The organism is Herpetosiphon geysericola, assembly GCF_001306135.1.
Classification (GTDB): domain Bacteria; phylum Chloroflexota; class Chloroflexia; order Chloroflexales; family Herpetosiphonaceae; genus Herpetosiphon; species Herpetosiphon geysericola.
This window is the reverse complement of sequence record NZ_LGKP01000008.1, coordinates 57,672-273,300: the sequence shown is the minus strand read 5'-3', so window position 1 is coordinate 273,300 and position 215,629 is coordinate 57,672. Positions and strand designations below refer to the sequence as shown.

General features: G+C 50.8%; 190 protein-coding genes, 1 tRNA gene and 1 riboswitch (1 of these 192 running past the window's edge). Of the genes, 86 read left to right on the top strand and 105 right to left on the bottom strand.

Annotation, left to right across the window (positions count from 1 at the left end; genetic code table 11):
- Positions 1-383: 383 nt before the first annotated feature.
- The 3 genes from SE18_RS04795 to SE18_RS04785 are packed head-to-tail and all read left to right on the top strand — an operon-like array spanning position 384 to position 2,809.
- Positions 384-1,130 (top strand): SMI1/KNR4 family protein, encoded by a 747-nt coding sequence (locus SE18_RS04795; protein WP_054533280.1) that lies wholly within the window; start codon positions 384-386, stop codon positions 1,128-1,130.
- A 3-nt stretch (positions 1,131-1,133) separates the two neighbouring features.
- Positions 1,134-2,414: an FG-GAP repeat domain-containing protein gene (locus SE18_RS04790; protein WP_054533279.1), complete on the top strand. Its 1,281-nt coding sequence runs from the start codon at positions 1,134-1,136 to the stop codon at positions 2,412-2,414.
- A 14-nt stretch (positions 2,415-2,428) separates the two neighbouring features.
- Complete coding sequence (locus SE18_RS04785; RefSeq protein ID WP_054533278.1) at positions 2,429-2,809, top strand: hypothetical protein; 381 nt, start codon at positions 2,429-2,431, stop codon at positions 2,807-2,809.
- 152 nt (positions 2,810-2,961) lie between these two features.
- Here SE18_RS04785 and SE18_RS04780 read toward each other — a convergent pair whose 3' ends face one another.
- The 13 genes from SE18_RS04780 to SE18_RS04720 all read right to left on the bottom strand — a co-directional run bounded on the left by SE18_RS04780 (position 2,962) and on the right by SE18_RS04720 (position 20,252).
- A complete protein-coding gene (locus SE18_RS04780; protein WP_054533277.1) occupies positions 2,962-3,261 on the bottom strand; it encodes a DUF2218 domain-containing protein in 300 nt (99 codons plus the stop codon).
- Between the two features lie 482 nt (positions 3,262-3,743).
- The gene (locus tag SE18_RS04775) at positions 3,744-4,556 is read right to left on the bottom strand and encodes an ABC transporter ATP-binding protein (RefSeq protein WP_054533276.1); all 813 of its coding nucleotides are present in this window, start codon (positions 4,554-4,556) and stop codon (positions 3,744-3,746) included.
- A complete protein-coding gene (locus tag SE18_RS04770; protein ID WP_083469724.1) occupies positions 4,553-5,656 on the bottom strand; it encodes a FecCD family ABC transporter permease in 1,104 nt (367 codons plus the stop codon). The genes SE18_RS04775 and SE18_RS04770 overlap by 4 nt, the downstream gene beginning before the upstream one ends.
- A gap of 9 nt (positions 5,657-5,665) precedes the next feature.
- Positions 5,666-6,676, bottom strand: coding sequence for a FecCD family ABC transporter permease (locus tag SE18_RS04765; RefSeq protein WP_054533275.1), 1,011 nt, complete (start codon positions 6,674-6,676; stop codon positions 5,666-5,668).
- A 740-nt stretch (positions 6,677-7,416) separates the two neighbouring features.
- Entirely contained in the window at positions 7,417-8,493 is a 1,077-nt protein-coding gene (locus SE18_RS04760; RefSeq protein WP_054533274.1) for an ABC transporter substrate-binding protein, read from the bottom strand.
- Between the two features lie 28 nt (positions 8,494-8,521).
- The gene (locus SE18_RS04755; RefSeq protein ID WP_054533273.1) at positions 8,522-12,760 is read right to left on the bottom strand and encodes a non-ribosomal peptide synthetase; all 4,239 of its coding nucleotides are present in this window, start codon (positions 12,758-12,760) and stop codon (positions 8,522-8,524) included.
- The gene (locus SE18_RS04750; RefSeq protein ID WP_054533272.1) at positions 12,753-13,610 is read right to left on the bottom strand and encodes an isochorismatase family protein; all 858 of its coding nucleotides are present in this window, start codon (positions 13,608-13,610) and stop codon (positions 12,753-12,755) included. The genes SE18_RS04755 and SE18_RS04750 overlap by 8 nt, the downstream gene beginning before the upstream one ends.
- A gap of 14 nt (positions 13,611-13,624) precedes the next feature.
- Positions 13,625-15,253: a (2,3-dihydroxybenzoyl)adenylate synthase gene (locus tag SE18_RS04745; RefSeq protein ID WP_054533271.1), complete on the bottom strand. Its 1,629-nt coding sequence runs from the start codon at positions 15,251-15,253 to the stop codon at positions 13,625-13,627.
- On the bottom strand, positions 15,253-16,440 hold the full coding sequence (gene dhbC, locus SE18_RS04740; RefSeq protein ID WP_054533270.1) for an isochorismate synthase DhbC: 1,188 nt from the start codon (positions 16,438-16,440) through the stop codon (positions 15,253-15,255). The genes SE18_RS04745 and dhbC overlap by 1 nt, the downstream gene beginning before the upstream one ends.
- A gap of 37 nt (positions 16,441-16,477) precedes the next feature.
- On the bottom strand, positions 16,478-17,362 hold the full coding sequence (gene aroF / locus SE18_RS04735) for a 3-deoxy-7-phosphoheptulonate synthase (protein ID WP_083469728.1): 885 nt from the start codon (positions 17,360-17,362) through the stop codon (positions 16,478-16,480).
- Positions 17,355-18,149: a 2,3-dihydro-2,3-dihydroxybenzoate dehydrogenase gene (locus SE18_RS04730; RefSeq protein ID WP_201783472.1), complete on the bottom strand. Its 795-nt coding sequence runs from the start codon at positions 18,147-18,149 to the stop codon at positions 17,355-17,357. Before SE18_RS04730 ends, aroF begins: the two co-directional genes overlap by 8 nt.
- Positions 18,150-18,772: 623 nt before the next feature.
- Positions 18,773-19,759 carry an aldo/keto reductase gene (locus SE18_RS04725; RefSeq protein WP_054533268.1) on the bottom strand — a complete coding sequence of 329 codons (987 nt, stop codon included), beginning with the start codon at positions 19,757-19,759 and terminating at the stop codon, positions 18,773-18,775.
- Positions 19,760-19,793: 34 nt separating this feature from the next.
- On the bottom strand, positions 19,794-20,252 hold the full coding sequence (locus SE18_RS04720) for a hypothetical protein (RefSeq protein WP_054533267.1): 459 nt from the start codon (positions 20,250-20,252) through the stop codon (positions 19,794-19,796).
- A 301-nt stretch (positions 20,253-20,553) separates the two neighbouring features.
- On the opposite strand from SE18_RS04720, the gene SE18_RS04715 reads away from it, so the two are divergent.
- The gene (locus SE18_RS04715; RefSeq protein ID WP_054533266.1) at positions 20,554-23,646 is read left to right on the top strand and encodes a type ISP restriction/modification enzyme; all 3,093 of its coding nucleotides are present in this window, start codon (positions 20,554-20,556) and stop codon (positions 23,644-23,646) included.
- Positions 23,647-23,873: 227 nt separating this feature from the next.
- A complete protein-coding gene (locus tag SE18_RS04710) occupies positions 23,874-25,319 on the top strand; it encodes an NOL1/NOP2/sun family putative RNA methylase (RefSeq protein WP_054533265.1) in 1,446 nt (481 codons plus the stop codon).
- Positions 25,320-25,631: 312 nt separating this feature from the next.
- On the opposite strand, the gene SE18_RS04705 is transcribed toward SE18_RS04710, so the two are convergent.
- On the bottom strand, positions 25,632-26,072 hold the full coding sequence (locus SE18_RS04705; RefSeq protein ID WP_054533264.1) for a hypothetical protein: 441 nt from the start codon (positions 26,070-26,072) through the stop codon (positions 25,632-25,634).
- A gap of 210 nt (positions 26,073-26,282) precedes the next feature.
- Entirely contained in the window at positions 26,283-26,819 is a 537-nt protein-coding gene (locus tag SE18_RS04700; RefSeq protein WP_054533263.1) for a DinB family protein, read from the bottom strand.
- A 208-nt stretch (positions 26,820-27,027) separates the two neighbouring features.
- Here SE18_RS04700 and SE18_RS04695 point away from each other — a divergent pair, with 208 nt between their 5' ends.
- The 4 genes from SE18_RS04695 (at position 27,028) to SE18_RS04680 (ending at position 30,233) form a co-directional block, all read left to right on the top strand.
- Positions 27,028-27,672 (top strand): TetR/AcrR family transcriptional regulator, encoded by a 645-nt coding sequence (locus tag SE18_RS04695; protein ID WP_054533262.1) that lies wholly within the window; start codon positions 27,028-27,030, stop codon positions 27,670-27,672.
- Positions 27,673-27,701: 29 nt separating this feature from the next.
- On the top strand, positions 27,702-29,066 hold the full coding sequence (locus tag SE18_RS04690) for a cytochrome P450 (protein ID WP_054533261.1): 1,365 nt from the start codon (positions 27,702-27,704) through the stop codon (positions 29,064-29,066).
- 185 nt (positions 29,067-29,251) lie between these two features.
- On the top strand, positions 29,252-29,776 hold the full coding sequence (locus SE18_RS04685; protein ID WP_054533260.1) for a GNAT family N-acetyltransferase: 525 nt from the start codon (positions 29,252-29,254) through the stop codon (positions 29,774-29,776).
- Positions 29,777-29,921: 145 nt separating this feature from the next.
- The gene (locus tag SE18_RS04680; protein WP_054533259.1) at positions 29,922-30,233 is read left to right on the top strand and encodes a winged helix-turn-helix domain-containing protein; all 312 of its coding nucleotides are present in this window, start codon (positions 29,922-29,924) and stop codon (positions 30,231-30,233) included.
- 53 nt (positions 30,234-30,286) lie between these two features.
- Here SE18_RS04680 and SE18_RS04675 read toward each other — a convergent pair whose 3' ends face one another.
- On the bottom strand, positions 30,287-32,299 hold the full coding sequence (locus SE18_RS04675) for a choice-of-anchor A family protein (protein WP_054533258.1): 2,013 nt from the start codon (positions 32,297-32,299) through the stop codon (positions 30,287-30,289).
- Between the two features lie 305 nt (positions 32,300-32,604).
- Positions 32,605-34,995: an ATP-binding protein gene (locus SE18_RS04670; protein ID WP_054533257.1), complete on the bottom strand. Its 2,391-nt coding sequence runs from the start codon at positions 34,993-34,995 to the stop codon at positions 32,605-32,607.
- A gap of 198 nt (positions 34,996-35,193) precedes the next feature.
- On the opposite strand from SE18_RS04670, the gene SE18_RS04665 reads away from it, so the two are divergent.
- Positions 35,194-35,610 (top strand): SpoIIAA family protein, encoded by a 417-nt coding sequence (locus SE18_RS04665; RefSeq protein ID WP_054533256.1) that lies wholly within the window; start codon positions 35,194-35,196, stop codon positions 35,608-35,610.
- Here SE18_RS04665 and SE18_RS04660 read toward each other — a convergent pair.
- From SE18_RS04660 to SE18_RS04645, 4 genes are read right to left on the bottom strand one after another with little or no spacing between them, the layout of a single operon-like run.
- A complete protein-coding gene (locus SE18_RS04660) occupies positions 35,607-37,184 on the bottom strand; it encodes a polysaccharide deacetylase family protein (protein ID WP_054533255.1) in 1,578 nt (525 codons plus the stop codon). The two genes, SE18_RS04665 and SE18_RS04660, sit on opposite strands and share 4 nt — an antisense overlap.
- Positions 37,157-38,389 carry an alpha/beta hydrolase gene (locus SE18_RS04655; protein WP_054533254.1) on the bottom strand — a complete coding sequence of 411 codons (1,233 nt, stop codon included), beginning with the start codon at positions 38,387-38,389 and terminating at the stop codon, positions 37,157-37,159. Before SE18_RS04655 ends, SE18_RS04660 begins: the two co-directional genes overlap by 28 nt.
- A gap of 3 nt (positions 38,390-38,392) precedes the next feature.
- Positions 38,393-39,346 carry a glycosyltransferase family 2 protein gene (locus SE18_RS04650; protein ID WP_054533253.1) on the bottom strand — a complete coding sequence of 318 codons (954 nt, stop codon included), beginning with the start codon at positions 39,344-39,346 and terminating at the stop codon, positions 38,393-38,395.
- A gap of 4 nt (positions 39,347-39,350) precedes the next feature.
- Positions 39,351-40,151 carry an HAD-IIA family hydrolase gene (locus tag SE18_RS04645; RefSeq protein ID WP_054533252.1) on the bottom strand — a complete coding sequence of 267 codons (801 nt, stop codon included), beginning with the start codon at positions 40,149-40,151 and terminating at the stop codon, positions 39,351-39,353.
- Between the two features lie 93 nt (positions 40,152-40,244).
- Here SE18_RS04645 and SE18_RS04640 point away from each other — a divergent pair, with 93 nt between their 5' ends.
- The 4 genes from SE18_RS04640 to SE18_RS04625 all read left to right on the top strand — a co-directional run bounded on the left by SE18_RS04640 (position 40,245) and on the right by SE18_RS04625 (position 42,597).
- Positions 40,245-40,862, top strand: coding sequence for an RNA polymerase sigma factor (locus tag SE18_RS04640; protein WP_054533251.1), 618 nt, complete (start codon positions 40,245-40,247; stop codon positions 40,860-40,862).
- Complete coding sequence (locus tag SE18_RS04635) at positions 40,859-41,536, top strand: hypothetical protein (RefSeq protein ID WP_054533250.1); 678 nt, start codon at positions 40,859-40,861, stop codon at positions 41,534-41,536. Before SE18_RS04640 ends, SE18_RS04635 begins: the two co-directional genes overlap by 4 nt.
- A 2-nt stretch (positions 41,537-41,538) precedes the next feature.
- Positions 41,539-42,027 (top strand): hypothetical protein, encoded by a 489-nt coding sequence (locus SE18_RS04630; protein ID WP_054533249.1) that lies wholly within the window; start codon positions 41,539-41,541, stop codon positions 42,025-42,027.
- Positions 42,028-42,105: 78 nt separating this feature from the next.
- Complete coding sequence (locus SE18_RS04625) at positions 42,106-42,597, top strand: hypothetical protein (RefSeq protein WP_054533248.1); 492 nt, start codon at positions 42,106-42,108, stop codon at positions 42,595-42,597.
- A gap of 38 nt (positions 42,598-42,635) precedes the next feature.
- Here the strand turns inward: SE18_RS04625 and rnc are convergent, their stop codons facing one another.
- From rnc to SE18_RS04560, 13 genes are all read right to left on the bottom strand, one after another.
- The gene (gene rnc / locus SE18_RS04620) at positions 42,636-43,346 is read right to left on the bottom strand and encodes a ribonuclease III (protein ID WP_054533247.1); all 711 of its coding nucleotides are present in this window, start codon (positions 43,344-43,346) and stop codon (positions 42,636-42,638) included.
- 63 nt (positions 43,347-43,409) lie between these two features.
- Complete coding sequence (gene fabF, locus SE18_RS04615) at positions 43,410-44,651, bottom strand: beta-ketoacyl-ACP synthase II (RefSeq protein WP_054533246.1); 1,242 nt, start codon at positions 44,649-44,651, stop codon at positions 43,410-43,412.
- Positions 44,652-44,775: 124 nt separating this feature from the next.
- The gene (ribH, locus tag SE18_RS04610; RefSeq protein WP_054533245.1) at positions 44,776-45,237 is read right to left on the bottom strand and encodes a 6,7-dimethyl-8-ribityllumazine synthase; all 462 of its coding nucleotides are present in this window, start codon (positions 45,235-45,237) and stop codon (positions 44,776-44,778) included.
- Between the two features lie 20 nt (positions 45,238-45,257).
- Entirely contained in the window at positions 45,258-46,124 is an 867-nt protein-coding gene (locus SE18_RS04605) for a restriction endonuclease (protein ID WP_054533244.1), read from the bottom strand.
- An 8-nt stretch (positions 46,125-46,132) separates the two neighbouring features.
- Positions 46,133-46,585: a transcriptional regulator NrdR gene (nrdR, locus tag SE18_RS04600; protein WP_054533243.1), complete on the bottom strand. Its 453-nt coding sequence runs from the start codon at positions 46,583-46,585 to the stop codon at positions 46,133-46,135.
- A gap of 66 nt (positions 46,586-46,651) precedes the next feature.
- Positions 46,652-47,032, bottom strand: a complete 381-nt coding sequence (locus tag SE18_RS04595) for a nuclear transport factor 2 family protein (protein WP_054533242.1) — start codon at positions 47,030-47,032, stop codon at positions 46,652-46,654.
- Between the two features lie 12 nt (positions 47,033-47,044).
- Positions 47,045-48,229 (bottom strand): glycosyltransferase family 4 protein, encoded by a 1,185-nt coding sequence (locus SE18_RS04590; protein ID WP_054533241.1) that lies wholly within the window; start codon positions 48,227-48,229, stop codon positions 47,045-47,047.
- Positions 48,226-48,633 (bottom strand): hypothetical protein, encoded by a 408-nt coding sequence (locus SE18_RS04585; protein WP_054533240.1) that lies wholly within the window; start codon positions 48,631-48,633, stop codon positions 48,226-48,228. The genes SE18_RS04590 and SE18_RS04585 overlap by 4 nt, the downstream gene beginning before the upstream one ends.
- Positions 48,634-48,698: 65 nt before the next feature.
- Positions 48,699-49,280, bottom strand: coding sequence for a YdeI/OmpD-associated family protein (locus SE18_RS04580; RefSeq protein ID WP_054533239.1), 582 nt, complete (start codon positions 49,278-49,280; stop codon positions 48,699-48,701).
- A 75-nt stretch (positions 49,281-49,355) separates the two neighbouring features.
- Positions 49,356-50,390: an ABC transporter substrate-binding protein gene (locus SE18_RS04575; RefSeq protein ID WP_054533238.1), complete on the bottom strand. Its 1,035-nt coding sequence runs from the start codon at positions 50,388-50,390 to the stop codon at positions 49,356-49,358.
- 20 nt (positions 50,391-50,410) lie between these two features.
- The gene (locus tag SE18_RS04570; RefSeq protein ID WP_054533237.1) at positions 50,411-51,235 is read right to left on the bottom strand and encodes an ABC transporter permease; all 825 of its coding nucleotides are present in this window, start codon (positions 51,233-51,235) and stop codon (positions 50,411-50,413) included.
- Positions 51,236-51,385: 150 nt separating this feature from the next.
- Positions 51,386-51,520, bottom strand: a riboswitch (FMN riboswitch).
- 360 nt (positions 51,521-51,880) lie between these two features.
- Positions 51,881-52,246, bottom strand: a complete 366-nt coding sequence (locus SE18_RS04565; RefSeq protein ID WP_054533236.1) for a hypothetical protein — start codon at positions 52,244-52,246, stop codon at positions 51,881-51,883.
- Positions 52,247-52,379: 133 nt separating this feature from the next.
- Positions 52,380-53,012: a hypothetical protein gene (locus tag SE18_RS04560; protein ID WP_054533235.1), complete on the bottom strand. Its 633-nt coding sequence runs from the start codon at positions 53,010-53,012 to the stop codon at positions 52,380-52,382.
- A 502-nt stretch (positions 53,013-53,514) separates the two neighbouring features.
- Here SE18_RS04560 and SE18_RS04550 point away from each other — a divergent pair.
- The 8 genes from SE18_RS04550 (at position 53,515) to SE18_RS04515 (ending at position 61,265) form a co-directional block, all read left to right on the top strand.
- Positions 53,515-54,186, top strand: coding sequence for a hypothetical protein (locus tag SE18_RS04550; RefSeq protein WP_054533233.1), 672 nt, complete (start codon positions 53,515-53,517; stop codon positions 54,184-54,186).
- A 92-nt stretch (positions 54,187-54,278) separates the two neighbouring features.
- Entirely contained in the window at positions 54,279-55,403 is a 1,125-nt protein-coding gene (locus SE18_RS04545; RefSeq protein ID WP_054533232.1) for a tyrosine-type recombinase/integrase, read from the top strand.
- Positions 55,404-55,483: 80 nt separating this feature from the next.
- Positions 55,484-56,173, top strand: a complete 690-nt coding sequence (locus SE18_RS04540) for a Maf family protein (RefSeq protein WP_054533231.1) — start codon at positions 55,484-55,486, stop codon at positions 56,171-56,173.
- The gene (locus tag SE18_RS04535) at positions 56,149-56,916 is read left to right on the top strand and encodes a response regulator (protein WP_054533230.1); all 768 of its coding nucleotides are present in this window, start codon (positions 56,149-56,151) and stop codon (positions 56,914-56,916) included. The genes SE18_RS04540 and SE18_RS04535 overlap by 25 nt, the downstream gene beginning before the upstream one ends.
- Complete coding sequence (locus SE18_RS04530; RefSeq protein WP_083469720.1) at positions 56,913-57,806, top strand: diacylglycerol/lipid kinase family protein; 894 nt, start codon at positions 56,913-56,915, stop codon at positions 57,804-57,806. Before SE18_RS04535 ends, SE18_RS04530 begins: the two co-directional genes overlap by 4 nt.
- Positions 57,807-57,826: 20 nt before the next feature.
- Complete coding sequence (locus tag SE18_RS04525; RefSeq protein ID WP_054533228.1) at positions 57,827-58,957, top strand: DPP IV N-terminal domain-containing protein; 1,131 nt, start codon at positions 57,827-57,829, stop codon at positions 58,955-58,957.
- Positions 58,958-58,986: 29 nt separating this feature from the next.
- Positions 58,987-60,204 carry an acyl-CoA dehydrogenase family protein gene (locus tag SE18_RS04520; protein WP_054533227.1) on the top strand — a complete coding sequence of 406 codons (1,218 nt, stop codon included), beginning with the start codon at positions 58,987-58,989 and terminating at the stop codon, positions 60,202-60,204.
- A gap of 26 nt (positions 60,205-60,230) precedes the next feature.
- Positions 60,231-61,265, top strand: coding sequence for a phosphotransferase family protein (locus SE18_RS04515; protein ID WP_054533226.1), 1,035 nt, complete (start codon positions 60,231-60,233; stop codon positions 61,263-61,265).
- An 85-nt stretch (positions 61,266-61,350) separates the two neighbouring features.
- Here the strand turns inward: SE18_RS04515 and SE18_RS04510 are convergent, their stop codons facing one another.
- On the bottom strand, positions 61,351-62,580 hold the full coding sequence (locus tag SE18_RS04510; RefSeq protein WP_054533225.1) for an AAA family ATPase: 1,230 nt from the start codon (positions 62,578-62,580) through the stop codon (positions 61,351-61,353).
- Positions 62,581-62,695: 115 nt separating this feature from the next.
- Between SE18_RS04510 and SE18_RS04505 the strand changes: the two genes are divergently transcribed.
- On the top strand, positions 62,696-63,334 hold the full coding sequence (locus SE18_RS04505; RefSeq protein ID WP_054533224.1) for a P-loop NTPase family protein: 639 nt from the start codon (positions 62,696-62,698) through the stop codon (positions 63,332-63,334).
- A gap of 172 nt (positions 63,335-63,506) precedes the next feature.
- Positions 63,507-64,211, top strand: a complete 705-nt coding sequence (locus SE18_RS04500) for a hypothetical protein (protein ID WP_054533223.1) — start codon at positions 63,507-63,509, stop codon at positions 64,209-64,211.
- A gap of 67 nt (positions 64,212-64,278) precedes the next feature.
- Here the strand turns inward: SE18_RS04500 and SE18_RS04495 are convergent, their stop codons facing one another.
- Positions 64,279-66,309 carry a hypothetical protein gene (locus SE18_RS04495; RefSeq protein ID WP_054533222.1) on the bottom strand — a complete coding sequence of 677 codons (2,031 nt, stop codon included), beginning with the start codon at positions 66,307-66,309 and terminating at the stop codon, positions 64,279-64,281.
- Positions 66,310-66,475: 166 nt separating this feature from the next.
- On the opposite strand from SE18_RS04495, the gene SE18_RS04490 reads away from it, so the two are divergent.
- The 3 genes from SE18_RS04490 to SE18_RS04480 all read left to right on the top strand — a co-directional run bounded on the left by SE18_RS04490 (position 66,476) and on the right by SE18_RS04480 (position 70,603).
- The gene (locus SE18_RS04490) at positions 66,476-69,082 is read left to right on the top strand and encodes a CHAT domain-containing protein (protein WP_054533221.1); all 2,607 of its coding nucleotides are present in this window, start codon (positions 66,476-66,478) and stop codon (positions 69,080-69,082) included.
- 88 nt (positions 69,083-69,170) lie between these two features.
- Positions 69,171-69,950, top strand: coding sequence for an RNA polymerase sigma factor (locus tag SE18_RS04485; RefSeq protein WP_054533220.1), 780 nt, complete (start codon positions 69,171-69,173; stop codon positions 69,948-69,950).
- Positions 69,951-69,970: 20 nt separating this feature from the next.
- Positions 69,971-70,603, top strand: a complete 633-nt coding sequence (locus SE18_RS04480) for a hypothetical protein (protein ID WP_160319471.1) — start codon at positions 69,971-69,973, stop codon at positions 70,601-70,603.
- An 83-nt stretch (positions 70,604-70,686) separates the two neighbouring features.
- Here the strand turns inward: SE18_RS04480 and SE18_RS04475 are convergent, their stop codons facing one another.
- Together SE18_RS04475 and SE18_RS04470 are read right to left on the bottom strand one after the other, a co-directional pair.
- Complete coding sequence (locus SE18_RS04475) at positions 70,687-71,331, bottom strand: HD domain-containing protein (protein WP_054533218.1); 645 nt, start codon at positions 71,329-71,331, stop codon at positions 70,687-70,689.
- 8 nt (positions 71,332-71,339) lie between these two features.
- Positions 71,340-72,467 carry a glycosyltransferase family 4 protein gene (locus SE18_RS04470; RefSeq protein WP_054533217.1) on the bottom strand — a complete coding sequence of 376 codons (1,128 nt, stop codon included), beginning with the start codon at positions 72,465-72,467 and terminating at the stop codon, positions 71,340-71,342.
- A 625-nt stretch (positions 72,468-73,092) separates the two neighbouring features.
- On the opposite strand from SE18_RS04470, the gene SE18_RS04465 reads away from it, so the two are divergent.
- Positions 73,093-74,418 (top strand): cytochrome ubiquinol oxidase subunit I, encoded by a 1,326-nt coding sequence (locus SE18_RS04465; protein WP_054533216.1) that lies wholly within the window; start codon positions 73,093-73,095, stop codon positions 74,416-74,418.
- A complete protein-coding gene (locus tag SE18_RS04460) occupies positions 74,408-75,418 on the top strand; it encodes a cytochrome d ubiquinol oxidase subunit II (RefSeq protein ID WP_054533215.1) in 1,011 nt (336 codons plus the stop codon). The genes SE18_RS04465 and SE18_RS04460 overlap by 11 nt, the downstream gene beginning before the upstream one ends.
- A gap of 182 nt (positions 75,419-75,600) precedes the next feature.
- On the opposite strand, the gene SE18_RS04455 is transcribed toward SE18_RS04460, so the two are convergent.
- The 6 genes from SE18_RS04455 to SE18_RS04430 all read right to left on the bottom strand — a co-directional run bounded on the left by SE18_RS04455 (position 75,601) and on the right by SE18_RS04430 (position 82,208).
- Positions 75,601-76,227: a lysophospholipid acyltransferase family protein gene (locus tag SE18_RS04455; RefSeq protein WP_054533214.1), complete on the bottom strand. Its 627-nt coding sequence runs from the start codon at positions 76,225-76,227 to the stop codon at positions 75,601-75,603.
- A gap of 50 nt (positions 76,228-76,277) precedes the next feature.
- Positions 76,278-77,582 carry a histidine--tRNA ligase gene (gene hisS / locus SE18_RS04450; protein ID WP_054533213.1) on the bottom strand — a complete coding sequence of 435 codons (1,305 nt, stop codon included), beginning with the start codon at positions 77,580-77,582 and terminating at the stop codon, positions 76,278-76,280.
- A gap of 41 nt (positions 77,583-77,623) precedes the next feature.
- The gene (locus SE18_RS04445) at positions 77,624-79,234 is read right to left on the bottom strand and encodes a peptide ABC transporter substrate-binding protein (protein WP_054533212.1); all 1,611 of its coding nucleotides are present in this window, start codon (positions 79,232-79,234) and stop codon (positions 77,624-77,626) included.
- Between the two features lie 109 nt (positions 79,235-79,343).
- Positions 79,344-79,634 (bottom strand): 4a-hydroxytetrahydrobiopterin dehydratase, encoded by a 291-nt coding sequence (locus SE18_RS04440; protein ID WP_054533211.1) that lies wholly within the window; start codon positions 79,632-79,634, stop codon positions 79,344-79,346.
- Positions 79,635-79,660: 26 nt separating this feature from the next.
- Positions 79,661-80,917 carry a glycosyltransferase gene (locus tag SE18_RS04435; protein ID WP_054533287.1) on the bottom strand — a complete coding sequence of 419 codons (1,257 nt, stop codon included), beginning with the start codon at positions 80,915-80,917 and terminating at the stop codon, positions 79,661-79,663.
- A 379-nt stretch (positions 80,918-81,296) separates the two neighbouring features.
- Positions 81,297-82,208 carry a M15 family metallopeptidase gene (locus tag SE18_RS04430; RefSeq protein ID WP_054533210.1) on the bottom strand — a complete coding sequence of 304 codons (912 nt, stop codon included), beginning with the start codon at positions 82,206-82,208 and terminating at the stop codon, positions 81,297-81,299.
- Positions 82,209-82,640: 432 nt separating this feature from the next.
- Between SE18_RS04430 and SE18_RS04425 the strand changes: the two genes are divergently transcribed.
- A complete protein-coding gene (locus tag SE18_RS04425) occupies positions 82,641-83,660 on the top strand; it encodes a TolB family protein (RefSeq protein ID WP_054533209.1) in 1,020 nt (339 codons plus the stop codon).
- Positions 83,661-83,728: 68 nt separating this feature from the next.
- On the opposite strand, the gene dnaN is transcribed toward SE18_RS04425, so the two are convergent.
- The 3 genes from dnaN to SE18_RS04410 form a co-directional block, all read right to left on the bottom strand.
- Positions 83,729-84,874 (bottom strand): DNA polymerase III subunit beta, encoded by a 1,146-nt coding sequence (gene dnaN, locus SE18_RS04420; RefSeq protein ID WP_054533208.1) that lies wholly within the window; start codon positions 84,872-84,874, stop codon positions 83,729-83,731.
- 88 nt (positions 84,875-84,962) lie between these two features.
- Positions 84,963-85,598, bottom strand: a complete 636-nt coding sequence (locus tag SE18_RS04415) for a PNPOx family protein (protein ID WP_054533207.1) — start codon at positions 85,596-85,598, stop codon at positions 84,963-84,965.
- 14 nt (positions 85,599-85,612) lie between these two features.
- Positions 85,613-86,788 (bottom strand): alpha/beta hydrolase, encoded by a 1,176-nt coding sequence (locus SE18_RS04410; protein ID WP_054533206.1) that lies wholly within the window; start codon positions 86,786-86,788, stop codon positions 85,613-85,615.
- A 230-nt stretch (positions 86,789-87,018) separates the two neighbouring features.
- Between SE18_RS04410 and SE18_RS04405 the strand changes: the two genes are divergently transcribed.
- From SE18_RS04405 to SE18_RS04385, 6 genes are all read left to right on the top strand, one after another.
- Positions 87,019-87,825 carry a DUF899 domain-containing protein gene (locus SE18_RS04405; RefSeq protein ID WP_054533205.1) on the top strand — a complete coding sequence of 269 codons (807 nt, stop codon included), beginning with the start codon at positions 87,019-87,021 and terminating at the stop codon, positions 87,823-87,825.
- Between the two features lie 44 nt (positions 87,826-87,869).
- Entirely contained in the window at positions 87,870-88,022 is a 153-nt protein-coding gene (locus tag SE18_RS27390) for a hypothetical protein (protein WP_160319470.1), read from the top strand.
- A gap of 152 nt (positions 88,023-88,174) precedes the next feature.
- Entirely contained in the window at positions 88,175-90,805 is a 2,631-nt protein-coding gene (locus SE18_RS04400; protein ID WP_054533204.1) for a LuxR C-terminal-related transcriptional regulator, read from the top strand.
- A gap of 115 nt (positions 90,806-90,920) precedes the next feature.
- Entirely contained in the window at positions 90,921-91,193 is a 273-nt protein-coding gene (locus tag SE18_RS04395) for a hypothetical protein (protein WP_201783471.1), read from the top strand.
- A gap of 17 nt (positions 91,194-91,210) precedes the next feature.
- Positions 91,211-92,206 (top strand): NAD(P)-dependent alcohol dehydrogenase, encoded by a 996-nt coding sequence (locus SE18_RS04390; RefSeq protein ID WP_054533203.1) that lies wholly within the window; start codon positions 91,211-91,213, stop codon positions 92,204-92,206.
- Entirely contained in the window at positions 92,203-93,165 is a 963-nt protein-coding gene (locus SE18_RS04385; protein WP_054533202.1) for an NAD(P)-dependent alcohol dehydrogenase, read from the top strand. Before SE18_RS04390 ends, SE18_RS04385 begins: the two co-directional genes overlap by 4 nt.
- Here the strand turns inward: SE18_RS04385 and SE18_RS04380 are convergent.
- Positions 93,162-94,847, bottom strand: coding sequence for an adenylate/guanylate cyclase domain-containing protein (locus SE18_RS04380; protein WP_054533201.1), 1,686 nt, complete (start codon positions 94,845-94,847; stop codon positions 93,162-93,164). The genes SE18_RS04385 and SE18_RS04380 overlap by 4 nt on opposite strands.
- Before the next feature lie 237 nt (positions 94,848-95,084).
- On the opposite strand from SE18_RS04380, the gene SE18_RS04375 reads away from it, so the two are divergent.
- Positions 95,085-95,552 (top strand): NUDIX hydrolase, encoded by a 468-nt coding sequence (locus SE18_RS04375; protein ID WP_054533200.1) that lies wholly within the window; start codon positions 95,085-95,087, stop codon positions 95,550-95,552.
- Here SE18_RS04375 and SE18_RS04370 read toward each other — a convergent pair.
- On the bottom strand, positions 95,549-95,995 hold the full coding sequence (locus tag SE18_RS04370) for a hypothetical protein (protein ID WP_054533199.1): 447 nt from the start codon (positions 95,993-95,995) through the stop codon (positions 95,549-95,551). The genes SE18_RS04375 and SE18_RS04370 overlap by 4 nt on opposite strands.
- Positions 95,996-96,282: 287 nt before the next feature.
- Here SE18_RS04370 and SE18_RS04365 point away from each other — a divergent pair, with 287 nt between their 5' ends.
- The 4 genes from SE18_RS04365 (at position 96,283) to SE18_RS04350 (ending at position 100,230) form a co-directional block, all read left to right on the top strand.
- Positions 96,283-97,608 carry an FAD-dependent oxidoreductase gene (locus tag SE18_RS04365; RefSeq protein WP_054533198.1) on the top strand — a complete coding sequence of 442 codons (1,326 nt, stop codon included), beginning with the start codon at positions 96,283-96,285 and terminating at the stop codon, positions 97,606-97,608.
- Between the two features lie 185 nt (positions 97,609-97,793).
- Positions 97,794-99,506 carry a formate--tetrahydrofolate ligase gene (locus tag SE18_RS04360; protein ID WP_054533197.1) on the top strand — a complete coding sequence of 571 codons (1,713 nt, stop codon included), beginning with the start codon at positions 97,794-97,796 and terminating at the stop codon, positions 99,504-99,506.
- Between the two features lie 125 nt (positions 99,507-99,631).
- The gene (locus tag SE18_RS04355) at positions 99,632-100,012 is read left to right on the top strand and encodes a hypothetical protein (RefSeq protein ID WP_054533196.1); all 381 of its coding nucleotides are present in this window, start codon (positions 99,632-99,634) and stop codon (positions 100,010-100,012) included.
- Complete coding sequence (locus tag SE18_RS04350; RefSeq protein ID WP_054533195.1) at positions 100,009-100,230, top strand: helix-turn-helix transcriptional regulator; 222 nt, start codon at positions 100,009-100,011, stop codon at positions 100,228-100,230. Before SE18_RS04355 ends, SE18_RS04350 begins: the two co-directional genes overlap by 4 nt.
- 44 nt (positions 100,231-100,274) lie before the next feature.
- On the opposite strand, the gene SE18_RS04345 is transcribed toward SE18_RS04350, so the two are convergent.
- Positions 100,275-100,883, bottom strand: a complete 609-nt coding sequence (locus SE18_RS04345; RefSeq protein WP_054533194.1) for a TetR/AcrR family transcriptional regulator — start codon at positions 100,881-100,883, stop codon at positions 100,275-100,277.
- 386 nt (positions 100,884-101,269) lie between these two features.
- Here SE18_RS04345 and SE18_RS04340 point away from each other — a divergent pair, with 386 nt between their 5' ends.
- Entirely contained in the window at positions 101,270-102,019 is a 750-nt protein-coding gene (locus SE18_RS04340; protein WP_054533193.1) for an SDR family NAD(P)-dependent oxidoreductase, read from the top strand.
- A gap of 45 nt (positions 102,020-102,064) precedes the next feature.
- Here SE18_RS04340 and SE18_RS04335 read toward each other — a convergent pair whose 3' ends face one another.
- The 6 genes from SE18_RS04335 to SE18_RS04310 all read right to left on the bottom strand — a co-directional run bounded on the left by SE18_RS04335 (position 102,065) and on the right by SE18_RS04310 (position 107,659).
- Positions 102,065-103,744, bottom strand: a complete 1,680-nt coding sequence (locus SE18_RS04335) for a CotH kinase family protein (protein WP_054533192.1) — start codon at positions 103,742-103,744, stop codon at positions 102,065-102,067.
- Positions 103,745-103,796: 52 nt separating this feature from the next.
- Positions 103,797-104,435: a DUF4956 domain-containing protein gene (locus SE18_RS04330; protein WP_054533191.1), complete on the bottom strand. Its 639-nt coding sequence runs from the start codon at positions 104,433-104,435 to the stop codon at positions 103,797-103,799.
- A complete protein-coding gene (locus tag SE18_RS04325; protein ID WP_054533190.1) occupies positions 104,432-105,274 on the bottom strand; it encodes a polyphosphate polymerase domain-containing protein in 843 nt (280 codons plus the stop codon). The genes SE18_RS04330 and SE18_RS04325 overlap by 4 nt, the downstream gene beginning before the upstream one ends.
- Positions 105,275-105,481: 207 nt before the next feature.
- The gene (locus tag SE18_RS04320) at positions 105,482-105,787 is read right to left on the bottom strand and encodes a hypothetical protein (protein WP_054533189.1); all 306 of its coding nucleotides are present in this window, start codon (positions 105,785-105,787) and stop codon (positions 105,482-105,484) included.
- Positions 105,788-105,864: 77 nt separating this feature from the next.
- The gene (locus tag SE18_RS04315) at positions 105,865-106,305 is read right to left on the bottom strand and encodes a PaaI family thioesterase (protein WP_083469713.1); all 441 of its coding nucleotides are present in this window, start codon (positions 106,303-106,305) and stop codon (positions 105,865-105,867) included.
- A 91-nt stretch (positions 106,306-106,396) separates the two neighbouring features.
- Positions 106,397-107,659: an MFS transporter gene (locus tag SE18_RS04310; protein WP_054533188.1), complete on the bottom strand. Its 1,263-nt coding sequence runs from the start codon at positions 107,657-107,659 to the stop codon at positions 106,397-106,399.
- Positions 107,660-107,755: 96 nt separating this feature from the next.
- On the opposite strand from SE18_RS04310, the gene SE18_RS27385 reads away from it, so the two are divergent.
- Entirely contained in the window at positions 107,756-107,899 is a 144-nt protein-coding gene (locus SE18_RS27385) for a hypothetical protein (protein WP_160319469.1), read from the top strand.
- A gap of 360 nt (positions 107,900-108,259) precedes the next feature.
- On the opposite strand, the gene ureG is transcribed toward SE18_RS27385, so the two are convergent.
- From ureG to SE18_RS04275, 7 genes are read right to left on the bottom strand one after another with little or no spacing between them, the layout of a single operon-like run.
- The gene (gene ureG, locus SE18_RS04305; protein ID WP_407928467.1) at positions 108,260-108,898 is read right to left on the bottom strand and encodes an urease accessory protein UreG; all 639 of its coding nucleotides are present in this window, start codon (positions 108,896-108,898) and stop codon (positions 108,260-108,262) included.
- 25 nt (positions 108,899-108,923) lie between these two features.
- Positions 108,924-110,633 carry an urease subunit alpha gene (gene ureC, locus SE18_RS04300; protein ID WP_054533186.1) on the bottom strand — a complete coding sequence of 570 codons (1,710 nt, stop codon included), beginning with the start codon at positions 110,631-110,633 and terminating at the stop codon, positions 108,924-108,926.
- A complete protein-coding gene (gene ureB, locus SE18_RS04295) occupies positions 110,630-111,022 on the bottom strand; it encodes an urease subunit beta (RefSeq protein WP_054533185.1) in 393 nt (130 codons plus the stop codon). The genes ureC and ureB overlap by 4 nt, the downstream gene beginning before the upstream one ends.
- A gap of 13 nt (positions 111,023-111,035) precedes the next feature.
- Complete coding sequence (locus SE18_RS04290) at positions 111,036-111,338, bottom strand: urease subunit gamma (RefSeq protein WP_054533184.1); 303 nt, start codon at positions 111,336-111,338, stop codon at positions 111,036-111,038.
- Positions 111,339-111,353: 15 nt separating this feature from the next.
- On the bottom strand, positions 111,354-112,217 hold the full coding sequence (locus SE18_RS04285) for an urease accessory protein UreD (RefSeq protein ID WP_054533183.1): 864 nt from the start codon (positions 112,215-112,217) through the stop codon (positions 111,354-111,356).
- Complete coding sequence (locus SE18_RS04280) at positions 112,217-112,963, bottom strand: urease accessory protein UreF (RefSeq protein WP_054533182.1); 747 nt, start codon at positions 112,961-112,963, stop codon at positions 112,217-112,219. The genes SE18_RS04285 and SE18_RS04280 overlap by 1 nt, the downstream gene beginning before the upstream one ends.
- Positions 112,964-112,989: 26 nt before the next feature.
- Positions 112,990-113,733 carry an SIR2 family NAD-dependent protein deacylase gene (locus SE18_RS04275; RefSeq protein ID WP_054533181.1) on the bottom strand — a complete coding sequence of 248 codons (744 nt, stop codon included), beginning with the start codon at positions 113,731-113,733 and terminating at the stop codon, positions 112,990-112,992.
- Positions 113,734-113,843: 110 nt separating this feature from the next.
- Here SE18_RS04275 and SE18_RS04270 point away from each other — a divergent pair, with 110 nt between their 5' ends.
- The 5 genes from SE18_RS04270 (at position 113,844) to SE18_RS04250 (ending at position 118,203) form a co-directional block, all read left to right on the top strand.
- On the top strand, positions 113,844-114,584 hold the full coding sequence (locus SE18_RS04270) for a GNAT family N-acetyltransferase (protein ID WP_054533180.1): 741 nt from the start codon (positions 113,844-113,846) through the stop codon (positions 114,582-114,584).
- Positions 114,585-114,655: 71 nt separating this feature from the next.
- A complete protein-coding gene (locus tag SE18_RS04265; RefSeq protein WP_160319468.1) occupies positions 114,656-115,516 on the top strand; it encodes an SDR family oxidoreductase in 861 nt (286 codons plus the stop codon).
- Positions 115,517-115,519: 3 nt separating this feature from the next.
- Positions 115,520-116,200, top strand: coding sequence for a HEAT repeat domain-containing protein (locus SE18_RS04260; protein WP_054533178.1), 681 nt, complete (start codon positions 115,520-115,522; stop codon positions 116,198-116,200).
- Positions 116,197-116,580, top strand: a complete 384-nt coding sequence (locus SE18_RS04255) for an HIT family protein (RefSeq protein ID WP_054533177.1) — start codon at positions 116,197-116,199, stop codon at positions 116,578-116,580. The genes SE18_RS04260 and SE18_RS04255 overlap by 4 nt, the downstream gene beginning before the upstream one ends.
- Positions 116,581-116,604: 24 nt before the next feature.
- On the top strand, positions 116,605-118,203 hold the full coding sequence (locus SE18_RS04250; RefSeq protein WP_054533176.1) for a hypothetical protein: 1,599 nt from the start codon (positions 116,605-116,607) through the stop codon (positions 118,201-118,203).
- Positions 118,204-118,249: 46 nt separating this feature from the next.
- Here SE18_RS04250 and SE18_RS04245 read toward each other — a convergent pair whose 3' ends face one another.
- The 4 genes from SE18_RS04245 to SE18_RS04230 all read right to left on the bottom strand — a co-directional run bounded on the left by SE18_RS04245 (position 118,250) and on the right by SE18_RS04230 (position 121,264).
- Positions 118,250-118,474 (bottom strand): helix-turn-helix transcriptional regulator, encoded by a 225-nt coding sequence (locus SE18_RS04245; RefSeq protein WP_054533175.1) that lies wholly within the window; start codon positions 118,472-118,474, stop codon positions 118,250-118,252.
- Entirely contained in the window at positions 118,471-118,896 is a 426-nt protein-coding gene (locus tag SE18_RS04240; protein WP_054533174.1) for a hypothetical protein, read from the bottom strand. Before SE18_RS04240 ends, SE18_RS04245 begins: the two co-directional genes overlap by 4 nt.
- 248 nt (positions 118,897-119,144) lie before the next feature.
- A tRNA-Ile gene (locus SE18_RS04235) sits at positions 119,145-119,220 on the bottom strand.
- Between the two features lie 157 nt (positions 119,221-119,377).
- Positions 119,378-121,264 (bottom strand): alpha/beta hydrolase family protein, encoded by a 1,887-nt coding sequence (locus SE18_RS04230; protein ID WP_054533173.1) that lies wholly within the window; start codon positions 121,262-121,264, stop codon positions 119,378-119,380.
- A gap of 138 nt (positions 121,265-121,402) precedes the next feature.
- Between SE18_RS04230 and SE18_RS04225 the strand changes: the two genes are divergently transcribed.
- Complete coding sequence (locus SE18_RS04225) at positions 121,403-123,985, top strand: LuxR C-terminal-related transcriptional regulator (protein WP_054533172.1); 2,583 nt, start codon at positions 121,403-121,405, stop codon at positions 123,983-123,985.
- Positions 123,986-124,035: 50 nt separating this feature from the next.
- Here the strand turns inward: SE18_RS04225 and SE18_RS04220 are convergent, their stop codons facing one another.
- The 12 genes from SE18_RS04220 to SE18_RS04165 form a co-directional block, all read right to left on the bottom strand.
- Complete coding sequence (locus SE18_RS04220) at positions 124,036-125,364, bottom strand: ABC transporter permease (RefSeq protein ID WP_054533171.1); 1,329 nt, start codon at positions 125,362-125,364, stop codon at positions 124,036-124,038.
- An 11-nt stretch (positions 125,365-125,375) separates the two neighbouring features.
- Complete coding sequence (locus SE18_RS04215) at positions 125,376-126,053, bottom strand: ABC transporter ATP-binding protein (protein WP_054533170.1); 678 nt, start codon at positions 126,051-126,053, stop codon at positions 125,376-125,378.
- Entirely contained in the window at positions 126,053-127,981 is a 1,929-nt protein-coding gene (locus tag SE18_RS04210) for an efflux RND transporter periplasmic adaptor subunit (protein ID WP_054533169.1), read from the bottom strand. Before SE18_RS04210 ends, SE18_RS04215 begins: the two co-directional genes overlap by 1 nt.
- Before the next feature lie 352 nt (positions 127,982-128,333).
- Positions 128,334-129,200, bottom strand: coding sequence for an STM4011 family radical SAM protein (locus SE18_RS04205; protein WP_054533168.1), 867 nt, complete (start codon positions 129,198-129,200; stop codon positions 128,334-128,336).
- Entirely contained in the window at positions 129,197-130,516 is a 1,320-nt protein-coding gene (locus tag SE18_RS04200) for an STM4012 family radical SAM protein (protein WP_054533167.1), read from the bottom strand. Before SE18_RS04200 ends, SE18_RS04205 begins: the two co-directional genes overlap by 4 nt.
- Entirely contained in the window at positions 130,503-131,306 is an 804-nt protein-coding gene (locus SE18_RS04195; protein ID WP_054533166.1) for an STM4013/SEN3800 family hydrolase, read from the bottom strand. Before SE18_RS04195 ends, SE18_RS04200 begins: the two co-directional genes overlap by 14 nt.
- Positions 131,307-131,352: 46 nt before the next feature.
- Positions 131,353-132,510, bottom strand: coding sequence for an STM4014 family protein (locus SE18_RS04190; protein WP_054533165.1), 1,158 nt, complete (start codon positions 132,508-132,510; stop codon positions 131,353-131,355).
- Complete coding sequence (locus SE18_RS04185) at positions 132,507-133,439, bottom strand: STM4015 family protein (protein ID WP_054533164.1); 933 nt, start codon at positions 133,437-133,439, stop codon at positions 132,507-132,509. The genes SE18_RS04190 and SE18_RS04185 overlap by 4 nt, the downstream gene beginning before the upstream one ends.
- Before the next feature lie 11 nt (positions 133,440-133,450).
- A complete protein-coding gene (locus tag SE18_RS04180; RefSeq protein ID WP_054533163.1) occupies positions 133,451-134,392 on the bottom strand; it encodes an STM4015 family protein in 942 nt (313 codons plus the stop codon).
- A 93-nt stretch (positions 134,393-134,485) separates the two neighbouring features.
- Positions 134,486-135,427 (bottom strand): STM4015 family protein, encoded by a 942-nt coding sequence (locus tag SE18_RS04175; protein WP_054533162.1) that lies wholly within the window; start codon positions 135,425-135,427, stop codon positions 134,486-134,488.
- 80 nt (positions 135,428-135,507) lie between these two features.
- Positions 135,508-136,365, bottom strand: coding sequence for an STM4015 family protein (locus tag SE18_RS04170; RefSeq protein WP_236706798.1), 858 nt, complete (start codon positions 136,363-136,365; stop codon positions 135,508-135,510).
- A gap of 161 nt (positions 136,366-136,526) precedes the next feature.
- Positions 136,527-138,164: an aspartate:alanine exchanger family transporter gene (locus tag SE18_RS04165; RefSeq protein ID WP_054533160.1), complete on the bottom strand. Its 1,638-nt coding sequence runs from the start codon at positions 138,162-138,164 to the stop codon at positions 136,527-136,529.
- A gap of 577 nt (positions 138,165-138,741) precedes the next feature.
- Between SE18_RS04165 and SE18_RS04160 the strand changes: the two genes are divergently transcribed.
- Entirely contained in the window at positions 138,742-139,482 is a 741-nt protein-coding gene (locus tag SE18_RS04160; protein WP_054533159.1) for an SDR family oxidoreductase, read from the top strand.
- A gap of 66 nt (positions 139,483-139,548) precedes the next feature.
- Here the strand turns inward: SE18_RS04160 and SE18_RS04155 are convergent, their stop codons facing one another.
- Positions 139,549-140,472, bottom strand: coding sequence for an SDR family NAD(P)-dependent oxidoreductase (locus SE18_RS04155; RefSeq protein WP_054533158.1), 924 nt, complete (start codon positions 140,470-140,472; stop codon positions 139,549-139,551).
- 156 nt (positions 140,473-140,628) lie between these two features.
- Between SE18_RS04155 and SE18_RS04150 the strand changes: the two genes are divergently transcribed.
- From SE18_RS04150 to SE18_RS04140, 3 genes are all read left to right on the top strand, one after another.
- The gene (locus tag SE18_RS04150; RefSeq protein WP_083469711.1) at positions 140,629-141,012 is read left to right on the top strand and encodes a MerR family transcriptional regulator; all 384 of its coding nucleotides are present in this window, start codon (positions 140,629-140,631) and stop codon (positions 141,010-141,012) included.
- Positions 141,013-141,119: 107 nt separating this feature from the next.
- The gene (locus SE18_RS04145) at positions 141,120-141,515 is read left to right on the top strand and encodes a hypothetical protein (RefSeq protein WP_054533157.1); all 396 of its coding nucleotides are present in this window, start codon (positions 141,120-141,122) and stop codon (positions 141,513-141,515) included.
- A gap of 70 nt (positions 141,516-141,585) precedes the next feature.
- On the top strand, positions 141,586-142,335 hold the full coding sequence (locus tag SE18_RS04140) for a DsbA family protein (protein ID WP_054533156.1): 750 nt from the start codon (positions 141,586-141,588) through the stop codon (positions 142,333-142,335).
- A gap of 46 nt (positions 142,336-142,381) precedes the next feature.
- On the opposite strand, the gene SE18_RS04135 is transcribed toward SE18_RS04140, so the two are convergent.
- Both SE18_RS04135 and SE18_RS04130 read right to left on the bottom strand, forming a co-directional pair.
- Positions 142,382-143,161, bottom strand: coding sequence for a UbiA prenyltransferase family protein (locus SE18_RS04135; RefSeq protein WP_054533155.1), 780 nt, complete (start codon positions 143,159-143,161; stop codon positions 142,382-142,384).
- Positions 143,162-143,526: 365 nt separating this feature from the next.
- Positions 143,527-144,714 carry an MFS transporter gene (locus SE18_RS04130; protein WP_054533154.1) on the bottom strand — a complete coding sequence of 396 codons (1,188 nt, stop codon included), beginning with the start codon at positions 144,712-144,714 and terminating at the stop codon, positions 143,527-143,529.
- Between the two features lie 97 nt (positions 144,715-144,811).
- Here SE18_RS04130 and SE18_RS04125 point away from each other — a divergent pair, with 97 nt between their 5' ends.
- Positions 144,812-145,900: a LacI family DNA-binding transcriptional regulator gene (locus SE18_RS04125; RefSeq protein ID WP_054533153.1), complete on the top strand. Its 1,089-nt coding sequence runs from the start codon at positions 144,812-144,814 to the stop codon at positions 145,898-145,900.
- A 60-nt stretch (positions 145,901-145,960) separates the two neighbouring features.
- Here SE18_RS04125 and SE18_RS04120 read toward each other — a convergent pair whose 3' ends face one another.
- On the bottom strand, positions 145,961-146,836 hold the full coding sequence (locus SE18_RS04120) for a slipin family protein (RefSeq protein WP_054533152.1): 876 nt from the start codon (positions 146,834-146,836) through the stop codon (positions 145,961-145,963).
- An 18-nt stretch (positions 146,837-146,854) separates the two neighbouring features.
- Entirely contained in the window at positions 146,855-148,165 is a 1,311-nt protein-coding gene (locus SE18_RS04115; protein ID WP_054533151.1) for an NfeD family protein, read from the bottom strand.
- Between the two features lie 266 nt (positions 148,166-148,431).
- On the opposite strand from SE18_RS04115, the gene SE18_RS04110 reads away from it, so the two are divergent.
- Both SE18_RS04110 and SE18_RS04105 read left to right on the top strand, forming a co-directional pair.
- Complete coding sequence (locus tag SE18_RS04110) at positions 148,432-149,916, top strand: serine hydrolase (RefSeq protein ID WP_054533150.1); 1,485 nt, start codon at positions 148,432-148,434, stop codon at positions 149,914-149,916.
- Positions 149,917-149,941: 25 nt separating this feature from the next.
- Positions 149,942-150,175, top strand: a complete 234-nt coding sequence (locus SE18_RS04105; RefSeq protein ID WP_054533149.1) for a hypothetical protein — start codon at positions 149,942-149,944, stop codon at positions 150,173-150,175.
- Here the strand turns inward: SE18_RS04105 and SE18_RS04100 are convergent.
- The 5 genes from SE18_RS04100 to SE18_RS04080 all read right to left on the bottom strand — a co-directional run bounded on the left by SE18_RS04100 (position 150,162) and on the right by SE18_RS04080 (position 158,159).
- Positions 150,162-151,199, bottom strand: a complete 1,038-nt coding sequence (locus SE18_RS04100) for an HD domain-containing phosphohydrolase (protein WP_083469710.1) — start codon at positions 151,197-151,199, stop codon at positions 150,162-150,164. The genes SE18_RS04105 and SE18_RS04100 overlap by 14 nt on opposite strands.
- Positions 151,200-151,201: 2 nt before the next feature.
- Positions 151,202-155,335, bottom strand: a complete 4,134-nt coding sequence (locus SE18_RS04095) for a PAS domain S-box protein (protein WP_054533148.1) — start codon at positions 155,333-155,335, stop codon at positions 151,202-151,204.
- Positions 155,336-155,619: 284 nt separating this feature from the next.
- On the bottom strand, positions 155,620-156,075 hold the full coding sequence (locus SE18_RS04090; protein WP_054533147.1) for a hypothetical protein: 456 nt from the start codon (positions 156,073-156,075) through the stop codon (positions 155,620-155,622).
- 97 nt (positions 156,076-156,172) lie between these two features.
- Complete coding sequence (locus tag SE18_RS04085) at positions 156,173-156,766, bottom strand: lysophospholipid acyltransferase family protein (RefSeq protein WP_160319467.1); 594 nt, start codon at positions 156,764-156,766, stop codon at positions 156,173-156,175.
- Positions 156,767-156,827: 61 nt separating this feature from the next.
- On the bottom strand, positions 156,828-158,159 hold the full coding sequence (locus SE18_RS04080; protein WP_054533145.1) for a J domain-containing protein: 1,332 nt from the start codon (positions 158,157-158,159) through the stop codon (positions 156,828-156,830).
- Between the two features lie 168 nt (positions 158,160-158,327).
- Between SE18_RS04080 and SE18_RS04075 the strand changes: the two genes are divergently transcribed.
- The 3 genes from SE18_RS04075 to SE18_RS04065 are packed head-to-tail and all read left to right on the top strand — an operon-like array spanning position 158,328 to position 163,072.
- Positions 158,328-159,029 (top strand): ABC transporter ATP-binding protein, encoded by a 702-nt coding sequence (locus SE18_RS04075; RefSeq protein ID WP_054533144.1) that lies wholly within the window; start codon positions 158,328-158,330, stop codon positions 159,027-159,029.
- Positions 159,026-161,575, top strand: a complete 2,550-nt coding sequence (locus SE18_RS04070) for an FtsX-like permease family protein (protein ID WP_054533143.1) — start codon at positions 159,026-159,028, stop codon at positions 161,573-161,575. The genes SE18_RS04075 and SE18_RS04070 overlap by 4 nt, the downstream gene beginning before the upstream one ends.
- Before the next feature lie 33 nt (positions 161,576-161,608).
- Complete coding sequence (locus tag SE18_RS04065) at positions 161,609-163,072, top strand: potassium/proton antiporter (RefSeq protein WP_054533142.1); 1,464 nt, start codon at positions 161,609-161,611, stop codon at positions 163,070-163,072.
- A 46-nt stretch (positions 163,073-163,118) separates the two neighbouring features.
- On the opposite strand, the gene SE18_RS04060 is transcribed toward SE18_RS04065, so the two are convergent.
- The 4 genes from SE18_RS04060 to SE18_RS04045 form a co-directional block, all read right to left on the bottom strand.
- Complete coding sequence (locus SE18_RS04060; protein ID WP_054533141.1) at positions 163,119-163,625, bottom strand: YbjN domain-containing protein; 507 nt, start codon at positions 163,623-163,625, stop codon at positions 163,119-163,121.
- Between the two features lie 489 nt (positions 163,626-164,114).
- Positions 164,115-165,194, bottom strand: a complete 1,080-nt coding sequence (gene dusB / locus SE18_RS04055; protein ID WP_054533140.1) for a tRNA dihydrouridine synthase DusB — start codon at positions 165,192-165,194, stop codon at positions 164,115-164,117.
- A 91-nt stretch (positions 165,195-165,285) separates the two neighbouring features.
- The gene (locus tag SE18_RS04050) at positions 165,286-165,864 is read right to left on the bottom strand and encodes a sugar O-acetyltransferase (protein WP_054533139.1); all 579 of its coding nucleotides are present in this window, start codon (positions 165,862-165,864) and stop codon (positions 165,286-165,288) included.
- Between the two features lie 81 nt (positions 165,865-165,945).
- Positions 165,946-167,118, bottom strand: a complete 1,173-nt coding sequence (locus tag SE18_RS04045) for an FAD-dependent monooxygenase (protein WP_054533138.1) — start codon at positions 167,116-167,118, stop codon at positions 165,946-165,948.
- 185 nt (positions 167,119-167,303) lie between these two features.
- Between SE18_RS04045 and SE18_RS04040 the strand changes: the two genes are divergently transcribed.
- Positions 167,304-168,647, top strand: coding sequence for a DUF3344 domain-containing protein (locus SE18_RS04040; RefSeq protein WP_054533137.1), 1,344 nt, complete (start codon positions 167,304-167,306; stop codon positions 168,645-168,647).
- A gap of 67 nt (positions 168,648-168,714) precedes the next feature.
- Here SE18_RS04040 and SE18_RS04035 read toward each other — a convergent pair whose 3' ends face one another.
- Together SE18_RS04035 and SE18_RS04030 are read right to left on the bottom strand one after the other, a co-directional pair.
- The gene (locus SE18_RS04035; RefSeq protein WP_054533136.1) at positions 168,715-172,530 is read right to left on the bottom strand and encodes an adenylate/guanylate cyclase domain-containing protein; all 3,816 of its coding nucleotides are present in this window, start codon (positions 172,528-172,530) and stop codon (positions 168,715-168,717) included.
- A gap of 96 nt (positions 172,531-172,626) precedes the next feature.
- Positions 172,627-173,280, bottom strand: coding sequence for an SOS response-associated peptidase (locus tag SE18_RS04030; protein ID WP_054533135.1), 654 nt, complete (start codon positions 173,278-173,280; stop codon positions 172,627-172,629).
- A gap of 195 nt (positions 173,281-173,475) precedes the next feature.
- On the opposite strand from SE18_RS04030, the gene SE18_RS04025 reads away from it, so the two are divergent.
- A complete protein-coding gene (locus tag SE18_RS04025; RefSeq protein ID WP_054533134.1) occupies positions 173,476-174,201 on the top strand; it encodes a glycosyltransferase family 2 protein in 726 nt (241 codons plus the stop codon).
- Positions 174,202-174,269: 68 nt separating this feature from the next.
- Here SE18_RS04025 and SE18_RS04020 read toward each other — a convergent pair whose 3' ends face one another.
- Positions 174,270-175,529 carry a cysteine desulfurase-like protein gene (locus SE18_RS04020; RefSeq protein WP_054533133.1) on the bottom strand — a complete coding sequence of 420 codons (1,260 nt, stop codon included), beginning with the start codon at positions 175,527-175,529 and terminating at the stop codon, positions 174,270-174,272.
- Between the two features lie 229 nt (positions 175,530-175,758).
- Here SE18_RS04020 and SE18_RS04015 point away from each other — a divergent pair, with 229 nt between their 5' ends.
- From SE18_RS04015 to smpB, 11 genes are all read left to right on the top strand, one after another.
- A complete protein-coding gene (locus SE18_RS04015; RefSeq protein ID WP_054533132.1) occupies positions 175,759-177,132 on the top strand; it encodes a hypothetical protein in 1,374 nt (457 codons plus the stop codon).
- 135 nt (positions 177,133-177,267) lie between these two features.
- On the top strand, positions 177,268-178,353 hold the full coding sequence (locus SE18_RS04010) for an isocitrate/isopropylmalate dehydrogenase family protein (protein ID WP_054533131.1): 1,086 nt from the start codon (positions 177,268-177,270) through the stop codon (positions 178,351-178,353).
- 174 nt (positions 178,354-178,527) lie between these two features.
- The gene (locus SE18_RS04005) at positions 178,528-183,852 is read left to right on the top strand and encodes a diguanylate cyclase (RefSeq protein WP_054533130.1); all 5,325 of its coding nucleotides are present in this window, start codon (positions 178,528-178,530) and stop codon (positions 183,850-183,852) included.
- Positions 183,853-183,898: 46 nt separating this feature from the next.
- Positions 183,899-185,290 carry an FtsW/RodA/SpoVE family cell cycle protein gene (locus tag SE18_RS04000; protein WP_054533129.1) on the top strand — a complete coding sequence of 464 codons (1,392 nt, stop codon included), beginning with the start codon at positions 183,899-183,901 and terminating at the stop codon, positions 185,288-185,290.
- 11 nt (positions 185,291-185,301) lie between these two features.
- On the top strand, positions 185,302-185,634 hold the full coding sequence (locus tag SE18_RS03995) for a hypothetical protein (RefSeq protein ID WP_054533128.1): 333 nt from the start codon (positions 185,302-185,304) through the stop codon (positions 185,632-185,634).
- Positions 185,621-186,895 carry an MFS transporter gene (locus tag SE18_RS03990; protein ID WP_054533127.1) on the top strand — a complete coding sequence of 425 codons (1,275 nt, stop codon included), beginning with the start codon at positions 185,621-185,623 and terminating at the stop codon, positions 186,893-186,895. Before SE18_RS03995 ends, SE18_RS03990 begins: the two co-directional genes overlap by 14 nt.
- Positions 186,896-186,905: 10 nt before the next feature.
- Positions 186,906-187,484 (top strand): GNAT family N-acetyltransferase, encoded by a 579-nt coding sequence (locus tag SE18_RS03985; RefSeq protein ID WP_054533126.1) that lies wholly within the window; start codon positions 186,906-186,908, stop codon positions 187,482-187,484.
- A 99-nt stretch (positions 187,485-187,583) separates the two neighbouring features.
- Complete coding sequence (locus tag SE18_RS03980; protein WP_054533125.1) at positions 187,584-189,317, top strand: sensor histidine kinase; 1,734 nt, start codon at positions 187,584-187,586, stop codon at positions 189,315-189,317.
- 114 nt (positions 189,318-189,431) lie between these two features.
- Positions 189,432-190,235 (top strand): orotidine-5'-phosphate decarboxylase, encoded by an 804-nt coding sequence (pyrF, locus tag SE18_RS03975; RefSeq protein WP_054533124.1) that lies wholly within the window; start codon positions 189,432-189,434, stop codon positions 190,233-190,235.
- Between the two features lie 86 nt (positions 190,236-190,321).
- Positions 190,322-190,480: a DUF5679 domain-containing protein gene (locus SE18_RS27695; protein WP_041304264.1), complete on the top strand. Its 159-nt coding sequence runs from the start codon at positions 190,322-190,324 to the stop codon at positions 190,478-190,480.
- A gap of 71 nt (positions 190,481-190,551) precedes the next feature.
- On the top strand, positions 190,552-191,028 hold the full coding sequence (smpB, locus tag SE18_RS03965) for an SsrA-binding protein SmpB (protein WP_083469706.1): 477 nt from the start codon (positions 190,552-190,554) through the stop codon (positions 191,026-191,028).
- A 176-nt stretch (positions 191,029-191,204) separates the two neighbouring features.
- Here the strand turns inward: smpB and SE18_RS03960 are convergent, their stop codons facing one another.
- Genes SE18_RS03960 through SE18_RS03950 form a run of 3 tightly spaced genes read right to left on the bottom strand, consistent with a single transcriptional unit; the run spans position 191,205 to position 193,791 of the window.
- Complete coding sequence (locus SE18_RS03960) at positions 191,205-192,560, bottom strand: alpha-amylase family glycosyl hydrolase (RefSeq protein WP_054533123.1); 1,356 nt, start codon at positions 192,558-192,560, stop codon at positions 191,205-191,207.
- Positions 192,561-192,604: 44 nt separating this feature from the next.
- Positions 192,605-193,171, bottom strand: coding sequence for a TetR/AcrR family transcriptional regulator (locus SE18_RS03955; RefSeq protein ID WP_054533122.1), 567 nt, complete (start codon positions 193,169-193,171; stop codon positions 192,605-192,607).
- A gap of 56 nt (positions 193,172-193,227) precedes the next feature.
- A complete protein-coding gene (locus SE18_RS03950; protein ID WP_054533121.1) occupies positions 193,228-193,791 on the bottom strand; it encodes a hypothetical protein in 564 nt (187 codons plus the stop codon).
- A 172-nt stretch (positions 193,792-193,963) separates the two neighbouring features.
- Here SE18_RS03950 and mgrA point away from each other — a divergent pair, with 172 nt between their 5' ends.
- On the top strand, positions 193,964-194,956 hold the full coding sequence (gene mgrA / locus SE18_RS03945; RefSeq protein WP_054533282.1) for an L-glyceraldehyde 3-phosphate reductase: 993 nt from the start codon (positions 193,964-193,966) through the stop codon (positions 194,954-194,956).
- A gap of 99 nt (positions 194,957-195,055) precedes the next feature.
- Here the strand turns inward: mgrA and SE18_RS03940 are convergent, their stop codons facing one another.
- The gene (locus tag SE18_RS03940; RefSeq protein WP_054533120.1) at positions 195,056-196,687 is read right to left on the bottom strand and encodes a glycosyl hydrolase family 8; all 1,632 of its coding nucleotides are present in this window, start codon (positions 196,685-196,687) and stop codon (positions 195,056-195,058) included.
- 235 nt (positions 196,688-196,922) lie between these two features.
- Between SE18_RS03940 and SE18_RS03935 the strand changes: the two genes are divergently transcribed.
- From SE18_RS03935 to SE18_RS03925, 3 genes are all read left to right on the top strand, one after another.
- Entirely contained in the window at positions 196,923-197,468 is a 546-nt protein-coding gene (locus tag SE18_RS03935; protein ID WP_054533119.1) for a GNAT family N-acetyltransferase, read from the top strand.
- Positions 197,469-197,717: 249 nt separating this feature from the next.
- Complete coding sequence (locus tag SE18_RS03930; protein WP_054533118.1) at positions 197,718-198,251, top strand: GNAT family N-acetyltransferase; 534 nt, start codon at positions 197,718-197,720, stop codon at positions 198,249-198,251.
- A gap of 832 nt (positions 198,252-199,083) precedes the next feature.
- A complete protein-coding gene (locus SE18_RS03925; protein ID WP_054533117.1) occupies positions 199,084-199,704 on the top strand; it encodes a hypothetical protein in 621 nt (206 codons plus the stop codon).
- Here SE18_RS03925 and SE18_RS03920 read toward each other — a convergent pair.
- Entirely contained in the window at positions 199,696-200,139 is a 444-nt protein-coding gene (locus SE18_RS03920; RefSeq protein ID WP_054533116.1) for an NUDIX hydrolase, read from the bottom strand. The genes SE18_RS03925 and SE18_RS03920 overlap by 9 nt on opposite strands.
- Positions 200,140-200,496: 357 nt before the next feature.
- Between SE18_RS03920 and SE18_RS03915 the strand changes: the two genes are divergently transcribed.
- From SE18_RS03915 to SE18_RS03905, 3 genes are read left to right on the top strand one after another with little or no spacing between them, the layout of a single operon-like run.
- Positions 200,497-202,128: an amidohydrolase gene (locus tag SE18_RS03915; RefSeq protein WP_054533115.1), complete on the top strand. Its 1,632-nt coding sequence runs from the start codon at positions 200,497-200,499 to the stop codon at positions 202,126-202,128.
- On the top strand, positions 202,116-202,775 hold the full coding sequence (locus tag SE18_RS03910) for a hypothetical protein (RefSeq protein ID WP_152976547.1): 660 nt from the start codon (positions 202,116-202,118) through the stop codon (positions 202,773-202,775). Before SE18_RS03915 ends, SE18_RS03910 begins: the two co-directional genes overlap by 13 nt.
- Before the next feature lie 9 nt (positions 202,776-202,784).
- Positions 202,785-203,987, top strand: coding sequence for an ABC transporter permease (locus tag SE18_RS03905; protein WP_054533113.1), 1,203 nt, complete (start codon positions 202,785-202,787; stop codon positions 203,985-203,987).
- On the opposite strand, the gene SE18_RS03900 is transcribed toward SE18_RS03905, so the two are convergent.
- Positions 203,984-204,937 (bottom strand): STAS domain-containing protein, encoded by a 954-nt coding sequence (locus SE18_RS03900; protein WP_054533112.1) that lies wholly within the window; start codon positions 204,935-204,937, stop codon positions 203,984-203,986. The two genes, SE18_RS03905 and SE18_RS03900, sit on opposite strands and share 4 nt — an antisense overlap.
- A 234-nt stretch (positions 204,938-205,171) precedes the next feature.
- Entirely contained in the window at positions 205,172-206,275 is a 1,104-nt protein-coding gene (gene ribD, locus SE18_RS03895) for a bifunctional diaminohydroxyphosphoribosylaminopyrimidine deaminase/5-amino-6-(5-phosphoribosylamino)uracil reductase RibD (protein ID WP_201783470.1), read from the bottom strand.
- A 121-nt stretch (positions 206,276-206,396) separates the two neighbouring features.
- Between ribD and SE18_RS03890 the strand changes: the two genes are divergently transcribed.
- Together SE18_RS03890 and SE18_RS03885 are read left to right on the top strand one after the other, a co-directional pair.
- Positions 206,397-207,821: a GH1 family beta-glucosidase gene (locus tag SE18_RS03890; protein ID WP_054533110.1), complete on the top strand. Its 1,425-nt coding sequence runs from the start codon at positions 206,397-206,399 to the stop codon at positions 207,819-207,821.
- A 334-nt stretch (positions 207,822-208,155) separates the two neighbouring features.
- On the top strand, positions 208,156-209,727 hold the full coding sequence (locus SE18_RS03885) for an STAS domain-containing protein (RefSeq protein WP_054533109.1): 1,572 nt from the start codon (positions 208,156-208,158) through the stop codon (positions 209,725-209,727).
- 210 nt (positions 209,728-209,937) lie between these two features.
- On the opposite strand, the gene SE18_RS03880 is transcribed toward SE18_RS03885, so the two are convergent.
- Positions 209,938-211,050 carry a winged helix DNA-binding domain-containing protein gene (locus SE18_RS03880; RefSeq protein ID WP_054533108.1) on the bottom strand — a complete coding sequence of 371 codons (1,113 nt, stop codon included), beginning with the start codon at positions 211,048-211,050 and terminating at the stop codon, positions 209,938-209,940.
- A gap of 133 nt (positions 211,051-211,183) precedes the next feature.
- Between SE18_RS03880 and SE18_RS03875 the strand changes: the two genes are divergently transcribed.
- Positions 211,184-212,383: a TolB-like translocation protein gene (locus tag SE18_RS03875; protein ID WP_054533107.1), complete on the top strand. Its 1,200-nt coding sequence runs from the start codon at positions 211,184-211,186 to the stop codon at positions 212,381-212,383.
- Positions 212,384-212,441: 58 nt separating this feature from the next.
- Here SE18_RS03875 and SE18_RS03870 read toward each other — a convergent pair whose 3' ends face one another.
- The gene (locus SE18_RS03870) at positions 212,442-212,978 is read right to left on the bottom strand and encodes a Rab family GTPase (RefSeq protein ID WP_054533106.1); all 537 of its coding nucleotides are present in this window, start codon (positions 212,976-212,978) and stop codon (positions 212,442-212,444) included.
- A gap of 125 nt (positions 212,979-213,103) precedes the next feature.
- Between SE18_RS03870 and SE18_RS27380 the strand changes: the two genes are divergently transcribed.
- The 4 genes from SE18_RS27380 to lysS all read left to right on the top strand — a co-directional run.
- Positions 213,104-213,268, top strand: a complete 165-nt coding sequence (locus SE18_RS27380) for a hypothetical protein (protein ID WP_160319466.1) — start codon at positions 213,104-213,106, stop codon at positions 213,266-213,268.
- A 74-nt stretch (positions 213,269-213,342) separates the two neighbouring features.
- On the top strand, positions 213,343-213,870 hold the full coding sequence (locus SE18_RS03865) for a DUF402 domain-containing protein (RefSeq protein ID WP_054533105.1): 528 nt from the start codon (positions 213,343-213,345) through the stop codon (positions 213,868-213,870).
- A gap of 153 nt (positions 213,871-214,023) precedes the next feature.
- Positions 214,024-214,491 (top strand): transcription elongation factor GreA, encoded by a 468-nt coding sequence (greA, locus tag SE18_RS03860; protein ID WP_054533104.1) that lies wholly within the window; start codon positions 214,024-214,026, stop codon positions 214,489-214,491.
- Between the two features lie 191 nt (positions 214,492-214,682).
- Positions 214,683-215,629: the 5' portion of a lysine--tRNA ligase gene (lysS, locus tag SE18_RS03855; RefSeq protein ID WP_054533103.1), read on the top strand. The gene runs 532 nt beyond the window's last position; 947 of the gene's 1,479 nt are visible here — the first part of the coding sequence; it begins with the start codon at positions 214,683-214,685; its stop codon lies beyond the right edge, outside the window.

Genomic DNA, 215,629 nt, shown 5'->3' with positions numbered 1-215,629 from the left:
GCTGCGGACGCAGCACCCATCAGTTGGAAAGGTGCAATTTTGGCGATAAAAAATCCGCTGATGCCAGATGGCCATCGGAGCGGAGCAGTTCGTCAAATGTGTGATGTTGAGCAAACATCGTGCTGTCATTCGTTTCAGTTCGTTTCGACAACTCGCGTAGTATAGCAGCATTCTTGAAGCGTGTCAAATGCCACATTCCTGATCCACGAAGCGCACGAAGGCGCACGAAGGCTCAGAACCGCGAAGGACGCGAAGGACGCGAAAAGAGAGGGGCTTTTAGCTATGAAATTCAGGTTTTGACTTCTGACTTCTGACTTCATTCTTTTGGTTTTTGCCTTTATAATTGATGATCTCGCTCCATCGAGAGATTGGGAGAATCTCATATGCACACAACCTATATGCATGAACTGGCGCGTTTTGTGGCGCAAACAAAGGTGGTTGCGACTGTTGCAGGGGTTGATGAAGCAACGCTCAGCGCGCTGGAACAACGCCGTGGCTATCAGTTGCCAGCCTGTTATCGCGCCTTTTTGCACACTTTTGGCAATACCAACACCCACAGTTGGTTTGATGGCGATTATGCGGCCATCGATCATTTTGATGAAACGTTTGAAGTCATTCAAGATTTGATTGCTGAAGGCTCAATCCCCTGGTTAGACGACCCGTTGATGCTGCCATTTACCCAACATGATGGCTACGTTATCTATTATCTTCGGCGTGATGATGGTGATGATCCAGCGGTTTTTTGCGTTATTTCAGGCGATGAAACTACTCCGGCAGAATGCAGTCAACTTGCCCCAACCTTCTCGATTTGGCTGCGTGATAATGCTTTTGCTTCGATCGAACGCCGATCATGGTCTGATGCCTACATACACTATATTCGCCAGCCTGATGGTACAGTTGAGGAACGCAGCAAGCTTGCAATTCAGCGTATGCAGGAATATAGCAAGCTCTATGAGCATTTTAGCGCTCAATCGTATCAAACAGACATCCAAAATCAACACTTAACAGCTCCTTGGGATTTTGCAAGTGCTTGGGTGGCTATGTTTCGCCAAAGCGATCTCTATCAACGGATGCAAACATTGCATATGCCGATCCCTTTCAGTTGGGTGCGGTTAACAGGAGAGAATTGATCAATGAAAAGGTTTTCAAGCAACAAGCTGGGGGCAATTATTGGAATTGTGGGGATGCTCGTGGGCTGTACATCCAACCAAACAGCTCTTTCGAATGCCAACAATAGTAGCCCGACCACCCAACCAACAGAGCGTATATACCCAACCGCTTGGCCGACCTCAACTCCTTATATTCAAGCAAGCTACGCAACCCCAATGCCAACAACCTTGCCGAGCGACTGGCCGCTGCCACCAACAGCGCCAGTTTCGGTAACCGAATATGTCGATCTGCTGACCGATTTTGTCAATGCGCAACCAAGCAATCGCGAGCAATTGGACGCGCTATTAAATGCATGGGCAGAACAACATCAATCAACCAACGCAGCTAAAATCATTGGCCAACAATATCGCACTGTTGATTTGAATAATGATGCCCAGGCCGAAATTCTAATTACGCTGCCTGCTGGCTATCCACCAGTGCTCATCCTTTTAACTCTTGATGCGAATGGAGTTTATCAACCGAACTGGACATTATTAACTGATCAAGCCAATGGCTATCGGATTTGGCTGGTGCGTGATCTGACGAATGATGGCAAACCAGAAATTGTTGTGCACAATGCTGGATGTGGGGCACATACATGCTCCGAATCGATTAATATTGTGCAGTGGCAAGCAGCGAAGTTTCATTCAATTTTAGATCTGAGCGCAACCAATCCAACCATGAATTGGGCCGATCTCAACGCTGATGGCACGTTCGAATTAATCATTAACCGTGGCAAAGTTGGCTCAGATGGCGCGGGCATTCAGCGCAAGCAAACCGAAATTTATGCTTGGGATGGCGAGCGCTATACGCTTAGCTCAATCACGCCCGACCCAATTGATTCGCAACATCCCTATTGGCTGTTGCTTGATGGATTTGCAGCCTTGGAAAATGATGATTATGCATTAGCTCAAATATTATTCATTGCTGCGGCCAATGCTCAAGCACCCTATCCAGCAATTGGCATCGAGGGCAACGAGCTTGAGTTGACTAGCGCAATCGCCCGCTTTCAAACGTTATACACAGCCTTATTAGCAGGCGATGAAGCAACTGCCCAAGCCTTTTATGCCCAAACCCAACAGAGTGATGCTGATGATAAACAATGGGCAGCAGCATTTATGTCAATCCATCAACAAACTGCCGATCTACAAGCAGCCTGCACGGCGGCCCAAAATAGCGTTGCAGCAGATCAATATTTGACTGGGTTTAGCTATCAGCACCGCGCTTTGCCAATTCAATCGTTACTGTGTGGGCGCTTACCTTAATAAGGGAATATCATATGTCGCAGTCATTTCTAACCGCAGCACTTAGCAATGAGCACTACATCCTTCAAGTTGCGGTTGATTTTGTGCCAGCATTGGTCAAAACCCAACTCCAAGCTGTGCATAAAACGTTGTTAGCCATCCTTACACATCCCTATGCATCTGACCCTGAACTAGAATGTATTGGACTTGGCTCAATTATGGTAAATCAGAAGAATTTAGCCTTTGAATTATGTTTTATCAATAGCAATTATGCTGAATATCAACACCATAAACGCATAAATTTCCTGTTCTATCTTTTGGCATCGGTTGATCAACAATTTCCAATTGATCACAATCAGTTACCTCATAATTTGAGCCAATGGATTGAGTACTATCCAAAAGAGTATACCGATTAACTGATAAAAAAGCCCCTCAGCATGCAGTGCTAAGGGGCTACTGGATTTAGTTGATCCACAAAGAGTACAAAAGGAAGAAGGCTATCGGGTTTTTGATTTTTGACTTTTGCCCTTTGATTTCATCCCTCATCCCTCATCCCTCATCCTTTGCGTTAGCCTTCGACTTGAGTTGCGTCCGCTTGCCATTCGATTTTGAGTTTTTCGCGGAAGGCGAATTGTTCAAAGTGTTCGTCCATGATGTGTTGGATGGCGGCGATCGCTTCGGGGGTTTCAGCGTTAATTACAAAAGTTAGTTGCTCAGCTTCGGCGTGCATAGCACACGTGCCCATCGCAAAATAGGCCATGCCTTGCTGATCGTCGTATTCGACCTTGATTTTGTGGGCGTAGTGTTTGCATAATTTTTTGATGTAGCTCGAACCAAGTGCGGTCGGAATGGTTGTATGTGATTGCATAATATGCTCCTTATAAAGATTGGTTGATTGATCCACAAAGGACACGAAGATCCACGAAGGGAAGTAAGCCTATGGTTGCCTTCATTGCAAATGATTTTATTTAGCTGTGATGAATGTTCATTAATGGTTCGCCACCCTTCCGTCCCTCCGCTGGAGGGAGATGCAGGGGGTGTGCATCCCCCTGCACCCCCTAATGTTTGTGTGTTGGATTATTTTTAAGGTTCTTCACTTTAACCTTTGTGCTCTTCGTGGTTTCGCAGCTTTGTATAATTCATGGTTTTTGTTTCTCCACCCTTCCGTCCCTCCGCTGGAGGGAGACGCAGGGGGTTTTCATCCCCCTGCACCCCCTAATATTTGTGTATTGGATTATTTTTAAGTTTCCTTCACCCTAACCTTCGTGTTCTTCGCGGTTCCTCGTTGCTTGCTCTGCGTCTCCGCGTTAAACCTAGCCCCTGAATCCTGACCCCTATGTTCTCCCTCTCTCATTCTTCTAATTTCTCGATGCTGCGTTGGACACCAACAATAATTGGTGTTCCACTCACAGGATCGGGAATTAATCGGCAGTGCACACCATAGAGTTGATGAATTAATTCGGGCGTAACGATGGCTTTAGGTGCTCCAGCAGCGATAATTGTGCCAGTTCGCATGGCAATCAGATGATCGGCATAGCGACAAGCACTCGCCAAATCGTGCACCACCATCACCACAGTTTTGCCCTCGGCTGCTAATTGGCGAATCAGCTCGAAGACTTCGATCTGATGGCCAAGATCAAGCGCCGCAGTTGGCTCATCGAGCAGCAGCAAGGGTGTAGCTTGAGCCAGCGCCATAGCAATCCAAGCTCGTTGGCGTTGACCACCAGAGAGCGTGGTTAGCGGACGATCGGCCATGCTGCTCAGATCGGCAGTAGCAATCGCCTCGACAACCGCCTGTTGATCATCTTTTGACCATTGGCGTAATAAGCCAGTATGCGGGTGGCGGCCAAAACGCACCAAATCGGCCACAGTCATGCCGTCGGGCGCAACCCCATCTTGGGGCAGCAAGGCTAATGATTGAGCCATCTCACGCGGCGAAAGGCGGGCAATATCACGGCCATCGAGCAAAATTTGGCCTTGCTTAGCCGGATGCAATTTGGCCAAACCTGCTAATAAGGTTGATTTGCCACAGCCATTTGGGCCAATAATTGCCGTAACTTGACCATGGGGAATTTCAGCATTCAGTTGGTCGATAATCGTTGTGCGTTGGTAGCCCAAGACCAAATTTTGGGTTTGCAAAGCCGCTGGGGGAGAAACACTCATAATTGTTTGCCTCTCGGGGTTCGCAACAGGAACCATAATAAGTAGGGGCCGCCAACCAAGGCGGTCACAATGCCGACCGGAATTTCAGTTGGGCTGAACAAGGTGCGCCCAAGCAAATCGGCCAGCATGGTAAAACATGCGCCAGCCAAGGCCGCCGGAACAATCGGCACGGTGCGCGGGCCAGCCAAACGCCGACCCAATTCGGGCGCTGCCAAGCCGATCATTCCAACCGGGCCAGCAACTGCCACCGCCAAGCCAGTTAAACTACCAGCCAACAAAATCGTAAACAGGCGCAGGCGATTGACCCGCACGCCCAAACTTTGGGCCACCGCGTCGGGCAAGCGCACCAAATTCAGGCGTTTGCCCACAATCACGGCCAGCGGCAACATCACCACCACGCCCCAAGCCAGCAAGGTTACCACTACGCCCGAACGATTATTCAAACTGCCGACCGTCCAAGGAAACGCCGTGTTAGCAGCGTCGATGGGTGCTCGCGCCAGCATCAAATTAGTAGCAGCGCCACAAATTGAGCCTAAACCAAGCCCAGTGATGAGGAAGCGATAGCCACGTGTGCCAGCCCCACCACTCAAAGCAAACGTCAATGAAAGCATCGTTATTGCGCCAGTTAATGCCATTGCCGAAGGCGCTAGGGTTGTGCTGACCGCCACGACTGAAGCGACTGCAAAGGCCGTCGCCGCATTATCGATCCCAATCGTATCGGGGTTGGCCAGCCGATTACGGCTCAAGGTTTGCAATAAGCAGCCAGCCATGCCCAAGGCAGCGCCAGCCATCCCACCGCCCAAAACCCGCGTCAGGCGTAAATCGCGCACAATAAAAATAGTTTTGGTTTCGCCTTGATTGAATAGTGCAGCCAAAGCATCAAATGGTGCAATTTTGACCGTGCCACTGCCAAGGCTCAGGCCAACCAAAACAATTGTGGCAAGCAGCAACAGCAAACTCGCCAGCCAAGCCCGTCGATCCAACAAGAGGCTGAAACGGCCAAAGCTCAGCACCCACAAGCCTGCTGGCCGCCCATTAAACGCTGTTGGTGCTGAAATATCGTGAGCAGCACTCGTTGAGGTCATTGAAAGTCGATCCATGACGTTCTCCTAGAGTGCTGGCAAGCGTTGGCTACGCACAATCAAAACCAAAATTGGCGCACCAATCAGGGCTGAAATCACGCCCAGCGGGGTTTCAGTAGGTCGGGCGACAATCCGCGAAAGCACATCAGCAAGCAAAACGAAACTTGGGCCAAGCAACACAGCCACAATCAAGGCGCGGCGAATATCCGGCCCGACAATCGCCCGCGCGGCAATCGGCACAACCAGCCCAACAAAGCCAATTGGGCCAGCCATCGCCGTGGCCGAGCCAACTAATAAGGCAACACTAATCATCACGCCTGTACGGACTAACTTCGGGCGTTGGCCAAGCCCGCTGGCAACTTTTTCGCCCAAAGCGAGCGCCGCCAATGGCCTCGCCAACAGCAAGGCAACCGCCAAACCCAATAATAATACAGGAATCGCAGGCTGGATGCTGCTCAAGTTGCGACCAGCAATCGCACCAATCGTCCAAAAGCGCACTTCATCAGCAGTCCGTTGATCGGTCAAAAGAATCACCGATGAAACTGCTGCCAACATACTGCTCAAGGCAGCACCTGCGAGCACCAAACGAATTGGATCATCGCCAAGGCCGCTCATGCGGGCTACGCCTAAGGCCACGCTACAGCCAAACAACGCCCCAACAATCGCAATCCAAACTTGCAAATTATCGAGGCTTGCGCCAAGCGCGATTGAAATGACGACCGCGGTTGCTGAGCCAGCGCTTACGCCCAACAAGCCAGGTTCGGCCAAGGGATTACGCGCCGCCGATTGAAGGAGTGCGCCAGCAGAGCCAAGAGCAACCCCAACCAAACAGCCAATAATGGTGCGTGGAACACGTAAATCGAGCACGGTCATACGCGCTTGCTCATCGCCTGTGCCTTGCAGTACCGCCAACACTTGAGCAAAGCCAATTGCGTTATCTGAGCCAATGCCCAGGCTCAATAAAACAACAATTGCCAACAAGCCTAGGGCTGCCAGCACTCCAATGAGCATGCGTCGCGAGAGAAAAGTCGTAGCCATGTATCAGTTTCCCAAGAATGTTTTAATTTGGGGTCGGTTGCTGGGGCTGGGATTGGGAAAGCAGAAACTATGTTTAGCCACAGATTGACACAGATGCCACTGATTATTCTGCTACCACAATCGAACCAATCCCCGATCCCCACCAACCAATCCCCAGTTAGGGATTTTCCACCCTTCCGTCCCGCCAGCGGGAGACGCAGGGGGTTTTCATCCCCCTGCACCCCCTAATATTTACATTGAGGATTGTTTTTGTTTATCACACTCCCCAATATTTGTACCTTTTACGGTTTCTCTCTCCTCTTCTTCGTGGCCTTCGCGTGCTTCGCGGTTTCGGCTCTCTAGTCTTTTATTGTCCACCCTTCCGTCCCGCCAGCGGGAGACGCAGGGGGTTTTCATCCCCCTGCACCCCCTAATATTTACATCGAGGATTGTTTTTATTCAGCACAATCCCCAATATTTGTACCTTCTACGGTTTCTCTCTCCTCTTCTCGTGGCCTTCGCATGCTTCGCGGTTTCGGCTCTCTAGTCTTTTATTGTCCACCCTTCCGTCCCGCCAGCGGGAGACGCAGGGGGTTTTCATCCCCCCTGCACCCCCTAATATTTACATTGAGGATTGTTTTTATTCAGCACAATCCCCAATATTTGCACCTTTTACGGTTTCTCTCTTCTGATCATCAACCTTCGTGTTCTCCGCTGTTCCTGTTCTCCTGAACCCTAACCCCTAGCCTCTGATCCCGCGCTTATTGGGCAGCAGGAACGTTGGCTACAATGTCGCTCAAAATGGCATCGGCGGCCAATGGGCCGAACGCGCTACTCCAGAGTTGGGCATTGACAGCGATAACTTGCTTGGCTTTTTCGGCTTTCAATTGGCTGAATGCTGCTTGGTTGCGAGCGCCAGCCAAAGCGGTGTCGCCTTCGGCGTTGAAGGTGGCCACAAACAACCAGTCGGTATCAACGGTTGCCAATTGCTCCAAGCTCAACACATCGGTGTGCGGTGCATCGGTGCCTAAGTCGATTGAAACTTGGGGCAAGGTCAAGCCCAATTCTTCAATCAAAACAACAGCTGGCAACAAGCGACCCATCACCAATGGGCCTTGGGGCATCCAGCGGATAACTGCGCCAGTTGTGCCTGCTTTGATTGCCAATTTGGTTTTGGCATCAGCAACTTTAACATCGAACTCTTTCAACCATGCTTCGAGTTCGCTGGTTTTGCCCAAGGCTGCTGCATATTCGCCAGCTGCATCTTTCCAAGCACCAATGCCGTTGGTTGGCACGATGGTTGGAGCGATGGCGCTCAATTTTTTAAAGGTTTCTTCGTCGATCCGGTTGTGGGTCAAAATCAAATCGGGATTTGCAGCAATTACTGCCTCGAAATTGATTTCGCCAGGGTTGCCGACGATCGCAATCCCTGGCACTTTAGCGGCAATATAAGGTGCAACGCCGTCGGTCAAGCGTGAGCTAATGCCACCAACTGGGATAATACCCAAGGCCACAGCGGTGTCCAACGCGCCTTCATCAAGCGTAACCAACCGAGCAGGAGTTGCTGGCACTTCGACCGTGCCATAGCGAGTTTCAATGCTGCGGGTAGCGCTAGCACTGGTTTCTGTAGTTGCTTCGACGGTTGGCGCTTCAGTTGCGGCTGGTACTTCAGTTTCCGCTGGCACTTCGCTTCCTGGAGGAGGAATGGTTGCTGCTGAAGCCTCGGTTGCCGCAGGGGCGGTGGTGGCGGTTGGAGCCGTGGTCGAGCCACAAGCAGCCAACGTCACAAGCGCGAGTAAGGCCAATAACGAACGAAAACGAACTGAAAGGGATGTCATTGGTGTAATTCCTTTGTATGCTAAAAATTTAGCGTATACCAATACTAGTCTGGCGTAAATCGGGCGCGGGCAACAAACCCGTCCGAATACACCGCTCAAGATAGCCAAAGAAGCGCTCGCGATCGATCACAGGCACGGCGATGCCATGCGCTGCCAGCGTTTGCAGCAAGCGTTTGTTTTCAATCGTACCAATTGCGCTGGGCAGTTCCCCGCCATCAGCCTGGCGCTCAAAGAAGGTCAGCGTTGCCTGACTCATCGCATCGTCGGCGTTACGCAACGCTTGATACCATTGCTCAACCCTGCACAATTGCACGGCATAGCCATACTCGCCAACCCAGCCCAAAAGTTGGGCAAAGCTGATTGGTTCGCTAGGCGCAAGGTTATACACTCGCACCCCGCGATGATTACGGCTCAATTGCACGACTGTCTGTGCAGCAAAATCAACTGGATTCCAGATTTCCTCGACAGGCAGGCTGGGCAACAAGCCACGTGGCACACCTGCTTGGACAATCCGCCAGAATAAATCATCTTGATTGACGAAATTGCTTTGATTTGGGCCAACCACCCGCCCCAAACGATAGACGGCGACGGGCAAACCACGAGTAGCCGCTTGTTCGAGCAAGCGTTCGGCAACCCATTTGCTTTGACTGTAACCATCGCGTAGGCCAGCATGCGCCGCCACAAAATCTTCGGGCACGCGGTGCATCACGCTTTGCGGTGGCGAAACCGCCAAGGTTGAAACGTAATGCACCGGTGTGCACCGCACCGCTGCCAAGCGCACAATTTCGCTGGTCGCGTTGACATTAACCGCCCGCAAACTGCTATATTCGCGCACCACGCTGACCACCGCTGCATTGTGATAAATCAAATCACAACGATCAATCAAGCTTTGCCATTGTTGATCGTCAAGCCCAAATTGAGTCTGAGCCAAATCGCCCTGCCAAGCCTCAACCCGCTCGCTAAGCTGATCGGTTGTTAATTCGTAGTGATTCAAGCTAGCTTGCAAGCGATCAAACGCTGCCGCGCTCGAATCCGCCCGCACCAAGCAAATCACGTTGGTGGTGGTTGTGCTGAGCAATTCAGCCAACAGATGCGCCCCGACAAAGCCAGTTGCCCCAGTCAATAGCACGGTTTGGATTGGCCGTGGCTGGGCATTCAGTTGTTTGGGCACAATCTGCTCAGGCAAGTTGGCATCGCTCAAAAATTGTGGCGCGGCCTCAGCAGCCTGCTCACATTCAGGGTCGAGCGCTTGCGCCAAGCCAGCAATCGTGGGATAGCGGAAGATCAAGGCGGCGGTTACTTCGCGACCCAAGGCCATACCCAAACGATTGGCAACCTGAATGGTTTGCAGTGATTGACCGCCCAAGCCAAAGAAATCGGCTTCGTCGTTCAACTCGCTTTGGCCCAAAACTTCGGCCCAAACTTGGCGAATCAAGCTAGCAGTATCATTCGCAGTAGCGGACACGACGGGCACTGGCGCTAAACCCGCCACAGCCTTGCGGTCAATTTTGCCTGCGCTACTGCGTGGCAAGCGTTCAACAATCGTGATTGCCGTTGGAACGACCGCTGCTGGTAGATACTTGCTGGCGTGATTGCGCAATTCAGTAACGCTCAAGACCGAATCGCTGACCACAACCGCCGCAAACAAGCGCTTGCTGACATTGCCAAGCTGCTGGCCAATGACTGCTACTTCGCGCACCGCCTCATGGCGCAAAAAGACCGATTCAACTTCGGCGGGCGTTACACGCTGGCCGCTAATTTTGAATTCGTCGTCGCTGCGCCCTACAAACTGCAACTGACCATCAAGCAAGCGCACCCGATCGCCAGTACGATAGGCGCGCGGATCATTAGGCAATTGGCTGAGTTGGCCAAAATTCAGCGCATCCAAATCGGGGCGTTGATAGTAGCCCGTTGCCAAGCCATTGCCCAGCAAATACAAATCGCCAACATCGCCTGCAAAAATCGGCTGCTGGTCGCTGCTCAAAATGGCTGCTTGCACCCCAGCCAATGGTCGGCCAATCGTAATCGGTTGATTGGGATCGCTCAATTCGGCCACGGTTGCTACTACGGTCGCCTCGGTGGGGCCATAGGTATTGAATAAACGCACATTCGGCGCAACCACGTTCAACCAGCCACGAACCCGCTCTGGCAGCGCTGCCTCGCCGCCGATAATTACCACCCGCAGGCATTCGGGCAACTGCACCGAACCTTGGGCCACACTATCAGCTAATTCATGCCAAAAAGCGGTCGGCAAATCGAGCACGCTAATCGCATGCTGTTGGCAAGCCGCCACAAAACGCTGCAACGATTCAAGCATGGCATCGTTGCGCAGCACCAAGGTTGCACCTTGGCACAACGTCACGAAAATTTCCTCGACGCTTGCATCAAAGGCCAATGGAGCGAATTGCAGTACCCGATCATCTTGATTAATCGCGTAACACTCAGCCGCTGCCTGCACAAAACCAGCCAAAGCCTGATGGCTAATCACGACACCTTTTGGCTCGCCAGTCGAGCCAGAGGTATACATGATGTAGGCAGGTTGGGCCAAATCGACCCGTGCCTCGAACCATGCATTGGCCTTGCTCAGCTGCTCGACCAACAGCAAATTGGGCAGATCAAAGGCTTGTTGCGCCAACACCAAGGCTGGTTGGGCTTGGGCGACGACACTTGCCAAGCGGCTTTGCGGCCATTGCGGGTCAAGTGGCAGATAGGCAGCGCCACAGCAGAGCGTCGCTAAGATCGCCACAATTGCCTCGCGGCTACGCGGTAAAGCCACGCCAACCACGCTGCCAGCAGTTACCCCGCGTTGCACCAATTGGCCAGCCCAAGCATGAACGTGGCTCGCCAACTCGGCATAGCTCAGTTGCTCAGTGTCAGTAACCAAAGCCAAGGCGTGCGGCTGTTGTTTGGCATTGCTCAAAATCTGCTCAATCACGCTAGTCAATGGCAAGCGCAGTTCGCCGCCATCAAGCACAAGCGGCGCTGACAAAACCTGTTGCTCAGCTACAGGTATGCTTGGATTGGCCAGCCAGCCATTTAATAGTTGTTGAATTGCCGCAAAATGATATTCAAGCGCTGCTTGGCTATAGCAAGCAGGATTGGCCTCAAGCGTCAGATACAGTTGATTGCCACGCAAAATCACGTTGAAGGCCAAATCTTCGACAGGGCCAGCGGTAAGCGCGGTGCTCTGAGCTTGGCAATTGCCAAAATTCAGCGGATGATCGAAGGGCATAATATTGACGACTGGCCCGAACAAGCGCCGCCCAGCGCCAACAAAACCCAAATCGCGGCGCAATTGTTCGTAACGATAGCGGCCATGCTTGCGGAAGGCATTGCGTTCTGCAGCAACCACGGCGGTCAATTGGCCTAAATCATGATCGGCAGCAATATTGAGGCACAGCGGCACAATATTCATCGCCATACATGGCACGCGCAACGCTACCGAACCCAAGCGGCTCATCAACGGCATGCCCAAAACCACGCTTGCACTGTTGTTCCAGCGGGCGAGATAGGCTGCCACCACCGCCATCAAGGCATCGGGCCATGTGCTGCGAGTTGGTTTGGCAATCGCGGTTAATCGTTCGATCAAGTCGCTGGCCAAGGCGGTGCTCAAGCGAATGCTACGCGGTTGCGATAAGCCAGTTTGCTGGGTCAAGCTAACGATCTGTGGGTTCGAGGCAAAACGATTGACCCAAAACTCGCGATCAAGCGTGGCTTGAATCGAGGCTTGATAGGCCTGATCTTCAGCAATCACTGGGGCTAATGCGCCAAAGCTTGGGCTGAGCGTGGCCTTGGTTTGCAGCGCCGAGTAGATTTCGGCAACGCGCTTGGTGAGCAAGGCAAAACTATAGCCATCTAAGGCAATGTGATGCGCCCGCAAATACCATAAAACCTGATCATCGGCAAGCTGCAAAATCGCCGTGTTAAACAACGGGCCTGCCGCCAGATCGACCACATTGCCCAAATCGTGCTGCATCAAAGCCATGGCTCGTGCTTCAGCATCGGGCAAATCGCGCAAATCATGCACGGTCAGGTTGATTGGCTGTGGCTCGATCACTGCATATGGTTGCCCAGCTTCAACGTCAAAGCGCAAATGCAGGGTTTCGGTTTCAGCAAAGGCCTGCTCAATCGCAGCGCTCAAATTGGTCAGATCAACTGCACCGCGCAGGGTCACATATTCGGCTGTGTTATACAGCGGACTACTCGGATCAAGCTGTTGACCCAGCCAAATGCCATGTTGTGCCGCCGATAGCGCCAGCTTAGCCATGAGTTTGCTCCAAATTTTGGGCGGCAAAACGGCGTTGCCACCATTCGGCTAAAGTTGGGGTTTCGGCCAATTCAGCAAAACCAACTTCGCAGCCTGCTGCTCGCCAGCGCTCGGCCAAGGTCATCAAGCGCACTGAATCCAAGCCCCAATCGAGCAAGTTATCATCAGGGCCGATGCTTGCAATATCATCAAGCAAATCGTGCAACTCACTGCGTAATTGGTTGTAGCCCAATTCGCGTACCAATTGCTCGGTCGTGGTGACCACAGCGCAACGCCCAGCGGCGTATTGCAAGGCCATACGATGCTCATCAAGGGTAAAATCTGCGACTGCATCGGCCACAAAAAATGGCTGAATATCTTGCATAAAGGCATCGCAGGCGGTCAACAAACAGCCAAGATGAGCATAAACCCCACACACAATTAATTGATCGCGGCCAGCTTCACGCAACAATTCACGCAATGGCGTGCGTTGAAATGCGCTATACCGCCATTTGGTGATCACCTGATCGCCATCACGGGGTGCAAGCGGCGCGACAATCTCTGGTGGCGTGCCAGTGCTCAAGCCTTTGCCCCAAAATGTGCTCAACAAGCCGCGATCTTCGGGCGCTTGGTCGCCTGGTTGGGCCGAATAAAACACCGGAATGCCCAGGGCATGAGCGTGATCGCGCAAGCAGGCAATTGAATGCAACACGCTGCTAATTGGTTCTTCGCCAGCAGGAAAAGCATCGACAAAATAATTTTGCAAATCGTGAATTAACAAGGCGACGCGCTGTGGCTCGGCGGCCCAATTTGCGCGGTTAGTTGGTAATTCAGTTGGAATTGCATAGGCTGCAATTGATGGTAATGCCATGGCTCTGTATCCTTCTAGGCTGGCACACTACCAGCGCTTAATTGCTCACGTAACAGCCGTTTGTTGATCTTGCCAACCCCAGTTTTGGGCAAACTCGCCACGATTTCGACCAGATCTGGCAATTTGTATTCGGCAAGCCCACGGCTGCGCAAAAATTGCACCACCTCGCGGCGGTTGATATTCACGCCGTTGCTGACGATCACAGCACACGTGCGCTCGCCCAAAAATCGGTCGGGCAAGCCAACGAGTGCCACATCGTGAATCGCTGGGTGATTGAGCAAATGTTGCTCGATTTCTTCGGCAGCGACTTTTTCGCCACCACGATTGATTTGATCTTTGGCACGGCCCTCGACTGAAACATAGCCAGCAGCATTCAGCCGAGCCAAATCGCCAGTCCGATAAAAACCGTCGCTGGTAAAAGCCCGTTGATTATGTTCAGCTGCTTGATAGTAGCCGCGAATCGTGTAGGGGCCACGGGTAATCAGGTGGCCAAGCTCACCAAGCGGCACATCATTATCTTCATCATCAACAATTCGCACTTCATCCAACGGCGAAATTGGCCGCCCTTGGGTGTGGCAAATCAACTCAGCCGGATCATTAAGTCGCGTGTAATTGACCAAGCCCTCGGCCATACCATAGACTTGTTGCAATTGGCAACCAAGCTCAGGCTGCACACGGCGGGCGGTATCAGCACCAAATGGCGCACCACCAACCAAAATCTGCTTGAGGCTGGCTAATTCGGCCTTGCGCTTCGCCGCAGCATCGAGCCACAGCAATGCCAGCGGCGGCACCATGCCAGTAATTGTCACGCCTTCGCGGGCAATCAAGGGAAAAGCAACATCAGGGCTTGGTTGTGGCGCAAGCACCACCGTGCCGCCCGCCGCCAACGTTCCCAAAGTACCAGGCGAACTCATTGGAAAGTTATGAGCCATCGGTAGCACGCACAAATAGACGCTGCTGGCATCCAACTCGCAGATTTCAGCGCTGGCCCGCACCGAATACAAATAATCGTCGTGGGTGCGAGCAATCAATTTGGGCACGCCAGTGCTGCCGCCAGAAAGCTGAAACAACGCCACCTCGGCGGGATCAAGCACGGGAAATTGGCTTGGCGCTGCATCAACATCAGCCAAAGCAGTAAATTGCCCAGATTCGCCAACCACCAAAACATGTTCCAACGTTGGCGCAACCGCTTTGACCTCAGCTGCCAAATTGCGATAATCGAAACTACCAACTTTATCGGCAATCACATAGGCCACTGCTTCGCTGTGCTGGCAAAAATAGCCAATTTCGGCCAAGCGATGGGCGGGCAGTGCCATTAATGGAATTGCGCCAACTCGAAAGAGCGCAAAACAAACCACAAACCATTCGGCGCAGTTGGGCAATTGCACAACGACGCGCTGTTTTGGTTGGATGCCAAGCTGTTGCAAGCCCGCCGCCAAGCGATCAACCCGTTGATCAAGCTCGCGATAGCTCCAACGGCGTTCGCCACACACCACCGCAGTTGCCTCGCCAGAGCGTTGCGCCCACTCGCGTAGCGCCTCGCCAAAGGTCTGGCCAACCCAATAGCCAGCCTTGCGATAGCGTTCGGCAAATTCGGCAGGCCAAGCGGTCGTGCCAGCAAGGCCAAGCGTTTGCTCAGCCATTAGGCCACCTCGCCTTCGCTATCAAGGCCCATCGCCAACAACATCGTGCGGAATTTCGCCCCAGTTTCGGCCAACTCGGCTTCAGGCGTTGAGCCAAGCACCACGCCAGCGCCAGCAAATAAACGCAACGATTGATCAACAACTTCGGCACAGCGAATCGTTACAATCCATTCGCCATCACCTTGGGCGTTGCACCAACCAACCATGCCCGTGAAAAAGCCGCGATCAAACGGTTCGATTTCGCGGATGGCAGCGCGGGCGGCCTCGGTAGGCGTGCCACACACTGCTGGAGTTGGGTGCAACGCCAATGCCAGACCTAAAGACGAAGGTGCATCAGGCTTTAATTCGCCAACCAAGGTTGTTGAGAGATGCCACATCGTCGCCGTAGAAATAACGGTTGGTGCTGGCACTTCGAGGTTGCTGCAAAATAGCTCTAACGCCGCTGCCACAGCATCAACCACAACCTTATGTTCGTGTAAATCCTTGGCCGATACCAACAAGCCTGCCGCCCGCCGCGCATCTTCCTCAGGGTCGCTGCTACGCGGAATCGAGCCAGCCAAGGGATTGGCGATCACTTGATTGCCATTGCGCGCCAGCAACAACTCAGGGCTAGCCCCAACCAAAGCGCGGCGGGTTGGCAACGGCACCGCAAAGGTATAGCCAGTTTTGTTGTTGCGCGCCAAGCTTGCCAAAATCAAATTCACATCAAGCGGTGCATCGGCGGTCAATTGTAATGAGCGTGAGAGCACAACTTTTTGCAAATCGCCAGCCTGCATTTTGGCCAAGGCTTGGGCAACACCACGTTTGTAGTGCTCAGGCGCTGGCATTGGTTCGATTGTGCAATGCGGCAAGCGTTGGTTGTGCCAATAGGGCTGCGCTTCGGCATGCAACGGGCCAGCCCAAGCCACCCGCGAAGGCAACGCCAAGTAGGCAGCAGCATCGGGAGCAAAAGGCAACGCGCCAACCACAACCGGATTAACTTCGCCGCTACGTTCAGCTCGTTGCAACGCCTCGTGCACTCGTTGCTCAAGCTCAGGCAAAGCGGTTTGGCTAATCAAATCGACATAGCTTAATTGCGCCAACAAGGTATGGTTGGGCGAGGCAAAGAAAAAGGCCGATTCTGCTTGATAAGTGTCTAGCAATTGCCACGCCGATTCGCGTAGCCGTTCTTGTTCAAAACTGCTCATGATCGTCATCCTTAATTGCGTGCTACATAGCCTCGGCTTAGTTCAGACCCACTTCGCGCGCCACTGGCTGACCAGCTTGAAGCTTGATTTTTTGCATCAAATCAGCAAAGTGTTCGTGGTTCAACGATTGCGGGCCATCGGAGCTAGCGTGATCAGGATCATGGTGGACTTCGATCATCAAGCCATCGCCACCAACTGCCAAGCCAGCCAAGGCCAAGGGTGCAACCAAGTACCATTTGCCAGTGCCATGGCTTGGGTCAACGATCACAGGCAGGTGGCTGCGATGTTTGGCCATCGCCACGGCGTTCAAATCAAGCGTGTTGCGGGTAGCATTTTCAAACGTCCGTATGCCACGCTCGCACAAAATCACGTTGGGATTGCCCGTTGCTAGCACATATTCGGCAGCCAGCAACCATTCTTCAATCGTGCCAGCAGGGCCACGTTTGACCATAACTGGGCGGCCTGTGCGGCCTGCGGCTTCGAGCAAAGCAAAATTTTGCATATTGCGGGCGCCAATTTGAATCACATCGGTGTATTCAGCCACCAATTCCACATCGGCGGTGTTGAGCGCTTCGGTGATAATTGGCAAGCCTGTTTCGGCGCGCGCCTTGGCCAATATTTTCAAGCCCGCTTCGCCCAAGCCACGGAAGGCATATGGTGAGGTGCGAGGTTTGAATGCGCCGCCACGCAGCAGATGCGCGCCAGCTTCAGCCACAGCATAGGCCGTGTTTAACAATTGGCTCTCCGATTCGACCGAGCATGGGCCAGCCATCACGACTGGCTGACCGCCGCCAATCTTGACCGAGCCAAGATCGACAATTGTGGTTTGAGTGGCATCGCTGCGAGCAGCAAGGCGATACGGCGCGGGCTTGGTCGATGCGTTTGCAGTGCTCATGAGCAAAAGATCCTTGTATCTAAGCATCAAGCGTTGCGCCGCCATCAATGCGCAAATCGTGCATCGTGATGTGGCGGGCACGCTCGGAGAGTAAAAAAACAACAGCGTTGGCAATATCGGCAGGCTCGGCAATCCGCCCAAGCGGAATCCCCAAGCGAAATGTTTCTAATGAGCCAGCAATCACTCGTTGCGGGCCAGTTTCGTCGTGCCACAACATGCGTTGCATGGCGGTGTCGGTCGAGCCAGGTGAAACGACATTACAGCGAATGTTATGTTGGGCTACTTCAAGGCCCAAGCACATAGTGAAGGCGGTCGCGGCAGCTTTCGAGGCAGCATAGGCCGCCATCTGCATCCGTGGCACGCCAGCGGCGTTCGAGCCAACCGTCACGATGCTGCCAGCGCGGCGCGGAACCATACGTTGGGCAACCGCCCGCGTCAGGTTGAACACCCCAGTTGCATTCACATCAAGGCTGGTTCTCCAATCGTCGTCGCTTAATTCAACCACCGGAGCCATGCGCAAAATACCAGCAACATTCACCAGCAAGCCAATCGGCCCCGTCTGCTCTTCGATAGCATCGACCAAAGCTGCAACTGCTTGGGCATCGCGTACATCGATCACGCGCGGCGTAAGCTGACCTGCGCCAAGCTCCAAGCGTTGTTTCAATGCTTGCAAGCCAGCCGCTTGCACATCTAAAGCAACCACATGCGCGCCTTGGCGACATAACTCCTCGGCAACTGCCGCCCCAATGCCTTGCGCAGCGCCAGTTACTAGTGCCACTTGGTTTTTCAGTTCGGGGTATTCTGAAAAATGCACACACGCTCCCTAACCGATCAGGCTTTGCCCGCAGTTTGAATGGCAATAACTGACGATGACAGTCGCACATTTTAACCCATTGATTGGGCAAAAACCGCAATTAATCTATCACCAGCATTTGAATTATGTCATTAACACAATTTAGTCGGATATAACTGTTTTTATTCAAGGCGCAGTATACGCAACAGGCCGCTATTTGTCAAACGTAGATTAATAGAATTTGGGGGTCGGTTGTTGGGGGCTGGGGATGAAGAGCATAGAGCATAGAACATAGAGCATAACGTTAGGGGTCAGGGGTTAGGGATCAGCCCTTGGCGAAAGGGGTCAGTGATCAGCGGTCAGAGGCCAGTGATCAGGCTCGGGGCTTTTGGCGCTTGGCGTGGAATAGCACGAACAGAATCCCAAACATCTGTGCCAATCTGTGGCGAAAAAACGTGCTTCGAGCACTTTGTGTCCTTCGCGGTTTCAGGCGCTTGGCGTTGGAATAGCACGAACAGAATCCCAAACATCTGTGCCAATCTGTGGCGAAACCGTGCAATTCGGGGCAAAAAAATAGGCTTCGTGGATCACCTAGACCCACGAAGCATCTCGATCCCCAACCTCCAACCCCCAACCCCCATCATCTACCAACGCGCATGCACCAACGGGCGAATTAGGCGTTCGTAAATTGTTTGGGCCTCGGCCATCGTCGCTGCATCAAGCGGCGCAAGCGCGGCGGCATCAGCATTGGCGCGCATTTGCTCTGGCATTTTGGCCCCAGGAATAGCCGTTGTCACCGCATCGAACATCAGAATCCAGCGTAAGGCAAATTGGGCCATGCTGGCATCGATTGGCACTAAAGCGCGTAATTCCTCGACCGCTTGCAAGCCTGTCGCATAATCAACGCCCGCAAAGGTTTCGCCTTGATCGAAGGCTTCGCCATGGCGATTGTAATTGCGATGATCGCTAGCCTCAAAATTGGTAGCTGCGGTAATTTTGCCCGATAATAAGCCACTCGCCAATGGCACCCGCGCCAAAATGCCAACTCGCTTGGCTTGCGCCGCAGCAAAAAATTGCTCAATCGGTTTGTGGCGAAACAGATTGAAAATAATCTGCACGCTTTGCACATTGGGAAATTCAATTGCCGCCAGCGCTTCGTCAACCCGCTCGACGCTTACGCCGTAGTAGCGCACTTTGCCAGCCCGCACCAAATTATCGAGCACTTCAAAAACTTCGGGCATGGCATAGACTTCGCTTGGCGGGCAGTGGAGTTGCAACAAATCCAGCGCTTCTGTATTGAGATTCTGCAAACTGCGTTCAACAAAGGCGGTTAGGTTTGCGCGATTGTAGCCAGCTGCCGTATGTGGGTTCAAACGGCGCCCAGCCTTAGTTGCCACAATAATCTCGCCTGGGCGTTCGCGCAGCACTTGGGCAATCAAGCGCTCAGAGTGGCCATCGCCATACACATCGGCGGTGTCGATAAAATTCACCCCAGCATCAATCGCCGCATGAATCGTTGCCAGCGAGGTGGCATCGTCGGTTTTGCCCCACGCATCGCCGCCAATCGCCCACGCCCCAAAGCCGATCGATGAAATCTTCCAGCCAGTTCGGCCAAGTTCTCGATAATCCATAAAAACTCCTCAGATTGCTTGGTGTAGCCTGTAATTATTGCTCAATGCGTTGGAGCAGCTGGGTTTGCATTTGGCCTTGCTGGTTGAGCATAACCAAGCTTAGCTGCTCGGCACTCAAGGCATAGGTCACAGTTTGTTGGCTGCCATCAGCGCTGGTTAAGCGCAATTCGGTAGTGCTCAACACCTCGTAGCCCAACGGCTCGCTCGCTAAACCAGTCACCATCCCATCGGCCTGAAACTCCACTACTTGGCTCGTCATTTGCCAACGCCCTTGCACCGTCGGCGCATCATTGACAACCAAATGCCAGATGCCCCAAATGAGCAAGCCAAGCACGACCAACGTCAAAACACTATAAATTGTGCGAATCGAACGCACTCGCGGCGCTAAAATTGTCATACTGACCTCGAAGTTAATCCGCTGCCATTTTAGCAGCAAGTTGCGCTTAATGATCCAGCAATTGATCCACGAAGCGACGCGAAGCACGCGAAGCACGTTTTTTCGCCACAGATTGCCCAGATTGTTTTGATTATTTTCCGCTAGCCTATAGCTTCATCCCTTCGTGCTTTTCGTGGTTAAAATAGCTTTTTGCCTTTTGATTTTCATCCCTTATCCCTCATCCTTCGTTTCTCTGCGCCGCTGCGTTAAATATATATTCTTTGATTTTTGCCTTCTGACTTTTGACTTTTGACTTCTGACTATGCTCTATGTTCTATGCTCTCTGTTCTTTTTGCCTTCTCCATGCTTCTCGCGTACAATAGTGCTACTTTTCCCGCTGTGTGTGAGGGTAGAACCAATGCTGTCGATTAAGCCGAATCATAAGGCGGTGCGCGAATATTATGCCAGTTTGCGCAGTTTGGCCGAGGCCCGTGCCCAACACGAGGGCGCAGTTGCCCCAGCCTTTGCGGCCTTGCTCCGCGCTTGCGCTAGCCAGATGGGCTGGACATTGGTCGAACAGTATTCAATCCGCTTGAAAAAAAGCTCGATTCGCACCGACGGCGCCTTGCTCGATAGTTTTACCCTCATTCGCGGCGTGTGGGAAGCCAAAGATAGTAGCGACGATTTGGCCACCGAGGTGCGCAAAAAGTTCGCCGCTGGCTATCCCGCCGATAATATTCTGTTTCAGGCTCCCCAACGGATTATCCTCTGGCAAGATCAACGCCAAGTGCTCGATGTGGATATTAGCCAGCCCGATGCCTTGATCGATGCGCTGCTGCTGTTTTTCAATTATCAACCACCCCAATATTTGCAATGGGATCACGCAGTGGTCGAGTTTCGCGAGCGCGTGCCCGAATTGGCCCAAGGCGTGTTGCGCTTGATCGAACGCGAAATCAACGAGAAGAATCAGCGTTTCATCGCTGCCCTCGATCGCTTTATGGCCTTGGTGCGCGAGGCGATCAATCCCAATATTTCGATCTCGGCGGTCGAGGAGATGTTGATTCAGCACTTGCTGACTGAACGTATTTTTCGCAAGGTGTTTAATAATCCCGATTTTGTCAATCGCAATGTGATTGCCCGCGAAATTGAAACGGTGATTCAGGCATTAACTTCGCGTTCGTTCAATCGTAACGATTTTCTGCGTGAACTCGACCGTTTTTATGGCGCAATCGAAACGACCGCTGCCACGATTGAGAATTTTAGCCATAAGCAAGATTTCTTGAACACGGTTTACGAGAATTTCTTCCAAGGTTTTTCGATTAAGGTTGCAGATACCCACGGCATTGTCTACACGCCGCAGCCGATTGTCGATTTTATGGTGCGCTCGGTCGAGGAATTGTTGCGCCGCGAGTTCAATACCTCGCTCGGCAACCCCGGCGTGCATGTGCTCGACCCGTTTGTGGGCACTGGTAACTTTTTGCTGCGCGTGATGCACGAAATTCCGCTGACGAAGTTGCGCCAAAAATATGCCGACGAATTGCACTGCAACGAGGTGATGTTGCTGCCCTACTACATCGCTTCGATGAATATTGAGCATTTGTATTATGAATTGACCAAGAGTTATGCAGAATTCAATGGCATTTGTTTGGTCGATACCTTTGAATTAGCCCAAGTTGGCGCAGGTCAGCAACTAGGCATGTTTGTGGCCGAAAATACCGAACGTGTGCTTAAACAGCAGCAACAAGATATTTTTGTAATCATCGGCAATCCGCCATACAACGCCCGCCAAGTTAATGAGAATGATAATAATAAAAATCGCAAGTATGAAATTATCGACCAACGTGTGGCAATGACCTATAGCCGCGATTCACAAGCAACCAACAAAAATGCCTTATCCGATCCCTATGTTAAAGCCTTCCGTTGGGCGGCTGATCGAATTACCCGTAATGGCGATGAGGGCATTGTAGCCTTTGTCACCAATGGCAGTTTTATTGATGATTTATCGTTTGATGGCATGCGCAAGCATCTCGCTCAAGATTTTGATGCAATTTATGTGCTAGATCTTGGCGGTAATGTGCGCAAAAATTCCAAACTTTCAGGCACAACCCACAATGTGTTTGGCATTCAGGTTGGGGTCAGCATCATGTTTTTGATTAAAAAACGTGGTATCCGTAAAAACAGCAATGCCACAATCTGGTATGCCCGAACTGGCGAAATGTGGAAAAAACAAGAGAAATTTGATTTGCTCAATCAAGCTGAAACTATCTCGAAGATTGAATGGCAAGAAATAAAACCAAATCGAGGACATACATGGCTTACAACAGATCTTCAAGATGACTTTGATACGTTTCTTCCAATGGGAAACAAAGATTCAAAACAAGGAAATAATAATTCTGCAATCTTTACAATGTACAGTAGAGGATTGGAAACAGCTCGTGACAGTTGGACATACAATTTTCATCGCTCTGAATTAGAAAAAAATATTCGAAAAACTATTGATTCTTACAATAGTGAGCGAATACGCTGGCTAACCAGAAGTAATAGAAATATTGAACTTGATACATTTTTAATAAATGACGAGAAGTTAATTAAGTGGAGTAGTAGCCTTAAAAGCTATTTACAACAAAATAAGCCAATTATTTTTGATCAAAATCATATTAGGGATGCTATTTATCGGCCATTTTCAAAACAATATACCTACTTTGATGACAATCTCAACCATCGTAGAGGTCGTTTTCAGTATATTATTCCTAATACTAGCACGATAGAAAACCGTGTCATTTGCGTTGTAAATGAAGCGCAAATGCCATTTTCAGCCCAAATGACAAATGTAATTCCTTGTTTGCACTATGGCGGACGGCAAACCCAATGTTTCCCATATTATGTCTACGACGAAGATAGCAGCAACCAGCGCGAAAACATCAGCGATTGGGCGCTTGAGCACTTTCGAACGCAGCTTAGCGAGCAAAGCATCAGCAAATGGGACATCTTTTATTATGTTTATGGGCTGCTGCATGCGCCGCAATATCGCGAACGCTACGCTGCCAATTTGCGCCGCGAACTGCCGCGAATTCCAATCGTAGGCTTGGCCGATTTTCAGGCCTTTGCCAAGGCAGGCCGCGAGCTAGCCGAGCTACACATCAACTACGAAAGCCAGCCAGAATACCCATTGCAATGGCTCGAAAACCGCGACGAGCCGCTGAATTGGCGGGTTGAAAGCATGAAACTCAGCAAAGATCGCACGAGTTTGCGCTACAATAATTTTCTGAGCTTGGCTGGCATTCCGGCCCAAGCCTTCGAATACAAGTTGGGCAATCGCTCGGCCCTCGATTGGGTGATTGATCAATATCGGGTCAGTACCGATGCGCGCTCTGGCATTAGCAACGATCCCAATCGCCACGACGATCCCGAGTATATTGTGCGCCTGATTGGCAAAATCATCACCGTCAGCCTAGAAACCGTGAAGATTGTGGCCGAGCTGAGCAGCAAGAGCATAGAGCAAGGAACATAGAGCTTTTTTAACCACGAAGGACACGAAGGGCACGAATGTTGATTTTATGGTACGAAAGGATTGCTTGGCAATGTAGGCAATTGCTCACCCCATCTTCCTTATCTTCCTTCCTTAGCGTGCTTCGCGTGCTTCGCGGTTTCCGTGCTTCGCGTTCTTGGCAGTTTTGGCCTTCGTGCTCTTTGTGCTCTTCGTGGATCGCTACATTGATCCCGCATAAAGGAATATCTATGACCCGTCAAATACCGCGCCAGCTTGAAGCCTATCGCGATTTATTGAATGAAACCGAACTCAACCAACTGCTTGAGAGCATAAATCAGCCCTTGCCCAGCGGTTTGCGGGTCAACCCGCTCAAGGCCGCTGCGGCTAGCCCCAAAGCCTGGCAACAAGCCTATGGCTGGCAGCTTGAGCAAGTGCCGTTCTGCCCAACTGGCTGGCAGCTTGGCAACGAAGCCAGCAACTTAAGCCGCACGGTCGAGCATCAAATGGGCCATTACTACATTCAAGATGCAGCCTCAATGTTGCCCGTCGAACTCTTTGAATTTAATCCCGAGGCCGCGCCAAGCGTGCTCGACATGACTGCTGCACCTGGTGGCAAAACCACCCATCTCATCTCGCAGCTTGGCGATCGCGGCCTGGTCGTGGCCAACGATAGCAATTTACAACGCATTTCCGGCCTCAAGGGCAATCTGCAACGCTGGGGCAGCACCTCGGCGGTTATCACCAACCAACCAGGCGAGCGCATGGGCCGTTGGCTACCAGAGCAATTTGATTATGTCTTGTTGGATGCGCCATGTAGTGGCGAAGCCTTGCGCACCAGCGAACGCCACACCAGCCGCTTAGTTTCGAGCCACGAACGCAACACCCTGCAACAACGCCAAATTAAATTGCTCGAAAGTGCGCTCCAAGCAACCCGCCCCAACGGCCAAGTGGTCTACTCAACCTGTAGCCTTGCGCCCGAGGAAGATGAGGCTGTGCTTGATGCGCTGCTCAAGCGCTACCCTGAGCAAATCGAAATTCGGCCAATTCCGCAGCGGGTGCCAATTCACGCCCCAGGCTTATTGGCGGCAGGCAATCAAGCCTACGCTGAAGAGGTTAGCAAAGCCTTGCGTTTATGGCCGCATCTCTACAATACGGCGGGCTTTTTCGCTGCGCTGATTGTCAAGCGCGATCAGATTGCCACGCCAAGCCTAGAGCGCCCGCAACAAACGCTTGCCAAAGCTGGCTACAAAGCTGTGACCAATGACGAGCAACAGCAAATTATTAGCAGCTTGCAGGATGTATATGGCTTCGATTTGCCTGCGCTCCTAGCCAGCAAAGGCCTCAGTTTATGGCGCAATGGCAAGAGCATTCAGGCGATTCCTGAGCGCTGGCTGAGCAATTTCGAGCATTTCCCGTTTGTGAGTGCAGGCATCCATGTTGGCAAACTATCGCGCCAAGGTTTTCAGCCAGCCCACGATTTGGCCTCGCGCTATGCAGCCCAATTCAGCCGACAGCGGCTCACCATCAGCGAGCACCAGATTGACGAATGGTTGGCGCGCCGCGATTTGCCAATTAAACAGCGGGCCTATACCGATGGCAGCATCGTGGTGGTCGAAGATCAGCAGCAACGCTACCTTGGTTTAGGCCAAATCAACGCCAATACTTTAGAGAATTTGCTGCCGCATTGGCAGTAGTGAGGGGCTGGGGATCAGGATTCAAGGGCCAGCAATCCTGAAACCGCAAAGGACGCGAAGATCACAAAACGTGGCGAAGCGAAGCAATAATCACAATCCATAACATGCATAGTAGGGGTGCAGGCGCTGAAAACCTCTGCGTCTCCCGCCTTGAGGCGGGACGGAAGGGTGGTGATCACAAGTGATGATTACCAAACCAACCCTTGGAATGCGCGGGGCTAGCAGTGAAAAAACGTCAATACCCCTTAAAAAACAAAAACCCCCGCGCCCGCTTAATGCAGGCGCAGGGTTGAAGTTAACAAACGGAACTACTTACTTTTTGCTAACAACTAACTCAGGCCGCCCCATTTCCTTCAAAAGTCGGGGATACATCTCATACATTGGGGTAACTGCTGGCAGGAGCTTGATAATTTTGGGAATTGGGCCTTTGGCAACAATTTGGCGGCGGGTCAAGGCAGCCATCAAATTGATTGTGCCATGCCAAAATTGGTGGGCAATATCGGCCTTCATCGACATGACAACATCGGGCTTTAAGCCAGCAACTTCACCCCAAACCACATCGAAAAATGCACCCTCTTGGGTTGGCTGACGATCAGCCAAAATGCTCACAATCCCTGCGGGATCGTCGTAGCGATACTGAATTGAGAGGCCAGATTGCTTGATTTTGGGCGCAATTTCAGGATCGCACTTGGCTTCATCATACAACGCACCAAGATACTTGATCAGTTCTTCTGAATCTTTGAATACCGACATGGGTGATGCTCCTCACGTATACAGGCTGTTCGGAGACGTGACGAGGGGAAAGTGCTTCGTCGCGCTTTTTGGCGATTATAAAGGCCATGCTGCACTTGCGTCAAGCCCAATTGGCTCCTGCACTTGATCGATTAACCAGCATCTAATCCAAAGCCGCCGATTAAGCATAATCGACGGCTAGCTTCATTGGATCGCAATTTTGCAGCGTATTTAGCTGGTTTCGATGCCATGCGCACGCTCGAAGGCGATCCGTAGGCCACCAATTTGGCTACGATGTTCTGCTTCGTGCTGGCATAAATGGTGCAGCACCCATTCTGGGGTCACGATATAACGCTCAAGTTCACGAGCGCGCCGAAAATCGGCCAAACTCATCTCGTTAAAGGTTTCTAACAACAATTCACGAATTTTTGCGAGGCGGGCGGTGTGGTGGGCAATAGGTTCGCCAAAGACTGGGGTCAAGAGGCCTTGCTTCGTGCGATGCGGGTGAGGCAAGAGGCTAGCGGCTGGCTCGGGATAGGCATCCAGCCCAAGCACTTCGTCGTACAGCCAATCTGCTTCAATCAAGGCAATATGGTAGAGCACACTGCCAATTGTGCTATCGCCATGGGGTGGCTGCCAATCGATCATGGCTTCGCTCAATTGGGCAATTTCTTCGTTGGTTCGGCGGCGCGCATCTTCCAGCGCCCAAATCCAGACACCGATTTCTGCAACAGGGTGAGCATGGTCAACAATTTTTTGTTCGCGCAAAGGCGTTCTCCTTAAGTAAGAATCTCCTGAAGTATGCTCAATAATCACCAACTTAGCCTCGTTCTTAAGCACGATCAATCAGCCCAACCGCTTGGAGCAACACAGCGATTGCTTGACAGAACCGGAGTAATGCTCCATCATGACTTATCGGTCATAAATTATGACTATCAAGTCAATAAATATGAATCCTAAGTTCAAGGACATGCAGATGGAGCAAAAAAACGCAACCCTACTGCCAATGCGTTCGTTGCGCGAGCGCCAACGGGAAGAACGAGCAGCCTTAATTCTGGAGGTTGCCCAACAACTTTTTAGCGAAAAAGGCTATCTCGAGGCCTCGATCGATGAGATTGCCGCCCGCGCTGGGATTGCCAAAGGCACAGTGTATTTACACTTTGCCAGCAAAGAAGAGCTGGTCGTGGCGCTCTTTGAACAACAATTCAATCAATTTTTGCGCCAAATTGAACAAATATTTGCCGAAGCTGTGCCAGTGCGGGTGCGGCTCGAACATTTGCTGCTCGATGTTTACAGCCGTATTCAAGCCCAAGGCAACCAAGTACTGCTCGATCTCAATCCGCGGCTTGGCTTAACCACCAACGTCATCAATAAACGCCCAGATCTGGCGGCCTATAGCGCCAAAGCCATGGAATTGATCACAGCCTTGCTGGCCGAAGGTCAAGCCAACGCTGAATTCGACCAAGCAATCCCAACCGCAGTGCTAGTCGCGACGCTTGTCAGCATGCTTGCGCCAAGTAGCTACGAACGCCTGCTTGCCAGTGGCCAAATTAGCCCCGCCGAGTTAGCAGGCTATCTTAGTCGCTCGTTTTTCCCCAATCTTGCTGGTGCGCAAGCCTAAATCATTGCTGCAATCGAAGGAGTTTTTACATGCCAACCGCCGTTCGTTCAATGCCCCATCGGCGCAGCCGTTTGGCGCTTGATATAGCACTTGAGGTCAAACGCCAAGGAACGCTCCAATTTTTTGAATCAACTTGGCGCCGCTATGGCGATCTTGCCCACCTGCAACTTGGCACGCAAGATATGTTTCTGATTGTGCATCCTGAGCATGTTAAGCGGGTGCTGGTTGAGCAACGCGACACCTATTCGAAAAAAGCGAGCTATGAAGGTGTGCGCAAACTCTTATTGGGCGATGGCTTGGTGGCAAGCACTGGCAGCTTGTGGCGGCGGCAACGCAAACTGATGGCACCATTTTTCACGCCCCGCTCGATCGAAACCTATTTGCCAATTATGCTTGATGATGGGGTTTGGTTTCGCGAGCGCTGGACAGCAGCCGCCAAACAGGGTCAGCCGCTTGATATTCTGACCGAAATGTCGGTGCTGACGGCCTCGATTATCCTCAAAAGTATGTTTAGCCTCGAAGCCGACGAAACGATTGCTTGGGTCAAACATGCGGTCGAAACCATGATTGGCTTTGCTTCAAGTCGCCAAATGAACCCATTGCATGCACCACTCTGGATGCCAACACCCAAAAATCGCGCCTACTTGGCAGCACGCAAACGGGTTAATGACTATATTCAAGGCATCATCGCCGAGCGCCAACGCCAAGCGCCAGAGCAATGGCCCAACGATTTGCTCACCCGTATGATGCAAGCGCGCGATGAAGAAACTGGCGAGCCAATGTCAACAATTTTGTTGCGCGATGAAGCAATTACGGTGTTTTTTGCAGGCCACGAAACTACCGCCCGCACCTTGTCGTTCCTGTGGTATGCCTTGGCCAATAATCCCGAGGTTGCCGAGCGTATGCAGGCCGAAATTGATCGCGTGCTTGGCGATAATCCACCAACGCTGGAGATGCTCAAGCAATTGCCCTACACTTTGCAAGTGATCAAAGAAACTTTGCGGCTCTATCCGGCTGCGCCGATGTATGCCCGCGATGCAGTTGCAACCGATGAATTTGCTGGCATCAAGGTGCCGATTGGCGCACGCATGACCGTCATGCCCTATCTTACCCATCGCCACCCCGATTTTTGGGATGATCCGCTGCGCTTTGACCCTGATCGTTGGCTGCCAGAGCGCGAAGCTCAGCGCCATCCCTTTGCCTATCATCCATTCGCCGCAGGCCAACGCATTTGCATCGGCAATAATTTCTCGTTGTTTGAATCGCATGTGATTGTGGCGATGCTGGCTCGCCATTTTGCGTTGCGCAACGTCCCAGGCCATAGCCCGCAAATTTGGATGGACGGCACGCTCGGCTCACGCAATGGCTTGCCAATGTTCATCACCCAACGCTAGGGGGATTGGGGATTGGTTGTTGGGGATCGGGGAACGGTTCATTTGGAGATGCAGGGGATCTTTATCCCCTGCATCTCGCTGCTTAAACTGCCAACCCAAAAGCTCAGTCCACGCTACGCTACTTGCGACCTGCCAAGCACCGCAGTACGATAGACAAGAACCAGATTGTTGCGCAAGGAAGGATCATGGCCAGTATTCACTTTAGCCGCTTAACTGAACCAACGACCGCCATCGCCGAAGCCTTTACCCGTTGGGAAAATGATCAGCAGATTAAGTATTTAGCCAGGTTCAACCGCAATCAAGCAGATTTAGATGCCTCTAACGAAATAACGATTGAGCAATTAACCCAGCGGATTCAACATACAGCAATCTATTTAATCTATCTTGATGAGCGCTTAATTGGCGAAATGAGTTATCAAATTGATCCGCCACTGCTGTTGCAGCCCGAAGCAAACAGTGCATGGATTGGGATCACGATTGGCGAGCATCAAGCGCGCGGCCAAGGCATTGGCAACCAAGCCCTCGCCTATTTAGAGCAACAAATTGCCGCCCAAGGTCTTAGCCGAATTGAACTAGGAGTATTTGAATTTAACCAGCCAGCCTTTGCGCTCTATACAAAACGTGGCTACCACGAAATTGGCCGCATCAACGCTTTCACCTACTGGCAAGGGCGAATGTGGGCAGATATTCGTATGGAAAAACGATTTTAGCCTAGCTGAGTGCAACGAGCCAGCATCAAATCTGCCGTAGCTTCACTTGACATAGCCTGAGGGCGGTGCTATCCTAGCCCAAAATTCTGTGTAGCAGAATTATATCCTTGTAAAACTAATAATTACAGCAAACAGTGAGGATTCGATGGATAAACACATCAAAACCATCGCCCAACTTAATCGGCTTGTACATGAACCAGTTCGCTTACAAGTGATGAGCTATCTTGCTACCGTTGATGAAGCAGATTTTCTGTATCTGATGAATGAACTTGAGCTAACCCAAGGCAACCTTGGCTCGCACATGAGCAAGCTTGAGGCTGAAGGCTATATCTCAGTTACCAAAGAATTTGTGGCCCGCCGCCCACGCACCAGCTATCGCCTCACCTCCGATGGCAAGGTCGCGATCAAGCAATATTGGCGCCTGATGCGTTCGATTGTCAGCGATGTCAATGAATAAACAAAAAAGGCCTTGGGCAATTGCCCAAGGCCTTTTGCTTGCCTTTGCGTTTCTTAGCGAACAGTTCTGCTTTGGGCAATCGCTGGCAAACAGCCGTTGAATGGATAATGGTGTGATTCACCATAGCCAATCAATGAGTTGCCAATCAAGGTACCATTGATTTGGCCATTATCGAAGCTGACATCAGCAAATGGAGCCAAAATCGTACCCTTGATTCCAATCCCTGCCAACTTGAAGCTGGTAGCTTGGTAGAAGTTGTACACAATCTTGGTTTGATCAACATTGGTCAAGAAGGTTTCAAAATTTTGCATTTGATTGTTCGTGCCAGTGATATTGACCAAAACTGATGAACTAGCTGGAACATTGATCTTCAAGCCATTGGTGGTATTCAATTTCGCACCATCAACCGTGAAGATGTTCAGGCTGGTGTTGCTACCATTCAGCTTGATTTCGCCCCACGATTCATAGACTGTCGTGCCATTTGCACTCAACCCACCCCATGCTTGCGAGCGTTCGCGCAAGAAGGTTTGCTCGTTGGCAAAGTTGATTGGTTGGCCTTGGCGAATCGTACCGTTCAAGACACTAACGCCATTCAATGATTTGCTCGTGCCATAAACCACGTTGCCGTTGTAAACCGAGCCATTGGTGTAGGTCAATGAACCACCAGCAATCAAATCGTCGCGCGTCCCATTCGAGTTGCTCAAGCGCACGCCAACCCCAAAGTTTTGGAAGTTGATGTTGCCACCAGCTGCAACCCGACCTTCAATATCGGTGTTGCTTTGGGTAATGTTGCCAAAGGTAAAGACATTGAAATCGCCAGCAGTGCCTAACCCTTGTGGGATACATTGGTTACCAGGTACAGGCGTACTGGTTGGTACTGGAGTACTAGTTGCAGTTGGCAATGGTGTACTTGTCGCTGTTGGTACTGGCGTGTTGGTTGCAGTTGGCAACGGCGTGTTGGTCGCAGTTGGCAATGGTGTGTTGGTTGCAGTTGGCAACGGCGTGTTGGTTGCGGTTGGCAACGGCGTGTTGGTTGCGGTTGGCAACGGCGTGTTGGTTGCGGTTGGCAACGGCGTGTTGGTTGCGGTTGGCAACGGCGTGTTGGTCGCAGTTGGCAATGGTGTACTTGTCGCTGTTGGTACTGGCGTGTTGGTTGCAGTTGGCAACGGCGTGTTGGTTGCGGTTGGCAACGGCGTGTTGGTTGGCGTGCTGCGGCGAATGCTGAAATTGACAGCAATTGGCTCACAGCGAATTGCCAACGATTCGCCAAACAAACCAACGTAGGTTGCGCTCAAGCGATAATCGCCTTCAGGCTTGGTGCTCGAATCCCAGCCATTTGGCTGAGCACCATTATTGCCCATGAAATAGTATGGCGAGTTTACATCGGTGTAATTGGTGGTTTGTGCACCAGTCAAAGCAAACTCAACTTTTTGGGGCAAAGCACCAGTAACTTCAGCCTGGATATTCAAAACGCCGCTGACCAATTGGTTGTTGCTTACCCCGCTCAAGCGGCTAATTTGGCCTTGCGCACAAACTTCTTGCACTGGAGGCGCACAATAGTTGGTATTAGGGAAGCGAGTTGAAAGCAAACGATCGCCATAGCGTTGGCCAACCAGTGATTCCAATACTGGCCCACGGAAAATATCAAGTTGGGCTTTGCAATCAGGAATCGCAACATTCATGGTAATGGTTTGGCGTGGCCCAACAGTATACATGGTGTAATCAAACACCTGTTGATTGCCAATCCGATCATCAAACATGCGATATGCGGCAATCCCAACCTGATAGGCACAATTGTACGAGTTATTGTACACAGCCCCAGCAGTGTTGGAGGTAAACCAGCCAGTCAATGAACGAGTGTTCGTTGCATCACAAAGAGCCGGAGTTGGAGTGGTTAACACTGCGGCGACTGCTACTGGTGAAGAGACCGATTCCACCACTCGCACCGTAGCTTGCACTGCCTGCGGTGTTTTGACAGTTTGGCGTGGAGTTGCAGCCCAAACGCTAAAAGGAACGCCTAAGACCGCCACCAGCAACACGGCCAACCAAACGACACGTTGCTTCATAAAGCACCCTCAATAATAGAGCTAAAGTACTACACAAATAAAGACCTTTCTATCATAATCTAGCCGTCCTATAAAGCAAGGTAGAGATTTGTTTTTATTATGTGTGAATATCGCAACATCTTTTCCCATCTGGTACTAGGACTTTCAGTCTATGCGCTTTTCAGTCATTTAGCTATAAATTCATTAAAATTCTAGAATATATATTCCGTACTAATCTAAATAGTTATTAAAGTAGTGATTATTGTACGTTAGCTAAAGCAAAGCCCGCCAATTGGCGGGCTGCAACGTTAAGCTTGCTGAAGATCTTATAGCGCTAAGGCTGTTTTGGTCGCTTGTAAGCTAGCGGCGAAACTCAAGGCCACGTTTGGCTCAAGCTGATCGAGGCCAGTTTGGGCCAGCCATTGTTGTTCGGCAACACTTTGATACAAGCCACGTTCTTGGCGAATTTGTTGGGCGCTTGCCATTAGTTGCACTGCCAATTCTGGATGTGTTCCTGCAACCAGCGCAGCGCAGTGTTGAACAATCATCAAATCATAACGCCGTAGCTCGGTTGTCGCAGCAATTGCCAGCATAGATTGGGCGTACTGCTGCATTCCAGCCTGATCATTGGTTGCAATTGCCAAACGTGTTGCTAAAATAGCATAATATAAGCGAAATTCCTGAATCAATGCCTCAACTGGTTCAAGTTTTGCTAAATAGTCGCTAGCTTGAGCATAATTGCTCGTTGCGATTGCAATTTCTGCTTGTTTAATCCAGCTTCGTTGCATTGCTTCTTGATTACCAACTGCGCGCCAAGCTTGCTCAGCCTCGCCAAAATGCAACTCGGCTTGGGCATGATCAGCTTGTTCAGCTGCCGCTATTCCCCGTGCATAGCGAATATAGGCCAAATTATCGTGATCGTTAATGGCATACGCATTAACAAACGCTTGATCAAACCATTGCGTCGCCTCAGCATAGCGCCCATAATCAACCGCCACTAAACCTAAATTGATTTGGCTGAGAAACATATCCCATGTTTGATTCAGCTGTTGTTTAAGCGCAAGGGCTTGCTCAAAATAGGCTTGAGCTGTAGCTAATTGATTGCGTTCTTGGGCTAAAGTGCCAAGATTATGTAACATTAAGATTTCGCGTTGTTGATTTCCAACCGTGCGTGCCAAGGCCAATGCTGCTTCAAACGCGATTTGTGAATCGTGCAAGCGCCCAAGCGTGCCATATAAAACTGCCAAATTACCAATTGCGCTAATCTCATCGTGCGGTAATTTCAGTTCCTGCCATAAACGTCTGGCTTCAATTAAATAATTCTCAGCTTCATCAAATCGGTTCAAACTAATTAACAAACCACCTAAACCGGTGGCAATGCGTGCAATTGCACTTAAATCACTGCGATTTGGGTGCTGATAGGTTTGTTCGAGCCAGGCGACCGCTTCACGATACGCGCTTGTCCGATACCAATAAAAATAAAGGTTGCCAGCAATGCGCTGGGCAATCAGACCATCGCTGCTTTCCAGCGACCAATTGATTGCTTGGCGAATATTATGAATCTCGCCCCGAGCTTGTTCGATCCATTTCGCGCCATCAGCGCCGCGAATGTGCTGTTGCACCGACTCACTTAGCGCTTGATAATGCAGCGCATGCCGTTCTTGCAAATAATAAAAACGGCCTGTTTTTTGCAATTGTTCTAAAGCATATTCCCGCACTGCGTCAATCATAATAAAGCGCGGTTGTTGGCCAGGCAGTTGTTCAGTTTGCAACAAATGGCGATCGATCAGCGCATTCAGGCTAGTTTCAAACGGCAAACCCTCAACCAACCCAACCTGCTTAATCGTGTCGCTGGTTGCCCCGCCAGCAAACACACCCAGCTGAATAAAAATATCTTTGGCATCAGCGGGCAACATGCTGACGCTCCATGCCAGCACAGGCTTAATAATCGCTTGGCGCGCTGATTGCTTGGGGTTCAAGGCAGCCATCGAAAGATGGTTGCGCACGAAAAAAAGCAAATCTTGCGGGGTAAGCGAGGCACTATGGGCGGCAATTAACTCAATCGCCAAGGGCAACCCTTGCACCAACCGACAAATATCGACCAAAGCTGCGGCGTTGTCGGCGCTCAAACGAAAACGCGGTTGGCGCGTCCGCATGCGTTCAACAAACAAGTTAACCGCACTATATTGCTCTAAATCTTCAAGGCTATAGTCTTCGCCAACCTCTGGATATTGCAAAGCAGGCACCATAATCGAGGTTTCATCGGCAACCTCCAGCGCTTGGCGACTGGTAATCAAACAGGTTAGGCCAGGTGCGCGGCGCACCAAGGCTTGGATTTCGCTGGCAGCTGCGGCAACTTGCTCAAAATTATCAAGAATTAACAGAATTTGTTTATCGGCTAAGGCCAAAACCAACGAATCCAAAATTGCTTCATTGTGCGACTCTTCAACGCCGAGCGTAGCGGCAATCGTTGGCAACACAAATTGAGCTTGTGAAACTGGGGCCAAGGCCACAAAATAGCGCCCATCGCGAAAAACCTCGCCAACTTGCTCAGCAACCTCTAAACTGAGACGGGTTTTGCCAGCCCCACTTTGGCCATAGAGGGTTACCAAACGTGCTTGAGCCTCCAACAAAAGGTCAAGCACCAAAGTGCGAGCACGGGTGCGACCAATTAGGCGCGTGGCATATTGGGGCAATTGTGATGGTAATAATGGCATAACAAAACCTCATCACCGCGAAACATGCAGTAAGGTTTTACTGTAATGATTCATTTGCAGCTTGGCAAGGTTGATTCTTGTCCCTCAATCGGGCTATCTTTTAACTGGCTTAAGTCAACAAATCACCCGTAAAATTCCCCCAAACGGAGCATAGAACTATGCTATGCTTGCATATGATGAGGCCAAACAGGTTAGCCTATGCCAGTGATAGCAAAAGCCATGGTGCTGATACCACATTCCTATACAACCCGTAGTTCGATTATCACGCTCGACGGTGATGGTATTATTGTGATCAAAATTCGGCCAGGCATTCAAGAGACGGTTGAGGACGCAGAAGAGAATCTTGCAGCAGTCGATCTATTAGCTGGTAGCATTCGCCGCCCACGCTTGCTCGATTTGCGCGAGGCCTTGCCGATTTCACGCGAAGTTCGGCGCTTTTATATGCAGCCAGCCACCCGCAACAGCGCCACGATTGTCGCGCTGTTGGTCGATTCGACGCTCAGTCGGGTGATTGCCAATTTGATTATTGGCTTAACTGGTAATAGCCAAGCGGTGCAGGTATTCAGCGATGAACAGGCCGCTCGCCAATGGTTACGTCAAGCAAATGTCAATTAGTTTTGGCTGCGCTCAAGCTGAGCCACAAAATCCTCAAACGAATTCTTGCCCGAAATAGTAATCCGATTCCAAATCAACGGATCGTCGTTGGCGGTATCGCTGGTTTGGCGGGTGGTTGTCGCACTCAGATAGCCCGCCTCACGGACTAGCTCAATAGTCAGGGCATTGTAGCGGCCATACGGGTAGCAAAAATGGCGAATCTCTAGCCCCAAATGTTGCTCTAGCTCACGTTTACTATGCGCAATTTCAATCCATTGGGCTTCGCGATCAAGCGTGGTTAAATCGGGGTGAACCCGCGTATGCGAGCCAATTGTCACTAGCGGCGATTGACTCAGCTCTTGCAATTGCTGCCAACTCACATAGGCTGGCTCGCCAACCAAGGCCACAGGAATATAGGCAGTGATTGGCACATTCAAGCTTTGAACAATTGGAAAGGCCTGCTCATATAAATCGCGGTAGCCATCATCAAGCGTAATAACCACCGGATGTTCGGGCAGGCTGATTTCGCCGCGTTGCGCAGCCAACACCATATCCAAACTCACCACATGAAAATTATGGCTTTGCAAATATTCGAGCTGGCGTTTAAATTCAGCTGGAGCCACCGATAAACTATCGCGCAAACGATCAGCAGGATTAGGGTTTTGCGAAATATAATGATAGGTCAACATGGTCACATGCAAGGCTTGGTATTCCCATGGCCGCAAGCCATAGCGCCATTCCAAGGCATGTTGGCCAACATTGCCCATTTCAACCTGCCAACCAACCGGATTGCTTGGGGTATAGGTTAAGGTGCGGCGCTCAAACAATTGGACCAAAACCTCGCGCTCAACTCCATCAACCAAGGTCTGCGTCCAAAACGCTGGGCTAATTGGCCGACCAAAGACATACAAGACTTCGCGAGCCTGCGCTTGCACATAGTTCCACAGCACCGCTGGCACGGTTTGGCCGGTCACTTCATCGCGCTGGCTGCCGCTGGTTTCGGGGTAGCGCTCGGCCAACCTTGGGTCAGCCCAAACCTGCACGCCCGTTGCTTCGTGGCTCAACCAATTGGTAACTGCTTGGCCGCGCAAATCAGCACCTGCTTGGTCGTTCAAGGTCAAAAACTCAGCCCAATCGCGGTAGCGTGGTGCGCGATTGGAGGCCACTGCATCGCCAGCGACTGGTTGCTCCGAGCCACAGCCGCCGCTTGCACATTGATCGCGCCAATCTGCATTGCCAATTTGCAAGCGTCCAGTGACTAATTCAAGCACCAAAAGGCCATTGGTAATGTACCATGGCGATTTGCTTGCACGATTGGGATCGGTAATTTCCATGCGCGCTTTGGGGTAGTAGCGCACCCAACGCAATTGGCGTGGGCTTTCTGCATAGCGCTCTTGGGTTTGCCATAATTGTTGCGGCCCCCACAGCCACGCTTGCTCCGCGCCACGTTGGCCATCGGTGCTTTGCCACAACTGGTCGAAGGCCCGATCCTCACCTAAAATAATCCGTGCCGTTGTGCTTTGAGGCAGCAACAACGGCACAAGAACCAACAACCCAAGCCAAAATCTTAGGGTTTTTGCCAATCCAACGCCCATGCAACCTCTCGATCGATGTGGTCGCGCCAAAAAGCCCAGGCATGGCCTTGTGGATATTCTGCATAGTTGAGCTGCACTCCAGCGCCAACCAGAATATCGCGCAAGGTTCGATTGCCTTCTAGGAAATTGCATTCATCGCCAGTGACCGGCCCGCCAATACATGTCTCATAGGTTCCCACCACAGTCACAATCCGTGCATTTACTGGCGGTTGAATTGACATCAGGGTGAGCAGGCGGCCATTTTGGCGAGAAACAAAACCTGATTGATTGACCACAGCGCCAAATACCTCAGGATATTGTAAGGCCAAATAGAGCGAAATCAAGCCACCATATGAATCGCCAACCACAACTCGTTGCTTAGGATCATTGATCGTGCTGTATTTGCTATCGATCATCGGCACTAATTCGGTCGCGAAAAATTCGCTATAGGCATCGTTGAGGTCATAATCGCGTTGGCGACCTTGCTCACGGCTTGGCTTGACAAACACAGCAATCAAAGGCGGCAAAATCTGGTCAGCAATCGCATTATCCAAAATCGTTGGCGTAAAAGCATAGTTTTGGTAATCATCGCCATCTTGGAAATAGACGCTGGGATATTGCTTGGCTGGATCGTAATTAGGCGGCAAATAGACGTGCAATTGATGGGTTGTTTTGCTAATTTCGGTGTAATAATTACCCAATTCTTCAAGCGTGCCTTTTGGTACGTCGCTGCGCGAAATGATTTCGGTTGGCGTAACGTATTCGGGCATGCGCAACTCGGAATTCAAGCCCATGCTGCTTGGAACCACGGTTGTGTTCCGTGGATCGTTGATCAAGCCGCCGCCGCCACCAACCCCAAAACGATAATCGATGCGCGCGGTTGGGCTGATGGTTTGGACAACGCCCCACCAATTGGTCGTGCCAAGTCGCTCCATCGGAATCGTCTGAAACCAATTGGTCAGATCGCTTGATAATTCCATACGTGGAGCATCTTTTTCGACCATAAACAAGGCTTGATCACCTTGGGTCAAGGGGCTGGTTGGAAACACTGCATTAAAATCGTTAATTAATTTGAGTTGCGCTGCTTGATCGTCGGTTTTGGCCAATTGCTCGCGCAATTGATTAAAGCTGGTGATCGGTTGGCTGGCATCATACGTGACCGCCGCGCCACCACAACTTGCCAAAAGCACACTTAATATGAGAAATAAAGCAATAAATCGCTGCATAGATTAATCCTTTGGTTGATTGGAAGGTTGGATGACTTGGCGAACTTTAGCCCAAGCCCAGGTTCGGCGACGCAATTCAGCTTGATCAATTGTCTGCTGCTGCCATTGCCAAACCGCTGCTAAGCTACGTTGCAGGCCAGCAAACGTCATCAAACGTCGATACCAACGATTGAAACGTTGGCCATAAGCCAAGCGAAAAAATTGCGCTCGCGCTTGTTGCAATGCCAAAAACGAGCGCACCCGAAATTGGCTTGAGCTTGCGCCGCCATGATGAATCACGGTTGCCTGCGGCACTTGCCAAATTGCCCAGCCAGCTTGACGAATGCGCCAGCAAAGCTCGACTTCTTCTGCATAGAGCCAAAAATCTTCGTTAAACATGCCGACTTCGGCCAAGGTTGCGGCCCGCACCAGCATCGCCGCGCCCAAGGGATGGTCGATCGCAAAGGCTGCATCGCCGCCATCTTGCGGGTAGCGGCCATTCAGCGGGTGGTGATACAGCCGCCCAAAACCCCGCCCACGCGGCGGATAGAGATCGAACACGCTCATCAACAAGGTTGGAAAGCGAAAAGCGGCAACTTGAAACGAGCCATCGGGATAGCGTAAGCGTGGCGCAACCATGCCAACCCGCGAATGCTGTTCTAAAAACGCCACAAGTTCTTCTAAGGAGCTGCTGGTCAGCTGGGCATCAGGGTTGAGCAACAACAGATAGGTTGGTTGGGCAAGCAAGGCATGGCGAATACCCAGATTATTGGCCTTGGCAAAGCCCAAATTTGCCCCCGCTTCGATGACCTGCGCTTGCGGGAACTCAGCTTGCACCATGGCAACGCTGCCATCGTGCGAAGCATTATCGACCACAATTACCGTGGTTGGCAGGCTGCTCAGGGCTAGGCTGGCCAAACATTCGCGCAACAAATCGCGGGTATTATACGAAACAATAATCACTGGAATTGGCTGCATCCTGCTACTCCCGACCTGCGGCAAGTTGCGCTAAAATGCCAGCCAAATCATCGGCCACAAGATCAATCTCCGGTTGCCATGCTTGGGCTTGTTGCATGCTATGCACGCCGCTGCCCACAAAGGCGGTGGCAATTCCAACCTGCTGCGCGCCTGCAATATCGGTATCCAAACGATCGCCGACCATCAAGGTTTGTTCAGGTGTTACGCCAAACAAGTGCAAGGCTGCTTCAAACATGGCAGGTTCAGGCTTGCCAATCACTTCTGGCGTGCAATCGCTAGCTGCTGCCAAGGCCGCCACAATTGCGCCAGCCCCAGGAATCAAGCCCTCTGGTGCAGGAAAGGTGCGGTCGCTATTGGTGGCGATAAACGCTGCGCCAGCCCGTAAGGCCAAGGTTGCGGTTTTCAAGCGGGCATAGGTCAGGTTGAAATCCACCCCAACCACCACCGCCGCCACATCGCTCTCGGCGGGCACAAAATAGCCATCAGCAAACAACGACGCTTGAATGCCGTCCATGCCAATCGCTAGCAAGCGCGTGCCCTGCTGGTAGCGGGTGCGCAATAAGGTTGCCGTCGCCGTCGATGAGGTAATCACATGCTCAACAGAAATCGCAATCCCCAACTGCTGAAGATGGCTGGCAAAGGTCGCAGGCAATTGCGATGAATTATTGGTTAAACAGGCATACCCTAAGCCTAAGCGATCAAGCACACTAGTTAATTCCGCCGCACCTGGCAAAATCTCCCCGCCGCGATGCAAAACGCCATCCATATCGAGCAAGATGAGCTTTAACTGCTTGAGATTGAGCATGCCGAAAAATCCCCATAAAAAACAACTTCTCCCGATTGTACCACCGCCACGAGTTGCCAACACGTTCATACTGCGATCTAAAGGTTATGAAATATGACATGGAACCAAACCAGCCCGAGCGGTGTAGAACTTAACAAAGCAGCCAAATCAGGAGCATCTGCCGTGGATCAAGCCCAGCAGCCCGCTGATCTCGCCCAAACCTGGGCAACCCAAATTCTCGCCCATCAAACAGCGATCTTTCGCTTGGCCTATTTGATGGTGGGCGATACGCTGATTGCCGAAGATTTGGCCCAAGAAACGGTTATGCGCGCCTTGCGGATGCAGCATCAGTTTGATAGTGAGCGCCCGTTGAAGCCATGGCTTTTGCAAATTACCGCCAATCTGGCGCGAAATTATCGCCGTTCGTTGCGCCGTTATCTGCGTGCCTTGCAACGCTTTGCCTTGCAACAGCCAGTACACAGCGAATTTAACGAAACCAGCGGCCCAGCCTGGGAGGCAACCCAACTTTGGCAAGCAATTGGTCGGCTGGCGCAACGCGAACAAGAGGTCATTTATTTGCGCTATTTTTTGGAATTAAGCGAGCAGGAAACTGCCCAAGCACTTGGAATTGCCCAAGGCACGGTCAAATCGCGCTTACATCGCGCGTTGGTGCGCTTGCGCGGCGTGGTCGATGGCGAATTTCCCGAGTTGCGAACGGAGCGTTGCGCATGAACCAACCACCAGAATCCTACCCAGAAGAAACTTTGCGCAAACAAGCCCAAGCGTTTCCCTACCCGCCAACGCCGCAGTTACACATCACGCGCCCACGTCGCTCGGTCTGGCCATTACGGCTTGGTGTGGCGGTCGCAGTCGTGCTGCTTTTGAGTTTCACGCTGCCGATAGTGCGGGCACACGTTGGGCGCTGGCTGCAAGTTGGCACTATTTTTATTGGCAATCAGCCAGCAACTATGCTGCCAAAGCCAACCCAAATTCAGCCCGGCCAAGTAAGCGAGGTCAATTGGCTACCCACAAGTTCGTTGCTTGGCCCGCCCGATCAAGTGTTGGATTTAGAGCCATATCCCCATGTGCAGCGCTTGATGTGGTTCAGTCAAGCCCAAACCATCACGCTTGATTTGCTTGATTCGCAGGCATGGGCTGGCAAAACCGTGCTCGCGCTTGATAACGTGACGCGGACGCATGTTCACAAACAACCAGCGGTTTGGCTACAAGGCCAGCGCGAATTGACCTTTTTTGATCCTGGCACAACCCAAATCTACCAAACCACAAGCTTGAGCACCACCGCGACCTTAATTTGGACTGATGATCAGCGGACCTATCGACTTGAAACCAGCAGCGATCTGGCCACAATGCGCCAAATTGCCGAATCGTTGAGCCAAGGAGAATAACTATGCGCCGTTTATTGATCTTCGTTTGTCTTGTAGGATTACAATTTGGCCTAATTAGCATCAGCAAGGCTGGGGGCTGGGCAACTACACCAATCAGCAACCTGCCCGATACGATTGTTGCTGGCCAAATTTTTCAACTTAAATTTAGCGTGCTGCAACATGGCACAAAACCAACCAACGGCTTACCAGCAAATCCAATCAGGCCCGAACTGACTCTGCGCCACGTAGCGAGTCAGCAAGTCAAAACATTCTATGCCCAACAGGTTGGTGATGTTGGCCATTTTCAGAGCAGTTTACAACTCCCAATTGCCGGAGAATGGGAAATTTCAATTCTGCCACTGCCGTTTGGCAACAGCGAAGGCGAAGTTTATCGGATTACCGTCCAAGAAGCTCCGCCAGCAACTGATAACTGGTGGTATATGGGGCTGGCGGCTGGTGGCTTAGCTTTAGCTGTGGGTATGGGCTGGTTGATCAAACGCATTAGCTACTAAGCGCCATAGGCTTGAAACCAGCAGCGATCTGGCCACAATGCGCCAAATTGCCGAATCGTTAAGCCAAGGAGAATAACTATGCGCCGTTTATTGATCTTCGTTTGTCTTGTCGGATTACAATTTGGCCTGCTGAGCAGCAGCGAGGCTGGGGGTTGGGCAACAACGCCAATCACCAAATTGCCCGACACGATTGTTGCAGGCCAAGCCTTTCAACTTGAATTTAGCGTGCTGCAACATGGCACAAAACCAATTAGTAGTATAGACACCGATCCGGTAAAGCCATTGCTAACCGCAGAGCATGCAACGAGTGAAGCCTTTCAGCAAGTGTGGGCTACCCAAGTTGGTGCTCTTGGTAATTTTCAAGCTACATTACAATTACCAAGCGCCGGAGAATGGGAAATTTCAATTAAGCCACTGCCGTTTGGCACCATCGAGGGTGAAATCTATCGAATTACCGTCCAAGAAGCAGCGGCTCCACAAATAGCCAACGTGTGGTATCTGGGGATTGCCGCAGGTGGTCTGGGTTTGGCGGTGGGTATGGGCTGGTTGATCAAACGCATCGGCCACTAAGCTAAAATAAATGGAGGCTGGCAAACACCAGCCTCCATTTAGCGTTGCTCAGGCGCAGTTAATCCAATGGTTTCGGCGGTAAGCGCTTCGAGCGCTACTTTGGCTGCCGCCTGCGAAGCCATCGTTTTCGAAGTACCAATGCCAACGCCCAACAACGTCTCGCCAGCCCAAACCTCAATTGTCCAGGTGCGTTCGTGGTCGGGGCCAGTCACATTCACTTCACGGTAATTGGGCGTTAGGTTGATGCGGCCTTGGACAAATTGTTGTAGGTCGGTCTTGTAATCTTGGTTTTGGACGCCGCTGGCCTTAACCGATTTGAGCAAGGGCAGCACAAAATCGCGGGCAGCAGGCCAGCCGCCATCAAGCGCAATCGCCGCCAACAAAGCCTCAAAAGCATCGGCCAACAAATTATCGCGTTCGCGGGCTTTGGCCCGTTCCTCGCCACGGCTAATTTGCACATAACTCCCAAGATCAAACCGCCGAGCGAGGCTGGCTAAGGTGCGGGTTTGCACCAACATCGCGCGCATTTTGGTCAGATCGCCCTCGCCAAGCTCAGGAAACTCGTGGAACAAAAAAGAACCGCAAATAAAATTTAAAAGCGCATCGCCAAGAAACTCAAGCCGTTCGTTCGATTCTGAGCCAGCTTCTGGGTGTTCATGCACATACGAGCGATGCAGTAAGGCAGCCCGTAAAAACGCGACATCGTTGAAGGTATAGCCAAGTTCAGTTTGTAGTTTGTTTAAATCCATAGCAGCAATGTTAAGCTAGGCGCGCTAGGCAGATTGCAATCATCCGCCTAGCGCGCAGGGTTTTTAGGCTTCAAAAGCCTTGAACAACAGGCTAACGTTATGGCCGCCAAAGCCAAATGAATTGCTCATAAAGCTGGAGAATTGAGCTTGCCGAGGTGTGTTCGGCACACAATCAATCTCACACTCTGGGTCGGGGGTGTGATAATTGATCGTGGCGGGGATCAGGCCTTCTTGCATGGCGCGAATGCCGATGACTGCTTCAATTGCGCCGCCAGCGCCCAAGGTATGGCCAATTTGCGATTTATTTGAGCTAATTGGCAATTTGGCGGTGTAATCGCCAAACACTTTTTTAATGGCCAAGGTCTCGGTACGGTCGTTGACGGGAGTAGAAGTACCATGAGCGTTCAAATAGCCCAATTCGTGTGGCTCCAAGCCTGCATGACGCAAGGCCATGCGCATGGCTTTGACCGCGCCAGAGCCATCTTCTGCGGGCATCGTGATGTGATAGGCATCGGTGCTCACGCCATAGCCAACCAATTCGGCCAAGATGGTTGCGCCACGGCTGACCGCATGCTCGTAATCTTCCAAGACCAACACGCCAGATCCTTCGCCCATCACAAAGCCATCGCGATCTTTATCGAATGGCCGTGAAGCGGTTGCAGGATCGTCGTTGCGGGTTGAAAGCGCGCGGGCGCTGGCAAAGGCACCGATCCCAATTTCGGTAATTGCTGCTTCGGTGCCGCCAGCCAAAATAACTTTGGCCTCGCCACGCCGAATCACGTGCCATGCCTCGCCAATCGCGTTGCCAGAGGTGGCACACGCAGAAACAGGGCAGAAATTCGGGCCACGCGCCCCAATTTCAATCGCCACAACCCCGCCCGCCATATCAACAATCATCATCGGAATCAAGAATGGCGTAATACGGTCGGGACCTTTGGTATCCATCACGCGCAAATAGGTTGTAAAATTATCGAGACCACCAACGCCACAGCCAATAATGACCCCTACATCATCGGCATTTTCGTCGGTAATTGTCAGATCGGCGCTGCGCAAGGCTTCTTTGGCTGCTGCCACTGCAAAATGGACAAAGCGCGAGTTGCGCCGTGCCTCTTTTTTATCCATATAGTTGGCGGCATCAAAGCCATGGACTTCTGCGGCAATCTGAGCACTAAAATTCGTTGGGTCGAATTGGGTAATTCGCCGAACTGCCGAACGTGCTTGGACAATGCCCTCCCACAAAGATGGCACGTCGAGGCCCAATGGGCTAATCGCGCCCAATCCTGTGACGACGACACGTCGATTCATAGCAAAACCTCCTAGTGCATAGCAAAGTGCCGCATCATTATAGCAGCAACTCCCTAAACGACCGAGAGGCCAACCAAGCATCCTTGGCTGACCTCTCGCAGCAGTAAAACACAACAAACTTGGGCTAGAGTTGTTTGAGCAAATTGGCCATTTCGATCGCCGCAACTGCACACTCAGCGCCTTTGTTACCAGCCTTGGTGCCAGCCCGTTCGATCGCTTGCTCAATTGTGTCGGTGGTCAGCACGCCCAGCAACACCGGAATGCCCGTATCGTGCATCACCTTAGTAACGCCGCTAGAAACCGCATTGACCACAACCTCATAATGCGAGGTTGCGCCGCGAATCACGGCTCCAAGGGTGATAATTGCATCGTGTTGGCCACGCTCGGCGATTTTCTTCACCACCAGCGGAATCTCATACGAGCCAGGACACCACGCCACGCTAATATCATCGTCGGCAACGCCATGACGCTTGAGTGTATTGACCGCGCCTTCAAGCAAATTGCCGCCAATAAAATCATTCCAGCGTGCAATCACAATCGCAACCCGCAAGCCGGTGCCGATCAAGTTGCCTTCAATCACGTTCATGCATAATCCTCAAGGCCAATTTAGCCATTCATTTCGAGCAAGGTTTCGCCGTCGAGCACTTCGACGTTCGGGCGGGCTTTTGCCGATTTGCGGGCACCTTCTTGCACTTTCAGCGGCGTAACAATCACGCCTTTGTGCCATTCTGGGTTATCGCGCAAATCTTGATACAGCTCTTGGACTTGGCCCGGCTTGAGGGATTCGCTGATCGTACAGCGCACCAACCAAAGCTCGGTGCTTTCGTTGCGCTCAAGATACAGATCAATCACATCTTTATCAAATTTGTAGTTTTTGAGCTTGAAGTTATTCGATCGGAAGAGCTGGGCAACCCACGAGCCAAATTTTGGCAAGGTCAACGATTCCAAATCTTCGATGCTAACAACGCGACCTGGACGTTCGAGTTGACCGCCGCGTGAAGCCATTTCATCGCGCATTGCTTGGGTGCGTTCTTGGCCACGCCGTGCCATTACCGTGCCATAAGCAGGGAAGGGCAGCAACGTCATTGCAATCATCATCGCCACGGTCAAGAAATTCCCTTGCTGTGATGGAACTGGTTGGTTGGGGTCGTTCAAGCCTGGCTTCGCATTAACGCCAAAAACAAGCACCGAGCCAATCAGCAAAGCGGTAACGCTAGCAATCAGCGAGAAAATTACCCCATGCACCAAAGCGCGGCCTTGAATCTTACGGCCAAGATAAATCCCGCCGCCAATCGGAATCACCCCAGCCAAATAAATAACCCAGGAGAATGGTGCGAAAATGACCAAACACCAAACCACCCCAGTTAGCAAGCCAGCGATCCAGAGTTGGCGCCAAAGCAACGGTACTTTGGCCGCTTGAGGCTTGGCATCTTTCAGATCAGTTTTGGTTTCTTGAGATACAGGAGTTGCCATTGCAGCTACTATTCCTTTTCCATAAGTTCTTCGACAGCTTCGCGCAGCTTGCCAAGATCGCTAAATGAACGATACACCGAGGCAAAACGGATGTAGGCTACCTCATCGAGTGAGCGTAAGCGCTCCATCACCTGTTCGCCGATGACCGAGCTAGGAACTTCTAGCGCATCGTAAGCAATCAGGGCGGCCTCGACTTCCGTTACCAACGTTTCAATTACATCGGCTGAGATAGGCCGTTTATAGGCCGCAACCCGTAAACCACGCAATAATTTCTCGCGGTCGTATGGCTCACGGTCGCCAGTTTTTTTAACGACCATGACATTAACAGATTCAACCCGTTCATAGGTTGTAAAACGGCGATCACAGTGTTTGCAGCGACGACGACGGCGGATTGTTTCACCATTATCAAGTTCGCGAGTATCGATCACTGCGCTTTCGCCAGGGCAGTACGGGCAGCGCATAGTTCCTCTTCAGCCTAGCTTAGTAGATTCATTATACCACGGCCCCATGCGCACCACGAATGATGCTTAGCCGATCGGTTCAACCAAATGTTGGCGATTCGTGGGCGCAGGGTATGGCTCTGGCCAATATTCAACCTGTTTGATAATTAGCCCATCCTGAATGGTAAAAAAGCTGATTGCCCGCGCCTGCACATGGCCATCAGTTACCGAAACGTCGCTACAGGCTTCGGTTTCGCTGGCAACCAAGCGATTGATCGTAAAGTGCCAAACGCCAGCAGCTGGATATTCAGCATTGATTTGGGCAAACGCCGCCCTGCCGCGAATCCGTTCATTAGATTGCGGCCAATCGAGCGTATAGTCGTCGTGCAATACTACCCCAACCGCTGTAAAATCATTGCTTTGCATCAATTGCCAAAATTTGCAGACAATTTCATAGGCATTGGGCATCGTATGCTTCTCCTAGAGTGCAGCCAAGGTGCGTTGGGCCACTGCATCCCAACGACATTCACGCAGCACAAATTCACGACCTGCTGCACCCATCGCAGCGCTGAGTTCAGGCCGATCAAGCAAATAGCTCAGCGCGCTCGCCCATTCACGATAGCCTTGGCAGGGAATGCCGCCGCCGCTGCGCAACACAAAATCGGTCGTCACCGGACAATCGGCGTTAACCAAGGCTGGGCGGCCTTGCAGCCAACTCTCCATTAGCACAATCGAAAAGCTTTCAATTGTCGAAAGTTGGCAAAAAACATTCGCCGCGGCATAAGCATCATACTTGGTTTGCGGCTCAACAAAGCCCAAATCCAATACCCACGGGTCTAAAATACTCGGCGCATTCAGTTCGCCAGCGCCAATCCGCACAAAGCGCAGCGGACGGCCTGTTTCTGCCTTCCACTCACGAAAATAGGCCAACAATTGCGGCACATGTTTGCCCCAATCGGCGCGCCCAACATAGAGCAAAATTGGCTCATCGCCAAGCCCATATTGTTGGCGAAAGAGCGCCGCATCGCCAACCCGCGCCAAGTCAATGCCTTCGCCAGCAACGCTGGTTTTGGCTGGATCAAGCTCATACAGCCGCAAGCCCAAATCACGCTCAGGTCGGCTGTTGAAAATAATCCCTTGCGCCCGCCGCAACATCACGCGATAGGTCGAATAGTAGGCATATGGCTCGTCGTGCAAGCATGGAATATGGTAGGCGCGGCCTTGGGCCAAAAAACTGCCCCAATACGATAAGCCCATTGGATAGGGCATAAAGATGCAGCGCCGCTGGCTATGCGCTAACAAATGTTCATACAAGCCATCACTATTGGGCAAACTTCCCAAGAGGTTAATTTCGTGGGCTGGATGGTCGGGCAAGCGTCGCCCAGAACGGGCAGCCAAGCGCCGCACCACTGGCGGAATCCCCATTGCTGGCGCAGCCATAGGCCAACGCCGAATTGGTAAGCCATTCCAATGGCTCAAACCAGCAGGATAGTGCTCAGCCGTTCGTTCGCCAAACGAATCGCGGCCCGTCGTCGTCCAAACTTCAATATCGGCACCTTGGGCATGGATGGCATGGGCCAGATCGCGGGCTTGATCTTCTGCGCCGCCCCTGGTTTCAGGGCCAAACCATGGAGTTACAAGGGCTACTGGGCGTTGCGCTCTCATGCTTGCCGCTCACGCTCAAGCTCAACCACCCGCGCCCGTAACAAAGCAATTTCGGCGCGTTGCTCGTCGATCGTCGTGACCAATCCATGCAAGGTGCGCACAATTGCATCGTTGGCAGCATTTTGTTGCTCGGCAATCGGGTTGATATACCAACGCAAATAGCGTCGAACCACTTTATTCAGCGTGGCAATAACTTTTTGCGGCAAGGTTTCGCCGTGCAATGGCCAATGCACACTAACCACGCGCGTCGCCTCGACCTCGGCCAACAAGCGCTTGAGATCGACATCGCTTAGGCGTGGCTCATTGGCTTGGTCGGTTATGCCAGATGCGCGACGTTGGCGAATTCCATCACGAATTTCGGCCAAAATCGCGCCAACATCAATCGGGGCTGGTTGCTCTGCCATTGGTCTGCCTCATTCAAGAATGATTTCTGCGGGCAGTATAGCAGCAAATCTAGCCTCGTTTGGCATTAAAGGGTTTCGCCACGTTCAAGCATAGCAATGAAGTCGCGAATCCGTTTGGTGCGAGTTTCGGGCTTTTTGGCAGTTTGGATGCGAAATAAAAATGAATAGCGGTTTGCTTGTTTGAGGGTGGCAAAAAAGCTGGCAGCCGTTGGGCTAGCATCAAGCGCCGCCTGAAAATCCTCGGGAATTGTGGCGTTTTTGGGCGAATCGTAGGCCGCTTCCCAACGGCCATCAGCTTTGGCCCGTTCAACTTCGGCCTCGCCAGCGGCATGCATCTGGCCAGCATCGGTCAAACGCTCAATATGATCACGATTCACTTTCGACCAAATGCTTTTTTTGCCCCGTGGCGTGAACTTTTGCAACCAATGTTGCTCATCAAAGCTCTTTTTTTGGCCATCAATCCAGCCGTAACACAAGGCTTCATCAAGTGCTTGGGCATAATTAATTGAGGCAATGCCAGTAGCTTTTTTGGCCATTTTAAGCCAAACCCCATTGCTGGTAGCATGTTCAGACTCAAGCCAAGCCCGCCATTCCGCTTGATTGGCAAAACTCAGGGTTGGTAATTCGGCTTTTGGTTTAGCGCTCATCACACACTCCTTAAATACAATGACGTGCTCATGGAAGCATACAATCCATGAGCACGTCAACAGCGCATGAATGGTTTAGGGTTGGGCAATAAACTGATTACTGAAGGCGCTACTTAATTCAACATCTTTGGTCAACACACCTTGGCTACGTAAAAAGCTATGGGTTGCTTCCCAGCTGGCCAAATCGGTGTAACCAAGCCCATATTTGGCAGTCAAATCGCTTTGCCAATAGCCAATCGTTTCAGCTAGAACTTTTTGTTGCAAAGCTTTGGTTGCGTCGTCAGCAGCTTGCAATTCAGGAATTTCGGTCAAGCTGGCACTAAATGCTGCATCTGGATCAGCAGCAACATCGCGCATGCCCAAGGCTGTTGCTTTGACGAAACCTTGCACCAAGGCAGGTTGGTCTTTAATCAAGCTTTCGCTCACAATAATGCCATCAGAAGTCAAGGCAAATGAATCCGAAACTCGAATAACATTTAATTTAACTCCAGACTCGGCTAGCTGAATTGGTTCGTTATTGCCGTAGCCACTGGCAACTTGCACTTTATCTTCGCTCAAGGCTTGAATTTGGGCAAAACCAATTTCTTGAATTTGCAAATCGCTTTCTTGTAGCGAATTTGCATACATCAAGGCCAACAAACCAATGTACGAGGCGCCAAAACGGCCTGGAATCCCCACAGTTTTGCCTTTGAGATCAGCTGGAGTTTTGATATTTAGCTCGGCTTTGCTATAAAAAACCGTTGGCGTGCGTTGGCTAATCGTCGCAACATTGACAATTGGCAAGCCTTGCGCCCGCGCCAGCAAGACTGAATCGCCACCAGCCATACCAAACTGCACCGAGCCATTGGCCACGCGCTGCACCGAATCGGTTTCATATTGATAATCAAACGTCACATTCAAGCCTTCAGCTTCATAGTAGCCTTTGGTTTTAGCCAAATAGAACGGAGCAAATTGAATATTTGGCACATAGGGCATGGCAATTGTAACGTTGGTTAGCTGCTTGGCTTGATTATTTTCCCCAGTGCTAACCGGAGTATTCGCTACAGTTTGCCCGCCACAAGCCGTCAAAAAAAGGAGTCCAACAATCGCTAAGAGACGACGATAATACATTGAAAGCTCCACACAAACATCTATTCCCAAGTAACCAAACGTCGTTCTAGCCACATTGCTAGCTGATAGAACCCAAAGGTCAGCAAGCCCAGCGTGAACAAGGCGGCAAAAATGAGCGGCGTATCGAATAAACCGCGGGCGATGTTGATTAACGCACCCAGCCCTTCGCGGCCACCAATAAACTCCGCTACCACCGCGCCGGTTGTTGCCAAAGCCAAACCAGTTTTGATGCCACCAAAAATCCCTGGTAAGGCCAAGGGCAATTCAATTTGCCACAAGCTTTGCCAGCGATTCGCCCCACTGATTGCCGCCATCTCGCGAATATCGCGTGGCACGCTGCGCAAGGCCACAACCACACTGCTTAGCATTGGAAAGAAGGTTACCAAGGCAGCGACCAACAATTTAGCCCGCAGATCAGCGCCAACCCAAATCAAAATCAAGGGTGCAACCGCCACAATCGGAATCGCCTGCACAATCGCCAATTGTGGCGAGACAATCCGATCAAGCCAATGCCAATTGGCCAAAATATAGCCCAAAACCAAGCTTGCAGCGAAGGCCAAACCAAAACCGCCCAAGGCCTCGGTCAAGGTGCGCAGCGTGTGTTGCAACAACGCGCCTTGGGTCAACTCTTGCCACCAGCGGCTAGCAACTGCCTCAGGTGTTGGCAGCACAAAAGCTGGGTATTGTTGCCAAGCAACTAACCCTCGCCATGCCAACAGCACCCCAAGCAGCGAAAGCCCAATCCACAAGCGGCTCGAACCAATCCAGGTGCGGCGTTGTTTGCGGCGCAACGGAGCAGCGGGAGCTTCTACGACATACTTCATCCGGCCATAATCGTGTAACATAGCTGGTACCTAAAAACAAAAAACCCCAAAAGAATCAATCATCTCAGGGTCAATCAACACGTAGTTGCATGCAAGCCAAACGTTGCTGCAACGAGACAGCACGCTTGAATGACGCAAATAGCCCACAGCATTGTAGGTACACATACGTTGATCGATCTTCTTCCATCCGGACTTTAACCGTCGGCTCTGGATTCGCACCAGCATCCTACCTTGCGGCTCGCGGGCTTATGTGGCTGAGCCACCATCACCGCCGATAAGGAATTTCACCTAACCCTGAAGACCATAGTATTTAGTTACCTGTACCATAGCACTGAGTTTTGTAACTGTCAATACACTAACAGTCCGATTAGACGAAATAAGGGATTAGAAGCTAGGGTTTATGAGGATACCCTCACCCCCAACCTCTCTCCCACTGGACTCGGGCGAGGGGAGTAATGACCTTGTGGAGCAGAGACCGAGGAAATAACCTGTGTACCATCGAGATAGAAGCATAATCAAGCAAATCTGTGCAATCTGTGGCTAAAATATTCATTGTTCGTGCAATTTGTGCAATTCGTGGCTAAATATTTCAAATACTTCGCATATAAAAAAAGCAACTGCCACATTTGGCAATTGCTTGTAAGCTAGCTTAGAAAACCAGCGGGGTTAGAATTCGATTTTTTCTTCAATCTCGCTCAGCATAATCCGCGCAAGCGCCAAATTGGCGGTTGGTTTGTTGAGCGCGAGGTACAGGAAGATACTTGGTTTCTTTTGCAAAATTCGAATCAGATGATATTGAGAACCCAAGGTAATCAAAATATCTTCAATCTGATCCTTTAGCCCAAGCCGACTCATCACTTTCATTTTAGAACGTACTACTTCAGTGTTGCCTGCTGCAGCCAACTCTAAGTTTAGAGCGCTATTCCCGCCAGCAGTGCCAAGCGTCATGCCACTGGTATAATCAACCAAAGCAACGCCTAACGCACCGTCGATGTTCATGGCCTCTTCGAGCGACTGTTTAATGTTATTCATACAACGTCCTTTTGTTCTACGCTCCAGACACACAGCTATCATAGAAGGATTAAACTAGCCCGTCAAGAGCTAGCAGCAAATTCCATGGCTATCCATTTAGCCTGCTATCCACCAGCATAGCTAGTTGCTTGGTTTAGCTGAAGCGTTCGCGAACATGCAATTGCCCAGTTTGGGTGCGCCAGACTTCGAGCCATGGCTCGGCTTCAGCATAGGTGCAGAGAACCAGTTGTTGTTGCAACAATTCATTCCAATCGCCATCGGGCCAAACCATATGCCAACCACCAAGCGAAGCAACTGCATCATCACGATACAGCGGGTGTTGCGCTTGATACAGTGTTTCATAGCCATCAACTAATTCGCGATCGGCAACATCATCAGCCCCAATCCAACCTTGATGATCACGAAATGAATCAATCCATTGTTGAATCGTTGCTGAGCCAAAGTGCAAAACTGCATCCAATGGCGGCAAACTAGTTGCTGGCTGCGCATATAAGGCCTGCATTGTTGCTAATTGTTCTTTAGTAAGTGACAACGAGCTAAGTTTGACTGAATAATTCAATTCAGCAGCATATTCAATGATTAAGGACGTTGCTTCAGTCAACATTGGCAAATAGGCACAATCAACAATCAAAACTGGGCCTGATTCACTATTTAATTCGCCCCAATAGCCAGCAATCGGCTGATCGGGGGTGCTTGGCTCGATTGTTAACATCATCCAGGGACGAATTAAAGGTTGTGCTTCAGCAAGTAACGTGGTTAAATCCATGTACAAAACCTCTTTCTTTGCTAATTTCAACTATTTCTTCAATTCAAATAGATCCAGCAGGTAATCTAGTAGCATAACAATCGTCATACTCCCAAAGAAATAAATCGGTAACACCCATAGAACAAATAATACTGGCTTTTTGCTGATAAGCATATAACCAAGCAACAAACAAAGTATTGCTATGATATAAAGTTTGTTAAAAATTAATGATCGGTAGATATAATCACAATTATCAAGAGTAACTTCAATAAATGCCCATAGAGCGAGGATAAATATGATTAAGCCGATAATAATTAGACCATATCCAAAGAAAACATCCATTTTCCCATCCTTGCCCAAAATAGTATAGAGATTCCATATCGAGGCCAGCAAACCAGTTGTAAATTGAGGTTGAACCGCGTTGAAAAACCGAGCACGTAGGCTACAATAAGCTCAATCCAATGAAACGCTTTTGTTTGTACTTGTCGTTGGCAAAAAATAAGCCTAGTTTGAGCGAGGTCGGATGGATAACGAATTAAACAAAGCAGCAAAACAGCGAATGCTACCCAAGCCAATTCCCATTCCGCTGCCGCCGAGAGCAGCGGGCTTTGCCAAATGGCCAGCAAACTGCAATGGTATTTTGCCAAATGTCGAGCGCTTTCGTTGGCCCGAAACTATGCAATGGATCGCCAATTTGCCCAAACCGCGCGAACACATGCTGATGGAGCTTGGCGTGGGCATGGTTTTCCCAAGTTTGATGTTAGGCCATTTTGCCTACACCACTCGCTGGTATAAATGCCCCATGGATTGGCTGGTGTACGCCCGTGGGTTATATGCCTTTTTACAGCAACCCGAACGCTTGCGCAGCTATCTGTATGGCGCAAGCATTAGCCCAGCCGAGCGCAAACAGCTTGACGAGCTGCGTTCAAGCCGCATGTTTATTGGTCAACGCGACGCTTGGAACTACATCAATTCGCTTGAATGCGCAATTACGCGCAGTTTGCTAGCGGCAAGTTTAAGCTATGCACTGCCTTTTTTGCGCGCTGATCCCGATTATCAAGCCCGCTATCCAAGCAGCATCCTTGATGTCTATTTGTTTGTGGTTGCCGCCAGCGATTTGTTTTGGCGCACCGATAAACTCTTACAAATTATCGATGGCGAAGTCAGTAGCATTGAAGATTTTGGCTTTTTCTAGCCAAAGCAAGGGTTTACACTCGAACAAGCGTGCTTTGACAAGCAGTCATGAGATCAGCTACACTGCATCCATCCGCTACAACGAGGCTGATCATGGATGAATTTGAGTTAATTCCACAGCAGGGCAACAACCCTCTTGCGCCCAATTTCACCAACGTCATGAAGCAACGCAGTGTTGTCGCCGATCAGATTTCGGCCCAGCATAGTTTCATCGAATATCGCTTGCGCCAACGACCGCAAACGATTCGCCGCCATAACACCGATTTGAAAATTTTTGCCGATTTTCTGGCCAGCATTGGGATTGTGATTCCAGTTGATGAACACGAAGTGCCAATTCTGGCCACCGAGCCAGCAGCTTGGGCCGAAATGAGCGTCGGCATCGTCACAACTTTTCGCACCTGGATGCTGAATGAAGGTTATGCACTTGGTTCAGTCAATGTTCGGCTCAGCACCGTGCGCTTGTATTGTCGCTTAGCCCATCAGGCTGGCGTTTTGAGCCTTGAGGCGTGGAGCCGAATCCACACGGTCGAGGGTTATCGTCGCCGCGAAGGCGATGGCATCGATGCCCAACGTGAAGCCACTGAAACCCCAACCAGGCTTTCAACCAAAAAAGCCGCTCCACATATTTTGGATCAAAGCCAAATTCGCCAACTCAAACGGTCAGCCCGCACCAATCCGCAAAATCGCACACCTGAGGTTGGCTGGCGCGATTATCTAATCGTCTGCTTGCTGGTCGATTTGGGCATGCGCTGCGGCGAGGTTGTGGTGCTCAAGTGGGCACACATCCAAGGCAAAGTTTTGCTGGTGGATCGACCAAAAGTTGATAAAGTGCAAAAACATCGCCTGATTGGGGATACCGCCAAAGCTTTGCGCGAATATCAAAAAGTCATTACTCAACCAGCCAATCCCCAAACCCCGCTCTTGGCAGCATTTGATCACAAAGGCAATCAGATTGGCTTTGGCATTTCCGAGCGGGCGATTCATAAACGCATCGTACAGCTCGGCAAATTAATTGGCATCAACAACCTTGCCCCGCATGATTTGCGCCATTCGTGGGCGACCCGTGTGGCCCAAACCAACATTCCGGTGCAAGCCCTACGCGATGCAGGCGGCTGGACTAACCTCAACACACCCAACCGCTATATTGCCCAACAGGCGATTGCCAATGACGGCGTGAGCTTGTTGAGCGACGATGGCGCGCTTGATGACGATGATTAAGCCTAATTGCCACTTGCAGCTTTACCTGTTTGGGTTATGATGAACAGCAATTGAGTTTGGCTTGTGGAGTACCATTCAGCGTGGATAGCTTAATTCTGGCCTCGGCCTCACCACGACGGCATGATTTGTTAAGTAGTTTGGGCCTGTCGTTTATAATTGAGGCAAATGATGGGGAAGAGCGCCAAGATCAGGTTCCTCCGGCGATTGTGGAGCAACTTCCAGCCTTCGATTTAGGCCTCGCCAGTCACCCAACCTTGTTAGCGTGGCGCAAAGCCCAAGCCGCCCGCGACACGAATCAGCAGGCAGTAATTCTTGCAGCTGATACAATTGTGGTGATTGATCGGATGATCTTGGGCAAGCCACGTGATCCGGCTCATGCTTATGAATTGCTGCGCCGCCTTGCCGGACGTTGGCATACTGTTTATACCGGAGTTGTGGTGCTACCCGCCGCCTCCGAACAGCCGCTATGTGAATTGGTCGCCGCCCACGTGCATTTAGCGCCGCTCAGCGATGCTGAGATTTGGGACTACATCGCAACTGGCGAGCCAATGGATAAAGCTGGTGCCTATGGAGTTCAAGGCATTGGCGGACGGCTGGTTGAAGAGGTTCAAGGCAGTTTTACAACCGTTGTTGGGCTACCGCTTCCAACGACCGCCAGTTTGTTGAGCCAAGCGGGAATCGCAATTCCCTATAGCGTTGAGCAAGCATGGCAGCGTTGGCGTGCTACATTAGCAAAGGAACCACTATGTATGCAACAGTCAAAGTGCTGATGGTCGATGATCACCCGTTGTTCCGCCAAGGGGTGCGCTGGGCGCTGTCAAGCGAACGCGATATCAAGATCATTGGCGAGGGTTCTAGTGCCGAAGAAGGCTTGGTCTTAATTTCTGAGCATGAGCCAGATGTAGTGCTAACCGATTTGAACTTACCCAACATGGATGGCTTGGAATTTACCCGCACTATTCGCCGCCAATACCCTAATATTGGGGTGGTAATGTTGAGCGTCTACGAAAGCGACGAGCATGCCTTTAATGCCTTGCGCGCAGGAGCCGCCGCCTATTATTCCAAGGAAATTAGCCCCAAAACCTTGGCAACGGTCTTGCGACGAGTGGCGCGTGGCGAATATGTAATTAACGATGTGATGTTTGAAGATCCACGGGTCGCTGACCGAATTTTGACTCAGTTTCGTGGTTTGCAAACTGGCATCGTCGCCGAGCCAGACCTTGATATTAGCTTGTTCTCGCCCTTGAGCGACCGTGAAATTGAGGTTTTGGAGCATATTGCCAGCGGCGCAACCAACAAAGATATTGCCGATGCGCTCAAAATTAGCACCCAAACCGTCAAAAACCATATTTCATCGATTTTGCGCAAGCTTTCGTTGAACGATCGCACCCAAGCGGTGTTGTATGCCCTGCGCCGGGGCTGGATCGAAACCCCAGCAACCTTGCTAGAAAGCATCGAACGCCGTGGCTCACAGGCGCTGAATTTTAATAACGACGATGACAACGACGAATGAAACGAGTAACAGTCATTCTTAACCCAATGGCAGGCAATGCCCATCAACGTCGTGCAATTGCCAAAGGTATCACCGAATGGCGTAGTAACCAAGGTTGGCAAGTTCGGCTGCGCGAAACCAGACGTGCAGGCGATGCAACGACGTTTGCCCGCGAAGAAGCCAAACGCAACGATCTGATTGTTGCTGCTGGTGGTGATGGGACGATCAACGAGGTCATGAATGGCCTCGTTGGCACTGATACCGCTTTGGGCGCCTTACCAGTTGGCACAGGCAACGTCTGGGTGCGCGAATTGCATCAATCACTCAATCCGTTGCATGCAGCCCGCCAATTAGCTGATGGTCATGTCGAGCTTGTTGATGTCGGCCAGGCTAACGAACGCTATTTTTTGCTCATGGCAGGCATTGGCCTCGATGCGGCGATTACCCGCGAAGTACGTTCTGCTGATAAAAAACGCTTAGGCCGCTTGGCCTACGTGATTAAAAGTTTGCCAGTACTTTGGCGCTTACGTGGTACGCGCACCCGCATTAGCCTTGATGGTGAGCCGCTCAAAGGCAATGCGTTGTTTGTGCTGATTAGCAATTCACGGCTGTATGGCGGCGTACTCAACATTGCCTATCGGGCAGCCATGCGCGATGGCATGCTCGATGTATGTACGATGATGGGTGATAGCGCCCTTGATGCCCCCAAATTGCTTGCGGGAATTTTGTTCCGAGGCTATGGGATGATTGAAGGCTTAGAATATCGCCAAGCTCGTGAGATCGAGATTGCATGTTCCAAGCCCTTGCCAATTCAAGTCGATGGTGATGCAATTGGCACAACCCCCATGACCTTTCGGGTCGTTCCGCAAGCGCTACGCGTGCTTTTACCGCGTACCACTGAAATTAACTAACCCTGTAGATGAGGTTCTGTGTGAGACGTTCGTTCTATTTGCTGATCGTGCTTTGTTTATTAGCCGCCTGTAGTGAAGCAGGCTCAGCCCTGCCAACCATGGAGGCCCTCCCCACCACTGAAGCTCAACCAGCAGTCGATGAAACCCAAGCTACCCAAATTGTGGTCGAAAATCAAAGCAATGTTCCAGGCAAATTGCTCTTCGTGCGGGTCGAAAATGGCTCAGGCGATATTTGGGTCCATGAAGGCACCGAGGCCCGCCGCATCACCACATCACACAAAAAATACCAGCCAAGTTGGTCGCCCGATGGCAGCCAAATTGCCTACATTCAACGCGAAGAAAGCTTCGCCGATATTTGGGTGATGGATGCGAACGGCTCCAACAAACAGCAGGTAACCAATAACGAACCAGCGGGCATTCCAGCCCGTTCTGAAGATCATGTCCAAAGCATTCGCTGGGCCTTCTACCCACGTTGGTCGCCAGATGGCCAGTTTCTCAGTTATGTTTCGCAGGCCCAAACTCCCCGCAGCGTCGGTGGCGATTCGTTCCAAGAGTATCCGCTTTCGCTTTATATTTATGGCACTCGCCGCATCGGCACAGGTCAATTTCCAACTGCCAGCTTTCAACGCTTTGTCCAAGCAGATACCGATTTGAGCCACCCAACCTGGTCTGCAGATGGCTCGCTGATTGTCTACAGTCAGGCCGAGCGCTGTTTTGGCTGCGAAGTGGCCGACATTCAACTTGGCTATGCAGTGCTTGATCTGCCAGGCGGTAACGATGAGTATGGCGTGCTTCAAGGGCCAAGCGCCGATAGCTTCAAAGGTGCGCTTGACCCAGCCTTCTCGCCTGATGGCAAATGGTTGACCTTCACCAAAAGCGAAAATGGCTATAGCGATATTTTTATCGTGCCTGCCCCCGATGCGACTGGCAAAGTCAGCAGTGCGCCGATTAAACTCACCAGCACTGGCCGTTCGCGCCAAGCAACATGGTCGCCTGATAGCAGCAAATTGGCCTTTTTCACAATCAATGATCAGGTAACTCTCTCGATTGCCGATCTCTCAGTTCAAGGCAATACGCCCAGCCTCGGCCAACCAGTCGATATCCGGCGCGACCTGTTTGATGTCGATTCAGGGATGGCGTGGGCTAAATAAGGCCCACCCACCAAGGAGCAACGAAGCCCATGGATTTTGCGATTCCCAGTCATATTGCTGCAATGCGTGAGCAAATTAGCCAATTTTTGGTCGAAAAAGTGTATCCCAACGAGCAAGCATGGTTCGATTACGACGAAAAAGCCTATCCCGCTTGCTCCGAAGACCACCCTGAGATTCAGCAATTGCAAGCAGAGGTCAAAGAATTAGGCTTGTGGGCGGGCCATTTGCCTCGTGAGGCTGGTGGCATGGGCTTATCGATTATGGAATATGGGCTGCTCAACGAAATTATTGGGCGCTCGTATTTTGCGCCGCGCATTTTTGGCTCAAACGCTCCCGATAGTGGCAACGCCGAAATTCTTTGGCACTATGGCACGCCAGCCCAGCACGAACAATTTTTCTGGCCTTTGCAGCAAGCAGCAGTGCGCTCGTTTTTCAGCATGACCGAGCCAGAGGTCAGCGGAGCCGACCCAACCTTGCTCGAAACCAGCGCCGAATTGATCGCTGATCACTGGGTGATCAACGGACGCAAATGGTATAGCACCAATGCGAATGGCGCTGGCTTTGGCATCGTCATGGCCAAAACTGATCCCGATGCGCCAACCCATTTGCGCTATAGCCAAATTATCGTGCCTGCCGATACGCCAGGCTTAACCTTGGTCCGGCCAATCTCGGTAATGGGCCATACAACTGGCGGCGGCCATTGGGAAATTGAATATACCAACGTGCGCGTGCCCGCCGAAAATCTGCTTGGCAAGCGCGGGTCTGGCTTTGCAATTGCCCAAACTCGCCTCGGCCCAGGCCGGATTCATCATTGTATGCGCTGGCTTGGCCAAGCTCAACGCGCCTTCGATTTGATGTGCGAGTATAGCACCAAGCGGGTGGCATTTGGCGGGCCATTGGCCGACAAGCAAATGGTGCAACATTGGATTGCCGAAAGTGCTGCCGAAATTCAAGCAGCGCGCTTGAGCGTGCTCCACGCCGCATGGCAAATTGATCAAGCGGGAGCGAAATCAGCCAGAATTGACATTTCACTGATTAAATTTAGCGTTGCTGCAATGCTGATGAACGTGCTCGATCGCGCGATTCAAGTCCATGGTGGTTTAGGGGTTTCCGACGATACGCCGCTGGCCTTTATGTGGCGCCAAGGCCGCGCATCGCGCATTTATGATGGCCCAGATGAAGTGCACAAAATGGTTGTCGCCCGTGAAATTTTAAAACGCTATGGCTATCCTGCGCGCAACGTCTAAGTCTGTAGTCTTCCGAGGTACAACCCATGGATACGATTCAAGTTCGGCCTGATGAACAGTTAAATGAATCAGCCTTGGCCGATTATTTATACGATAAGTTGCCTGGTGCCAGCCAAGCGTTAACCGTGCGCCAGTTTGGTGGCGGCGCTGCCAATTTGACCTATCTGCTTGATTATGGTCATTATGAATATGTGCTGCGGCGCCCGCCACTTGGCCCAGTTGCCCCCTCGGCGCACGATATGGGGCGTGAATATCGGGTTTTATCGCAATTGCACCCGGCCTTTGCCCAGGCTCCCCAAACTTTTTTATTCTGCAACGAACCCGAAATTATTGGCGCACCATTTTTTATTATGGAGCGGCGCCATGGCACGGTTGTACGCCGCGAATTGCCGCTCCAATTCAATACGCCCGAAGCGCCACGGGCACTCAGTTTGGCCCTTGTCGATACCTTGGCCGATTTGCACGCCGTCGATTATACGGCCATTGGCTTAGGCCACATCGGCAAGCCAGACGGCTTTATCTTACGTCAAGTCGTTGGCTGGTATGAACGCTGGAATAAAGCCAAACCTGATGATCTGCCAGCGATGGAAAATGTCTATGCTTGGCTTTGCGAGCAGCAACCGCCAGCCTCAAGCCCAACCCTCGTTCACAACGATTATAAACTTGATAATGTCATGTTTCGCCAAAACGATCCCAGCCAATTAATCGCTGTCTTCGATTGGGATATGTGTACCTTGGGCGAGCCATTGGCCGATTTGGGCACCTTGCTTTGCTACTGGAGTCAGCCCGATGACCCGCCAGCCTTGCAAGCAGTCGCAATGATGCCAACCGATCAGCGTTTTGCCAGCCGCGATGAGCTTATTGCACGCTATGCAGCGCGTTCTGGCCGCGATGTGAGCAATATTCGCTATTATCATGTGCTCGGTTTATATCGCTTGGTTGTGATTTTGGCCCAAATTTACGCCCGCTACCAACGCGGCCAAACCAAGGATACGCGCTTTGCCCAATTTGGCGCAGTTATTCCAATTATGGCTCAAGCTGCCGCCGACCTCACCAAATAAGCGTTATCTAACCGGGTAAGGAGGGCATGATCAATCCTGATCATGCCCTCCTTGCTTGAGCCAAATCCAGCATAACGCGCAACAATTAGGCTTCGTCTTCTTCAGGCTGCTCGGTCACCATTTGCTCACGCAAGAAGGTCGCTTGCTCCAAAATTACGGTATCCATATCGGTTTGGTCTTTAATATCGATCCAACGCATCAAGGCCGAAACAAATAATTCCTTCAAATAAGCAAACGAAAAACCGTCGGTAGCCTCAGCTGCTTGTTGAATTCCTAGCTCAGTGAGTTGGGTTGAGCTATGCAGCGCGGTATTCCATTGTTGAATGTAGGCCATCCGCTCAGCCAATTCAGGCAAACTAAAGTAATATTTACGATCAAAGCGGCTGGGGCGGTTCATAATCGCTGGGTCAATCGCCTCAGGATGGTTGGTCGTCGCCAGTAACACAACCCCTTGATTTGCGTTAAAACCATCAACTTCGTTCAAAAAGAAGGCTCGGTTGGTATCGTTGATCAACGAATCTAAATCTTCGAGCACCACAATACAGGGAGCACTACGCCGCGCCCGATCAAACACCGCCCGAATATTGGCGTTATTGGTCGAATATTGGGCATCGAAGCTTTTAACGTACAAACATGGGTACTCCAAGGCATTCAACAACCCTTTGATCATATGGGTTTTGCCGTTGCCAGGCGGGCCAACCAAAATGATCCCGCGTTTCCAAGCAATATTATAGTGTTCGTAGGTGGTTTTACTTTCAAAAAAGCGCTGCAAATCGCGAAAAATATCGTGTTTGAGCGTCCCAGGCAAAATCAAATTATCGAGCGAGGCATTTTTAATCGCATAGTATAATTCTTGGCTTTTTTCCCAACTGCCTTCATCGAACACCATAATTTCATCGCGAATTTCGGTGTTCCAATCGCAGACTGCACTGAAAAACGTTTCGACAGCTGCTTGTGAAGCGCCAATCAACCATTGCAGACTATAGGTTGTGCCATAAGCTGTCCACGAAAGCAGCAGCAAATCAAAGCTCTGGTCTTGCCAACTAATGGTTTGCCAAGCGTTTTCCAACGAACGAGCAATCTCACCACCTTCCTCACCCCGTAACCAGGTATAGTTAATTTGTGGGTAAGGGTGTTGATGGGTTTGAACCTCACACAAGCCCGCCCCAGCATAGCTGCGCACATCAAAATCGCAGTCTCCAGTTTGGAGAATGCCTTGATCCGGGTAATGCGCGGCTAATTGCTGACTCACCATATAGGTCAGCGATTGGCTCGACAACTGCAACGCATCATTAATATAGGTTTCTTTATTCAAGGGAGCATTCTCCTGTAGGCTAAAAACTCGCGGTTGCTAGCTCAAGTATAATCAACTGGTTGACAATGGTTGTCACAACGCTTAAATGGATCAGTTTTGAAATGATCAAGGGCAAATGGCTTTTTTCGATGCAATTAATCAGCTCATTCATTGCAATGTGATATATTGCGGCCCCGCCACGAGCGGCAAAAGCTCCTCAATCCGGCATATTGCAAGCAATTATGCGCAGCACCAACAACTGATTTACCCGCTACAACGCTATGCCCACGAAGAAGTTCGTTTGGTTAGCTGTAGTGTGCTTGGGCAACAACAGCTTGGGGCTTGGCGCTTGCACTTGCATTGTCTTGGGCAAGCAGGCGCGGCAATGGATGTGCGTTATATCAAGCATTGGATCAGCATTGCTGACGCTATAATTTTTGTGGCTGATTCGCAACGCCATAAATTGCAAGAAAATATTCGGCAACTCCAGCATATTGCCCGAATCCAAACTGCCAACAAGCGCAATTTCAGCAAGCTACCGTTGGTGTTGCACTATACCAAACGCGATTTGCAGGGCAGCCTGCCAATCGAAACCCTTCAACGCTACCTCAACCCGCTTGCTTGGGATTATGCTGAAACGAATGCTGCTGCTGGACCAGTTGAGCCAATTGTAGCAGCCCTACACATGTTCGAAACGCGACTTATAGCCTATCTCAAACAGGCAATTATTCCATCGCTAGCCCCATTCGCCCGCTTGCTGGGGAATTTCGATTAATTCAAACAGGTTGTGCCAATCGAATATTGCTTAGCATAGATTCAGCTTCATCCTTCATCCCTCGTTTTTCATCCTTCGGTGAGCTGTCATCAAGCTGTAACCCCTGCATCCTCTCAGCGAGCGGGCTTTTTTCTATAATGGAGCTTGATCGCACTTGCAATGGAGGTTGGTTATGCAGATTGTCTTTTTATTGATGAGCGGCGCATTATTGCTTTTGGCCGTGCTACTCTTGTGGTTTGTGCCGCATTTGTTGGGCCAGCAGGAGCAGCGGGCCAAACAAGAAAATCAGCAACTTAAAGCCTTGTTGAGCGATGTGCTGGGTGAGCAAGAGGTTGTAGCCCGCCGCCAAGCCCAACTTGGCTCGTCACTTGGTCATTTACAAGACCAGCTCGAAACGCTACACACTTCGTTTCCAGCGACGGTGGCCAAATTGGCAGCCCAACCCGCCGATTTTAGCCGCCCGCTGATCGAGCATCTTGATACGCGCTTGAATAGCTTGCACTGCCAACTCGAAGGCTGGATGAACGAACGACGCCAGCATTCCAAGCAAGTCAGCCAGCAAGAAAACGAATCATGGGCCTATTTAATGAGTTTGTTGGGCACGATGCAAGAGCAACTTGGCGATGTTTCGACCCAGCGGCCTCGGCGCCCATTGCGCGAACCGCAGCGGGTTGAGTTTGGTTCGTCGGCAGTCGTCGAAGATTTGCGTGATGAAGTTGAGAGTTTGCGCGCGATCTCCGAGGAAATTGCTGCCTTGCAATGGCGCTTACGCCGGACTGTAGCCAGCGCCAGCAAGCCCAATAATCCGAGTAATCAGCAGCAACCAATGAGCTTGCTTGGCCCCAATGAGCCAGTGCGCAGCGTCCGTACACTTTAACTATTTAGCGCAATCTGCATCCAACAACCAAGCGCCCATGGCCAAAACCATGGGCGCTTGCTGCTGCTTAAATCGAGAATTGTTGGCCATAGAGTCGAAAGAACTCAGGCGCTGGTGTGCTGGCAAATAAACCGCTGGCACTCGTAGCATTTAGGGCCAAAGCCACATAGCCACGATCAACAAAATGCTTAGAAGCTTCAGCCTGTGGGGTGGTTCCGTTGGCGCTATATACCTTCAAGACCCCGGCAATCCCGTTAGTTGTGCCAAGGCTCAGCAAGGCGGCATTATCGTAGTTGAGCACCAAGGTTGGCTTGAGTGGCACACTCGCCCCAACATCGCTGGGCAAAGCTGCATTGCTGGCCAAGGCAAAAATATAACCCCGGCTTTGGGCACTTCCAGTTGTGTTCGGAAAGCTGCTGCACGAGCCATACATCGTTGTAGTAATCACCCGCAAATGGTTAAGTTCGCTGGCCCGACTTTCGGCAGCTTGATTGAAAAAGACCATCAAATTGCCTTCCGAGGAGCCAGCAGTTAAGGGAATGGGTGCAGTTGGATTGTGGCTGGGTGGATTTCCGCCCTCGGAATAGGCCACAACCGCCAATTGAATCCCAGTTTGGCCTTCAAACACCAAGAAGGCTGTGCCATCAAGCGACGGCAAATTATTAACCACGCCATTACTATCAACAGCATAGGCATTTTGCTCGCCAGCAGCAGCAACGTAGATCGCGGTCGGAATTAGGCCCGCTTGGGTCACAACTTTGACGCTGTACGAACCTTGCACCACTGAGCCATAGGGCATTACCGCCACCAAAGGAAATTGGCTTGGCGTGCATTCAATCCAGTTAAGTTCAGGTGGATTGCCCTCAAGTTGCGCAACATAGACCGCCGTTGTGCCATTGGCACGGTCGCCAATCACCAGCACATAATCATCTGCATTCGCGCCAAGCAACTTAAAGCCCTGCGAATGCACCCGCGAATCGAGGCTACCTTGGGGAATAATTGTGGTTGGCGCATTTAGGCTGCCGCGCAACAAATAGACCCAGCCACGATTGAGGTTGGCAATTGGCGTATCGTTAATCGTGATGGTGGCAACTTCAGCCACTGGATTACTGCCAAAGCCATGCTGAAACACAGGCAAGGGCAAGGGCAAGCGTTCTGGCCCAATGCGCGGCTGATCAAATGGCGCAGTTGCCATCGCGCTGTAGGGCAAGCCAGCCCCAGTTTGAGCGCGGAAAGGCTGCCAAACATCGTCGCCACCTTCAATTCGCATTACTTCGCTCGACCCAACCAAGTGGGCCATAATCGACTCAGCGGTTGGGTTGAACGAGGGCAAGGCCAAATCTGGATGCTCAGCATTATTTGAATTAATATATTGATCGCGCAAACCAATTGCATAGTGCATCCATTCGTGCACAATCACCCGATAGCCCTCTGGCTCGTGCCAAGGAATGCTAAAACTACCTTGACGTTCCCACATGCCACGGCCTAAGCGAATTGGCATATGCTTGGAATCGGTGTACAACCCTTCACGCCAACTGCGTGGATGATAGCGATTGGAAGCCAAAATTTGAATATCAGCGGCGCGCATCTTATCAACGCCACCAAACACCACTTGGCCAAAAGCCATCGTGCCATTGCTCACATCAAACAAGAAATCTGAGGCCCGCCGAAAAGCCCATTGCAATTGATTAAGCTCGCCAGCGCTCGGCACCCATTCGATCGCTACCAAAACATTAAATAAACACACTTTGGTTGCGTTCGTGGTTTGGGTTGTGGTATAGCTCGCTTGAACCTGGGCATAGGCAGTTGGATAATTCGGTAAATCGTCGCTGTTGGCGTTGGCGACGAGCTGTTGTTGCAGATCATAAACACAAAAGGCCCAATTGAGGTCTTGGAGGCCCAGCAGATTGGCAGCTGGCAAGGCCCAATTGCTGAGCAAGGCAAGCTGGCTGGGCACACGTTGCACCAAGTGTGGATTGCTTAATTGCAGACTTGGCTGATTGGTGTACCAATCGGTATTGCCGCTTGGGGCTGGGTTCGGTGTTGTATTAAAAAGATTGTAGCGGTTGAAATAAACTTGGGCGTGTGGTGTGGACATGATCGCATTCCCCCAATGTCACAAAACAAGGGCTACTTCGGTAGCAAAGCCGATCAAAATCGAGTATAGTAGCGCTAGTACTTTGCTTCAATTACGCGGATAGTCTGCCTGGCCTCTCACAAACCTAGGCATGCTGGATGGCGTTGCATACACCAAGGGTGATGGTATGGTTTTACTTGATGATGCCTTTGAATCAACGGTTGCACCGGCACTTACATCTTACATCTGGCTCTTGCGTTGGTGTGATTCTGCTCAGTTGGCTAGCCTCACACCGTACTCACCCGAACAAATTGAGCGTTTTTGCCAAAGCACATTTATGCTCAAGCACCATGATCACGGTTGGTATGAATTGCGTGAAGCTCCAGCCTTGACTAACCTTCCCCACCGCGAACATGAAGTTTTTGCTGCTGCCTTTGAGTATAGCCAGCAACAACTCAATCGTCTAGTCGCAGAGGCATGGAATTTTGAACTGCAACGCTGGCTCTACTACCTTGAATCTTACTTAGAATTGCTTTCGGCGCGGCGCGAATGGCCAACCATCGCCAAGGTCTTAGAGCAAGCAACCAGCATTCCGCAAGTTAATCCGCGTCAGCAGCAACTTTTGCAGCTCTACCAGGCCATTATTCAAATGCGGCTTGAACGCCAGTATGCACTTGCCCAAAGTGTATTGCAACAATTGCGCGACGACATCCACCTCGAAGCCGATTTATTGCCGATGGTGATTAATAGTTTGGGCACCTTGGCTTGGTTTCGTGGAGCCTACGACCAAGCAATTCAACATTATATTGAGCAGCAGCAGCATGCTCAGCAGGTGCAAAATTGGCTCTATCAAGGCCATAGTTTGCTCAATCAGAGCATTTTGGCGAATCATTTGCAACGCCCAGAACAGGCGCTGGAGCTAAGTTTACAAGCCTTGGAGGCTTTGCAACGGGCTGGCAATCGCTATCGCGAAGCCCACGCGCTCTACGAAGTTGGCTCAAATTTGCTCTATTTATGCCGTTGGGATGAGGCCGACAGCTATTTCAGCCGTTCGGCGGCACTCTATGAAAGCCTTGATACGGTTGGCGATTTGGCTAATTTGTATTGGCACATTGGCTTTTTGAAGCATTTAGCAGGCGATTTGGCGGCCAGCGAACAGGCTTATCAGATTAGTATTGAAGCAGCGCGGGCCAGCGTTGTGCCAAATGACGATAGTTTGCGCGATTCGTTGGCATTTTTGGGCTTGCTCTACTGTAGCATGCACGATTATCAAGCAGCCTTGGCAATTTATGCCCAAGCAGAGGCATTGGCGCGCCAACAAAACAATCGCCATGAATTAGCCTTAATTCTCAACCATCGGGGCGATGCAGAACGGCGCAGCGGCGCGATCGACGCAGCATTTGCAGCCTTTGCCGAATCGATTGCGATTATCGAAGATTTGCGCACTTCGTTCCGCGATGAAGATACCAAATTGGGCCTGATTAGCACCGCCCAACAGGTCTATGAGCATATGGTTGTGCTGTGTATTGAGCGCGGCGATGCTGCCCAAGCTGTCGATTATATTGAACGCGCTCGTTCGCGAGCGTTCCTTGATGCGCTGCAAGCAGGCGATGCAAGCCCAGCCGCTGAGCTTTCGCAACAATGTGCCAATTTGGCCGAAATCCAAGCCAAGCTTGATCAACGCACAGCGATTGTTGAATACTTTACGGTTGGTGTTTTAGGCCGATCATTGCGCTTCTTAGCAGCCTTGGCCGAACGCAAATCGCCAATTTTGCACCACTTTAGCCTTGAGCCAGCCTTATATAGCGTCGCGATTACGGCAACCAATGCGACCATTCAGCAACATAGCTTTAATCCTTTGAACCTCACCCGTGGCCATGGCGGCCATCATCGCTTGCTGCAACCGCGAATTTTGAAGGCCATTTCGCAAGCCTTAATCGAGCCATACGAACGTTTGCTAAGCACGCTTGATTTGGTGTATGTTGTGCCGCATGGGCCGTTGCACGATGTGCCGTTTATGGCCTTGCAAACCAGCGATAGCAATTGGCTGGTGCGCGCGGAAAACCCAGCCATCGCCTTGGCTCCAAGTGCCACAATTTTGGTGCGCTATGCCTTGGGCCGCCCAGCCAGCAGCCAACAGCAACAGTATTGCTTTGGCTACAACAGCGTTGGCGACGATGCCTTGATTTATGCAGAACATGAAGCTCAAGAAATTGCCAAACTTGTTGGCGGCCAAGCTTGGACAGGCGCATTAGCCACCGATCAATTTTTGCGCTATGCCCACGACGCGCGGATTATTCACATTGCCTCGCACTGTGTGTATGATGCCCAGCAACCACTCAATTCGCACCTCATTCTTGGCAACGAAAGCTTGAGCGCCCAAACGATTATGGATCATGTGCAGATCGACACTGATTTGGTTGTGCTCAGCGCCTGTGTTAGCGGGCGGAGTTTTGTGGCAGTCAGCGACGACCAATATGGCCTGCAACGAGCGTTTTTATATGCTGGCACGCGGAGCTTGCTCTGCTCGTTGTGGAATGCCTCAGACGTGGCGGCGTTGTTCGTGATGGATCGTTTTTATCATGAATTACAGGCCGGAGTACGAATTGCAGTTGCACTTAAACACGCAGTCATTGCTGTACGAGACTTGACGCGGGCTGATATTATTAAACAGTTCCAAATTTGGCAGCTACCGACGAGCGCGATTCCGTTTGAACTTGATGGTCAGTCCAACGACAGCCCCTTGGCTGATCCACGCTTTTGGGCTGGCTTTATGGTGATCGGCAAAGCCTAAAGTGTAAGTAACCACTGTTCGTTCGACCATTGTATAACTGTTTACGATGCTTCTCGGAGCATCACGCCTGAAAGCAAAGGTGCGCACCATGTTCGAGACCCAATTATCTGATAGCGAGCAGCTCTATACCGAACGTGCAACTCTTCTGATCAAGAAATATGGATGGACACTGCTCTCAATCGACGAGCTGGTACAACGAACTATGCGCCGTCGCCAGACCGATTTTCAAGGCACGCTTGATCAAACGCTGATTTGCGCCTACATGATTTCGTTATACGATGCATGTTCTGGCCGCGAAGGGTTCGGTCGACGTGAGGATGGCTATACGGAGCTTTTCCGCATGGTCTATAGCTATGCCATGCTTAAACGTTTTGAACCAGCTGAGGAAATTGCCCAGGCAACGATTGAGCGGGTGCTCAAACATTTTGACGATTGCCGCAAACCTGGGGCGTTTTGGGAATTTGTGCGTTTGCAAATGAACAATGCCTTGCGCAGTTTGCGCCGTTGGACGAAATACCCCGCTGATTCACTCGATCAACCAAGCATGAATGACGAGGGTCAAAATCGTTACGATGTGCTGGAAGATACCCAAAGCATTGCTCCTGCCACAGTTGTTATTCAACATGAAACCAAGGAGCGCATCTCGGCCTGTTTAAACGCCTATTTACGGGAACATCCCCGTTCACATAACCAATTAGCCGCATTGTGGCTGAAATATATTACCGGCCTAGATGACAATGCGATTAGCCGGACGTTGGAAACTACCGTAAGCCATGTGCATACCCTGCGGAGCCGAGCAATCAAGCGGCTGCGTGATGATCCCCGCTGGCAAGCTGTTGCCACTGATCTAGGGATTGCTTACGAATAACTATTTGGTGAGGAACTACCATGAACACGTCACTTCCGACCGCATCTCACGAGATTATGCGTCAACGTCTTGTTGAGTATGCCCATGCTGTTGCCCTCGGCGCGCCATTAGATGCTGCGCTGCAAGTCGTCGCCGACCATGTTGAAACATGTTCAGGCTGCCGCGCCGAGTTGTTTGATGCCTTAGATGCCAGTTATGCCTTGTATAGCAATTCGCTAGCAATGGCCGAGAATATTCCAGCGCCTTCGTTAAAATTTTTGCGCCAGCACTCGTTGATCACCGCCGCCCCAGAAACGGTTGGCTATCGCTTTATGATCGAGTTTTCTGACCAAATGCTACAGCAAATGCAAATTCAATTGCAATACACTGGGCAAATGCGCGGCCAACGGCTGATCGGCACCTATCGTCAATCGTCGGTGAGCATTCCCGATGTGACGATTGAGATGTACGAGAGCATGCAACCAAAACATGCTGTCTTGCACTGCTACATTCAAGTGCCAGAGCGCGATCCCTTTGATCAGGCTGGAACCGAAGTCAAGGTCGTGTCGCCAAGCTACGAGAACAACGGCACGACCGATGCCGATGGTTTTGTCTTATTCGATCGTATTCCAATTGAAGAATTGGCGCGCTTGAAAATCAAAATTCTCAATTAACAATTGTGGGTAGTACGGGTTGTGTTGTGTTCTACCCACAGTTGAGTTGCGAAACGACAATCGAATCAACGAGAGAATCATTGCTACGATTCCCCAACTTCATGCGCTAATTGTTCCAAGAATTGGTTTAAAATGCCGGTTCGTTGTTCTGCTAATGCACGGCCTGTGGCTGTTTGCATTGTTTGTGGCAGCTTTAAAAGTTTGGTATAAAAATGATCGATGCTGTTCGTCAGATCATCAGCTGGGCGAGTGCGCGGAATCGGCTGCTGCGGATCGTAGAGTCGACGGCCAAGCTCAACGCTGAGCATCAAACAACGGGCCAAGCCAATCGCACCCAGCGAATCAAGCCGATCGGCATCTTGCACGATTTTGGCCTCAATAGTTTCTGGTTGAATGTTGGCCGAGAAACTATGAGCAGCAATCGCATGACCAATTGCTGGCAAATAGGCTGCTGGATAGCCTTGGCTGCTCAGCCATTGGGTGGCGTGTTCGGCGGCCATGCGCGAGGCTTGGCTGCGTAACGGCGAGGCCTTAGAAACAACCACACAATCGTGCAACCAAGCAGCCGGAATAATGACCGCCAAATCGCCGCCTTCTGCTGCTTGAATTAATTGGGCATTGCGCACGACCCGTCGAATATGCTCAGGATCGTGCGAAACATCTGCTTGGCCAAGCTCTTGCTCAATCCAGCTTGCAAAGCGTGGTTGCCACTGATTCAGATCAATCATCGTTCTATTTAGCTCCCAACCTTACGATACACATCGAGCGTCGCTTTGGCCAAATTTTCCCACGAGAAGGCTTGAGCGCGGAGCAAACCACGTTCGCGCAGTTCGTCACGCAGGCCAGCATCATTGGCGATGCGTACCAACTCTTGCGCCAGCTGCTCGATATTATCAGGATCGACTTGGATCGCCGCATCGCCGACCACCTCGGGAATGCTGGTGGCGTTCGTGGTGAGCACAGGCGTGCCTGAAGCCATGGCCTCAAGTGGCGGGATGCCAAAACCTTCATAGCGCGATGGATAAACAAAGGCAGTCGCGGCGTTATACCACAAGGGCAAATCTTCACCAGGCACATAACCCAAAAAGCTCACGCTATCGTGCAATTGTAACTGCTCATAGGTACTAAAAATTTCGTCGAAATTCCAGCCCTTGCCACCACCAATTAACAATGGCATGCCAACTTCGTGCTTAACTTTGGCATAGGCCCGCAGCAAATTAGGAATATTTTTGCGTGGCTCTAAGGTGCCAAGATAGAGCAAAAATTGCTCAGGCAGTTGTTTTTGCTGTTTCCAAGCATTAATTTCGACGCGTGAGCGAGGGTGATATTGCGCACCAGCAGCATTATAGGCAATGCTAATTTTGGCGGGATCAAGCCCAAGCCGATCGACCATCGCTGCTTTGGTATACTCGGAAACCGCGAAGAGATGAGCCGCTTGGCGCACACCTTGACGCGTTGCCGCCGCCAAATAACGCCGATTGGCCTTGCGATGCGAGCCAGTCACATCCATAAAAGCTAAATCGTGAATGGTAACGATGGTTGGCACTGGTGAAAGCAATGGCGTGATGTTCAACAAGCCATGAAAGAGATTGACGCGGCGTTTGGCCAGCAGCCAAGGCGCAATAAACTGCTCCCATGGAATGCGATATTTGGGCTGAATTGTGGGCAAGCGCGATTCGACAATTTCCCAATTGGTGGGCAAATTGAGGTATTGGCGCACGTTTGGCCCAACAAACAGCGTGTATTGGTTAGCGAGATCGAGCTTCGCGAGGTTTTCAATCAAAAAACGGGTGTGATTTGAAACCCCAGCTTGGCGAAAAGAGCTATCAAATGAGAGTAAATGGCCATTAATTGTAAAATGCATAGGCTCAATTTCTAAAACTGCAAACGAGCGATTCTTCAGCGAGTATACCATACCTCGCTTTTGGGGCTATTCTAAGCATTTCATGGTTTTTTCTCCTCCCTTCCGTCCCTCCGCTGGAGGGAAACGCAGGGGTTTTCATCCCCTGCACCCCTAATATTTGTTTTATGGATTGTTATTATGTTTCTATATCCCCACACTTGGCGCGCTTCGTGTGCTTCGCGGTTTCTTGGCCCTGATCCCTGAAATCTGATCCCTCAACAGTATTTATTTCTCCTCCCTTCCGTCCCTCCGCTGGAGGGAAACGCAGGGGTTTTCATCCCCTGCACCCCTAATATTTGTTTTATGGATTGTTATTATGTTTCTGTTTCCCCTATTTTCGATTTGTGTGCTTTGCATTCTTCGCGATCTTCGCGGTTTCTTCTCCTTCGTGCCCTTCGTGGATCAAAACTTTGCAATCTTCGTGGTTTCTTGGCCCTGGCTCCTGACACCTGATAACCATATCCTTACACTTCTATAATACGGTTAAGACCTGAGAACCATTCCAATCGTGATCCGATTGCTGGCTGAACAATTCTGGGTACGCTTATGGCTAGGGGGTTCTCCACCATTTTGCGGAGGAATACACATGGATACGTTGACCGCAGCACGGGCGCAGATGGAAGTCTCGCTCGCGTTTCACATGGTCTTTGCAGCGTTGGGCATTGGCTTTCCCTTGTTGATGGTTATTAGCGAAGGCTTGGGCTTGAAAACGGGACAAGCTCATTATCTTGCGCTAGCCAAAAAATGGGCTAAAGCAACGGCACTGACCTTTGCGATTGGCGCTGTTTCTGGCACGGCGCTCGCATTTGAACTGGGCTTGCTTTGGCCAACCTTTATGGGCTTTGCTGGCAGTATTATTGGCTCGGCCTTTACGCTTGAAGGCTTTGCCTTTTTTATCGAGGCAATTTTCCTAGGCCTGTATTTGTATGGCTGGAAGCGGCTCTCGCCGCTGGCTCACTGGCTCACTGGCATTCCGGTGGCGATTAGTGGCATGCTTTCAGGAGCGTTGGTTGTTGCGGCCAATGCTTGGATGCAAACCCCAGTTGGCTTTGACTTAGTTGATGGCAAAGCAGTTAACGTCAATCCGCTTGCGCCGTTTCTCTCGCCTGCGTGGCTTGATATGGCGTTACACTCAACCTTATCATGCTATATCGCGACTGGTTTTGCGGTAGCTGGCGTGTATGCGATGGGTATGCTCAAAGGCCGCAACGATCGTTATCATCGCTCAGCATTAACGATTAGCCTTGGTTTGGCGACCGTAACTGCCTTGCTACAACCGATTAGCGGCCATATCAGTGCTCAGCGGGTGGCCAAAGATCAGCCAGCTAAGTTGGCTGCCATGGAAGCTTTGTTTGAAACCCAAGCTGGCGCACCCTTGTTGATCGGCGGGATTCCCGACCCAGAGACAGGCGAAATTCACTTTGGAATCGAAATTCCTAAAGCGTTGAGTTTTATGGCAACCAACGATTTTAATGCAGAGTTACGTGGTTTGAATAGCTTTCCGCCAGATGAACGACCGAATGTGGTGATCGCCCACATTGCTTTTCAAGTGATGGTTGGAGCAGGATTTGCCTTGATTGGCTTGGGCTTGTGGTTTTGGTGGCGGCGCTGGCTTGGTAATCTTGTTTTGAGTCGCAAACTATTATGGGCATTAGTACTAGGTTCGCCATTAGGCTTTTTGGCCTTGCAAGCTGGCTGGATCGTGACTGAGGTTGGCCGCCAGCCGTGGATTATCTACGAGGTAATGCGCACCCGTGATGCAGTAACCACGGTTGATGGCGTGCCACAGGTGTTTTATCTATTTAGTTTGCTGTATATTGGGTTGGCAAGTGTGCTGGTGTATTTATTACGAAAACTTGCAACTGGCTATCCAACTGATGCAGACGAAAGCGAGGCGACCAATGCAGCTTGAAGTAATTGTGGCCGCAATTGGCTTGCTGGGGGTCATCACCTATGCGATTTTGGCTGGAGCCGATTTTGGCGGCGGCATTTGGGATTTGTTGGCGTGGGGGCCGCGGCGAGCACAGCAACGTGATGCTATTGCCCATGCGGTTGGCCCAGTTTGGGAAGCAAATCATGTGTGGCTAATTTTTATTATTGTGTTGCTGTTTACAGGCTTTCCCACGGCATTCGCCGCCTTAAGCGTTGGCTTATTTGCACCCTTTCATATTGCGCTCTTGGGAATTATTTTGCGCGGGGCGGCCTTTGTGTTTCGGGCCTATAGCCCACAAAAGGAGCAAGAGCCAAGCCAAAGCAGCCAACGCTGGGGCACAATTTTTGGCGCGGCCAGCGTAATCACGCCAGTAATTTTGGGCATGGCGTTAAGCGCAGTTTCTGCAGGCCAATTACGGGTAATTGATGGCGTTGTGCAAAGTGAAGGCATTGTTTGGCTCACGCCGTTGGCAATTGCTATGGGCTTATTAGCCTTGGCCTTATGCGCCTACCTCGCCGCTGTGTATATGACGCTTGAAACCCGTGACGAGCTGCAAGCCGATTTTCGCCAGCGGGCGCTGCTTGCAGGCACGGCAGTGGTTGGCCTCTCGCTGTTGAGCTTGCCCTTGCTGTATTTCAAAGCCCAACATTTGTGGGATGGCTTGATTAGCTTGCGGGCTGCGCCAGTGCTCGCGGTTGGGGTAGTTGCAGCTTTAGGTTCAGGCTGGGCTTTGTTGCGTTGGCGCTTTCAGCTGGCGCGAGGTGCAGCAATTGTGCAAATTAGCTGTTTGTTGGCAGGCTGGGGCATTGCCCAATATCCCTTTATTATTTACCCCGATGTGACTTTGGCAGCGGCAGCGGCTCCACGAGCAAGCTTAATGTTTATTTTGATTGCCTTGCCACTAGGTTTGTTAATTTTGTTGCCGTCGTTGTGGTTTTTGTTCAAAGTGTTTAAAAGTGCGCCACTTGAGGATGTATAAGCTGCGATCGTTATGTTCAAATTTGTAGGATCGCCACCCTTCTGTTCCGCCAGCAGGAGATGCAGGGGGTTTCAGTCCCCTGCACACCCAAATATTTACGGGTTGGAATATTGCTGGGCTTTTACGACCCAAACCTTCGTGCGCTTCGCGGGCCTTCGCGGTTTCGTTAATCCTAAACTGGATTATTCTGCTTTGGGAGCTTTAATTTGAACGGTGCCTTCTTGGGCAGGAAAGCGGCCAGCAGACATGCGTTCGTAGAATTCGCGCAAGACCGCAAAATCGGCCTCAATATCACCGGTGGGGTGCAGTAATGGCCCAAAACCCAAGACTTTGCGCTTGTAGTTGATATAGCTCATGCCAATTGGAATTTTGGCGTTCAAGGCGATATAGTAAAAGCCTGTTTTCCAGTGATCGGTTGCTTTGCGTGTGCCTTCAGGGGCAACCACCAAGACCAATTTTTCGTGGCGTTCTATCTCATCAACCACTTGCTGCACTGCGTTATAAGTTTTATCGCGGCGAATCGGAATACCGCCCAACCAGCGCATCAAGGTTTTGAAGGGAAAGCGAAACAGCGAATGCTTGCCAATCCAATAAATTGGCAGTTGGCGCGAAAATGTTGCCAGCAACATCACCGCAAAATCCCAATTGGACGTATGATAGGCGCCAATTGCGATCCATTTTGGCGCAGTTGGTACAGTTCCTTCGACTTGCCAACCAAAAAATTTGAGTAAAAACTGCGCTAGCCAACGTAACGGACGGCCTGGTTGTAACGACATCCGCGATGGACGAAAGCCACGAAATCGCTTCATTGATGGTTCCTGTTGGGGCGGCAAGCCTAAACCTGCCGCCAAAGGCTGAATTAGAGAGCGGTTTTGATCGCTGCCACGATCGCATCACGGGTCACTGCTTGCTGCTCGCCAGTGCGCAAATCTTTCAATTGCACCACGCCTGCAGCCAAATCGTCGGGGCCAAGCACGAGGGCAAAATTGGCACCCTTGCGATCAGCTTCTTTGAATTGATTGGCAATTTTAACTGGGCTATAGGCGGTGAGCACGCTCAGGCCTGCGGCGCGCAATTCGCCAGCCAAGCGCAAGCTTTCGTTCTGAAAATCGCTTGCAAACAAGGTTACATAGGCATCGATGGTACGTTCTGGGCGTGGCCCCATATTAAGCTCAAGCATCAAATCAAACAAGCGCTCAAGCCCAAAGGCACAGCCAACGGTCGGCAACGAACGTTTGCTGAACATACCAACCAAATTGTCGTAGCGCCCGCCACCCAACAACGAACCCATCGGCGGCGAATCGAGCACTGCTTCAAAGACGCAGCCAGTATAGTACGATAAGCCACGAGCCAAGCTGGGCGCAATTGTAAAGCTATCTGCTGGTACGCCAAAGCTGGTCAATACAGCGCAGATCGTACGCAAAGCTGCTACGGCGGCCAACGCAGGTGCGTCGTTGGCAAGTACGCTTTCCATCTCGGCGAGCACTTCGTCAACCGAGCCGCTAATGCCAACAAAATGCAAAACTCGCTCGGCAGCTTCGGCGCTCACGCCGCTTTTGAGCAATTCGTTGCGCACGCCGTCGTTGCCAATTTTATCGAGCTTATCGATTGCGCGATATACGCCACCGGCCTCGTTTTCAGCCACGCCTGCCACTCGCGCCAAGCCACTTAAAATCTCGCGATGATTGAGCAACACTTTTGCGCCAGTAAAGCCAATCGCCCGCAAGCCTTCAACCACCACCGCGACGATTTCAGCATCAGCAATTGGGCTATCCACGCCAACAATATCAGCGTCGAGCTGCCAAAATTCACGGTAGCGGCCTCGGGCTTGGCGTTCGCCACGGAACGATTGGCCCAAGGCATAGCGTTTGAACGGCATGGTCAATTTGCCTTCGTTTTGGGCTACCACCCGTGCTAAAGGCACGGTTTGGTCGTAGCGCAGGGTTAGTGCATCATCACCATATTTCAAACGATAGAGCAATTTTTCTTCGTCGCCAATTTTGCCCTCAAGCGTGTCCGAGTATTCGACGATTGGCGTAGAAAGTGGTTCAAACCCATAGCGCTCTAAAACACCAATCAAGGTGTCGGTGATAAAACGCCGCAAGCGCATGGCTTCTGGCAGGTGATCGCGCATGCCTTTGTAGGCGCGAGGAGTAATTGGCATAAATTCAGTTCCTTATTTCAAGGGCAGAACGCCCAACAGCGCTAGCGCTTGAGCGAAACACCCGTTAAATCAAGCTCGCCCAAGGCGGTAATGGTATAGCCATCAACATACGATTTTACCAAGGAATAATCGACAGTATGCATCAGCGGAATAACCACAAAATCGCTGAGCAATTGTTCCTCTGCTTGGCGATAGAGTGCGCCACGCTTGTCGGCATCGGCTTCAGCCTTGGCTTGCTCAATCAATTGATCAAACTCGCTGCTGCTGTAATTGCTGCGGTTGTATTGGCCGTTGCTGCCAAACAATACCTCTAAAAAGTTCTGTGGATCAGGATAATCGGCGATCCAACTGAGATCGTACAAATGGTAGTTATCACGTTCGAGCGCTGCTAAATAATCGCCAAATTGATCTTGGCTACGAATTTCAATCGTCACCCCAAGCTCATCTTTGGCAATTTGGGCCAGCAAACCAACGCCGCTGCCACTGCTATAGCCAATGATCGGCGGGAATTTATCGACGCTGCCATAGCTCGATTCGCTGATCAATTGTTTGGCGCGAGCAATATCGGCGCGTGGCTCAGGCAAGCGTTCTGGCTCAGCCCCAGGCATACCAGGTGGCAAAATCCCACGCGCAGCCACAACCGAGCCATTGTAGGAAACATCGGCCAATTTGACCCGATCGATCAACAAATAAAAGGCTTCGCGCACCTTAGGATCGTCGAATGGCGGTTGGTTGACGTTCAAGCCAATGTAGCTCAATTGGAGCTGAGGTGTGACGCGCAATTCGGCATGTAATGGATCAGCTTCGTCGTTAATGCGATCAAGATCATAGGTGCCAATGGCGGTTACGTCGATTTCGCCTTGCTCGTATAAACCCAACGGATTGCTGCCTTCAGCGCCGATCAGATAGGTAATGCGATCCAATTTGGGGGCAGTGCCATAATAGTATGGGTTGGGCACCAGCTCCATGCGGCGGCGATGATTCCACAAATCGAGGGTAAACGGGCCAGAGCCATTGGGCTTTTCGAGCCAAGCGCTATTGCCCTCGACCGTGCGCCGATCGAGCACAAAGGCTGGTGGGTGGGTCAATTTGAGCAAAAACAGCGAGCTTGGCTGGCGCAGCGTAATTTCGATCGTCTGATCATCAACAACCTTAACCCCGCTGAGCGAGCTAGCTTGGCCAGTTACTTTTTCCAGCACGCCAGCAATATCATCAAGGTAGGTTGGCGAAACAATCGAGCCAATGCTGGGATCGGTCGCCCGTTCGAGGCTCCAGCGCACATCTTCGGCGGTCAGCGGCGTGCCATCTGCAAAGCGCGTATTGCTGCGCAACTTGAAGGTATAGACCGTGCCATCAGCAGAAACATCGATCGTTTCAGCCAAATCGGGCACAGCTTCAAGGTCGTTGTTGAGCGTTACCAAACCGCTAAACATCAAACGGGCAATAAAGCCGCTGGTCGTATCGCCAACTAAGGCGGGGTCGATCGTGGCCGGATCATCGCCTAAGGTCAGAATAAAGTTGCCACCACCGCTAGCTTGGCTTTGGGCTGCTGGAGTTGGCGCAGGTGCAGGCACAGAAGTTGGGCTATTGCCAACTGCACAGCCAACCAAACTGGTCAGCAATAATCCCACAAGTGAGAGACGTTTAAACATAGCACTTCCTCGCTCAGATCCCGTCCACAAGCGACGGTTGAACTATTATAGTACACACAAATGGCACGAAGAACGCCCTTCGTGCCATTCTAGGTCAACAGTAAATGGCTTATTGGGCTGCGGCAAACAGCTGATCGATCGTATCGGCCAAAGCAAAATCTTTCTCGGTAATGCCCTTCTCATCGTGGGTCGAGAGCGCAATGGTTACTTTATTATAGCGAATATCAATATCGGGATGATGATTAACGTCCTCAGCAGCATCGGCAATCTGGCGCACAAACTCAATCGCAAATGGGAAGGTTGCGAGGCTGTAGGTTTTGCTAATTTGACCATCGACGATCGTCCAATCGCTGCGTTGCTCTAAGGCTTGTTGCAATGCTGCCTTCGCCAAAACTGGCATAGTCACTCCTTTGTCGACAATGGGCGCTACATGGCTCCAACCACATCGGCATATGGTTCGCCACACACAACATGATCATACAATTCACGAATATCGTGCGCGACGGCGGCCCAGCTATAGCCTTGGGCTGCTTGTACGCCGTTGCGCCCTAATTGTAAACGCAATGGCTCATCATTCAAGAGCAAACTGATTTTTTCGGCCAAAGCTTCAGGATCTTCGCGCGGCACTAGCAAGCCAGTCTCGCCATCGCGCACGGTGTAGCGCAAACCGCCAACATTCGAAGCGATCACAGGCGTGCCACAGGCCATGGCTTCGAGCGCAACCATACCAAACGATTCGTAGTGCGATGGCACCACGACCATATCGGCAGCGCTATAAAACAAGGGCAATTTACGCTGATCTTGCGAGCCTTGGAAGGTGACCAAATTACCAATGCCTAATTCGCCTTGCAAACGCCGCAAACGGCGCATCTCGCTGCCCCATTGATCGGGCGTTTCGCGCCGATCGCCGCCAATGATCGCCAAACAAATATCGCCGCGCAAGCTTGGTTGTTGCTCGGCCAACAAGGCTATTGAACGCAATAATGTATCAATTCCCTTGAGTGGTTCGATGCGGCCAACAAACAAGAGCATACGATGCGGATGGGGTGGCACGCCTAATTCTTTGCGCGCAACATGATGATCAATGGGGTGAAAATGCTCAACATCAACGCCACATGGCACAACCACAATGCGTTCCATGTCGGCAGCATAATGTTCGAGCATTTGGGCACGATCAAGCGGCGTGGCCGCCACCACCCGATCAACCTCCTGCAACAACATGCGTTCAATCGCGATCCGTTGCTCGGTTTCAGCCTCATCGCCGCGGGCAATCGTATTTTTCATCGCGCCCAAGGTATGAAACATATGGATGACTGGCGTGCCCCAAGCATGGCGCAACTCCAGCGCGGCAACGCCAGAGAGCCAATAGTGGCTATGCACCACATCATAATGAATATCTTCGCCATCAGCCACGCAACGAATCCGATGCACAAACTCTGGCAGATAATCTAAAACCCAATTTTTATCGTAGGGTGCGGCGGGACCAACCCGCACCGCAAAAACGCGCACATTGGGCGCGAGATTGGTAATCAACGGCGTGTTTGGGTCTTGCGAACGGGTGTAGATATCGACTGCAACCCCTTGACGACCCAACTCACGGCTTAATTCGCGAACATAGACATTCATTCCGCCGGCTTCTTTGCCACCCAAAGCAGCCAGAGGGCTTGAATGGACACTCAACATTGCAACGCGGCGCACAGCTACCTCCCGTGTGTGGTTTCTGCCATCAGCATACCACGAAACGGGCCATGCCTTCTGAAGGCAAAAGTCAGAAGGCAAAAAGCTGTCTTAACCAGGAAGAATACGAAGGACACGAAGAAATATGGGCTATAGGCTATAGGCTTTTGGCTATGAGATCAAGAATCTCAACAATCTGTGGCGAAAAGGAAATGAGGCTGTAGGCTATGGGCTATTGGCTTTGGGAAGATTTTTCGTGCAATTCGTGGCGAAAAAACACCTTTCGCGCTCTTCGCGTCCTTCGCGGTTGCTAGCTTTCGTGGCGAAAATAATGCTTCGTGCTCTTCGTGTCCTTCGTGGATCAAAAGCCAATCGCCCCCGATCCCTATTCCGCCACCGCAATCGGCGTGCGGGTTGGCAGCGGTACAAGCTCGGTTGGGGCAGCACTCAGAATCGTACATGGATCGTGGTCTCCATCGCAAATTCGTGGCAATTCAGGCGGAACCAGCAATGAATCGGTATCCAAGTAGCCTTGATCATACAAGGCTTTGGCCGAAGCGCGGCCTTGCCAACGCCAATGCCATGGCTCGCTGGTATAGCCCATTAATTCATAGGTGATCAACTCGCCATCGCGATATTTGATTGGATACGATTGCACCCAGCCGTATTTATAAGCATTGGCATTCAGCCAATCCTTCAACGGATCGGGAATGCGGAAGCCAATTTCGGGCGCACCTTGAGGTAAAAGATCGACCGTTAAGCCAGTTTGATGCTCGCTGGTGCCAGGTTTGGCGCTATAGGTTGCTGCATTGGCAATCGCCTGTTTGCGGCTAAGCGGTTTGCCAGCTTGGGCGGCGCTACTCAGCTCATATTGCACCCAGCCCTCGAAGGTATTGGCTTGCTCTGCATACGAACGATAGGCCGAGCGAATTTCGAGTTCAAAGCCATCATGGCGGGCAGCATCGATTAACGCTTTGAGATCGGCAACCGCTTCGCTCCGCAACAATTGGCCCGAACGCGAGCCACGCACCCCAGCTAAACGCAAATCGAGCAATTCTGCATCGGCAGCGAGCACCGGAAGTAGCGGCACAGCAGTGGGAGTTGGGGTTTGAGTTGGGCGCGGCGTGCGCGTTGGAGTTGGCAGCGGCGTGCGCGTTGGCTTGGGCGTTGAAGTCGCACTTGGCGCAACATGCGCTTGTTGCAAATGCACTTGCCGATCAGCAATCGCTGCCTGTGAAACCGCCCCACAGCCACCCAACAAAATCAGACCACATAACCCAGCCAGCAATGACTTCACGCGAAAAACCCCAATTCGTTAGCCAACGCTTGCGATTGTACCAAAACAGCGCAATTGTGCAACTAGCACGCGTCGTGATCACAATTTAGCGGTTGGGTTTGATTGCTCAGTTTGGCTACAGGCAACCAATCCTAGGATTAGCAGGATTATCACACATTTGCGCCACATGGCTTGCTCCTCTCGATTATTAATAACAAATCTTAATCGTTATATAAACCAATCATCGAGCACCCGACATTCTCAGCTATAATTATTAGTGAGGACATATGATTCGCTATGGTTTCTATCCAAATTTGAGCGAATCATGCAGCGACAACTTTTGCTAAGGAGCAACCACATGCAAAACCCTATCACATACTTACAACCTAAGAAACGAATACTTGAAAGAAGTCGGCTTCGAACAACGATTATGTTCAAGCAGAGTAGCCAGCCATGAGCCGCCAATTTCTTCGTCGGCTTTGGTTTGCAAGCATGATCCTGAGCCTCTTGGCAGGATGCACAACGATCAAGACGAGTGAAACAACCATTCTACCGTATACGCCCCAACCATTGCCCGCCCTAGAAGGCACGCCTGGTCAATATAGTGGCTTGGCATGGCTTGATCAAGGCTTAGTCGTTCAGGCTAACGTAGCTGGTGCACCATCAGGCTTTCGGCTCTTTTGGGTCCAGCAATCAATGGATCTCAGCGATCTGATTCCAATTCCTGATGCCCCTGATGCTGATCTTACATTCCATCATCGCCCAGATCGGTTGCCTGATGGTCGATTAGGGTTGATCTATGAGACGGATATGAAAGTCATTGGGGCACCAACCGATCAACAGGGGTATGTTGCGTTTGATCCAACTAACAATAGCTTAACCGAACTCATTCCTCGCCCTGCCCCACGCGAAATTTTGGGCCATGGTCGCGTCAGCTGGAATCCAAGCTTGGATCGGGCCTTGGTGACCGATGGCCAAGAACTTGGCTCGCGTTTTTATTGGTGGACGGCAACAGCGGGCTTTGAACCACTCGATCTCGATGTGGCCGTCGCTCAGTATTTTGCTTGGTCGCCTGATGGCACGACGATCGCCTTTTTTGGCAAACCGCAAATTGGCTCGGCTGGCCCAACCAGTGCCTTATCAAGTCCTGCCAATCTCTATCTGATGGATGCCAATGCAGACAATCGGCGGATCATTCTTGAAACGGCCTATAACATTGCAGGCTTGCAATGGTCACCTGATGGTCACTGGCTGGTCTTGGTTGCGCGCTTAGACGGTGGCCGCACTGTCGTTTGGTTGCTCAACCCAACCACTGGCGAACGCTTGCCACTCACCCCACCAGGCCGCTATCAATGGCCCGCATGGTCGCCAGATGGTAGCCAAATTGCCGTGATTGCCTATGATCCCAAGAATACCGGCCAACGCGGCAATGATTATATTATCACGCTTGCGGTGCCGCCCAAAGCTCGCTAACCCTAAAACGAAACAGGCAAGCCAATATATTCTTGGCTCGCCTGTCTTTGATGAAGCAAATTGCTAGCTTAGGGAATGCGCATGGGCATAACTAAGTGCAGATATTCATCGCCACCAATGGGCCGAAACACGCCCGGCGAATTGGGAGTTTGGGTTTCCAAGGCCACTTGATCGGTATCAATGGCGCCAAGTGCTTCTTGCAAATAGCGCACATTCAAGGCCAATTTACCATCGTCGCCATTGATTAATGCACTAATTGCCTCAACCGATTCGCCGATTTCGGCAGCATTGGCGTTGAGCAGCAAACGACCTGGCTCGCTGCCATCGCCGCGCTCCATGGTTAAGGTAACGATGTTGCCAGCAGCCTGCGAGAACAGCGCAATCCGCTTGACGGCGCGACTAAACTCGGCGGTTGAAATGACGCTGCGGGTGGCGTTATTGCTCGCTGGTGGCACAAAACGCTCGTAATCGGGAAACTTGCCATCAATCACCCGTGAAACAAAATCAACAGTATCGCTATGAAAAATAACTTGCCCACCATTGGGCGTAATACTCATGGCAATTGGGTTTTCGCTATCGCCAAGGGTGCGGCCCAATTCAGCCATAGCTTTGGAAGGAATCACCAACTCTGCATCGTGAGCAACTGGTTCGGGCAATTCGATTGTGCGCACGGCCAAGCGATAGCCGTCAATCGCAGCGAAGGTTGCTTGCGTGCCGCTCAAACGAATCAGCACCCCTTGCAAAATCGGGTTGGGATTGGTATTTTCAGCAGCAGCCGCAACCACAACCTGGCCCACAACTTTGCGCAATAGCTCAGCTGGAATATAGGCCAACACTGGTTCGTCGCCAAGCGCAGGCATCGCCGGAAATTCATCAGCATCAATGCCTTTAATATTGGCTTTGGTGCCACGACAGGTCACAGTTAAAGTCTGGGTACGCGGATCAACTTCTAATTCAACGGTATCATTGGGCAAATTGCCCACCAAATCCGATAATAATTTGGCTGGAATTGTAATTGCGCCATCTTCCTCGACTTTTGCGCCGACGAGAGCGGTAATTCCAATTTCGAGATTATTGCCAGCCAATTTAAGCCGACCACTTTCGGTTGCCAACAGAATATTTGCAAGTACAGGCAAGCTTGAGCGGCCTGCAACAGCATGGCCTGCCAAGGCTAAACCACGCTTTAGATTCTCTTGAAGACACGCTAGGCGCATAGAAAACTCGATCTCCTTGCCGCGATGCGGCAACGATAAGATTGCTACATCACTAAATGATCTAGCTCGTTATTATAGCATAATCGTTCTAAGGCGTTACCCATTGGGCAGTATACGAACCATCATCTGCCCAGCTAAATTGCGCCCGATAGTTGCCATTAAATTGCAATTGCAGCCAATCTAAACTGCGAATTGTGGTTGCAATCAGGCAAAAATTTGGCCGCCCAGCTTCGCTTTCAGCGAGGGTTGGTTCGCGGTCAAGCAGATCTTGATTCAGTCCATTGTTTGGCTCATTGCTGATTTGGCCCGGTGCAATCCCACAGTAGCAGCGGCGCCCCAAAACTGCGCTTTTTTGCCACGCTGCCTCTACCAACCCATCGTTGGTATGAATTTCGGCCAATGCCCGAATGCGCAATTGCAAACGCGCAGCAGGATGATACAACAACCAACTCACCCGTGGATCACGTTCAAGCAAGCCAATTTTGGGCGAACGTAGATCGCTATGGAACCACAGACGCCGCGTTGTTGGATCAAACCCACGCAACACGACCACCCGTTGATCGCTGCCATGCTCGTCGCTGGTGCCAAGCACTGGCGTATGCAACGGATCATGGCGATCATGCACGCCATGTTCAATCAAGCTCCATGCATGCGCTAGCAGCATTTCGAAATCGACTGGTTGGCTAAAATCCAGCGGTTTTGGCAATTCAAAGCTTCCACTCATAGGCATTCTCCTAACTATTGCAAAGTTTGAGCTAAAAAGCGCATGACATAGGGCTGCACTTGCTGATTACTCACTCCATAGAGATTAAAATCAAAGCCATGGTTGGCCAAGGGCAATTCAATCATGGTATAAGGCCGATTGGCTTGCGCCAAGGCATCGGCGACGACATCTGCATCAAGCGGACGAATAAATTGATCGCGCCCACCATGCAGCAGCAAGGTCGCTGGCGTATTTTGATTGACCCATGTGGCCGGACGTGCTTGGCGGTAGGCTTCAGCATGCGCTTCGGGCGGCCCACCAAGATAATCATCTAACGCTCTTGGTGCTAACTCAGGCTTGATCACGTTGTAATAATCAAGTCGCGTCGGCGCATAATAGCTGACCACGGCTTTCACGCTGGTATCTGGTGCATCGCAACTGGGAGCAATCGTGGCATCGGAATAGGCCGCGATCAAGGCTAATTGTGCCCCAGCAGAACGCCCAACCAAGCCCAAACGCTGCGGATCAACCCCGAAACGCGCTGCATTGCGCCGCACATAGCCAATTGCACATTTAACATCGCTCACCGCCGCCGGAAACTGAGATTGCGGTGCTAAGCGATAGCTAATATCAAACACAACATAGCCTTGGCCAGCTGCCCAACGATTCCAAGCAGGAATATCGCCTTTGCCGCCACCCCGCCACGAGCCGCCATGGACTACCACCAAGGCTGGAGCATTAACTGGCGCGGTTGGCGGCACATAAATATCAACCAGCAACGATTCGCCCGCTACCTCTGCATACACCGTATTTTGCTCGCGCAATAGGCCTTGTGGCGAAGTATCGCCGAGAGCAAATTGGCTTAGGCGAAAGCTGCCAGGCCCAGCATCAACCACTGCTGGCTGATTCGAGCGCACCCGCAAATCGGTCAATAAGCCGCGCACCAGCATGCCTGCAATCACAAAAAAGCTGATCATCGCCACCAAGCCGGTCAAACGATTGATCAAGCGCCAAAGACCGTTAGGCGGTGCAAATCCAAATAACACGCCAACCCCAACCAAAAGCACCAGTAAAAACCACGGTGCCCATTCTTGGGCCGCAATGCCAAACTGAAAAAAGATAAAATTGGGCGCTGGCAAAACCAGCATCGTCGCACTGACCAAGGCCAGCAACACAATTGGCAACATAATTGCAGTTAAGGCGATACGCACACAGGCTCCTTCACAACGGATTCGGCGTTATTGTACAGCCTTTTGAGCCAGAATTATAGCTAGCAGCATGCCCAATTGCTGTCGCAATTTCATACTTGCTTTTTTGAAGTTAAAACTTGTATTTTTATAGTTAAGCTGCTAAAATCAACGCACAAATGTTTCATTGCAGTACAACCTTAGCATTTCGAGAGCATTGAGCGCTTGTATTTTCGTGATTCAAGGAGCCTAGCATGACCAAGGTTACGCCACAGCCGATCGCGTTTGTCAGCAACGATTCAGCAACCACGCCTACAATTGTTGATCGCCAGCACTTCCAAGCCAACGTCGATAGGTTGCGCGTTCGCGAGAAGGCACTTACCCGCGAAGCTGATGCGATTGCCGCAGAACGACGCCAACTGCCAATGGTCGAGGTGGATGCATTAACGTCGGTGGTTGGGCCAAACGGAGTAGTTCCACTTATCGAGGTCTTCGAGGGTCGCCAACAGCTGATGGTCGCCTATATGATGTGGCACGAAGGCAAAACCGCAGCTCAACAATGCCCTGGCTGCACAATGGTCATCAACCACATCCCCGAACTAGGCTATTTGCATAGCCGCGATGTTACGCTTGCAGTCTTCTGCCAAGGGCCGTTTGATCCAAGCAATCGCTATCGCGAATTTATGGGCTGGACAATGCCATGGTATTCGGTTCCTAGCGCCTCGGTTGAACCGCTGATTGCTGGTCGTCATTTTGGCATGTGGGCATGTTATCTGCGTCAAGACGAGCGCGTGTTTGAAACCTATTGGACGACCGACCGTGGCTGTGAGCAGATGGGCAGTTCATTTGCTATGCTCGATTTGACCGTCTATGGTCGCCAAGAGGTTTGGCAAACTGTCCCAACTGGTTGGCCGCAGCAATTTTTTAATACCATGTGCATACCAAACACGCCCCAAAACGAGAATCCTTTGAGCGAACGGCCAATTGCCCAATGGTCACGCCTAGCCCAAGGGCACGCCGACGATCTCTATCCCAGCACGAACGCAAATCCGCTCAAGTAACTAATGAATGTGAGTCCACTATTGAATTGAATGGAGCAGTGCAAATGTTGGTAAAAAGTGGTTATGCCCCGATTAACGATCTAAAACTCTACTATGAAATTCATGGCAGCGGCCAGCAGTTGGTTTTGGTGTACGGCGATGCAGGGCAACGCAGCCAATCGCAATTAGCAATTTTGCCCAATACCAATAAAATTTGATGCTTTTGGGCATCAAATAGGATTACGTCAACTTACGATTACCATTTGGTTGCATTCATCGCTGCTCCAATGCTAGGTCGTTCATCAATGCTAACACTCTGCTGGGTGTGGTTGGATTGACGCGGCAAATCGGCGCACTCTATAATTGAGCTATGCCAATACCCATTTTAGCAACCAAGCTGCATCTTCCGCAACCACGCCCAAATGGAGTGGCCCGTCCGCATTTAATCGCCCGTTTCGAGGCTGCCCAGCATTGTGGCTTGCGGTTGATTTCGGCGCCAGCTGGCTTTGGTAAAAGTAGTTTGCTTAGCGAATGGCAGGCCAACACCCAGCAGCAGGTGGCATGGCTGGCGCTTGACGAAGGCGATAACGAGCCTAGCCGATTTTTCAGCTATCTTATTCATGCCATCCAAACTATTGTGCCAACGCTGGGCGTCGCAGCATTGCGCTTGATTCAAACGCAGCCCAATGCAATCGAACAAGCGCTGATTAGTCTGATCAATGAATTAAGTGGCCGCAACGAAACAATCAATTTGGTGCTTGATGATTATCATGTGATCGAAAACCACGCCCTTGACCAAGCACTAAGCTTTTTACTGGAACATCTACCAGCTGAGTTGCGCTTGATAATCGCCACCCGTGAAGATCCGAATTTGCCGTTGGCACGGCTGCGTGCCCGAGGCCAACTGCACGAATTGCGCAGCGCCGACCTGCGATTTAGCCTCGCTGAAGCCCAACAATTTCTCAATAATGCCATGCACCTCGAGCTGAGTGGAGCTGAAGTTGCGGCCTTGGAAGCGCGCACCGAAGGTTGGATTGCAGGCTTGCAATTGGCAGGGCTTTCAATGCAACACCAAACTGATCGGCCAAGTTTTATCGCTTCGTTCACGGGCAGTCACCATTTTGTGATGGATTATTTGCTTGAAGAGGTGCTGCAACACCAACCGCCAGCGATTCAGCAATTTTTATTACACAGCTCAATCCTTAATCGTATGTGCGGCTCGTTGTGCGATGCGCTGCTGCCAAACAACGAACGAACTGGCCAAAGCACGCTTGAATATCTCGAACAAGCCAATATGTTTATTGTGGCGCTTGATCACGAGCGGCGTTGGTATCGCTATCATCATTTATTTGGTGAATTGCTGCGCCAACGCTTGCAACGCAGTTTGGCCCAACAAACAACACCCAGCCTCGAAGCGCTGCACATTCGCGCCAGCAACTGGTTTGAGCACAATGAATTAGAAATTGAAGCGTTTGAACACGCCGCCGCTGCCAATGCAATCGAACGGGCTGAACGCTTAATCGAAGGCAAACGGGTGCCACTGCAATTTCAAGGCGCCTTACTGCCAATTATGTATTGGCTGCAAGGTTTGCCTACCAGCGTGTTTAATCAACACCCCTCACTTTGGGTTACCGCAGCCTCGGTTTGGCTGGCAACAGGCCAAGTAAATGGCATTGAGCAACGCTTGCAAGCAGCAGAACAGGCCTTGGCTACACATGAACAAGGCCCAAAAGAACAGGATTTGATAGGCCGAATCGCAGCCATTCGCGGGACGTTAGCACTCAGCCAAAACGATGCCAACGCCATTATCGCCCAATCGGAACGCGCATTGGCCTATCTTGCGCTTGATAATCTCTCGTTTCGCACCTCGACAGTTTGGAAATTGGGCTATGCTTATCAGTTACAAGACCAACGCAACGCCGCCAAACAAGCCTACGAGCAAGCAATTAACATTGGCCAGCGTTCAGGCAATCTGGTCACGGTGCTCTTGGCTTCAATCGGCTTGGGCAATCTCCAAGAAAGCGATAATCGGCTTACGCTGGCGGCGGCGACCTACCAGCAGGTGCTTAGCGCTTGCAGCCAACTTGGATTGCCTGCGGCCAATTGTGGAGCTGAGCTTGGCCTCGCCCGAATTTATTATCAATCAAATCAGCTTGATCTCGCTGAGCAGCATTATCAACGGGCCTTGCAAGCAGCCCAATTATTGCAGCACACTGATCGCGAAGTCGCCTGTCAGGTGGTCAAAGCACGCTTGTTAATTGCCCAAGGCCAGCTGGAGCAAGCAAGTTTGCTGTTGGAGCAAGCACAGATTGCGGCCCAACAGCATCGCCATAGCACCCAGCCCGCCAAAATTGCTGCCGAACAGGTGCGGATTCATTTGCTGCGCGGCCAAATTCAAGCAGCCCAACAGCTGGCTCAAAACCACAACCTAGCAATTAGCCAAGCCCAAGTTTATTTGGCCCAACAACAGCCAAGCGCGGCCTTAGCTGTGCTCAAACCAGCACTCGAACAGGCCCAAGCAAACGGCTGGCACGACCACCAATTATGGTTAAGTTCAATCCAATGCTTAGGTTTAGCAGCGCTCGGCGAGCATGGCCAAGCTTTGCAAATGCTCACAAAAATGTTGCTCCATGCAGAAGCCAAGGGGTTTGTGCGCCTATTTCTTGATCATGGCAGCGCAATGCAAAACCTGCTTGCCAGCATCAATCCTCAATCAGCCCAAGCAGCCTATCGCGATTTTTTGCTCAGCCAATTTGCCCACGAAAACCCCAAGCAACTTTATCCCGCCGCCCCAAGCTTGCTTGATCTGCTGAGCCAACGCGAGCGCGAAGTGCTGGAACTTATTGCGCAAGGCCATTCAAATCAAGCAATCTGCCAACAACTTCACCTTGCCTTAGATACCGTCAAAGGCCACAATCGACGAATTTTTGAAAAACTTCAGGTTCAACGCCGCACCGAGGCCGTCGCCCGCGCCCGCGAATTGGGCTTGCTCAGCCAATAATCCTTAACTTGCCTACAACAACACTTTGGTGTCTAACCAAGCTCAGTTCAATTGCTTATGCTAGAAAGCAGTTGAGCCGTTGGCATGGAACGCGGCGCTTGTTCTAGCAGAGGCAATGATGACCAACCACCAGCAACGAGCACCAGAAGCAATGATCTATCAAATTTGCCTGCGTGGCCAGCTTGATCAAACCTGGTCCGAATGGTTTGCAGGCTTGGAAATCGTTGCGCTGGCCAATGGCGATACGCTTCTAGTTGGCGTCATTCCTGATCAAGCAGCCTTATATGGCCTGATTAAAAAAGTTCGCGATTTGGGCATGCCCTTAATTTCGCTAATGCCGTTGCACTCAACAACCAGCCCATTCAATTCAAACCCAAACGAGCACTAACAAACGGGAGTTTTCAGATGCAAGCAATTATCTATCGTGAATATGGCTCAGCTGACGTGTTGCAGCTCAGCGACGTAAGCCGCCCAATACCCAACGCCGATCAAGTGTTGATCAACGTCTATGTTACCGCGCTGAACGCTGCCGATTGGCGTTTGATGACGGGTAAACCCTTGCCTTTGCGCTTTATGACTGGTCTATTCAAGCCCAAACAAAGCATGCTTGGCACCGATATCGCTGGAATTATCGAAGCAGTTGGGCGTAACGTTACCCAATTTAAAGTTGGTGATGCAGTACTTGGCAATATTTGGGGCAGTGGCGCTAGCGGTTTAAGTCAATATATCTGTGTCCCAGAGCATATGCTGGTACTCAAACCAGCGAATGTTAGTTTTGAGCAAGCAGCTGCCACGCCGATGGCTGCGGTTACTGCACTCCAAGGGTTGCGTCAAGGCCACATTGCTGCTGGCCAAAACGTCTTAATTTACGGTGCTTCCGGCGGGGCTGGCACATTCGCAGTCCAACTTGCGAAACATTTTGGCGCAACCGTCACCGCCGTTGCCAGTGCCGCCAAACACGAGCTGATGCGGTCGTTGGGCGCGGATCAGGTTTTGGATTATGCCAAAGATGATTTTGCTAGCAACGGTCAACGCTACGATTTAATTCTGGGGGTCAATGGCTATCGCTCAATTTTCAGCTACAAACGTAGTTTAACGCCCAAAGGCCGTTATGTCATGCTTGGTGGCGATATGAGCCAAATTTTTCAAGCCCTCGCCTTAGGCAAGTTGCTTTCAATCGGCAGCACGAAGCAGCTAAGTAACTTGACGGCCAAAACCAATCAAGCCGATTTAGCTAAAATGAGCTTTTTGCTAGCCAATGGCGATATTAAAGCAGTTATCGATCGCAGCTATCCGCTTGCAGAGGCGCCTGCGGCCATGCGCTATTTGCAAGCAGGCCACGCCAAAGGCAAAATCTTAATCAAGCTGCACGCTGAGCAAGCAGTGGAGCAACGTGGATGAAAGCAATAATTTGTACTGGCTATGGTTCGCCTGAGGTTTTGCAATTCAGCGAGGCTAGCAAGCCAACGCCCAAGGCCAACGAGCTGCTCATCAAGGTTCAAGCAGCCAGCGTCACGCCCTCGGATTGCGCCTTTCGCAAAGGCGATCCCTTCATCATCAAGCTGATGTATGGCTTGCGCAAGCCAAAATTTCCAATTCTTGGGGTCGAATTCGCGGGCACGGTCGAGGCGATTGGCCCAGCAGTCCAGCGCTTCAAGCTTGGCGATCAAGTGTTCGGTATGAGTCCCAAGAGCTTTGGCAGCTACGGCGAATATTTATGCCTCGCCGAAGATAAGCCAATCGCCAAACAGCCAAACAATGTAAGCGCCGCCGAAGCTGTGGCAATTTGCGATGGTTCAACCACAGCATTAATCTTTTTGCGCGATATTGCCAAGCTCCAAGCTGGCCAACACATCTTGATCAATGGCGCTTCGGGAGCGGTCGGAATCTACGCCGTGCAATTGGCCAAATATTATGGCGCGACAGTTACTGCCGTGTGCAGCGCCGCCAATCACGAATTGGCAACCCACTATGGAGCCGATCATGTGATCGATTACACCAGCAGCGATTTTACCCAAAGCCAACAGCGCTATGATGTGGTGTTCGATGCAATTGGCAAAAGCTCATATCGCCGTTGCAAACGCTTGCTTACAGCCAACGGCAGCTATCTAATGACCGTGCCAAGCTTTGGCATTATGCTGAATATGGCGTGGACAAGCTTTGGCAAAGGCAAAAAAGCCAAATTCGCGGCCACGGGGCTGAATCAAAACCCAGCCAACCTCAACTTTTTGGCTCAATTAATCGCTGCTGGCAAACTCAAGGCGGTGATCGATCGCCGCTATCGTTTGGCCGATTTGGCCGAAGCCCATCGTTATGTCGAAACAGGTCGCAAAAAAGGTAATGTGGTAATCGAGATTTAGCTATTCAAGGTTAATGGCACCAGCACAAGGCTTTTGGCACTCTCAATCGAGTAGATCTCCAAAGGTTGGCTGCGGCCACGAATCGGAATTTCGCTCAACCTCAAATCATGCAAATCCAAGCTGCTATGCTGCATCACGGCTCGCGAAACAACCAATTGGGTTTGCAAGGTTTTGGTGGCTTCTTCCAAACGGGCAGCAATATTTACCGCATCACCAATTGCGGTCAGATGTTTCGCCCGTTTATAGCCCAAATCGCCAACAATCACATGGCCACAATGAATCCCAATGCCCATGCGCAACGGCTCGCTCACATCGTCTTGCAAACGCTGATTGAGCACGTCGAGTTGATGCGCCATGGCTTGGGCCGCTGCCAGTGCATTATGACAAGCTTGCTCTAAAGTGCCTTCCAAGCCAAACAAAGCCATAATCCCATCACCAATAAATTTATCGAGATAGCCACCATTGGATTCGATGACTTGGCCCATCGATTGAAAATATTGGTTCAGAATAAAAACCGTATCATAGGGCAATTTGCCCTCGGAAAGCGTGGTAAAGCCGCGCAAATCGGCAAACATAATCACAATTTGCTTATCTGCGCCATGGCTAATCATGGTTGGCGCGCCTAGTTGGGCGCGATCATGGTGGTGTAATAATGGCCGCACAACACACGCGCCAGTTGGAATCGTTTGGCATGCCAAGCGAATATCGCTGCCAGCTCCAAAGCGCTTGAGCAAGCGTTGCTCGGTTTCATTCGGCGAATTTAACGCTTTAGCGCCTTCGATAATTTCGATTCGGCAGGTTGAGCAACGCCCGCGACCGCCACAACTATGGGCATGCGGAATGCCATTGGCAAGGCTAGCTTCAAGCAAGCTGGTGCCAGGCGGAATTGTGACTGTGGCAATGCCCTTATATTCCACCGTAATCAGATAATGCTTGCGCCGTAAACGCAACACCAAAGCCCGACCGCCACCCAAACCCAATAAGATAGCTGCATAGCCTGCGCCGAATCGCGCCATAAAATTGCTTGAGGCAGCCACCAAATCTACATTGTTTGGGTTGGTAAATTGCATCACGCTGGCGAGCCATGCTGGGTCTTGTTTAAGCTGATTCACCTCGCGATGGGCGACAATGATCCCAACCATGGCAAGCAAGGGAATCACAATTTGGGCAATCAGCAAGGGTTGTTTAATCCGGCGAAACCATGGTTTATGCCATAAATAGCTCATCAAACCAAGATTGCCATGCAACCAAACCACCACCAGCATCAAATACAGATCGATTGCGATTGTCATTTGGCCAAGCAACACATAGCTATAGGTATCGCGCACACCATACAAGAGGGTAGCAAAACGCGTCACATAAACATGCGAGCTAATGAGCAAGGGCATCATCAGGCTTAAGCTCAGTTGTAGCCATTCGTTCCAATGCAAGCGCCGCCAATTGGTGATCGTTAGTAATTTATAGCCCGATAAGACGATATGCACCAGTAAACTTGCTGGCACAACCCAAAAAATTGCTGGATGACGCCAAAAACCTAGAAAAAATCGGCGCGCCGATTCCAAGGCTTCGAGGCCAAAGATTCCCCAAACATGGTTCAGCAGGTGGGTTGTAACGTAGAGCAAAAGCGCCAAACCAGCATGCAGCCGCAGGCGCGGAATCAGAGCTTGAAACGAGCGAGCCATGCAGCGAATCTCCGTAAAGCCACGAGTAGCCTGAGTATACCATCTATCAAGGTTCCTAGCTTAGCGGATGCTAAAACTCATTTGTCCTATCCAAACGGTTAACCGTCGGGTTGGTTCTGCTCACCCATAGGCTAAAATAACTAAAAGCTAGAGTCAGCGCATTATCAGCTACGTGCCATTGTCGTAGATAGCACAAGCAGCTATGGTTGCACCAGAATAGTTTGGTAAGGAGCTTGGATGCAGCAAATTCCACGCCATATTGTGACGGTTGCAGGCGGTGTTTTTAATCAGGCTGGCGAAATTTTATTATTGCAAAGCCCACGCGGCGGATGGGAATTTCCCGGCGGCCAGGTCGAGGTTGGTGAGAGCTTGCCCAAAGCACTCGCGCGTGAGATTTTTGAAGAAACAGGAGTTTATGCCACAATTGAACGCTTGGTTGGCGTATCGTCGAATCTCGCATTGGGCAGCGTTAATCTTGATTTTCGCTGTTTGTACCAAGCTGGTCAATTAACCACCAGTGCTGAGAGTTTAGCGGTGGAATGGATTGAACCAAGCCAAGCATTTAACGTGGTTCAACGGCCAGCAATTCGTGCGCGTTTGCAAACGATGCTCAATCCATGCCCATCAGTCAGCTATCGCGCCTACAGTGTAGCTTCGCGCGAGCTTGGGGCAGCGTATGAGTTGCATACAGAGCACAATTTTTAGTTTTGGCCAATCCCTTTTTCCAACATTGTATAGAGTGCAGGCTCCAAGGTTGGCTGACCACTGAGGAGCAAAAAACGTTCGAGATCATTATGCTGATCGCTAAACACCCGTTCATAGTTATCGCCTATGATCCAAACAAATCCTTGTTGAACCCGAATTGTACGGGCGGGATTCATGGTGGTAACAACAAACCCTCGATTGCCTAAATTATCAAAGGCTTTTCTAGCCTCTACTGGTGTAAGTTGCTGAAGGATGGTGAAAAATTCACTCTGTTGGGTAGCTGACATTTGCCACGTTGGTGGAGGCATGCCCGCAGTCATATCAAGTTGCACGGTCACAGGATCATTCGTTGCCATGGATGCTGAACGTTCAGATTGTTGCGCACAGCCACTCCAAAAAGTGCTAAGGCTCATAAGCAGAACCAATTTAGTTAACCAACGCATGATTGTTATCCTGCTAGAACTTAGCTATGGAATAACGAAGCGTTCTAGCCATTCGCATCCCATCAATAAATTACATTGTATAGCAGTTTTAGGATAAATACTTGTCAACTCAGATCAAGGCATCCTTATGCAGCCAACTGATCTGGGTTATCCCTTTGCTTCAGCCAGGCATTTAACGATTACTCGCCACTGAGCGCGAGGTCTATCGCCTCATCACAGAAAGAAACTGTTAGTTTTTACGTCTTTCAGCAGCATTAGCAAATATCAAACGTTTTCAGGAGAGTGTTATGCAACGACAACAGGCGGTCGTGATTGGGGCCAGTATCGCGGGCTTAGTCGCGGCTCGCGCCTTAGCCAACCATTTTCAAAAGGTGATTATCGTTGAGCGCGATGACTTGGATCCAACAACCCAGCCCCGCAAAGGCGTACCCCAAGCGAACCATGTGCATATTTTATTAACTGGTGGCTTTAATGTACTTCAGCATTATTTTCCAAGCTTCACCAGCGATTTAAACGCCGCAGGCGTGCCACAGCTCAATTGGTCGCGCGATGTGCAATGGTTTCAAGCTGGCTCGTGGAAAACTCGCCAACCATGCAGCATCAGCTTTTATCCTCAAGCTCGGGCAACCCTCGAAAGCCGCATTCGCGAGTATGTGCGCCAACATCCTAAGATAGAGTTTCGCGGCCAAACGAAAGTCGAGCAATTGCTGTTCGATGCCAGCAAAACTAAGGTAACTGGCGTGTTGGTCAATCAAGCCGAGCAAAGCAGCGAAATTGCTGCCGACTTGGTGGTTGATACAACTGGCCGTGGTTCGCGTACTGGTCAATGGCTCGAAGCTGCTGGCTATCAAACGCCCACCAAAGAAGTGATGCTGATCGATTTGGTCTATGTAAGTCAGGTTTTCAAAAAAACTGCTACGCCACGCAATTGGCAATGCTTAGCATGTCACCCTTCGAAAAATTCGCCGCGCGGCGCGATTATTGCGCCAATCGACGACGAGCATTGGATTGTGACGCTGTTTGGCTATCTCGGCCAGCACCCAACCCCAACCAACGCTGATGTGTTGGAGTTTGTCAAAAATCTGCCAGTGCCCGATATTTATACCACCTTGGCCGAAGCTACAGCAGTCAGCGAGCCTGTGCGCTTTGGCTATCCGCAACAAGTTTTTCAACGTTATGACAAGCTTAAACGCTTTCCGCAAGGCTTTTTGGTGCTTGGCGATGCCTTATGTAGCGTTGACCCAGTCTTTGGTCAAGGCATGACTTTAGCATGCAAAGAGGCTCAGGCACTCGATCAGGTGCTGGCTTCGGCCCAAGGCCAACAAGCCGCAACTCTTGCCCAAGCTTTTTTCAAGCAGACCCAAAAAATTATCGAAGTTCCATGGCTCATCACTCAAGCTGAGGCCTTGCGCTTCAAAGGAATGCCAGGCTCACGTAGCCCAAAAATTCGCTTTTTGCAATGGTATACCGAGCATGTGTTTTGGCTCAGCGCGCAATCGACCGAAATTTACCAAGCCTTTTTAGATGTGATGCATCTGTTAGCAGGCCCAGAAGCCTTGCTCCGGCCCAAAGTGGTGCGCGGCGTGCTTGGGCGCATGTTTGGGCGAGCCTAAGTTGGGTTGCGATTTGTAAACCTCAATCACTAAAAATAACTATAATTTAGCCAGCAAAACACCGCTACAATAGCCATGATTGGGGCAAACCTGCCAAGCGGTGGCTTTGCTTAATCGCTAGCTATTGCATGCAATGGCAACCACACCAACGGCGGTGTGGACAATTGATAAAGGACAGAGCGTTCATGAAAAGTAGTTTACAAATCGCTGCCGAGGCCTCTCCCCGCCCGATCGCCCAAATTGCCGAAGCGCTGGCGATTGCTGAGCAATTTGTCGAACCCTATGGGCGGTATCGTGCCAAGATTAACCTCGATCTGCTTGATGCAAGCCACGATCGGCCTCGTGGCAAACAGATTTTAGTAACCGCTATGACGCCAACGCCGCTTGGCGAGGGCAAAACTGCTACCACCATCGGCCTGAGTATGGCGCTCAATCGTTTAGGCAAACGCGCCATCTGTACCTTGCGTCAAAGCTCGCTTGGTCCAGTCTTTGGCATCAAGGGCGGCGGCTCTGGGGGCGGCTATTCGCAGGTTATCCCCTTGGAAGATAGCTTGATGCACTTGACTGGCGATATTCACGCCGTGACCCAAGCCCACAACCAAATTGCCGCCATGACCGACAATAGTTGGTATCAGAAAAATCCACTTGGCATCGACCCTGAGCAAATTCAGATTCGGCGGGTGCTTGATGTTAACGATCGCTTTTTGCGCTCAATCACCATTGGCCAAGGTGGGGCGCAGCATGGCATTCCGCGCCAAACTGGGTTTGATATTACCGCAGCCAGCGAATTAATGGCAATTTTGGCCTTGGTGAGCGGCGAAACCCACGCCGCTGTGATGCGCGATTTACGCCAGCGCATCGGGCGCATGGTCGTGGCATTCGATCGCCAAGGCCAGCCAATTACCGCTGATGCTATTCGGGCAGCAGGTGCAGCCACGGTTATTATGCGCAACGCAATTCACCCAACCCTCATGCAAACGATCGAAAACACGCCAGTGTTGATGCATGGTGGGCCGTTTGCCAACATCGCCCACGGCAATGCCAGCGTGGTTGCCGACCAAGTTGGGCTGCGGATCGCCGATTACGTGGTGACTGAAGCGGGTTTTGCGATGGATATGGGCGGCGAGAAGTTTTTCGATATTAAGTGCCGCTCCTTTGATGCCAAACCCGCCGTGGTGGTATTGGTGGCCACGATTCGCGCGCTCAAAGCCCACAGCGGGCGCTGGAACATTAAGCCAGGTCGGCCATTGCCAGCCGATTTGTTGCAAGAAAATCCTGATGCGGTGTATGCTGGCGGGGCAAATCTCCAGAAACACATTCGCAACGCCCAATTATTCGGCTTGCCAGTTGTGGTTGCGCTCAATGCCTTTCCCGATGATCATCCTTCGGAAATCGACGCTGTACAGGAAATTGCCATGAGTGCAGGCGCTTTCGATGTGGCAGTAAGTACAGTATTTAGCCAAGGCGGAGCTGGTGGCGAAGCCTTAGCCGAAAAAGTGCTGGCAGCGATTGAGCAAGCAGGCCAAGCTAAGTTTTTATATGAACTTGAGCAGCCGTTAACCGCCAAAATTGCCAGCATCGCCACGACTATCTATGGCGCTGCCGAGGTCAGTTATAGCCCTGAGGCCAGCGAACAATTGGCCAAACTCGAAGCCAATGGCTTTGGCAATTTGCCAATTTGTATGGCCAAAACCCATCTGAGCATCAGCCATGATCCGGCGCTCAAAGGCGCCCCAAGCGATTATACCTTTCCAATTCGCGAGGTTCGCGCTAGCATTGGCGCTGGCTTTATTTACCCCATTGCTGGCGATATGATGACCATGCCTGGCCTCAGCACCCACCCTGCCGCCGAAAACATTGATATCGATGAGCACGGCCAAAGCATTGGTTTATTCTAAGCGCATGTCAATGTTCAATGTCTTTTTGTAAAGCAGACATTTCTTTTTGTAAAGCATGCTTGACTTAAATAAAAAACGGGTGTATACTCCCGCCAGTTCAATGATTTAGTCAAGGATGCTTTACAATGAAAGCCCAATCAACAGCAATTCGCCAATTGATCATCGCGTTCGTGTTGTTCCCAATCTTGTTGATGGCCGTGATTTTGGTGCTGCCTCAATTGCCAGAATCGCCATGGCGGGCGTTGCTCGCAATCGTGCCGTTGGTTCCGGTGGGGCTTGGCATTCAAGCAATGTATCGGGCAGTTAGCAGCATGGATGAATTTCAACGCCACGTTCAACTGCTGGCCTTTACGTTTGCCGTGGGAGCTACCATCTTTATTAGCTGCGCTTATGGCTTGCTGCAACTGTTGGTCAATCTACCACAATTGTCGTGGCTGTGGGTCTTGCCACTGTTGACAACCTGTTGGAGTTTTGGCTTAGCCTTCGCCAATCGGAGCTACCAATGAAAAATCGCTTACGTGTCTTGCGTGCCGAACACGATTGGTCACAAGCCGATTTGGCCCAAGCCTTGGGAGTCTCCCGCCAAACCATTAATGCGCTTGAAACCGGCAAATACGACCCGAGTTTACCACTCGCCTTCAAAATAGCCGATCTGTTTGAGCTAGCGATTGAGCAAATTTTCGAGCGGCCTAGCGCCGATAATCAATCAGCAAGCAACGATTAAACCCGCTACGGCATGCTCATTTTGAAGCATGCCGTAAACGGGTTTTAGGCTACCAACAATACTTTCAAGCCACGTAAAAACAGCTCAACCGAGCGTTCTAGCTCTGCATGGGTTGCCCCATTGACACTTTGAATCGATAAGCCATTGGAAAAGGCCATAATCGTGCGCGCCAGATCAACAGGATCAACATTCGCTGCAAGTTCGCCTGCTTGGGCTGATTGCTCCAAACGCTCGCGAATTAAGCTTTCTTGACCGAGGCGTTGGTCAACCACTGCCTGATAAATTGGCGCAGTTGTATCATTGCAGACGGGCACGCCGCGAATCAATAAGCAGCCAGCAGGCACGTTGGGGTTGGTAATTTGGCGAATATTAATCCGCAACAATTGCTCAAGCGCCACATAAATCTCAGCATGCTCCAATGCCATCGCAATCGAAGGCACACTCAGCTCGTGATAACGCGCCAAAACTTCGCGAAAAAGTTGCTCTTTATTGCCAAATGCTGCATATAAGCTGGGCCGATTAATCCCCATCGCTTCGGTTAAATCGCTCAACGAAGCGCCTTCATAGCCCAAACGCCAAAAGACATTTAATGCTTGAAATAAGGCCTGATCGCGATCAAAGGCGCGCGGTCGGCCAACTTTTTGTTCTGTCATTGCTTTCATCGTTGCTAACCAATCTAGGCTGGATTGACCATAATTGATCATACGCCAAACAGCTGGATAACACAAGCTAGAGGCGAAGGATGAGGGATGAAGGCAAAAGTCAGAAATCAGAAGTCAGAACGCGATAGCCTATAAGGCTATAGCCCTTCGTGTAATTCGTGGCGAAAATAAAGCTTCGGCCCCTTGGTGGCGAAAAATCAAATCTAAATAATCTGTGTGAATCTGTGGCAAAAAATCATCCTTCGTGCTCTTCGTATCCTTCGTGGATCAAATTCGGGCTTGACAAATTGATTGGCTTTTCATATAGTACCGATCAGTACAAAATATATGTACTAAAAGGTACTATATTATTTTTATTGAATCTTGGAAGGAAGCCCATGAGCAAGCCGTTAGCCGGAAAAGTTGCCTTGGTCACAGGTGGTTCACGCGGAATTGGCGCCGCCAGCGCGCTGGCGTTGGCCGAGCAAGGTGCAGACGTTGCAATTAGTTATGTCGCCTCGGCCAGCAAAGCAGCAGCAGTGGTCGAGCAATTACAAGCGCTTGGCGTTAAAGCCGCAGCCTTCCAGGCCGACCAAGCAGATAGCGACCAAGTGGCCAGTTTGGTCAATAATGTCGTGGCGCATTTTGGCAAGCTCGATATTTTGGTCAATAACGCTGGGGTCTTTCAGGGCGCAATCTTGAGCGACCCCAACACCGATGTTGAAGCGATTGAGCATATGTTTGCGGTCAATGTTAAAGGTGTTGCCACCGCCGTGCGCACTGCAACGCCCTTGTTGCAAGATGGCGGGCGGATTATTTCGATTGGCTCGGTGGCCGCTGATGGCTCGCCATTTGCTGGGCTAGCCGATTATTCAGCCTCGAAGGCGGCGGTTGCCAGCTATACCCGCGCATGGGCACGCGAGCTAGGCCAACGTGGGATCACAGTTAATAATGTGCAACCAGGCCCAATCGACACCGATATGGGTCCCGGCGATAGCCCAATGCTTGAAGTATTTACCCAAGCGATTGCGCTCAAACGTTTGGGTAAGGCCGAAGAAGTTGGCGCTACCGTAGCCTTCTTGGCCAGCCCAGCTGCTGGCTTTATCACGGGCGCGACCATCAACGTCGACGGCGGTTTAAGCGCCTAAACAACGAAGGCCTGTGAGTTTGCCATAAACTCACAGGCCTTGTTTTTATTGAGTTGCCAAAAAGCTTTTCAAATCGTTGCTGCGGGTGCGAATCCGCTCCATTAGGCTCGTAACGGCAGCGTTGTACTCATCAAGGCTGGTTTTTTTGATTGCGCTTGGGCTGATGGTGGCGGCTAAGGCTGTGTATTTTTGCACCAAGGCCTCAACATCAAATTGGCTGCTGGTTTCGCGTAGCGCCGCAATATAGGCCGCATAGTAGGTCGGGTCATCAAGCAAATAGCGAATCAAGGGCCAATCGCTGGTCACGCTGGCTTTATCGAAGCTGTTGTTTTGGCCGCCAAAGCCGCCGCCATTGGCGGGTCGATTAGGGTTATTGGGAATGGCTTGGTTGTTGCCGTTGGCTGGTTGATTAGGATTGTTCTGCATCCCAGCAGGCGCTTGATTGCGACCGCCACCCATGCTCGCCCCCAGCACAAAATTATGATCCCACGAAATCCACGTCAGTTTGCCTGTCGCAGGATTGTTATACAGATAATAATTGTGGGTCATTGCGCCATAGGTATCCCAATGCTCAAGCAAGGTGCTCACGCCAAGCCATTGCAAGAAGTTCGGCACATCGAACACGGCCTCTAATTTGGTCCGCCATGCCGCCGGATCGCTGGTGCGTTCGCTTGAGTGCAACACATCGTAGAGCGCTTCAACATCGGCCCAGCCTGTTGCATCGTTATTCTCCTTCTGAAAACTTTCATTAATCGCAGCTTTGGTGCCTTCGGCCAAACTGGCAGCGCTGCCATCGCCTTCGTAAATATTGCCGCTATCATCACCAAAAACGCGGGCAATGGCTGTGTCGTCGATCACTTCAACTGCGGTGTACAGACCCAAGCTTTCAACCCCGTTGCCATGATCAAGCAGCACTTCATAGGTCGCGGTTTCGGCGGCGGGCAAGCCCATTTGGGCAAAGAGATCGTAGGCAAGTGTCTCGCGCATCGCCGTCAGATCGCCTAAATTGTTTGCTAGCGCCAATTGTTTGAAGCCATAAAAGCGTTGGTTATCAATTGCAGGATAGGTTTTTTCAAATTGATCAAAATCGAGCTTGAAGGGCAAATTGGCTTGTTGGCTATTCCAAGCACTCATCAAGGAGGAATTGCCTTTGTAGCGCACGCCAACATTGGTCCATGTTTGGCCTTCAAAGCTTAGGGTTGCCGTCACCCACATCGGGTTTTCGGTCACCAAATCGCCCATATTTGGTATCCCGCCGGGCATACGTTGGGTGTCGGTGAAGGCGCCACTAGGGAAACCACCAGGCATACCCATCGTCTCGGTAAAGGCTCCATTGGGAGGCATTGGCAAGCCATTCGTATTAGTAAAAGCACCATTTGGGCGCATTGGCAAGCCATTGGTATCAGTAAACACGCCACCAGGAAAACCACCACCCAGCTGACGGCTGCCAGGCTCGCCAAAAAGCTCAGTCATATTCGCTTGCATGGCTTGCCACGAAGCAGAATCGATCGTTATGATTAGTTGATTAACTTTAGTTTGCGGAAAAACCACAGCATAATTTGGCTCGGCACTTTCGCCATGCGAGGCTTCATTCCAGCCAGCAGGCCGCGTTACACCATCAATAACAGTCGTTTCAGCAGGCGTAATGGTCGAAGTGCTCGAAGTTGCACATGCCACCAAGTTTAATCCAACAGCAACCAAACAGAGCCAGCGCCAATATTTCATCGTAACCTCATTCTTATGCAGATTAAAGAGCGAGCCAAGAGCCAAATTTCGCTTAGGGCAATTGATGTTGATCGCGCAACACACGGGGATTGGTTGGCTGGTGGTTGGCGCTCAAGCGTGGCGTTTCATCGTAGAAAATTTTCAAATCGGCCATATCGTGCAATAAATCGATGCGCCCAATTTCAACCCGCTTAACCAAAATGCCGGTGCGTTGGCGTAAATCGGCCAATAATTCTGCTGAGCGATCAGGCCCGATCAGCTCGATTTTGTCGTAGGCAACCCGCTTGTTGGCTTCAAATTGAAAGCCCCAACCTTTTTCAAGCACAAACAAAATCACTAGAATCACGGAGTTGGCGATGCCAATTTGCAGCAAACTGCCGCTATGCATCAGCGAATTCATCACGCCCAAGGCAATCAAAATAAACAAATAGGTCATCTCGCGAATCGGAATCTCATCGGTGCGATAGCGTAGCAACGAGAAAATCGCAAACAGGCCAAAGCCAACCCCAACGCCCACTTCCACGCTGGTCAAAAAGCCCAGCACAAAGTAGATGATCATATTAAAGCCAATAAAGGTAAAAACGAAATTTTTATCTTGGGTCACGGGGTAATACACGCCACGCACAATTAGCAGCGTTACGAATAAATTAAAGCCCGCTCCCAGCAAAAATTGAGTTAATTCGGTTGTCATCGAGCATTCTCCATCAAGCTATGCAAATAGCGTAAGGTTGGTTTGAAGCTGTTGCGTGGTAATTCTGGGTAGAGCAAGGCTGCGCCGCTGCAATATTTGCTCATGCCGATTGGGTGCACATGCTCGCCGCGAATGCCTTGGATAAAGGGCGAACTGCGGTTAATCCCAGCCTGTTTGACTTCGGCAATCACCACTCCCGTCAGTTCAATCGTCTGTAGATTAGCCTGAAACTGAATCCCAATATCCAAGGTTACTCGCTCGTGTGCAGCAATATTCACCAAGGTGATGCGGCTAAAATCGTTGGTCAGGGTTGGCTGTAATAAGCGCACATCGAACGGCACCCGTTGCTGCACGAAGGCTTTGCTGGCTGGATTAAGCGTTTCCAAGCCAGTTGACGTTGGCATTCGATGCTTGATCGTGCGATATTTATTAATTTTGTGCTTTACTTCGAGAAAATAATGCTGCGTGTCGAGATAGGTACGGCTGCGCACTTTGTAGCGATTGCGGCCCCCAGCATGATGTCGTCGATAGAGCGCAAAATCAGCGCTATCGAAATAGCGCGTATGATAGCGATGCATGTGCCGCCCAGCAATCTCCAACACCCGATAATCGGCCATTAAAGCTGGCAAAATTGCGGTCAATTGCTGAATTGAGCAGACATATTTGCTATCGGTGCGATTCAGCAAGGCCACCGAATCCATCTGTTGCAAACTAATTGGCCCAAAGGCAGCCAAGTGTTGGTCAATCAGCGGCTTTGGGGCTAGTTGTGCTGGTTCGCACGCGAGCGTTGGTTCAGTTGGCCAGATGAGGGTTGGTTGATAACGCAGTTGTTGCAGCATAAACTCTATTCCTTTGCACGCCGCAACGCCAAAAGCGATCGGCAATCTTTGTTAGCTTCTGGTTAAGAGTGTAGCGAGCAATTGTTATAAAACTGTTAGGATCTGAAGTGCTTGCTATGAGGATTCAGGCCGAGGTGAGTATCAAAAAGCCCCGCATCTCGCTGGAGATGCGGGGCGCTGATCAAAGCCAATCAAGCATGAGGATAATTATTCAGCGTTCCAGCCGAGGGCAATTAATTTTTCGCGGGCAACTTGGCGTTCTGCATCGGTAAATAATTCAGCATATTCGGGCTTGAGCATAATTGCCTCTGCCGAAGTACTGAGCAAACCGATCAAGCAAAGCTGTTGCAAACCACTGCTAATTTCGGGGTCTGCGACCAAGCGCTTGGCAGCAGGAATTGCCCCCAATTCTTCGAGCATACGTAAATAATAGGTAGCCTTATAGCCTTGTTTTGCTGCCAAACGATAGCCATCAAGCATTTCTTGGAGAAATTGGGCTTCAAGATTACTCATGTTAACGCTCCTCCAATATGTTTCTGGTACTAAACGTAAGCTTGATCACAATTAAGTTAATATCATTGATTAGTCAATTAATAGCCTTCAGCAATTTGCTCGGAAAGTGTGGCGCGCAATTCTGGCGAAACCCGCATATACAAGCCAGTTGCTTCGGCCACAATCGTGCCATCGGACAATTGGGCAAAGCCCTCGACCTCAAGCGCCCGCCCTCGATCACGCACAATGCTGCCAGTAAAAGTAATTTCTTGGTCAATCGGGGCTGGCTGACGATAGCGTACTTCAAAACGGCCAGTCATCGTCCAAGCATCGATCAAAAAGCCAACCCGGCCTAAAGTTTCATCAAGAATCGTCGCAATGATGCCGCCATGGACAAAGCCCGGCCAGCCTTGATGCAGCGAGGTGGAGCTAAAGCGCGTCACAACCCGATTTTCTTCCTCGAAGAAATCTAATTGCAAGCCACTAGGGTTATTTTTGCCACAGACAAAACATGCCTGCGAATCTAATTGGCGATTCATGAATGCTCCTTTTGCAAATATAGCCGATTATAGCGCAAAAAAACCACGCCTCGCAGTGAGCCGTGGTTGAGGTTTATCTGTCAGTCTACGCTTAGTTTAATTTGCGGACGGCAGGGTGGAAGCTAAACAAGGTCGTCATAACCAACATAATTGCGCCACAGGTAGCAAACAAGGCTGGAGCGCCAAAGTTGTCGGCGATGATCCCAGCTAGGCCATAGCCAATTGGCAACAACGCGACCGAGCCAAGCAAGTCGATGCTAGCAACCCGCCCGAGTTGTTCGCGATCAACCATTTCTTGCATAGTATGCGTCCAAATCAAGCCAAAGGTTGCAATCCCAACCCCACGAAAGACCAACACGCCAAGCAAGGCAGCTAAGGCGATAGTGCTGCCAAGCACGCCAACATTAAAGCCAATTACGCCAACAACCAAGGTTGCTAAGCTAGCCAAAAACAAGGCACCATAGCTCATCAAGCCACGGCGGCGCAAACGATTGCCTTTGCTCAGCCAAATCGAGGCCGAAACCGCGCCCAAGGCAATGCTTGCATGTGCCCAGCCAAGTCGTTCACTAGGCAATAGCAAAAATTTATTGATCAGAATTGGCAACGCAGTTTGGGCTGGGGCAGCCAACAGCATATTGGCCATCGACGAAAGAATAATCGTCATCCAGAGCCAAGGATTCATGCTGACCGTTCTCAGGCCTGCGCCAACATCTTTTAAAATGCCAGTCGAGCGTCGAGCTTTCGCGCGACTGGCATCGGTTGAGAGCAACGGTATTAAGCACAAGCCAGAAACCAAAAACGAGAAACTGTTGAATAAAAATGCGGTTGGTGCGCCGCCGATACCCACAATCAAGGAGGCAATCAATGGCCCCAAAATCAAGGTCATTTGGGCACTCAAAGCAGTCAGCGAGTTGGCGCCAGGCAACGATTCTGCTGGCACAACATCGGGCACTAAAGCGCTATATGCTGGCTGAAAAAACGAATCAAAGAAGCCAAACGAGATACTAGCCGCATAAATATGCCAAAGTTGTAAGGTATTCGTCAGGGCCAGAATCCCAACGCCACCAACAATTAAGGCCCGCAGCATATCGGAGCTAAACATCAGCCAACCACGCGAAAAGCGATCAACCGCAGCGCCACCGAGCAATGAAAAGATGATCATCGGCGCAAACGAACAGATTAACACTAAGCCCATCGCAGTAGCCGAGCCGGTTTTTTCCAAAACCCACAACGAGAGCGCAACTTGATACATCGTATCGCCCAAACGCGAAATCGTTTGCCCAGTCCAGAGCATTGCAAACAAGCGTTGTTGTAAGGGCCGAAATAAACCGTTCTCCGAGGTACTTGAGGTCATGCTTCCTCCTACAATTTCGCGCTACGCTGAGCAACCTCCCCACATTCGGCTTGCTCAGCTTAAATCGTGTGCAATCGTGTGCATGGGAGTTTCAGCGTGGAACCCTTAGCCCAACAATCTTGGAGTTATGAGTACGCTGCTGCGTTGCTGCTGAGCATTCGCGAGCATTCGTGGCAAGCATTGGCGCGGAAAGCAGTTATCGGCATGGATGGCTGGTCTCTCTGGCCTGCTAGACTGTAAATCAGAAGTTGGAATGTAGGCTATGATCGTGAGGCGAATTATACCAATTTTTAACTTTTTCTGCAAGATACTTTTTTATGCCTGCATGGTATAGTCAGGCAGCTTACTCTACCTGAGGTTTTTGTTTAGAAATTGCGCTTAATTACGATTAGCATTATATTAATATATCATCACACACACTAGCAGCTTTCAAGCAGTCTTTGGCTTCAAACAGTCGGTAATTGATTTCGTTTCAGCCCGAGGATCAAGCGCGTTAGGTTCATAAATCAACCAAGATCAAACATTTCGCGCCAGAATGGTTGGCAGGTAGCCCGATGAAGGCAGCAACAGCGCCATCAAGGCTGTTGCTGCCTGTAAATCCTAGTGATGATGGTGATGATCATGAATCTGAATTGGCTCAGGCCGTGGCGCTGCATAGACTTGATCAATCCAAGCGAGCACCTGATCTAAGCCAGTTTCAGCCTTGAGGTTGGTGAACACCAGCGGTAATTCACCACGCATCTGTTTGGCATCGTGCTCCATTACATCCAACGATGCGCCAACCAGCTCAGCCAGATCAATTTTGTTGATCACCAATAAATCGGAGCGCGTCACGCCCGGGCCACCTTTGCGCGGAACTTTATCACCGCCAGCCACATCGATGACATATATCCAATAATCGACCAACTCTGGGCTAAACGAGGCCGCCAGATTATCGCCGCCGCTCTCAACAAACACAATTTGCAAATCGGGCAGGGTTGCACATAAATCGGCAATCGCTTCGAGGTTCATCGAGGCATCATCGCGAATCGCCGAGTGTGGGCAGCCGCCAGTTTCCACCCCGCGCACCCGTTCTGCTGGCAACACACCTTGGCGCAGCAAAAATTCTGCATCTTCTTTGGTGTAAATATCGTTGGTTACCACGGCTACCGAGTAGCGCTTGGTGAGATGCACGCTCAAACAATGGGCTAAAGCTGTTTTGCCACTGCCCACTGGGCCGGCAATCCCAATTCGCAACAGGGGTTCCTGCATACATTCCTCGCAGTTAGAATAAAAAATAGCGCTGAGCCAAGGGCAAACTGCTGGCTGGCTCGCAGGTCAATAGTTCGCCATCAGCGCGCACAGCATAGGTTTCAGGATCAACTTCAATTGTTGGTGTTGCGTTGTTGTGAATGAGATCGGCTTTTTGGACGCTCCTGCAACCACGCACCGCAGCAGTTTTCTTCTGCAAACTCAATTGTTGGCCAAGGCCTGCTTGTTGAGCCGCCGCCGAAACAAAAGTCAAACTCGTAGCCCCAATCGCCCCGCCAAAGGCCCCAAACATTGGGCGATAGAGCACTGGTTGCGGCGTAGGAATCGACGCGTTGGCATCGCCCATGGCATTCCAAGCAATCATGCCGCCTTTAACAATCAGCTCTGGTTTTACGCCAAAAAAGGCTGGCTGCCAGAGCACCAAATCAGCCAATTTGCCTGGCTCAAGCGAGCCAACCTCATGAGCAATGCCATGGGCCAAGGCTGGATTGATCGTGTATTTGGCAATATAGCGCTTGACCCGTTGATTATCGTTGCGCGCCGAATCACCAAGCAACGGGCCGCGTTGAACCTTCATTTTGTGGGCGGTTTGCCAGGTGCGGGTCACAACTTCGCCAATCCGACCCATCGCCTGCGAATCGCTCGAAATCATGCTAATTACGCCGAGATCGTGCAAAATATCTTCGGCGGCGATCGTTTCTGGCCGAATGCGGCTTTCAGCAAAGGCCACATCTTCGGGCACTTGCGGGTTAAGGTGGTGGCAAACCATCAACATATCAAGGTGTTCGGCAATCGTATTGACGGTATACGGGCGGGTAGGGTTGGTTGATGAGGGCAGCACATAACGTTCGCCAGCAATTTTGATAATATCGGGAGCATGGCCACCGCCAGCGCCTTCAGTATGATAGGTGTGGATAGTACGGCCAGCAATCGCTCGCAGCGTATCTTCTAAAAAGCCAGCTTCGTTGATCGTGTCGGTATGAATTGCCACTTGCACGTCGTATTGGTCGGCTACGCTCAAGCACATGTCGATTGCAGCAGGCGTTGTGCCCCAATCTTCGTGCAATTTTAAGCCACACGCGCCAGCCTGAATTTGCTGAATCAACGATTCTGGCTGAGCGGCATTGCCTTTGCCCAAGAAGCCAATATTGACTGGCCAAGCATCGGCTGCTTGCAACATGCGCGCCATATTCCAAACGCCTGGCGTGCAAGTCGTCGCCTTTGTGCCCGTGGCTGGGCCAGTGCCGCCGCCAAGCAGGGTGGTCACACCATTCGAAAGCGCTTCGGGAATTTGGCCAGGCGCAATAAAGTGAATATGGCTATCAATCCCGCCAGCAGTGACGATCAGATGCTCGCCAGCGATCACCTCGGTATTCGCGCCAACCACCAATTCGGGGTCAACTCCGGCCATCGTGTCGGGATTACCAGCCTTGCCAACTTTGACAATTCGACCTTGTTTGATCCCAATATCGCCTTTGACGATGCCCCAATGATCGATGATGATCGCATTGGTGATGACTAAATCAAGTACATTGTGGGCGCTACTACTTTGGCCCATGCCATCGCGAATCACCTTACCGCCGCCGAAGGTAATTTCATCGCCATAATGGGCAAAATCGTGCTCAATCTCGATAATTAATTCAGTATCAGCCAAACGCAGGCGGTCGCCTTTGGTTGGGCCATACAAATCGGCATAGGTTTGGCGCGGAATCCAAAGGCTCATTCCAAATCTCCTTGCGGGCGATGGCCAAATTGCTGCTGCTGGGCAGCACTGAGGCTTAGTTGTACTTGATCAGCTGCATCTAAGGCACCGTTGACCAAGCCATTATGGCCATAGATCTGGCGTGAGCCAGCAAAAGCCACCAAATTGACGATTTTGCTATCGCCTGGCTCGAAACGCACCGCCGTGCCCGCAGGAATATTGAGATGCATCCCATAGGCAAGCCTACGATCAAAGACTAAAGCCCGATTGACCTCGAAAAAGTGATAATGGCTGCCAACCTGAATTGGCCGATCGCCAGTGTGGGCAACGAGGATTTCGCAGGTTGCACGGCCAAGATTGGCAGCAATTGCCTCGTTTGGTTGATCGATTAAATATTCGCCTGGCTGCATTCGCGGCTCCTGTTTAACGAATTGGGTCGTGCACAGTCACAAGTTTGGTGCCATCAGGAAAGGTTGCCTCAACTTGCACCTCGTGAATCATCGTGGCAACGCCATCCATCACATCATCAACGCTCAAAATCGTCGTGCCATAGCTCATAATTTCGGCGACGCTTTTGCCATCGCGGGCTGCTTCCAGCAATTCGGCGCTGATAATCGCCACCGCTTCGGGGTAATTCAGCTTGAGGCCACGCGCCTGACGCCGCCGCGCCAAATCGGCGGCCACCACAATCAGCAATTTTTCTTGTTCACGCGGAGTTAAATGCATTGATTAAGCCTCGTGCTAATAAATTTTGCGCGGCAGATTCGGGCTTGTGCCATACAAGGCTTGTTTGGCAAAGCGCCAATATTCAAATGCCGTCGCCAGCAGATCGCGGCTGTTGCTGCTGAGGCCGCGAATCACCAAGCCATGAGCAGCCAAACAACTCACGCCCCACAAACAGCGACCAAGCTTGGTTTGGCTCGCAGCAAACGCCATTAATTCGGCTTCGAGGGCTTTCCACAGGCCAGCATCCAGCCCAACCCGACAGATGTAGCCCGTAGCCAAATAGCTGTAGTTGCCAAAATACAATGGATTATTGAGCTGTTGCAGGCTTGGTTGCAAACGCATGCGATCAAGCAATAATGGCCGACCCAAGGCATAAATATCGCAATCCAAACGCAGCCGGCGATAAGCAAAGCGCTCGCCATAGGCTTCGCGGCCAGGCGCAAGAAATTCCCACCAACATAACCCAGCATCATCCGCCAAATCGATGCGGGTCTGTTGCTGATACACACTCTCAGCAAATGGAATCGTCGTATCTGGCCAATATTCCAACAAGCTATGTTCGGCCAAATTGGCCTGCACCGCTTGATAAGCCACTTGCTCGCCATCGCTGCGATAGATTCGCGTTGAGCTGGTGGTGGTTAGTTGGGCTTTGGTTGAGGCGGCTAAATTGATTGTAGTAGTCAGCTGATCGCCCGCCAACACGCCGCCAGCAACATTATGCAAATGCACAAAACTGGTGCCATCAGCCAGCCCAAAATCGCGCACAACCTGCAATGGTGGCCGATGTTCGCGCACCATCAAACGCGTGCGTTGCTGCTTGAGCGTAAAATCGAGCGCCAAATGGCCATGCATGCGCTCAAGGCGCGACAGTGTTTGCATCAACTTATAAACAGGCGCGTCCCCAACAAGGGGTGACGCATACTCGCACCATCTAAGCCAATGCTGCATGGTACGAGGTCGGCAAACGAGGTGCTTGGGGTTTGAGCAACCACCGCTTGAATGCTTGGATGCAACTGCCATAACAATTGCTGGGCCTGCACTTGGCCAAGCGGCAAAATTTTTTGGCAGGCCAAAATTAAACTTAATGTCATTTGTTGCAATAAGGCTACAAGCATGGCCTCGGCCTCAATTCTCAAGCCAGCTGCAACCATGCCAAACACACAGCTATGGTGAGTTTCGATCTGCTGGGTTTGGGCGAGGCTACTGGCTTGATGCCAACGTGGCAAGGGTTCTAGTTGCAAGGCCAAACTTAACAAACGTCGACCAAGCACAGCGCTAGCATGACGGCTCTCGCGGGCTGGCTTGAAGGCCGCTGCCTGATCGTTCAAATCGAGCCAAGCCTGATCAAATGCACTCACATCAGCCAATCGCCAAGCCTGATAGGCCAAATAGGCTTCAAGTTGGCCGCTCTCCTGCACAAAGGCGTGCAGAAACTGGCCGAGGCCAGCCACGCCAAGTTGGCCCTCGGCCACCAACGATTCAACGCCATACGAATGGGCGGTTGAGCCAATTGGCAAGGCGCTATCGGCAAGTTGCAATAATTTGAGTTGGGCCAAAGCAGGGTTCAGCATCATTACGCCAGTATAGCCGAGCCAAAAATCGCCACCACTAGGCAAACTATCCAAAACCTATTCGAGCAAATTGCACAAACTTAGGCCTCAGGCCAGGTTGCAGCAACCAAGGCTGGCAATAGTTGCGCTGCTGGGCCACGTAAACGATGGCGCGCATGGCGGCTCAACGGCGTATCCTCAAGATTCAGGTCGATCAAACGGGCACGATGCGCTCGGGCTGTCATCGGAAAGGTCGCTGCTGGGGCAACCAAGCCCGATGTGCCAATTGCCAAAAATACATCACAGGTTTGGCTAGCGAATTCAGCCGCCTGAATCTTGGCAAGATCCAAACGTTCACCAAACCAAACCACATCAGGGCGTAATGGCGCACCACAAACCGCACAAAGCGGCAAATCTGGCTGATCAGGCCAAGCTGAAATACCATGATCACCAGCACTACACCGAATAGTATCAATTGTGCCATGCAACTCGATCACATTGCTTGAGCCAGCTCGCTGATGCAGAGCATCGATATTTTGGGTAATCAGTGTGACACTTGAGATATGTTGCTCAAGTTGAGCTAAAGCAACATGACCTAAATTGGGCTGAACAGCCAAAATCTGTTGGCGATGGGTGTGATACCAACCCCAAACTGCTTGCGGTTGCTGCAAATAGCCCGCCAAACTTGCCACTTGTTCAATCTCAAATGTGTTCCAAAGTCCAGTCAAACTATCACGAAATGTTGGGATGCCACTCTCTGCCGACATCCCCGCTCCGGTCAAAATTGTGAGCGAACGGGCTGCCCGCAAGGTTGCAATCAGACCCTGATCAAATAGTTCAGTCATAGATTCCCTCGTTAGGCCGATCAAGAGCCAATAAACCTAGTATAAGATGCAATTTGGGCCTTTGGAATAGAGTATTTCCATCGTTTAAGTAATTATTGGGGAGCAGAACCATGCAGCGCAAGCACGCCTTGGAAATTTTTATGAACGGCGAGATTGGGATTGCTAGTGCTGAAAATCGCTCAAATCGCCAGCAATTGAATGGCCTCAACATTCTGCATAGTGATGATGTTTGGAATCAGCAGCGCCAGATTGCTGATGAGGCGATTGTGCAAACCCATTCGCCTGCGGAGGTGCTTGCGCTGCTTGCAGCCTACCAGCCAAGCACCGATCATCGCATTACGCTCGTTGATCGGCCAGCAAGCGAGCATGCCACCTACCACGCCGCAGGCTATCGCCATAGCTCAAGCGAAGTGCTGCTTGCCCGCTCGCTCAACGATGTGCCAGCGTTCGAGCCGCGCTATTCAATAGCCCAAGCTACAACCATCGCCGAGATGGAATGGCTCAACACGCATGATCCAGCCAAGCGAGCTTGGATCACGGCCACTCGCCTGCATGAGCCACGGCTACGCCATAGTTTTATTCTGCTTGATGCTGAGGTGGTGGCGCGAGTGCGGGTTTGCCAGGTTGATCCAGCGCATAGCTATGTGACAAATTTATATACTGCCCCCAACTATCGGCGGCGTGGGATTGCTCAGGCGCTGATGATCGCTGTTTTGCAGCAAGCAGCAGCGCTTGGCGAACATTGGAGCGTACTTGTAGCCTCCGAGGCTGGCCTACCACTCTACCAAAAATTGGGCTATCAACCACAGGCAATCCTCACGGTTTTTGAACCAGTAGCATCAAGCGCCTAAACTAATAAGCACGTTTGCAATGCTTGCAGGCTCGGCTACAATAGGATCATTATTTTAGCACTGGTATGCCAATGGGTCGCTTATTAATTACCGGAGCATCGGGCTATCTTGGTCAGCGAGTTGCTTATTTTGCTCAGCAGACAACAATTTGGAATAAAATATATAGCCAGAGTTGGCGCAACCCAGCCCTTGCAGGCGAGCATGTGGCCTGCGATTTGGCGAATCAAGCCCAACTCCAAGCTCTGCTTGATCGCATTCAGCCAAATGCAATTATTCATACAGCAGCGGTCACGCCAGCCATGGGCGCTGCTATGACCAACGAGGCTTTGTGGGCAGTAAATGTGCAAGCTACAGCCACGTTAGCAGCGTGGGCGGCTCAGCATGAGGCGCGCTTTGTCCATGTTTCTTCGGATGCAGTTTGGGGTGGACGTGATACGGCGTATACTGAAAGCGATGTGCCAGCACCAATCCATCCGTATGGCGCATCGAAGGCAGCAGGCGAGGCGCTGGTGGAAGCGCTAAACCCTGCGGCAGCGATTGCTCGCACCTCGCTATTGTACGGCCAAAACCCGCTTGACCCCAATACCACTATGGCTTTAGCAATGGTGCGTGGCGAGCGAGATGGGGCCTTATTTACCGATGAAATGCGTTGCCCTGTCTTTGTTGAAGATGTGGCCCAAGCCTTGCTTGAACTTGCACAACAACCAAGGCTTTATGGTATATTTCACCTTGTAGGCCCACAAATTCTCAGTCGATTTGAGCTTGGCCAAGCCTTGCTCGCGTGGAATGGCATTGATTCCACTGGTTTGCCCGCTGGCAACACAAGCGCCAGTGGCTTACGTCGCCCATCGCGGGTTGTCGTCGATAATCGCGCAACTCAATCGCAACTTAGCACTATTCTTCGAAGCATTGATGATGTCACAAGGAGGTGACGCATGGAGCGCACACCTGAATCGATCGTTCAATTAGTCGCCGATTTGCAACACACCGATGAGTTTGTGCGTTCGCAGGCGGCGTTTACCCTTGGGTTATTCGGCGAGCCAGCCGTGCCATTTTTGATTCCACTGTTGCGCTCGCCACAGCGCGAAATTCGCATGCGCGCAGCATGGACGCTGGGCGTCATCGGCGCTGGCGCCGTGCCTGCCTTGCTCGACCTGATGGAGCAAAAAAACCGCCAATTACGGATCGAGGCAATTCGCATCTTAGGCGTCATTGGCCAAGCGCGGGTATTCAATCATTTATTGATTGCATTAACTGATTTTGACCCCGAAATCGCCGCCAGAGCCGCTCGCTCGCTGGGCAAAATTGGCGATCCACGGGCATTTCATGCCTTGGTGCTGGCCTTGCGCCACCCAGATAGCGATGTGCGCTACGAAGCTGCCGTGGCTTTGGCCGCGCTGCATGTTCCCGATTCAATCACCCATTTGCAAGAAGCGCTGCTCCACGAAGATCCACGGATTGAAACAACTTGGGGTACGTCAGTGCGCGAGGGGATGGTTCGGGCCTTAGAAGAAGCAGAAAAACCCCACGATCATAGTTTGATCGAAGCCTTAATGCGGCTTGGCGATATGTTAAAATCCAACGAAGATGACGAAGCGGATGAGGAAACGCCATGAATGCTTGCCCATTTTGCGATCCCGCCACCCTCGAAATCGAAACCATGCTCGAAAATCGCTTGTGCTACTTTCTGCAACAACCCGATAAAGTCCTCGCTGGTTCGGGCGTGATTATTCCCAAACGCCATTGTCCAACCCGCCACGACATGGATCTTGATGAATGGGATGCGATGCAAGACATGCTCAACCTCGTCAAAATTTTCATCAATATCAGCCATAAACCACTTGGCTATACAATTGGCTGGAATTGCGGCGAGGTTACTGGTGTGGTCATTCAGCATGTGCATATGCATATTATTCCCCGCCTCACCAATGAGCTAATGAATGGCACTGTCCATTTCAACCTCAAATCAACTGCTACCAAGCGTTTCGACAATTAACAACCAACAACGTCAGGAGGTTGTATGTCTAGGCATGCCTTGCGGCGATTCGCGCTCGTTTGCTTGCTATTGGGATCGGTTTCAGGGCTTGGGGCCAATTATTTGCCGCCAAGCAGCACCTATTTGCCAGTTGTGATGGGCAATTCCGAGTTTACGGCAAATACGTTTGTACCAAGTTATTCAGCACTTTTTCAATTTGGGCTTAATCCTGGTTATTATGGCAACGGCTGGGACGATCAGAAAATTTATGCAATTGGCGCTGATGCTGGTGCCCACAGCGCGCGAGCTTCGCTGCCCGATAGTTTTATTGGCCAATGGGGCGCAGCAATTCGGGTTCCAGTTTTTGAGTATATTTCCACGACGCTCAATTTTCGCGAAAACACGGTCTTTTTAGGCGAACCACGGGCAGCTTGGCGCGATTCGGCCAGCTATTTCAGCAGCAATGGCACGCCAGTGCAGAGCAAGCTTTGGCAAGGCATGTACGAGCCAATTTGGGATAATGGCGAGAATGGCACACCAGTCAACGATGCAAATACATTTGCCGTCTATGCATGGCAGATTGCCAGCACCTATGGCAAATATATGCGCTTCTATGAGATTATCAATGAGCCAGATTATACTAGCAGCCCCAGAGCCTATGCCAACCCCGGGGCAAGCGGCGGTAGCTGGTGGGATAGCGCACCAACGCCGAATGAATTACCAAATCTGAACGCACCAATCTATAACTACATTCGTTTATTACGCATTGCCTATACTGTGATCAAAAAAACTGATCCCGATAGCTATGTTGCACCAGGTGGGATTGGCTATGCCTCATTTTTGGATGCCTTGCTGCGTTATAGTGATAATCCTGATGCGGGCAAAATTACCAGCCAATATCCATTAACTGGCGGAGCCTATTTTGATGCTCTGAGTTATCATATTTATCCACAATATGGTGGTTCATATTGGGATAATAACGCAGGTGGCTTTGTCTATGCGCGCCATAGCGACCGCATGAGCCAAGTTTTCCAAGATCAATATTATGGAATGAACCAAACCTTGGTCAATCGCAACTATAATGGCACAAACTTTCCCCGTAAACCAAGCATTATCACTGAAACCAATGTTTCGCGCAAAGCCTTCAATAATTATGCAGGCGGCGAGGAAATTCAGCGCAATTACTTAATTAAGGCGATTGTCAAAGGGCAGCAGCTTGGTATTTTACAAATCTATTGGTTTGCAACTGGCGAAGGCGCAGATTATGCAACCGCCCAAGATGAATATCAATTAATGGGATTTTACGAAAATCTCAAACGTGATGCGCCAAATAGCCAAATTATGACAAGTGAAGGGATTGCAAACCGCACAACCTACAATCAATTGTATGGCTGGCGCTACGATGCAGCAGCCACGACAGCGCTTAATTTGCCCACGAAGATCGATGGCGCGGCCTTTCGCAAAAACAACCAACTGCGCTATGTGCTTTGGGCCAAAACCACGCTTGATCGCAATGAAACTGCTAGCGCAAGCATTAACCTGAGCGGAACCTACAGCAAAGTAACGTGGAATGGCACAAGTAGCATAATCAGCGGAAGCAACATCCAACTTACTGGCGCGCCTATTTTCTTAACCCCACAATAATGCACAAAATGCAGCACCCTTGCAATCAAGGGCGCTGCCTCTTTAATTAATCAGCCTGCTCGTCAACTTCCCACTGAAAAACCTCTTCTAAGGGAACCTTAAACACGTAGGCAATGCGAAACGCCGCCTCAAGCGATGGTGAATATTTGCCAGCCTCGATGGCGGCAATTGTTTGGCGAGTTACGCCAATATACTGGCCAAGCTCAGCCTGCGACATTTCGCCATGCTGAAAGCGCAATAGGCGAATTCGATTGACAAGCGTTGCTTTCATGCCCGCTGCCAGCGATAGCTCAGCACAACAATGCTGCCACACACAACCTCTGCAAGCACAATCATCAATAAGGCGCTATTAACCAACGTCCAACCGCTTTGATTGAACGGCATAATCATGCCTACAATAAGCATGCCAGCCATCAATACATAGTAGGCAGCGGTAATGGAACGCTGAGAAATTGCCCGATCGCGCTCGTCGGGCGGCATGCGGTCGGCCTTGGGTACGTTGTAGTGCAAATACAGATAGCCACCTCCAAGAATCAGCATGCGAACCACGCTAGCAATGCCAAAGAAGCCTAGTTGGCTCAAATTGGGCAATGTATTATCAGGCGGCCAAAGCAACGTCATACCAAAATAAGGGCCAAACGCCACTGCCAGCGCAATCAATGAGAGCCACGCGGTTTTTTCACGATATGCCATTGAACACTCCTCCAAGCTAGTTCAACTGATTGATGTTAAAAAAACTATACATCATGTAAATCATTCTTGTCAATATGTATAGAATAGTTAACATCAAAACAAGCCATCTAGGAGCGATGTTGGGCAGCAGGTTTTTATGCTAACGCTTATAAGCCAGCGGATTGCCTGGCCGTAAGCTATATTTAAATGTTAGGTATAGAATTGGTACTGGGTGCTAAAATTTGGGAGCTGTGGTGAGCGGAGGTTGATGGTGGGCCATGAGGGATTCGAACCCCCAACCAAGCGGGTATGAGCCGCGTGCTCTAACCGTTGAGCTAATGGCCCTTCTCACCGGAGTGTATAGTACCATATTTTTCAAATAATGGTGCAATATTTCAAGTACCCATTCAGGGGAACGCAAAGACGAAACCCTGCGTTCCCCTGAGTGGAGTCTAAATGTTCTACTACTTCAATCCTAACCCCTGAATCCTGACCCCTACTTCTAGAGATACTGACTAAAAAAGTCGGTGATGCGGTTGTAGCAGGTCACTTTATTGGCATATTTCAACACATCATGGCCTTCATCATTGAATAACAGATAATCGACGTTTTTGCCCAGGGCTTGCAATTCGTGCACAACCTCGCGTGATTCCTGCTCGATCACCCGTGGATCGTTGGCGCCTTGGGTTACCAACAAGGGGCAAGCCAAATTGTGAATGTAGGTTTTTGGCGAGCGCTCGACCAAGAAATCTGCTTCGGTTACAGGATCGCCAACTTGGGTTGCCATATAGGCCTTCCATGTTTCAGGCACGCGGGCCGAGAAGGTGTGTAGATCATAAGGCCCAAACATATCGATTCCAGCTTGCCAAAGCTCTGGATGCCGCCCAAGCAAGGTTAAGGTCATAAAGCCACCATACGAACGGCCCATCACTCCAGCACGTTTGGTATCGATCAAGGGATCATTGGCAAGCACCTTGGTCATAGCATGCACATGATCAAGCCGATCCTGGCCGCCCCAATCGTGAGTAACTTGGTTCATATAATTAAAGCCATAGCCGCTACTGCCGCGCACATTGGGCACAAACACTGCAAAGCCTTTCAAGGTCAAAAATTGAATCAATGGCATCGAGAACCAGGCAAAATCAGGCCGTTCTTGGCCTTGCGGGCCGCCATGGATGTAATAGACCAATGGACGTAGGCCTTCGTAGCCCAAAGCTGGGGCTGGGCGATACAGCCGCGCAGAAATCCGCAAGCCATCGTGCGAGTTGAATGAGGCATCTTCGCCAGCTGATAAATGCTCGACTGGAATGCCCAAAACCCGTTCGTTGGTATGTTGTTGCAGCTCTTTACTGGAGTTGATCGTGTAGATTTGGGTTGGGGCGATTGCGGTCGAGAACGAAAGCGCAAAGCTATCGCTATCTGAATCATAGGCAATTGATTCCAAAACACCATTATCAAGCGGCGCTTGCCCACACAAGACATTGCTAACCAGCATGCGCTTGTTTGCGAGATCAAGTTCAGCTTCGTAACACCACGAACAGCCATCGATGTTGTAGCCAAGCACGTAGCGCTGCTCGCTGAGCTTGGTCAACCGATCAAACTCGCCTTGACCAGTGTGAACCAAGCCTTCAATCGTAACTGCATCTAAGCTTTGCGAGCCATCAAGCCGCAACAATGCCAAACTGTAGCAATCATCAAACAAGCTGGTGCTAAACAAAGCATAATCAGCATTGACCCATTCTGCAAAACCCATACCATTTGGCTCAATTGTGGTTGTGCGTTGTTCCATGGGCGTGCCAAAAATAACACTGCGCTCGGTGCTACCCAGCTGTTGCCGATAAACCACCGTATCGCCAATACCATAAGCATCAACGGTCACAATCGTTTGTTGATCGGGCGAGGAAGTGGCATAGAATGGGCCTTCAGCGGCGGTAGCGAGTAAGGTTGCGCTGTTCTCAAGCACATTAATTTGATAGCCGCTAAATTCAGGCCGCGTGCGTGAACTAGCCGTCAAATAACCAATCCCAGTTTTAAGATCAATTTTGGCAAGGTTGGTTTGCATTCCGGCAAATTGATCGCCGAAAATCAGCTCAGGGAAGCCCCCAGTGAGGGGAATACGCATTGGCTGGTAGTTTTCATCACCATCTTGATCAATCATAACCACAATTTGATTATATTCGGCCAGCACGACAAACGATTTACCATCCATATGGTGTGGCGTTTGCAAGGCAATATTTGGTGGCAACAGTGGCTCAGGCACACTCCCAGTCAGCAGCATTCGATACAAACTCAAGCGACCATTCAAATCGCTAATAAAATACAAATACTCGCCCGAGCGTTGGGGCACAACAAATTGACGGGCGGCAAGCAAGGCTTCGATGCGCGGCATTTCTTTTCACTCCTTGGTAACAGCAAGTTTGAGGCTATTGTAGAGAAATCACAGCAATCCAGCTTCATTCAAAAGGTGTAGCCACAAGGTGTAGTTGGCTATGGTAGACTAAAAAGACAGGTGTTGAGGGATTTTCACATGCTCCAACTCATTCAAACTAAATTAGTTGTCCCACCACCGCGTGAACGAGTCGTCAAGCGTTCGCGGTTATATCAACGGCTTGACCATGGGCGTAAACAACGGCTTACCTTAATCAGCGCACCAGCAGGCTTTGGCAAAACAACTTTAGTCAGCGCCTGGCTGCACGCCAACAATCAAACCCGCAACGTTTGGCTAACCCTCAATGATCACGATAACGATCCCTTACGCTTTGCCCAATATGTGCAACGTGGTTTTCAGGCCCAACTACCACAATTCAATTGGCAATGGCTCGAAATGATGGGCCATCAGGTTGTGATTAATTTGATCACAACCCTGATTAATCAACTGCACGAGCAAAGCGAGCAGTGGGTGCTGGTGCTCGATGATTATCAAATGATCGATCATCCAGTGATTCATGAAGCCATCAGCACCTTGATTGAGCATTGCCCACCACAATTACACATTTTATTGACGTGTCGCCAACAGCCAAGCTTGCCTTTAGCCCGTTGGCGCGCCCGCAATTGGCTGACCACGCTTGGCGTAAACGATTTGCGTTTCACCGATAACGAAGGCGGCGAGTTTTTGCGCGACGTGATGCATATGCGGCTCAATCAGCAGGTTGAAAGCCAAGTCTTGCAACAAAGTGCTGGCTGGATTGCAGGATTACAGCTCGCAGCCTTAGCCTTATCCGAAGCGCCCAACCCTGAACAAGGCCTCCGCGCACTCAATTCGGGCCAAGCAAGCGATATTAGCGTCTATTTGTTGGAAGAAGTCTTTCAGCAACAACCAACGTCGGTTCAGCAAGCCTTATTGGCCTTAGCTCCGCTAGAGCGCTTTAATCGTTCGCTAGCTGAGTTTATTCAGCAGGCCTTAGCGCTCGGTCCAAGCCAGCTTGAGCCAATTATTGAGCGCCAATTGTTTATCGGGGCGCTTGATCAAGAGTGGTGGCAGTTGCACCCGCTGTTTCGCGATTTTCTGCTGCAACATGCCAGTTTGGTTGAACCAGCGCTGCGCAACAAGGTTTTAGCGCTAGCAGCCCAATGGTGTGGTGAGCAGCATTATATTCACGATGCGATGCATTATGCGTTGCAAGCTCAAGCCCATCAATTGGCCGCAACCATTCTTGCGCCTTGGGTTGGCCAATTTGTGCGTGAAGCAGCATTTTATACCTTGCGACCATGGCTTGATCAACTGCCAACCCATGTGATTTGGAACGAGCCACGTTTGTGCATTGCCCAAATGTGGATTTTGATCACGCTGCGTAATGGCGAAGGCGTTCAAGGTTATATCGAACGGATTAGCCAATTGGTCGATAGTAGCGAGCCAAATCCCTTGGCGGCGGAAGCCTTGGCCTTAGGCGCGTTAGCCGCCACGATTACCTCGAAATTGGAGCAAGCAACCTTGTGGGGCGAACAAGCCAAGCGGCTCAATACCAGCAATGATCCGGTGATTCAGGGCGTCATGACCTTTTGTTTGGCGGTTGTCGCCCATTTTCAAGGCGATGCAGAACAAGCGGAAATGTTCTATCAGCAAACCGAAACCTTGGGTCAAACAATCAACAGTCGCTTTTTAGCAACCGTCGGCGCGGTCAATCGGGCAGGCTTATTGGCCGATTTAGGCCATTTTAATCGGGCTGAACAATTGTGTTTGAGCTTGATCGAACAATCGCAAGCCTTGCCAGCGCCGCGCCCGTTTATGGCTGGCATGTATTGGATGCTGGCTCGAATTTATCACCAGCGCAATCAATTGGCCGAAGCCATGGCCGCAACCGAACAAAGCCTCATTAACAGCAAAGCAATGGACAATCGCTATATGTGGTGTGTTGCTCAAGCCCAGCGCGTGGCAATTTTGCAATCGCTCAACGAGTATCCCCAAGCCTTGCAAGCGCTGCAACAGCTTGAAGAGCAAGCAATTGATCAAGAGAGCGAAAAGGTGCGGCTGATTATTCAACAAACCCGCTGCCTGATTGCGCTCGAACAACACGATTTGAGCCAAGCAGCCCAGTGGTTGGCTTTAATTAACACCAACCAAGAGGAAATCAACAATCCAAGCAATCAATGGCTTGGTGCTGTATTAGCCTTACATCAAGGCGCGTTTGCTCAGGCCAGCGAGCTGCTTGCTAAAGCTCTAGCAACTGCCGAGCGGATTAATTATGTACCATTGTTGATTAGCATTCATGCAACTATCGCCATGGTTTTAGCCCGTCAGGGTCAGTTGCCCAAGGCAATTGCTCAATTGCAGCATGCCTTGGCAATCGCCGAGCCAGAATCGATTATTCAACCGTTGCTTGATTTGCATGCTGGCTTGATTCCCTTGTTGCAGCAATTGCCAAGCAGCCCCATGGTTGTGCGCTTGCTGCACCATAATCGGCTTGATACTGACGATCTGGCGATTACGCCGCGCGAGCACGAAATTTTGCGCTATTTGGCAGCTGGTTTGGGCAATCGGGCAATTGCTGAAGCCTTGGTGATTGCTGAAAGCACGCTCAAACGCCATATTAGCAATTTGTATCTCAAGCTCGATGTGCATAATCGCACAGCAGCAATCGTTAAGGCCCGCGAGCAAGGACTGATTGATTAAAGTGATTTCCTCACCCAGCACCCGCCATATGGGCGAAGGGTGAGGAAAATCTATTCGTGGCGCAAGGCATCGATTGGGTTCAGTTTTGCGGCCCGTTGGGCTGGGTAAATGCCGAAGAATAAGCCAACCCCAAGCGAGAAGCCAATTGCCACGCCCACGGTTTGCAAATCAATCGGCGCATCGAGCACGCCAAGTTGGGTGACAACAATTGGAATAATGCTGCCAAGCAGCAGCCCAATCATACCGCCCGTCATACTCAACACTGCGGCCTCAACCACAAATTGCATCAAAATATGATGGCTGCGGGCGCCTACCGCTTTGCGCAAGCCAATTTCACGGGTACGCTCGGTCACACTCACCAACATAATATTCATAATTCCAATCCCGCCGACCAGCAGCGAAATGCCTGCGACAGCTGCCAAAAACAGAGTCATCATCGAGGTAATGGTGTTGAGTGTGCCCAAAATTTCAGCTTGGTTGATGACATTAAAATCATCAGCACTGCCATCAAGCTTAAGGTGATGGCGCTCACGCAGCAGCATGCTCACCCGCGATTGCAAGGCATCAAGATCGCTGGCATTAATCGCTGAAAGCGTAATCGAGCCAACCCGATAGCCATTACCATCAGGCGTGCGCGCATTGAATAAGCGTTTTTGAGCCGTAGTAATTGGAATATAGGCCCGATCGTCTTCTGAGCCAAAGGCGCTCCCGCCTTGTGGTGTAAGCACCCCAACCACCCGCAAACTTTGATTATTGATTCGCACGGTTTGGCCTAAGGCTTGGCCATTACCAAATAGATCTTTGGCCAAAGTTGAACCCAGCACAATCACCGTATTGGCGCCTTGCAAATGCTCGTCAGTAATAAAACTGCCTTGCTGCATGGTCAAATTATTAACCACTTGAAAAGCCGGCGTAATGCCAATAATCTGGGCATTTTTATCAGCAGATTTGGCTACGATTTGCGCGTTTGAATTGAGCTGCGGAGCCACCCCAATCACTGGCAATTGCAAAGCTTCAATCGCCTTGGCATCGTCCATGGTTAGGTTTTGGGCGGCGGTTGCATTGCCAGGCCCGCGATTTTGCGAGCCAGCAGAAATTGTCAGAATATTGGTGCCAATCGCTTCAATTTCGCCAGTAATCGAAGCGCTCGCGCCATTGCCTAGTGCCAACAGCGAAACTACCGAAGCCACGCCAATAATCACGCCCAACATCGTCAACAACGAGCGTACTTTATTGGCCAGCAAGCTGCCAAACGAAATTCGCACAACTTCCCAGAGGCTGCCAAAGCCACTCGAACTGGCAGCAATCGGCTGAAACAAAATGCTGTCGGCAGCAACAGGGGCCGATTCAGGGGCAGCATGCACATCAAGCGTTGTCATCGTTGCATCCTTTAGTTACGCTGATCGCCAATTAACTGGCCATCGCGCATCGTCAGCACCCGCGCTGCATAGGCCGCTACATCGTGTTCGTGAGTCACCAGCACAACCGTAATCCCTTGCTGCTGATTCAAACGCCGCAGCAATTCCATAATTTCGCTGCTAGTTTTGCTATCCAAGGCGCCAGTTGGTTCGTCGGCCAGAATAACCGAGGGGCTGCCAGCCAAGGCGCGGGCAATCGCCACCCGTTGTTGCTGGCCACCACTCAACTCGTTGGGGCGGTGATCAACGCGCTGGCCCATTCCCACGAGATTCAGTGCAGCCAAGGCGCGGCGTTGGCGTTCGGCCCCAGAAACGCCGCGATAAATCATGGGCATTTCGACGTTGCGCAAGGCCGATTGGCGCGGCAAGAGATTGTATTGCTGAAAAATAAAGCCTAATTTTTGCCCACGCACCAGCGCCAAATCATTGCTCGAAAGCTGATCCACCGCCACGCCATCGAGCACATATTCGCCCGAGGTTGGCGTATCCAAACAGCCGATTAAGTTCATGACGGTGCTTTTGCCGCTGCCGCTTGGCCCCATAATCGCCACAAAATCGCCTTTATCGATGCTGAAACTCACGCCTTGCAGCGCTGACACCAGCACATCGCCCATTTGGTAGGTTTTGTGAATATCGCGCAAGCTAATCATTAGCGGCCTCCGCCGAACAAGCCACGGCTGCCGCTATCCGAGGCGGCGGTTGGCACGGCAATAATCGTATCGCCTTCGTTTAAGCCGCTCAGCACTTCGGTAAACGAGCCATCGCTAATCCCCGTTACGACATCGACTTCGCGCACGCCAGCGCCATCGGGCACTTGCACCGCCCGCCCACTCCCTTTGGGCAACAAGGCTGAATTAGGCACGAGCAAAACATCGCTTTTTTCGCTGAGAATAATATTGGTGTTGACCGTCATGCCAACTTTAACCAGCGGATCGTTGCTTGGCACGCTGATTTTGACCCGATAAATTACCACGCCATTCGAAACTTCAGCAACTGGCGAGATATAACTGACCGTGCCCTCAGCGCTCCAAGCATCAAGGGCATCAATTGTTAACTCAACTTTTTGATTCAAGGCAACCAAGGCAACATCGGTTTCACTCAAGTTGAGTTCAACATAGAGATTGCTACGATCAAGAATGTGCATCACCACTCCGCTCGACGAGCCACCTGGCACAATCGAAACTGAGGTAATTACCCCAGCGAATGGGGCGCGCAAGGTCGCATTATCACGTTGCAATTGGGCTTGCTTCAACGCTTGTTCACTTTGCGAGACCGCCGCCGCTTGAATTGCCAAATCGGTATCGGTTGGCGGCGCAGTGAGCTTATCGCGATTGGCTTCAGCTTGATCAACATTGGCTTGGGCCGCAGCAACATCAGCCGCCGTGCCACCTTGGGTCAATTTGCGCAAATTGGCTTTGGCTTGGTCGAGATTAGCTTGGGCTGCTGCCACATCATCGGGCGTGCCGCCTTGTTTGAGTTTATCCAAATTGGCCTTAGCTTGGTCGAGCGCAGCCTCTGCCTGAGTAATTTCGAGTGCCGTCGCGCCCTTCAACACCGTTTGCAATTGCACTTCAGCATCGCGCACTTTGGCTTCGGCATTGGCAATATCCAAGCCTTCTTGGGTAACTGCGTTATCGTAGGCTAGTTGGGCGGCGTTGAGCTTAGTTTGGGCATCTTGCTCGTCGCGCTGGGCATTGGTATAGCGATCAACATCGTTTTGATAGCCAGCATCGTCGGGCTTTTTCTTCCAATTGCCAGCCTCATCGTGGGTTTCCCAATAAATTTGGCTGAGGCTGGTTTGGGCGTTGCGCACCGCATTCGCCGCTGTATCACGATCAAGCCCAGCTTGGGTTTTGGCCTTCGAAGCATCGGATTTAACTTGCTCTAGGCTTGATTTGGCTTGATCAAGCGTGGCTTGGGCACTTGAGACTTTTTCTGGCTTTGGCCCAGCCCGCAGATCGTCGAGTTTGGCTTGGGCAGAACGCACCGAGGCTTCAGCATTGGCCAAATCGGCAGGCGTGGCAGTGCCATTTTTGGCCTTGCGCAATTGGGCTTCTGCATTGGCAACGCTGGCTTGAGCGGCAGCAATATCGGCAGCGGTCGTGTTGCCTGTCACGGTTTTTTGCAAATTGGCCTTAGCATTATCAACGCTGGCTTGCGAGGCTGCTAAATCTTCAGGTCGGGCATTGCCCTCTTCTGTTTGGCGCAAACGAGCTTGGGCACTTTGCAAATTGGCTTCTGCAGAAAGCACACTTAATGCCAAATTACGATCATCAAGCTCAGCCAGAATTTGGCCTGCAACCACATTTTGGCCTTCACTCACCAAGACTGTGCTCACGATTCCCGTGGTCTGAAAGCTCAAATCAAGGCTTTGCTTGGGGTTGATCGTGCCGCTCCCAAGCACCGATGAAACCAAACGGCCACGTTGGATGGTCGTGGTCGTGCTGGCCGAGACGGTCGCAGAATTCTTGCCGCCAAAAACAAATGGCAGCAAGACCAAAACTAAAATCACCGCCCCGCCAATCACAAACCATTTGTAGCCACGTTTTTTGGGCTGTGCTGAGCTTGATTCAGCCATGGGAACGCTCCTTATTGGGCAATTTGGATTAAACACCTAGCGCAACGATCAAACTTGATCATCATCGCTATCAAATTATGTCAATTCAAAATTATGCTGTAGCTGTAAATGGAATTTTTTGCTGAGCACGTGGATGCGCTTAGGGAGCAGCGTTGTGTTCAGCACACAAAAGCATTGTATAGCGCAGTAGCGGCCTAGCCCTACCAGTAGATATTATCCAACTATTACCATTGATTGCCATGCCGATTCTAATGCACGAAGCCTCATAGTTATGTAAATATCAAACAATAATTTGGCATAAAAAAACATCCAGCCTTGCGAGAGCTGGATGCGCTGGAGCAACTGCTGAAATTTAACCTAAGGCCTCAAGCGGAATCTGCGGGATTCGTGCGAGCATGCCTTGACCAAAGACCTGCTGCAAGCCCAAATGTGGCATATGAATGTAGCCAATATGACAGCCACAGGTTGCATTGGCACAAACTCGTGGTTGCAAAGCAACCTGCCAATCAGGATTATAAATGTTGCCAATTGGCTCACGCACAAAATGACAACGCCGGATCGTGCCATCGCCATCAACCGAAATCACGCTTTCGCCAGTGGCACAAGCTCGACCCGCCGAAGGATGGCGGGTATTGTTGATTGGAAAGAGCGGATCAATCGCTGTCAGTTGGGCAATTTCCTCAGGGCTGTAATAGTCAACTTCGCGTTTATAGGCATTGACCCAAAGGTAAATTTGCTTGGGCAGCAGTTCGCGCAAGGCAGCAATTTCTGCCTGATGCTCGTGCATGCCGACCACACCAACGCTAATTGGAATGCCGCGCTCAATTGCTTCGTGGCAACGGGTCAAAAAGCGCTCGCGTGGCGTTTGGGTTGGATGATAGGTTGCCCACAAACCAAGCCGCTCTTTTGGGCAATCCTCGGCCCAATCAAGCCGAGCCGAAAGATTGGTCTGAATCGCGACTTTTTGCACATGGGGCATGTTGGCCAGCGCCACGATTGCCCGTTGATAGCGCCGCCGAATCAATGCCTCGCCCCATGGCGTGAAGAAAATGCTTAATTGAAGCTTAGTTTTTTGAGCAGACCATTCTACAAAGCGTTGCAAAGCAGCTTCATCGTGGGCATGCTCGGCGGCCGTTTCTTGGTGCTTGGCAAACGGGCAATAGCTACAGCCATAATTACAGCTTGATAAGGGGCCACGATAAAGAATTGCTAGATTCATCGCAGAATAAACTCCTCGCTAAGCTGACGAATCTGGGGCGAATAGAGCCACGGCCCAATCAGATCCGAGCGTTCTAGACCTGCGGCGGTTAGTTGATAGCTGCCATTGTGATATTCAGCCCAACCACATTCCAATAACTCGTTAATTTGGCCTAAATCGTCCAAAAGCTCGCTGCCAAATTGCGCACGATAAGCCTGCGCATCCAGCCCACTCACTTGCAACAACGATTGAATCACAAAGCGGCGGCGTTGCTCAGCGCTCGACACTTCACAGCCATAATCAACTTGGCTCAAATCAAGCAAGCTGCGTTGGTTGTAGCGTTGAATAATTTGGCGCACCGAGCTGGCGCCAACCGCATAATCGCTGGAATAGTGCAAGGCGCGGGTATATGAACGAGCGCCAGCGCCTAAGCCCAACATGCCATCGGTTTGGCAGCAATAGCTTGGCGCTTGGCTATCGTCGGGGGCGTGAGCAGCGCGAAACATGCGCATTGAAATTTGTTGGTAGCCTGCCGCCAACAAGCGTTCGCGGCCAACTCGATAGCATTCCAAGCGCACATCCTGTTCCCAGCCCGTGCCACGCCGATCCAAGCCAGTCAACGGTCGCACATACAACGGATACAAATACAATTCTTCTGGCTGCCATTGCAAGGCAATTTCCAACGATTCGAGCCATGTCGCCACGGTTTGTTTGGGCAAGCCATAGATCAAATCAATATTTAACGTAGGAATTTGGGCAGCACGAATCGTCGTTAATGCCTGCTCAACCTCTGGACGGCGTTGGGCACGACCAGCGCCATGGGCTTCGTGATCAAGGAAACTTTGCACCCCAATGCTCACCCGATCAACCCCTGCTTGGCGCAGCACCGCCATGCGATCAGCGGTTGCAGTATGTGGCGAGGTTTCAACCGAAAGCGGAATCGCGCGCGAATCGATGCCTAGCCAGCGTTGGCTCATGCTAAATAGCTGTTCCAATTCGGCTGCGTCGAGGTAGGTTGGCGTGCCGCCACCAATCGCCATGCGGCTAAACTGCAATTGGCCAAGCTCGTTATGGACAGCCTGCATGTGCGTTTCTAAAGTTGCCAAATAGCGTTGTACCACTGCTTCTTGTGGGTTGGTGGTGGTGAACAAATTGCAAAAACCACAACGCATTTCGCAAAACGGAATGTGCACATATAAAAATAATTGCTCGTGCGCCTCGTTGGCCCAAACCTCGCGCAACGAACGCGGCGCAAGCTGGCGATAGGCCGATTTGTGCGGGTAACTATAGCTATAGCCCATATAGGGCGTAGCATTGGCATATTCACGCAGATGCATCGGCTTCCTCCAAGCAGCAATCAGCATAGGGCACAGTCCAAACGCTGGGATGCGCCAAACGATGGCCATAAAAACCATCCTCGCCATAGGCCGTGCCATGATCCGAACAGAGCATCATAAAGGTTGGGTTGCGCTGGCGAAGCGCAGCAAATAACGCAGGCAACTGGCTATCAACATAGCGCAAGGCAGCGGCATGGCTTTCAATTGTATCACCCGTAGCCCCAGCCAAATAATGGGCATTTGGTTGATGCAACGCCGAAATATTGATAAACAAAAAGATCCGTTGCGCGGCGGGAATCGCTCGCAAGCGCTCAACTGCCAACGCCACCTGGAATTCGATCGAACGTGGCTCGGTCACGCCCAAATGCGGCTCCCAATATGCTTCGTGAAATAAATCGGGCAGCACACAACTCAAGGCAGTTTGGCGATTGAAAAAGCCCACGCCACCAATGCAAATTGTGCGATAGCCCACTTGCGCCAAACCAGTTATCACCTCGGGAGCATCAAATACAAAGGTTTGATCAACCGTGGTTTCGCTGCCAGCAAAGCGTGCCGCAAACAAGCGTGGATGCGGGCCGGGCGTGGCGGGCGTTGGCATAAAGCCAGCAAACATCGCTTGATGAGCTGCATAGGTAAACGAGCCTGGGCTATGGCGCTCCTGCCAACCAGCTGGCAAAAGTGCACGTAAATTGGGCGTGCCGCCATTAGCCCACTCAGCACATGCCACGTCGTAGCGCAAGGTATCAAAGGTCAAAAGCACAATATCGTGCGTTGGAATGTATTGTTTCATTGGATTCCTGGTGTTTGGGGGTTGGTGGTTGGGGATCGGGACAATCCTACGCGCTGTGTTCGCTGTTATTGATCCCAATCCCCGACCCCCGACCCCCAGCCTCAACTAATTCAGCTTCATAACTATCAAGCCCATTGACCAAAACATTAGGCAACAGATCGCCGAAGGCATTAACTTCGCCAACTAAGCAATGTTTGAGGCTGTTGGCAATCAGCAAATCAACCCCAGCATACAGCGAACGAGCGAAACATGCTGCCGCCGCTTGGGCTTGTTGTTGCACCGTTTGCCAAAACTCAGCACCTAATTGTGCTTGCACTGCCGCCAAATCGCCGCGCGGATTCAACAAGTGCAAGTTGGTAATCGGCGAGCTACTGGTGCGCACCACTGTGTGCTGAGCTTTGCCAGCAATCACCAACATGCGCAGATCGTAGACCTTGCCAGCTAGCCGCGCCTTGGGCACCCATTCCTCGACATGGATTCTCTGCTGCACCAAAGCATCGATTAATGGTTGAATCTCGTGTAGATGGGTATAAGTACGGATATTGCGCGAGTTGTACAATTGCAAGCCAGTGCTGGTTTGCAGCAACTCAACCGTGGTAATGGCCTGCATCTGGCGGCCATTGGTGCGATAGGCCACCACTCCTGAGGCGCTTGAGCCATGAGCAAGTTTGATAAACACCCGCTGCCAGCGCTGGGCTTGCATCGCCATTTGCAATTGCTCAAACGAGCCAATCGCTGGCAAACTGCGTGGCACAAGGACATCTGCTTGTGCTAATCGCACATGGCAAGCAACTTTATCAAACATCACCGCAATATCAGCGGGATGTTGCAACAAGCGCGCATTCAACCTAGTTAATTGCTGTTCGAGTTGGCGCAACACGTGGCAATAACCCCGATACCATTGGCGACTGCCCCACAAACGCCCATGCTCTTGCGGCAAATCAGCATCGATTGGCCAGTGCTCAAAATCTGGTTCAGGCGCGAGTTCAGCAGCAAAGCGTACCAATTCACGATACAGTTGCTCATCTTTGCCCGGCGATTCAATCCGCACCAACTCGTTGGGCTTGATCAACTGCGCTACATCAAGCCGAGCAGCCAGCAAATCGTAATAGCTGATAACCCGTGCGGGCGGCTGGCCTTGACGCGCCAACGCCGCCTGCCAAAGTGCCACCCGCCGATCACGCGGATTGCCAATAACGATCATTCACTCACCGCGATATAACGGCGATCGTGACGATTGGGGTCTTGCGGTTCGGAAATATCAACCTCAATTCCCAAGTGTTTGAATTGCTTCGCCAGCTCGCTATCAATAAAGTGATAGTGCAAATCGAGCAATTTCAGCTGTTTAATCGCAGGGCAGGCCAACAAGGCCTTTGCACCTTCATCGCCAAGGTTGCCAAGCGAAAGATCAAGCACCTCAAGGCGGTTGATGATCGGCGCTTGGCTCAAGGCAATCGCCAAATCATCAGCAAACGAGCAATCGCGCAAGGCCAGCACCTTGAGTTGCGGAAACAATTCGTCATTGAGTAATGGCTCAAGATCAGTCAAGGTCACATCGCCGCCATACCACTCGGAGCCAAGCCACAATTCCAAATGCTCGAGCGCAGGCAATTTGCCATGGAAAATCTCCTGCACAACCCGATTGGCCAAGCCACCGCTTTGAATAACCAAGGTTTTGAGCTGGGCATGCTGGCACGAACCAAGGCTCAGGCCGTTGGCGCCGCGAATCGCAAAATGCTGTAAGTTGGGAAACGCCGAGAGCAAAGGCGAGAGATCATCCTGCTCGATCCATGAGATTTCCGATTCTTCGCTCATAATATCGCCAATGAATAAGGCGCGTAAATTGGGCAATTGCGGTGCAGCGCTAACCAAACTTTCAACGACTTCATCAACTGGCCCATTGCCATCATCCAGCTCCCACCACGTACCAATCACCAAGCCGGTGGTTTTTTCAACGCTCGGCAAGGCCAAAAAATCGGCAAAGCGGTCGCTCCACGTTACCTTGCTATCATAATCATCTTCGTAGCTCAGCCCAACCCGCTGCACAACGCCGCTTGGTTGCAAAACACTAGGGTGATCCCAATCGGCAATGTTCGATGGCGCAAGCTCCGACATCCATGGCAATTGAGCCATTCTTGTGCTCCTTACTCGCTGACGGCGATATAGCGATATTCTTCGTCCCCATCTTCGTCGGCGGTTTCTTGTCCGCTAACATCACTTTTAAGTTCAATCGTGGCCCAACAATCGCGCATGCCATCGCTCATATAGTGGTGGTGCAAATCGAGAAATTCGAGCTTGCGAATGGCTTCGCTGGTAAATAGAACTTCAGCGCCAGCATCGCTCAGATTGCCCAGCGAAAGATCAAGTACCTTGATCCGTTCCAGAATTGGGGCTTTAGCTACTGCTTGGGCCAGCGTATCTACATATTCACAATCGCGCAAACCCAAGTTGATTAAGCTTGGAAAACGCTCGCCACTTAAAATCGGTTGCAGATCATCGACGGTCGAATTGCCACCATATTCATCATTACCCAGCCAGAGTTCCAAATGTTCAAGCGCTGGCAGATTGGCAGCAGCCACGTCACGCACCACTTGCACAGGCAAGCCACCAGTCTGAATCACTAAGCCCTTGAGCTGTTGATGCTGAATCGCGCCAAAACTCAAGTTCGAGCCACCACGAATTGCTAAATATTCAAGCTGGGGGTAGGCTGCCAAAACCGCTGCATAATCGCCTTGGATAATCCACGAAATTTCCCATTCTTCATAGGTAAAATCGCCGACAAACAAGGCTTTGAGCAAGGGCAAGCGTTCGCGAGCATTCACGATGCCTTCTAAAACAAGCTCAATATCATTATCTTCGGGCGAATCGTGCCACCAACGCCCAATCACCAAGCCTGTGGTTTTGGCAGGCTCATCGGTCGCCAGCCACGCATTAAAATAATCTTGCCAAGTTGGGGCTGGCGCTTTTGCGCTATAGTCATACTCCAAGTGCAGGCGCACAGGGTGGCCAATCGGCGCAAGGTTTTTTCGTCCATCCCAATTCGCAATGGTCGAATCACCAAAATAGCCCATCCAATCGAAGATCATGTCTACCTCATAAACAACAAGCGTAGGCCGATTGAAGCCTACTCGTAGGATACCTGAGTTTGCGACAAATACTGTCACAATCGGCACAAACCCTCATTCGGTCACTGCCGCAAAACGATATTCTTCGCCATTATCTTCTTGCGGCACTTGCTGATCGCTCACATCGCACCATAGCCCAATTGTATCCCAGCATTCAAGCATGTCGTTGCTCAGATAGTGATGATGCAAATCGAGGAAGTTGAGGCAGCGAATTGCCTCGCTCGCAAACAAAACCTCGGCCCCAACATCGCTCAAATTGCCTAGCGAAAGGTCGAGTATGCTAATTTGCTTAAGAATCGGGGCATCAACCAGCGCTTGGGCCAGTTCATCGGCATATTCACAATCACGCAAGCCCAAAATTTCTAATTGTGGAAAATTTTCAGCCTGCAAAATTGGTCGCAGATCAGCGACCGTTGAATCGCCACCATAATAATCACAGCCCAGCCAGAGTTCCAAATGTTCAAGCGCTGGAAAATCGGCAGCAGCAAGCTCCCGCACAATCTGGGCCGCCAAACCGCCAGTTTGGATCACCAAAGCTTTCAGATTTTGATGCTGAACTGTGCCAAAACTCAGCTCTGAGCTACCGCGAATAACTAAATATTCAAGTTCAGGAAAGGCTGCCAAAACTGGAGCATAATCACCTTGGATAATCCACGAAATTTCCCATTCTTCGTAGGTGAAATCGCCAACAAATAAGGCTTTGAGCAATGGCAACTGCTCATGGTCATTGATAATGCTGGCTAAAACGCGGTCAATATCACCTGGATCGACCGTATCGTGCCACCAGCGACCAATCACCAATCCGGTGGTTTGGGCTGGTTCGGCGGTTGCCAGCCACGCATTGAAATACTCGTTCCACGTTTGGGTGGTCGATTTAGCCGCATAATCGTATTCCAAATGCAGACGCACAGGGTGGCCAATTGGCGCAAATTGCTCCTCAGCATCCCAATTTGCCAGCGTCGAGTCACCAAAGTAGCCGATCCAATCAAAAACCATAGCCTAGCCCTCAAACAGCAATACCAAGCCCAATCAATCGCACCAAACGCGTAGCCCGATGGATAAAAAGCGCTAGCAGCTTAGGCAAGATAGCCGCTAATGGCGATTGGGTACACTTCTTCACCCTCGTTGTCGTCTGGTACGAATTGTTGAAAACTCACCTCAACCGCAAGCTCAATCGATGCCCAACAATCAAGCATTGCATCGCTCAGATAGTGGTGGTGCAGCACTAACGTATCAAGCTTGCGAATTGCTGGGCTAGCGAATAAGGCTTCGGCTCCAACATCGCTCAAATTGCCCAGCGCAAGATCAAGCACCTTGATCCGCTCAAGAATTGGGGCATTGGCAAGGGCTTGGGCCAGCAGGTCTGCATAATCACAATTGCGCAAGGCCAAAGTTTTTAACTGTGGCAAGCCTCCGCCATTCAAAAGCGGCTGCAAATCGGCAATCGTCGAATCGCCACCAGACTCAGCCCAGCCCAGCCAAAGCTCCAAATGTTCAAGAGCTGGTAAATCGGCGGCAGCAAGCTCGCGCACCACTTGGGCTGATAAACCATTAGATTGAATCACCAAAGTTTTGAGCTGCTGATGCTGAAGCGAACCAAAGCTCAACCTAGGGCCACCGCGAATCACCAACGATTCAAGCAGTGGGTAGGCTGCTAAAAATGGCGCATAATTGCCTTGCCTAATCCACGAAAGGTCGAATTTCTTATCAGTAACTTCGCCGATAAACAGTGCTCTGAGCAATGGCATCCGTTCGCTAGCAGCGGCAAGTTGGGCTAAAACATAATTAGCACTCATGCGCTCAACTGGATCATTCCAAGTCCACCAGCGATCAAGCACAAGGCCCGTGACGCTGGCTGGCTCATCGCTCGTAAGCCACTCATTGAAGAAAATCTCCCATGGGTTTGGATCGTCATCTTCGACATAAAAACGCATCAGATCATCGCTTGGCTTAAAGTGCTCCCATCCTGTTGAATTGTGGACGGCTAATGCACCGTAGTGGTTTTTCCATTCAAAGATCATCCCAACCTCGCAAATATGAATGGCAGGCCGTGATTGGCCTGCCATTAGCATAGGTAGGTATGTGTCAACCGCTGTCATAGCAGTTGAATCAGCATCAGCTGGGCAAGAATAATTTTGATGATTAATGCTAGTGGATAAACCGCTGCATAGCCTTGGTTTGGCAGATCGTTATTGCTTTGTTGTACAGCAAAACTGAGCAAGGCGGGCTGGGTCTGAAAACCAGCCAACATCCCCGTGAGAATCCCCATTGGAATTTTCAGCACTTTATAGCCAATTGTCAGAATGAGCATTGCGAGGGTAAAGGTGATTGCAGCGCCAACTCCAAACAAAAGCAAGCCATTGCTGCTGAATAAGAATTTGACAAAATCATAGCCAGCGCGCGTGCCGACCCCAGCGAGGAACATCACAATCCCAATTTGGCGCAACGTCAGGTTGGTGCTATAGGGCATGTTCCAAACCAACGGGCCAGTCCGATCAAGCGCCCCCAAAATCAAGGAAACAACCAACGGCCCGCCAGCAAAGCCAAGTTTGATGCTTACACCGCCAGGCAACGGCAAGACCAATGAACCAATAACCAAGCCCATCACCAAACCCAAGGTGAAGGTCAAAATATCAACTTCGCTCAAGGCGCGATACGAATCGCCAAAAAAACGGCTCACTTGGGGAATATCGGCGCGGCGAGCAATCACCCGCACCCGATCACCAAGCTCTAAGCGGGTATCTGCGGTTGGCAACATTTCCACGTCGCCACGGCGAATGCGGGTAATCGTTGCGCCCAACACTTGGGGCAAATTCAGTTGCTCCAGCCGAATCCCCACAATTTTGGAGTTGGAGACAAACATGCGGCGATAATCAAGCTCGCGCCGATCGTTGGAAATATCCTCGGTTTCGTGGCCAAGCACAGCGATAACTTGCTCCAGCACCTCGCTTGAGCCAACAATGCTGACGTGATCGCCGAGCATAAATTGGGTTGCGCCGGTTGTTACCGCCACATGGCCATCACGGCGATAGCGCCCAAACACCATCGACCAATGATACTTGGCAATCAAGGCTTGAACTGAAAGCTTGGTTGCTTCAGGATTGGTAATTTCAACCGTGCGGCTGGTAATATCCTGGTGGTTGCCTTCTAAATCGTGGCGCGAAGCCAATTCTTTGGCATAATCGACCCGCCACAGGCGTTGCACCAACACAATTGCCAACATCATCGCCACCACACCCATTGGGTAGGCAATCGAATAGCCAACCACCGGATCGTTGACCACGGCGGCTAATTGTTGCTCAGGCAAGGCCGATTTCAAATATTCAATGGCCGCTGCTAAGGCTGGCGTATTCGTGATCGTGCCAGTGAACAGGCCAACGCTTAAGGTTGGTTTAATGCTAAAGAATGAATGGGCCAGAATTGCAAACAAATAGGCCACGACAATCATCCCGCCAATAAAGAGATTATCGCGCAAGCCTTTGCTGCGCCACGAGCGAAAAAACTGATGCCCGCTGCTCAACCCGACGGTGTAGACAAACAGCACCAAGCCAAATTGATACAGCACTTCGGGCAGTTTCAGCCGCTCATCAAGCGAGCCAATTGCCAAGCCCACAAACAAAACGGCGGCAACGCCGAGGCGCACACCGCCGAGATTCAATTGCCCCAAAGGATAGCCGATTGCTGCAACCACAAACAGCAGCAATAGTGGATTCGACGCTAGCAAGTCCAACATAACGTTCCTTTCGCAGCGTACAGCCAATAGGCTGTTTCTCTCGATGCCATCTTAGCATAGCCGAGCGATCTACCTTGCAGGGTTGCAGCCTCGCTACGATTATTGTGAATTTCGTAACGAGAAATGAGGCAAATTTGCTAAAACCCAACATTCAGTTTCTCTATGCTCGTCATCGCAACTGCGAATTGCCCGATGTTTATTTTAAAGCCACAGATTCCACAGATTGTTTTGATAGCCACATCTTTTCGCCACGAATTGTCCGAATAATCGAGCTTCATCCCTCATCTTTCATCCTTTCGTAGCTCTACGCCGCTACGTTAAATGATTCTAACCGCGAAGAGCGCGAAGCACGCGAAGGTTTGAATTAGGTAAACACTTGAATATTTATAACTGGCATAAAACGATAAACCTGAACTTCGTGATCTTCGTGTCCTTCGTGGTTAAACAACGCCAACCCTCAACTCCTATGCTCTATGTTCTTTGCTCTATGTTCTTTATCCGCTTGCCAGCATATGTATAATCGTGCTAGCTTTTCTCACAATGGGAAAACCAACCAAGCGACGTGAAAGGATCATGTGTGCCAGAGGATTTTGTTGGGCAAGTTGCCCTGATAACCGGAGCTTCGCGCGGCATTGGAGCCGAAATTAGCCGCCAACTGGCCCAACGGGGAGCCGATATTGTGCTTAATTATCGCAGCAAGGCCGCCCGGGCTGAAGCGGTTGCTGCCGAAATAACCGCCCTGGGAAGGCAAGCGTTGCTAGCCCAAGCCGATTTAACCCAAATTAATGACCTGATAACAACCCAAACCCAAATTCAACAAGCTTTTGGCAAGCTTGATGTTTTGGTGCTTAACGCTAGTGGCGGTCTTGAAAAAGACAAGCCAGCAACCTATGCTATGGATCTAAATCTGACCGCGCAAGTGCAAACGGTTGAAACAATGTTGCCATTGATGCCTGCTGGCAGTTGCATTGTGTTCGTCACCAGCCACTGGGCGCATTTTTATGGCGAACGGCCAATTATCGCTGGCTACGAACCGGTAGCAAGCAGCAAAAAAGCTGGCGAAATGGCATTGCGCGAACGCATCGCTGAATTCAGCCAACGTGGCATTCACTTCTATGTCGTGAGCGGCGATATGATTGAAGGCACGATCACGCCCAAATTGCTTGATAGGGTTCAGCCTGGCTTTTTAGCTGCTCGCAAAGAACACAGCCCTGAGCCAATTCCTACGATCGAGGAATTTGCCCAAGCAATTGTCGATGCCGCCGCCGATCGCAGCCAACCCAAAGGCCATACCGTTTTTGTGGGGCCAATTATCTAGCTGAATTAAAAAAGCCCAGCGATCCAAGCCTTAAATTTGGATCGCTGGGCTTTGCTTGTTTAGGTCTTATAAACCAAGTAACTCCAATGAAACATTCCACAGACGCTGGGCATTGTGGCGATCAAGTGCATAGCCAGCAACTCCCAGTAACGGGTTTTCGACGGGGCGGCGGCTGACAATTGGTTGCTCATTACAATCGGCAAAATAGCGCCCTCCAACCTCGGTCAGCAAGGGCGAAATTCCGAGCAGTACCGAGGTTGCCGCACCTTGGGCAACAGTTTTTTGAATTTCCGGCGCAACCCGCATTGTGCCGCCAACATGGCGTTGCAAGTTGGTCAAAATTGCGCCTGGCATTAAGGCATTAACTCGAATGCCTTGGGCGGCCCAGCGGGCATCAGCCTCAACCGCAAACAAAACATTGGCGGTTTTGGCCTGACCATAAGCGAGCCATGGATCATAGGGACGAAAGGCAAAATGCACATCATCAAAAATCACTGGCGAACGCATATGCGCGCTAGAACTAACCACAACCACCCGTGCGCCGCCAGCCGCCACTAAAGCAGGCTGCAAACCAAGACTTAGCGCAAAATGGCCAAGATGATTAACCGCAAACTGCGATTCCCAACCTTCGTTGGTATACTGCTCAGGTGAAGCCATCACTCCAGCATTATTCACCAGCACATGCAACGGCCCTTGCCATTGAGCCACAAAGCGCGCAATCGAAGCCCGATCAGCTAAATCAAGCTGGCTGACCAGAATCGCAGCATTGCCAGTGCTGGCCCGCAATTCAGCAGCAACCTTTTCGCCAGCAGCAAGATCACGCACGGCCAAGGTAACTTCGGCCCCAGTGCTGGCCAAAGCACGCGCAGTTTCTACGCCAATCCCCGACGCAGCGCCAGTAACAATCATCCGCTGGCTACGACAATCGATTCCGGCGGCAACCTCGGCGGCGGTGCTGGCAAAGCCAAATGGGGTGGTTATCAAACTCATCGCAAGCATCCTTCACACTAAATCACTAGCTCAGTCTAAACCTTCGTGCGCGCTCTAAGTCAAGCCCTAATGTTGGCAAAATTGATACTTGCTTTAGAGCGCACTCTAGGCTATACCATAGACAGTAGCTGATTGTTATTGTGCAGGAGCTTAATTATGGTGATGCAACAAGGAGTGCCCGAAAACCTAACCATTCAACAAATGGCCCAAGTTACTGGTCTGAGCGCCCATACCTTGCGCTATTACGAACGCGCTGGCTTGCTCGATCTGGTCGATCGCAATCAGCAAAACGGCTATCGCTCCTATAACGAACGCCATATCAATTGGATTCACTTTATCAAATGCCTGCGCGCTACTGGTATGCCAATTCGCGATATTCGACGCTATACCGAGTTATTGCAGCAAGGCGAAAATACTGTGCGCGACCGCCTGAATCTCTTGAAAGCACATCGCCAGCGGGTTGAGCAACAATTGCGCGAGGTTAAAGAGCATCTTGAGGCGGTTACTCGCAAAATTGGCTATTATGAAACGCTTGATTAACGCTGATTAAAAATCGAAGCATTTGCCCCAAAATCGGCACTTAACCTGATGTTTCTGGTCCAAGCTATGGTATGATCGCGCTAGGTTGATCGATTAGGGGTTTGGGTGTGCTGAAACTACGCCAAATAACCAGCGTTCTCGGAATTTTATGGCAGCCATTGCTCTGTTGGGCGATGGTGCTGCACCTTGGCGTTGGCTGTCCCGTTGGCTGCGTCGTCAACGGGGTTGCCCAAACACAGTTTGGCCAGCACATTCCCCGCAACGATCAATCAAGCGCCTTGGATTGTCCAAGTCAGCACGAATTACTGCCGAGCCAATCGCTCGAGCCAAGCGCTCCCACCAACCAGGTTGCGCAGTTAGTAGCTTGGTTTCCAATGGTCTTGATTGTGCCACAGCTCCATCAGAGCCTCGCAAGCCAGCGCCGCCAATGGCGCATCCCACTCCAAAAGGCTTGCTCGTATCGTATGCTGCCGCTCACGCCACCTCCTCGCTCACCCGCTTGAGTCCACATTTGGTCGCGATTCAAGTGTTGTTAATGCTGTAAAGCTACAGCGTTTATTGAGGATGTGAACTATGACTAGCTCAACTCGCTCTGGCAAAAGCCAGCGCCGCAATCAACCAACCCGTTCATTCAAAATGTTTTATCTTGGCTTGGGCTTAATTGCTGTTTTGGGAATTGGCTTTGTGCTATTTCAAGCCCTGAGCAAGCCCGCCAGTGTCAGCAACACCGGCCCAATGCCCAACCAAGCTGGCCTGAATGCTCCAGTTGGCAAAACCGACGATAATTATTGGTACAAAGGTAAGCCCGATGCACCAGTTAAAGTCGAAATCTACGCCGATTATGAATGCCCAGCCTGTCGCAGTTTGGAAGTTGAATTGGCGCAAGCTAATTTCGATGGCTTATATGTGGAGACAGGCAAAGCCCAAGTGATTTTCCGCGAGTTTCCGCTGAAAACCATCCATAAATCGGCGCAACTCACTGCGGAAATTGCCCGCTGCGCTGGCGATCAAAATCTGTTCTGGCCGATTCACAATGCCTTATTCGATAGCCAAACCCAATGGGCCAAAAGCCTTGGGCCAAAAACCCAAATTATGGCCGCCGTCGAGCAGGCTGGTGCTGATCGCCAACAAATCGAAAGCTGCATCGAAGCAGGAACCTATACTGGTGTGATTAACGACGCCTATGATGCAGCGGTTGAACGCCAATTGCAACAAACGCCCACCGTCTTTGTTGATGGTCAGCAAGTCAATTTCGAAACCGACTTTGCCAAAACGTTGATGACCGCCGTCGATGCCAAATTGCCAGCCAGCAGCAATAATTAACCACAACGAGCGAGCGATCCAGAAAACTGGATCGCTCGCGATTAATTTAGGCTTGTTTGAAAAAACGAATCAGCTCGCGAGCATGCTCCAAAAATTGGCCATCGGTGGAAATTTGGGCCACAGCATGATCAATCTCACGGCTAATTTGGCGATGCGCCGCTTCGTTGTTGGTACTGAGGCTTTGCAGTTCAAGCTTTAATTGCTCAATTTGGCGCTCCAAGTGTTTGGCCTGTTTGACCTGCTGGCTAGCCCATGAATCTGCTTCCTCAAGGTCTAATTGCTCAATTTTAGATTCTAAGCTCGCTACTTGATGTTTCAGCAGCATAATATCGTCACGGGGAAAGCGAACTTCCTCGTGAATGGTTGCCAAGCGTTGGGCCACATATTCGTAGCCACGCAAAGCAGGCCGTAAACCAGTCAGCAAAATTGCCGCTCCCGCTGCAACATAGCCTACGCTGCTAATATTGCTAGCAGCAATCGCATACAACACACCTGCAGAAACCAGATGCAAAAGCACAGCGCCAAGTAATGAGCGTTTGGCAATGCTAGCGGCGTATTGCTGTTGGCTGGCTTGAACGGTAATTCCCCGTTGCTGCGACATTTCAGCATCAGCTATCACCGTGCGCGCATCAAAATATATATTCCAAGGAATGATGGTAATCGCCAAAAGCCACCAGACACTGACAATCCCCACCAACCAATCAGTCACGTCGCCAGCAGGAATATCAAACCAACGGGTCATGGCAAAAAGCAGAATCAAAAGCCCCGTCAAGAGGCTACTCATCAGTAAAAAACGGCTAAAGCTTGGGCGGCGAGCAGCAATCATGGTCAGACCTCCAACGCAGTAATCAAGGGTGCTAGCGCTAGTCTAGCAGGCTGCTCGCTGCTCGTAATGCATCATTCGATACACCTGAGGGCGTAGAGGGATCAGGCACGTTGAAACCGCGAAGAACGCGAAGAGCACGAAGGGGTAGAAGGCTATGGGCTATAGGGTTCATAGTTGGAAATACTCATGGTCGACCAAAAGCCTAGATTCTGCCGCTCACATTATTTTAGCCACAAATTCCACAGATTATTTGGATTATTGTTCCTGCTCCCCAATAGCCATCAGCCGCTAACCCAGCCCACTGAACCCCAGCCCCCAACAACCGATCCCCATTCCCTTTTGAATTTTGACTTTTGGCTTTATCCTTAGACAGCTGGTTTTAGGCGATTCAAGGCCTCGAAAATGAGCGCCATCGCCACTGCCACCACAAACAAATACGTTCCCAGCACTTCAATCCCCATCAAATCGGCAAACAAGCCGAAGCTACTGGCAATCGAAGCTCCACCCAAGGTTGCTGCGGCAATTTGGAAGCCAATCGTATTGGCCGAATGGCGTGGCCCCATGCGCGCTGGCGTTAAGGCGATGAACGATGGGAACATTGGGGCCAGTGCTAAGCCAAGCAAGGCAATCCCAATCACGGTAAGCCATGGCGCAAGATTCAGCCAGAACAAAACGACGCCGAGAATTGCCACGAGCATGCTCAAACGCAACAAACTAACCACGCTCATGCGGCCAACAATCACGCCAGAAAGCAAACGGCCAACCGTTAAGCTGCCCCAATAAATGCTCACCCAAACCCCAGCAATGCCTGGCTCCATGCCTCGCGAGATTGTCAGCAGCGTATACAACCATTGACCAGCACAAAATTCTAAGCCCGTATACAGAAAGAACAACAGAATATTCAGCCATGTGACTGGTAAGCGCAAGGTTTGTAGCATACTTGCACTTGCAACCGGTTCCACCATAGTTTCAGGTTGATTGGTTTGCCACTGTTTGCGGGTGATAGCAAAGGCACTAGCAAGCAATAATTGGGCAATTCCAACTAGCACATAGCCAAGCCGCCACGATTGATTTGCACTAATAATGCTACTCATAATCACTGGGCCACTTGCCGCACCCAAACCAAACGAGGCATGGAGCCAATTGAGCATCCGGGGGTTGAAATTCTCAGCAGCATAGGTATTAAGGCCAGCATCAATCGCGCCTGCGCCCAAACCTGCTAAAATACCCAAACTAGCCATAAACAGCCATGCTGGAGCATAGCCATAGCCCAGTAGGCTCACCGCAGTTGCCAAACAACTAAGCACCAATAGCCAACCAACGCCAATTTTGGCTAAAACTCGCCCACTGCTGAAGCTCGAAATCAAATACCCAAGCGTGCCGCTGGTAATCAAAGCTCCCAGCGCATCAAGCGGCAAACCAAATTCCGCCCGAACCGATGGCCATGCAACTCCTGTTAGGCCGTCTGGCAAGCCTAAACTAATAAATGCTGCATAGGCCAAGCCAACTAAAAGCGTCGAATGCCGCCGAAGCGAAGGTACAGAATATGACACAATTCAACCCATTGCCTTTCTGAAACGTTTTTCTGTAACGATTCAGAAGTATAGCATGTATAATACAGCCTGACAATCAGTCCAAAGGAGCAGATCTGTGGCAAACGAGCATGAACCCGCCAAACCGCACCGCATCACAATTAGCACCGTTGCCGCTGCTTTAGGTGTCGCCGTCTCAACTGTTTCCAACGCCTACAATCGGCCCGACCAACTTTCAGCAGACCTGCGCGAACGGGTGCTCGCGATGGCCGCTGAGCTTGGTTATCCCGGCCCGAATCCAGTGGCCCGTAGCCTACGCCAACAACGAGCTGGCGCGGTCGGAGTCTTGTTTGCAGAACGCTTGCCCTATGCTTTTCGCGACCCAGCTGCATTAATGGTTTTAGAAGGCATCGCCAGCACCCTTGAACAAGCCAAACTTGGCTTATTGCTTGTGCCTGGGCGCGACGACGATACAACCACCGTTCAGCAGGCCTTGGTCGATGGCTTTATCGTCTATTCGATGATGGACACTGATCCCTTGGTTGAAGCAGCCTTGAAGCGGCGCTTGCCAACAGTCTTGCTTGATCAACCGCCACGGCCAGATGTGCCTTCGATTATTGTTGATGACGAGGCTGGCGCGCGGATGGCAACTGAACATTTATTGAGCCTTGGCCATCGCCATTTTGCAATTATCACCGATCGCTTGATCGAAACCCACGTTCGGCCATCACATGCGCCAATCAACGTTCAGACACAAAGCGAAGCAACCTTTTTTGTAACTCAATTACGCTTGCAAGGCTATCGCCAGCCACTCGAACAGGCGGGCATTGCTTGGAGCGATGTGCCAATTTACGATTGCAATGATAATAACGAAGCTGATGGCGCAGCAGCCATTCAGATTTTGCTGGCCCGCACGCCTCGGCCTACTGCAATTCTTTGTTTGACCGATCGCTTAGCCTTGGGGGCAATCGCCGGAGCACAACAGGCGGGCTATAACGTGCCCGAACAGCTATCGATCGTGGGCTTTGATGATATTCCGCAAGCAACCAGAATCACGCCAGCGCTCACGACCATTCGCCAAGATCATCGCCAAAAGGGCTTATCGGCTGGCCAAGCCTTGATTGAACTCCTCGCAGGCCAAAGCCCAACTGGCTATCAACGGCTGGCGGTCGAACTTGTGGTGCGAGATTCAACGGCAGCAATTTAAATCAAAAAGCCCTGCTCCTTCGTTCAAAAGAGCAGGGCACATTGCCGGATTTGGCACTCATTATTCGAGTGGCAAGCCCGTCATTGGATCAAACAGACCGCGCCGCGCTTCAGGATTCGCAGGGCGTGGTTCATTTGGCTTTTTACCACCTTCCGAATAGCCATCATTATTCAGACCACTATAGGCCCGATCAATAAATGGCCGAATCAAGTCGATTGGCAATGGGAAGACCAACGTCGAGTTCTTTTCCACTGCAATTTCGGTCAGGGTTTGCAAATAACGCAATTGCAAGGTTACTGGCTCGCGTGAAATCACATCGGCAGCTTCTGCCAAGCGCTTTGAAGCTTGGAACTCACCGTCGGCGTGAATGATCTTAGCGCGTTTTTCACGTTCAGCTTCAGCTTGTTTCGCCATCGCGCGTTGCATTGATTGGGGCAATTCAACGTCTTTGACTTCAACGATATTAACTTTAATCCCCCAAGGCTCCGTTTGCTCGTCGATAATTTGTTGCAAACGATGGTTAATTTGCTCACGTTGCGAAAGCATTTCGTCAAGCTCAAATTGACCAACGACTGAACGCAAGGTTGTTTGGGCAATTTGCATGGTCGCGCGAATGTAATCCATCACGTTAACCACCGCCTTGCCTGGATCAATCACCAAGAAGTAGAGCACCGCATTAACCCGAATGGTCACGTTATCGCGGGTAATAACTTCTTGGGCCGGCACGTCCATCGTAATCACCCGGGTGTCGATACGGAACATGCGCTCAAGCATGGGAATCACAAAGAACAACCCAGGCCCACGCACCCCAACCAAGCGACCCAAGCGAAAAATGACCCCTTTTTCATACTCAGGAATAATTTTGATTGCCGAAATCAAAAAGAAAAATAAGATCACGGCAATGAAAATCAAGACAATACCGCCAAACTCACCCATTGTACTTACCTCCGCGCATTAGCGCCCACTATGCGCCACACGACGCACAATCAAGGTTAACCCTTCTAAACCAACAATTTCAGCCTGATCACCAACCGTCAAGGCATCGTCCGAACGAGCTTGCCACAAGGCTCCATCAACAAAAACTGTGCCTTCAGGCGCCACCGTTGAGCGAACTTTGGCAATCGTACCAATTAGGCGTTCGCCACCAGCGCCCCGCCCAACCAGTTTACTACGGCGCATAATCCAAAGACTAAGGCCAATGATCACCGCTAAACCAACGCTCAGCCCAGTGATTAAGGCTCGTGAGACGATAATCCCTGGTGCTTCTGCTGGATCAACCAACAACAAGGCGCCTATCACGAATGAAGCTAAACCGCCAATTGTCAAAGCTCCATGGGCTGTTGCAAAAATATCAACGGCAAACAGCACAAAAGCTAAGATCAATAGCACAACCCCAACCGTATTCAGCGGCAACACACTCAGGCCATACAAGCCCAAACAGATCGAAATGACGCCCAAAAAGCCGCCTACACCTAAACCTGGGTTAGCTGCCTCGAAATAAATCCCTAGGCTGCCTAAGCTAATCAGCATCGTGGCAATGGTCGGGTCGCCCAAGAAGTGTAATAGGCGTTCGAGCCATGTCATTTCGATTGCTTGAAAAGCACTGGCTTGGGTTTGCAATGTAACCTGCGTGCCATTGGCCAAATTAACTTGGCGACCATTCAGTTGACGCAATAAATCAGCATCATCTTGGGCAATTAGATTGATCACGCCACGTTCGAGCGCTTCGCTGCTGCCAATCGAAACACTTTGGCGCACTGCTTGCTCAGCCCATTCAGGGTCGCGGCCATTCGATTTGGCCCATGTGGTGATGCGCGCAACGGCATCGTTGGTAATTTTATCGCGTAGATCACCATCTATATCCGAGCCACTGCCATCGACTGGATGGGCAGCCCCAATATTGGTGTTGGGCGCCATTGCTGCAATGTGCGCAGCGTAGGTAATGAAAACCCCTGCCGAGCCTGCATTTGCTCCCTGCGGCGTAACATAGACAATCACTGGCAGTTTGGCATTGAGCAAGGTCTCGCCAATTTGCCAGGTTGAAGATGTGAGGCCACCAGGAGTATTGAGCTTGATGACTAAGCCTTGGCAAGCTTGGCGCTCCGCTTGAATCACGCTGCGTTGCAGATAATCGGCGACCGCTGGGTTGATAATGCCACTGACCGAAGCCATACACAGCGCATTATCCGCTGCTGCATAACTAAAGCTTGGCAGCATTACCAAACTTAGCCAAACAATTAACGCTATTATTCGAAGCTGTCTCATCGTACCTCCCTTGGCGATGCCATACAGCCTATACGAGGCAACCTGTAAAATGATGCAACGGTTCTGGCTGTATTGTAGCAGGCTTCGCAAGGGCTGCGTCACATGGTAAGATTAAAGAGCTTAAACATTCTCATACAATCTTCATTTTAAACAGCAAACTCTAGGTACCCGCAAAGCAGCAACCTGCGGTATACTTAGAGGGTTCTCACTGTGCTGGTTAGCCGTATCGTACACAATTCTATTCACTTATCAAGCTACATGCATCAATGAAAAAAGCTTTTTTGCTCTTTTGGGTGACGATGCTCTCAATTCTGGCCTGTGGGATAGCAATTTACTATCTGCCTGCCACAGAAGCAGTCACTCCCTCCAATTCACATTCTGAACGCACTGCTGCAACTCCTGCCGAGTTTGATGCGCCACCGCCGCTTTCGATGCTCTCTTCAAGCGAATGGGTTTTTCCTGATCGCAGCAAAGTTGGCAGCGTCGAAATTGGTGGCCTCAGCGAAGATCAGGCCCTAGCCGCACTCCAAGCTGCATATCCCAATGCCACGCTTAGCTTAACCAACCCAAGCTTGCTCGCACCAATCAAGCTCAGCATGGATCAACTTGGCTATCAGCATGATTTCCAGCAAGCGCTGCTTGACGCCCGCGATTTGGCCGACAAGCAAATTCCCGTGCGCTTGGCAATCAAGAGCACCTTCGATCAGCAATTGCTCGATCAAACATTTGCTAAAATTGAGCAAGCAGTTGCTCTTTCGCCAACGGTTGGCTACGATCGCGAACGCTCAGCATTTGTGCTCACTCCAGGCTTAACCCTTGATCGCACAGCACTGTTAGCCGAAATTAGCCAAACCTTGCAGCTCAGCCAAACCCTGTCGATTCCAACCCAAGTGCTGACCAATAATCTGCAAGCAAGCCCCGAGCAGCTGACCGCCGCGTTGGCCGAACGCGAAGCTGAATGGGATGGCGTGTTTGGGATTACGGTCTACGATATTAAAAGCGAGCAATGGTACGATTATCGCGGCGATACGGTCTTCTCTGGAATGAGCGTACTGAAAATTCCGATCTTGTTGCAATCGTTTATCAGCCGCGAACGCTTCACCGATGATCAATACGCAATGATCGATTTGATGATTGGCGATAGTGATAACGAAGCCTCCAACGATTTGCTGGCCATGATTGGCGATGGCGATGGCTTAGAAGGCGCAAAAATTCTCGACCAAACCTTAACTGATATTCTTGGCTTAGAATATACAACCTTGGCAGCCCCATTCGAGTCGATTGATTATCTTTCGCTGGTGCAGGGCGTAGAAGTGCCGAAACGCGGCCAAGAAGGCGCACAGCCTTATACCAATGCCGACCCATATGTGCGTTCGTCGCCGCGCGAAATGGCCCAAGTGGTTTGGGCAATTGTCGAATGTAGCCAAGGTCAAGGCGTGTTGCTCGATATGCAAGATACGTTGCTCAGCGTCGAACGCTGTAACGAAATTCTCGCAATTCTCAGCCGCAATCGCGATACCAACAAAATTGTGGCAGGCGTGCCTGAAGGTAGTTTTGTGGCCCACAAGAGCGGCTGGGTCGATGATGCCCGCGCTGATGCAGGCTACGTGCGCGACCCCAACGGCGATGAATATATTGTGAGTATGTGGATTTGGCAGGATACTGATTTTATTGAAACTCCGGTTTCCGACCCCTTACTCGCTGATATTTCGCGGATCATCTATACTGCACGCCATCCCCAAATTCGCTAGTCGTTGTTTGGAAAGGGTCATAGGGATGCTTGGAACAGAACCACTATACATTGAACAGTTGAAGGTTGAAGCAGAACGCTTGCAGCGCCGTTTTGAGCAAGCGAGCGATGTCGATGAGTTTATTCGGGTCAGCCAAGAAGCCAGCCGCCGAATTGCTGTGCTAGCCCCGATTGCCAGCATCATTCAGCGTTATATGCTGATTTCTGAGTTGGCGCATCGTGAATACGAAGCCCAAAAGCCCCAAACTACCGAAGCGTAGCCGGGGCATACCGATGCAACACTAACGACTCAGGAGTCTCCTCAACGAGCTGCAAAAAGAGGGGCACAAGTGCAGGATCAAAATGGCTACCCGCCAAACTTGCAATGTGTTCGCGAATCCGTTCGACCGGCCAGCCCAAGCGGTATGGTCGGTCGGAACGCAAAGCATCCCAGACATCAGCCAAAGCAAAAATTCGCGCCGCTAAGGGAATTTCAGGGCCTTTTAATCCCCGAGGATAGCCACTCCCATCCCATTTTTCGTGATGACAATAGGGAATATCCAGCGCTGGCTGTAAATAATGAATTGGCCGCAGCAAGTCGTAGGCATAGGTTGGATGTTTTTGCATCACCAGCCATTCTTCGTTGGTTAATGGGCCTGGTTTATGTAAAATCGCATCTGGAATGCCCATTTTACCAATGTCGTGCAGCAACGAGCCACGCCAAATTTGCACCAAATCGTCGCCAGCAATTCCCAACGCCTCGGCAATCCGCACAGTCATTTCAGTCACACGCTTGCTATGGCCCTCAGTTTCTTTATCGCGCAAATCTAAAGCCCGCGACCAAGCCTCGATTCCAGCGTTATAGGCATCGATAATTTCTTGATTCAAGCGCTCAACTTGGCGACGTTCGTCTTGCAAACGGCGATAGCGATTTAGGCGCGTAATCGTTTGCAAACGGGTTTTTATTTCAAGGCTATCAATCGGCTTGCTTAGAAAATCGTCGGCCCCAGCTCGCAAGCCCTGCAAGCGCGATTCGCGATCATCCAAGGCCGTTACCATTACAACCGGAATTTCGGCCAGCAACGGGTTGGCACGAATTTGGCGACAAACTTCAAAACCATCCATATCAGGCATCATTACGTCAAGTAGGATTGTATCTGGCAAAAGTTCTAGCGCTTTGGCAATGCCAGTTATGCCATTGTCAGCAAAAACCAGCTCATAGCCTTCGCCTTGCAACACTGCGTTCATACTTGCTCGCGCAACGGCGAGATCGTCAATGATCAAAATGGTAGCAGCAGAATTCACGATCAAGCCTCCTTTGATGGGTTGCACAAACCATTGATTAATCGTTCAAGTTCGACTAAATTTAATGGTTTGTATAAAACTGTATCAGCATGCTCGGCAATATGCTGATGTTCAATTATGGCGAGTGCACTTAAGGCAATTATGGGAAGATCACGGTAATTTTTATGGCGGCGAATTGTGCTAATCATCTGAATCGCGTCACCACCAGCCAATTGTAAATCCAGCACCAACAAATCAATTGCTCGATTGGCAATTGCCTCATACACGTCGTGCTGATTGTAAACAAGCGTTACTTCCCAACCAAATTCACTCAAAAAATCGCGAATCAATAAGCTATTAGCTAAATTATCAGCAGCAAAGAGAATTTGCTTTGGGCTATTAACTGGCAATTTCTGATCCATCTGATACGCCGAATCAATATATTTCAAGGTATTGAACAAACGCTGTTGATTCATTGGTTGATACATACAATGCCAATGCTCAGGAATTGTCATATCAAGCTTAAAATCTTGATCGCAGAATAAAATTACCGGATTATCGTTGGTTTGCTGGCGTAACTGTTCAAAAACTTGCTGCGATAAGCTAATTTGACGCAAATCATAGAGGATTGTTTGGTTAGTAGCCAAATATGGTTGTAAATCGAAATAAGGTTTGCAGAAACGCACAGCCCAACCTAATTGCTCAGCGTAAGCCACCAATTGGATATTCAGCGTGCGATCTTCAGTAATTGCTAACAACATTGGCTGCTGACTTGGTTCAAGCGCAGCATGATCAATGCCATACCAGGGCAAGATTAAGCGAAATTGACTGCCAACCCCAACCTCGCTTTGTAATTCAACGCGACCACCATGTAAATTGGCCATGTGATAGACCAACGCCAAACCTAAGCCAGTTCCAGCATATTGGCGCGATAATTTGCTATCAAGCTGCGAAAATGGCCGAAAAAGCTTGGGAATATCGTGAGTATTGATCCCAATTCCCGTATCCCAAACAGTGAGCGCAACTTGGCGCAATTGGCTATCAAGCTTAACACTTAACCCAATTCGACCGCCATTGGGTGTAAATTTTACCGCGTTGCTCAATAAATTAACCAACATTTGCTTTAATCGGCGTGAATCGGCGCAAATCATTGCATCATCGGCACATGGCTCATACAATAATTCAAGTTGTTTGTTATGAGCTAATTTTTGCACCATCCGAATGCTTGCTTGGCAAATTTCATCAATAATCATCGTTTGATAGTTGATCGTGAGCTTACCTGCTTCGATTTTGGAAAGATCAAGAATATCGTTGATCAGATCGAGCAAATGGCGGCTATTTTCATCAATCTGGCTGAGGGCTTGGGCTTGCGCTTGGTTCAACGCTCCATATTGCTCGTAGCGCAAGGCCTCGCTAAAGGCCAAAATACCTGTCAACGGGGTGCGCAATTCGTGGCTCATGCTCGCCAGAAATTCATCTTTGAGTCGCGCTGCTTTGGCTAATTCAGCGTTGGCGATGCTTAATTCATCGGTTTGTTGCTGGAGCCGCTGCTCAATCCGCTTGCGCTCGGTAATATTGCGAATCACCATCACAACCTCATCACCGCCACTCGGCGCAATTCGTGCCTCAAACACATTGTTACCCTTGGGCAAGGTCAGTTCATACTCAACATTCTGGGTACTGTTGGTTTCAATTGCCTGTTGGGTAGCGTTCAAAATATTAACTATTTGAGGCTGCGGCAATTGGTTGTTGGCATTTGCGCCGATCATCGCATCTTGGGGCAAAAAAAGATCTGATGGATCGTTGGTGTGATAATCCAAAATTTCGCCCTTGGCAGTAAAGCGAATCATCAAATCGGGCATGGCTGCCAAAAGTGCGCGATTTTTGGCTTCGCTCTGGCGCAGTTGCATTTCAGCCTGTTTGCGTTGAAACAGCGTGCCTAATTGGGTTGCGATGACCGAAATTAAACTGCTGGTGCGTTCGTTGTCGGCACCTTTGCTGCTACGAAAGAACTCAAGGATAGCCACAACTTGATCGTTGGCCAAAATTGGCACAACCACCGCCGATTGCAAGCCAACCTGCTGAGCCAATTCATAGCCACGCTGGCTGAGATTCCATTCGGCCCAATATTGCTGCTCAAGCAGATACTGGGCTGATTGTTTGGTTTGCCAGACGCGCCCAGCCATGCCTGCGCCTTGGGGCAATTCTAAGTTTTGCATATATTGATAAAAATGCTGAAAGCGCTCGTTACTGCTCCAACGAATTGGCGCTAAGGCGAGATAGTCTTGATTGGCGCTTGGAACCCAAGCCAGGCTCAAATCCCAGCCAATCGCGGCGCAAATATTACGCAACACCACTTCGAGCGCGCTATTGAAATCAGCGGCCTCACTCACCGAGCGGGTTGTACGATAGAGCAAATGAAATTCTTCTTCGGAGCGTTTGCGGGCAGCGATATTATTGCCAATGAGCAAAAAGCCCTCTAAAACATCTGCATTCAATAGTGGCGTGATGGTTAATTCAACTGGAAAGCGCGAGCCAGAGCGGTGTACCGCTTGCCATTCGTGAGGCTCGGAAATGCCACGGCGCGCCTCAGCCAGCAAAATATCCAAATCGGAGTAAAACAAGCCCTGATTGCGATGTTGCTCCATCTCCCAGCGATAGGTTAAATCGGAGCGATCGAATAATTTGGTAGGAAAGGGGCGGCCCAACAACTCTGATTCTTGATAGCCAAACTCAAATTCGGCAGCTTGATTGAAGCCACGTACTACGCCGCTTGGATCGAGTGAAATAATAATGGAAGGTGCATGTTGAATCATAGTGCGCTGAAATCGATACGATTGAGCTAACTCTTGGGTTCGTTCGACAACACGTTGTTCAAGCTGCTCATTCAATTGGCGAATTTGTTGCTCTTGCAATTTGCGTTCGGTAATATCGCTGGCTACGCCGAGCAATTGGGCTACGTGGCCATCAGCATCGGTTGTAAAAGGCGTAATCCGCAGGGCAAAATAGCGATATGGGCCTTCAGGCGAGCGTAAACGACACTCAAAATCCAAAATTAATGGTTGACCATCGTTAGCTACTATACTACCTCGTAGAGCTTGCTGGATGCTAGCCTGATCGTCAGGATGGAAGAGAGACCGAATAGTACTACTATCAGTAGGATCAATATTAAAGCTTTTAAACCATTGGCGACTAACCTCATTGGTATAGATGATCGAGGCAGAATCGCGGTCGTAGATAAATAATTGCGATGGCAGGGTATCGGCAATTTTTTGGATAAAATGTTGATTATCTTGGGCAGCAGTTTCAGCTTTTTTCAAGGCACTGAGATCGTCGGTAATGCCAACAAAGCCACACAGCACGCCAGCCTCAATCACTGGCGAAATTCGCAAGCGCAGCCAGATTAATTGATTCATGTTGGTGTTCATGCGGACGGTTTGGTCAAACAACACCGCGGGAATTGGCTGTTGCTTGACTGACAAGGCTAAATCAGACCAAAAACTCGTACTATTCGAGAGATCGGTTGGGTGCAGAAACTCCATCCAAGCATCGCCGAGCACCGCTTCGAGCTTCACTTCGAGCATCTGCAACAGCGCGGTGTTGGCATACACACATTGGCCCTCGGTATCGCAGAAGAACACGCCATAGGGCGCAGCTTCGTTGATCGCGCGATAGCGGGCTTCGTTGCTGCGTAACATCACTTCGGCCAAGCGGCGGCTGCTACTATCGCGGCCTGAAATATTAACCCCCTGGACAACTCGTTGCTCATCGAGGATTGGCGCAAAATGAAATTCATAATAGCGGGTTGCGCCAGCATATTGATGCACAAATTCTTGGGCAAAGGCTTCGCCCTGCAAAGCGCGGCGATAGGCATCATTCCACGGTTTGGCAATCGCTTTGGGTAGTTGCAACATGCTAATCGGCTGACCTAACTCAATGTGTTGGTCGTACCATTGATGCAAATACTCATGAAACGTGCGATTGCTCATAATCAAATGATAATTGGTATCAATCGACCAAATGAGGCTCTCGGTATGGTCAATCAAGGCTTGGAGCTTGGCAGTATGGCCGCGTACTTGCAGTAATTCGGCCTCTAGCAGGCGCACTTGCTGGGTTAATTGCAGCTCCAGCAACGATTCATTGGCATAACAGGTCATAACAGCAATTCCTCAACACGCTCTTGAAGCATTTTGTATACGCCAAGCAAGGCAAGCGTGCATTTCTATCGCTAGCGTACGGTTGAGAACCAACGGAGAACCTTACGAATTGCTCGTTATGAAAACGATTTCAGTCCTATTTAGGCTAGTGCTCATAGGGTAGGATCACGCTCAAAAGGGGGGAGTTTAGCGCCCAAGTGCGGGGTATGAATCAAACACGCCAGGTACAACATCGACTGGCGTGCTGCGCGTTGCGATCATCACAAATGCTAAGGATTAAACTTTTATGGGATTTTAGATTTAACGAAATCATAGGCTCCAGGCGCAAGATCACCCCGGATATGTTCAAGCAACGAACGCTCAAGCTCGCGGTTAGGGTCGCTCAAATAGCGGGTTGTGCCTGCTTGGCGCAGAGTAATCACTTCGTTAAAGATTGTTACTTGGGTTGGGATGTCAGTGGTAAGCAAATCTAGGTTCATGCCCCTGTAGCCACGGCTGGGTACTTCTGTAGGAGCAGCCACGTTGGGTGCGGTTTCGAGCACATACTGAATATAGGCAACATAATTGCTATCAAGTGACCATTGAGGATCGGGCATGCCCGAAAAAACAGCAATAGAGCCTTTGGCTGCGTTAGGGGTAGCTGAATCGCCACGTTCGGTTATGGCTGACAGAAATAAGCTGTATAACGCAAACATTACCAAACAGAAAGCCAACCAAGCCAACAGCAAGCGCCAATGCATAAAACCCTCCTAACTCCATTAATCCAGCGAAGATTAACACAGCTAGATGAGCCAGCGATTAAAAAAACCGCCCGCAAAGGTTTGCGGGCGGGGCACTTTAGGCGTTTAAGGCATGTTTGTAGAAGCCACGCATGGTTGGCGGCAGCAGCGAGGCAATTTGATGCATAGTTGTGTCCAAGGCGATTTGGCGGCCTTCATGGCCTTTGATTTTACGATCAACGATGATTGGCGCAGCATAACGTACAATCACGGTCGAGCGCCGCCATGGCCAGCCCATGGTTTTTGTGCCAATCACCGCAGCAGGCACAATTGGCACATTTGCCAACTGCGCCATCGCAATCACGCCATGCTTGCCTTCAAGCAACTCACCAGAACGCGAGCGGGTGCCTTCGGGCAAAATGATTAATGGCTGGCCGGATTGCAACACCGCTTTGCAGCGCGCTAAGGCCTCGCGATCAGCTTCGCCACGCCGCACTGGAATGCCGCCAACTGCGCTGGCAATGCGCCCAAGAATCGGCAATTCAAACAACTCTTGCTTGCCGAGTGCGCCAATCAAATGGCCGGGCGACCCCAATGATAAAGCCACAGGGTCCCAGTTGCTCACATGATTCGAGGCCAAAATATAGCCCCCAGTTGCGGGCAAATGCTCCTGGCCTTCAACGACCAAGCGCGCTCGCATTCCTAACAGCACACGACAAATAAACCTAACAATATGATAGACAAATGGCACCATGGTGCAAACCTTCTAGCAGCTATGGCAAAGCGCGAAGTCGTAGGTTATCAAAATAGACATCAGCACCATTATTGCCAGCCAATACAAAGCCATACGCTCCACCAGGGAACGCAGGCAAAATAACTTCTCCAAGATAGGTATCATTCCAATAGAGATGGGTCACAGCGCCGCGTTGGGCAATGACCAAGCGCCCAGGCGCCAAGCCCTCGCCTGAAGCTAACAGCGCCGTTTGGCCAGCAAAACGCTGCTGAAAAGCCCAAGTTCCATCGGCGGCAATGATAAAGCGATAGTAATTATTCCCATCAACAAAACCCATCATCAAGCCACCGCTGCCGCTGACAGCCTCAACATCGGCAGCTAAGACCACATTTTGGGCGGGCAAAGCTGGGCCAAACGACCAAACCGAGCCAACCCCGGGCACCATGGTCATATGATAGCGGCCATTGATAAACTCAAAATTCCAGTTGCCACCATTGCCAACAGGCCAGGTGCCACCATCCAAATTATCGCTCACCAGCACTAGCCCACTCAGATCGTCGGGCAATGGCGCAGGTGTGTTGCTTGGCACAGCACTTGGCTCAGTGGTTGGGCTTGGCTCGACGCTTGGCTCAATGGTTGGTTCAAGCGTTGGTTCGCTTGTTGGCTCGATAGTGGGTTCGCTGGTCGCTTCAAGCGTTGGCTCGACGCTTGGCGTAACGATCACGCCTTCAGCACTCGTCGCAGTAGGATTAATCGCCACTTCGCCTTCAAGCGTGGCAGTCGGCACTTCGGCCACAATCAGCGCAGTTGCCGTAGCATTAGGGTTATTGGCCCCGTTGTTTGAACCACCAAGAAACCAGACAGCGCCAACTAAGGCAACCACCCCAACGCTGCCGCCAATAATCGCCACAGCTTTTTTATTGATTGGGCGCTTGGCTTTGCTTGGCTGATTGCGTTTCAAGGCAAATTCAGCCCGATACAGCAAATCGGCGCTATCGCGATAAAACGGATCAGCATTTTGAATTTGGCGAAAAACATTTGCAGCACCAGCAAAATCATTGGCGGCCAACAAACCGCGACCATGCTCATACAACTGAGCCAAACGCTCAGGATTGCTGGTTGGCTCAGGCGTTGCTGCTGCACTTGGGGTTGCACGCCGAACAGGCTTGTCTTTTTGGGTCAAACTATAGGCTTCGGTAATCGCTGAAGCTCGTTTGCGGGCATACTCTTGTTCGTTGGCACTCGCACTGTTCCAACGATCAGGGTGATATTTGGCAATTTCTTGGCGATACGCCCGTTTGATTTCCTCTGGTGTGGCAGTTCGCGCCACTCCAAGCAGTTCATAGGAGTCAAGCTGTTCAAAATCGTACACGAGCACTATCCTCTGTTCGCTGGTGGTTCTCGGCGATTATACCACGCCGATCAAGATCATTGTGAAAATTTGGGCAATGAAGCTAAATCAGTGTTACAGTTTAAGCGCAATAACCCAAACTCCCTGCGCACTAGCATAGCACATGAGGTGCCGATTAAGTAGGAACATATGCCAAAAATATTAATTAATCTTGACCATGTTACAAAATCGTTTCAAGAGGCTGGCCAAGAGCGACTGGTGCTGCGCGATATCAACGCCCAAATTCAGCAGGGCGAAGTAATTGCCTTGCTGGGGCGTTCTGGTTCGGGCAAATCAACCTTATTGAATATTTTAAGCGGCATTGATGCCCCAAGTTCTGGCAACATTACGATCAATGAGATCGAGTTAGGCAAGCTTAACGAGCATCAACGCACGCTCTTTCGGCGCCAACACATTGGCTTTGTGTTTCAATTTTTCAATTTGATTCCAACCCTCAGCGTCGAGGAAAATGTGCTGTTGCCGCTTGAATTGGCCGGACGACTAACCGAAGCTCAACGTGAACGAGCCTATGAATTGCTGCGCCGCGTGCATCTGTTTGATCGTCGCCATGTCTACCCCGATAAGCTTTCTGGCGGCGAACAACAACGGATTGCGATTGCCCGCGCCTTGACCCACGATCCGCTCTTAATTCTCGCCGATGAGCCAACCGGCAACTTAGATGCCACGACGGGCGAAGAAGTGCTAAATTTGCTTGATGAAATGAGCCGCCAAGCTGGCAAAACCCTGTTGATGGTCACTCACTCGCTAGAAGTTGCCCGCCGCGCCGATCGGGTGTTGAGCATGATCGATGGCCAGTTGGTTGAGCATTCGGTGGCCGAGGTTGCGCCATGAAATTGCTCTATCGTAGTAGCTTGCGCTATTTACTGCGCCACCCAGCCCAAGTGTTGTTGGCAATTTTAGGCGTTGCCTTGGGCGTTGCGGTCGTTATCGCGATCGATTTGGCCAATGGCAGTGCCCAACGCGCCTTTATGCTTTCGACCGAGAGCGTGACTGGCAAAACCACCGATCAAATTCTGGCAGGGCAAAATGGCTTGCCCAGCGATCTCTACGCTAAATTGCGCACCGACCTGCGGCTCAAAGCCGTCGCACCAGTGGTTGATCGCACAATTAGCCTGCCCAACCAGCCTGGGCGTTCATTTCGCTTATTTGGGATAGACCCCTTTGCTGAGATGCCGTTTCGCCCCTATTTAGCAACTTTATTCAACAACCAAACTGATCTGCAAGCGCTCTTGACCGAGCCAAATACTGGTCTAATTTCAACCCAAACTGCCCAAACCTTGGCCTTGACCGTTGGCCAAACCCTCGAAACGCGAATCGATGGCCAACGCCGTAGCATTAAGATTCTTGGCTTGATTACTGGCAACGATCAATTGAGCCAAGAAGCATTGGCCGACTTGATTCTGGTTGATATTTCAACCGCTCAAGAATTGGTTGGCCAGCCCGATCGCATAACGCGGATCGATTTGATTTTGCCTGAGGAACAGCGCGCAGCAATTTTGGAACAGATCAAGCCCTTATTGCCTGCTGATGCGACCCTCAGCACACCAGCCGCGCGCAGCGAAACTCTGCAACAGATGACGCGGGCTTTTGAACTCAATTTACAAGCGCTGAGTTTATTGGCGTTAATTGTTGGCGTTTTCCTGATTTACAACACCATGACCTTTTCGGTGGTGCAACGGCGCGGCTTATTTGGCATTTTGCGCTCATTGGGCGTAACACGGCGCGAGTTATTCAGCCAAATTCTGCTTGAGGCCGCCGCTATTGGCCTCATCGGTGCGGTGCTCGGCGTGTTGTTGGGGATTGTGCTTGGGCGAGGATTAGTACGCTTAGTCACCCAAACGATCAACGATCTCTATTTCAGCGTCAATGTGCAAAATATTAGCATCGATCCAATGCAATTGCTCAAAGGTTTTGGGCTAGGCTTGGGCGCGACGTTAATTGCGGCCAGTATTCCAGCGCTCGAAGCCATGTTCTCGCCGCCGCGCACCGTGCTGCGCCGCTCATCAATCGAGGAGCGCATTAAGCAAATCGTGCCGCGTTTGACCTTGGCGGGCTTGGGATTGGCAGGCTTGGGAGTTGGCTTGCTGCAATTGCCATCGCGCAGCTTATTCCTTAGTTTTACGGCCATGTTTGGCATCATCATTGGCTGTGCCTTATTCACGCCGTTTGTGACCTTGCAGATGATGAAATTGCTGCAAATTCCCCTCAACCGCATGTTTGGCCTGCTTGGCAAGATGGCCGCCCGCGATGTGGTGGCCGCACTCAGCCGCACTGGGGTGGCGATTGCCGCCTTGATGGTTGCAGTTTCAGTGACCGTCGGCGCTGGCACGATGATCGGCTCATTTCGCACGACGGTTGTGCGCTGGCTTGATCAATCGTTGCAAGCAGATGTGTTTGTTTCTGCGCCCAGCCTGAGTGCCAATCGCGCCGATACGCCGATTGATTTGGGCTTGGTTGCGCAAATCAGCCAATTGCCCAACATTGCCTCGCTGACGACGTTGCTTAATTTGCGGGTCGAGAGCGAGCTTGGGCCAGTGCAATTAACTGTTGCCAATTATCAAGACCCTGAGTTGAGCAAACGGGCCTTGAGCTTTATCACTGATGCGGAGCGGGCCTGGCAAGGCTTCGCCGAACAAGGCCAAGTCTGGGTTTCCGAGCCATTTAGTTATCGTTATGGGCGTGGGCTTGGCGATAGCATTACCTTGCAAACCCAACGTGGCCCGCAGCAATTTACCATCGCTGGCGTTTATTACGATTACGCCTCGGATCAAGGCTATATCTCGATGAATCGGCGGGATTTTGCCAAATACTGGGATGTTGATACCGTGCATTCGATTACGATTTGGCTAGCTGAGAATGCAGACAGTGCCACCACGATTAGCCAAATTCAGGCCTTGGCGGCGCCAATTCAAGATTTGAAAGTGCAATCGAACCAAGTTTTGCGCCAAAGCACCCTCGAAATTTTTGACCGAACCTTTGCAATTACCGCAGTTTTGCAGCTCTTAGCCACAATTGTTGCCTTCATCGGCATTTTAAGTGCCTTAATGGCCTTACAATTAGAACGAAGCCGCGAACTTGGAGTTTTACGCGCCAATGGGATGACCCCGCGCCAATTGTGGTTGAGCGTGCTCAGCCAAACTGGTTTGATGGGGCTGACTGCTGGACTCTTAGCGTTACCAGTTGGGTTAATTTTGGCAGTCGTCTTGGTGTATGTGATCAACAAACGATCATTTGGCTGGACAATGCAACTCATTCTTGATCCACAGCTGCTACTGCAAGCCTTGATTGTTGCCGTCGTGGCAGCGCTCTTGGCTGGTTTGTATCCAGCCTGGAAGATGGGCCGCACCTCGCCAGCCTTAGCCCTGCGGGAAGAATAGTCGTCGAGCATCCTTATGCTCAAAAGGAGGCCAATGAGCACAGAAAGCATTTTTGTCATTGCAGGAAGTTTAGTGCTAATAAGCATCATAGTCAGCACCGTTTCTGATCGCTGGGGAATTCCAGCGTTGGTGCTGTTTATGGGAATTGGAATGCTCGCTGGCTCTGATGGCCTTGGCGATATTTATTTCGATAATGTAAAAATTGCCCAAGTTGTCGGGATTGTGGCGCTGATTTATATTTTGTTTTCAGGGGGGCTTGAAACCCACTGGAACAGAATTAAGCCAATTATCGGGCCTGGCTTATTGCTGGCCAATCTTGGGGTGATGATTAGCGCTAGTATGGTGGCGGCGGTTGCAGTCTGGCTGTTCGATTTGCCACCATTGGTTGGGTTGCTGCTTGGGGCAATCATCTCATCGACCGATGCAGCCGCCGTGTTCAATGTGCTGCGAACACGCGGTGTGCGCCTGCCCGAGCCAGTCGAATCGCTGATCGAGCTTGAATCGGGCAGCAATGACCCAATTGCTGTGTTTTTGACAATCGGCTTGACCAGTTTTCTGACCACTAGCGACCATTCGGTTGGCGCATTGGCAGTTGAATTTGTAATGGAAATGGTCTTGGGTGTGATTATCGGCGGGCTAGGCGGCTTTCTGATCACATGGTTGATCAATCGGCTACCCCTGCAAGATGGCCTCTACCCAGTCTTGACCTTGACCATGACAATTATGGTTTATGGGGCGGCAGTTTTGGTGCATGGCAACGGCTTTTTGGCCGTCTATGTAGCAGGCTTGGTGGTTGGCAATCGGCCAATTATCCACCGCCGTAGCTTAATTCGCTTCCACGAAGGGATTGCATGGCTGATGCAAATTGCCATGTTCTTGACCTTGGGACTGCTGGTGTTTCCATCGCAACTGCCACCGTTAATTGGCAGCGGCATGTTATTGGTGCTGTTCTTGATGTTTGTGGCCCGCCCGCTCAGCGTGATTATTGCCTTAGGCTTTACGCGTTTCAACATCCGCGAACGCCTGATGATTGCCTGGGCTGGCTTACGCGGCGCAGTGCCGATTGTTTTGGCAACCTTTCCGCTGATTGCGGGAATTCCCGAAGCAAACAAATTGTTCCACATTATCTTCTTTGTGGTGCTGGCCTCGGTTACGGTGCAAGGCATGAGCATTGGTTGGGTGGCTGATAAACTGAAACTGCACTCTCATGAGATTCAAATTAACAGCAAGCCCTTGGATTTTATTCCTGAGATCAGCCCTGAAAGTACGGTATACGAGGTGGTTGTGCCTGATGATGCACGCTTAGCTGGGCGCAACATTATGGAATTGCAATTGCCGCGCGGCGCTTTAGTGGTGTTGATACGGCGAGGGCGTGAAACGATTGTGCCCAGTGGTAATACGCGGGTGCAAGCCAACGACACAATTCTGATGTTGGCCGACCAACAAGCTTTGGAAGTGATTAACCAACGCTTGAATATTGCCAAACAAGCAGGCTAAACCAACGACCCCTTGCTCAAATCGCTTGGGCAAGGGGTTTGGTTGATTATTGTTCGATGACCGTAATGGCTTCAGCAGGCGTTTTCTCGCCATACATCACCATCATCAGGCCTGGGAAATAGCGATTCATCAGATGGACTGATGGATAAATCGTGTTGCGAATCCAAATAAAGGTTAATGTTTCATCTTCAAAATCAAGGCTGCTCTTGAAGCGCACTTCGCCGTCGTTAAAATCAAGCTCGAAGTTGCCAATATGCAAGCCATAATTGGCACGGGTTAAATATTCGGCGACCAATTGGCGTTTATCTTCAGGCACTTTCATCGGCGCATAGGCATAAATCAATAATTGCTCTTGTTCAAGTTTAATTTGGGCCAAGCAGCGAATATCGACATTTGCGCCTTGGTAGTGCATGCGATAGGCAGGCCGATCATCGACGCGCTGCGGATACCAGCCATCTTCTTCAAGAAAAAGCCCTAAAGTGCTGAAACCTCGCCAGCCAGCGGCCTGTTCATGTTCAGGATCAAGTTCAGGAGCGTATTCTGGTTCTTCCATGAGCCACCTCGCATTGAGCATAACACACAGCAGCGCTGTGCTACACCGGTTTCGTTGCTATTATACCTGAGCAGGTTGTGCATGTCATTGGTCTTTCTGCTGCTAGTATCGCATGTGGCTGTGTCAATGCTTGTCGCAGGTATCAGATCATAGACCATAAGGGGTCAGAAACTACAAAAGCAGCGAAGAACGATCCACGAAGAACACGAAGGACACGAAGGCTCCGTTTTTTAGCCACAGATTTGTAGGATTGTGTTCCCAAATGTCAATAGCCAAGCCCCTGAGCCCTGATCCTTCTTCATCCTTCATCCCTCATCCTTTCGTGCTCTGCGCCGCTGCGTTAAATATTCGATCCACGAAGAACACGAAGGGCACGAAGGCTCCGTTTTTTAGCCACAGATTGGCACAGATTCGTAGGATTATGTTCTATGGTCTATGTTCTTCATGTTGCGCTCCTGACCCCTAACAACTAGCCCCTGACCCCTCGACCTAATTATTTGCGCCGTTTTCGCAGCCTTCTTTGATCACGGCGATTTCGTCGGGTACTTCGACAGCCTCGACCGCGCCGCTGATAAATGGCTCAAAGAAACCATGAATAATCGTTTTGGCAGCCTCAATTTCGTTGGCGCGCTGCACATCGCGGCGCAATTGGTTGCTGGCGTACAGGCCAATGCTAAATTGACCAATCAATTGCTTGAGTTTGCCCAGCGCTTGGCGCTCGACCATGGTTTCTGCACACATATCAACATAGCGCACCAGCAAATCACGCTTATCGCTCGGCGTTGGCACAAACATCGCTTGGCCAGTACGCAATTGGGCAATTTGGCGAAAAATCCATGGATTAGCCATGGCAGCCCGCCCAATCATCACCGCCGCAACGCCGGTTTGCTCCAAACGAGCCAAGGCTTCTGCTGGCGTGCGCACATCGCCCGAACCAATCACGGGAATCGAAACCGCCTGCACAACTTCAGCAACCCGTGACCAATCAGCATCGCCGCTATAGCCTTGCACTTTAGTCCGCGGGTGCAGGGTAATTGCTGCACAACCAGCATCTTCGGCAATTTTGGCAGTATCAATATAATTCAAGGTTTGCTCATCCCAACCAGCGCGAAATTTGAGCGTAAAGGGAATCTTGATTGCTGCATAGACTGCTTTGAGCATTTGTTGCATTTTGGGCAAATCTTTGAGCAAGGCCGAGCCATGACCACCGCCAGTAACTTTGGGCGAAGGGCAACCGCAGTTTATGTCAATTACATCAGGGCCAAGCTCTTCGACAAAGCGCGCCGCAGTGGCCACCAAATCTGGGTCATTGCCCGAAAGCTGAATCGAGATTGGGCGTTCTTCTGGCAGATAATCGAGCAAGCGATGGCGTTTCATAGCCTTGGGCGAAACGCTGGCAGCGTTGGTCATTTCGGAAACAACCAAGCCACAGCCACCCAATGACAAGACCAACCGCCGAAAAACCGAATCGGTCACGCCAGCCATCGGGGCCAGCACCATGTTTGGAAAAATGCGCATTGAGCCAAGTTGAAATGATTCGGGCAATGCTTGGGTCAGAGTATCAGGCATAAGCTGCATCCATGTAATTTCGTTAATATGACAACAACGCCAGCATCAACCTGACGCTGGCATTGAAAAAGCCGTTTTTTGTATTATACGCCTATTCGCTAAGACTAGGATCAGTCAATTCGCGAATGACCCGACATGGATTGCCCGCCGCAAAGACATTCGCCGGAATATCTTTGGTTACCACGCTGCCAGCGCCAATTGTGGTGTTATCGCCAATTGTCACGTCTGGGCAGATAATCGAGCCGCCGCCAATCCAAGCATTCTTGCCAATCGTCACCGGAAAGCCCAATTCTGGGCCTTTAATCCGTTCGCTGGCAAGCAACGGGTGGCTGGCTGCATAAATTTGCACCGCCGGCCCACACATCGTATTATCGCCAATCGTGATGTAGTTGCAATCGAGAATCACGCAGTTGGCATTAAAATAAACATTATTGCCCAAGCGAATATGTGCCCCGTAATCGCAAAAAAATGGCGGCTCGATCCAAACATGCTCGCCAATTTCGCCAAACCATTCCTTCAGCAAGGCTCGCGATTGCTCTGGCTGGCCCGGCTCGATGGCATGAAACTGACGACTTAAGCGCCGACTGCGCAACGAAAGCGCTTGTAGTTCGGGATCAAAGGCTGAATATAATTCGCCTGCCAACATTTTCTCACGTTCAGTTTTGCTCATTGATGCTCATCCTTTATAGCGACATTGTTTAAATTTGAGCATACTGAAACGTTTTTGAAAATGGTTCAGCCTTAAGAATGATTAAACCATTGCCAAAACGCTATCAAAGCCAATTCGTTTGCCAATTGAGCGTGCCAAACGTGGGCTAAATGCGGCGCGCATCATCAAGCGCGTGAGTTGCACACCCAAGCGGGTACGTGGCACAAAGGTTAACCCAACTCGGCGAGCGCCTGCCTGTTTGCGATCAACAAACGGGCGCATGCGTTGCTCATAGGCCTGAAAAGCCGCTTGATGATCGGCGGTTTTGGCCAATTCCTCAGCGAGCACATAGGCTCCGCCCATAGCTGTGGCTGCACCTTGCCCCGAAATTAATGTCAAACAATGGGCAGCATCGGCAACCAACGCCACCCGCCCGTGCGACCAGCGCGGCATACGAATTTGGCTGATCACATCACAATAAAAAGCACTTTCATGGTTAATCGAATCGATCAATTGGGGCACGAGCCAGCCAGCTTTGCGATATTCAGTTTGAAGCATGGCTTTGCGTTGATCGGGCGCTGGCAATTGGGTTTGCTGGCTCCGATAGGCCAACATCATCAAAAAACCGCCACGCCGATCGGGGTAAATGGTTGCTTGGCGTTGTGGCTCAATCAGCATTGTGGCATTCGCGCCATAATCGGCCAACTTTGGAATTTTGAAGGTAGCAAAGGTATAGCCCAAAGGCTGGGCAAACTGGCTTTCGGGGCCAAACACCAGCTGGCGCGTTTGTGAATGAATCCCATCTGCACCAATCACCAAATCAAATTGCTCAACCCGACCACCGTTGAAGCGCACTTCAACATACTCAACATACTGCTCTAAGCGCACAATTGTGGTGGCATAATGCACTGGCAGATCGCTCGGCAAGGCATCGGCCAAAACCGTCTCTAATTCAGGGCGCATCAGGTGCAACATTGGGTGGGGCAAGGCTTCGCGCAAAGGAGCCAAGGGTTGTTTGACAATCGTTTGGCCTTGGCTATTTTTGAGCACCATTGATTCAACCTGAATTTGGCGGCCTTCGAGTTCGGTCAAAATGCCCATTCGTTGCGCCACATCCCAGCCGCTACCACTAAAATCGATGCCATAGCCTTCGTCGCGGCGTTGGGCTGCTTGCTCGATAATCGTGGGTTGTTCGCCATGATGCTTCAGCCAATAACCCAGTGTCAAGCCCGCAATCCCCCCGCCAACAATCAAAATTCGGCGTGTGTGCTGCATCATTCTATCCTTATCAATAATTGACTGACCAGTCGGTATATTATTGAGTATAAAGCGCTTTTAGAGGCTGTCAAGAGTGAAAATGACAGGAGCACGAAGATTCGACTATGGCAATTAATCACCAATTCGTTGATAATCTAGCATTAGCTATCCAGTCAGATATTGGGCAGATAGGAGTTTCGTTGATGCAAGCAACTCAATATTCATCAAATCGATTCATTCGGCTGATTGGCGGCTTGTTACTCCTTAGTATGGTTGGGCTAACGAGCAGTTTACTCAAATCTTCGGCGGCAATGGAAGGAGTGCCAGCAGTTGAGCCACGGTTTAATCTGACCCAACGAGGCGGGGTTATCACGATTGGCAATACACTAGGCCATGATTGTGCGGCGGGCGTTCCCGCCACAGTAGTGGGCGCGGTTGGGGCATGTGGTACAAACACGAGCGATTCTGGCATTGACGTTTTTTGGCGAGCCGATGCGCCTACCACAAGCCAAGCCGAAGCTAATACCGCAATCACGAATGCACAGGCTCGGAGTAGTGCAATGCTCAATATTCCAGTCGGGGCTAGTGTAACCCATGCCTACCTCTATTGGGCTGCCCATTGGGATAGCGTCCCATCCACAGGCGATCCTGATGCTACACTCGAATTTAATCGGGGCAATGGTCAAACAGTTACAGCCATAAACTCAGTTGTAAGCGTAAACTCGTTTTATCAATCAGTTGCCGATGTCACCAGCTACGTTCAAAATCATGGCGCTGGAGCCTATCGCATTAGTGGTGTCCAAAGCAACGTGCTTGGTAATGCCAATGATACCCTCGACTTTGCCGCTTGGTGGTTAGTAGTAGTCTATGCTGATCCAAGCCAACCCAATCGGACAATCATTCTCCACGATGGCCTAGATCGGGTTGCAATTGGTCTGCCAATTACCAACACATTGAGTGGATTCAATATTCCCAGCAGCAGCACAACCAACCTTACGATTGTGGGCTACGAGGGCGATAACTCAAGCGCAGGTGACCAATTGCTGTTTAATGGTAATAGCGTCAGCAATGCGCAAAACCCTGCCGATAATATTATGAATAGCACTCGCTCATATTTAGGTAATCGAGTTTCAAACGTAGGTGATTTGCCACAACTAACTGGAGCAGCCAATAGTATGGGCGGGTTTGACCTTGATACCTTTGATGTATCAGCCTTGACTAGCCCAGGCCAAACCACTGCTAACATTACCGCAAGCTCTAATGGAGATGTCTATTTTGTTGGGGGATTGATTTTAGCGATCACTTCGTTGGTTGCCGATACGCCAACCCCCAGCATTACGCCCAGTAATACCCCAACCAATACCCTAACCAGCACGCCAACGAGTACAGCGACCAACACAGCAACCGCAACAAACACGCCAACCAATACTGCCACTGCAACCAGCACACCTACCAACACGCCGACCGCGACCAGTAGCCCAACCAATACTCCAACCCCAAGCCTATGGCGAGCCTTCTTGCCAATCGCAATTCGCTCAGCTGAATAAGCATCTTGAAGCTAAAAGCCAACAGCCGAGGCAAAATCTCGGCTGTTGTGGTTAACATCTGCTTGCGCTAGATCAACCATTGGGCTACCCGTTGTTGCAGCGCATCCATGCCCAATTGACCATAGATGGTGTAGGCTTGCTGCCAAGCCGCTTGGGCTTTGGTTGGTTGTTCTTGACGTTGCCAATCTTCGGCCAAAGCCACTTGAATTGCGGCAACTTCTGCTTGCGAACCACTGGTTTCGGCCATATGCAAGGCTTGTTCAAAGCAGGCTTGGGCGGTGGTTGGCAGGCTTGGTGGCAAGAGGATTGGCTCATTCAATTGGCTTAATGCGCTGCCTAAAACCCGCAAGGCGGCACATAATTCGAGGCTTTGTTGGCGCTCACGGGCAGCATGATGGGCTTGAAGAATATGTCGAATCGCCTCATCAGGATAGCCCAAACCAAGCGCAGCCTCGGCCCGAAAACGATAGGTTTCAGCGATGCCATACCAGGTGGTGCTCCGCGCTAAATCAAAGGCCTCGTTTAGCGTTGCAATCGCGGTTTCATAGGTGCCAAGCCCAACCAATGCCCCGCCCAAATTGCTCAAATACATAATCAAATGCTCAGGATTGCGCAACTCGCGGCCAATCACCAAGGCCTGTTGATATAACTCGACTGCGTGTTGGAAATCGCCACGATGGCGCGCGGCTTCGCCCATAACATTCAACATCCGGCCTTCGGCTTCGCGCTGGCCGAGTTGGCGATGCAAGGCCAAGCCTTCCTCAAATAGCGCTTCGGCGTTGCTAAATTGGCCCTGCAACACATTCATATAGCCATGAGTTTTGAGCGCCAAGGCTAAACTATGTTGATCGTCAGCATCACGAGCAATCATGACCGCCGATCTGCTGGTTTGCCAAGCAGCATGAAGTTGGCCTTGAAAGCTGGCAATCCAGCTCATGCGCTGCAAAATATTGCAATGGGCACGCTGATTATTGGCTTGTTTGGCATATTGCAAGGCCGTTTGAATGCTTTGCATGGCAGCAACATGCAGGCCTTGGCTGCTTTGGACATCGGCAATTTCATACCAAACTCGGGCCAAGTCTGCCAATTGATTTTGGGGCTGAGCGTGGCTTAGCAAGCGCTGGTAGATCGCTTCGGCCTCATTCCAACGCCCAATTTGCTTGTAAATTTCGCCCATTGCAAAGAAAATATCCAAGCTTTCTTGGGGTTCGAGCAAGGGCAGGCAGCGCTCATAGTAGCTCAAAGCAACGTCGGTAGCATAACGGGCCGCCGCAGCATCGCCAGCCTTGCGAAAATAGTTGCGCTGTTTATCGAGGTTGTTGCTCATGCCATAGTGGTGCGCCAACAGATCGGCTGCGCCTTCGACTCCATAGGTTTCAACCAAATAATCGCCAACCTGCTCGTGCAGCTCAGCGCGTGTTGCTAACGGCAGGCTTTGATAGGCAACTTCTTGAGTTACCACATGTTTAAAGAGGTATTCAAGCTCTGGTTCTGCTCGATCAAGCGGCGTAAGATCCATGCGGCTAAGCGTGTTGAGTTGCTGTTTAACTTGCTCGGCGCTGCCAAGTTGGGGGTATGCGCCCCACAGCCAATTGGCCTTGAACAAACGCCCAATCACGCTCGCCACTTTCAGGGTATGCTTGGTCGTCTCCTCAAGCTGATCCATGCGGCTGATAATCAGGCGATGCAAGCTGTCGGGCAAATCGAGCTGAGCCATAGCTTTGGGATCGCTCACATTGGGCTGACGTTCAACTACCAAATTGATCAATTCTTCAATATAAAATGGATTGCCTTGGGCGCGCTCGGTCAATTTGCCAACCAATTGCTCGGAAGGCACGTGGTGATTGCCCAAAAGTTGTTTGATTTTCAGCCGCACCAATTCGGCAGTTTCATCGAACGTAAATTCTTGCAGCTCAATTTCTGTCCAATGTTCAAGCTGGCGTAGCTCGTGCCACATGGTTTGATCGTGCTCGGCTGATGGGCGATAGGCCAGCACAATCAGCACTGGCACATCGCGAATCGCCTGGGTAATCCGCGTCAATAAATCATTCGAGAGCGAATCAATCCAATGGCAATCTTCGAGCACAAGCAAAAGCGGCGTTTCGTTGGCTCGATAGCGCAAACAATCCACCAGCAACGATTCAAGTAACATTTTGCGCGACTTAATATCGAGCAATTTGGTTAATGATTGATCGGGAATTGGCAGGCGTAAGGCACTAGCCAGCAGTGGCATCCAATCTAACAAATCTTGATCAATTAATGCTAATTGCGCCCGCAACTGCAACATTTGCAAATCAAGCGGCCACTCAGGATCGACATTAAAAAACGAGCGCCACAAATTATGCCAAAGCAAATAGCTAATTGTCGTGCCATACGAGAGGCATTCGCCGCTATAGACCGCCACCCGTTGGGCGCGAGCAATCCGCCGAATTTCGGCCACGAGCCGCGATTTGCCCATGCCAGCTTCGCCAGTGATGCCCAAAACCTGACCATGGCCTTGTTTGATGTTGCTCAGCAATTCGCCAACAAACTGCAATTCTTGGCTGCGCCCAACCATAGGCAAGGCATACATTGGCTCTTGGCCGCGAATTGCCGTTTGGCGCAAATCGGTTAATTCGTGGAGTTCGACCAATTCGCTGCGGCCTTTAACTCGCACTGCTGGCAATGGCGCAGTTAGAAACGTGGAGCTAAGCGTGGCTTGAGTGGCTTCAGTAAGCAAAATTTGGCCTTGGCCAGCTTGCTGCATCAAACGAGCCGCCAAATTCACCGTATCGCCAATGACTGTGTATTCTCGACGGCGCTCCGAGCCAATCAGGCCGCAAAACACAAAGCCCGTGTTAATCCCAATCCGAGCCTCAAATTCAGGCAATGCGCGTAGCTCTAGCGCGCAATGAGCCGCCCGATCGCTATCGTTTTCGTGGGCAACTGGCGCGCCAAACAAAACCAAAAAGCTGCTGCCTTTATCGCCAACTTCAACTTTATTCAAATAGCCAGCGTAGCGCTCGACAATCCGCAGTACCTCGCGAAAATAGTGGTTGAGGCGCTCGGCAGCAAACGGATCGCGATCATAATCGGGCGCATCGAAATTAACAAACAACAAGCTAACCGAGCGTCGTTCGTTGATAAAGGTTGTGCGACCTTCACGCACTTGTTGGGCAATTGAGGGGTGGAGGTAGGCATCAAATTGAGCAGGCGGATGCGGCGTGAGCGACTCAGGCCAACGAATTGGCTGAGCGCGCACCGTCTGGTCTAGCCCAAGCACCCGACTAAAGCGCTGATTGATTGGCTCGATTGTGAACAAACTGCAATCTAACGAGTCGCAATCGACCACCACATCGCCAGAGCGGGCCTGATTTTCGGCCTCGGCGGAGCGCAATAGGGCCGAGCCACCAACCACCGAAACGCAGCGCTTGCTGGGATCGCCGACCGTGGTATAGAGCACATGGCCAGCGCCAATCCCAATTTTGAGGGTTAAACGCCAGCTAGTTGCTTGAATCTCAATTGCGCCCAACTGCTGCATCAAACGTTGCATTTCGAGCGCACAACGCACGACGCGGGCGGCTACGCGCTGCGCACGTTGTGGCTGATTGATCGGAAACAAAGCGGTAATTGCATCGCCGCCAAAATTGCTAATCATTCCACCAAAGCGCTCAATCACATCGATGAGTGGCGCAAAACAACGATTTAACCAACGGGTCAGAGTTTCAGTACCATGCTGATCATGGAGGCCAAGCGCTTCGCTCAGCGGCGTAAAGCCTGCAATATCAGCAAAAAGCACGACTGCTTGCCCATGTTTAGTGGTTTTGGTGGCAGCGGAGGCACGTTGGTCGAGCAATCGGGGGACAATATACGGCGGCAAATAAGCAAACCAGCGTGCTTGCATACAGCAACTCCTACGCCCAGTTAAATCATCGCGCTTATTACGCTCGCTGCTAGTATAGCCCGTACTATAGTCCTATGCAAATCCCCTGACCATGATTCAGACCCGGGCAATCAGGCTAGGGTCGTCGTTGCTAGGCGAGTTGAGCCGAGTTGAAACGGGATAGACGCTCATTTTTTCGCCAGCGAATGGCGTGAGCAGTGGCAGCAAATCAGCAACATCGATCTCGGGGTTCAGCCAATCGCGCTCAGTTTCGGGCGCCAGAATAACTGGCATGCGATTGTGAACTGCGGCAGCCATCGCATTGGCCGAGGTTGTAATGACGCTAAACGTTGCCAAAGGCGTTTCGCCGCCGCGCCATTCTTCCCACAAACCGGCCATGGCAAATGGTTGGCCGTCGTCGAGCACAAAGCGCATTGGTTGTTTGCCCTTGGCGGTTGCCTGCCATTCATAATAGCCATCGGCAAGCACCAAACAACGCCGTTTGCGCAACGGCTCGCGAAAGCTAGGCTTTTCTAATAAGGTTTCTGCACGAGCATTAATCATTTTATTGCCAATGCTGGGATCTTTGGCCCAATGCGGCACTAACCCCCAACGCAACCATTGCACGCTTTGGGGATCGCTATTGAGAATGACTGGCAAACTCTGGCTTGGCGCTGCATTGTAGTGCGCTTGCCAATCGCCCGCCACTTGCACCCCAAAACGCATCGCAACCTGTTGACCATCAGCAGTGATCGAATAGCGTCCACACATTGGTTTTACTCCTTGGTAATCACCCAAAAGCTACTATCGGTTACCCAAACTTAACTATACCGTTAAAAATCCTAAAAGTAAACACACATGTTCGCTTTTAAAGCAATAAAAGGCTTTATGCTACAATAGTCGCTTGCAAGCCCATGCGTGGAGGGCTGCACTTAACCCTATCTGCGAACAATGGGAGTTCTCAACGTGAAAAGCATCACGGTGGCCTTACCCGCCTATAACGAAGCTGAAAACATTCCAGCCATGGTTGAGGAAGTGGTCAATACCCTCGAAAGCCTTGGCCGTACATATGAAGTGATTGTGGTTAACGATGGCAGCCGCGATAATACTGCGGCAGTTGTGCGTGAATTAGAAGCCCGCTATCCTCATGTCCGCTTGGTCGATCATACGGTTAACCAAGGCTATGGGGCAGCAGTTTGGACGGGCCTCACCAGCGCCAAAACCGATTTGGTCTTTTTTACCGATGCTGATCGTCAATTTGACCTTGGCGAGTTGCCTAAATTGTTGGCCAAAATTGATCAAGCAGATTTGGTGGTTGGCTATCGCTCGCCCCGACGCGACCCACTGATGCGGCGCTTAAATGGCTGGGGTTGGAGCCGTTTGGTCACGTTGTTGTTTGGCTATACTGCGCGCGATATTGATTGTGCCTTTAAATTGATGCAACGCCATGTGGTCGATACACTCAAAGATCAAGTGCAATCACGCGGCGCAACATTTAGCGCCGAGTTTCTGGTGCGCGCCAAACGAGCAGGCTTTCGTTTTGAAGAGGTAGCAATTAACGGTCATCGCCCACGGGTGGCTGGCAACCCAACGGGCGCCAAACTCTCGGTTATTTTGCGCGCTTTCCGCGAATTGATTGCGGTACGCGGCCAATTAGCCCAACAAGAACAAACCAAAACCAAGCACATTTAATTAAGTGCTGAACAGCAAACCCCCGCTCATTGCAAAAGCTGAGCGGGGGTTTTGTATTGCGCCCAAACTTACATTGCTTCAAGCACAGTCAGCATGCGATCGATCTCAGCGCGAGTGTTGTAGTGGGCCAAGCCAACCCGCACCATGCCACCTTGATCAAGCAACTTCAAGCGTTCAACGGCGCGCAAGGCATAATAATGACCGTCCCAAACACAAATGCCCTCGTTGCCGAGCGTTTGGGCAATCGCCTGCGGCGTAAACCCAGCCAAGCGAAAAGCTACAGTTGGCACGCGCAAATGGCCACGTTCTGGTTGCACAATCCCATACAATTGCACGCCTTTGAGGGTTTGCAGGCCTTGAATCAGATATTGGCCAAGACTCTGTTCAGCTTCAGCAATTGCATGCATTGCCGCCAACAAAACTGCCCGCTGACCAAAACTCTCACCCAATTGGGCATCGTAGCGCTCCATATAGCCCACGCCCAAGCCACCGAGGTATTCCAAAGCGCCGTTGATGCCTGCTTGGCCTTCGAAATTCTGGGTGCCAGTTTCCCAACGGCTGGGAAGTGTTTCGGGTGCAGGCCGCACTTTATAGGCAAACAAGCGCTCTAAATGTTCACGTTTGGCCCAGAGGACGCCAACATGCGGGCCAAAAAATTTATAGGCCGAACATGCCACAAAATCAGCATCCAAGGCTTTAACATCGCATGGAAGATGCGGCACACTTTGGACTGCATCGACAAAACATAACGCACCGACCGCATGGGCTTGCTGCACAATGGTTTGCACATCGTTGATGGTGCCAAAAGCATTCGAGGCCCAGCCAACTGCTACCAACTTGGTGCGCGGCGAGAGATAGCGCTCGAAATCGCTCATCAGCAACGTACAATCATCAGGGTTGAAATCAACAAAATGCACGGTTACGCCACGCTCTTCGGCGGCAAGCAGCCATGGCGTAACATTCGCATCGTGGTCGAGCGTAGTCAGAATAATTTCATCGCCAGCCTGCCATTCGCGAGCCAACGAACGGCTCAATGCAAAGGTCAGCGATGTCATATTGGCCCCGAGCACAATCTCATCGGGATCGCCACCGAGCAAGGCCGCCAGCCCAGCGTGACATTCATCAATCACTGCATCGGTGCGCTGGCTGGTCAAAAATGCACCATGAGTATTGGCGACAGAGCGCCGCAAATAATCGGTCATCTGGCCAATCACCTGTTGCGGCACTTGCGTTCCACCAGGATTATCAAAAAAAACCAAGGGTTTCCCCGCGTGAGTTTGGCTTAATGAAGGAAAGTGACTGCGAAATGGAGCGAGATCGACCGTCATGGCAACTCCTTGGAACTAGACTAGGCTGTTTGGACGCTTCCTAGTTGGTACAACAAGCCTATGATACAAGATTTGAGTAGCGCTGATTTATGCGCAGAGCCTTCAGGGTTTAACGACGTTTCATCCTCAATTCAAGCCGTAAAAGACCTAATCGAGACTTGCCAAAAGCCCTAACTATCGGTATACTCAGGAGGGATTCTCATTTTAAATTAATCCATAAGGAGGAGGTATGCTCCCACGTTCGACCGTGCGGCGCAGCATGGGTTTAATCATCGTTATGATGCTTTTAACTCTGATTGTTGCCCGACCCCAAGCCTCTAATGCTGCCGATCCGCCAACCTACTATCCTGAAACCGGTCACTATCTTGGTGGAGGTTTCCGCGATTACTGGGCAGCCAACGGTGGCTTGCAAATTTTTGGTTACCCCATTACTGAAGAATATCGCGATGCCCGCGGCAAAACCATTCAATGGTTCGAACGGGCACGCTTTGAAATAGCCAGCAATGGCTCGATTGAGTTGGGGCTTTTGGGCCGTGAAGCAACCGTTAATCGGGTGTTTCCCCAAATTCCACCGCAGCCCAACGATGCAAACCATCGCTACTTCCCTGAAACCAGCCACATGGTTATGTGGGGCTTTAAAACCATTTGGGAAACCAAAGGTGGTTTAGGTGTATTTGGCTACCCCATCAGCGAAGAGATGGATGAAATCCTTGCATCCGATAATAAATGGCATACGGTTCAATATTTTGAACGGGCGCGCTTTGAGTTCTGGCCAGAGTATCCTGCTGGGCAACGCGTAGTCGTGAGCGATCTCGGTCGCCGCTTGGCTCCACGTGAACTGACCGCTCCATTGCCACCAGGCAGCCCGCCAGGTTCGCCACCACCAAGCAATCCGGGCACTCCTGGCAATAAAGATGCAACGGTTAATCCAAACTCAGGACCAGAAGGCACTAATTTTGCCTACAATGGTTTTGGCTTTGTAGCAGGCGAAGAAGTAGCATACTGGGCGACCTCGCCAAGTGGGCAAGTCGTTCCAGCACCAAATAACATCTATGCTGATGCTGATGGCTCATTAACCTCAGCAGGGGTAACATTTTATAGTAGCATTGGGATGGAACTTGGCAAATGGGCGATTACTGCTCAAGGTAAGTCAAGCGGACATGCAGCGATTGGCTATTTTGAAGTTACGCAAGGCCAATTACCCGATGATGTGAATGCACGGGTCGACCCACGCGAGGGTGGCCCAGGCACAAAATATCGTTTCTATGCTGGTGGCTTTGTGCCTGGTGAAATTGTGGCAGCTGCCATTTTTACTCTTGATTTTGAGCAAATTTCGGATGCGGTTGGGGTATATGCTGATGGCAATGGATCGATTGATTATGCCAACATCAACTTTACCGCCAGCGATAACCCCACTCCCGGGGTGTACATGGTCTATTCAGAGAGTGAAAGTGGTCGTATAGCCTATGCCTTCTTTCGCCAACGAGGCAAAAACGTCACCATGTTAGGAAGCGCAAGTAGCTTCGATGCAACCTGGTTCAGCAGCGCTCGCGACGATGCCGCAGCTAGCCAAGACCCACTTGATTTCTTCAAGAAGAAATAAGCTACTTTTGGCTGATTATCAAGAGATGAGCAACTGCTCATCTCTTTTTTTGTCGCTACAGGCCGCAGGATGCTATAATGCTCCTACGGTTCGACCGTAAAAATGCAGGGGCTTTTGAATCGAAAGGATCAATCAATGGCTCATCGGGTTACCTTGATTCGTGGTGACGGAACAGGACCAGAACTTGCCGAAGCTACACGCCGGGTCTTAGAAGCTACAGGCGTGGCTTTTGATTGGGATATTCAGGATGCAGGGGTCGATGTGATGGAGCAACTAGGCACTCCATTGCCCGATTCTGTGCTCGAATCAATTCGTTCAACCAAAGTGGCGTTAAAAGCGCCGATTACCACCCCCGTTGGCACAGGGTTCCGCTCAGTCAATGTGGCGATTCGCAAAGAACTCGACCTCTATGCCTGTGTGCGGCCATGTCGTTCCTACCCTGGCGTGCGCTCACGCTTCGAGAATATCGATTTGGTGGTTGTGCGCGAAAATACCGAAGATCTCTACGCAGGGATTGAGTTTGAGCGCGGCACGGAAGAAGTTGCCGAATTGCGCAACTGGCTGCTGCAAAAACGCCCAAATGCCTTGATCAAAGAGCCAGGCGGGATCTCGATTAAGCCAATGTCAGTGCCAGGCTCAGAGCGGATTGTGCGCTTTGCCTTTGAATATGCACGTAGCAACAATCGCAAAAAAGTGACCGCAGTCCACAAAGCCAATATTATGAAGTTCAGCGATGGGCTGTTCTTGGAAGTGGCCCGCGAAGTTGCCAAAGACTATCCTGATATCGAGTTCGATGATCGGATTGTCGATAATATGTGTATGCAGTTGGTGCAAAAACCAGAACTCTACGATGTGCTGGTGTTGCCAAACTTGTATGGCGATATTTTGAGCGATTTGTGCGCTGGCATGGTTGGCGGCTTAGGCGTTGCGCCTGGCGGCAACATCGGCGAACATGGTGCAGTCTTCGAAGCAACCCACGGCTCAGCACCAAAATACAAAAACCTCAACAAAGTCAATCCAACGGCCTTGATTCTCTCTGGTGAGTTGATGTTGCGCCACTTGGGCGAAACTGAAGCTGCTGATCGGCTCAATGCTGCGGTAGCATCGATCATTGCTGAAGGCAAGGATGTTACCTACGACTTGAAAGATGATCGCAATGACCCAACCGCCGTTGGGACTGCCGAAATGGCCGATGCAATTATCGCAAAATTGCAAGCCTAAGTGAGCTTTGGCTGGCGATTATGCGTTGCATGATCGCCAGCTAGCCACAGCTTAACAATCAAGAACCCTCATTTAATTGGGCTTCATGGTACACTGCATCTCAGCCAATGCGAATGAACAATGGTAGGTAGCTGTGGCATGGTGTGATCCACTGTTTGGCATTCTCGAATCCATATGACACAATCAACATGGCCATCAACATCAGAATTACCTGCAATTCCCAAGGTCCGCATCTTGGGTGAGATTGGACGGGGCTTACATAGCACCGTCTATCGCTGTGTGCGCGATGGCCAGACCTATGCCCTAAAAATCCCGCGCCTAAATGGAACCCAATCGCCAACCATGGCTGCTGCTGCATTTCGTCGCGAGGCGAGCGCTTTGGCCCTTGTGCGGCATCCTAGCTTGCCCGAAGTGATCGAGGTTGATCACTATAATGAGATGCCGTATATCATCATGGAGTTGGTCCAAGGCCAAACCTTGCTTGATTTGGTAGAGCTTGGGCCATTGCCTGAAAGCATGGTCATTCGCTTGGCCAAAGATTTGGCGAGCGCCTTGGCCGCAGTTCATCGCCAAGGCATCACCCATCGCGATATTCAGCCGCGCAATATGTTGATTCAGCCCTCAGGCGAAGTTAAATTAATTGATTTTGGCTTTGCGATTCACAATAGCCTCGACCCAGAACAAACCCACGTTTTAGGCACCCTGCGCTATAGCTCGCCTGAACAAACTGGCTACCTCAAACGCACGGTCGATGCACGCTCGGATTTATATGCCTTGGGTTCTGTGCTGTTTGAATGCTTGGTTGGCGTGCCGCCCTTCAATTCCTCAAATATTGCCGATTTGATGCGCCAACATGCCTTGGTACCAGCGCCTGATGTGCGTTCGTTGGCGGGCCATGTCTCGCCTGCTTTGGCCGAAATTATTGCCCGCTTATTGGCCAAAGATCCTGATGATCGCTACCAAACTGCCGAAGGTTTGCTCTCGGATATTAATCAACTTGATAGCTTAAATTTAATGCTCGCTGCTGGGCGGCCAATTCGGCTGGGCGCCGACGACCTCTGGACTGGAGCGCTGTACGATAACGATTTGATTGGCCGCGATGCAGAATTGGCAGTGCTCCGCCAAGGCTGGAATAGCGCACGCCAAGGCCATGGCAGCGTGATTGTTATCAAAGGCGCAATGGGTTTGGGCAAAAGCCAATTAGGCCGCGAGATTCTGCATCGAGCACGCTCGCTTGGTGGCCTGACCTTTGGCTCAACCTGCGTCAAAGATTCGGCCTTGCCCTATAGCGCGTTGCGCAGCCCGTTTGAGCAATATTTACACTATTTGGAATTAATGCCCGAAAGCCAGCGCCGCCATGCAGAGGAGCAAATCCGCCAATTGGTGCAAGGCTACCAAGCATTGATGGTGCGCACATTTCCCGATTTGCAGCCAATTTTGCCCTCAGCCAAACAGCCAGAAGGCGTCGTTGATTATGAGCGTTTTAATGCAATTCTGGCCAATTTGCTGCTCTGGATGACGCGCGTGCATCCAGCTGCGGTTTGGTTTATCGACGATTTACAAGCAATTGACGATGCCAGTTTTAATGTAGTGCGCAGGATTATTGGGCGAATTCAACAAGTTCCATTGTGTTTAATTATTTCCTTAAATGCCAGCCTCGACGGCCAACAAATCTACGAACGGCTGACCCTCAATCAACCAATTCCGATTCAACTGATTCAGCTTCAGCCGTTAAGCGATGTGGCCGCAACCCAATTTATTACCAGCTATTTGGGCGGCTATAGCGTCGATCAGCAGATTATCAACGAAATTGTGGCCCGCAGCGTTGGCAGTCCATTTGCCTTGCGCGAATACATCCAAACCTTGTTGGATACTGGCATGTTGCGCTTGGTCAATAGTTGCTGGATGATTGATGATCAAAGCCTGACCAAGCTGGCCCTGCCATCGCATGTGGTGCGCTTGGTGTTTGGCAGAATCGACGAGCTTAGCCCTGAGGTGCGGGCAATCCTCGAATTAGCGGCAGTGCTGGGCTTTCAATTTCGACGCAATAGCCTGCTTGAACTATGGCACGGCGAAGCTAGCGAGGTCGACGAGGCCTTGACGATTGGCGGCCGCAGCCATCTGATCGAACGCAGCGCTTCGGGCCATTATCATTTTGCCCATCAAAATATTTATCAGGTGTTTTTAGAAGGCATAGCACCTGAGCAACAACAACAGTTGCACGCCCAAATTGCCAAAAATCTTGATCACGAGCAGCTTGAGCCAGAGGCCATGTATCAATTGGCCTATCATTATGCCCGCGCCAAAAGCCACGATCCAGCATTTTTGGCCCGTGGCTTTACTATTTTGAGCAACGCAGGCCAGGTAGCGCTCGAAAAATATGCCTACGATGAGGCCTATCATTTTTTTGAACAGGCCTATCAGATTGCCCAAGGCCAAGCACTGACCTTTCAGCCACAGCAACATGCCCAATTTGCCCAGCTTTGCCTGCGCTTAGGCCAAAACCAAACTGCCTTGATTCACCTGCAAGCAGCGCTTGAAGAAACCAACGATTCCGATCAGCGCGCGCGCTTGCTGACCGCAATTGCCCATATTTATGCTTGGCAACAACAGCCACGTGAGATCTGGCGCTATTTTGATCAGGCTTTTCAAGCCTTGGGTGAGCCACCCTTGCAGCGCTCGTTGACTGGCTTGGTTGGCGATATTGGGCGTTCGCTTGCTCGTTTGCTTGGCAGTAGCTTCGCATGGATTCGCCCAAGCTCAGCTTCGCAACAGCAACGAATCATCATTTTGCTGGAAATTTACGATACAGTTGGGATGTATGCCTACCTCAATAGCCAAATGTTGGTGCTAGTAAGTTTGTTTTTGCGTTCGTTGCTGTGGGCACGGCGTGGGCGCAGCCGCCCAGCCCGAGTGCGCGCCTTGAGCAATTATGCAAGTATGTGGGCGATGACTGGTCAAAATCGGCTCGCCAAACGCGCCTTGAGTAAGGCCAAAACGATTGCCAACACGCCCAGCCCTGATCCAGTTTTGCAAGCGCGGGTTGGCTTGTACGAAGGCTTTATTAGCCATATTATTGGCGCTGAAGTGCAGGCTGAACGTCTATTGCGTTCAACATTACGGCAACATTCCACCACAATCGATTCGCTCTCCTATGGCCATGCAGTGGCGGATAGCGTGCTCTTGCTCTTTTTGCGCGGCCATGTGCTTGAAGCATGGCAATTGGTGCAAGAAACCTTTGAACGTTTCGAACAACATAATCAGCAAAATGAACAAACTTGGTTTTTAAAACTATGGGCTGCGCCGCTGTTGATTAGCCTTGGCTTTACCGCCGAAGCCCAACGCTACCCGGTGCCCGAGATTAAAGGCCGCCAGCAATGGTTGTTGGCATGGCAAAATTTGGCTGATGCTTCGCAGATGATCGTTAACCTAGAGCAAGGCGATCCTGGCCAGCAAAACGACCAATTATTGCGCCATTTTAATCGCCAACGGCGCAATACCCCGCGCTTCATGCCATTTCATTCGCGTTATGTCTATATGATTCAAGGCTATATTCGGATTGCTCAATTTTTACAGCAACGCAAACGGGTTGCCTTACGGCGCCTACGAATTGCCGCCCGCCAAGCCTCAATCGTTGCAACAACGCCAATTTTGCGCGGCCATGCCTTGGTGATTGTCGCAGCGGCCCATGGCTTCGACGGACGCTTTGCCCAAGCATTAACCCTTTTAGGCCAAGCTGAACAATTAGCCCATCTGCACGATGCGCCATGGATTTTATACGAGGCCCATCGAATTCGCGCCCATTTATTTAGCATGCAGCAACAAATGGCAGCCGCCAAACGCGAAGCCAGCCGCGCCTATACAATTGCTTTTGATCATCAATGGGTCTTGCGCATGCGTCATGTGGCCCAAAGCTTCCAACTTGACGATCCAGAGCGCCTGAATTCGACGACCAGCATCATCAGCGAAGAAGGCCTCCGACCTGATGATAATCGCATGCAACGCCTGTTGGATGCGCTGCTTTCGGTGAGTTTGGCCTGGGCCCAAAGCTACGATCTCGCTGAGCAAGCTCAAACCGCGCTTGATTCGGTGATTCGGATTTTAGGGGCTGAGCGGGCTTTTCTGTTTTTGCTCGAAAACGATGAGTTGCAGTTGCGGGCAGCGCGTGATGCAGCCAGCAATCAGCTGAGCGAGGGCTTACAAGGCTACAGCCGAACCGTGCTTGAACAAGTGCGCATTACCCAAAAACCGGTCATTGTTAGCGGAGCCGATGATGGCTTGATAATCAGCAGCGAGAGTGTTACGGCCCACAATTTACGCAGCGTTTTGGCAGCGCCGTTGATGCTCGATGGCCAATTTTTGGGCGTGGTCTACCTTGATAATCGTTTGGCATGGGGCTTTTTCTCGCAAGAAGATGAAATTATTCTGCGCGCAGTAACCACCCATATTGCGCTTGGCTTGGAGAAATCGCGCACAACTCAGCTTGAAATGCATATTAGGGCTGAACGCGAGCAACGCCGCTTGGCTGAACATTTACGCCAACTTTCAACCGTATTGAATGCAACCCTCGATTTGGCCGATGTTTTAAAATATGTCTTGAATCAGCTCAATTCATTGTTGCCCTACTATGGCGCGTGCATTGCCCTCTGCGACGACGAGTATCTCAAATTTGAACAAGTTGAAAGCCCTAGCCCAACCTTGTGGGCACGCGGCACAAAAATTTTAAGCAGCGCTGATGCATTGTTCACTGAGCTAGCAACGATTCGCCAGCCCTTGATTGTCAATGATATAGCCAAAGATTCACGCTTCAAAGGCTATGGCGAGCATCCAGCCCGCTCGTGGTTGGGCTTACCATTGCTGGCACGCGGCGAAATTATTGGCTTTATGGCAATCGATCGCGATGAGCCAAACGCCATTTCCGAGCACGAAGCAGAATTGGGGATGACGTTTGCCTCGCAGGCAGCAGTCGCAATTGCCAATGCCCAATTATTTGGCCAAGTCCAACGGCTGGCAATTACCGATTCGCTGACTCAAGTGAGTAACCGCCGCCATTTCTTTGAGTTGGCAGAACGCCAATGGGTATTGACGAGCAGCAGCGATCATCCACTGGCAGCGATGATGCTCGACGTTGATCATTTCAAACGGGTCAACGACAGCTATGGACACTCGGTTGGTGATTTGGTCTTGCGCACGGTGGCCGATATTTGCCGTGCCAACCTACGACCCACCGATCTGCTTGGGCGCTATGGCGGTGAGGAATTTGCAATTTTACTGCCAGATACCGATCTATCAGCAGCAGTAACCATCGCTGAGCGTTTACGCTTGGCCATTGGTCGCCATCAGATTCAGCATGAACAAGCCAACATTCGCTTGACGGTCAGCATTGGTGTGACTGGGTTGAGCAAAGATGATACCTCAGTGGCCAGCCTGCTTGATCGGGCAGATCGTGGGCTTTACATTGCCAAAGAAACCGGACGCGATCGGGTTATGATGGCCTAGGGCTGTGCTACAATAGCTCAAGTTTGGTGCATTTGGAGGGCCTGATATGGTGCGTGATATGCTGCGCAACTTGCGGCGCGTGCGCTTAGTTGAAGTTCAGCTGCTCATAACCGTGCTGCTATTGTTTGCCGCTGGCTACATGATGGTGTTTGCCACAGGCCAACGCCGTTTAGAGGCCGATGTTGGCTCGTTGCAATCGTTGTTTAGCGTGCTATGGCCATCGTCGTTGCCGCTGCTGCTGTATTTGGTGGTCAGCGCTGGGCTTTCGTATCGCAACCCCAATGCCGACCAAATTTTGCTGCCCTTGGTAGCGGTGCTTTCGGGCTTGGGTTTGCTGTTTACGGCACGGGTTGCGCCAACCCTCGATAAAGACATTTATGGCGACGTTGCAGCCAAACAATCGGCGTTTGTGACCATTGGGGTAATTTTGCTCGTGCTCATGGTCTTTGTCGATTGGGATCGCTGGATCTTTATTCGGCTATTTCGAACGGGCATGATGGAATGGCTCAAAAATCACCGCTGGACGTGGATGCTGCTGGGCGTTGGCTTGATGGTCTTGACCTTTATCATCGGCGTTGACCCCAACAATAGCGGAGTTAAAGTGTGGTTTCGCTTGCCTGGTGGCTTTTTGTTTCAGCCAGCAGAGCTGCTAAAAATCATCTTAGTGGTGTTTTTGGCCTCGTATCTGATCGAACACCGCGAGGTGGTAAATCATGGCTATCGGCTTGGGCGCATAACCCTGCCGCCATTGCCTTATCTAGTGCCGATGGGCGGCATTTGGGCCTTGTGTATGGCCTTGATTGTCAAGCAAAGCGACTTGGGCGCTGCCTTGTTGTTGTTCGGCATCTTCATCGCAATGTTGTATGTGGCAACGGGCAATGGCTGGTATGTTGGGGCAAGTTTTGGCGCATTCGCGATTGGCTCATATGTTATGTACCAATACATTGGCAAAGTCCAAGAGCGGGTGGCGATTTGGCTTGATCCTTGGTCGGATGCTGCGCGTTTGGGCTATCAGATTGTGCAATCCCAATATGCTCTTTCGGCGGGCGGGGTCACTGGCAGTGGGCTTGGCTTGGGCGCGCCCTATTATGTGCCAGCGGTGCATACCGACTTTGCCTATACTGGCATCGCCGAAGAGTTAGGCCTGATGGGGACAATTGGCATCTTGATTGTGTATGTGCTGATGATTTATCGTGGCTATCACATCGCCTTATCTATTCCAGGCCGTTTTCGCGGCTTTGAACAATTGCTGGCGGTTGGCCTGACCACGATTTTGGCAGTGCAAGCATTAATTATTATTGGTGGTAACTTGCGCGTCATTCCCCTGACCGGGATTACCCTGCCGTTTATCTCCTATGGTGGTTCGTCGGTTGTGATGAACTTTGTGATTGTTGGCTTGCTTTTGCGCATTTCCACCACAACTCAGAAGCAAACCTAAGCGAGGCCAGCGTGAATTGGTTTGTAATTAGCATTGGAGCAGCAATTGCAGCATGTCTGCTCATCATAATTGGTTTTTTTGGGGGCTGGCGCTGGTGGCAACGTTTGCGGCCTGTTTGGCAAATCTGCTTAATGCTGGTAATTCCGAGCTTGATGCTGGGCTTAACCCTTTTGGTTGCCTGGTTTTCACCATGGCCAATCGAAGAACTTGGGAGCTTGGTAATTGGGGTTACGCTTGGCAGCGGGCTAGTGTTAATTACGACATCGTATTTGGCAATGCAAATTTGGTGGGCCTTCCAGCCCGACGAGCCAGTCGCCGCGTCTGAGCCTGATGAGCACGCATAATCAGCAGCCTGCTCAGGCCTTACGCTGGCCATTAATCATCAAACTGCTCATCTCGTTGCATGTTGGCGTTGGCGATTTTTTGCTGCCCTTGTATGTGCAAGCCTTGGGTGGCTCGCCGCAAGTTATTGGCAATTTGGTTGGCTTGGGCGCTGCATTTGGCGTTTTAGCTAGGCTAAGCTTAGGTTGGCTCGCCGATCGTGGGATCATTCGGCTGTTGTTGCGGGTCAGTTTGCTGGCGTTGGCTAGCGGCTTTGCACTTTGGAGTTTTGCCCCGAGCAGCGCATGGTTATTGCCTGGCCAAGCGCTTTTAGCCATGGGTCGGGCAGGCTCGACCATCTGTTTAAGCTTGCTGATTGCCCAACTAACCAGCCCCGGCCAACGGGGGTCGGGCTATGGCAGGCTAACCATGGCCAGTTCGATTGCCACGATTATCGGCTCAATTATTGCGGGAATTGGCTTTATTGGTTGGGATTTGGAGACGCGCCAGCAATTACTCCAATTCAGCTGGCTCAATCCAATCGTAAGCCAGTTGCCCACCCCAATTCCGCGCACAGCCCTGTTTCATGGCCTATATAGCGTCTTTAGCAGCAGCGTGGTTTTGGCAGGAATCTTCAGTCTACGCTCATGGCCCCATGCGCTTGTGCCAAAACGCGGTACAATAGAACCACCATGGCGCAGTGTGTTAGGTCAGCCAAGCATCCGCAACCTTTTGCTAGCCCAAAGCTGCATTAGCGCGGCATATAGTGCCTCGATTCCAATGACCGTGCCGTTATTGACTTATCGTTTCGGGGCAAGTGTAGCGGCGGTGGCTGTAGCCTATATTGTGCCAGGCATTATTTATGCGCTTTTTCCTGCACGCCTTGGGCGCGTTGCTGATCGAATTGGCTATCGGCGGGCTGCGAGGCTTGGGCTTGGAGCAAGTATGCTGATTTACCTAGCACTTCCCATCAGCCCACAGCTGGCAATAACCGCCATCTTATGGGCTTGTGAAGCCTTGGCATGGAGCTGTTATGTTCCTGCTTTGGAAGCCCTACTTGCAGAAAGTGTGATACCACAACAACGCGGAACGGCCCTAGCAATCTATGGGATTGCTGGCGCTTTAACCGCAACCGTGGCGGCACCCTTGGGCGCAAGCTTATTTAGCCGTTGGCCAGCAACACCCTTTTTGTTCTCGGCCCTTTGCCTCGGTATGGCAGCCATGATTGCTGCCCATACCCCACCAACCAATGCCGATTATGCTACGATTGAACAACACAATTGAAGAACCCACCATGCCCGCATTAACGCCATTCCCCCAGACTGGACTTGTTCGTTGGACAAGCAAGTTGGGAGTTGACTTAGCGATTCGCCATATTACACCTGACGATGCCAAATTGTTAGTTGAATTGTATGGGCGTTTATCGCCGCGCACCCTCGAACTACGTTTTGCCACAATTATGATCAACATTCCAATCGAGCGGGTAATTGAAGAATCGGCACGCTTGGCAACCCTCAACCACGACCATGCAGATGCCCTAATTGCTTTGCTCAACGAAGATGGCGACGAGCACATTGTAGCCGTGGCCCGCTTAGCAGGCGCAGACCATATTCAAGCTGAATTTGCGCTCTTGGTGCGCGACGATTTGCAGGGCCATGGCGTGGGCAGTTTTATGCTCGATCTCTTATTTCAAGTAGCGTTAGTCCGCGGCTTGCGCTATCTCAAAGCCTCGGTACTCGCTGAAAATACGGCCATGCTGCGGCTGATTCGGCGCTCTGGCTTCCCCTATCATATGCACACCTCGCATGGCGAAAGCGATGTGACGATCTATCTCGACCCAACCATCAGCGAGGGAGAACTTAATCACCACTGACTCAAGTAGATTGTTAATCTATTTTTTGGCCTATGTCCGTATAATCTGTATGTTTGAAATCTGCTGTCCCCTGCCGCTGGCACGTGGGCTAGGAGTAGTGTGTTGAATGAGTTTGATTCAGTAGTCGCGGCGATTGAAGCAGGCTGGGAACTCGACGATATTTTGCAGTTAATCATCACAAATAGTCAATTATTGCTCGATTTGCAGCATAGTTATATTGTGTTATACGAGGCTGAGCAGCTTTGGCTCAAAGCCAATAGTAACAATTTGCCAACTCGCGTTTTAGCCCCAACCAGTGCTGAAGCCCGGGTTGTTGCCATGGGGCGGGCTGTAGCTTTAGAGCCAATTCAGGCCTTGCCGCTGTGGCGCACGCTTGAATTTGCCTTCAAACCAGAGGCTCGCGGCTGGATTAGCGCACCAATTCGGCTAAATGGGCATACGGTTGGCGCTTTGGCGGCTTTTACCGAGCCAACACCCAACGAGCCACTCCGCGAGTCGTTGCGCTTTATGACCGTCTTGGCCGATTTGGCCGCCCTCGCTTTAGAACGGGGTCAGTTTTGGCTGCGTCATCAACGGCGCTCGCAATTTATTGCCTTGTTGCGCACGATTTCGGGCATTAGCCAACAACCATCGCTAGGTGATTTAGCCCATACTATCGCCCAACAATTGTGCGAAATTGGCAATGCAGATTTGGCCTTAATTTATATTCCAAGCCCTGAAACCGAAGAATTTGTGACCTTGGGCATGAGCGAAACTCCCTTGGCGCTGCAAGTTCGCGAGCAAGGGCTGGATCATATTCCCTTGGCCAGTAATGCCTTGCTGCATGAGTGCTATCAGAGTGGCCACGTTCAACGTCTAGCATTAACCGCTGAAAATTGGCCTGAACTCGCGCAACTTGGTGTGCAGCATGTGCTGATTGTCCCAATTCACGACACCCACGAACGACTGGGCGTGATTGTGCTTGCCAGCCTTGAAGATACACAGTTTGACGACGATGCCTTGAATTTTCTCAACTTTATTGGAGTGCGCCTCGGCTATGCCTTGAAAAACGAGAACCTGCTCGAAGAGGTTGTGCAGGCCGAACGCCGCCGCATCAGCGAGGATGAGCGCAGTAACTTTATCGCTTCAGTGGCCCATGATCTTAAAAATGCCTTGACAACAGTGATTGGCACAACTCAGCTGGCTATGCGCAAGCTTCGCCGTGGCGACCAAACTTATAGCGAAAAGGCCTTCACGACGATTGCCACCAAATCGCAGCAAGCATTGCAATTGATCGAAGACATGGTTGATGTGAGTCGCTTAGAGCAAGGCACTTTTCGCCTGTTTATGCAAAACGTCGATCTGGTCCAATTGGCAGCAGATGAAGTTGAAGCAGCCCAAGGTTTATCGCAACAACATACGATTAAATTTGAAAGCAACCTTGATCACTGTGAGCTAGCCGCCGATCAACAACGCTTACGTCAAGTGCTAACCAATCTATTAATCAATGCGATTCGTTATTCGCCGAATGGCGGCACGATTACGCTACGAATTATGCCAGCAGATCAAGCGCCAATGCCCACGAATGCCAGCATCAGCAGCGAAAGTGAGCTAGAGCAAGCAGTTGTGCTCAGCGTCAGCGATCATGGCATGGGCATTCCAAGCCATGAACTGGGCTATATTTTCGAGCGCTTTTACCGCGGCCAAGGCTCGACGGTCGCCAGCGGCTCAGGCTTAGGCTTATACATTAGCGCAGCAATTATGGCCCAACATGGCGGCAAAATGTGGGTTGAATCGCAATTACACCATGGCACGACCTTCTATTGCTCATTGCCAGCAGCGCGGGTTCAATAAGGTAATTGGGGATCGGTTGTTGGGGGTTGGGGATCGGTTTATTCCCAAGTTGCGGGGTTTTGGCAAAATCCGAGTATCATAAGGTACGGGCAGCAATTTAGTGGGAGCAAACCCATGGTTATGCAAAAATTCCGGGCAGCGGCGGCTAGCAATCGTTCAACCCTGTGTATTGGGCTTGACCCCGATTTAGCTCGTTTGCCGGAACATCTGACCCGTGACGCAGCAGGAATTGTCCAATTCAACCAGGCAATTATCGAAGCAACCAGCGATCTTGTGTGTGCCTATAAGCCAAATATTGCCTTCTACGAGGCCTTGGGCAGCGCAGGCTGGCAAGCACTAAAGCAAACAATCGCCAGCATTCCAGGCCATCTGCCGATTATTCTCGATGCCAAACGCGGCGATATTGGCTCGACGGCCAAAGCCTATGCCAGCGCCGCCTTCGACGAACTTGGGGTTGATGCAATTACGCTTAGCCCGTATATGGGCTACGATTCATTACAACCATTTTTGGAGCGCGCCGATAAAACCTGTTTTATCTTATGTCGCACCTCGAACCCTGGCGGCGATGATGTGCAAAATTTGGCCTTGGCGAATGGCGAGCCGTTATTTTTGAAAATTGCCGAGCTGGTGGCTGAACGCTGGAATGGCAACCAAAACTGTGGGCTGGTGGTTGGCGCAACCTATCCCAGCGAGATTGCCACAATTCATCAGCGCTACCCCGAATTGCCGTTATTGGTGCCCGGCGTTGGTAGCCAAGGTGGCGATATTGGGGCAGTCCTGGCGGCGGCTGGCGAGCAGGCTATTATCAACCTTTCGCGCTCAGTTTTGTATGCTAGCAGTACTAGTAGCTTCGCTGAAGCTGCCCGCGACGTTGCCCAACGCTTTTTAGCGCCTAAACAAGCCTTAAATCACCCGTAGTAGGGATGCCTTTTGGCTAGTGTACTGGCATCGTTCGTGATATAGTAACGCTCAATTCGTTCCTTAGTTGCTAGGAGGTACAACCGATGACGGTTGAAGCATACTGTGTCAAATGTAAGCAAAAACGCACCGTGGACAATGCTGAAGTGATTCAGATGGAAAACGGGCGCCGCGCAGCCAAAGGCAAATGCCCAGAGTGTGGCACCAACTTGACGCGCTTTTTGCCCAGCGAAAAAAAGAAATAACCCACTTTCACAGATCGCTCTAGGGTAGGGCAGACTGTCCTACCCAATTTGGTTTTTTGGAGGAACGAAGCGTGGCTAAAGAGAGTAAAGATTCGATTGAAGTCATGGGTGATAATCGCAAAGCGCGCCATGATTATTTTATTCAAGATACTTATGAAGCAGGAATTGTCTTACGCGGGACTGAAATTAAGTCAATTCGGCGCGGTCAAGTTCAATTGCGTGGCTCCTATGCCCGGGTGCAAAATGGCGAAATTTGGCTCTATGATGCCCATATTGCGCCCTACGCAGAAACTGGCGAGTTGTTTAACCATGAGCCAATGCGCCCACGCAAGCTACTCTTACACCGCCGCCAAATTTTGAAGCTCCACCAAACTTTGGCAACCAAAGGCTTGACCTTAGTGCCGCTCAAGATTTATATGCGTGGTCGTTTGGCAAAAGTTGAGCTTGGAGTTGCCCAAGGTAAAAAACTCTACGATAAGCGAAATTCTATCGCCGATCGCGATGCAAAACGTCAAATCGAGCGCGCCATGAAAAATCGTTACGAGTAAGATGATTAAGCTTGCAGCAGCCCCAGCACCAGCAGCATGAGCCAAGCAGCATACGATTCGAACGTTAAGGAATTAGGCCAAAATCATGACAAAAAGCCCCTCGCTGATATTGCTGGCGAGGGGTTGGGGTGAGGCGATTATACGCTTTTAAGCCCACGAAAACGAGCATAAGTCAATCAATTAACTAACTGCCAAACTTGGCCCCACGTTGGGGCAAGCTCCAGCTGAAGTTGCCCATGCAGCACCCGCGTTTCGCCTCCATTCAAGCGATCTTCAAGCACACTGCCTTCGCCAAAGGGTACCGTAAATTGACAACTTTGGGCTGTACTAGCCGCATTCAAGGCCACCACAAGCGTTTGTTCCTTCGTCCAGCGCACAAACACCAGTTGCTCAGCCTGCACATACAATTGGGCATATTCGCCATGGCGCAGCGCTGAATAGTCGTGGCGCAGTTGGCTAAAGCGCCGAATTGCTGCTACCAAATCAGGTTGATTCGCCTGCACCAAAGCTGGTTGGGGCAAAGCAGGCCGCAAAGCCTGATCGCTGCTAGCAGTTTTTTGGCCAAGCAAAGCCCATTCGCTGCCATAATACAACGAGGGAAGCCCAGGCATCGTGTAGAGCAACAAATGCAATGGATACAGCTGCGCATGATTATGTAATGTGCTAGCAATGCGATCGACATCATGATTATCAACAAAGTTATACAACGGCGTAGCCCGATAGATACCGCCAGCGCCAAATTGGCGATTAAGGCTGTAAGCAATTTCAAAATAGTTGCAATCATTCAGGCTAGAATAGAGGCCCTTGTAGGCTTCATAGTTGGTCACGCTATCGAGCATGCCTGCATTCGTCCACTGACGATAATCGCCATGCACAACTTCGCCAATCAGCAGAAAATCACTGCGCAGGCTTTTGCAATGGCCTGCGAGTTCGGCCAAAAAGCCATGCTCGATCTGATCGGCAGCATCAAGCCGCAAACCATCAATCGCAAATTGTTCAACCCACACATTGACTGCTTGAAAAAGATATGTCCGCACATTAGAATTATGTAAATTCAACTTAACTAAATCGTAGTGACCATGCCAGCCTTGATAGCTAAAGCCATCGCCATAAGGGCTGCGCTGGTTGAAATCTAAGCCAGCAAACCAAGCGGCATAGGCTGAATTGTGGCCATGGGCTTGCAGATCGCGAAAGGCCCAAAAATCGCGGCCAACATGATTAAAAACTCCATCAAGCAGTACGCGAATGCCAGCAGCGTGCAAAGCAGCAATTAGCTGTTGCAGATCGGCGTTCGTGCCCAGCCGCCGATCGACACTGAAATAATCGATCGTATCGTAGCCGTGGGCGCTGGATTCGAAGACTGGCCCAAGATACAGCAGATTGATGCCCAAGCTTTGCAGATGCTCAATCCAGCCATGTAATTGATTTAGCCGCGCAACTGGCTGGCTGGTTTGATCGTTGTTGGTTGGTGCGCCACACAGCCCCAAGGGATACATATGATAGGCTTGTGCGTCGTTGGCCCATGGGTGCATACAGTCTCCTTTATACCGTTCGGTATAGTAAATTAGCTAAAAAATTAGGAATAAATGCCATATGAAAATTGCTGCACAGCTTGATGGATAAGTTGCGGCGTTGCCTGAATTGCGCCACTCAACCATAAACCAATGTAGGTATTGATTGTGCCCAGCAAGGTTGCTGCATAGACCCGTTGCCGACCGCGCATGTTGCCATGAAAGCTGCTTGCGCGCACAAAAAAACTTTCGAGCAAGGCCTGTTGTTGCGCTGAACTGACCGCAACAATCTGAAAGGCTTCGTTATCAGGCAAACTAAACCACATCGCCAATTGCATGTGATAAAGCAATGGTTCTGCTTGCGCAAAATCAAAATAAAGCTGAAAAATCGCTGCCAAACTTGCGGGCACATCGTTGGCATGGCTCGTAGCGTGGGCTAAGCGATCAATTAATGGCTGGAGCCGCTCGTTGATCAATGCCTCTAGCAGGCCCCGTTTGCTGCCAAAATAATGATAGAGGGTTGGTTTGGTAACCCCTGCTTGCTCAACAATTTCTTGCACACCGATTGCATCGTAGCCACGTTGGGCAAATAAATGCAGCGCTTGTTCAAGCAGCTTAGCTCGATTATCCATAAGAGCCTTTCTCTATACCGATAAGTATAGAGAAAGGGGTTGAATTTGTCAAGCAATTACCATTCGCTGGTGTAATAGATATCGTTAATTGACCATTGTTGGGCAGCATCAAGGCTTACTGTGCACGACCAAAGGAGTTCAAAAGTGGCGTTGCCACCAGGATTGTTAAAACGCGCCGTAACGGTGGAAACCAGTTCCCATGCGTTTTTACTTAGCGGAGTTAAGCGCATAAGCTCGGGCGAAAACTCGATCAAAACATAGTCAGTGGCCTTGGCTTGAAGCGCTTGCTGACATTCCGCCAGCGGCAGTTGATCGATTGTTGGAAGTTCGGGTGTTGTTGGCAATTCTGGCGTTGAGACCGTTTGGGTTGCCAAGGCTATTTCGGTTGGAACCGTTTGGGTTGCCAAAACAACCTCGGTTGGCACGAATGGCGAAGCAGTTGCCAGCGATAAGGGCTTAACCGATGGTTCTGGCGTAGCGGTTGGAAACGGAATTACGCTTGGTTCGGGCGTAGCAGTCGGAAACGGAATCACGCTTGGGGTCATGCCAATTTGCAATGGGTTGCTACAGCCTACAAGCCCAAGCGCGAACAGACCAATAAACCAACGCTGGTAGCGCATACATTCTCTCCAAATTCCAGTTGATTGTTGATGCTGTAATCGTCGCAGGATTTGGGGCTGAATGAATGATGCGAAGCTGATGCTAGCATCAAAATCCACTAAAACCAGCGTGCTATAATCGGGAAGGATTCTTTGTCTGTTGCACGCCAGCAGGCCAATGGGGTTGATGTGGATGAATTATCAAGCCAAGGATAGCCGCTATACGACGATGCGCTACAATCGCAGTGGCAAAAACGGCCTAAAATTATCGGCGGTGGCGTTGGGGCTGTGGCACAATTTTGGCGGCGTTGATGTGTATGAAAATGCCCGCTCGATGGTGCTACATGCCTTTGATCATGGCATTACCCATTTTGATTTGGCCAATAACTACGGGCCGCCACCAGGCTCGGCTGAAGAGAATTTTGGCCGTATGCTCAAACACGATCTCAAGCCTTATCGCGACGAAATCGTGATTTCGACCAAAGCTGGCTATTATATGTGGGCTGGCCCGTATGGCGATTGGGGTTCGCGCAAATATCTAGTTTCGAGCCTCGACCAAAGCTTGAAGCGCATGGGCTTGGAGTATGTTGATATTTTCTATCATCATCGCCCAGACCCAGAAACCCCGCTCGAAGAAACCATGCAAGCGCTCGACCAGATTGTGCGCAGTGGCAAGGCGCTGTATGTGGGGCTTTCGAATTATTCAGCTGAGCAAACCGCCGCCGCCAGTGCAATCTTGCGCCAATTAGGCACACCCTGCATGATTCACCAGCCATCGTACAATATGTTTAATCGTTGGGTTGAAGATGGGTTGTTGGCAACCTTGGCCGATCAAGGCATTGGCTGTATTGCTTTTTCGCCATTGGCCCAAGGATTGTTGACTGATCGCTATTTGCAAGGCATTCCAGGTGATTCGCGGGCAGCCAAAGCCCACGGTTTTCTCAAGCCAGCCCATATTACCGATAGTGCCTTGGCCAAAGTGGCTAAATTGAATGATTTGGCTCAAAACCGAGGCCAAACGCTCGCCCAAATGGCCTTGGCATGGGTGCTATGCCACCCAACCATGACCTCGGTGCTAATTGGAGCTAGCAGAATCGCCCAAATCGACGATGCACTTGCAGCCTTAACTGGGTTGAACTTCAGCACAGAGGAATTAACGGCAATTGAAACTGTTTTGGGCGAATAACTGCCTTCTAAGCTACTAGATTTTTTAAACGAAAAGCCCCTCGCCTGCGTTGAGTAGACGAGGGGCAAATTGTGACCGATTCAAGTTGCATTGTGGATCTTATTCAGCTTGCCACAAGGCTGGCACCGCCTCAGGTGTCCATGTTGATAGTGAAGTATGGGCTTGCAAACAGCGATAGATGCGCCCGTTGTAGCTCACTCGTTGGCCTACTGCATAAGCCTGCATGTTGCCATTCCAAGCTGGAACGCCGCTTGGGGTAGCTGTCGCTGGCACTGGCGTTGCCGTTGCTGGCCGTGGCGTGGCGGTGGCAGGCCGTGGCGTTGCTGTCGCTGATACTGGAGTTGCCGTTGCTGGCCGTGGGGTTGCTGTTGCAGGGCGCGGGGTGGCGGTTGCTGGTCGTGGCGTTGCCGTCGCAGGGCGCGGGGTGGCGGTTGGGCTAACTCCAGTACGGCTTGGCGACCAATAATTGCCCGACATGAGCAGCAAACATTGCAAGGTCACTGTATCTTCAAAATAATCTTGGTGATTGCTACGTACTGCATCATACACCCGATTAAGCCATTGCTGGCTGGTCGGCACGGTCATCGCTGCCACCCCAAATGGCGCTGCAAAGAAGGTGCTGAAATAGCCACTATCGGGCAAGGCCGTGCCATTGAGCGTATAACCAGCCCGAATATTGGTTGCTGTTCCACCAGTCGCTTGCTCAATCCAGCGTGAGATTTTTTGAGCTTGGCGTAATGAAGCAGCATCGCCAAAAAGCACTGCATCGGCGCCTAAGCGCCAAGGCACGCGGCCTGAATTGTAGTAGTAATTACCATCATTTTCACTTTCCAAGAAGTTGGCAGGCGATGGCTTGGGCGTAGTGTTGGCCTGTACCACAAAATCGGGCAGCAAGCCAGTATTGAGGCTATATTGGGCTTGAATACTATCAACAACGCCTTGAGTTTTGCTCAGCACTGTATCCCATGTGGCATTGCCAGTGAAAGCCCGATAATCGCGAAAGTGGCTGGGCATAAAATCAGAAGGCCGAGGCGTGTATTGGCTATGAGGGCTGCCATTTGGCGAAACCCAATCGCCCAACATTGGCAAGCGGCTGCTTGGGCCAATTGTCGATTCTAAAACGCCTGCTAAAACAGTGTTGGCTGCGCTGGCATAATTGATACGACCACTGCTCCCCCACTGGGCATCAGCCAAAATCAGGCCATAGCCAATATCAGCATCGCCATCGAAAGCACTATCGTTGCCAGAGCCATCGCTAGGAATCCGCCAGCCCATCAAGCGCGAATCGATGTTGCTTGGATTAGTACGCGAAAATTCCCATAAGCCATCAAAAATAGTTTGCGCTTCGGGATCATAGCCAGCCATCAAGGCCATAATGACCATGCCATAGCCTTGACCTTCAGAAACTGTCACGTTGGGCGCGCTGCTGCCAAAGCTGATCCGATAGTAGGGATTGCCAGCGCTACTCGTGCCAGCTCGCACCACATAGCGGCTTTTCCAGACATCGTAAAAGGCTTTAACATCGCTATCAAGTTGGGCTTGGGTGCGATGATTGGGCTTAATCGTGCCGCTTGCATATTGGGTATGCTGCGGAAAAGGCCGGCGTGGCGTTGCAGCTGCATACGATGCCTTGCTGGTAAAGAGCGGCACAACAACTGCACAGATGGCCAAAATCAAAATGACCCGCAACATTAAGCGAGAACCGAAAAAAGAGCGTTTATCGTTATTCATTACCTACCTCCAAGTTGCTGGAAAGTTATTCCAATGAACTTAGTAAGCAATCTAGCATAGGCCAGCAACTAAAGTCAAGAGATTTATTAAAAAATATTTATTATTCTCATTATTAAATATGCTCATGTGGCTTGTCGGTAGCAAGCCTGAGGCTTTAATCAACCTTCTGATGGATAGGCAGCTGCGGAATCGGGCCTATACTAGCCCAAGCTTTAGCCTAGAAGGAGTAATCAGCGTGCTAAAAGGTAAATTAGTCACCCTCCGCGCGATCGAACGTGAAGATAGCAAAGCATTATACGAACTAGAGAAAAATGTCGAACTGGTGATCTATGGAAATGGCACATGGTCGCCAACCCCATTGGCCAGCTTCGAAAAACGCTTCGACAAATACATCGAAGGCTCAGAAAAAAATCAATTTATTATTGAAGTTGATGGGGTCGTGATTGGCTCGATTGGCCTCCATCATGGTGATCGGGTTGCGCAATGCAGCGAATTCGGGATTGGGATTTATCACCCCGATTATGTTGGCAAAGGCTACGGCAGCGATGCAATTCAAGTTTTGTTGCGCTGGGCCTTCCGCATTCAAAATTATCGCCGCATCTGGCTGACGACTGGCAGCAACAATGCCCGCGCTATCGCCGCTTATGAAAAATGTGGCTTTGTGCACGAAGGCCGTTTGCGCGAGCATGTATTTGAAAATGGCCGCTTTGTCGATCTCATTCAAATGGGTATGTTGCGCTCGGAATGGGAAACGAAGCAGGGCATAGAACAAAGAGCATAGAACAAAGCAAAAGGCAAAAATCAAAAGGCAGAAGGCAAAAGCTCATAGCCTATAGCCAAAAGCCCATAGCCTTCATGTTCTTCGCGCTCTTCGCGGTTTCAAGCCTCGTGGAGTGATTTGTTAACGCAGAGACGCAGAGAATTGAGGCTTTGGGCTAGCAGAACATTTGGTGGTATGGCACTGATTCCAAAAGCCAAAAGCCCATAGCCCTTCGTGCGCTTCGTGGATCAATCAGAAAGGAGCCTAGCTGTGCTAAAAGGCAAACTCGTAACCCTACGCCCAATCGAGCGTGAAGATAGCAAAGCCTTGTACGAACTAGAAAAGAATGTTGAACTGGTGATCCATGGCAACGGCACGTGGTCGCCCATGCCTTTGGCGAGCTTCGAAAAACGCTTTGAAAAACACCTTGAAATTACCGAAAAATTGTGGTTTGTGATCGAGGTTGAGGGCGTGGTGATTGGCTCAATTGGCTTACACCACACCGATCAACTAAGCCGCACCAGCGAATTTGGCGTCGCGGTCTATCACCCCGACTATGTTGGCAAAGGCTATGGCAGCGATGCGATTCAGGTTTTGTTGCGCTGGGCTTTTCGCGTTCAAAATTATCGCCGCATCTGGCTGATGACCGATAGCAATAATCCCCGCGCAATCGCTGCGTATGAAAAATGTGGCTTTGTGCACGAAGGACGTTTGCGCGAGCATGTGTTCAACAATGGTCAGTATGTCGATGTGCTGCAAATGGGCATGTTGCGCTCGGAATGGGAAGCAAACCAAAAAGGATGAAGGATGAGGGATAAAATGTAAGAGCATAGGGCAAATCAAAAGGCAAAAATCAAAAGGCAGCATAGGGCTACGGGTCAGGGGCTTTTGCTGGAGGATTTGAGCAATCGGAAGCCTAATCAGGAAAATCTGTGCCAATCTGTGGCTAGAAACATTCTTCGTGGCCTGCCCGTCCTGCGCGATTTCAAGCCTTGTGGAGCAATTTGTTAACGCAGCGGCGCAGAGTAGTGAGGGCTGTTGGCTATGAGCATTGGGTTAGGAAGAACATAATCATAATCATCTGTGCCAATCTGTGGCTAAAAAATTCACCTTCGCGATCTTCGTGTTCTTCGCGGTTTCAAGCCTCGTGGAGCAATTTGTTAACGCAGCGGCGCAGAGTAGTGAGGGCTGTTGGCTATGAGCATTGGGTTAGGAAGAACATAATCATAATCATCTGTGCCAATCTGTGGCTAAAAAATTCACCTTCGCGATCTTCGTGTTCTTCGCGGTTTCAAGCCTCGTGGAGCAATTTGTTAACGCAGCGGCGCAGAGAAATATGGCTATTGGCTGGCGAGAAATAAATCTGTGGCTAACACAATATCATTCGAGGAATTCGTGGCTCAAAACTTAACCTTCGCGATCTTCGCATGCTTCGCGGTTTCGCTCTCCCTCGTCCCTGATCCCTCGAGTTAAAAACTGCCTAGAGCAGCCACAAAAGTTAACACAACGCTGTTAATTATGATCTTGCAATGCAACAATCGCTCGCGTACCATACGTCATAGCACTATTAGCAACCTATGAACTTCAGCACAATTGCAACAAAACTCGGAATTGGAATTGCCGAAAGGATCGGGCTATGGAATGTTTTGAGTGTGGTCAACCAGTTAATCTCAATGTGCGCTATTGTTTACAGTGTGGCGTAGACCTTGAGGCAATGTATGCGGCTCCACCAACCATGCCGATGGATCGCCTGCCCCCAATGCCGTTGTTTATGCAAGCAGCGCCTCAGCCAGCGCTTGCGGCTGCGGCACGAGTCCAGCCAATCAGCCACCCGCAAATCAACTACCAATTACCACTCATTGAGCAATTACGCGCCAATATCAAAGACCCAAATTTCTTGATGCAAGCGATTTATTTTGTGTTTATTGGCTTCTGGAGTAGCCAAATGTGGTTGGCAGCAACTTGGCTTTGTGGGTTGTTTGGATTAAATATTAGCCAGCCCATGCTGAACTATTTGCCAACGATTACCTTTTTGAGCATGCCCCACACCGAGGGGCTGGTTACCAGCCTGCGCAAGGAATTGCCACGTGGGCTCTGTTTGCTGTATGGCATTTGCGTTGGCTGGTATCTCAGCATGCTGTGGATGCAGCTGATCTGGCTAGCAACCGTGAGTGTGGTTGGCTTGCCATTGGCCCAAAAAATGGGGCGTGTATTGCCCAGCGTGATGTGGCTCAAGCCCTTGCCGAAGCTAGACTAAGCGATTCGAACGCCAGATTGTATTGACGACTTCAAGCACACTACGCTCACGCGGAAAACTGATCTGCTCGAGGGCATCGGGCAATAAAAACCACTGAGCATCGTCGATTTCTGAAAGTTGCGGTTTGAGGCAACCGCCTGTACAACGAAACAGAAAAAACTCAACCCATTTATGCACAAAATGGCTCTCAACCCGAAACCAATATTGAATTGCCGAAAGCGAGCAGACAATTTCGCCCCGTAAGCCAGTTTCTTCGTTAATTTCACGACGGGCTGCTTGGGCAAAGGTCTCGCGGCCTTCACGATGGCCTTTTGGCAAACCCCAGCGCGTGCTGTTGTGCGTCGCAATCAGTACAACCTCTGGCACATCATCCATCCAGCGATAGCAAACACCACCGGCTGAATAAGCAATACGACTTTTGCGACTCTGGCTCATTCATGCCTCCATCAGGTATCACGATGCGAGCCGCCCGAAGGCCGCCCGCATCATTCATTCAACACTCATAGGAATGCTGAACAAGTATTCGATTATGCTTGCTTCATCATATCACGAGACAGCGCGATCCTCGGCAAGCAGCATCAAATTGCTTGGGATACCCAATCCCTAGCGCGCAGAACGGCGTTTGAAGAAATAGGCCAAACCTGCCAATGCCAACGCCGCCAAAGCACTCTTTTTATGTCGAACCATGATAGTCCTCCTTATAATCAAATAAAATCCTACAACCCTATAAGCAGGATATATGCCATGTTTTTGTTACAATAGATAGCAGTCTATGTTACTGGGAGAACAACCATGGCCCGTGATCGTTTGATAGCTGGGGGCGCAATTTGGACACTCGACCCAACAGTGGGCGTGGCCGAGGCCATTGCTTTGCGTGATGGCAAGGTCGTGACGGTTGGCACTAACGCCGAGGTTCGGGCTGCACTTCACGCCGATTATGAGTATATCGATTTGGCTGGGCGCAGCGTCGTTCCTGGTATTTGCGATGCGCATATTCACTTGCTTTGGAGCGCCCTGCTGGCCGATCAAATTGACTTGCAAGAAGTAGCGTCGTTTGATCACGCGCTTGAGATTATTCGTCAGCACGCCGAACGCTTGCCAGCCGATGCATGGGTACTTGGCTCTGGCTGGGATCATAGCCTGTGGCAGCGCGATTGGCCAACCGCCAGCGAGCTTGATCAGGTAACTGGTGGGCGTCCGGCCTTTATTACCCGCAAGGATTTGCACTCGGCGTGGGTCAATAACGCAGCCCTTAACTGTGCCAACATCAGCAAATTTAGCAGCGATCCTGATGGCGGGAGCATTGGCCGTGATGCTACTGGCGAGCCAAACGGCATGCTGTTTGAAAATGGTCAATTGGCGGTCAAGGCCTGCATTCCCGAGCCAAGCGCTGCCCAAAAAGAGACCAGCATTCAAGCCTTTATCAAACGGATGCACCAACGCGGCATTACCAGTATCCATGTGCCTGAAGGCCCAGATTGTTTTGCTGCGGTGCAAACGCTCTATGGACGCGGCGCGCTCGAAATGCGCATTTTGCACCACTTGCGTATGGATTTGCTTGAGCATGCTGTTGCAATGGGGCTTAAATCGGGCTTGGGCGATGCTTGGTTACGTTTTGGCAACTTGAAAATATTTAGCGATGGCTCGCTTGGCTCAGCCACGGCGCACATGCTTGAGCCATTTGATAATTTACCAGCCAACGCCCCGCATCCCTATGGCATTCCGATGCACGACCGTGAAGATCTTTTTGCCACGATCGATCGGGCGCTTGCCAATGATATTAGCGTGATTATGCATGCCATCGGCGATGCTGCCAATCGCACGGTGCTCGATGCAATTGAGGCGGCGCTCAAAGCCAATCCTGAAAGCTTGCAGCCAAGCCTTGGCAAGGGTGCACTCGCGGCTCGCGTTCCCAATCGGATTGAACATGCCCAATTATTACACCCTGCTGATATTCGGCGCTTTGGCCAGTTGGGGGTAATTGCCTCGATGCAGCCAATTCATGCGACCAGCGATATTAGCGTGGCTGATCGTTTTTGGGGCCAGCGGGCGCAATCGGCTTATGCTTGGCGCAGTTTGCAGGCCAGCGGCGCAATTTTGGCCTTTGGCTCCGATGCCCCAGTTGAATCATGGGACCCATGGGCGGGAATCCATGCCGCTGTGACTCGCCAACGCCCAGATGGATCACCGGATGGTGGTTGGTATCCTGAACAACGTTTGAGCCTTGAAGAAGCCTTGTGGGCCTATACAGTTGGGCCTGCAATCACCTCAGGCGAGCAAGCAATCAAGGGCAGTTTAGGCGTTGGCAAGCTTGCCGATTTGGTGATTCTTGAAGAGGATTTAGCTCAAGTTGCGCCGCAGCAATTGGCAAAGGTTCAGGTTGCGCAGACGATTATTGAGGGGCAAACTGTATGGGAAGGTTAATCATCGTGCTTGCTATCGTTGCAAGTTTGGTTGGCTGTGCCGAACAAAAAGATACGCCAACGACGGTGAGCTTTGCAACTATCGCACCTACTGCGCTAACCAACCAAGGTACTACTATTGCGCTAGCAACCATAACGCCAACCAGCGCGCCCACGGCGACCGCACCAGTTTCATTAACATTCAGCACCTATCGCGATCCACGTGGCGTTTTTGCGCTTGATGTGCCAAGTAATTGGCGCACTGAAGCGCTTAAAAATGGCATTGGAATTAGCAGTTTTGCCTACAATGCCAGTGTTGTAGTAACGATCTCGTTTAGTTGGCAAGCAACCCAGCTTGATTCAACCAAAGCAGCCGAGATTGTCGAAATGGTGAAATCGCAGACCTTCGCAACCTATCTCACTCGCGATGTGCAATTGAATAGTGCCAGCGAAGGTGCAACGTATCGCTTAGAAGGCACGGCAACTTTGAATGCCCAGCCAATGTATGTACGTTTTGAGCTAAGCCAAACCACAGGCGGCAGCATTATGTTGCAATCGTGGCTTGTGCCGCAAGAGTTATGGCCCGAGGTCGAAACGACGTTTTATAAGCCAATGCAACAAAGCTTGAGCATTGATGATGAAGCTGCCGCCGCCTTGGCACAAGAATAAGGGATTGCGATGAGCAAAATCTGGACAATTGCCCGCCATGAATATTTGACCCATCTGCGCCGTCGCGGTTTTTTGATCTCCACCTTTGGCATGCCGATTATGTTAGTGCTCCTGTTTGTTGTGGTTGTGGTTGTGTTGCTGCTCTCGTCGCAAGTTAAGGCAATTGGGTATGTCGACCAAAGTGGTTTAACTACGGGCTTGCAGCCAGAGATTGCCTGGCGCAGCAACTTGGGCGATGTGCAACTGCGCCAATATGCCAGCTTAGATGAAGCCAAAACTGCGCTCCAAGCAGCATCGATCGATGCTGCCTTTGTGGTGCCCAGCGATTTTTTGGCCAAAGGCACAATTGAAGGCTATGCGCTCGAAGCTTTACCGCAACTGGCCGAAAGCCAGTTTAGTGGGTTTTTAAAGGCCGTGCTGGCAGCCCAATTGCGCGACGAGCCAGATGTGGTGTTTCAGCCAATTCGCAAACTCGATAGCATTGTGCTCGATGCACCACCAGAAGAGGCGCGCCGCTCTGGCTTATCGATTGCCGTGCCGATTTTCTTTGGAATTTTGTTGCTTGGCTCGACCTTCGGCAGTGGCTCGTACCTGATGATGGCCTTGATCGAAGAAAAAGAGCAGCGAATTATGGAAATTCTGGCCAGTTCGCTCTCGACTTACCAAATTATGACTGGCAAGATTTTGGGCTTAGGAGCTTTGGCGCTGACCCAATTAAGCATCTGGGCCAGCGGCGGCTTGGTGTTATTGGGCTTTGCAGCCGCCCAATTCGATCTGATTGGCGAGCAAGGCATTAGCATTGGTGTAATCGTGCTGGCGTTTATGCTGTTTTTCCCAAGCTACTTTATTATTGCCGCCACCCTTAGCGCAATCGGTGCCGCAGTTACCAGCGCGCAGCAAGGCCAGCAACTAACCGGCATCGTGACGCTCTTGTGTACAATGCCATTGTGGTTTATCGCGGTACTGAGCAATAATCCAAATGGCGGTTTGGCGCTAGGCTTTAATATCTTTCCCTATACCGCGCCGATTACCCTGCTACAACGGGTGATGAGCGGCAGCGTGCCAGTTTGGCAGCAAATTGCAACCGTGCTTTGGTTGTGGCTGATGGCAGCGTTAATCACCCGTTTTGCTGGGCGCGTCGTGCGCATTGGCTTGTTGCGCTATCGCCAAAGCCTGCGCATCCGCGACCTGTTTCAACTGGGCAAGCTTTAAAGTTTGGCGGCAATTTGCAAGGCGGCATACGGCGTTGGCGCAGTTCGCACCAGTCCCAAATCGATCCGTTGGCGCACAAGGGTTGTCGCCAAATCAGCGCTAATGCCACTCAGAATCACCGAACTGCCCAATAAGCGAATGGCGCTGGCCAAGCGCAGCAATTGTTGGGCAGTTTGTTCATTGACCTCGCTCAAGCTCGTAATATCCAGAATAATCGCTTTGGCGTGGCCTTGATTGACTGCCGCCAAAATCCGATCGGTCAATTGGGCCGCCCGTTGCGCATCAACATAGCCAATGATTGGCGCAAGCAATACATGCTCGTCGACTTCAACAATCGGGGTTTCGAGCGCGGCAACGGTTGCCAACAAGCGTTGTTGCTCCGCCGATTGAGCTGCTAAATGATTAGCCCGATCTTCTGCTTCTTGGGCATAACGCTGGGCCGAGCCATGCGCAGTTTGGGCCAAGACCAAGGCCTCGCTGTTGGCGCGCTGGGTTTGCTCCAAAATCAAGCGCCCCAGCCACAAGCAGCCAGCAATAAAGGCATAACAAATTGCATAATCAACTTTAAGATACGGCGTATCACTATCGGCCCGCACCCATGTGACTAGCATCGCTGCCAGCGCCGTGAGAATCGTCGTGCGCGAATCGGTAATCACAAAGGCAATTGCCATCGGGGCCAGCAACACTGGCGAGAAATAAATATCCTTGGCCGGATCAATCAGCAATAAAACCGTTATTGCGGTTGCCACCACGAGGCTGACCAACGGCACCCACGCCCAATTGCGCCACGCCCCATAGGCCAAACCCAAGGTTACGATTGGCAAGATCCCTAAGCCAATTAATACTTCAGGCTCACCACCATTAAAGAGTAAATAGGCAAAACCTAACGTGCTCATAAGCGCTTCAAAGAGCAGCAGGGTTAAGAGTGCAAAACGTTGACTAAGCCGCATGATGGTTCCTTTATTGTATGTTAGGCCTCGTCTATTTTAGCAGGATTAGGCATATTCTCAGGGTGATTTTTCGACCCCCACAAGGTGAACATTGATTTACATTAGAGCTAGATTAAGCAGGGACAAGCAGCCACAGCAAAATCATAGCTCCAAGGTTTACATTGCGTTACATGCTGACTAGGTTGAGCAGGGACAAGTATCAACAGGAAAATCATAGCTCCAAGGTTTACATTGCTATACCTGCGGGTTGGGATAGGCTGTGAGCCACATATCGGCCCCAACTTGTTCACTTGCGCTCCATTGCCACAACTGGGCCTCATTCATGCGCGCAATACCAACGCCGCCAACTGGGCTTGGCGCAACGCCGCCAATAATTTTAGGCGCAATCACAACTTGTAATTTCTGCACTGCCTGCATCGCCAAAAACGCGGCAATCGTTTCGCCGCCGCCCTCAACCAACAACGAACTAATATCACGCTGGCCTAGCTCACGCAACAAAGCATCAAGCGCAACCCGCCCTTCAGAATTGCTTGGCAACTCCAGAATTTCAGCGTTGCTGATGCTGGCCCGCCATTCGGCACTGGCAGCGGCGGTTGTAGCGATAATGGTTGTTCCAGGAACTTGATCTGCCAACATCGCCGCGCTCGCAGGCATACGGCCTCGCGCATCGAGCACAATCCGCAGCGGGTGTTGCACTGGTCGCCAATGCTGCGCCAAGCGCGTCGTCAGAAGCGGATCATCAGCAAGTACCGTGTTGATGCCAACTAAAATCGCATCAGTTTGGTCACGCAATTCATGCACCTTTTGGCGTGAGGCTGGGCCGCTAATCCAGCGCGCATCGCCTGTGCGGGTGGCAATTTTGCCATCAAGGCTCATGGCATATTTAACCGTTACAAACGGCTGTTTAGTCACAATCCAATGCCGAAAGGCCTCGGTTTGAGCGATGGCCGCAGCTTCAGCAGCCTGATCAAAGCGCACCAGAATGCCTGCGGCTTGGAGCACGCTCGCTGCATCGTGCTCGAAACGCGGGTTGGGATCGCGCGCAGCAATCACGACCTCACGAATGCCTGCGGCGATAATCGCATCGGTGCATGGCGGCGTGCGACCCCAAATTGTGCATGGCTCAAGCGTAACATACAGCGTTGCGCCACGAGCCAGATCGCCAGCCTCGCGCAAGGCCATGACTTCTGCATGGGCCTGGCCCGGCGGTTGAGTATGGCCACGCCCAACAAGCTGCCCAGCCTGCACAACCACTGCGCCCACCGCCGGATTGGGACTCGTGCGGCCAAGCGCCAAATTGGCTTGTGCGAGCGCTGCCTGCATAAAATTCTCATCCATCAGCATGCTCATTTCAATCAACGATTCAGCCGTATAATACAGGCGGTTTTGTGATTGCAGCAACCAAGCAGCATGAGACCGATTTCAAACATTGCACGAATTCATGGGCAAAGGAGACCAGATGACCACTGTTGAAAAGCATTTTCCTAGCGATTTTCTTTGGGGCACTGCGACCTCAGCATATCAAATTGAAGGGGCCGTACACGAAGATGGCCGTGGCGAATCAATTTGGGATAGATTTAGCCATACGCCAGGCAAGACCAAGTTTGGCCAAACTGGCGATATTGCCTGCGATCACTATCATCGCTACCCAGAAGATTTGGATTTGATGCGCGAGCTTGGGCTAGCCAGTTATCGTTTCTCGATTGCATGGCCACGAATTTTCCCAGAAGGCAAAGGCAAAATCAACCAAGCAGGGCTGGATTTTTACAAACGGATTATCGAAGGCCTGCATCAACGCCAGCTTACGCCAATGGCCACGCTCTACCACTGGGATTTGCCCCAAGCCTTGCAAGATGCTGGCGGCTGGATGAATCGCGATACGGCCTTGCGCTTTGCTGAATATGCAGAAGCTATGTATCGCCAATTAGGTGCGAGCGTGCCGTTCTGGATTACCCACAACGAGCCGTGGGTTGCGGCCTTTGTTGGTCACTTACAAGGCCGCCATGCGCCTGGAATCAAAGATTTGCCCAGCGCCGTCAAAGCCTCGCATCACCTGCTCTATTCGCATGGCTTGGCAACCCAATTATTCCGCGACCATAAAGTAGCAGGCCAAATTGGCATCACGCTTAATTTGACCCCTGCCTATCCAACCCACGATACCCCAGAAGATCATGCCGCTGCATGGCGCAACGATGGCTATGGCAATCGCTGGTTCCTTGACCCCATTTTCCGTGGCAGCTACCCCGCCGATATTGTTGAATGGTTCGCGCAACATCATCGGCTTGAAATGGATTATGTGCAGGCTGGCGATTTGGCCGTCATCCAACAGCCAATTGATTTCTTGGGGATTAACTATTACTTCCCGAATCGCATTTCGGCGGCAGACGAAAGCAAATTTTTGGCGCTTACCAATAGCCCAACGATTGGCGAAACCAGTTTTCGCGGCTGGGAAGTTGTGCCCGCAGCCTTTGCCGATTTGCTCAAACGAGTGCAGCGCGATTATGGCGATACGCCGATTTATATCACCGAAAATGGCAGCGCCTTCGCCGACCTCAAACGCGCAAAAGATGGCTCAGTGAATGATGGCGATCGACTGAGTTATCTGCATACTCACTTGGAAGCTGTAGCCGACGCAATCGATGCTGGTGTGCCCGTCAAAGGCTACTATGCTTGGTCGATGCTCGACAACTACGAATGGGCCGAGGGCTACGACGAGCGCTTTGGGATTATTGAAGTCGATTTTGCAACCCAAAAACGCACGCCCAAACGCAGCGCCCGCTGGTATCAACAGATTGTAGCCAATAATGGTTTGCCAAGCTTGCCCAGTGAATTAGAAGCACTTGCCCAGCGCTACCGCAATTGCCCAATTGGCCCGCAGGAATAAGCTTTAGCAAATTCCCTCAGTCCCAATCCCCGCGCCTACTACATTCAGGCGCGGGGAAATTGTTGCGATTAGCCAAAATCAGCCACTATCAAGCCCCGCAAACCCTAAAAGTGTTTGCTAGCAAGCCCAAAATTACCAGCCTAGCTATATTGCTAGCTAGGCTATTTACTGCTACACTAGACCAACCTTTTGGCTCAGCTAGATGCTGAGAATTCTTCAAAAAACACCACTGGTTGCAAGCCTCAAGCTGGGTCGAGATGGCAACGGCAGCGGATGGTGTTTGATGAATCGGCCATGGGCTATTTGGCTATGGCTTGATGGATAGGAAAACACTATGCGAGCACGTGTTCGTCGTCGAGTTACGTGGATCATTACGCTCTCTGCATTGCTGCCATTGCTTAGTGTTTGGGTATTGGTGTTGGTGATTAGCTATCGCGCCGAGCAAGAATCGGCTGAGCGCCAACAAATTGCCTTAACCGATTTGGCTGCCGAAGATTTCCGGCGCTTTTTATTCAACACCACAATTGAACTCCAAGATATTGCCGAAAATATTGCCCGCGAATCTGATCCGCAAACAATTAGCGCCCAACAGCTTGCCACAATTGGCCTGTTTCGTTCAAGTTTTGTTGAAGTCGCAATTTATAGCGCTGATGGGCAACGGCGGATTGCTAGCTCGCGATTTGGCGAACCAACCTTGCCAAACTCGTTGAATGGCTCACAGCTCTTGACCGATCTCAGCACGCGACGGGTATCATTTACCGATCCAGCAGCATTTAGTGGGAGCATCGACCGTAAATTAGCACCGCAAGAAGTGCCGCGTTTTCGGGTTGCCACCCAATTGCTTAGCTCAAGCAATCAAGTTTTATTCTTGGTTGCCGAAGTTAGCATGCAACGCATCTGGACAAGCACAACCCGCATTGAGACCGCTGCCGAAATGCGAATTTTAATTTTGACCGAGCAAGGCAATTTGATCAGCGCTGCCAAAATTGAAGCTTTGGCTGAACACCCCACCATGCGCGACCTACCACTCTTAAGCCAAGCAACCACAGTTGCAACCTATCAAAGCGTTTTTGGCGAAGAAGTGCTTGGCGTGCGCAGCGCAATCGAACCAGTTGATTGGATCTTGGTGGTTGAGCGGCCATTAGATGTGATTTATGCCAATGTCGGCAGGCTGGCAGTAAGTTTATTACTTGTGATCTTCATTGCAGCGCCAATTGTAATTGCAGTTGGCTGGTATGTTGGCAAACGAATCGCTGGCCCGATTCAGAAACTCTACGCTGGCGTAACCGAATTTAGCCAAAATCCCACCACGTTTGAGCCAGTGATTCTCGATACCCGTGACGAACTAGCCAGCCTCGCAGGAGCCTTCAATACCATGGCCAGCGGCTTAAACGCCTCGCAAACCCGCTTGGCCAACCTCAACGAGGAGCTAGAAGCCCAAGTTGTCAGCCGTACCAGCGAGTTGCACACAGCTTTGGCCGAAGTCCAAGCCCAAAATCAAGCCCAGGAACGCTTGCTCGACACCGTGCGCCGCTTGAGCATGCCCAGCATCCCAATTACCAAACATATGGTCGTAATGCCCTTGGTTGGTGAATTTAGTGCTGACCGCGCTGGCGATATTAGCAGCACTCTGCTGATTGCCATTGAGCAAGAACGCGCCAAAGTCGTGATTCTCGATATTACTGGCGTTCCCGTCGTCGATAATGTTGTGGCACGCGCAATTCTTGAGGCGGCCCAAGCTGCGCGCTTATTGGGAGCACAAGTTATTTTGGCTGGCATTCGTCCAGATATAGCCGAAACCTTGGTCAATTTGCAGATCGATCTGCGCACAATCGAAAGTGCGGCAACCTTGGAGCAAGCCTTCAAACGTGGCATGCACTACTTGCAGATCAATCGACTGGCCTAAAACCACAAACGGCTCAATTGAGCCGTCTGTAGAAGAGAAAGAGTGTGTGTGAGGAGGAAGGATTTGAAGGTAGTATCCAACCGCCAACTTACGAGCATCCTAACGATCATGCTCGTTGCTACTCCTATTCTTTGGTTAGGCCATGATTAACTAATAATCAATCCCAAAAACTTAACTCTGCGGCTCTGCGTCAAAGGTATCCGCCAACAGCTATGCTCTATGTTCTGCAAACTGAATAATCGGCTCATTGCTGTTGGTTGCAAAGTGTAGCAAACTGGCTGCTTCGTGCTCCAACGCTTGGCGTTCAGCCTTGGCAATTGGCTCGAACAGCTGCAAGTGCAGGCTTGATTCTGGCTGTTTGATTTTCCACATGCCTACCACAAAGCCATCAACCAAAATCGCCCCGGGAATAAGGCCATTGCTAGTAAAAAGGCGTTGACGATAGGCTTCGCTCAAAATTCTAGTTCGATCAGCGTGCGCTAGCAAAATATTGTCAAATTCAGCCAGTAGCCTTGGCGGCGCTGGCGTTGCTGGGTCGGGACGTGGCGCAGCAGCTAAATCGTACAATTCGCGGCCTTGCTCATCGCAGAAACAGATCAATTCTGCTTGCAGTTGCTTGAAAACCACGCCCAAACGCGTCAACCCCGACCATGCTTGCATATCGTTGATACTGGCTGGACCAAAGGCCGCCAAGTAGCGCCGCACCAATTGGGCCAAATCTGGTGCGCTTGCTAAAGGCTGGCCCAACCACTGCTCAGCGATAGTATGCGCCGCTGGCCCGCTGGTAGCCCATAAACCACGCGGTGGCACTTGCACCAACGCCAACCAAGTGCGTAATGCTTGAGCCAAAGCTGCCGCCGGATAATCGGGCCAACGCTCGTGCAGCAAGCCACCAAGCGCTTGAAACGTTTGCGGCTGAGTTTCAAGCAAATGCCTTCCAAATTCAATCAGGGCTGCCTTGTCGATGCCAGGCAGTTGCTTGCCAAAATTCGATTGAAAGCCGCGCTCCAAAACTGGCTGCAATAATGGCCGCAGGTTAAGGCAATCGCTGGCACTCACCAAATGAATTGTCGAACGCATCAGAGCAATTCGCACAACTTGGCGCTGTTCAAACAGAGTTGATAATTGCTGCTGCTCAAAGCCATGCAAGCGTGACCACAAGCCAACATAGGGTGGATTTGGGGCTTGGGCTTGCATTCCAACGAGCTGATCAATCAAGCCCAACACTGAACCACGCACCCGCTCTAACAAATGTTGGCGCCCCAACAAGGCCCGATTTAAGGCGCGTTGACTCAAAACTTGATGCTGCAATCGCTTGACCATTGCTACTCCTATTCCCTAAACACACGATTTCAGTAGTCTATCAGAATTGGCTCAGATGCAGATCATTCAATCGATGCAGCAGTTTCAATAGGCTTTAAAACGACTCAAGCATACATAGAAGGGAAAGGTCTTTATGCGTCGTAATGCCTTGATATTCATGTTCGCGTTATTGGTTGGATGCACTAATCATCAAACCCAACCAACTGCAACCGTGCCACCAACCGCAATCATACTGCCAACCGCAACCGTGCTGCCAACCGCAACAATTCCCCAGCCTATTGCCACCAGCGTTAGCAGCCCAAATACTGAAAGCATAACCAATATGATCGTCAATATTACGAATGCAGATCGCACAGCGCTAGAGCTGCATGAAATTGATGATACAGGCCAAGCCAGTTTAAAACTTAGCCTAGCCTGTCCCAAAAATTCGTGCGCAAAAACCAAACTACATGCGATTCCCAATCAACCAGCATTTGCCTTGGTCGCTGGTGATAGTGCTTTTGGCGGTGAACTCTACCAGATTGATTATACGAACTGGCAAGCAACAACAATTGCCGACCGCGTAGACCAGAAAAGCCTTGCCATTACGCCAGATGGCAGCAAAATAGCCTTTTTACGCCTGCGCACCGATACCACTGCTCCAGTCGCTTTAGGCTCGATTTGGGTGTACGATTTTGCCGCTCAAAGCACAAGCCAAATCAGTGAATGGAGAGCATTTTATGCCGATTTGATCTGGCTTGATAACCAGCAACTCCTTTTTAGTGAGGCCAATGTTGGCACGCCGCCCACAGATTGGCATACGTGGTTGCTCGATCTCAATAATCTTGAACAGCCTCGAGAACTGAGTGCAGGCCGCATTCAGGCAATCGTAGGCGAGCAACAACTCTTTATTGAGCATGAACAAAACAGAACCGCCGATCTCAATCCCTTGATTCAAATTGAGCGCTATGATCTTGAGTCAGGCAGTAGCACGCCAATCAGCGATTGGTACGATCGTTATAGCCAAACGCTCAAAATCAACGCAGCACCCAACCAACAAAAAGCTGCGCTGGTTGCTGGCGGCGAACCAGAAATGCTTGGCATGACCACGCCGCCCCAACTAGGCGTTGAACTCCAAATTCTCCAAGCTGATGGCACAACCAGTCAGCCCCTCTTTGTTAACTGCACTGAATGTTACCCACGCTGGAGCAGCAAGAGCCAAATAATCCTCTTTTTTGATTCGAACAGCGATCAACTCGTGTTGGTCGATGCTGCAACTGGAACAATCAGCTATAAAACCTTGTCCACAGCATTCTATCCACACCTAAGCACGATGTTAATCATCGATAAGTAATCGATTTAATGCTGATTAATGGCAGTTGAAGCACCATACAACTAAAATTAAAATAGATTCAAAGCTCTAGTATACGATCCCAAAGTTGGGCAAGGCCTTGTTTGGTTACGGCAGAGCAGAGATAGATTTGGGAAGCCAAATCTGTGGGAATATATTCCAAAAGTGGATTATACGAACCTAAATCAATTTTATTCAGCACGAAAACCCATGGAATCTGGCTCCAGCGTGAGCCAACAGCCAAAGCATGGCTTGTATAGAGATTCCAAAAATGCTGTTGACGCTCGCACTCAGCTTGAACAGCACCCAAGCCATAGGTTGCTTCAAAATTGGGTTCAATCGCGCCAATCACATAGACAATCGCATGGACGTTGCGCATCAGCCATGGCAATAAGTTGTTGGCAGCCAAAACGCTCCCTGAAGCAGCCATCAATGTTCGGGCTGAATCAGCATTACGGTTCGTCATCCAAACCAGCCGCTCAGTCTCAGAGCTTTTTGCATAAAACTCATCAGTAGCACTGTGCTCACAGAAAGCGCTCAGCAGCGTTGTTTTCCCAACCACAGGCGCACCACAAACGGCAATTCGGCGGCGAATCATATCGTGCTCCGATCTATTATCACTGTCATCAAGCTGTCATCTGCAAGGCTCGTCATGGCGGGGGCTGGCTGCTAAGCTAGTTAGTAGCAAAAGCAATCAATTTTCGCCAACAAAGGAGCCAGCATATGAAATTCATCAATATCAAAAATCACGAAGATGTCAGCGATTTTGCCGATACGGCATTGGAATGTAAACACTGCAAACATCAAATGCGCATCTCTGGCCCGCTGCCCAAGAACGCCAAATGCAGCGCCTGCGGCTCGACCAACCTTGTACGGAAAGCCAAATAAACAGCCAATTCAGCTTGCAATCCACGCTATGATCCGTGCAATCATAGCGTGTTTGGTTTTAGGAGGTTTGTGCAATGTCGCTTGCTGCGTATCCGCTGATGGCAATTCATGGCTTTAAATGGCCAAAACGCCCAACCGCCCAGGCAACGGGCTATCTGCTTGGCGCTGATAGATTTGGGCATTGGCTGGGTATTTCCGCAGGCAGCGCTTGGCACCACAGCAATGGCCAACAGGGCATATTCGAGCAAGCGTTTGTTAAATTAATTCCCTCACATGCCTATTGGTCGGCATGTTTTAATCTCAGTGACAAGCTGATCGATGTTGATATTGTGCTGCCAAATCAGTGGAATGATCAACTGGTCGAGGAAATTGATTTAGAAATTGATCTGCTGAAAATGGCCGATGGCAGCATCGAGATTCGTGATCAGGCAGAATTTGCTACGGTTTGCCAACGCTGGCCAATGCCTACAAGCTTCATTGAACAAGTGCATTCAACAACTACGCAAATCTATCAGCAACTTCAAGCCCAAGTCGAACCATTTAAGCATGTTGGAGCGCAGCATTTAGCCCAATTTTTGCAGCATGTTGCGGCTGAAAAATAAATGCTCGTTCAAAAATTCTAACACTTTCATGGCTAGACAAGGGTGATTGAATACCGTATAATGGCTAACACGTTCACGTGAGCAATCGCGTGGGCGTTTCTTTTGACTGAGAGTCCTCTCGGTTTTTTTCATTCCATAATCGAGGCAAGTACTATGACCGATAAGCCGTTTTATCTGACTAAAGAGGGTCGCGCAAAACTGGAAGCGGAAATTGAGGAACTCGAAACGACTGGCCGTATGGAAGTTGCCGAGCGGATTCGTCAAGCCAAAGAACTTGGCGATATTTCCGAAAGCGGCGAGTACGAAGATGCCAAAAACAAACAGGCTTTCCTCGAAGGGCGCATCCGCGAAATTCGCAACATCTTAAACAACGCCCAAATGATTGAAGAAGATGGTGATAATCGCGAAGTACGGCTCGGATCATCGGTCACGATTCGCTATGAAGACGGCGAAGAAGAAGAATGGATGATTGTTGGTGCCGCTGAAGCCAGCCCCCGCGATGGTAAAATCTCCAATGAATCGCCAATTGGCAGCGCTTTGATGGGTAAACGCGCGCGCCAAAAGGCCACTGCGAGCACCCCCAGCGGTGTGATGAAAATGACAGTTGTCAAAATTCGCTAGCACATCCCCCACTCAATTCAGTGTGTGAACAGCCGAAGGCGCACTGGAAAGTGCGCCTTTCGGATTAATCGCCGTGTTCTCGGCTATAATAGCCGACAGGATTCAAGCAAGTAGGCCTTGTAGCACAGCCATTTTTGTGAGCATTCCAACGGGCTGCGCTGACGCGCTTTACGCTACTATTGAGATTAGGCATGGAATTAAACGATTTACAACAGACACGGTATGGTAAATTGCAAGCACTGCAAGCTGCGGGCATTGATCCATATCCCGCTCGCGTGCCCCAACGCACTCATACATTAACTGCCTTGCGCGAGCAGTTCGATGCACTTGCCGAGGCTGGCACCAGCGTCACCATTATGGGGCGGCTGCGCCAACGGCGGGTGATGGGCAAATCGGCATTTGCCCACTTAAACGATGATCATGGCGCGTTCCAAGTGTTTCTCAGCAAAGCCGATGTTGGCGATGAGCCATTCAAGCACTTTGTTGATCTGACTGACCTTGGCGATATTATTGCCGTGACTGGCACGCTCTTTACCACAAAAATGGGCGAGCCAAGCGTGCATGTCACCAGCTGGACGATGCTGAGCAAAGCAATCACGCCGCCACCAGACAAGCGCGAAGGCCAATTTAGCGACCAAGAAGCGCGCCAACGCCAGCGTTATGTTGACTTGGCAGCCAACCCAGAGGTGCGCGAAACCTTCCGCATTCGAGCACGCTTGATCACGGCTATGCGCCAGTATCTCGATCAACGGGGCTTTTTAGAAGTTGAGACGCCTGTTTTGCAGGCAATTTATGGTGGTGCTGCGGCTCGCCCCTTCACCACCCATCACAATCAGTTGCACCAAGATTTGTATATGCGGATCGCGACTGAGTTGTATTTGAAGCGCTTGATTGTCGGCGGCTTCGATGGCGTGTATGAAATTGGCAAAAACTTCCGCAACGAGGGCGTTGATCGCACCCATAATCCAGAATTTACCATGCTTGAGGTCTATCAAGCCTATGGCGATTATGAATCGATCATGGAATTGACCGAGGGCATGATTCGCTTTGCTGCCGAGCAAATTTTCAACAGCACCAGCATCGAATATCAGGGCCAGCAAATTGAGCTTGGAGGCTCGTGGCAACGCATCACCATGCG

Excerpts from the sequence above, each read along its gene's own strand:
- SE18_RS04310 (WP_054533188.1), bottom strand. The coding sequence starts at position 107,659 with ATGACCTCAAGTACCTCGGAGAACGGTTTATTTCGGCCCTTACAACAA.
- SE18_RS04265 (WP_160319468.1), top strand. The coding sequence starts at position 114,656 with ATGGGTCGCTTATTAATTACCGGAGCATCGGGCTATCTTGGTCAGCGA.
- SE18_RS04105 (WP_054533149.1), top strand. The coding sequence starts at position 149,942 with ATGCTTGGAACAGAACCACTATACATTGAACAGTTGAAGGTTGAAGCA.
- SE18_RS04370 (WP_054533199.1), bottom strand. The coding sequence starts at position 95,995 with ATGCGTTGGTTAACTAAATTGGTTCTGCTTATGAGCCTTAGCACTTTT.
- SE18_RS04040 (WP_054533137.1), top strand. The coding sequence starts at position 167,304 with ATGCAAGCAACTCAATATTCATCAAATCGATTCATTCGGCTGATTGGC.
- SE18_RS04195 (WP_054533166.1), bottom strand. The coding sequence starts at position 131,306 with ATGAAACAATACATTCCAACGCACGATATTGTGCTTTTGACCTTTGAT.
- SE18_RS04595 (WP_054533242.1), bottom strand. The coding sequence starts at position 47,032 with ATGCCCAATGCCTATGAAATTGTCTGCAAATTTTGGCAATTGATGCAA.
- SE18_RS04375 (WP_054533200.1), top strand. The coding sequence starts at position 95,085 with ATGCAGCAAATTCCACGCCATATTGTGACGGTTGCAGGCGGTGTTTTT.
- SE18_RS27695 (WP_041304264.1), top strand. The coding sequence starts at position 190,322 with ATGACGGTTGAAGCATACTGTGTCAAATGTAAGCAAAAACGCACCGTG.
- SE18_RS04275 (WP_054533181.1), bottom strand. The coding sequence starts at position 113,733 with ATGACTGAACTATTTGATCAGGGTCTGATTGCAACCTTGCGGGCAGCC.
- SE18_RS04480 (WP_160319471.1), top strand. The coding sequence starts at position 69,971 with ATGAACACGTCACTTCCGACCGCATCTCACGAGATTATGCGTCAACGT.
- SE18_RS04240 (WP_054533174.1), bottom strand. The coding sequence starts at position 118,896 with ATGGCATATCGTGAAAAAACCGCGTGGCTCTCATTGATTGCGCTGGCA.
- SE18_RS04470 (WP_054533217.1), bottom strand. The coding sequence starts at position 72,467 with ATGCATTTTACAATTAATGGCCATTTACTCTCATTTGATAGCTCTTTT.
- SE18_RS04575 (WP_054533238.1), bottom strand. The coding sequence starts at position 50,390 with ATGTATTATCGTCGTCTCTTAGCGATTGTTGGACTCCTTTTTTTGACG.
- ureC (WP_054533186.1), bottom strand. The coding sequence starts at position 110,633 with ATGAGCCTTTGGATTCCGCGCCAAACCTATGCCGATTTGTATGGCCCA.
- aroF (WP_083469728.1), bottom strand. The coding sequence starts at position 17,362 with ATGCTTAGATACAAGGATCTTTTGCTCATGAGCACTGCAAACGCATCG.
- SE18_RS03960 (WP_054533123.1), bottom strand. The coding sequence starts at position 192,560 with ATGCACCCATGGGCCAACGACGCACAAGCCTATCATATGTATCCCTTG.
- SE18_RS04715 (WP_054533266.1), top strand. The coding sequence starts at position 20,554 with ATGCTGTCGATTAAGCCGAATCATAAGGCGGTGCGCGAATATTATGCC.
- SE18_RS04515 (WP_054533226.1), top strand. The coding sequence starts at position 60,231 with ATGGATACGATTCAAGTTCGGCCTGATGAACAGTTAAATGAATCAGCC.
- SE18_RS04705 (WP_054533264.1), bottom strand. The coding sequence starts at position 26,072 with ATGTCGGTATTCAAAGATTCAGAAGAACTGATCAAGTATCTTGGTGCG.
- fabF (WP_054533246.1), bottom strand. The coding sequence starts at position 44,651 with ATGAATCGACGTGTCGTCGTCACAGGATTGGGCGCGATTAGCCCATTG.
- SE18_RS04285 (WP_054533183.1), bottom strand. The coding sequence starts at position 112,217 with ATGCAAACACTGTCGCGCCTTGAGCGCATGCATGGCCATTTGGCGCTC.
- SE18_RS04460 (WP_054533215.1), top strand. The coding sequence starts at position 74,408 with ATGCAGCTTGAAGTAATTGTGGCCGCAATTGGCTTGCTGGGGGTCATC.
- SE18_RS04520 (WP_054533227.1), top strand. The coding sequence starts at position 58,987 with ATGGATTTTGCGATTCCCAGTCATATTGCTGCAATGCGTGAGCAAATT.
- SE18_RS03915 (WP_054533115.1), top strand. The coding sequence starts at position 200,497 with ATGGCCCGTGATCGTTTGATAGCTGGGGGCGCAATTTGGACACTCGAC.
- SE18_RS04015 (WP_054533132.1), top strand. The coding sequence starts at position 175,759 with ATGCTCCCACGTTCGACCGTGCGGCGCAGCATGGGTTTAATCATCGTT.
- SE18_RS04680 (WP_054533259.1), top strand. The coding sequence starts at position 29,922 with ATGGATAAACACATCAAAACCATCGCCCAACTTAATCGGCTTGTACAT.
- SE18_RS04170 (WP_236706798.1), bottom strand. The coding sequence starts at position 136,365 with ATGCGTTTTTATGTCGAAGATGACGATCCAAACCCATGGGAGATTTTC.
- SE18_RS04095 (WP_054533148.1), bottom strand. The coding sequence starts at position 155,335 with ATGACCTGTTATGCCAATGAATCGTTGCTGGAGCTGCAATTAACCCAG.
- SE18_RS04625 (WP_054533248.1), top strand. The coding sequence starts at position 42,106 with ATGCGCCGTTTATTGATCTTCGTTTGTCTTGTCGGATTACAATTTGGC.
- SE18_RS03905 (WP_054533113.1), top strand. The coding sequence starts at position 202,785 with ATGAGCAAAATCTGGACAATTGCCCGCCATGAATATTTGACCCATCTG.
- SE18_RS03940 (WP_054533120.1), bottom strand. The coding sequence starts at position 196,687 with ATGAATAACGATAAACGCTCTTTTTTCGGTTCTCGCTTAATGTTGCGG.
- SE18_RS04775 (WP_054533276.1), bottom strand. The coding sequence starts at position 4,556 with ATGAGTGTTTCTCCCCCAGCGGCTTTGCAAACCCAAAATTTGGTCTTG.
- SE18_RS04530 (WP_083469720.1), top strand. The coding sequence starts at position 56,913 with ATGAAACGAGTAACAGTCATTCTTAACCCAATGGCAGGCAATGCCCAT.
- SE18_RS04260 (WP_054533178.1), top strand. The coding sequence starts at position 115,520 with ATGGAGCGCACACCTGAATCGATCGTTCAATTAGTCGCCGATTTGCAA.
- SE18_RS03990 (WP_054533127.1), top strand. The coding sequence starts at position 185,621 with ATGAGCACGCATAATCAGCAGCCTGCTCAGGCCTTACGCTGGCCATTA.
- greA (WP_054533104.1), top strand. The coding sequence starts at position 214,024 with ATGACCGATAAGCCGTTTTATCTGACTAAAGAGGGTCGCGCAAAACTG.
- SE18_RS04035 (WP_054533136.1), bottom strand. The coding sequence starts at position 172,530 with ATGCAAGCACGCTGGTTTGCTTATTTGCCGCCGTATATTGTCCCCCGA.
- SE18_RS04590 (WP_054533241.1), bottom strand. The coding sequence starts at position 48,229 with ATGAGAGCGCAACGCCCAGTAGCCCTTGTAACTCCATGGTTTGGCCCT.
- nrdR (WP_054533243.1), bottom strand. The coding sequence starts at position 46,585 with ATGCGCTGCCCGTACTGCCCTGGCGAAAGCGCAGTGATCGATACTCGC.
- SE18_RS04560 (WP_054533235.1), bottom strand. The coding sequence starts at position 53,012 with ATGGATTTAACCACGTTACTTGCTGAAGCACAACCTTTAATTCGTCCC.
- SE18_RS03920 (WP_054533116.1), bottom strand. The coding sequence starts at position 200,139 with ATGAGCCAGAGTCGCAAAAGTCGTATTGCTTATTCAGCCGGTGGTGTT.
- SE18_RS04760 (WP_054533274.1), bottom strand. The coding sequence starts at position 8,493 with ATGACATCCCTTTCAGTTCGTTTTCGTTCGTTATTGGCCTTACTCGCG.
- SE18_RS04230 (WP_054533173.1), bottom strand. The coding sequence starts at position 121,264 with ATGCCGCGCATCGAAGCCTTGCTTGCCGCCCGTCAATTTGTTGTGCCC.
- SE18_RS04710 (WP_054533265.1), top strand. The coding sequence starts at position 23,874 with ATGACCCGTCAAATACCGCGCCAGCTTGAAGCCTATCGCGATTTATTG.
- SE18_RS27390 (WP_160319470.1), top strand. The coding sequence starts at position 87,870 with ATGTTGGTAAAAAGTGGTTATGCCCCGATTAACGATCTAAAACTCTAC.
- SE18_RS04045 (WP_054533138.1), bottom strand. The coding sequence starts at position 167,118 with ATGCAGCACACACGCCGAATTTTGATTGTTGGCGGGGGGATTGCGGGC.
- SE18_RS04115 (WP_054533151.1), bottom strand. The coding sequence starts at position 148,165 with ATGAGACAGCTTCGAATAATAGCGTTAATTGTTTGGCTAAGTTTGGTA.
- SE18_RS04440 (WP_054533211.1), bottom strand. The coding sequence starts at position 79,634 with ATGCCAGTTTTGGCGAAGGCAGCATTGCAACAAGCCTTAGAGCAACGC.
- SE18_RS04780 (WP_054533277.1), bottom strand. The coding sequence starts at position 3,261 with ATGCAATCACATACAACCATTCCGACCGCACTTGGTTCGAGCTACATC.
- SE18_RS04405 (WP_054533205.1), top strand. The coding sequence starts at position 87,019 with ATGACCAAGGTTACGCCACAGCCGATCGCGTTTGTCAGCAACGATTCA.
- SE18_RS04190 (WP_054533165.1), bottom strand. The coding sequence starts at position 132,510 with ATGATCGTTATTGGCAATCCGCGTGATCGGCGGGTGGCACTTTGGCAG.
- SE18_RS04750 (WP_054533272.1), bottom strand. The coding sequence starts at position 13,610 with ATGGCATTACCATCAATTGCAGCCTATGCAATTCCAACTGAATTACCA.
- SE18_RS03880 (WP_054533108.1), bottom strand. The coding sequence starts at position 211,050 with ATGGTCAAGCGATTGCAGCATCAAGTTTTGAGTCAACGCGCCTTAAAT.
- SE18_RS04365 (WP_054533198.1), top strand. The coding sequence starts at position 96,283 with ATGCAACGACAACAGGCGGTCGTGATTGGGGCCAGTATCGCGGGCTTA.
- SE18_RS04565 (WP_054533236.1), bottom strand. The coding sequence starts at position 52,246 with ATGAATAACATTAAACAGTCGCTCGAAGAGGCCATGAACATCGACGGT.
- SE18_RS04050 (WP_054533139.1), bottom strand. The coding sequence starts at position 165,864 with ATGAGCAAAACTGAACGTGAGAAAATGTTGGCAGGCGAATTATATTCA.
- SE18_RS04380 (WP_054533201.1), bottom strand. The coding sequence starts at position 94,847 with ATGGCTCGCTCGTTTCAAGCTCTGATTCCGCGCCTGCGGCTGCATGCT.
- SE18_RS03875 (WP_054533107.1), top strand. The coding sequence starts at position 211,184 with ATGCGTCGTAATGCCTTGATATTCATGTTCGCGTTATTGGTTGGATGC.
- SE18_RS04685 (WP_054533260.1), top strand. The coding sequence starts at position 29,252 with ATGGCCAGTATTCACTTTAGCCGCTTAACTGAACCAACGACCGCCATC.
- SE18_RS04065 (WP_054533142.1), top strand. The coding sequence starts at position 161,609 with ATGAGCACAGAAAGCATTTTTGTCATTGCAGGAAGTTTAGTGCTAATA.
- SE18_RS04570 (WP_054533237.1), bottom strand. The coding sequence starts at position 51,235 with ATGTTACACGATTATGGCCGGATGAAGTATGTCGTAGAAGCTCCCGCT.
- SE18_RS04250 (WP_054533176.1), top strand. The coding sequence starts at position 116,605 with ATGTCTAGGCATGCCTTGCGGCGATTCGCGCTCGTTTGCTTGCTATTG.
- SE18_RS04315 (WP_083469713.1), bottom strand. The coding sequence starts at position 106,305 with ATGAATCGCCAATTAGATTCGCAGGCATGTTTTGTCTGTGGCAAAAAT.
- SE18_RS03890 (WP_054533110.1), top strand. The coding sequence starts at position 206,397 with ATGACCACTGTTGAAAAGCATTTTCCTAGCGATTTTCTTTGGGGCACT.
- SE18_RS04745 (WP_054533271.1), bottom strand. The coding sequence starts at position 15,253 with ATGGCTGAGCAAACGCTTGGCCTTGCTGGCACGACCGCTTGGCCTGCC.
- SE18_RS04340 (WP_054533193.1), top strand. The coding sequence starts at position 101,270 with ATGAGCAAGCCGTTAGCCGGAAAAGTTGCCTTGGTCACAGGTGGTTCA.
- SE18_RS04785 (WP_054533278.1), top strand. The coding sequence starts at position 2,429 with ATGTCGCAGTCATTTCTAACCGCAGCACTTAGCAATGAGCACTACATC.
- SE18_RS04655 (WP_054533254.1), bottom strand. The coding sequence starts at position 38,389 with ATGCAGCGATTTATTGCTTTATTTCTCATATTAAGTGTGCTTTTGGCA.
- SE18_RS04550 (WP_054533233.1), top strand. The coding sequence starts at position 53,515 with ATGGATAACGAATTAAACAAAGCAGCAAAACAGCGAATGCTACCCAAG.
- SE18_RS04110 (WP_054533150.1), top strand. The coding sequence starts at position 148,432 with ATGAAAAAAGCTTTTTTGCTCTTTTGGGTGACGATGCTCTCAATTCTG.
- SE18_RS04245 (WP_054533175.1), bottom strand. The coding sequence starts at position 118,474 with ATGAAAGCAACGCTTGTCAATCGAATTCGCCTATTGCGCTTTCAGCAT.
- SE18_RS04495 (WP_054533222.1), bottom strand. The coding sequence starts at position 66,309 with ATGTCCACACCACACGCCCAAGTTTATTTCAACCGCTACAATCTTTTT.
- SE18_RS04765 (WP_054533275.1), bottom strand. The coding sequence starts at position 6,676 with ATGGCTACGACTTTTCTCTCGCGACGCATGCTCATTGGAGTGCTGGCA.
- SE18_RS04635 (WP_054533250.1), top strand. The coding sequence starts at position 40,859 with ATGAACCAACCACCAGAATCCTACCCAGAAGAAACTTTGCGCAAACAA.
- SE18_RS03910 (WP_152976547.1), top strand. The coding sequence starts at position 202,116 with ATGGGAAGGTTAATCATCGTGCTTGCTATCGTTGCAAGTTTGGTTGGC.
- SE18_RS04385 (WP_054533202.1), top strand. The coding sequence starts at position 92,203 with ATGAAAGCAATAATTTGTACTGGCTATGGTTCGCCTGAGGTTTTGCAA.
- SE18_RS04475 (WP_054533218.1), bottom strand. The coding sequence starts at position 71,331 with ATGATTGATCTGAATCAGTGGCAACCACGCTTTGCAAGCTGGATTGAG.
- SE18_RS04645 (WP_054533252.1), bottom strand. The coding sequence starts at position 40,151 with ATGCTCAATCTCAAGCAGTTAAAGCTCATCTTGCTCGATATGGATGGC.
- SE18_RS04330 (WP_054533191.1), bottom strand. The coding sequence starts at position 104,435 with ATGACAACCGAATTAACTCAATTTTTGCTGGGAGCGGGCTTTAATTTA.
- SE18_RS03885 (WP_054533109.1), top strand. The coding sequence starts at position 208,156 with ATGCGAGCACGTGTTCGTCGTCGAGTTACGTGGATCATTACGCTCTCT.
- SE18_RS04150 (WP_083469711.1), top strand. The coding sequence starts at position 140,629 with ATGGTGATGCAACAAGGAGTGCCCGAAAACCTAACCATTCAACAAATG.
- SE18_RS04725 (WP_054533268.1), bottom strand. The coding sequence starts at position 19,759 with ATGGATTATCGAGAACTTGGCCGAACTGGCTGGAAGATTTCATCGATC.
- SE18_RS04425 (WP_054533209.1), top strand. The coding sequence starts at position 82,641 with ATGAGCCGCCAATTTCTTCGTCGGCTTTGGTTTGCAAGCATGATCCTG.
- SE18_RS04675 (WP_054533258.1), bottom strand. The coding sequence starts at position 32,299 with ATGAAGCAACGTGTCGTTTGGTTGGCCGTGTTGCTGGTGGCGGTCTTA.
- SE18_RS04005 (WP_054533130.1), top strand. The coding sequence starts at position 178,528 with ATGACACAATCAACATGGCCATCAACATCAGAATTACCTGCAATTCCC.
- SE18_RS03865 (WP_054533105.1), top strand. The coding sequence starts at position 213,343 with ATGTCGCTTGCTGCGTATCCGCTGATGGCAATTCATGGCTTTAAATGG.
- SE18_RS04630 (WP_054533249.1), top strand. The coding sequence starts at position 41,539 with ATGCGCCGTTTATTGATCTTCGTTTGTCTTGTAGGATTACAATTTGGC.
- SE18_RS04345 (WP_054533194.1), bottom strand. The coding sequence starts at position 100,883 with ATGACAGAACAAAAAGTTGGCCGACCGCGCGCCTTTGATCGCGATCAG.
- SE18_RS04205 (WP_054533168.1), bottom strand. The coding sequence starts at position 129,200 with ATGAATCTAGCAATTCTTTATCGTGGCCCCTTATCAAGCTGTAATTAT.
- SE18_RS04255 (WP_054533177.1), top strand. The coding sequence starts at position 116,197 with ATGAATGCTTGCCCATTTTGCGATCCCGCCACCCTCGAAATCGAAACC.
- SE18_RS04455 (WP_054533214.1), bottom strand. The coding sequence starts at position 76,227 with ATGAAGCGATTTCGTGGCTTTCGTCCATCGCGGATGTCGTTACAACCA.
- SE18_RS04140 (WP_054533156.1), top strand. The coding sequence starts at position 141,586 with ATGACTAGCTCAACTCGCTCTGGCAAAAGCCAGCGCCGCAATCAACCA.
- dusB (WP_054533140.1), bottom strand. The coding sequence starts at position 165,194 with ATGCCTGATACTCTGACCCAAGCATTGCCCGAATCATTTCAACTTGGC.
- SE18_RS04010 (WP_054533131.1), top strand. The coding sequence starts at position 177,268 with ATGGCTCATCGGGTTACCTTGATTCGTGGTGACGGAACAGGACCAGAA.
- SE18_RS04660 (WP_054533255.1), bottom strand. The coding sequence starts at position 37,184 with ATGGGCGTTGGATTGGCAAAAACCCTAAGATTTTGGCTTGGGTTGTTG.
- SE18_RS04445 (WP_054533212.1), bottom strand. The coding sequence starts at position 79,234 with ATGTTTAAACGTCTCTCACTTGTGGGATTATTGCTGACCAGTTTGGTT.
- SE18_RS04270 (WP_054533180.1), top strand. The coding sequence starts at position 113,844 with ATGCAGCGCAAGCACGCCTTGGAAATTTTTATGAACGGCGAGATTGGG.
- SE18_RS04795 (WP_054533280.1), top strand. The coding sequence starts at position 384 with ATGCACACAACCTATATGCATGAACTGGCGCGTTTTGTGGCGCAAACA.
- SE18_RS03950 (WP_054533121.1), bottom strand. The coding sequence starts at position 193,791 with ATGCGCTACCAGCGTTGGTTTATTGGTCTGTTCGCGCTTGGGCTTGTA.
- ureB (WP_054533185.1), bottom strand. The coding sequence starts at position 111,022 with ATGCAGCCAGGCGAATATTTAATCGATCAACCAAACGAGGCAATTGCT.
- SE18_RS04400 (WP_054533204.1), top strand. The coding sequence starts at position 88,175 with ATGCCAATACCCATTTTAGCAACCAAGCTGCATCTTCCGCAACCACGC.
- SE18_RS04670 (WP_054533257.1), bottom strand. The coding sequence starts at position 34,995 with ATGCCATTATTACCATCACAATTGCCCCAATATGCCACGCGCCTAATT.
- SE18_RS04220 (WP_054533171.1), bottom strand. The coding sequence starts at position 125,364 with ATGACAACGCTTGATGTGCATGCTGCCCCTGAATCGGCCCCTGTTGCT.
- dhbC (WP_054533270.1), bottom strand. The coding sequence starts at position 16,440 with ATGAGCAGTTTTGAACAAGAACGGCTACGCGAATCGGCGTGGCAATTG.
- ribD (WP_201783470.1), bottom strand. The coding sequence starts at position 206,275 with ATGGATGAGAATTTTATGCAGGCAGCGCTCGCACAAGCCAATTTGGCG.
- SE18_RS04135 (WP_054533155.1), bottom strand. The coding sequence starts at position 143,161 with ATGATTGCTGCTCGCCGCCCAAGCTTTAGCCGTTTTTTACTGATGAGT.
- SE18_RS04225 (WP_054533172.1), top strand. The coding sequence starts at position 121,403 with ATGCTCCAACTCATTCAAACTAAATTAGTTGTCCCACCACCGCGTGAA.
- SE18_RS04485 (WP_054533220.1), top strand. The coding sequence starts at position 69,171 with ATGTTCGAGACCCAATTATCTGATAGCGAGCAGCTCTATACCGAACGT.
- SE18_RS04490 (WP_054533221.1), top strand. The coding sequence starts at position 66,476 with ATGGTTTTACTTGATGATGCCTTTGAATCAACGGTTGCACCGGCACTT.
- SE18_RS04120 (WP_054533152.1), bottom strand. The coding sequence starts at position 146,836 with ATGGGTGAGTTTGGCGGTATTGTCTTGATTTTCATTGCCGTGATCTTA.
- SE18_RS04325 (WP_054533190.1), bottom strand. The coding sequence starts at position 105,274 with ATGCTGCAACAACTGCGTTATCAACCAACCCTCATCTGGCCAACTGAA.
- SE18_RS04200 (WP_054533167.1), bottom strand. The coding sequence starts at position 130,516 with ATGCATCTGCGTGAATATGCCAATGCTACGCCCTATATGGGCTATAGC.
- SE18_RS04155 (WP_054533158.1), bottom strand. The coding sequence starts at position 140,472 with ATGAGTTTGATAACCACCCCATTTGGCTTTGCCAGCACCGCCGCCGAG.
- SE18_RS03870 (WP_054533106.1), bottom strand. The coding sequence starts at position 212,978 with ATGATTCGCCGCCGAATTGCCGTTTGTGGTGCGCCTGTGGTTGGGAAA.
- SE18_RS04435 (WP_054533287.1), bottom strand. The coding sequence starts at position 80,917 with ATGTTGAGTGTCCATTCAAGCCCTCTGGCTGCTTTGGGTGGCAAAGAA.
- SE18_RS04465 (WP_054533216.1), top strand. The coding sequence starts at position 73,093 with ATGGATACGTTGACCGCAGCACGGGCGCAGATGGAAGTCTCGCTCGCG.
- SE18_RS04210 (WP_054533169.1), bottom strand. The coding sequence starts at position 127,981 with ATGGCTGAATCAAGCTCAGCACAGCCCAAAAAACGTGGCTACAAATGG.
- SE18_RS27380 (WP_160319466.1), top strand. The coding sequence starts at position 213,104 with ATGAAATTCATCAATATCAAAAATCACGAAGATGTCAGCGATTTTGCC.
- SE18_RS04505 (WP_054533224.1), top strand. The coding sequence starts at position 62,696 with ATGGCTTTTTTCGATGCAATTAATCAGCTCATTCATTGCAATGTGATA.
- SE18_RS03985 (WP_054533126.1), top strand. The coding sequence starts at position 186,906 with ATGCCCGCATTAACGCCATTCCCCCAGACTGGACTTGTTCGTTGGACA.
- SE18_RS03900 (WP_054533112.1), bottom strand. The coding sequence starts at position 204,937 with ATGCGGCTTAGTCAACGTTTTGCACTCTTAACCCTGCTGCTCTTTGAA.
- SE18_RS04665 (WP_054533256.1), top strand. The coding sequence starts at position 35,194 with ATGCCAGTGATAGCAAAAGCCATGGTGCTGATACCACATTCCTATACA.
- SE18_RS04360 (WP_054533197.1), top strand. The coding sequence starts at position 97,794 with ATGAAAAGTAGTTTACAAATCGCTGCCGAGGCCTCTCCCCGCCCGATC.
- SE18_RS04690 (WP_054533261.1), top strand. The coding sequence starts at position 27,702 with ATGCCAACCGCCGTTCGTTCAATGCCCCATCGGCGCAGCCGTTTGGCG.
- SE18_RS04650 (WP_054533253.1), bottom strand. The coding sequence starts at position 39,346 with ATGCAGCCAATTCCAGTGATTATTGTTTCGTATAATACCCGCGATTTG.
- SE18_RS04500 (WP_054533223.1), top strand. The coding sequence starts at position 63,507 with ATGCAGATTGTCTTTTTATTGATGAGCGGCGCATTATTGCTTTTGGCC.
- SE18_RS04585 (WP_054533240.1), bottom strand. The coding sequence starts at position 48,633 with ATGGCAGAGCAACCAGCCCCGATTGATGTTGGCGCGATTTTGGCCGAA.
- SE18_RS04390 (WP_054533203.1), top strand. The coding sequence starts at position 91,211 with ATGCAAGCAATTATCTATCGTGAATATGGCTCAGCTGACGTGTTGCAG.
- SE18_RS04075 (WP_054533144.1), top strand. The coding sequence starts at position 158,328 with ATGCCAAAAATATTAATTAATCTTGACCATGTTACAAAATCGTTTCAA.
- SE18_RS04695 (WP_054533262.1), top strand. The coding sequence starts at position 27,028 with ATGGAGCAAAAAAACGCAACCCTACTGCCAATGCGTTCGTTGCGCGAG.
- SE18_RS04355 (WP_054533196.1), top strand. The coding sequence starts at position 99,632 with ATGAAAGCCCAATCAACAGCAATTCGCCAATTGATCATCGCGTTCGTG.
- SE18_RS04545 (WP_054533232.1), top strand. The coding sequence starts at position 54,279 with ATGGATGAATTTGAGTTAATTCCACAGCAGGGCAACAACCCTCTTGCG.
- SE18_RS03925 (WP_054533117.1), top strand. The coding sequence starts at position 199,084 with ATGGAATGTTTTGAGTGTGGTCAACCAGTTAATCTCAATGTGCGCTAT.
- SE18_RS04000 (WP_054533129.1), top strand. The coding sequence starts at position 183,899 with ATGGTGCGTGATATGCTGCGCAACTTGCGGCGCGTGCGCTTAGTTGAA.
- SE18_RS04215 (WP_054533170.1), bottom strand. The coding sequence starts at position 126,053 with ATGATTAGCTTGCGCGATATTCACAAAACCTACCAAATGGGCGATGTG.
- SE18_RS03955 (WP_054533122.1), bottom strand. The coding sequence starts at position 193,171 with ATGGATAATCGAGCTAAGCTGCTTGAACAAGCGCTGCATTTATTTGCC.
- SE18_RS04755 (WP_054533273.1), bottom strand. The coding sequence starts at position 12,760 with ATGGCTAAGCTGGCGCTATCGGCGGCACAACATGGCATTTGGCTGGGT.
- SE18_RS04020 (WP_054533133.1), bottom strand. The coding sequence starts at position 175,529 with ATGACGGTCGATCTCGCTCCATTTCGCAGTCACTTTCCTTCATTAAGC.
- mgrA (WP_054533282.1), top strand. The coding sequence starts at position 193,964 with ATGAATTATCAAGCCAAGGATAGCCGCTATACGACGATGCGCTACAAT.
- SE18_RS04290 (WP_054533184.1), bottom strand. The coding sequence starts at position 111,338 with ATGCATTTAACTCCGCGTGAACAAGAAAAATTGCTGATTGTGGTGGCC.
- SE18_RS04090 (WP_054533147.1), bottom strand. The coding sequence starts at position 156,075 with ATGCATTGGCGCTTGCTGTTGGCTTGGTTGGCTTTCTGTTTGGTAATG.
- SE18_RS04770 (WP_083469724.1), bottom strand. The coding sequence starts at position 5,656 with ATGGATCGACTTTCAATGACCTCAACGAGTGCTGCTCACGATATTTCA.
- hisS (WP_054533213.1), bottom strand. The coding sequence starts at position 77,582 with ATGCCAATTACTCCTCGCGCCTACAAAGGCATGCGCGATCACCTGCCA.
- ribH (WP_054533245.1), bottom strand. The coding sequence starts at position 45,237 with ATGAACGTGATTGAAGGCAACTTGATCGGCACCGGCTTGCGGGTTGCG.
- pyrF (WP_054533124.1), top strand. The coding sequence starts at position 189,432 with ATGGTTATGCAAAAATTCCGGGCAGCGGCGGCTAGCAATCGTTCAACC.
- SE18_RS04580 (WP_054533239.1), bottom strand. The coding sequence starts at position 49,280 with ATGAGCGCTAAACCAAAAGCCGAATTACCAACCCTGAGTTTTGCCAAT.
- SE18_RS04030 (WP_054533135.1), bottom strand. The coding sequence starts at position 173,280 with ATGTGTGGACGCTATTCGATCACTGCTGATGGTCAACAGGTTGCGATG.
- SE18_RS04640 (WP_054533251.1), top strand. The coding sequence starts at position 40,245 with ATGACATGGAACCAAACCAGCCCGAGCGGTGTAGAACTTAACAAAGCA.
- SE18_RS04060 (WP_054533141.1), bottom strand. The coding sequence starts at position 163,625 with ATGGAAGAACCAGAATACGCTCCTGAACTTGATCCTGAACATGAACAG.
- rnc (WP_054533247.1), bottom strand. The coding sequence starts at position 43,346 with ATGGATTTAAACAAACTACAAACTGAACTTGGCTATACCTTCAACGAT.
- SE18_RS04790 (WP_054533279.1), top strand. The coding sequence starts at position 1,134 with ATGAAAAGGTTTTCAAGCAACAAGCTGGGGGCAATTATTGGAATTGTG.
- SE18_RS04395 (WP_201783471.1), top strand. The coding sequence starts at position 90,921 with ATGATGACCAACCACCAGCAACGAGCACCAGAAGCAATGATCTATCAA.
- SE18_RS04535 (WP_054533230.1), top strand. The coding sequence starts at position 56,149 with ATGTATGCAACAGTCAAAGTGCTGATGGTCGATGATCACCCGTTGTTC.
- SE18_RS04605 (WP_054533244.1), bottom strand. The coding sequence starts at position 46,124 with ATGGCAACTCCTGTATCTCAAGAAACCAAAACTGATCTGAAAGATGCC.
- SE18_RS04165 (WP_054533160.1), bottom strand. The coding sequence starts at position 138,164 with ATGTTGGACTTGCTAGCGTCGAATCCACTATTGCTGCTGTTTGTGGTT.
- SE18_RS04070 (WP_054533143.1), top strand. The coding sequence starts at position 159,026 with ATGAAATTGCTCTATCGTAGTAGCTTGCGCTATTTACTGCGCCACCCA.
- SE18_RS04185 (WP_054533164.1), bottom strand. The coding sequence starts at position 133,439 with ATGGCTCAATTGCCATGGATGTCGGAGCTTGCGCCATCGAACATTGCC.
- SE18_RS04415 (WP_054533207.1), bottom strand. The coding sequence starts at position 85,598 with ATGAGTGGAAGCTTTGAATTGCCAAAACCGCTGGATTTTAGCCAACCA.
- SE18_RS04320 (WP_054533189.1), bottom strand. The coding sequence starts at position 105,787 with ATGAGTAATCTTGAAGCCCAATTTCTCCAAGAAATGCTTGATGGCTAT.
- SE18_RS04335 (WP_054533192.1), bottom strand. The coding sequence starts at position 103,744 with ATGAAATATTGGCGCTGGCTCTGTTTGGTTGCTGTTGGATTAAACTTG.
- SE18_RS04350 (WP_054533195.1), top strand. The coding sequence starts at position 100,009 with ATGAAAAATCGCTTACGTGTCTTGCGTGCCGAACACGATTGGTCACAA.
- SE18_RS04180 (WP_054533163.1), bottom strand. The coding sequence starts at position 134,392 with ATGATCTTCGATTGGATGGGCTATTTTGGTGATTCGACCATTGCGAAT.
- SE18_RS04175 (WP_054533162.1), bottom strand. The coding sequence starts at position 135,427 with ATGGTTTTTGATTGGATCGGCTACTTTGGTGACTCGACGCTGGCAAAT.
- dnaN (WP_054533208.1), bottom strand. The coding sequence starts at position 84,874 with ATGCGCCTAGCGTGTCTTCAAGAGAATCTAAAGCGTGGTTTAGCCTTG.